Annotated in this window: 210 protein-coding genes, 1 tRNA gene and 1 pseudogene (1 of these 212 cut by a window edge); 147 read left to right on the top strand and 65 right to left on the bottom strand. The window is 71.0% G+C overall.

Annotation, left to right across the window (positions count from 1 at the left end):
* Window positions 1-850: the 5' portion of a 1,4-dihydroxy-2-naphthoyl-CoA synthase gene (locus tag Bequi_RS05505; RefSeq protein ID WP_249736961.1), read on the bottom strand. 134 nt of this gene lie to the left of the window's left edge; the window shows 850 of its 984 coding nt (coding positions 1-850); it begins with the start codon at window positions 848-850; its stop codon lies off the left edge, out of view.
* A 52-nt stretch (window positions 851-902) separates the two neighbouring features.
* A complete protein-coding gene (locus Bequi_RS05500) occupies window positions 903-1,493 on the bottom strand; it encodes a GNAT family N-acetyltransferase (RefSeq protein WP_249736960.1) in 591 nt (196 codons plus the stop codon).
* A 100-nt stretch (window positions 1,494-1,593) separates the two neighbouring features.
* Between Bequi_RS05500 and Bequi_RS05495 the strand changes: the two genes are divergently transcribed.
* The 4 genes from Bequi_RS05495 to Bequi_RS05480 all read left to right on the top strand — a co-directional run bounded on the left by Bequi_RS05495 (window position 1,594) and on the right by Bequi_RS05480 (window position 6,230).
* On the top strand, window positions 1,594-2,073 hold the full coding sequence (locus tag Bequi_RS05495; RefSeq protein WP_249736959.1) for a glutathione peroxidase: 480 nt from the start codon (window positions 1,594-1,596) through the stop codon (window positions 2,071-2,073).
* A complete protein-coding gene (locus Bequi_RS05490; RefSeq protein WP_249736958.1) occupies window positions 2,070-3,089 on the top strand; it encodes an o-succinylbenzoate synthase in 1,020 nt (339 codons plus the stop codon). Before Bequi_RS05495 ends, Bequi_RS05490 begins: the two co-directional genes overlap by 4 nt.
* Before the next feature lie 73 nt (window positions 3,090-3,162).
* Window positions 3,163-4,941 (top strand): 2-succinyl-5-enolpyruvyl-6-hydroxy-3-cyclohexene-1-carboxylic-acid synthase, encoded by a 1,779-nt coding sequence (gene menD, locus Bequi_RS05485; protein WP_249736957.1) that lies wholly within the window; start codon window positions 3,163-3,165, stop codon window positions 4,939-4,941.
* Entirely contained in the window at window positions 4,938-6,230 is a 1,293-nt protein-coding gene (locus Bequi_RS05480; protein ID WP_249736956.1) for a S1C family serine protease, read from the top strand. The genes menD and Bequi_RS05480 overlap by 4 nt, the downstream gene beginning before the upstream one ends.
* A 61-nt stretch (window positions 6,231-6,291) precedes the next feature.
* Here Bequi_RS05480 and Bequi_RS05475 read toward each other — a convergent pair whose 3' ends face one another.
* The gene (locus tag Bequi_RS05475; protein ID WP_249736955.1) at window positions 6,292-7,608 is read right to left on the bottom strand and encodes an isochorismate synthase; all 1,317 of its coding nucleotides are present in this window, start codon (window positions 7,606-7,608) and stop codon (window positions 6,292-6,294) included.
* 122 nt (window positions 7,609-7,730) lie between these two features.
* Here Bequi_RS05475 and Bequi_RS05470 point away from each other — a divergent pair, with 122 nt between their 5' ends.
* Window positions 7,731-9,416 carry a cell division protein PerM gene (locus Bequi_RS05470; RefSeq protein ID WP_249736954.1) on the top strand — a complete coding sequence of 562 codons (1,686 nt, stop codon included), beginning with the start codon at window positions 7,731-7,733 and terminating at the stop codon, window positions 9,414-9,416.
* Between the two features lie 37 nt (window positions 9,417-9,453).
* On the opposite strand, the gene Bequi_RS05465 is transcribed toward Bequi_RS05470, so the two are convergent.
* On the bottom strand, window positions 9,454-9,885 hold the full coding sequence (locus tag Bequi_RS05465) for a hypothetical protein (RefSeq protein WP_249736953.1): 432 nt from the start codon (window positions 9,883-9,885) through the stop codon (window positions 9,454-9,456).
* A gap of 54 nt (window positions 9,886-9,939) precedes the next feature.
* On the opposite strand from Bequi_RS05465, the gene purN reads away from it, so the two are divergent.
* The 3 genes from purN to ppk2 all read left to right on the top strand — a co-directional run bounded on the left by purN (window position 9,940) and on the right by ppk2 (window position 13,273).
* Window positions 9,940-10,539: a phosphoribosylglycinamide formyltransferase gene (purN, locus tag Bequi_RS05460; RefSeq protein WP_249736952.1), complete on the top strand. Its 600-nt coding sequence runs from the start codon at window positions 9,940-9,942 to the stop codon at window positions 10,537-10,539.
* A gap of 41 nt (window positions 10,540-10,580) precedes the next feature.
* Window positions 10,581-12,227, top strand: coding sequence for a bifunctional phosphoribosylaminoimidazolecarboxamide formyltransferase/IMP cyclohydrolase (gene purH / locus Bequi_RS05455; RefSeq protein ID WP_249736951.1), 1,647 nt, complete (start codon window positions 10,581-10,583; stop codon window positions 12,225-12,227).
* Window positions 12,228-12,367: 140 nt separating this feature from the next.
* Window positions 12,368-13,273 carry a polyphosphate kinase 2 gene (gene ppk2 / locus Bequi_RS05450; RefSeq protein ID WP_249736950.1) on the top strand — a complete coding sequence of 302 codons (906 nt, stop codon included), beginning with the start codon at window positions 12,368-12,370 and terminating at the stop codon, window positions 13,271-13,273.
* Between the two features lie 97 nt (window positions 13,274-13,370).
* On the opposite strand, the gene Bequi_RS05445 is transcribed toward ppk2, so the two are convergent.
* On the bottom strand, window positions 13,371-15,224 hold the full coding sequence (locus Bequi_RS05445; RefSeq protein ID WP_249736949.1) for a polysaccharide deacetylase family protein: 1,854 nt from the start codon (window positions 15,222-15,224) through the stop codon (window positions 13,371-13,373).
* Window positions 15,225-15,474: 250 nt separating this feature from the next.
* A complete protein-coding gene (locus Bequi_RS05440; protein ID WP_249736948.1) occupies window positions 15,475-17,022 on the bottom strand; it encodes an aspartate ammonia-lyase in 1,548 nt (515 codons plus the stop codon).
* Window positions 17,023-17,210: 188 nt separating this feature from the next.
* On the opposite strand from Bequi_RS05440, the gene Bequi_RS05435 reads away from it, so the two are divergent.
* Complete coding sequence (locus tag Bequi_RS05435) at window positions 17,211-17,519, top strand: DUF3017 domain-containing protein (protein WP_249736947.1); 309 nt, start codon at window positions 17,211-17,213, stop codon at window positions 17,517-17,519.
* A gap of 96 nt (window positions 17,520-17,615) precedes the next feature.
* Here the strand turns inward: Bequi_RS05435 and Bequi_RS05430 are convergent, their stop codons facing one another.
* Entirely contained in the window at window positions 17,616-18,224 is a 609-nt protein-coding gene (locus Bequi_RS05430) for a carbonic anhydrase (RefSeq protein WP_249736946.1), read from the bottom strand.
* A 106-nt stretch (window positions 18,225-18,330) separates the two neighbouring features.
* On the opposite strand from Bequi_RS05430, the gene Bequi_RS05425 reads away from it, so the two are divergent.
* From Bequi_RS05425 to galK, 3 genes are read left to right on the top strand one after another with little or no spacing between them, the layout of a single operon-like run.
* The gene (locus tag Bequi_RS05425) at window positions 18,331-19,812 is read left to right on the top strand and encodes a threonine/serine exporter family protein (protein ID WP_249736945.1); all 1,482 of its coding nucleotides are present in this window, start codon (window positions 18,331-18,333) and stop codon (window positions 19,810-19,812) included.
* Between the two features lie 17 nt (window positions 19,813-19,829).
* A complete protein-coding gene (locus Bequi_RS05420) occupies window positions 19,830-20,963 on the top strand; it encodes a lactonase family protein (protein WP_249736944.1) in 1,134 nt (377 codons plus the stop codon).
* A gap of 1 nt (window position 20,964) precedes the next feature.
* Window positions 20,965-22,188, top strand: coding sequence for a galactokinase (gene galK / locus Bequi_RS05415; RefSeq protein ID WP_249736943.1), 1,224 nt, complete (start codon window positions 20,965-20,967; stop codon window positions 22,186-22,188).
* A 93-nt stretch (window positions 22,189-22,281) separates the two neighbouring features.
* Here galK and Bequi_RS05410 read toward each other — a convergent pair whose 3' ends face one another.
* Together Bequi_RS05410 and Bequi_RS05405 are read right to left on the bottom strand one after the other, a co-directional pair.
* On the bottom strand, window positions 22,282-23,340 hold the full coding sequence (locus tag Bequi_RS05410; protein ID WP_249736942.1) for an adenosine deaminase: 1,059 nt from the start codon (window positions 23,338-23,340) through the stop codon (window positions 22,282-22,284).
* Complete coding sequence (locus tag Bequi_RS05405; protein WP_249737392.1) at window positions 23,337-24,545, bottom strand: pyridoxal phosphate-dependent aminotransferase; 1,209 nt, start codon at window positions 24,543-24,545, stop codon at window positions 23,337-23,339. Before Bequi_RS05405 ends, Bequi_RS05410 begins: the two co-directional genes overlap by 4 nt.
* A gap of 297 nt (window positions 24,546-24,842) precedes the next feature.
* Here Bequi_RS05405 and Bequi_RS05400 point away from each other — a divergent pair.
* The 5 genes from Bequi_RS05400 (at window position 24,843) to rplA (ending at window position 27,459) form a co-directional block, all read left to right on the top strand.
* Window positions 24,843-24,915 (top strand) — tRNA-Trp (locus Bequi_RS05400).
* 64 nt (window positions 24,916-24,979) lie between these two features.
* The gene (gene secE, locus Bequi_RS05395) at window positions 24,980-25,249 is read left to right on the top strand and encodes a preprotein translocase subunit SecE (RefSeq protein ID WP_249736941.1); all 270 of its coding nucleotides are present in this window, start codon (window positions 24,980-24,982) and stop codon (window positions 25,247-25,249) included.
* A gap of 69 nt (window positions 25,250-25,318) precedes the next feature.
* Window positions 25,319-26,203, top strand: a complete 885-nt coding sequence (gene nusG, locus Bequi_RS05390) for a transcription termination/antitermination protein NusG (RefSeq protein ID WP_249736940.1) — start codon at window positions 25,319-25,321, stop codon at window positions 26,201-26,203.
* A gap of 99 nt (window positions 26,204-26,302) precedes the next feature.
* Window positions 26,303-26,734: a 50S ribosomal protein L11 gene (gene rplK, locus Bequi_RS05385; RefSeq protein WP_249736939.1), complete on the top strand. Its 432-nt coding sequence runs from the start codon at window positions 26,303-26,305 to the stop codon at window positions 26,732-26,734.
* A 5-nt stretch (window positions 26,735-26,739) separates the two neighbouring features.
* Window positions 26,740-27,459 (top strand): 50S ribosomal protein L1, encoded by a 720-nt coding sequence (gene rplA, locus Bequi_RS05380; RefSeq protein ID WP_249736938.1) that lies wholly within the window; start codon window positions 26,740-26,742, stop codon window positions 27,457-27,459.
* Between the two features lie 88 nt (window positions 27,460-27,547).
* On the opposite strand, the gene adhE is transcribed toward rplA, so the two are convergent.
* Entirely contained in the window at window positions 27,548-30,274 is a 2,727-nt protein-coding gene (gene adhE / locus Bequi_RS05375) for a bifunctional acetaldehyde-CoA/alcohol dehydrogenase (RefSeq protein WP_249736937.1), read from the bottom strand.
* 888 nt (window positions 30,275-31,162) lie between these two features.
* Here adhE and rplJ point away from each other — a divergent pair.
* The 9 genes from rplJ to tuf all read left to right on the top strand — a co-directional run bounded on the left by rplJ (window position 31,163) and on the right by tuf (window position 46,788).
* Window positions 31,163-31,678 (top strand): 50S ribosomal protein L10, encoded by a 516-nt coding sequence (gene rplJ / locus Bequi_RS05370; protein ID WP_249736936.1) that lies wholly within the window; start codon window positions 31,163-31,165, stop codon window positions 31,676-31,678.
* 156 nt (window positions 31,679-31,834) lie between these two features.
* Window positions 31,835-32,221 (top strand): 50S ribosomal protein L7/L12, encoded by a 387-nt coding sequence (gene rplL, locus Bequi_RS05365; RefSeq protein WP_249736935.1) that lies wholly within the window; start codon window positions 31,835-31,837, stop codon window positions 32,219-32,221.
* A 607-nt stretch (window positions 32,222-32,828) separates the two neighbouring features.
* The gene (gene rpoB / locus Bequi_RS05360; RefSeq protein ID WP_249736934.1) at window positions 32,829-36,317 is read left to right on the top strand and encodes a DNA-directed RNA polymerase subunit beta; all 3,489 of its coding nucleotides are present in this window, start codon (window positions 32,829-32,831) and stop codon (window positions 36,315-36,317) included.
* Window positions 36,318-36,415: 98 nt separating this feature from the next.
* Window positions 36,416-40,303, top strand: a complete 3,888-nt coding sequence (locus Bequi_RS05355) for a DNA-directed RNA polymerase subunit beta' (protein WP_249736933.1) — start codon at window positions 36,416-36,418, stop codon at window positions 40,301-40,303.
* A gap of 402 nt (window positions 40,304-40,705) precedes the next feature.
* Window positions 40,706-41,974 carry a septal ring lytic transglycosylase RlpA family protein gene (locus tag Bequi_RS14195; RefSeq protein ID WP_283774715.1) on the top strand — a complete coding sequence of 423 codons (1,269 nt, stop codon included), beginning with the start codon at window positions 40,706-40,708 and terminating at the stop codon, window positions 41,972-41,974.
* Window positions 41,975-42,403: 429 nt separating this feature from the next.
* Window positions 42,404-42,778, top strand: a complete 375-nt coding sequence (rpsL, locus tag Bequi_RS05340) for a 30S ribosomal protein S12 (RefSeq protein WP_249736932.1) — start codon at window positions 42,404-42,406, stop codon at window positions 42,776-42,778.
* Window positions 42,778-43,248 (top strand): 30S ribosomal protein S7, encoded by a 471-nt coding sequence (rpsG, locus tag Bequi_RS05335; RefSeq protein WP_249736931.1) that lies wholly within the window; start codon window positions 42,778-42,780, stop codon window positions 43,246-43,248. The genes rpsL and rpsG overlap by 1 nt, the downstream gene beginning before the upstream one ends.
* An 81-nt stretch (window positions 43,249-43,329) precedes the next feature.
* Complete coding sequence (gene fusA, locus Bequi_RS05330; RefSeq protein ID WP_249736930.1) at window positions 43,330-45,477, top strand: elongation factor G; 2,148 nt, start codon at window positions 43,330-43,332, stop codon at window positions 45,475-45,477.
* Between the two features lie 123 nt (window positions 45,478-45,600).
* Window positions 45,601-46,788, top strand: a complete 1,188-nt coding sequence (tuf, locus tag Bequi_RS05325) for an elongation factor Tu (RefSeq protein ID WP_249736929.1) — start codon at window positions 45,601-45,603, stop codon at window positions 46,786-46,788.
* A gap of 293 nt (window positions 46,789-47,081) precedes the next feature.
* On the opposite strand, the gene Bequi_RS05320 is transcribed toward tuf, so the two are convergent.
* Window positions 47,082-47,774 carry a YflT domain-containing protein gene (locus Bequi_RS05320; RefSeq protein ID WP_249736928.1) on the bottom strand — a complete coding sequence of 231 codons (693 nt, stop codon included), beginning with the start codon at window positions 47,772-47,774 and terminating at the stop codon, window positions 47,082-47,084.
* Window positions 47,775-47,998: 224 nt separating this feature from the next.
* On the opposite strand from Bequi_RS05320, the gene ngcE reads away from it, so the two are divergent.
* The 38 genes from ngcE to Bequi_RS14425 all read left to right on the top strand — a co-directional run bounded on the left by ngcE (window position 47,999) and on the right by Bequi_RS14425 (window position 78,129).
* Window positions 47,999-49,450: an N-acetylglucosamine/diacetylchitobiose ABC transporter substrate-binding protein gene (ngcE, locus tag Bequi_RS05315; RefSeq protein ID WP_249736927.1), complete on the top strand. Its 1,452-nt coding sequence runs from the start codon at window positions 47,999-48,001 to the stop codon at window positions 49,448-49,450.
* Entirely contained in the window at window positions 49,447-50,454 is a 1,008-nt protein-coding gene (locus tag Bequi_RS05310) for a carbohydrate ABC transporter permease (RefSeq protein WP_249736926.1), read from the top strand. The genes ngcE and Bequi_RS05310 overlap by 4 nt, the downstream gene beginning before the upstream one ends.
* Complete coding sequence (locus Bequi_RS05305; protein ID WP_249736925.1) at window positions 50,454-51,347, top strand: carbohydrate ABC transporter permease; 894 nt, start codon at window positions 50,454-50,456, stop codon at window positions 51,345-51,347. The genes Bequi_RS05310 and Bequi_RS05305 overlap by 1 nt, the downstream gene beginning before the upstream one ends.
* A gap of 345 nt (window positions 51,348-51,692) precedes the next feature.
* On the top strand, window positions 51,693-52,001 hold the full coding sequence (rpsJ, locus tag Bequi_RS05300; RefSeq protein ID WP_006946210.1) for a 30S ribosomal protein S10: 309 nt from the start codon (window positions 51,693-51,695) through the stop codon (window positions 51,999-52,001).
* A gap of 11 nt (window positions 52,002-52,012) precedes the next feature.
* Window positions 52,013-52,693 carry a 50S ribosomal protein L3 gene (rplC, locus tag Bequi_RS05295; protein ID WP_249736924.1) on the top strand — a complete coding sequence of 227 codons (681 nt, stop codon included), beginning with the start codon at window positions 52,013-52,015 and terminating at the stop codon, window positions 52,691-52,693.
* 5 nt (window positions 52,694-52,698) lie between these two features.
* Window positions 52,699-53,397: a 50S ribosomal protein L4 gene (gene rplD, locus Bequi_RS05290; RefSeq protein ID WP_249736923.1), complete on the top strand. Its 699-nt coding sequence runs from the start codon at window positions 52,699-52,701 to the stop codon at window positions 53,395-53,397.
* Window positions 53,394-53,696 carry a 50S ribosomal protein L23 gene (gene rplW, locus Bequi_RS05285; RefSeq protein WP_249736922.1) on the top strand — a complete coding sequence of 101 codons (303 nt, stop codon included), beginning with the start codon at window positions 53,394-53,396 and terminating at the stop codon, window positions 53,694-53,696. Before rplD ends, rplW begins: the two co-directional genes overlap by 4 nt.
* Window positions 53,697-53,741: 45 nt before the next feature.
* A complete protein-coding gene (rplB, locus tag Bequi_RS05280; RefSeq protein WP_249736921.1) occupies window positions 53,742-54,578 on the top strand; it encodes a 50S ribosomal protein L2 in 837 nt (278 codons plus the stop codon).
* A gap of 15 nt (window positions 54,579-54,593) precedes the next feature.
* Window positions 54,594-54,875, top strand: a complete 282-nt coding sequence (gene rpsS / locus Bequi_RS05275) for a 30S ribosomal protein S19 (RefSeq protein ID WP_249736920.1) — start codon at window positions 54,594-54,596, stop codon at window positions 54,873-54,875.
* A gap of 40 nt (window positions 54,876-54,915) precedes the next feature.
* Window positions 54,916-55,269, top strand: a complete 354-nt coding sequence (gene rplV, locus Bequi_RS05270; RefSeq protein WP_249736919.1) for a 50S ribosomal protein L22 — start codon at window positions 54,916-54,918, stop codon at window positions 55,267-55,269.
* 13 nt (window positions 55,270-55,282) lie between these two features.
* A complete protein-coding gene (rpsC, locus tag Bequi_RS05265; RefSeq protein WP_249736918.1) occupies window positions 55,283-56,110 on the top strand; it encodes a 30S ribosomal protein S3 in 828 nt (275 codons plus the stop codon).
* Window positions 56,111-56,114: 4 nt separating this feature from the next.
* Entirely contained in the window at window positions 56,115-56,534 is a 420-nt protein-coding gene (gene rplP / locus Bequi_RS05260) for a 50S ribosomal protein L16 (RefSeq protein ID WP_249736917.1), read from the top strand.
* Window positions 56,534-56,764 (top strand): 50S ribosomal protein L29, encoded by a 231-nt coding sequence (gene rpmC, locus Bequi_RS05255; protein WP_249736916.1) that lies wholly within the window; start codon window positions 56,534-56,536, stop codon window positions 56,762-56,764. Before rplP ends, rpmC begins: the two co-directional genes overlap by 1 nt.
* A 23-nt stretch (window positions 56,765-56,787) precedes the next feature.
* Window positions 56,788-57,096, top strand: coding sequence for a 30S ribosomal protein S17 (gene rpsQ, locus Bequi_RS05250; protein ID WP_249736915.1), 309 nt, complete (start codon window positions 56,788-56,790; stop codon window positions 57,094-57,096).
* Between the two features lie 441 nt (window positions 57,097-57,537).
* Entirely contained in the window at window positions 57,538-59,127 is a 1,590-nt protein-coding gene (locus tag Bequi_RS05245) for an MFS transporter (protein ID WP_249736914.1), read from the top strand.
* Between the two features lie 436 nt (window positions 59,128-59,563).
* Window positions 59,564-59,932, top strand: coding sequence for a 50S ribosomal protein L14 (rplN, locus tag Bequi_RS05240; protein WP_249736913.1), 369 nt, complete (start codon window positions 59,564-59,566; stop codon window positions 59,930-59,932).
* The gene (rplX, locus tag Bequi_RS05235; protein ID WP_249736912.1) at window positions 59,932-60,318 is read left to right on the top strand and encodes a 50S ribosomal protein L24; all 387 of its coding nucleotides are present in this window, start codon (window positions 59,932-59,934) and stop codon (window positions 60,316-60,318) included. The genes rplN and rplX overlap by 1 nt, the downstream gene beginning before the upstream one ends.
* Window positions 60,318-60,896: a 50S ribosomal protein L5 gene (gene rplE / locus Bequi_RS05230; RefSeq protein ID WP_249736911.1), complete on the top strand. Its 579-nt coding sequence runs from the start codon at window positions 60,318-60,320 to the stop codon at window positions 60,894-60,896. The genes rplX and rplE overlap by 1 nt, the downstream gene beginning before the upstream one ends.
* Before the next feature lies 1 nt (window position 60,897).
* Window positions 60,898-61,083: a type Z 30S ribosomal protein S14 gene (locus Bequi_RS05225; RefSeq protein WP_249736910.1), complete on the top strand. Its 186-nt coding sequence runs from the start codon at window positions 60,898-60,900 to the stop codon at window positions 61,081-61,083.
* 75 nt (window positions 61,084-61,158) lie between these two features.
* Window positions 61,159-61,557 (top strand): 30S ribosomal protein S8, encoded by a 399-nt coding sequence (gene rpsH / locus Bequi_RS05220; RefSeq protein ID WP_249736909.1) that lies wholly within the window; start codon window positions 61,159-61,161, stop codon window positions 61,555-61,557.
* A gap of 19 nt (window positions 61,558-61,576) precedes the next feature.
* Window positions 61,577-62,119: a 50S ribosomal protein L6 gene (gene rplF / locus Bequi_RS05215; protein ID WP_249736908.1), complete on the top strand. Its 543-nt coding sequence runs from the start codon at window positions 61,577-61,579 to the stop codon at window positions 62,117-62,119.
* Between the two features lie 2 nt (window positions 62,120-62,121).
* Window positions 62,122-62,508, top strand: a complete 387-nt coding sequence (gene rplR / locus Bequi_RS05210; RefSeq protein ID WP_249736907.1) for a 50S ribosomal protein L18 — start codon at window positions 62,122-62,124, stop codon at window positions 62,506-62,508.
* A 36-nt stretch (window positions 62,509-62,544) separates the two neighbouring features.
* Window positions 62,545-63,240, top strand: a complete 696-nt coding sequence (gene rpsE, locus Bequi_RS05205; protein ID WP_249736906.1) for a 30S ribosomal protein S5 — start codon at window positions 62,545-62,547, stop codon at window positions 63,238-63,240.
* Window positions 63,237-63,419, top strand: coding sequence for a 50S ribosomal protein L30 (gene rpmD / locus Bequi_RS05200; protein ID WP_347271972.1), 183 nt, complete (start codon window positions 63,237-63,239; stop codon window positions 63,417-63,419). Before rpsE ends, rpmD begins: the two co-directional genes overlap by 4 nt.
* Before the next feature lie 2 nt (window positions 63,420-63,421).
* Complete coding sequence (rplO, locus tag Bequi_RS05195; protein WP_249736904.1) at window positions 63,422-63,883, top strand: 50S ribosomal protein L15; 462 nt, start codon at window positions 63,422-63,424, stop codon at window positions 63,881-63,883.
* 151 nt (window positions 63,884-64,034) lie between these two features.
* The gene (gene secY, locus Bequi_RS05190) at window positions 64,035-65,336 is read left to right on the top strand and encodes a preprotein translocase subunit SecY (RefSeq protein ID WP_249736903.1); all 1,302 of its coding nucleotides are present in this window, start codon (window positions 64,035-64,037) and stop codon (window positions 65,334-65,336) included.
* Window positions 65,333-65,950 (top strand): adenylate kinase, encoded by a 618-nt coding sequence (locus Bequi_RS05185; RefSeq protein WP_249736902.1) that lies wholly within the window; start codon window positions 65,333-65,335, stop codon window positions 65,948-65,950. Before secY ends, Bequi_RS05185 begins: the two co-directional genes overlap by 4 nt.
* Complete coding sequence (map, locus tag Bequi_RS05180; RefSeq protein ID WP_249736901.1) at window positions 65,947-66,792, top strand: type I methionyl aminopeptidase; 846 nt, start codon at window positions 65,947-65,949, stop codon at window positions 66,790-66,792. Before Bequi_RS05185 ends, map begins: the two co-directional genes overlap by 4 nt.
* Window positions 66,793-67,111: 319 nt before the next feature.
* Complete coding sequence (gene infA / locus Bequi_RS05175) at window positions 67,112-67,333, top strand: translation initiation factor IF-1 (RefSeq protein WP_249736900.1); 222 nt, start codon at window positions 67,112-67,114, stop codon at window positions 67,331-67,333.
* A gap of 73 nt (window positions 67,334-67,406) precedes the next feature.
* Window positions 67,407-67,520, top strand: coding sequence for a 50S ribosomal protein L36 (gene rpmJ, locus Bequi_RS05170; RefSeq protein WP_249736899.1), 114 nt, complete (start codon window positions 67,407-67,409; stop codon window positions 67,518-67,520).
* Window positions 67,521-67,848: 328 nt separating this feature from the next.
* The gene (gene rpsM / locus Bequi_RS05165) at window positions 67,849-68,223 is read left to right on the top strand and encodes a 30S ribosomal protein S13 (RefSeq protein WP_249736898.1); all 375 of its coding nucleotides are present in this window, start codon (window positions 67,849-67,851) and stop codon (window positions 68,221-68,223) included.
* 88 nt (window positions 68,224-68,311) lie between these two features.
* Window positions 68,312-68,716 carry a 30S ribosomal protein S11 gene (gene rpsK / locus Bequi_RS05160; RefSeq protein ID WP_249736897.1) on the top strand — a complete coding sequence of 135 codons (405 nt, stop codon included), beginning with the start codon at window positions 68,312-68,314 and terminating at the stop codon, window positions 68,714-68,716.
* A 105-nt stretch (window positions 68,717-68,821) separates the two neighbouring features.
* Window positions 68,822-69,823: a DNA-directed RNA polymerase subunit alpha gene (locus Bequi_RS05155; protein WP_249736896.1), complete on the top strand. Its 1,002-nt coding sequence runs from the start codon at window positions 68,822-68,824 to the stop codon at window positions 69,821-69,823.
* A 26-nt stretch (window positions 69,824-69,849) separates the two neighbouring features.
* The gene (gene rplQ / locus Bequi_RS05150) at window positions 69,850-70,383 is read left to right on the top strand and encodes a 50S ribosomal protein L17 (RefSeq protein ID WP_249736895.1); all 534 of its coding nucleotides are present in this window, start codon (window positions 69,850-69,852) and stop codon (window positions 70,381-70,383) included.
* A gap of 162 nt (window positions 70,384-70,545) precedes the next feature.
* On the top strand, window positions 70,546-72,723 hold the full coding sequence (locus tag Bequi_RS05145) for an S-layer homology domain-containing protein (protein WP_249736894.1): 2,178 nt from the start codon (window positions 70,546-70,548) through the stop codon (window positions 72,721-72,723).
* Window positions 72,724-72,801: 78 nt separating this feature from the next.
* Window positions 72,802-75,213, top strand: a complete 2,412-nt coding sequence (locus Bequi_RS05140; RefSeq protein ID WP_249736893.1) for a polysaccharide pyruvyl transferase family protein — start codon at window positions 72,802-72,804, stop codon at window positions 75,211-75,213.
* A 122-nt stretch (window positions 75,214-75,335) separates the two neighbouring features.
* Window positions 75,336-76,898 (top strand): sialidase family protein, encoded by a 1,563-nt coding sequence (locus Bequi_RS05135; RefSeq protein ID WP_430623095.1) that lies wholly within the window; start codon window positions 75,336-75,338, stop codon window positions 76,896-76,898.
* Window positions 76,899-77,520: 622 nt separating this feature from the next.
* Window positions 77,521-78,129, top strand: a complete 609-nt coding sequence (locus tag Bequi_RS14425) for an S-layer homology domain-containing protein (protein WP_430623099.1) — start codon at window positions 77,521-77,523, stop codon at window positions 78,127-78,129.
* Window positions 78,130-78,195: 66 nt separating this feature from the next.
* Here the strand turns inward: Bequi_RS14425 and purL are convergent, their stop codons facing one another.
* Both purL and Bequi_RS05120 read right to left on the bottom strand, forming a co-directional pair.
* The gene (gene purL, locus Bequi_RS05125) at window positions 78,196-80,520 is read right to left on the bottom strand and encodes a phosphoribosylformylglycinamidine synthase subunit PurL (RefSeq protein ID WP_249736891.1); all 2,325 of its coding nucleotides are present in this window, start codon (window positions 80,518-80,520) and stop codon (window positions 78,196-78,198) included.
* 42 nt (window positions 80,521-80,562) lie between these two features.
* Window positions 80,563-82,167 (bottom strand): HNH endonuclease signature motif containing protein, encoded by a 1,605-nt coding sequence (locus tag Bequi_RS05120; protein ID WP_249736890.1) that lies wholly within the window; start codon window positions 82,165-82,167, stop codon window positions 80,563-80,565.
* A 216-nt stretch (window positions 82,168-82,383) separates the two neighbouring features.
* On the opposite strand from Bequi_RS05120, the gene Bequi_RS05115 reads away from it, so the two are divergent.
* Window positions 82,384-83,454, top strand: coding sequence for a S41 family peptidase (locus Bequi_RS05115; protein WP_249736889.1), 1,071 nt, complete (start codon window positions 82,384-82,386; stop codon window positions 83,452-83,454).
* A 136-nt stretch (window positions 83,455-83,590) separates the two neighbouring features.
* Here the strand turns inward: Bequi_RS05115 and Bequi_RS05110 are convergent, their stop codons facing one another.
* Window positions 83,591-85,795 (bottom strand): acyl-CoA dehydrogenase family protein, encoded by a 2,205-nt coding sequence (locus Bequi_RS05110; RefSeq protein WP_249736888.1) that lies wholly within the window; start codon window positions 85,793-85,795, stop codon window positions 83,591-83,593.
* Window positions 85,792-86,448: a TetR/AcrR family transcriptional regulator gene (locus Bequi_RS05105; RefSeq protein WP_249736887.1), complete on the bottom strand. Its 657-nt coding sequence runs from the start codon at window positions 86,446-86,448 to the stop codon at window positions 85,792-85,794. The genes Bequi_RS05110 and Bequi_RS05105 overlap by 4 nt, the downstream gene beginning before the upstream one ends.
* 83 nt (window positions 86,449-86,531) lie before the next feature.
* Here Bequi_RS05105 and Bequi_RS05100 point away from each other — a divergent pair, with 83 nt between their 5' ends.
* The 7 genes from Bequi_RS05100 to Bequi_RS05070 all read left to right on the top strand — a co-directional run bounded on the left by Bequi_RS05100 (window position 86,532) and on the right by Bequi_RS05070 (window position 94,238).
* Window positions 86,532-87,908 carry an acetyl-CoA C-acetyltransferase gene (locus Bequi_RS05100; protein WP_249736886.1) on the top strand — a complete coding sequence of 459 codons (1,377 nt, stop codon included), beginning with the start codon at window positions 86,532-86,534 and terminating at the stop codon, window positions 87,906-87,908.
* A gap of 13 nt (window positions 87,909-87,921) precedes the next feature.
* The gene (locus tag Bequi_RS05095; RefSeq protein ID WP_249736885.1) at window positions 87,922-89,310 is read left to right on the top strand and encodes a 3-oxoacyl-ACP reductase; all 1,389 of its coding nucleotides are present in this window, start codon (window positions 87,922-87,924) and stop codon (window positions 89,308-89,310) included.
* Between the two features lie 14 nt (window positions 89,311-89,324).
* Window positions 89,325-90,266, top strand: coding sequence for a MaoC/PaaZ C-terminal domain-containing protein (locus tag Bequi_RS05090; protein WP_249736884.1), 942 nt, complete (start codon window positions 89,325-89,327; stop codon window positions 90,264-90,266).
* A gap of 113 nt (window positions 90,267-90,379) precedes the next feature.
* Window positions 90,380-91,351: a hypothetical protein gene (locus Bequi_RS05085; RefSeq protein WP_249736883.1), complete on the top strand. Its 972-nt coding sequence runs from the start codon at window positions 90,380-90,382 to the stop codon at window positions 91,349-91,351.
* A gap of 101 nt (window positions 91,352-91,452) precedes the next feature.
* A complete protein-coding gene (locus tag Bequi_RS05080; protein ID WP_249736882.1) occupies window positions 91,453-92,856 on the top strand; it encodes a class I SAM-dependent methyltransferase in 1,404 nt (467 codons plus the stop codon).
* A 105-nt stretch (window positions 92,857-92,961) separates the two neighbouring features.
* Window positions 92,962-93,573 carry a deoxynucleoside kinase gene (locus Bequi_RS05075; protein WP_249736881.1) on the top strand — a complete coding sequence of 204 codons (612 nt, stop codon included), beginning with the start codon at window positions 92,962-92,964 and terminating at the stop codon, window positions 93,571-93,573.
* The gene (locus tag Bequi_RS05070; protein ID WP_249736880.1) at window positions 93,570-94,238 is read left to right on the top strand and encodes a deoxynucleoside kinase; all 669 of its coding nucleotides are present in this window, start codon (window positions 93,570-93,572) and stop codon (window positions 94,236-94,238) included. Before Bequi_RS05075 ends, Bequi_RS05070 begins: the two co-directional genes overlap by 4 nt.
* 69 nt (window positions 94,239-94,307) lie before the next feature.
* Here the strand turns inward: Bequi_RS05070 and Bequi_RS05065 are convergent, their stop codons facing one another.
* Together Bequi_RS05065 and Bequi_RS05060 are read right to left on the bottom strand one after the other, a co-directional pair.
* On the bottom strand, window positions 94,308-95,306 hold the full coding sequence (locus Bequi_RS05065) for a nucleoside hydrolase (RefSeq protein ID WP_249736879.1): 999 nt from the start codon (window positions 95,304-95,306) through the stop codon (window positions 94,308-94,310).
* Window positions 95,307-95,424: 118 nt separating this feature from the next.
* Window positions 95,425-96,936, bottom strand: a complete 1,512-nt coding sequence (locus tag Bequi_RS05060; RefSeq protein WP_249736878.1) for an MDR family MFS transporter — start codon at window positions 96,934-96,936, stop codon at window positions 95,425-95,427.
* Window positions 96,937-97,037: 101 nt separating this feature from the next.
* On the opposite strand from Bequi_RS05060, the gene Bequi_RS05055 reads away from it, so the two are divergent.
* The 3 genes from Bequi_RS05055 (at window position 97,038) to Bequi_RS05045 (ending at window position 99,213) form a co-directional block, all read left to right on the top strand.
* A complete protein-coding gene (locus Bequi_RS05055) occupies window positions 97,038-98,165 on the top strand; it encodes an erythromycin esterase family protein (RefSeq protein WP_249736877.1) in 1,128 nt (375 codons plus the stop codon).
* A gap of 149 nt (window positions 98,166-98,314) precedes the next feature.
* Window positions 98,315-98,872, top strand: a complete 558-nt coding sequence (locus Bequi_RS05050) for a hypothetical protein (protein WP_249736876.1) — start codon at window positions 98,315-98,317, stop codon at window positions 98,870-98,872.
* On the top strand, window positions 98,869-99,213 hold the full coding sequence (locus Bequi_RS05045) for a winged helix-turn-helix domain-containing protein (RefSeq protein WP_249736875.1): 345 nt from the start codon (window positions 98,869-98,871) through the stop codon (window positions 99,211-99,213). Before Bequi_RS05050 ends, Bequi_RS05045 begins: the two co-directional genes overlap by 4 nt.
* A gap of 458 nt (window positions 99,214-99,671) precedes the next feature.
* On the opposite strand, the gene purQ is transcribed toward Bequi_RS05045, so the two are convergent.
* Both purQ and purS read right to left on the bottom strand, forming a co-directional pair.
* On the bottom strand, window positions 99,672-100,397 hold the full coding sequence (gene purQ / locus Bequi_RS05040; protein ID WP_249736874.1) for a phosphoribosylformylglycinamidine synthase subunit PurQ: 726 nt from the start codon (window positions 100,395-100,397) through the stop codon (window positions 99,672-99,674).
* Window positions 100,397-100,657: a phosphoribosylformylglycinamidine synthase subunit PurS gene (gene purS, locus Bequi_RS05035; protein WP_249736873.1), complete on the bottom strand. Its 261-nt coding sequence runs from the start codon at window positions 100,655-100,657 to the stop codon at window positions 100,397-100,399. Before purS ends, purQ begins: the two co-directional genes overlap by 1 nt.
* Before the next feature lie 185 nt (window positions 100,658-100,842).
* Between purS and Bequi_RS05030 the strand changes: the two genes are divergently transcribed.
* The gene (locus tag Bequi_RS05030; RefSeq protein ID WP_249736872.1) at window positions 100,843-101,538 is read left to right on the top strand and encodes an MBL fold metallo-hydrolase; all 696 of its coding nucleotides are present in this window, start codon (window positions 100,843-100,845) and stop codon (window positions 101,536-101,538) included.
* Between the two features lie 7 nt (window positions 101,539-101,545).
* Here Bequi_RS05030 and Bequi_RS05025 read toward each other — a convergent pair whose 3' ends face one another.
* A complete protein-coding gene (locus Bequi_RS05025; RefSeq protein WP_249736871.1) occupies window positions 101,546-102,457 on the bottom strand; it encodes a phosphoribosylaminoimidazolesuccinocarboxamide synthase in 912 nt (303 codons plus the stop codon).
* The gene (gene purD / locus Bequi_RS05020; RefSeq protein ID WP_249736870.1) at window positions 102,454-103,731 is read right to left on the bottom strand and encodes a phosphoribosylamine--glycine ligase; all 1,278 of its coding nucleotides are present in this window, start codon (window positions 103,729-103,731) and stop codon (window positions 102,454-102,456) included. Before purD ends, Bequi_RS05025 begins: the two co-directional genes overlap by 4 nt.
* Window positions 103,732-103,803: 72 nt before the next feature.
* Here purD and truA point away from each other — a divergent pair, with 72 nt between their 5' ends.
* From truA to rpsI, 3 genes are all read left to right on the top strand, one after another.
* Window positions 103,804-104,712: a tRNA pseudouridine(38-40) synthase TruA gene (gene truA / locus Bequi_RS05015; protein ID WP_249736869.1), complete on the top strand. Its 909-nt coding sequence runs from the start codon at window positions 103,804-103,806 to the stop codon at window positions 104,710-104,712.
* Window positions 104,713-105,022: 310 nt separating this feature from the next.
* Entirely contained in the window at window positions 105,023-105,466 is a 444-nt protein-coding gene (gene rplM, locus Bequi_RS05010; RefSeq protein WP_249736868.1) for a 50S ribosomal protein L13, read from the top strand.
* Between the two features lie 50 nt (window positions 105,467-105,516).
* On the top strand, window positions 105,517-106,020 hold the full coding sequence (gene rpsI, locus Bequi_RS05005) for a 30S ribosomal protein S9 (RefSeq protein ID WP_249736867.1): 504 nt from the start codon (window positions 105,517-105,519) through the stop codon (window positions 106,018-106,020).
* Between the two features lie 171 nt (window positions 106,021-106,191).
* On the opposite strand, the gene Bequi_RS05000 is transcribed toward rpsI, so the two are convergent.
* Window positions 106,192-109,659 carry a DEAD/DEAH box helicase gene (locus Bequi_RS05000; protein ID WP_249736866.1) on the bottom strand — a complete coding sequence of 1,156 codons (3,468 nt, stop codon included), beginning with the start codon at window positions 109,657-109,659 and terminating at the stop codon, window positions 106,192-106,194.
* Window positions 109,660-109,822: 163 nt separating this feature from the next.
* On the opposite strand from Bequi_RS05000, the gene glmM reads away from it, so the two are divergent.
* A complete protein-coding gene (gene glmM, locus Bequi_RS04995; protein ID WP_249736865.1) occupies window positions 109,823-111,169 on the top strand; it encodes a phosphoglucosamine mutase in 1,347 nt (448 codons plus the stop codon).
* A gap of 75 nt (window positions 111,170-111,244) precedes the next feature.
* Here glmM and coaA read toward each other — a convergent pair whose 3' ends face one another.
* Window positions 111,245-112,201 carry a type I pantothenate kinase gene (coaA, locus tag Bequi_RS04990; RefSeq protein WP_249736864.1) on the bottom strand — a complete coding sequence of 319 codons (957 nt, stop codon included), beginning with the start codon at window positions 112,199-112,201 and terminating at the stop codon, window positions 111,245-111,247.
* Window positions 112,202-112,394: 193 nt separating this feature from the next.
* Here coaA and glmS point away from each other — a divergent pair, with 193 nt between their 5' ends.
* From glmS to Bequi_RS04955, 7 genes are all read left to right on the top strand, one after another.
* Entirely contained in the window at window positions 112,395-114,263 is a 1,869-nt protein-coding gene (gene glmS, locus Bequi_RS04985; protein WP_249736863.1) for a glutamine--fructose-6-phosphate transaminase (isomerizing), read from the top strand.
* 213 nt (window positions 114,264-114,476) lie between these two features.
* On the top strand, window positions 114,477-114,968 hold the full coding sequence (locus Bequi_RS04980) for a holo-ACP synthase (protein ID WP_249737391.1): 492 nt from the start codon (window positions 114,477-114,479) through the stop codon (window positions 114,966-114,968).
* Complete coding sequence (locus Bequi_RS04975; RefSeq protein ID WP_249736862.1) at window positions 114,965-116,620, top strand: bifunctional ADP-dependent NAD(P)H-hydrate dehydratase/NAD(P)H-hydrate epimerase; 1,656 nt, start codon at window positions 114,965-114,967, stop codon at window positions 116,618-116,620. The genes Bequi_RS04980 and Bequi_RS04975 overlap by 4 nt, the downstream gene beginning before the upstream one ends.
* Entirely contained in the window at window positions 116,617-117,843 is a 1,227-nt protein-coding gene (gene alr, locus Bequi_RS04970; protein WP_249736861.1) for an alanine racemase, read from the top strand. The genes Bequi_RS04975 and alr overlap by 4 nt, the downstream gene beginning before the upstream one ends.
* Complete coding sequence (tsaE, locus tag Bequi_RS04965) at window positions 117,840-118,400, top strand: tRNA (adenosine(37)-N6)-threonylcarbamoyltransferase complex ATPase subunit type 1 TsaE (protein WP_249736860.1); 561 nt, start codon at window positions 117,840-117,842, stop codon at window positions 118,398-118,400. Before alr ends, tsaE begins: the two co-directional genes overlap by 4 nt.
* A complete protein-coding gene (tsaB, locus tag Bequi_RS04960; RefSeq protein WP_249736859.1) occupies window positions 118,400-119,101 on the top strand; it encodes a tRNA (adenosine(37)-N6)-threonylcarbamoyltransferase complex dimerization subunit type 1 TsaB in 702 nt (233 codons plus the stop codon). The genes tsaE and tsaB overlap by 1 nt, the downstream gene beginning before the upstream one ends.
* The gene (locus Bequi_RS04955) at window positions 119,098-119,577 is read left to right on the top strand and encodes a GNAT family N-acetyltransferase (protein ID WP_249736858.1); all 480 of its coding nucleotides are present in this window, start codon (window positions 119,098-119,100) and stop codon (window positions 119,575-119,577) included. The genes tsaB and Bequi_RS04955 overlap by 4 nt, the downstream gene beginning before the upstream one ends.
* A gap of 64 nt (window positions 119,578-119,641) precedes the next feature.
* On the opposite strand, the gene Bequi_RS04950 is transcribed toward Bequi_RS04955, so the two are convergent.
* Both Bequi_RS04950 and Bequi_RS04945 read right to left on the bottom strand, forming a co-directional pair.
* Window positions 119,642-121,393 carry a hypothetical protein gene (locus Bequi_RS04950; protein ID WP_249736857.1) on the bottom strand — a complete coding sequence of 584 codons (1,752 nt, stop codon included), beginning with the start codon at window positions 121,391-121,393 and terminating at the stop codon, window positions 119,642-119,644.
* Complete coding sequence (locus tag Bequi_RS04945; RefSeq protein WP_249736856.1) at window positions 121,378-122,166, bottom strand: ABC transporter ATP-binding protein; 789 nt, start codon at window positions 122,164-122,166, stop codon at window positions 121,378-121,380. Before Bequi_RS04945 ends, Bequi_RS04950 begins: the two co-directional genes overlap by 16 nt.
* A 219-nt stretch (window positions 122,167-122,385) precedes the next feature.
* On the opposite strand from Bequi_RS04945, the gene Bequi_RS04940 reads away from it, so the two are divergent.
* Entirely contained in the window at window positions 122,386-123,672 is a 1,287-nt protein-coding gene (locus Bequi_RS04940) for an AI-2E family transporter (protein ID WP_249736855.1), read from the top strand.
* Between the two features lie 109 nt (window positions 123,673-123,781).
* Here the strand turns inward: Bequi_RS04940 and greA are convergent, their stop codons facing one another.
* Window positions 123,782-124,273: a transcription elongation factor GreA gene (gene greA / locus Bequi_RS04935; RefSeq protein ID WP_249736854.1), complete on the bottom strand. Its 492-nt coding sequence runs from the start codon at window positions 124,271-124,273 to the stop codon at window positions 123,782-123,784.
* Between the two features lie 184 nt (window positions 124,274-124,457).
* On the bottom strand, window positions 124,458-124,979 hold the full coding sequence (locus tag Bequi_RS04930; RefSeq protein ID WP_249736853.1) for a DUF4307 domain-containing protein: 522 nt from the start codon (window positions 124,977-124,979) through the stop codon (window positions 124,458-124,460).
* A 133-nt stretch (window positions 124,980-125,112) separates the two neighbouring features.
* On the opposite strand from Bequi_RS04930, the gene mca reads away from it, so the two are divergent.
* A complete protein-coding gene (gene mca / locus Bequi_RS04925; RefSeq protein ID WP_249736852.1) occupies window positions 125,113-126,036 on the top strand; it encodes a mycothiol conjugate amidase Mca in 924 nt (307 codons plus the stop codon).
* Complete coding sequence (locus Bequi_RS04920; protein WP_249736851.1) at window positions 126,033-126,368, top strand: hypothetical protein; 336 nt, start codon at window positions 126,033-126,035, stop codon at window positions 126,366-126,368. The genes mca and Bequi_RS04920 overlap by 4 nt, the downstream gene beginning before the upstream one ends.
* 16 nt (window positions 126,369-126,384) lie before the next feature.
* On the opposite strand, the gene trhA is transcribed toward Bequi_RS04920, so the two are convergent.
* Window positions 126,385-127,170: a PAQR family membrane homeostasis protein TrhA gene (trhA, locus tag Bequi_RS04915; RefSeq protein WP_249736850.1), complete on the bottom strand. Its 786-nt coding sequence runs from the start codon at window positions 127,168-127,170 to the stop codon at window positions 126,385-126,387.
* Window positions 127,171-127,421: 251 nt separating this feature from the next.
* On the opposite strand from trhA, the gene Bequi_RS04910 reads away from it, so the two are divergent.
* Both Bequi_RS04910 and phoH2 read left to right on the top strand, forming a co-directional pair.
* A complete protein-coding gene (locus Bequi_RS04910) occupies window positions 127,422-128,180 on the top strand; it encodes an isoprenyl transferase (protein ID WP_249736849.1) in 759 nt (252 codons plus the stop codon).
* A gap of 245 nt (window positions 128,181-128,425) precedes the next feature.
* Window positions 128,426-129,841: pseudogene (gene phoH2, locus Bequi_RS04905) on the top strand (RNA 5'-3' helicase PhoH2).
* A gap of 19 nt (window positions 129,842-129,860) precedes the next feature.
* On the opposite strand, the gene Bequi_RS04900 reads toward phoH2, so the two are convergent.
* The 5 genes from Bequi_RS04900 to Bequi_RS04880 all read right to left on the bottom strand — a co-directional run bounded on the left by Bequi_RS04900 (window position 129,861) and on the right by Bequi_RS04880 (window position 134,623).
* On the bottom strand, window positions 129,861-131,219 hold the full coding sequence (locus Bequi_RS04900) for a hypothetical protein (protein WP_249736848.1): 1,359 nt from the start codon (window positions 131,217-131,219) through the stop codon (window positions 129,861-129,863).
* The gene (locus tag Bequi_RS04895; RefSeq protein ID WP_249736847.1) at window positions 131,212-131,709 is read right to left on the bottom strand and encodes a hypothetical protein; all 498 of its coding nucleotides are present in this window, start codon (window positions 131,707-131,709) and stop codon (window positions 131,212-131,214) included. Before Bequi_RS04895 ends, Bequi_RS04900 begins: the two co-directional genes overlap by 8 nt.
* A 6-nt stretch (window positions 131,710-131,715) precedes the next feature.
* Window positions 131,716-132,180, bottom strand: a complete 465-nt coding sequence (locus Bequi_RS04890) for a hypothetical protein (protein WP_249736846.1) — start codon at window positions 132,178-132,180, stop codon at window positions 131,716-131,718.
* An 8-nt stretch (window positions 132,181-132,188) separates the two neighbouring features.
* Window positions 132,189-133,598: a class II fumarate hydratase gene (locus Bequi_RS04885; protein WP_249736845.1), complete on the bottom strand. Its 1,410-nt coding sequence runs from the start codon at window positions 133,596-133,598 to the stop codon at window positions 132,189-132,191.
* A 110-nt stretch (window positions 133,599-133,708) separates the two neighbouring features.
* Window positions 133,709-134,623, bottom strand: a complete 915-nt coding sequence (locus Bequi_RS04880) for a carbohydrate kinase family protein (protein ID WP_249736844.1) — start codon at window positions 134,621-134,623, stop codon at window positions 133,709-133,711.
* Between the two features lie 54 nt (window positions 134,624-134,677).
* Here Bequi_RS04880 and Bequi_RS04875 point away from each other — a divergent pair, with 54 nt between their 5' ends.
* Window positions 134,678-135,289: a DUF4245 family protein gene (locus Bequi_RS04875; protein ID WP_249736843.1), complete on the top strand. Its 612-nt coding sequence runs from the start codon at window positions 134,678-134,680 to the stop codon at window positions 135,287-135,289.
* Between the two features lie 76 nt (window positions 135,290-135,365).
* Here Bequi_RS04875 and Bequi_RS04870 read toward each other — a convergent pair whose 3' ends face one another.
* The 3 genes from Bequi_RS04870 to Bequi_RS04860 all read right to left on the bottom strand — a co-directional run bounded on the left by Bequi_RS04870 (window position 135,366) and on the right by Bequi_RS04860 (window position 138,331).
* Window positions 135,366-135,674 carry an exodeoxyribonuclease VII small subunit gene (locus tag Bequi_RS04870; protein WP_249736842.1) on the bottom strand — a complete coding sequence of 103 codons (309 nt, stop codon included), beginning with the start codon at window positions 135,672-135,674 and terminating at the stop codon, window positions 135,366-135,368.
* A 10-nt stretch (window positions 135,675-135,684) separates the two neighbouring features.
* The gene (xseA, locus tag Bequi_RS04865) at window positions 135,685-136,950 is read right to left on the bottom strand and encodes an exodeoxyribonuclease VII large subunit (protein WP_249736841.1); all 1,266 of its coding nucleotides are present in this window, start codon (window positions 136,948-136,950) and stop codon (window positions 135,685-135,687) included.
* A gap of 118 nt (window positions 136,951-137,068) precedes the next feature.
* On the bottom strand, window positions 137,069-138,331 hold the full coding sequence (locus tag Bequi_RS04860) for a DNA recombination protein RmuC (protein WP_249736840.1): 1,263 nt from the start codon (window positions 138,329-138,331) through the stop codon (window positions 137,069-137,071).
* 143 nt (window positions 138,332-138,474) lie between these two features.
* Here Bequi_RS04860 and ychF point away from each other — a divergent pair, with 143 nt between their 5' ends.
* Window positions 138,475-139,560, top strand: a complete 1,086-nt coding sequence (gene ychF / locus Bequi_RS04855) for a redox-regulated ATPase YchF (RefSeq protein WP_249736839.1) — start codon at window positions 138,475-138,477, stop codon at window positions 139,558-139,560.
* A 239-nt stretch (window positions 139,561-139,799) separates the two neighbouring features.
* Window positions 139,800-143,534: a hypothetical protein gene (locus Bequi_RS04850; protein WP_249736838.1), complete on the top strand. Its 3,735-nt coding sequence runs from the start codon at window positions 139,800-139,802 to the stop codon at window positions 143,532-143,534.
* 239 nt (window positions 143,535-143,773) lie between these two features.
* Here Bequi_RS04850 and Bequi_RS04845 read toward each other — a convergent pair whose 3' ends face one another.
* Both Bequi_RS04845 and Bequi_RS04840 read right to left on the bottom strand, forming a co-directional pair.
* Window positions 143,774-144,718, bottom strand: a complete 945-nt coding sequence (locus Bequi_RS04845; protein ID WP_249736837.1) for a DMT family transporter — start codon at window positions 144,716-144,718, stop codon at window positions 143,774-143,776.
* Window positions 144,715-145,281 carry a TetR/AcrR family transcriptional regulator gene (locus Bequi_RS04840; protein WP_249736836.1) on the bottom strand — a complete coding sequence of 189 codons (567 nt, stop codon included), beginning with the start codon at window positions 145,279-145,281 and terminating at the stop codon, window positions 144,715-144,717. Before Bequi_RS04840 ends, Bequi_RS04845 begins: the two co-directional genes overlap by 4 nt.
* Before the next feature lie 272 nt (window positions 145,282-145,553).
* On the opposite strand from Bequi_RS04840, the gene Bequi_RS04835 reads away from it, so the two are divergent.
* From Bequi_RS04835 to Bequi_RS04825, 3 genes are read left to right on the top strand one after another with little or no spacing between them, the layout of a single operon-like run.
* A complete protein-coding gene (locus Bequi_RS04835; RefSeq protein ID WP_094450848.1) occupies window positions 145,554-145,835 on the top strand; it encodes a type II toxin-antitoxin system RelE/ParE family toxin in 282 nt (93 codons plus the stop codon).
* Complete coding sequence (locus Bequi_RS04830) at window positions 145,810-146,130, top strand: HigA family addiction module antitoxin (RefSeq protein WP_099195592.1); 321 nt, start codon at window positions 145,810-145,812, stop codon at window positions 146,128-146,130. Before Bequi_RS04835 ends, Bequi_RS04830 begins: the two co-directional genes overlap by 26 nt.
* Window positions 146,127-146,648 carry a P-loop nucleotide/nucleoside kinase family protein gene (locus Bequi_RS04825; RefSeq protein ID WP_094450850.1) on the top strand — a complete coding sequence of 174 codons (522 nt, stop codon included), beginning with the start codon at window positions 146,127-146,129 and terminating at the stop codon, window positions 146,646-146,648. Before Bequi_RS04830 ends, Bequi_RS04825 begins: the two co-directional genes overlap by 4 nt.
* A gap of 120 nt (window positions 146,649-146,768) precedes the next feature.
* Here the strand turns inward: Bequi_RS04825 and Bequi_RS04820 are convergent, their stop codons facing one another.
* Window positions 146,769-147,203, bottom strand: coding sequence for a hypothetical protein (locus tag Bequi_RS04820; RefSeq protein WP_249736834.1), 435 nt, complete (start codon window positions 147,201-147,203; stop codon window positions 146,769-146,771).
* A 279-nt stretch (window positions 147,204-147,482) separates the two neighbouring features.
* Between Bequi_RS04820 and Bequi_RS04815 the strand changes: the two genes are divergently transcribed.
* Both Bequi_RS04815 and Bequi_RS04810 read left to right on the top strand, forming a co-directional pair.
* A complete protein-coding gene (locus Bequi_RS04815; protein WP_347271971.1) occupies window positions 147,483-148,874 on the top strand; it encodes an IS1380 family transposase in 1,392 nt (463 codons plus the stop codon).
* Window positions 148,771-150,144, top strand: a complete 1,374-nt coding sequence (locus tag Bequi_RS04810; protein ID WP_249736833.1) for a low temperature requirement protein A — start codon at window positions 148,771-148,773, stop codon at window positions 150,142-150,144. The genes Bequi_RS04815 and Bequi_RS04810 overlap by 104 nt, the downstream gene beginning before the upstream one ends.
* Before the next feature lie 1,048 nt (window positions 150,145-151,192).
* Here the strand turns inward: Bequi_RS04810 and Bequi_RS04805 are convergent.
* Window positions 151,193-152,950, bottom strand: a complete 1,758-nt coding sequence (locus tag Bequi_RS04805; protein ID WP_249736832.1) for an oleate hydratase — start codon at window positions 152,948-152,950, stop codon at window positions 151,193-151,195.
* Between the two features lie 87 nt (window positions 152,951-153,037).
* Between Bequi_RS04805 and Bequi_RS04800 the strand changes: the two genes are divergently transcribed.
* The 8 genes from Bequi_RS04800 to Bequi_RS04765 all read left to right on the top strand — a co-directional run bounded on the left by Bequi_RS04800 (window position 153,038) and on the right by Bequi_RS04765 (window position 158,321).
* Window positions 153,038-153,685, top strand: coding sequence for a TetR/AcrR family transcriptional regulator (locus tag Bequi_RS04800; protein WP_249736831.1), 648 nt, complete (start codon window positions 153,038-153,040; stop codon window positions 153,683-153,685).
* A 454-nt stretch (window positions 153,686-154,139) separates the two neighbouring features.
* Window positions 154,140-154,448, top strand: a complete 309-nt coding sequence (locus Bequi_RS14360; protein WP_249736830.1) for a nucleotidyltransferase family protein — start codon at window positions 154,140-154,142, stop codon at window positions 154,446-154,448.
* Window positions 154,432-154,773 (top strand): HepT-like ribonuclease domain-containing protein, encoded by a 342-nt coding sequence (locus Bequi_RS04790; protein ID WP_249736829.1) that lies wholly within the window; start codon window positions 154,432-154,434, stop codon window positions 154,771-154,773. The genes Bequi_RS14360 and Bequi_RS04790 overlap by 17 nt, the downstream gene beginning before the upstream one ends.
* Window positions 154,774-155,014: 241 nt before the next feature.
* Window positions 155,015-155,386: an iron chaperone gene (locus Bequi_RS04785; RefSeq protein ID WP_249736828.1), complete on the top strand. Its 372-nt coding sequence runs from the start codon at window positions 155,015-155,017 to the stop codon at window positions 155,384-155,386.
* Window positions 155,383-156,258 (top strand): alpha/beta fold hydrolase, encoded by an 876-nt coding sequence (locus Bequi_RS04780; protein ID WP_249736827.1) that lies wholly within the window; start codon window positions 155,383-155,385, stop codon window positions 156,256-156,258. Before Bequi_RS04785 ends, Bequi_RS04780 begins: the two co-directional genes overlap by 4 nt.
* Window positions 156,255-156,908, top strand: coding sequence for a DUF6998 domain-containing protein (locus Bequi_RS04775; protein WP_249736826.1), 654 nt, complete (start codon window positions 156,255-156,257; stop codon window positions 156,906-156,908). The genes Bequi_RS04780 and Bequi_RS04775 overlap by 4 nt, the downstream gene beginning before the upstream one ends.
* A gap of 52 nt (window positions 156,909-156,960) precedes the next feature.
* On the top strand, window positions 156,961-157,683 hold the full coding sequence (locus Bequi_RS04770; RefSeq protein WP_249736825.1) for a PIG-L deacetylase family protein: 723 nt from the start codon (window positions 156,961-156,963) through the stop codon (window positions 157,681-157,683).
* A gap of 71 nt (window positions 157,684-157,754) precedes the next feature.
* Window positions 157,755-158,321, top strand: a complete 567-nt coding sequence (locus Bequi_RS04765) for a hypothetical protein (protein ID WP_249736824.1) — start codon at window positions 157,755-157,757, stop codon at window positions 158,319-158,321.
* A gap of 41 nt (window positions 158,322-158,362) precedes the next feature.
* Here Bequi_RS04765 and Bequi_RS04760 read toward each other — a convergent pair whose 3' ends face one another.
* Together Bequi_RS04760 and Bequi_RS04755 are read right to left on the bottom strand one after the other, a co-directional pair.
* On the bottom strand, window positions 158,363-159,418 hold the full coding sequence (locus tag Bequi_RS04760) for a YeiH family protein (protein ID WP_249736823.1): 1,056 nt from the start codon (window positions 159,416-159,418) through the stop codon (window positions 158,363-158,365).
* Window positions 159,419-159,505: 87 nt separating this feature from the next.
* The gene (locus tag Bequi_RS04755; RefSeq protein WP_249736822.1) at window positions 159,506-160,954 is read right to left on the bottom strand and encodes an amino acid permease; all 1,449 of its coding nucleotides are present in this window, start codon (window positions 160,952-160,954) and stop codon (window positions 159,506-159,508) included.
* A 187-nt stretch (window positions 160,955-161,141) separates the two neighbouring features.
* Here Bequi_RS04755 and mmuM point away from each other — a divergent pair, with 187 nt between their 5' ends.
* On the top strand, window positions 161,142-162,494 hold the full coding sequence (gene mmuM / locus Bequi_RS04750) for a homocysteine S-methyltransferase (protein WP_347271970.1): 1,353 nt from the start codon (window positions 161,142-161,144) through the stop codon (window positions 162,492-162,494).
* 32 nt (window positions 162,495-162,526) lie between these two features.
* Here mmuM and Bequi_RS04740 read toward each other — a convergent pair whose 3' ends face one another.
* On the bottom strand, window positions 162,527-162,943 hold the full coding sequence (locus Bequi_RS04740; RefSeq protein WP_249736821.1) for a GNAT family N-acetyltransferase: 417 nt from the start codon (window positions 162,941-162,943) through the stop codon (window positions 162,527-162,529).
* Between the two features lie 80 nt (window positions 162,944-163,023).
* Here Bequi_RS04740 and trhO point away from each other — a divergent pair, with 80 nt between their 5' ends.
* From trhO to Bequi_RS04720, 4 genes are all read left to right on the top strand, one after another.
* Window positions 163,024-163,887: an oxygen-dependent tRNA uridine(34) hydroxylase TrhO gene (gene trhO, locus Bequi_RS04735; protein ID WP_249736820.1), complete on the top strand. Its 864-nt coding sequence runs from the start codon at window positions 163,024-163,026 to the stop codon at window positions 163,885-163,887.
* 261 nt (window positions 163,888-164,148) lie between these two features.
* Window positions 164,149-164,988 carry a hypothetical protein gene (locus Bequi_RS04730; RefSeq protein ID WP_249736819.1) on the top strand — a complete coding sequence of 280 codons (840 nt, stop codon included), beginning with the start codon at window positions 164,149-164,151 and terminating at the stop codon, window positions 164,986-164,988.
* 223 nt (window positions 164,989-165,211) lie between these two features.
* Window positions 165,212-166,300, top strand: coding sequence for a low temperature requirement protein A (locus Bequi_RS04725; protein ID WP_283774744.1), 1,089 nt, complete (start codon window positions 165,212-165,214; stop codon window positions 166,298-166,300).
* Window positions 166,297-166,737, top strand: a complete 441-nt coding sequence (locus Bequi_RS04720) for a VOC family protein (protein WP_249736817.1) — start codon at window positions 166,297-166,299, stop codon at window positions 166,735-166,737. Before Bequi_RS04725 ends, Bequi_RS04720 begins: the two co-directional genes overlap by 4 nt.
* On the opposite strand, the gene Bequi_RS04715 is transcribed toward Bequi_RS04720, so the two are convergent.
* The 3 genes from Bequi_RS04715 to Bequi_RS04705 all read right to left on the bottom strand — a co-directional run bounded on the left by Bequi_RS04715 (window position 166,703) and on the right by Bequi_RS04705 (window position 169,200).
* Window positions 166,703-167,305 carry a 1-acyl-sn-glycerol-3-phosphate acyltransferase gene (locus Bequi_RS04715; RefSeq protein WP_249736816.1) on the bottom strand — a complete coding sequence of 201 codons (603 nt, stop codon included), beginning with the start codon at window positions 167,303-167,305 and terminating at the stop codon, window positions 166,703-166,705. The two genes, Bequi_RS04720 and Bequi_RS04715, sit on opposite strands and share 35 nt — an antisense overlap.
* Before the next feature lie 40 nt (window positions 167,306-167,345).
* A complete protein-coding gene (locus Bequi_RS14355) occupies window positions 167,346-168,260 on the bottom strand; it encodes a DUF3152 domain-containing protein (RefSeq protein WP_249736815.1) in 915 nt (304 codons plus the stop codon).
* Between the two features lie 91 nt (window positions 168,261-168,351).
* Entirely contained in the window at window positions 168,352-169,200 is an 849-nt protein-coding gene (locus tag Bequi_RS04705; RefSeq protein ID WP_249736814.1) for a sugar phosphate isomerase/epimerase family protein, read from the bottom strand.
* A 252-nt stretch (window positions 169,201-169,452) separates the two neighbouring features.
* Between Bequi_RS04705 and Bequi_RS04700 the strand changes: the two genes are divergently transcribed.
* On the top strand, window positions 169,453-170,679 hold the full coding sequence (locus tag Bequi_RS04700; RefSeq protein ID WP_249736813.1) for an amidohydrolase: 1,227 nt from the start codon (window positions 169,453-169,455) through the stop codon (window positions 170,677-170,679).
* Between the two features lie 4 nt (window positions 170,680-170,683).
* The gene (locus Bequi_RS04695; RefSeq protein ID WP_249736812.1) at window positions 170,684-172,441 is read left to right on the top strand and encodes an MFS transporter; all 1,758 of its coding nucleotides are present in this window, start codon (window positions 170,684-170,686) and stop codon (window positions 172,439-172,441) included.
* Between the two features lie 103 nt (window positions 172,442-172,544).
* Here the strand turns inward: Bequi_RS04695 and Bequi_RS04690 are convergent, their stop codons facing one another.
* From Bequi_RS04690 to Bequi_RS04665, 6 genes are all read right to left on the bottom strand, one after another.
* On the bottom strand, window positions 172,545-172,955 hold the full coding sequence (locus tag Bequi_RS04690) for a DoxX family membrane protein (RefSeq protein ID WP_249736811.1): 411 nt from the start codon (window positions 172,953-172,955) through the stop codon (window positions 172,545-172,547).
* 114 nt (window positions 172,956-173,069) lie between these two features.
* Window positions 173,070-173,573: a VOC family protein gene (locus tag Bequi_RS04685; protein WP_249736810.1), complete on the bottom strand. Its 504-nt coding sequence runs from the start codon at window positions 173,571-173,573 to the stop codon at window positions 173,070-173,072.
* Window positions 173,566-174,012, bottom strand: a complete 447-nt coding sequence (locus tag Bequi_RS04680) for a hypothetical protein (protein ID WP_249736809.1) — start codon at window positions 174,010-174,012, stop codon at window positions 173,566-173,568. Before Bequi_RS04680 ends, Bequi_RS04685 begins: the two co-directional genes overlap by 8 nt.
* A gap of 19 nt (window positions 174,013-174,031) precedes the next feature.
* Window positions 174,032-174,661: a mismatch-specific DNA-glycosylase gene (locus Bequi_RS04675; protein ID WP_249736808.1), complete on the bottom strand. Its 630-nt coding sequence runs from the start codon at window positions 174,659-174,661 to the stop codon at window positions 174,032-174,034.
* A gap of 44 nt (window positions 174,662-174,705) precedes the next feature.
* Complete coding sequence (locus Bequi_RS04670; RefSeq protein ID WP_249736807.1) at window positions 174,706-175,929, bottom strand: YeiH family protein; 1,224 nt, start codon at window positions 175,927-175,929, stop codon at window positions 174,706-174,708.
* On the bottom strand, window positions 175,926-176,111 hold the full coding sequence (locus Bequi_RS04665) for a hypothetical protein (protein WP_249736806.1): 186 nt from the start codon (window positions 176,109-176,111) through the stop codon (window positions 175,926-175,928). Before Bequi_RS04665 ends, Bequi_RS04670 begins: the two co-directional genes overlap by 4 nt.
* A 159-nt stretch (window positions 176,112-176,270) precedes the next feature.
* On the opposite strand from Bequi_RS04665, the gene Bequi_RS14180 reads away from it, so the two are divergent.
* A complete protein-coding gene (locus Bequi_RS14180; RefSeq protein WP_283774708.1) occupies window positions 176,271-178,466 on the top strand; it encodes a glycoside hydrolase domain-containing protein in 2,196 nt (731 codons plus the stop codon).
* 4 nt (window positions 178,467-178,470) lie between these two features.
* Window positions 178,471-179,688, top strand: a complete 1,218-nt coding sequence (locus tag Bequi_RS14175; protein WP_283774707.1) for a glycoside hydrolase domain-containing protein — start codon at window positions 178,471-178,473, stop codon at window positions 179,686-179,688.
* 106 nt (window positions 179,689-179,794) lie between these two features.
* On the opposite strand, the gene Bequi_RS04655 is transcribed toward Bequi_RS14175, so the two are convergent.
* The 4 genes from Bequi_RS04655 to Bequi_RS04640 all read right to left on the bottom strand — a co-directional run bounded on the left by Bequi_RS04655 (window position 179,795) and on the right by Bequi_RS04640 (window position 184,692).
* A complete protein-coding gene (locus Bequi_RS04655) occupies window positions 179,795-181,957 on the bottom strand; it encodes a PTS fructose transporter subunit IIABC (RefSeq protein WP_249736805.1) in 2,163 nt (720 codons plus the stop codon).
* A gap of 72 nt (window positions 181,958-182,029) precedes the next feature.
* Complete coding sequence (locus tag Bequi_RS04650) at window positions 182,030-182,986, bottom strand: 1-phosphofructokinase family hexose kinase (RefSeq protein WP_249736804.1); 957 nt, start codon at window positions 182,984-182,986, stop codon at window positions 182,030-182,032.
* Window positions 182,983-183,744 (bottom strand): DeoR/GlpR family DNA-binding transcription regulator, encoded by a 762-nt coding sequence (locus Bequi_RS04645; protein ID WP_249736803.1) that lies wholly within the window; start codon window positions 183,742-183,744, stop codon window positions 182,983-182,985. The genes Bequi_RS04650 and Bequi_RS04645 overlap by 4 nt, the downstream gene beginning before the upstream one ends.
* 132 nt (window positions 183,745-183,876) lie before the next feature.
* Complete coding sequence (locus Bequi_RS04640) at window positions 183,877-184,692, bottom strand: YwaF family protein (protein ID WP_249736802.1); 816 nt, start codon at window positions 184,690-184,692, stop codon at window positions 183,877-183,879.
* Between the two features lie 170 nt (window positions 184,693-184,862).
* Here Bequi_RS04640 and Bequi_RS04635 point away from each other — a divergent pair, with 170 nt between their 5' ends.
* Together Bequi_RS04635 and Bequi_RS04630 are read left to right on the top strand one after the other, a co-directional pair.
* Window positions 184,863-186,686: a BCCT family transporter gene (locus tag Bequi_RS04635; protein ID WP_430623094.1), complete on the top strand. Its 1,824-nt coding sequence runs from the start codon at window positions 184,863-184,865 to the stop codon at window positions 186,684-186,686.
* Between the two features lie 45 nt (window positions 186,687-186,731).
* Window positions 186,732-187,385 (top strand): SDR family oxidoreductase, encoded by a 654-nt coding sequence (locus Bequi_RS04630; protein ID WP_249736801.1) that lies wholly within the window; start codon window positions 186,732-186,734, stop codon window positions 187,383-187,385.
* Window positions 187,386-187,522: 137 nt separating this feature from the next.
* Here the strand turns inward: Bequi_RS04630 and Bequi_RS04625 are convergent, their stop codons facing one another.
* Entirely contained in the window at window positions 187,523-188,599 is a 1,077-nt protein-coding gene (locus Bequi_RS04625; RefSeq protein WP_249736800.1) for a DUF808 domain-containing protein, read from the bottom strand.
* Between the two features lie 328 nt (window positions 188,600-188,927).
* Complete coding sequence (locus Bequi_RS04620) at window positions 188,928-189,785, bottom strand: DUF2382 domain-containing protein (RefSeq protein WP_249736799.1); 858 nt, start codon at window positions 189,783-189,785, stop codon at window positions 188,928-188,930.
* Window positions 189,786-190,391: 606 nt separating this feature from the next.
* On the opposite strand from Bequi_RS04620, the gene Bequi_RS04615 reads away from it, so the two are divergent.
* From Bequi_RS04615 to Bequi_RS04605, 3 genes are all read left to right on the top strand, one after another.
* Window positions 190,392-191,258, top strand: a complete 867-nt coding sequence (locus Bequi_RS04615) for a PPK2 family polyphosphate kinase (protein ID WP_283774737.1) — start codon at window positions 190,392-190,394, stop codon at window positions 191,256-191,258.
* A 78-nt stretch (window positions 191,259-191,336) separates the two neighbouring features.
* Window positions 191,337-192,167, top strand: a complete 831-nt coding sequence (locus Bequi_RS04610) for a sulfite exporter TauE/SafE family protein (RefSeq protein WP_249736798.1) — start codon at window positions 191,337-191,339, stop codon at window positions 192,165-192,167.
* Window positions 192,168-192,228: 61 nt separating this feature from the next.
* Window positions 192,229-192,777: a DUF488 domain-containing protein gene (locus Bequi_RS04605; protein WP_249736797.1), complete on the top strand. Its 549-nt coding sequence runs from the start codon at window positions 192,229-192,231 to the stop codon at window positions 192,775-192,777.
* A gap of 150 nt (window positions 192,778-192,927) precedes the next feature.
* Here the strand turns inward: Bequi_RS04605 and Bequi_RS04600 are convergent, their stop codons facing one another.
* Window positions 192,928-195,156: an NADP-dependent isocitrate dehydrogenase gene (locus Bequi_RS04600; protein WP_249736796.1), complete on the bottom strand. Its 2,229-nt coding sequence runs from the start codon at window positions 195,154-195,156 to the stop codon at window positions 192,928-192,930.
* A 103-nt stretch (window positions 195,157-195,259) separates the two neighbouring features.
* Window positions 195,260-196,075, bottom strand: coding sequence for a zinc transporter ZupT (gene zupT, locus Bequi_RS04595; RefSeq protein ID WP_249736795.1), 816 nt, complete (start codon window positions 196,073-196,075; stop codon window positions 195,260-195,262).
* Between the two features lie 63 nt (window positions 196,076-196,138).
* On the opposite strand from zupT, the gene hisD reads away from it, so the two are divergent.
* Complete coding sequence (gene hisD, locus Bequi_RS04590; RefSeq protein ID WP_249736794.1) at window positions 196,139-197,464, top strand: histidinol dehydrogenase; 1,326 nt, start codon at window positions 196,139-196,141, stop codon at window positions 197,462-197,464.
* Between the two features lie 109 nt (window positions 197,465-197,573).
* Here hisD and Bequi_RS04585 read toward each other — a convergent pair whose 3' ends face one another.
* Window positions 197,574-197,978: a DUF3054 domain-containing protein gene (locus Bequi_RS04585; RefSeq protein WP_249736793.1), complete on the bottom strand. Its 405-nt coding sequence runs from the start codon at window positions 197,976-197,978 to the stop codon at window positions 197,574-197,576.
* Between the two features lie 164 nt (window positions 197,979-198,142).
* Here Bequi_RS04585 and Bequi_RS04580 point away from each other — a divergent pair, with 164 nt between their 5' ends.
* The 8 genes from Bequi_RS04580 (at window position 198,143) to Bequi_RS04545 (ending at window position 204,412) form a co-directional block, all read left to right on the top strand.
* A complete protein-coding gene (locus Bequi_RS04580) occupies window positions 198,143-199,306 on the top strand; it encodes a histidinol-phosphate transaminase (RefSeq protein ID WP_283774706.1) in 1,164 nt (387 codons plus the stop codon).
* Window positions 199,303-199,914 carry an imidazoleglycerol-phosphate dehydratase HisB gene (hisB, locus tag Bequi_RS04575; protein ID WP_249736792.1) on the top strand — a complete coding sequence of 204 codons (612 nt, stop codon included), beginning with the start codon at window positions 199,303-199,305 and terminating at the stop codon, window positions 199,912-199,914. The genes Bequi_RS04580 and hisB overlap by 4 nt, the downstream gene beginning before the upstream one ends.
* On the top strand, window positions 199,911-200,552 hold the full coding sequence (locus Bequi_RS04570) for a hypothetical protein (RefSeq protein ID WP_249736791.1): 642 nt from the start codon (window positions 199,911-199,913) through the stop codon (window positions 200,550-200,552). The genes hisB and Bequi_RS04570 overlap by 4 nt, the downstream gene beginning before the upstream one ends.
* Window positions 200,549-201,247: an imidazole glycerol phosphate synthase subunit HisH gene (hisH, locus tag Bequi_RS04565; protein ID WP_249736790.1), complete on the top strand. Its 699-nt coding sequence runs from the start codon at window positions 200,549-200,551 to the stop codon at window positions 201,245-201,247. The genes Bequi_RS04570 and hisH overlap by 4 nt, the downstream gene beginning before the upstream one ends.
* The gene (locus Bequi_RS04560) at window positions 201,244-201,399 is read left to right on the top strand and encodes a hypothetical protein (RefSeq protein WP_249736789.1); all 156 of its coding nucleotides are present in this window, start codon (window positions 201,244-201,246) and stop codon (window positions 201,397-201,399) included. The genes hisH and Bequi_RS04560 overlap by 4 nt, the downstream gene beginning before the upstream one ends.
* A gap of 88 nt (window positions 201,400-201,487) precedes the next feature.
* A complete protein-coding gene (gene priA / locus Bequi_RS04555) occupies window positions 201,488-202,234 on the top strand; it encodes a bifunctional 1-(5-phosphoribosyl)-5-((5-phosphoribosylamino)methylideneamino)imidazole-4-carboxamide isomerase/phosphoribosylanthranilate isomerase PriA (protein ID WP_249736788.1) in 747 nt (248 codons plus the stop codon).
* Window positions 202,235-202,320: 86 nt separating this feature from the next.
* Window positions 202,321-203,082: an SseB family protein gene (locus Bequi_RS04550; protein WP_249736787.1), complete on the top strand. Its 762-nt coding sequence runs from the start codon at window positions 202,321-202,323 to the stop codon at window positions 203,080-203,082.
* Window position 203,083: 1 nt separating this feature from the next.
* Entirely contained in the window at window positions 203,084-204,412 is a 1,329-nt protein-coding gene (locus Bequi_RS04545) for an MFS transporter (protein ID WP_249736786.1), read from the top strand.
* Window positions 204,413-204,746: 334 nt separating this feature from the next.
* Here the strand turns inward: Bequi_RS04545 and Bequi_RS04540 are convergent, their stop codons facing one another.
* On the bottom strand, window positions 204,747-205,184 hold the full coding sequence (locus tag Bequi_RS04540; protein WP_430623093.1) for a DUF1844 domain-containing protein: 438 nt from the start codon (window positions 205,182-205,184) through the stop codon (window positions 204,747-204,749).
* 338 nt (window positions 205,185-205,522) lie between these two features.
* Between Bequi_RS04540 and infC the strand changes: the two genes are divergently transcribed.
* The 5 genes from infC to Bequi_RS04515 all read left to right on the top strand — a co-directional run bounded on the left by infC (window position 205,523) and on the right by Bequi_RS04515 (window position 209,765).
* A complete protein-coding gene (infC, locus tag Bequi_RS04535) occupies window positions 205,523-206,200 on the top strand; it encodes a translation initiation factor IF-3 (protein WP_249737385.1) in 678 nt (225 codons plus the stop codon).
* A gap of 58 nt (window positions 206,201-206,258) precedes the next feature.
* Window positions 206,259-206,453 (top strand): 50S ribosomal protein L35, encoded by a 195-nt coding sequence (gene rpmI, locus Bequi_RS04530; RefSeq protein WP_249736785.1) that lies wholly within the window; start codon window positions 206,259-206,261, stop codon window positions 206,451-206,453.
* A 62-nt stretch (window positions 206,454-206,515) separates the two neighbouring features.
* Window positions 206,516-206,896 carry a 50S ribosomal protein L20 gene (rplT, locus tag Bequi_RS04525; protein ID WP_249736784.1) on the top strand — a complete coding sequence of 127 codons (381 nt, stop codon included), beginning with the start codon at window positions 206,516-206,518 and terminating at the stop codon, window positions 206,894-206,896.
* Between the two features lie 8 nt (window positions 206,897-206,904).
* Window positions 206,905-207,795: a TrmH family RNA methyltransferase gene (locus tag Bequi_RS04520; protein ID WP_249736783.1), complete on the top strand. Its 891-nt coding sequence runs from the start codon at window positions 206,905-206,907 to the stop codon at window positions 207,793-207,795.
* Window positions 207,792-209,765 carry a bifunctional copper resistance protein CopD/cytochrome c oxidase assembly protein gene (locus Bequi_RS04515; RefSeq protein ID WP_249736782.1) on the top strand — a complete coding sequence of 658 codons (1,974 nt, stop codon included), beginning with the start codon at window positions 207,792-207,794 and terminating at the stop codon, window positions 209,763-209,765. Before Bequi_RS04520 ends, Bequi_RS04515 begins: the two co-directional genes overlap by 4 nt.
* Before the next feature lie 52 nt (window positions 209,766-209,817).
* On the opposite strand, the gene Bequi_RS04510 is transcribed toward Bequi_RS04515, so the two are convergent.
* Window positions 209,818-210,492, bottom strand: coding sequence for an MBL fold metallo-hydrolase (locus Bequi_RS04510; RefSeq protein ID WP_249736781.1), 675 nt, complete (start codon window positions 210,490-210,492; stop codon window positions 209,818-209,820).
* An 11-nt stretch (window positions 210,493-210,503) separates the two neighbouring features.
* A complete protein-coding gene (locus Bequi_RS04505; RefSeq protein ID WP_249736780.1) occupies window positions 210,504-211,604 on the bottom strand; it encodes an S-(hydroxymethyl)mycothiol dehydrogenase in 1,101 nt (366 codons plus the stop codon).
* Between the two features lie 351 nt (window positions 211,605-211,955).
* On the opposite strand from Bequi_RS04505, the gene pheS reads away from it, so the two are divergent.
* Both pheS and pheT read left to right on the top strand, forming a co-directional pair.
* The gene (pheS, locus tag Bequi_RS04500) at window positions 211,956-213,074 is read left to right on the top strand and encodes a phenylalanine--tRNA ligase subunit alpha (protein WP_249736779.1); all 1,119 of its coding nucleotides are present in this window, start codon (window positions 211,956-211,958) and stop codon (window positions 213,072-213,074) included.
* A 3-nt stretch (window positions 213,075-213,077) separates the two neighbouring features.
* Entirely contained in the window at window positions 213,078-215,693 is a 2,616-nt protein-coding gene (gene pheT / locus Bequi_RS04495; RefSeq protein ID WP_249736778.1) for a phenylalanine--tRNA ligase subunit beta, read from the top strand.
* A gap of 120 nt (window positions 215,694-215,813) precedes the next feature.
* Here pheT and Bequi_RS04490 read toward each other — a convergent pair whose 3' ends face one another.
* Window positions 215,814-216,647, bottom strand: coding sequence for a DUF981 family protein (locus Bequi_RS04490; protein WP_249736777.1), 834 nt, complete (start codon window positions 216,645-216,647; stop codon window positions 215,814-215,816).
* Window positions 216,648-216,801: 154 nt separating this feature from the next.
* On the opposite strand from Bequi_RS04490, the gene argC reads away from it, so the two are divergent.
* The 9 genes from argC (at window position 216,802) to tyrS (ending at window position 227,046) form a co-directional block, all read left to right on the top strand.
* On the top strand, window positions 216,802-217,914 hold the full coding sequence (gene argC, locus Bequi_RS04485; protein ID WP_249736776.1) for an N-acetyl-gamma-glutamyl-phosphate reductase: 1,113 nt from the start codon (window positions 216,802-216,804) through the stop codon (window positions 217,912-217,914).
* A 48-nt stretch (window positions 217,915-217,962) separates the two neighbouring features.
* Window positions 217,963-219,132, top strand: a complete 1,170-nt coding sequence (gene argJ, locus Bequi_RS04480; RefSeq protein ID WP_249736775.1) for a bifunctional glutamate N-acetyltransferase/amino-acid acetyltransferase ArgJ — start codon at window positions 217,963-217,965, stop codon at window positions 219,130-219,132.
* On the top strand, window positions 219,129-220,067 hold the full coding sequence (argB, locus tag Bequi_RS04475; RefSeq protein ID WP_249736774.1) for an acetylglutamate kinase: 939 nt from the start codon (window positions 219,129-219,131) through the stop codon (window positions 220,065-220,067). The genes argJ and argB overlap by 4 nt, the downstream gene beginning before the upstream one ends.
* Window positions 220,060-221,331, top strand: a complete 1,272-nt coding sequence (locus tag Bequi_RS04470; RefSeq protein ID WP_430623092.1) for an acetylornithine transaminase — start codon at window positions 220,060-220,062, stop codon at window positions 221,329-221,331. Before argB ends, Bequi_RS04470 begins: the two co-directional genes overlap by 8 nt.
* Window position 221,332: 1 nt before the next feature.
* Window positions 221,333-222,349 (top strand): ornithine carbamoyltransferase, encoded by a 1,017-nt coding sequence (gene argF, locus Bequi_RS04465; RefSeq protein ID WP_249736773.1) that lies wholly within the window; start codon window positions 221,333-221,335, stop codon window positions 222,347-222,349.
* Window positions 222,346-222,909: an arginine repressor gene (locus tag Bequi_RS04460; RefSeq protein WP_249736772.1), complete on the top strand. Its 564-nt coding sequence runs from the start codon at window positions 222,346-222,348 to the stop codon at window positions 222,907-222,909. The genes argF and Bequi_RS04460 overlap by 4 nt, the downstream gene beginning before the upstream one ends.
* A 50-nt stretch (window positions 222,910-222,959) precedes the next feature.
* Window positions 222,960-224,204: an argininosuccinate synthase gene (locus Bequi_RS04455; protein ID WP_249736771.1), complete on the top strand. Its 1,245-nt coding sequence runs from the start codon at window positions 222,960-222,962 to the stop codon at window positions 224,202-224,204.
* The gene (gene argH, locus Bequi_RS04450; RefSeq protein ID WP_249736770.1) at window positions 224,201-225,634 is read left to right on the top strand and encodes an argininosuccinate lyase; all 1,434 of its coding nucleotides are present in this window, start codon (window positions 224,201-224,203) and stop codon (window positions 225,632-225,634) included. The genes Bequi_RS04455 and argH overlap by 4 nt, the downstream gene beginning before the upstream one ends.
* Before the next feature lie 143 nt (window positions 225,635-225,777).
* Window positions 225,778-227,046 (top strand): tyrosine--tRNA ligase, encoded by a 1,269-nt coding sequence (tyrS, locus tag Bequi_RS04445; protein ID WP_249736769.1) that lies wholly within the window; start codon window positions 225,778-225,780, stop codon window positions 227,044-227,046.
* Window positions 227,047-227,779: the final 733 nt, after the last annotated feature.

Here is a 227,779-nt window from a genome sequence, read left to right as displayed (position 1 = left end):
GGCCGTCGTCGGTGAGGTTGAAGGCGAACTTCAGCATGCGGATCGCCTGCGGGGACTTCGTCGCGATCGTCGCCGCCATCGCGAGCGCCTCGTCCTCGAGATCCGCGTGATCGACGACCCGGTTCACCCCGCCCCAGTCGTAGGCGTCCTGCGCGGAGTACTCCTCGGCGAGGAAGAAGATCTCGCGGGCGCGCTTCTGGCCGACCTGCTTGGCGAGATAGGCGGAGCCGTAGCCGCCGTCGAAGGAGCCGACGTTCGCGTCGGTCTGCTTGAAGCGCGCGTGCTCGCGCGAGGCGATCGAGAGGTCGGCGACGACGTGCAGGGAGTGCCCGCCGCCGGCCGCCCAGCCGTTGACGACCGCGATGACGACCTTGCCCATCGTGCGGATCAGGCGCTGCACCTCCAGGATGTGCAGGCGCCCTGCCTGGCCGGGCTGCACGCTGGAAGCTGTCTCGCCCTCGGCGTACTGGTAGCCGGAGCGGCCGCGGATGCGCTGATCGCCGCCCGAGCAGAAGGCGTGCACGCCGTCCTTCGGCGCAGGGCCGTTGCCCGTCAGCAGAATCGTGCCGACACCGGTGTCCAGTCGCGCGTGGTCCATCGCCCGGTAGAGCTCGTCGACCGTGTGCGGGCGGAAGGCGTTGCGCACCTCGGGCCGGTCGAAGGCGATGCGCACGCACGGCAGATCCCGGGGGGCCGACGGATCACTGCGGTCCACGGCGCGGTGGTAGGTGATGTCGGTGAAGGCGGGGCCCCCGAGCTCGGCCTCGCCGATCTCGCGCCAGCGCGAGGGGTCGAAGGTGTCGGAGACCTGGCGGGGGAGACGCGCATCGTGCGCGGGTGCATCAGCCATGCGTTCAGGGTATGCGGCCGCGCCGACAGACGAGACCGGTGCCCGAGGCCGCTCACGGGAGCGGAGCGCCACTGCCCGTCTGCCACGGCAGCTCCGCAGTCTCCGGCACCGGATCCTCGCGCAGCCGCCCGTAGGTGAGCACGTCGATGCGCTCGCCGTCGATGAGGAACTTCGCCCGCTCCGTGCCCTCGTGGACGAAACCCGCCGCCCGGGCGACCGCGCCGGAGGCGGGGTTGTTCACCCGGTGGCCGAGCTCGAGCCGCTCGAGCCCGAAGCCGCCCTCCTCGCCAGGACGCAGCGCCCGGTTCGCGACGGTCGCCGCAGCCCGGGCCATGAGCCCCGCTCCCCGATGCTCCGCGCGGAGCCAGTAGTGCATCCATCCCGTGCGGTTCTGCTCGTCCACGACGAGGCCGACGAGCCCGACCATGCGGTCCTCGCCATCGACGAGAGCGGTCGAGACCTGCCCCTTGCCGGTGAGCCAGGCCAGATAGGTCCGGGCAGACTCTGCATCGGTGACATCGCCCTGCCGCGCCATGTCCGGGGCGGACGCGAAGGCGTCCAGGATCGCGGCGGCCTCAGCCGCATCGTCGCGCACTGGGCGCAGCTGCCAGAAGGTATCGGCGGTGCCGCGGGGAGGAGCCATAGGACCCATTGTCCGAGGCCGGGCGCTCGAGGTCACGGAGATTTCCGCCAGCTGGGCTGACTACCCTGTCCGCATCCGCACCCCTCCGAGAGGACCCGCCATGACCCGCCTGCAGCACTTCACCGCACGCACCGCCGAGGGCGAGGAGGTCTCGCTCGCAGATCTCGCCGGGAAGGCGACGCTGGTGGTGAACCTGGCCTCCAAGTGCGGTCTCACCCCGCAGCTCGACGGGCTGCAGGCTCTCCAGGAGGAGTACGAGGAGCGCGGGCTGCGCATCATCGGCTTCCCCTGCGACCAGTTCGGCGGGCAGATGCCCGGCACCGACGAGGAGGCCGTGACCTTCTGCCGCACCGAGTACGGCGTGACCTTCCCCGTGCTCGCCAAGGTCGAGGTCAACGGCGAGAATGCGCACCCGCTGTGGGCATGGATGGAGCAGGAGAAGCCCGGGGCCGACGGGCCCGACGTCGAATGGAACTTCGCGAAGTTCCTCCTCGATGCCGACGGTCAGGTGATCGAGCGCTTCAGCCCCCGCACCGAGCCCGCTGATCTGCGCGGAGCCGTCGAGGCTGCGCTCGCGTGAGCACAGCCCCCTCCGCCCCCTCTGCTCCCGGAGCCCTCGAAGTCCCGAGCTCCCTGCGCGAGCTCGGCATCGACCGCGCCTGCGCGTTCACCATCCCGATGACCATGCGCTTCCGCGGCATCGAGGAGCGCGACGGCGTGCTCCTGCACGGGTCCGAGGGCTGGGCGGAGTTCTCGCCGTTCTGGGACTACGCCGCGCAGGAGTCCTCCGCCTGGCTGCGCGCCGCGCTCGCCGACGCCACCGCCCCGCGCCCCGCCGCCGTCCGCGAGACGGTGCCCGTGAACGCGACCATCCCTGTGATCCAGCCCGCACTCGCCCACCGCATCGCGCGCGTGGGCGGGGCGAGCACGGCGAAGGTGAAGGTCGCCGATCCCGGGTCGACTCTCGCCGAGGACGCCGAGCGCCTGGAAGCGGTGCGCGACGCGCTGGGCCCGGGCGGCCGCATCCGGATCGATGCGAACGGCGCTTGGGACCGGGATGAGGCGATCGCCGCGATCCCGCTGCTCGATGCGGCAGCGGGGGGCCTCGAGTACGTCGAGCAGCCCGTCGCCTCGCTCGAGGACATGGCCGCCGTGCGCCGGGCGGTCGCCGTCCCCCTCGCCGCCGATGAGTCCGTGCGCCGCGCCGAGGACCCGCTGCGCGTCGCCCGGGCCGGCGCGGCGGATCTGCTGGTGATGAAGGTCCAGCCTCTCGGCGGGGTGCAGCGCTGCCTCGAGCTCGCAGAGCAGGCAGGACTTCCGGTCATCGTCTCCAGCGCCCTGGAGACGAGCATCGGGCTGAGCGCCGGCCTCGCCCTCGCCGCCGCGCTCCCGGATCTCGAGCACGCCTGCGGACTCGCCACCGGGGTGCTGCTGACCGGCGACCTCGTGACCGCCCCATTGCGCGCGAAGAACGGCGAGATCCCCGCGCAGCGGCCCGAGCCCGACGACGACCTGCTCCAGCGCCATGCGGCAGGAGCCGACCTGGCCCGTCGCTGGCAGGTGCGGCTCGAGGAGTGCGCCGCCCTGCTCGGCTGAGAGCCTGCGACGGATCGGCTCGATCCAGGCCAGAACCGAGGCCATCTCCGTGACCGAAGCTAGCCTTGGCTCCATGCAGCCCTCCAGCATCCCGGCCCCCGAACCCACCGGCTCCGGCGCCGTCGACGAGGCCGTCGCGATCTGGCGGGCGCTCGCCGCTCTCGGCGTGCGCGACGTGGTGCTGAGCCCCGGCTCGCGCTCCGCCCCGCTGGTCTACGCGCTGCAGGATCCGCAGGTGGCCGGCGTGCTGCGCGTGCACGTGCGCATCGACGAGCGCGCCGCGGCCTTCACCGCCCTCGGCATCTCCCGCGCGGATCCCTCGCGGCCGGGCGTCGTCATCACGACCTCCGGCACGGCCGCCGCGCACCTGCACGCGGCCGTGCTCGAGGCGCACCACGGCCGGATCCCGCTGCTCGTGCTCACCGCGGACCGCCCTGCCGAGCTGCGCGGCGTCGGCGCGAACCAGGCCGCCGACCAGGTGGGGCTGTACGGGTCGGCGGTGGGGTTCAGCGCCGACCTCCCGGCGCCCGCGCGCACGCAGGCGAGCGAGGTCGAGCTGCGCACGGCCGTCAGCACCCTCGCGCGCGCGTTCGCGGCCGCGGCCGCGGAGCTGCCCGGGCCGGTGCACGTGAACCTCGGCTTCCGCGACCCCCTCGTCCCCGCCGGCGGCGCGGTGCCGGGAGGCGGTTCGGAGCCCGCCGACGCCCCCCGGATCCCGCTCGCGCACCGCCCGCTGCCGCCGGCGCTTCCCGCCGTCCCCCTCGCGCTGCGCTCCCGCACGGTCGTCGTCGCCGGGGACCAGGCGGGCCGCGCCGCCCGTGACTTCGCCGAGGCCCATCGCCTGCCCCTGTTCGCGGAGCCCAGCTCGGGCGCGCGCGGCGGCGACTGCGCGATCCCCGGCTATCCGGCGCTGCTCTCCGCGGTGATGAGCGCCGCGGCCGACGGCGACCTCGCGGCGCTGCGCCCGGAGCTGGCGATCGTCTTCGGCCATCCGACGCTCTCGCGCGCCGTGCTCGGATCGCTGCTCGGAGCCGAGAGCACCGAGATCGTGATCGTCGATCCCGCGCCCGGCGCCGCCTGGGCCGATCCCTCCCGTCGTGCTCACCTCATCGTCCCCGCGATCACCGCGGCGACCGAGGCCGACCGCGAGGATCGCGCCGCGTACCTCGAGCAGTGGCACCGCGCCGCCCGCGCGGCGCAGCAGCCGCGCGAGACGGAGGCTCTGCCCTGGCAGACCCGCGCCGCGCTCGCCGTCTGGGATGCGACCGGGGAGGCCGACGCCCTCGTGCTGGGATCGAGCTCGCTGATCCGGGACCTCGAGCAGCATGCGGGCGACGCCCGCGGCGAGATCCTCGCCTCGCGCGGCCTCGCCGGGATCGACGGCCTGATCTCCACCGCCAGCGGTCTCGCCCTCGCACGCGCGGGTGCAGAGGCTGCGACGCCCGCGGGCATGTCGGATCCGGGCCGTCCCGGCGCTGCCGCTGCCGGCCGCGTGCGCCTGCTGATCGGCGACGTCACCGCCCTGCACGACCTCACGGGCCTCGTCGTCGGGCCGCTCGAGCAGGAGCCGGCGCTCGACATCGTCGTCGTCGATGACGGCGGCGGCCGGATCTTCAGCTCCCTCGAGCACCGCCAGGCCGATCCGGCCCTGCTCGAGCGCTGCTTCACGACCCCGCACGGGGCGGATCTCGTCGCCGTCGCTCGCGGGCTCGGCGTGGAGGCCCTGCGAGTCGAGGGCGCCGACGCGCTCTCGCGCGCGCTGGCGGACGGCACCGGAGGCCGACGCCTGCTGGTCGTCCAGGATTCCTCCAGCGCACCCGAACGCTCCTCGCGGGCGAAGGAGATGCAATGACCCCCATGAATCAGCATGATGACGAGGCCGCTGCGCGCCCCGCGCACGAGGATCCGCAGTGGTGGGGCGCGCCCCACCAGGCGACTGCCCACCAGTCGCCAGCCGCCGAGGCCCCGTCCCCGATCGGCCTCGGCCCGGCGCCGGTCGCGCCGCGCGAGAGCCGCGGCCCGGGCTGGGCGGGAGTGAGCGCGCTCGTGCTCGGCGGGATGCTGCTGTCCAGCGGCCTCACGCTCGGCGGCGTCGTCGCCTACGACCAGCTGACGGGACCCGGCCCGCAGGCGCCATCGAGCACCGCCTCGCCGGGCGCCGACGAGGTCGACGCCGCGACGAGCGCGAGCCCCGCCGCTCTCGACGCGGCCAGCTCCGGATGGGAGCAGGTCGCCGCCGAGATCTCCCCGAGCACGGTCGCGATCCAGGTGACCACCGCCGGCCGCACCGGCGAGGGGACGGGGGTGATCTACCGCGAGGACGGCACGATCATCACCAACAACCACGTCGTCGCGGGAGCGCAGAGCGTGACCGTCTCCCTGGCCGACGGCCGCATGTACGAAGCCGATGTCGTCGGCACCGATCCCACCACCGACCTCGCGGTCGTGCGCCTGCAGAGCCCGCCCGCGGATCTCGTCGCGGCGACGCTCGGGGACTCGGACGAGGTCACCGTGGGGCAGAGCGTGATGGCCGTGGGCACTCCGCTGGGGCTCGAGAACACCGTCACCACCGGCATCATCTCGGCCGTCCACAGGCCCGTGGCCACGCAGGGCGAGGAGTCCGACGGATCCGACGCCGCCTACACGTCGGCCCTCCAGACCGACGCGGCGATCAACCCGGGCAACTCCGGCGGGCCGCTGGTGGACGCGAGCGGCGCAGTGATCGGCATCAACTCCTCGATCGCGAGCTTCGCCTCCTCGACCACGCAGCAGGCCGGGAGCATCGGGCTGGGCTTCGCGATCCCCTCCAACACCGTGAGGCTGATCGTGGACCAGCTCGTGGAGAAGGGGGAGGCCGACCACGCTCTTCTCGGTGTGGACGCGCAGAACGGCACCGCCCAGGCCAACGCCGCCACGTTCCAGGGCGCCGAGATCCGAGAGGTGACCGCAGGCTCCGCGGCGGAGGCCGCGGGGCTGCAGGCCGGCGATCTGATCACGGACCTGGACGGGGTGCCGATCAGCGGGGCCTCGGCGCTCACCGGCGTGGTGCGCAGCCTCGGGATCGGCTCGACCCACACCCTCACGGTGGTGCGCGAGGGCCAGACCCTCTCCCTCCAGGTCACCTTCGCGCAGTCCAGCTGACCGGCGCCGCCCCGTGCCCGGGCGCGCCCGGCCCTGCGGCCGCTGCTCCGAGGGCTGGGGCTCAGTCCCCGCGGACCGCTCGCAGGATCGGGCGGGTCTTCGCGATCGCCTCGGCGTGCTCCAGCACGGGGTCGGAGCCCTCGACGATGCCGCCGCCCGCCTGGGCCCGCAGCGCGCCCGGTCCCTCGAGGTGCGCCATGCGCAGGGCGATCGCCCACTGGCCATCGCCGCGCGCGTCCATCCATCCCACGGGCGCCGCATAGCCGCCGCGATCGCGGTCCTCGAGGCGGGCGATGATCGCGTCGGCCGCCTCGCGGGGGCTCCCGCTCACCGCCGCCGAGGGGTGCAGGGCCCCGGCGACGTCGAGGCTGCTGACGCCCTGGCGGAGGTGCCCGGAGACGTCGGAGGCGAGATGCTCGATGCCGGGCAGGCGCAGCACGAACGGCTCCGGGGAGGACGCGAGGTCGACCGTGAGATCTGCGAGCCGCGAGGTCACCGAGTCGATCGCATAGGCGTGCTCGGAGCGCTCCTTCGGATCGGCGCGGAAGGCGCGGCGATCCGACTCCGCGAGCTCCGCCCCGTCGGCCACGGGCCGCGAGCCCGCGAGCACGCGGGAGAACACGCGGCCGCGATCGGTGTCGGCCAGCATCTCGGGGGAGGCGCCCAGGACGTCGCCCAGGTGGTAGGTCCACGTGCTCGGGTAGGCGGCGGCGAGCCGACGCACCATCGCCGCGACGGGCGGAGCCGGATCCACCCGCAGGTGCGTGCTCTCCGAGAGCACGACCTTGTCGGCCTCGCCGGCGCGGATGCGCTCGATCGCCTCGCCCACCAGGGCCTGGTAGTGCACGCTCGTGTGCTCGGTCTCCACCTCGACCTGCGCCGCCGGGGGAGCGGACGGGGTGGTCGGGAACAGGTCCCGCCAGTCGCCCGGCACCTCCGGCTCCTCATCGACGCCGACGAGGGTCAGGAATGCCGAGCCCTCGGCTGATCCCAGCACCGCCCGCGGCACCAGCAGTCGCGAGGGCCGGGCGGAGTCCGCGGCATACGAGAAGGAGCCGAAGGCGATCAGCGCCGTGCCGCGCTCGCGCACCTCGTCATCGATCCTCGCCTGCGCGCACAGCGCCTGGAAGCGCACGGAGGCGGTGCGGAACCGGTCAGGGCCTGCGGTCTCCAGCGCCCATGCGGCGCCGACGCCCACGAGCCCCTGGCCGTGGCGCAGCCACGCGGCGGTCAGGCCCGCGGGGAGGTGGCCCAGGACGTCCGCGCTCTCCTCGATCCGCAGGGTGCGCACGTGGAGCACCGGCAGCGCATCGGCCGCGCCGGGAGGGGCGCTCGCCGTCGCGCGCGCAGGATCCAGGGGCGGGGGTGAGATGGACATCAGCACGATTATGCGACACGGCACCTGCGCGCTGGACTTGCCGCCGCCGGGGAGGGGAGAGTGGACCGCGGCCTCGACCCTTCCCCGCGAGGCCGGACTTCTGACGGATGGAGCGCACGCCCATGCCCCTCGCGAGCAGCCCGGAACGTCTCGCCGCCCCCGTGCTCAGCGGGCTGATCGCGGCGATGGTCTGCCTGCTCAGCGCCCTCGGTCTCGCCGTGATCCCCGCGATCGCCGCGCAGGCGGGCAGCGGCGGCGGGATGGGCCTGCTGGACGCGATCCTGCTCGGGCTGAGCGCACTGGTGCTCGCCCACGGCGGCAGCCTCGTGCTCCCGGCAGGCACCATCACCGGCTCGATCACGCTGCTGCCGTTGGGGCTGACGGCGCTGCTCGCCATCGTCGCGGGCCTCGCCATGCGCCGCGCCGCGCGCTCCCTGCTCCTCGTCCAGGACGACGGCAGGCTGCGGCCGCACGCCCTGCGCGACGCTGCGACCAGTCTGGCCCTGTTCGTCGCGGTCTACGCCGCGGGCATCGGGCTGCTCGCCGCGATGGCGCGCACGCCCCTGGTCCAGCCCGTGATCGCCTCCGCCGTCGTCTCCGCGCTGCTGCTCGCGCTGCTCGGCGGGGCGGCCGGCTGCCTCGCGGCGCTGCGCCGTCCCGCGCACGGCAGCATCCCCGCCGTGCGGCTCCTGGACCTGATCCCCTCGCCGTGGGGAGCGCTCGTGCGCGCGCTCGGGATCGCGCTGCTGGGGCTGCTCGCGAGCGGGATGCTCGCGTGCACGGTGATGATCGCAGTGCGCCTGTCCGCCATCTCGGCGCTGTTCGGGCAGCTCGCCCCCGGCGCCGTCGGCGGGGCGGTGCTGACGCTCCTGCAGCTCGCCCTGCTCCCGCTCGCGGCGGTGTGGGCCGTGGTCGTGCTCCTCGGGGGGACGGTCGCGATCGGCACGGGCACCGCGATCTCCCTCGGCGGCACCACCACAGGGGTGCTGCCCGCGCTGCCGCTGCTCGCGATCGTGCCCTCCCCGGGCGCCTCGCCCTGGTGGTTCTGGCTGCTCGCCCTCCTGCCGGTCGCGGCGATCGCCGCCGGGGCGGTGCGACTGGCCGACGGCGCCGCCGCGGCGGCGCCGCGCGAGCGCTGGATCCTGCTCCTGGCCTATCCGATCCTGCTCATCGCCGTCATCCTGGTCCTCGCGTCCCTGTGCGCAGGGCGCATCGGCCAGGAGGCGCTCGCCGAGCTCGGCCCGCAGGTGGGGACCCTCCTGCTCCCGCTGACGATCATCGTGGCGGTGACGAGCGCTCTCACCTGCGCGATCTGCATGAGCCCTGCCCTGCCGTGGATCCGGGGGCAGCTGACCGGGCTGCGCGCGCGGGTGGAGCAGGCGGAGGCCGTCGAGCGCGCGGAGCGCCCCGCAGCGCAGGATCCCGCGGTGCCGATGACGGCCGCCGGCCGAGAGCGCCGCGCCGCGATGGCCGCCGAGGCCGCCGCCCTCACAGCGCACGCCGAGGCCGACCCGGCTTCGGAGGGGACGGACGGGGAGGAGAGCAGCGCCGCGTCGGAGAGGCCCGGACATGGTGCAGATGTTGCGGGGGCCGACGACACTGCGCCAGACGGAACTGCGCCAGACGACACTGCGCAAGGCGCTGAAGCGCTCGAGTCCGAGGGCGCGGGCGCCGTCGGCACGGAAGCTGTCGGCCCGGATGCCGCGCACGATGGCACGGGAAGCGAGGCCCTCGCCGATGATCCCGAGGAGCCGGTGACTCGTCGAGCTCCGCGCGGTCCGCGCAGCCCGCGCCAGGGGCTGCGCTGACGCCTGCGGCCCGCAGCGCGCGGGCCGTCGGCAGGACTCAGCCGCCGATGCCCTCGAGCCAGCTGACCACGGAGCTCTGCACATCCTCCTGGCAGGCGCGCTGCGCCTCATGGGTGAGCGCGCGCGACTGGCAGCGCTCGAGCTCGGACATGGGGCCGTAGAACAGGGCTCCGAGCACCGCGCCCAGCACGATCGAGGCGATGGCGGGGAAGCCGATGGCAGCCGAGACGATCGCCATCGGGCGTCGCCCGTCGCGCCAAGCGGCGATGACCATGCGCACCAGCAGCACCGCTGCGACGAGGCCCGCGATGCCGGCGCCGAGGGACAGCGGCAGGGGAGCGAGCATCAGCAGCCACGCGGTGATCAGCGCGAGGAGCAGCGCATAGAGCGCGCGCCGATACCGCCGCGCGGAATCGGAGGGCTCCTCGCTCGCGGCGGGCCGGGGGGACTCGGGTGCTGGGCTGCTCACGCCGCCATTGTGCCGGTCCCGCCTGGGCGTCCGCCCCTGGACTACCCTGGGGGAGTGGCTCCAGCGCGCATCATCGTCCTGATCTCCGGCACCGGCAGCACCCTCGCTGCCCTGATCCGGGCGGCCCAGGCCCCGGATTCCGCGTTCGAGATCGTCGGCGTCCTGGCCGACGGCGACGCCCCCGGCCTCGCGCACGCCCGGCAGGCCGCGATCCCCACCGCCGTCGTGCCGCTGCGCGACCACCCCACCCGGGCCGACTGGGACCGGGCCCTCGCGGCGGCCATCGCCGAGCTCTCCGGCCGGGCGCTCCCGGATCTCGTGGTCCTCGCCGGATTCATGAAGCTGGTCGGCCCCGCCGTGCTCTCCGCGCACCCCGGCCGCATCATCAACACCCACCCCGCGCTCCTGCCCTCGTTCCCCGGCGCCCACGGCGTGCGCGACGCTCTCGCGCACGGCGTGAAGATCACCGGCGCCACGGTCATCGAGGTCGATGCCGGGATCGACACGGGCCGCATCCTCGCCCAGCGCGCCGTCGAGGTGCACGAGGGCGACACCGAGGAGACCCTGCACGAGCGCATCAAGGTCGTCGAGCGCGAGATGCTGGTCGACGTCGTGAGCAGCCTCGCCGCCGCCCCCGCCCCCCAGCCCGCCTGAACCTGCCCGCACCGCACCGCCCCCCACTCCCAAGGAGCACCGTGTCCGATCGCCAGCCCATCCGCCGAGCCCTCGTCTCCGTCTTCGACAAGACCGGGCTCGTGGACCTCGCCCGCGCCCTCTCCGAGGCCGGGGTCGAGATCGTCTCCACCGGCTCGACCGCGCAGACCATCCGCGACGCAGGCTTCGCCGTCGTCGACGTCGCCGAGGTCACCGGCAGCCCCGAGATGCTCGACGGCCGCGTGAAGACCCTCCACCCCGTGATCCACGGCGGGATCCTCGCCGACCGGAACCTGGAGAGCCACCGCTCCCAGCTCGAGCAGCACGGCATCGCCGCCTTCGACCTCGTGGTCGTGAACCTCTACCCGTTCGAGGAGACGCTCGCCGCGGGCGGCACCTTCGAGGAGATCATCGAGAAGATCGATATCGGCGGGCCCGCCATGGTGCGCAGCGCCGCGAAGAACTTCGCCTCGGTGGCCGTGGTCGTCGACGCCGGCGACTACGCGCTCGCCGGCCGCGCCGCCGGTCAGGGCGGGTTCACGCGCGCCGAGCGCCAGGAGCTCGCGGCCGTCGCGTTCGGCCGCATCGCGGACTACGACCAGGCCATCGCCGACTGGACCCTCGCCCAGGTCGACGCCCCTGACGAGGAGGACTCGAACGCGGCGGGCGCTCCGGGCGGCGACGCGATCGCGGAGCTCCTCGAGCTCGACGAGGCGGAGGCCGCGGAGCTCGGGGTGAAGACCCTGCGCTACGGCGAGAACCCCCATCAGCGCGCGCGCCTGCTGCCGCTGGACGTCCCCGGCTCCCTGGCCTCCGCCGAGCAGCTCGGCGGCAAGGAGATGAGCTTCAACAACTTCGTGGACGCCGACGCCGCGATCCGCGCCGCCTTCGACCACGAGCGCCCGGCGGTCGTCGTCACCAAGCACAACAACCCTTGCGGTGCGGCGGTCTGCGCCGACGGCGAGGACATCGCGCTCGCCCACGCGCGCGCCCACGGCACCGACCCCGTCTCGGCCTACGGCGGCGTCATCGCCGCGAACCGCCCCGTCACCCTCGCGATGGCCCAGCAGGTGAAGCCCGTGTTCACCGAGGTCATCGCCGCGCCCGGCTTCGAGGACGATGCGCTCGAGGTGCTGCGCACGAAGAAGAACCTGCGCATCCTGCAGATCGGCGAGAACCAGCGCCCCGGCGTCGAGCAGCGCCGCATCAGCGGCGGATGGCTGCTGCAGGACGCCGACACCTACCAGGGGCCGGGCGATGCCCCCGAGTCCTGGACCCTCGCCGCCGGCCCGGTCGCCGACGAGGCGACCCTCGCGGACCTCGCCTTCGCGTGGAGCGCGATCCGCGCGGTGAAGTCCAACGCCATCCTGCTGGCGAAGGACGGCGCGGCCGTCGGCATCGGAATGGGCCAGGTCAACCGCCTGGACTCCTGCCGCCTCGCGGTCGCCCGCGCCAACAGCCTCGGCGAGCACGCCGACGGCGAGCAGGCTCCGGAGCGGGCCCGGGGCGCGGTCGCGGCGTCGGACGCGTTCTTCCCCTTCGCCGACGGCGTGCAGATCCTCATCGAGGCCGGCGTCAGCGCCATCGTGCAGCCGGGCGGATCGATCCGCGACGACGAGGTCATCCAGGCCTGCGCCGACGCCGGCGTGAGCCTCTACCTGACGGGCACGCGGCACTTCGCGCACTGAGCCGCGCGGGGGTCGAGGAGGCGCCCGGGACCTGTGTTCACCCGGGCGCCATCTTCACCGCCTATCGTGGGGCGCATGACACCGTGCGCGTGCGGGCTCAGGGATGAGGCCGCACGCCGTTCCCCCTAGAGGAGGCCCCCGTGAGGATCCCGGACAACCAGAGCCTGCGCGAGTACATCGAGCACCTGCGCGACGAGGGGTACACCGTCCAGGACGGCCACACCCCGGATCCGGATCTCATCGATCCCCAGGGCAACCCCGTGTACACCTGGCAGGAGGGCTACCCGTACGACACGCGCATGGATCGCGAGGAGTACGAGCTCGAGAAGTACAAGCTGCAGGTGGAGCTGCTGAAGTTCCAGTACTGGCTCGAGGACAACGACAAGAAGGCCATCATCATCTTCGAGGGCCGGGACGCCGCCGGCAAGGGCGGCACCATCAAGCGCTTCACCGAGCACCTGAACCCTCGCACCGCGCGCACCGTGGCCCTGAACAAGCCCAGCGACCGCGAGCGCGGCCAGTGGTACTTCCAGCGCTACACCCAGCACCTCCCCACCGAGGGCGAGATGGTGCTGTTCGACCGCTCCTGGTACAACCGCGCGGGCGTGGAGCGCGTGATGGGCTTCTGCACCGACGAGGAGTACGAGGCGTTCATGAACCAGGCGCCCCAGTACGAGCGGATGCTGGTGGAGTCCGGCATCCACGTCACGAAGCTGTGGTTCTCCGTCTCCCAGAAGGAGCAGCGCACCCGCTTCGCGATCCGCCAGCTCGATCCGGTGCGCCGCTGGAAGCTCTCCCCGATGGACCTCGAGTCCCTCGACCGCTGGGAGGCCTACACGGAGGCGAAGGAGGAGATGTTCCGGCGCACCGACAAGAAGTACGCGCCGTGGACGATCATCCGCTCGAACGACAAGAAGCGCGCCCGCGTGAACGCGATGCGCTACTTCCTCTCGCAGTTCGAGTACGAGGACAAGAACCACGAGGTTGTCGGCACCCCGGATCCGAAGCTCGTCATGCGCGGCAAGAAGGAGGAGGCCGACGAGTGATGCGCTCGCGGCCCTGACCCGGCGCGCGCGCCGGTCGTGAAGCGCAGACGGCGCCCGCCCCCGCTGGGGGCAGGCGCCGTCTGCGCATCCGGGGCTCTCAGCCCTGGCCGCCGCCGTCGCTCGCACCCCCGCCCTCGCTCGCGGAGCCGGTGGGCCCCGTGACGACGTGGCCGTGCACGAGGCCGCGCGTGTAGTGGCAGCCGGCGTACATCTGGTTCTGGCCGAGCTCGGCGCAGGTGAACGTCGTGTAGCCGTTGCTCGCGAACCAGTCCAGGATCATCGGGATCGCCTCCGCGGAGGTCGGGTGGATCTCGTGGATCAGCATCAGGGACCCGCGCCGGGTCTCGCTGTCCACGTGGCCCATGATCTTCTGGGGGCTCTTGCTCTGCCAGTCCAGGGTGTCCACGTCCCAGATCTGCACGCTCTGGCCGAGGGCCGCGGCGGCGTCGTCGACGTTCCCGTTGCGGGCGCCGTACGGCGGGCGCATCGAGAACGGGACGCGGCCGCACGCCTCGATGATCGCGTCGGTGGTGCGCTGGAGCTGGCTCGCGAGGGAGTCGGCGCTCAGCTTCGTGAGCTGCGGGTGCGACCAGGAGTGGCTGGAGATCTCATGGCCGTCGGCGCAGGTCTTCGCGACGGCATCGGGCCATTCGGCGACCGACTGGCCGATCATGAAGAACGTGGCGGCGGCCTGAGCCGCGGCGAAGTCCCCGCGGACCCGGGCGTTCAGATCCGGGCTGGGGCCGTCGTCCAGCGTGAGGGAGACCGACCGCAGGCGCGAGGCGTCCGGCGCGACCACGCTCGCGGGGCGCACTCCGTCGCCGACGAGGGGCGCGAGCTGCGTGCGGGGACCGGGGGCCTCCGAGACGCGGGCGGGAGCGGGGGCGTCCACCTCGGCGGGCAGCACGTAGAGCGCGTCGCCGTCATGGGAGTCCCCGGGCGCCGTGCGCAGCGAGGGATCGAAGGGCGCCGGGGCGGCGAGGGCCTGCTGCACCGCCGCGCCGTCCTCCGAGAGGAGGGAGGCGGCGGTCGCGGCGGGGACGGTCAGCACGAGCTCGCCGCGGGAGCCGCCGGCGCTGGCCGAGGGGAAGAGCACCTGGAGTGCGCCGTCGGCCTGGGGGAGGAGCGCAGGTCCGTTGCCGAAGGGCCGCGGCTGCTCCTGCAGGAGGGAGCGCAGCTCCTCCGGATCGGTGCCCTCGACGCCGGCCGCCGCGGAGAGGACGGCGTCGCGCAGGGCGCCCCAGCTCTCGGCGCGCACGAGGGCGGGGGAGGTGAAGGGGCGGTCCCCCTCGGCGCGATACCACAGCAGGCTCGCGCTGGGGCCCTGCTCGTCGGTCGCGTCCAGGAGCACGCCGAGCACGCCGGAACCGGAGGCGATGACGCGCCCCGCCGCCGTGAGCGTCGCGCTCTGCCCCCGGAACAGCCGCTCCCGCAGCATCTTGCCGGCGGCGATGTCGATGGCCTCGCTGAGGCCGCGCGCCCCCGGGATCCGGGGGAAGGAGACCAGCATCCCGGTGCGCGAGAGGTCGGTGGTCGCGAGCTCGGGGACGAGGGCCGACTGGTCCGGCAGTGCCGCGACAGCCGCCCGCGCGACCTCCGCGGGCGGAGGCGGGGGCGGGGCGGTGGTCGCGTCGGTGCGCGAGGGCGCCCGGCCGCCGCCGTCGGATCCGCCGCCGATCACGGGGAGGCGGTCGCGGTTCACGACCATCAGCGCGGCGGCCCCGCCGCCGAGCGCGGCGAGCGCGACCGCTCCGCCGGCGATGACCGCGCGGCGTCCCGTGCGATCCGGACCCCGCTCGGTGCGCCCGGTCGAGGCGCCCGCCGATCCCTGCGCCTCGGAGCCGAAGACCTCGGCATCCAGGTCCCGCCCCGCATCCTCAGCCCCGCGGTCGAAGCCGTCGGCCCCGCGGTTCCCGGGCAGGTGCGCGCCCTCGTACTCGTCGTGCGACACAGGATCTCCTCGTCTCAGCTCCCCATCGCTCCCCCTGGTCCCGGCGCGGGGCACCGCCGCTCGCGCTGCGCGATCGGACGGCGGGTGAGCGCCACCCTCCGACGGTACGCCTCCGTCGGGCGCCGTCCAAGCGCGCGACGCGCCGACGGAACCCGGAAGCGTCCCTGGTCCGGGACGAATCCGAGGCGATCGCAGAGCTGAGGCGACGCCGGGGCTCAGGCGGCGCCGGGCCGGCGACGAGAGAGGGTTCTCAGACCTCGGCGGTGGTCGCGCCGTCGGGGACCACGCGCGCGACCTCGCCCGAGTCGGTCGCGGGATCGGTGATGACCGGGATGGTGCCGGTCACGGTCGCGCGGTGGGGCTGGGTCATCATCGCGGGGGAGAGGAGCACGCGCAGGTGCTCCTCGTCGAGCAGTCCGGCTTCGAGCACGAGGTCCGCCACGGGGCGGCCGGACTCCAGCGCCTGCTGGGCGATCTCGGTCGCCGCGGTGTAGCCGATCACCGGGACGAGCGCGGTGACCACGCCGATCGAGTGGGCCACGTAGTTCTCGAGCACGGAATGGTTCGCCTCGATGCCGCGGATGCAGCGATCGGCCAGGGTGCTCATCGCGCGCGTCATCACCCGGGTGCTCTCGAGGATGTTGAAGCAGATCACCGGCTCGAACGCGTTGAGCTGAAGCTGCCCGGCCTCGGCGGCGAAGGTGACCGTGAGGTCGTTGCCGATCACCTCGAAGGCCACCTGGTTCACGACCTCGGGGATCACGGGGTTCACCTTGCCGGGCATGATCGAGCTGCCGGGCTGCACGGCCGGGAGGGTGATCTCCGCGAAGCCCGCGCGCGGGCCCGAGCTCAGCAGGCGCAGGTCGTTGCAGATCTTCGAGATCTTCACCGCGATGCGCTTGAGCACGCCGGAGAAGGTCACGAACGCCCCGGTGTCGGAGGTCGCCTCGACCAGGTCCGCGGCGACCGAGAACTCGATGCCGGTGATCGCGCTGAGCTCCTGCGCGGCGAGCTGCGAGTAGCGGGGGTCGGCGGTGATGCCCGTGCCGATCGCGGTCGCGCCGATGTTGATCTCCCGGAACAGGCGCGCCGTGCGGGTGAGGCGCTCGACGTCCTCCTCGATCGTCGTGGCCCAGGCGTGGAACTCCTGGCCGAGCGTCATCGGCACGGCGTCCTGCATCTGCGTGCGGCCCATCTTGAGGACGTGGGCGTACTCGTCGCCCTTCTCGCGCAACGCGCCGATCAGCCCGTCCATGGCCTCGGCGAGGTTCGGGAAGGACAGCAGGATCGTTAGGCGCACCGCGGTCGGGTACATGTCGTTGGTGGACTGGCCGAGGTTCACGTGGTTGTTCGGGTGGAGATGCTCGTACTGGCCCTTCTCGTACCCGAGGATCTCCAGGCCGCGGTTCGCGATGACCTCGTTCGCGTTCATGTTCGTGCTGGTGCCCGCGCCGCCCTGGATCACGTCCACGACGAACTGATCGGTCAGGGCGCCGCCCGCGATCTCCTCGCAGGCCTGCTCGATGGCCCGGGCGCGATCCGCGTCGAGCGCGCCGAGGCGGTGGTTCGCGCGTGCGGCCGCCTGCTTGACCTGCGCGAGCGCGGTGATGAGCTTCGGGAAGTGCGCGAGGGGGACGTCCGTGATGTGGAAGTTCTCCTGGGCGCGCAGCGTCTGGATGCCGTAATAGGCCTCCGCCGGGACCTCGCGGTCACCCAGCAGGTCGTGCTCGCGGCGGGTCGCGCCGCCGCTGCGCTCGCTCGCAGGGATCGTGCTCACGTGCTCGGTGGGGGTCGACATCGACGCTCTCGCTCCTCGGTTCGCTCGTCCGACCGGCGGCTCTGCCGGTCCGTCGACCAGCCTAGCCGTGCTTCGCGCATCCGGGCGGTCCGCGCGCCCGCGCGCACCGCCGGGTCCGAGCCGACGGACTGCCCTCGTGCGGGCGCAGGTCCCGCGAGCGCTCGCGGGCGCCCCGTACGATGGCGGGCATGCCCCGCCCCGCCCGCGATCCCCGTGCACGCTCGCCGTACACGCTGCGTGCGGCGCTGCGGCGCCAGCGGCCGCTCCTGGTCGCACTGCTGGTCGCGCTGGCGATCGTGCTGATCGGCGCTGCGGGGAACGTGCCGCTCGCAGGGCGCGCGATGGGGATCCTCATGCTCGTGCTGGCGGGCGTGCGGCTCGCGGTGCCCGCGCAGCGCCTCGGCGCCCTCGTGGTGCGCACCCGCCTGCTGGACGCCGCGGTGCTCCTCGCCCTGGGGGCCGGACTGATCGCGCTCTCGGCCGCCCCGAACCTCTGAGACCGACGGGCCGGCCTGTCGACGGGCCGACAGGTCGACGGATCCGCCGCGACCGTCGGTCCGACGAGCGCCCCGTCGGGCCCGGACGCCCCGCCCTCAGTGCTGGGTGACCAGCCGCACCCGCCCATCGGCCAGCGCGTACACGCCGCCCGCGACCACGACGTCCCCGCTCGCGCGCGCATCGCGCACCAGGTCCGAGCGCTCCAGCAGATCCGAGAGCGTCCCCAGCACATGCGCCTCGACCGCATCCCCCGCGGGATGCGCCTCGTCGAGGTGCGGGCGCACCTCGCGCACGAGCACGGGCATCTGCCCCGGGAGCTCCGCGCCGGTCTCGATGTAGCTGACGGTCGCAGCGACCGCTCCGCAGGACTCGTGCCCCATCACCAGCACGACCTGCACCCCGAGCTGCGCGACCGCGAACTCGACCGAGGCCTGCGTGCTCAGACCGAGCACGTGCCCGGCGTTGCGGACCACGAAGATGTCCCCGAACCCCTGGTCGAACAGCAGCTCGACGGGGACGCGGGAGTCGGAGCATCCGAGGATCACCGCGAACGGGGCCTGGCCGGTGCTCAGCATCGTGCGGCGGTCGACGTCCTGGCGGGGGTGGGCCGGCTCGCCCGAGGCGAAGCGCTCGTTGCCCTCCAGGAGCATCGCGAGCGCCTCGGACGGGGTGTGCTCGGGTGCGGAGTGCGGTGCGTCGGTCATGAGTGGGAGCCTTTCTGGCGGGCAGCGGCCGGGCGGGTCGGGAACCGGCGGGAGGGGCGCGCGCGAGGGTTCGCACGGCCGCGGCCAGTGTGACACGATCGTGCGTGTGCCGACCGACATCGCCCGCCTCCACGCCATCTTCGACCTCGCGATGCGCATTGGCGAAGGCATGCTCACCAACGGGGCCGCCGCCTCGGAGGTGACCGCGACGGTGCTGCGCGTGCTGAGCTCATCGGGACTGCGCAACGTGGTCGTGGAGGTCACCTTCAACCAGGTCTCCCTCTCCTACCTCCCCGATGATCGCTCCACCCCCTTCACCCGCATCCGCTCCGCGGGCGTGCGCGCCCCCGACTTCGCGCGCCTGGCGGCGTTCGAGGAGGTCACGGACCGCTACATCGGCGGCGACCTCTCGCGCGAGGAGGCCGGGGCGCGCGTGGTCGCGATCCCGCAGGAGAAGCCCCACTACTCGCGCGGCATGATGATCGCGGGCTTCGCCCTCATGGGAGGCGCCTCGGCGTTCAGCCTGGGCGGCTCGACCATGGTGGTGCTCGCCGCGACGATCGCCGCCGGGGTGCTGATCTGGCTGACGGGCCTGATGGCCGCCGCGCAGGTCCCGCTGTTCTTCGGCCAGGCGGTCGGCGGGTTCGTCGGCGTCCTCGCCGCCGTGGTCGTGAGCCTGATCAACCCGGTCGAGAACTCCTCGATCGTGGTGGTGGCGTGCATCATCGTGCTCCTCGCCGGTCTCACCTCGATCGGCGCGATGCAGGATGCGATCACCGGGTGGTACGTGACGGCCTCCGCCCGCATCCTCGAGACCCTCATGCTCACGATCGGCATCGTCGCCGGGGTTCGCGGAGGTCTGCTCCTCGCGCACCTGACGGGCCAGAGCATCGCGGTCTCCGCCGCCCTCCCGCTCAGCCTGGCGTCGGTGCTCGTGCTCGCCGTCTCGGGAGTGGTGATCGGCATCGGCTACGGGGTGGGCACCTACACCCCTGCCCGGCTCCTGATCCCCATGTCGATGGCGGCGGGGACCTCGGCGGTCGTCGCCCACATCCTCGCGCGGCTCCTGCTGGACCGGGTCTGGGCCGTGGCGGTGGCCTCGTTCCTGGTGGGGATGATCGCCGTGGTGCTCGCGCGATGGATGCGCGCGCCTGCGCTGCTGTTCGTGACCGGCGGAATCATCCCCCTGGTGCCCGGCAGCCGGATCTATCGCGGACTCCTCGCCCTGCCCGATCAGATGGACCAGGGCGCGGCCGAGCTGTTCGGCGCCGCCGAGATCGCCATCGCCATCGCCGCGGGGGCGGTGCTCGGCCAGCTCCTCGCCTCGCGGATCCTCACGCGACTGGGCATCAGCGGCTGGGCGTACACCCCGGTCGTCTCGGCACCCTTCTCGACCGTGCGCCGTCGGCGCCTCACCCTGCCCAAGAGGCGGAAGCGCGACGCAGGCCGCACGGAACCCTCTACCATGACGGGTGAGATGACGGCACTGCCGCCGTCGCTCCTGCAGGAGGCCCAGGACGAGCTGGACGCCTCCAGCGCGCAGGGGCCCTCAGCGGATCTCCACGTCGGCTCATCCCGGCGCGACTGACTCCTCGAGGAGAACCGATGACCGCCGCTCCCGCCCGCATCCTCGCCACCGGCTGCTACTCCGTCTCCGGCAGCGGCGACGGGCAGGGGGTGGAGATCCTCTCCTGGACGCCCCCGCAGCCCGGGCAGCCCTCCGGCGAGGCCGGCTCCGCCGAGGTCCTCGCCCGCGCGGAGCTCGCGGATCCCTCGTTCGTGCTGTGGCATCCCTCGGGCGCGCTGCTCTACGCGGTCACCGAGACCTCTCCCACGCGCGTGGTCGCGCTGCGCCTCGGGGCCGAGGCGCGCTCCCTGGAAGCGGTGGGGGAGCTCGAGCTGAAGGGCTCCGGCGGCTGCCATCTCGCCTTCGGTCCCGACGCCGACACGCTCCTCGTGGCCGAGTACGGCTCGGGGCACGTGGAATCGGTCCGCCTGGACGCCGAGGGCATCCCGGTGGAGGTGGTCGACGTGATCGACCACCACGACTTCGCCGAGGGCCGCGAGGCGCATCCGCATCAGATCGTGCTCCTGCCCGGCACCGCGCTGATCGCGGTCCCCGATCTGGGCCTGGACCGCGTGGTCGTCTACCGCCAGGGGACCGGCGGGCACCTCGACATGGAGGGGGAGATCGCCTTCCGCTCGGGCACCGGACCGCGCCACCTCGCCGCCGACCACGAGAGCTACGAGCTGCACATCGCCGCCGAGCGCAGCGGGGAGATCGTCACGGCGCTGCGCCGCCGCGCCGAGGAGGATTCCGGCGCGGGCCAGTGGGCGCCGTCCGTGCAGGAGACGCCCGCCTGGTCCGCCGCCTCCGCCGTCGCGGGCTCCGAGCAGGGGGAGATGCCCAACCCCGTCTCGCACATCGCCCTGTCCGAGGACGAGCACCTGGTCCTGCTCGCGAACCGCGGCCCCTCCACCCTCGCCGCGTTCGACCGCGGCGGGCAGACGCCGCAGCGGGTCTCCGAGATCGAGGTCGGCGCGCACCCGCGGCACCTCGCGATCCTCGGGGATGACATCCTGGTGGCCGCGCAGGAGGCGGGCCGCATCGACCAGATCCGCTGGACGGGCCGCGAGCTCGCCGTCGCCGGGGCGCCGATCCCCTCCGCCTCCGTCTCCTGCATCGCCCCGCGCCCCACCGCCCGCCCGGTGCCGGCCGCCGCTCCCGGAAGGAACTGAGATGACCGCTGGTGCCGCACTGTCCGAGGCCCCGCCCCGCGAAGAGGCCGCCGCGCTCGCCGAGCGCCGCTTCGAGGAGGCCTTCGGGTATGCGCCGACGGGCGTCTTCTCGGCTCCCGGCCGCGTGAACATCATCGGCGAGCACGTCGACTACCAGGACGGTCTGTGCCTGCCGATGGCGATCAGCCACCGCTGCTTCGTGGCGGCCGCGCGCACGTCCACGGGCATGCTGCGCCTGCGCTCGGCCCAAGCGGAGGAGACCTTCGAGGTCGTTGCCCGGACCCTCGCGCCGGGGGAGCCCGGCGGCTGGGCTGCATACGTCGCAGGAGTGCTGTGGGCGCTCGCGCCGTTCACGGAGCGCCTGGATGAGAGCGAGATGCAGGACTTCGGGGCAGACCTGCTGATCGACGGCTACGTCCCGCTCGGCGCGGGTCTGAGCTCGAGCGCCGCGCTCGAGTGCGCCGCCGCCGAGGCGTTCGAGTCCCTCCTGGGCCTCGGCACGACGCCGCTCGAGCGGGTGCAGGCCGCGATCAGGGCCGAGACGGACTTCGCGGGCGCCTCGACCGGCGGCCTCGACCAGGCCGCCTCCGTGCTCTCCCAGCAGGGCCACGCGCTGCTGCTGGACTGCCGGGACTTCTCCACCACGCCGGTGCCCTGGGACCTCGCGGGGCAGGGCCTCGCCCTGCTCATCACCGATACGCGCGCACAGCACTCCCATGTGGACGGCGAGTACGCGGCGCGCCGACGCGACAGCGAAGCGGCCGCAGAGGCCATCGCAGTCCCCACGCTGCGCGACGTGGATCCGGCGGATCTGGACGCCGCGCTCGGCGCGATCGAGGACCCCACCGTGCGCCGCCGCGCGCGGCACGTCATCACCGAGATCCAGCGCGTGCGCGACCTCGAGGCCCTGCTGGCGTCCGGCAGCGTCCGCGAGCACGTGGAGGAGGTGGGCGCGCTGCTCAACGCCTCCCACGACTCCCTGCGGGACGACTACGAGGTGACCGTCCCCGCGCTCGACCTCGCGGTCGACGCAGCACGGGAGGCCGGCGCGCACGGCGCCCGCATGACGGGCGGCGGGTTCGGCGGCTCGACCATCGCGCTCGTGGAGGCCGACGCGGCCGGCGCCGTGGCCGGCGCCATCACGGGCGCCTTCGCACGCGCGGGCCTCACCGCGCCCGTGCTGTTCCTCGCCCAGCCGGAGGCCGGGGCGGGCCGAGACCTCTGAGGCCGTCGGCCGGCAGCGCTCCTGCTGCCGGCCTGCGCGAGCCCCCGTCGGGCAACCCTCGGCGTGCGTCGGCCCCCGGCGGGTCGGTCGTGGCTAGGCCGCGAGCCAGTCCTCCACACCCGCGAGCAGGCGCGCCGTCACGTCCTCGGGGGCGCGGGAGAGCCGGATCGAGTCGGCCGCGAGACGCGCGAGCTCGGCGTCGCTGAACCCCTGCTGGCGCGCGGTCTCGTACTGCGCGAGCAGCCGCGAGTCGAACAGCAGTGGGTCGTCGGCCCCCAGGGCGACCTGCGCTCCTGCGTCGAGCAGGCGCCGCAGAGGCACGTCCCGCGCGGAGGGGTAGACCCCGAGAGAGGCGTTCGAGCCGGGGCAGACCTCGAGCCCGATCCCGGCGTCCGCGATGCGGGCGAGCAGCGCGGGATCGTCGGCCGCGCGCACGCCGTGCCCGATGCGATCGGGGCGCAGGTGCTCCACCACCTCCGAGAGGTGATCGGGGCCCAGCAGCTCCCCGCCGTGGGGGACGGACGCGAGCCCGGCGTCCCGCGCGATGCGGAAGGCGGGGGCGAAGTCGGCGGTGATGCCGCGCCGTTCGTCGTTGGAGAGCCCGAAGCCCACCACCCGGTCGGCATTGCGCGCGGCGAGGCGCGCGAGGATGCGGGCATCCAGCGGATGGCGCATGCGGGAGGCGGCGACGATGATGCCGATGCTGACCCCGGTCGCCTCCTCGCTCGCGCGCGCCTCGTCCAGCACGATCTCGAGCGCGGGGCTCAGCCCGCCGACGTGCGGGGCGTAGCTCGTGGGGTCGACCTGCAGCTCGAGCCGGCCCGATCCCTCGGCGGCGTCGTCCTCGGCGGCCTCGCGCACGATGCGGCGCATCGCGCGCTCGCCGTCCACGACCGCGCGCGCGGCGTCGTACTGCCGCTGGAAGCGGAACCACCCGCGATGGGTGGCTTCGACCTGCAGCGCCTCGGACTCGTGGAGGATCCGCGGCAGGCGCATGCTGCGCTCCCGGGCCATCTCCATGAGCGTCGCGCGGCGCATGGAGCCGGTGAAGTGCAGGTGCAGATGCGCCTTCGGCAGGGTGCGCAGATCGCGCCTGCCCTCCCGGTCGCCGTGCGGAATGCCGTGCGGAACAGGGGCCGTGCCAGCCGTCATTCGGCGAGCAGCGCGGCCAGGCGGTCCATGCCTTCGGCCAGGTCGGCATCGGCCAGCGCATAGGAGAAGCGCAGGTGGCCGGGAGCGCCGAACGCCTCGCCGGGCACCGCCGCGACCTCGGCGTGCTCGAGGATGACCTCGGCGAGCTCCGCGCTGGTGGTGACGCGCGTGCCGCGGATCTCGCGGCCGAGCACGGCCGTGACGTCGGGGAAGGCGTAGAAGGCGCCGCGGGGGGTCGGCACACGGAAGCCCTCGAGCGCGCTCAGGCGCTCCAGGATCGTGCGGCGGCGGCGGTCGAAGGCCTCCCGCATCGAGTCGACCTCGTCCATCGGCCCGTCGAGCGCGGCGATCGTCGCGCACTGGGCGATGTTGTTGACGTTGCTCGTCAGGTGCGACTGGAGGTTCGCGGCCGCGGCGATGACGTCCTTCGGACCGATCATCCAGCCCACGCGCCAGCCGGTCATGGCGAAGGTCTTCGCGACGCCGTTGAGCAGCACGGTCTGATCCGCGAGCGCGGGCACCGCGTCCAGGATCGAGGTGAACTCGGCGCCGTCGTAGACCAGGTGCTGGTAGATCTCGTCGCTGATGACCCACAGCCCGTGCTCGAGCGCCCAGCTGCCGAGCTCCTCGATCTGCGCCCGCGACATCACCGAGCCGGTCGGGTTCGAGGGGGAACAGAGCAGGATCGCCTTGGTGCGGGGCGTGCGCGCCGCCTCGAGCTGCGCGATGGTGGGCAGGTAGTCCTGGTCGGCGCCCGCGAGCACTTCGACCTCGCGCCCGCCCGCGAGGCGGATCGCCTCGGGGTAGGTGGTCCAGTACGGAGCGGGGAGGATGACCTCGTCGCCGGGATCGATGAGGGCGGCGAACGTCTGGTAGACGGCCTGCTTCCCGCCGTTTGTGACGAGCACCTGCGAGGGCTCGACCGCGATGCGGTCCGTGCGCGCGGTGGCGCGGGCGATCGCCTCGCGCAGCTCGGGGAGCCCAGCTGCGGGGCTGTAGCGGTGGTTCTTCGGATCCGCGGCGGCCGCCTGCGCGGCCTCCACGATGTGGGCGGGCGTGGGGAAGTCGGGCTCGCCCGCGCCGAAGCCGATCACGGGGCGGCCGGCGGCCTTCAGGGCCTTCGCCTTCGCATCCACGGCGAGGGTCGCGGACTCCGCGATCGCGCCGACGCGCTGGGAGACGCGGCGCGCGGGGCCGGCGGGCACCGCAGGGGAGGGAACAGCTGCTGACGGGTTCTGGTTCTCGCTCACGCCCCCATCGTGGCAGAGCGGGCACCGCCGTGCCACCGGATCCCGGATCCGCGGCGCCCCTGTCCGGCCGCCGCGCCGCCCGGCGCGGCGGCGCTGGTGTGCAGCGGGGCGGCGCCGATGTGATCTAGGCCGGAGCGGATTCGCCCGCGACCTGAGGCATGGGTATGCTGAACCCCGGCCCTGGAGCACCGGGGCGCGATCGCCCTCGGCGCTCGCGCTGCGGAAGAGGGGCCCGCGGAGGCGACTCCGCGAAGGGTAGTGGCGCAATTGGTAGCGCAGCGGTCTCCAAAACCGCAGGTTGCAGGTTCGAGCCCTGTCTACCCTGCTCGTCCGGCCGGGCACTCGCCCGTCCGGATGCGGATGGCCCCGACCAGATCGGACAGACCAGCGTGAGCACAAGCCACACCACCCCGGCGACCTCCTCGGAGCGTCGCGCGGAGCCCGGGTCCCGGAACCCCTTCGTGGCCATCGGTCTGTTCCTCCGGCAGGTCATCGCAGAGCTCAAGAAGGTCGTCGTCCCCACGCGGCGCGAGCTGATCGGCTATTCGATCACCGTCCTCGCGTTCGTGTTCGCGATGATCCTCTTCGTGTTCGGCCTCGACGTCGCCTTCGGATGGCTGTCGCGGACCATCTTCGTGGTTCCTGACGCCGGTCTGTAGATCCGCGCCGAGCGCGTGCGGGCCGATCAGGCCTGATCAGATCTCCCAGCCGAAGGAAGCAGGTTCACGATGGCGGACGAGCAGTCCGAGACGTTCGAGGACACCTACGAGGGCGTCGACTCCTCCCTTGCGTTCTCCTCCTCGGAGCCCCGGCCCGCCGCGGGCGAGGATCTCGACCTCGCCTCTGAGCTCGAGGTGCAGGAGCAACTGGACGAGACCGAGGGCGACCTCGGCGCCGCCGCCGGCACCCCGGTGGAGGATGCCCCCGCTCCCGCCGAGGAGTCCGATGCGGTCGCAGCGGCCCTCGAGGACGCCGCCGCGGATGCTGACGAGGATGCCGAGCCCACCGAGGAGGAGCAGCTCGCCGCGCTCAAGCGCCAGCTCCGCTCCGCCATCGGCGAGTGGTACGTCGTCCACTCCTACTCGGGCCACGAGAACCGCGTGAAGACGCAGCTCACCACCCGCATCGAGACCCAGAACATGGAAGAGCACATCTTCCAGATCGAGGTCCCGATGGAGGATGCGACCGAGGTCAAGAACGGGCAGAAGAAGGTCGTGCGCCGCGTGCGCGTGCCCGGCTATGTCTACGTGCGCATGGAGCTGACCGACGAGTCCTGGCGAGTCGTGCGCGACACCCCCGGCGTCACCGGCTTCGTGGGCAACGCGACCTCGCCCACGCCGCTGACCGTGGACGAGATCTACTCGCTCCTCGCGCCCAGCGTCGGCCTGCCCGACAAGAAGCGCTCGCCCGCCGCGCAGAAGGCTGCGATCGCGCAGAAGGTGCCGGACTTCCAGATCGGCGAGTCCGTGACCGTCATGGACGGCCCCTTCGAGACCATGCCCGCCACGATCAACGAGATCGACGCGGAGCATCACAAGCTCCGGGTGCTCGTGTCCATCTTCGGACGCGAGACCCCGGTCGAGCTGGCCTTCGACCAGGTCACCAAGATCTGATCGACCAGCTCGAGCGCACAGCGGCCCCGCGCCGCGATGCGACAGGTGGGAGGGACATGATGAGTCCCGCCCGGACCACACGACAGTAGAGGAGGAGCAATGGCTCCCAAGAAGAAGATCGCGAGCATCATCAAGCTCCAGATCCAGGCCGGCGCGGCCACCCCCGCCCCGCCCGTGGGTCCCGCGCTCGGCGCCGCCGGCGTGAACATGATGGAGTTCGTCAAGGCGTACAACGATCGCACCGCCGATCAGCGCGGCAACATCATCCCGGTCGAGATCACCGTGTACGAGGATCGCTCGTTCACGTTCGTCACCAAGACGCCGCCGGCCGCTGAGCTCATCAAGAAGGCCGCAGGCCTCCAGAAGGGCTCCGCGACCCCGCACACAGACAAGGTGGGCAAGGTGACGATGGCACAGGTCCGCGAGATCGCGGAGACCAAGATGCCCGACCTGAACGCAAACGATATCGATGCCGCCGCGAAGATCGTGGCCGGGACCGCACGGTCCATGGGCATCACGGTGGAGGGCTGATCACCATGGCATTCAAGAGCAAGTCCTACAAGGACGCAGCAGCGAAGATCGAGGAGGGCCGCTTCTACGCGCCCCTCGACGCGGTCCGTCTCGCGCAGAAGACCAGCCCCGCGAAGTTCGACGCCTCCGTCGAGGTCGCGATGCGCCTGGGCGTGGATCCCCGTCAGGCCGACCAGATGGTGCGCGGCACCGTCAACCTGCCCCACGGCACCGGCAAGACCGCTCGCGTGATCGTCTTCGCGACGGGCGCGCAGGCTGAGGCCGCTCTCGCGGCCGGCGCCGACGAGGTCGGCGACGACGACCTCATCGCCAAGGTCGAGGGCGGCTGGACCGACTTCGACGCGGCTGTCGCCACGCCGAACCTCATGGGCAAGGTCGGCCGTCTGGGCCGCGTGCTCGGCCCCCGCGGCCTCATGCCGAACCCGAAGACCGGCACGGTCACGATGGACACGGCCAAGGCCGTCTCCGACATCAAGGGCGGAAAGATCGAGTTCCGCGTCGATCGTGCGGCGAACCTGCACTTCATGATCGGCAAGGTCTCCTTCGACGACAAGCAGCTCGCGGAGAACTACGTCGCCGCTCTCGAGGAGATCCTGCGACTGAAGCCGTCCTCCTCCAAGGGCCGCTACATCACTAAGATCACCGTGTCCACCACCATGGGCCCCGGCATCCCGGTCGATGTGAACCGCACCCGCAACCTCACCGAGGACACCGACGAGGCCTGAGCCTCGCGCGATCCCCGCTGAGAAGCACGCAGCGCCCCGTCCACCTCGCGGTGGGCGGGGCGCTGCGCTGTGCCGACGGGCGGGCCGCTCAGGCTTTGCCCTCCTCGCGCTCGGCTTCCGGGTCCACGGGATCGACGAGCTCGGCGGTGTCGCCGCTCTCCTCGGTGTCGGTCTCGGTCGCGGGCGACGGATCCTCCCCGTGCGCCCCGGTGAAGCCGACCTCGCCCTCGAAGGCGTCCAGGATCAGGCGCTTCAGGTCCGCCACGAGAGGCTGGCGCGGATTGGCCGGGGTGCACTGATCCTCGAACGCCCGGTAGGCGAGGTCGTCGATCACGCGGTCCAGGTGCTCGCGGGTCGCCCCGTTGGCCTTCAGGCTCATCTCGATGCCGAGGTCCTCGGCGAGCGAGGTGACCGCGTCGATCAGGGACTGCACGCCCTCCTCGGTGCTGCCGGCAGGCAGCCCCACGAAGCGCGCGAACTCGGCGAGGTCCTCGTCGGCCCGGAAGGACTCGTACTTCGGGAAGATCGCGTGCTTGAACGGACGGGTCGCGTTGTAGCGGATGACCTTCGGCAGGAAGATCGCGTTGGCGCGCCCGTGCGCCAGGCCGAACTCGGCCCCGCACTTGTGCGAGAGCGAGTGCACGATCCCCAGGAACGCATTGGCGAACGCCATGCCGGCCATCGCGGAGGCGTTGTGCATCTTCTCCTTCGCCTCCATATCGTCCTCCAGGACGGCGGCGCGCAGGTTCTCCAGGATGAGCTGGCCGGCCCGCAGCGAGAGGCCGCGGGTGTAGTCGCTGGCCATCACCGAGACGTAGGACTCGATGCAGTGGGTCAGCGCATCCATCCCCGAGTCGGCCGCGGTGCGCCGCGGCACCGTGTCGACGAACTGCGCGTCCACGATCGCGACGCTCGGGGTGAGCGCGTAGTCCGCGAGCGGGTACTTCACGTGGGTCTCCGCATCGGTGATGACGGCGAAGGGCGTGCACTCCGACCCGGTGCCCGAGGTGGTCGGGATCGCGACGAACTGCGCCTTCTTCCCGAGCTTGGGGAAGCGGTAGGTGCGCTTGCGGATGTCCATGAACTTCTGCTTCATGCCGAAGTAGCTCGCCTCGGGCTCCTCGTAGAACAGCCACATGCCCTTCGCGGCGTCCATCGCCGATCCGCCGCCCAGCGCGATGATGCAGTCGGGCCGGAACTCGCGCATCAGGGCGGCGCCCTTGAACACGGTGGTGGAGGTGGGGTTCGGCTCCACATCGGAGAAGAGCGTCCAGGCCACCTCATTCCGCCGCTGCTTGAGGTGCTGGATGAGGATGTCGGCGTAGCCGAACTGCACCATGCCGGGGTCGGTGACGATGAAGACCCGCTCCACCGCCGGCATCTTCTGCAGGTACTGCACCGAGTAGCGCTCGAAGTAGGTCTTCTCCGGAACCTTGAACCACTGCATGTTCGAACGCCTCTCCGCGATCCGCTTGACGTTGATGAGGTCCACCGCGCTGACGTTGCGGGAGACGGAGTTGTGGCCGTAGGAGCCGCAGCCCAGCGTGAGGGAGGGCATGAGGCCGTTGTAGACGTCGCCGATGCCGCCGAGGGAGCTGGGGGAGTTGGCGATGATGCGGCAGGCCTTCATCCGCAGCCCGAACTCGCGCTCCACCTGGGAATCCTCAGCGTGGACGACGGCGGTGTGGCCGAGTCCGCCGAACTCGAGCATCGCCTCGGACAGGGCGAACCCCTCCTCTTGGCCGGAGACCCGCTTCACGCCGAGCACCGGGCACAGCTTCTCGCGGGAGAACGGGTGCTCCTCGCCGACCCCGTCCATCGGGACCAGCAGCAGCTTGGTCCCCTCGGGGACCGACAGGCCCGCGCCCGCGGCGATCGCCGCGGCGCTCTGGCCGACGACGGCGGCGGAGATTCCGCCGGTCTCGGAGACCATGAACGCCTCGAGCTGCGCGCGCTCGGCCTCGTCGAGGAGGTGGGCGCCCATGCGGACGAATTCCGCGAGGACCGCATCGGCGATCTCCTCGTCGATGAGCAGGGTCTGCTCGGAGGCGCAGATCATCCCGTTGTCGAAGGTCTTGGACAGCAGGAGGTCGTTGACGGTGCGCGCGATCTTCGCCGAGCGATGGATGTACACCGGCACATTGCCGGGACCGACGCCCAGGGCCGGCTTGCCCGTCGAGTAGGCCGCTCGCACCATTCCCGAGCCGCCGGTCGCGAGCGTGAGGGCGATCGAAGGGTGATTCAGCAGCGCGTCGGTCTTCTCCACGGACGGCTCCGAGATCCACTGGATGCAGTGCTCGGGCGCCCCCGCGCCGACGGCCGCGTCGTACATGACCTGCGCCGCTGCCGCAGAGCACCGCTGGGCGCTCGGGTGGAAGGCGAAGATGATCGGGTTGCGGGTCATGATCGCGATCAGGCACTTGAACATGACCGTGGAGGTGGGGTTCGTGACCGGGGTGACGCCGGCGACCACGCCTACGGGCTCGGCGATCTCGACGATTCCGCGCTGGGTGTCTTCGGAGATGACGCCCACCGTGCGGTCGTACTTGATGGAGTTCCAGATGTACTCGGTGGAGAACAGGTTCTTGACGCACTTGTCCTCGAAGAGCCCGCGGCCGGTCTCCTCCACGGCGAGGCGCGCGAGCGGCATGTGCTGATCGGTGCCTGCGAGCGCCATTGCATGGACGATGGCGGTGATGGGCTCCTGCTCGAAGGCGTCGAACGCCTTCAGGGCGGCGGCGGCGCGCTGCGCCAGGACGTCGATAGCGGCGACGTTCTGCTCGATGGGTGATGGGGTGGTGGCGTCGGATGCCATGGAGGCGATCTCCTCGATCAGGACGGCGGGTCCGGGGTCGGGCCCTGTCGCGTCCGACGGGTCTTCGCTGCCCGTCGCATCGACCGTAGGCATCCTCGGGCCGCGCGTGCACGCCGGGCCTCCAATCGACTGCCGTGCAGTACGCATCGGTATGTGACACGAAAGGGCAGTACATACGAGAAGCCCCTTGCACGGGGTGCCGGGGCGGCTGCGAGAGGCGATCGGTGCCGCCGCTCCGACTGTTCGCGGGACCTCCGACGCTCCTGGCCAGCGCATTCGATGGTGGGATGGACACTGGGAGAGAGGCGGGCCGGGGGCGAGCGGCCGTGTCGGCGCGCGGGCCCTCCGCAGCCGGAGGGAGCCGGCCTCGGGGAGCGGCAGGACGATCGTCCCCGGCGCGAGGGCGAGAAGGGTCGGCGGCGGCCGCGCCGCGCTGAGCGCGGACCAAGGTCCCCGCGGAGCCCTCCTGCCTGACAGGCTCCCCTGGCCCTGGCCCTGGCCCTGGCCCTGGCCCTGGCCCGCGCGCCGCGCTCCGGCGCCGACCCTCGCGCCGCCTCACGACGCGGGACGATGACGAGCGCTGTGAGCCAGGCATCACCGGTTCGGATTGCCTCCAGGGGAGGGGCCCGTTAGAGTCGCTGGTACCGAAGACCGCCGGTCGTTGTGCCCGCCACCGGGTGCGACCGAAGCACTCCCTCACGGGATGGCCTGCGCAGGTGACGAACAGATCGCTGCATGATCCCCGCCGGCTCGCGCCGGGCGCGGAGGACTGCGGCCTGAAGCCTCGACACCCTGCGTGTCGAGGCTTTTCCTTTGCCCTCCTGCGGAGGGGCCATGCCGCGAGGGCATGCTTCACGCCGACGGCGCGAGACCTCTGGAAGGAGGGCCATGGCGAACTCCGAGAAGGTGACCGCCGTCGCCGAGCTCACGGACCTGTTCCGCGAGTCCGACGCCGCCGTTCTCACCGAGTACCGCGGTCTCTCCGTGCAGCAGCTCAAGGAGCTGCGCCGCGCACTGGGAACCGACACCACCTACGCCGTGGTGAAGAACACGCTGACCGAGATCGCCGCCCGTGAGGCCGGCATCGATGCGTTCGAGGGCAAGCTGGCGGGTCCCACCGCCATCGCCTTCATCAAGGGCGAGCCGGTCGGACCGGCCAAGGCTCTGCGTGACTTCGCCAAGGCGAACGACAAGCTCGTCGTCAAGTCCGGCTTCTTCGAGGGCAAGGCCCTCACGGAGGACGACGTCAAGAAGCTCGCGGACCTCGAGTCCCGCGAGGTCCTGCTGGCCAAGGCAGCGGGTGCCATGAAGGGCTCCCTCTCCAAGGCCGCCGCTGTGCTCCAGGCGCCGCTGTCGAAGGCAGCGCGCACCGTGGACGCGCTGCGCGCGAAGCAGGACGCCTGAGCCTTCGGGCTCGCGCGTTCTGCAGGAGCGCATCCAGCGCGTCAGCGCTGATCTCCCGGACCGCCGCCCAGTGCGGAACGGGGCTTGACCAGGCGCGAGAGCGCCGCACACACACGGACGGGGCTCTGGGCCCCGACAACAGAAGGGACTGCCATCATGGCTAAGCTCACCAAGGACGAGCTCATCGAGGCTTTCAAGGAGATGACGCTCATCGAGCTCTCGGACTTCGTGAAGGAGTTCGAAGAGGTCTTCGACGTCACCGCTGCTGCTCCCGTCGCTGTCGCCGCTGCCGGTGGCGCTGCGGGCGGCGAGGCTGCCGCTGAGGAGGAGCAGTCGGAGTTCGACGTCATCCTCGAGTCGGTCGGCTCCGCCAAGATCGCCGTCATCAAGGAGGTGCGCGCTCTGACCGGTCTCGGCCTGAAGGAGGCCAAGGACCTGGTCGACGGCGCTCCCAAGGCTGTCGTGGAGAAGACCGACAAGGCTTCCGCCGACAAGGCCAAGGAGCAGCTCGAGGGCGCTGGCGCCACCGTCTCCGTCAAGTGATCCTCGCGCCGCCCCCGGCGGCGCACTGATCGCCTCGAAGGGCCGTCCCGCATCGCGCGGGGCGGCCCTTCTGCATTTCGGGCGGCTCGGGATCATGCCAGTACTGGCGCCACGCCGGGCGGCGCTGCGCACGCAGACCCGGGTGCCGCTGAGCGCGCCTGCTTGACTCCGGGGGGAGCACCGGCCATATTGGTCCTCGAACGTGAGCTGTTCCTGTCGACCGCTCCGCCGACGCCGCCGCCTCCGGGCGCTGCGCAGATCCCGCCCCGTGCGGGACCGTCGGCCGGAGCCCGGCCCGCCCCGGCGCGGCCGGCACGCCCCTGCGGCGGCCCGACAACGAGGCAGGAGGCTCCGCCTTCCGCGCCAGGCATATGGTGGCCGACGCGGATGGACCCCCGGCGCTCGCCTGCGCCGTTGCGTCCATCCGCGATTTCGCGTATGCTCATTCTTTGCGCTGTGCCGTCATCGCAGTTCAGCCTCCGCCGCCCGTCCGCTCGCCGCTTCCCGGTGCGCACGGCCGGCGCCGGGGGAGCGCTCGGGACCACCCCGGATGCTGGCGATGATGTGCTTCGCGGTCCACTGTCACCGGCCTGTGGAAGGACCACCCTTGGCTGCCTCGAGCACCGATCGAACCACTGATATCGCCCTGCGCACGGCTTCGCCGCGCGTGACCTTCGCGAAGCTCGGAGACCCGCTTGAGGTCCCCGATCTGCTGAGCCTGCAGACGACCTCCTTCGACTGGCTGCTCGGCAACCAGCGCTGGCAGGAGCGCGCGGCCGATGCCGCCGCCGCCGGCCGCGAGGACGTCCCGCAGTCGTCGGGCCTGTCCGACATCTTCGAGGAGATCTCCCCGATCGAGGACTTCGCCGGCAACATGGCGCTGTCCTTCCGCGACCACACGTTCGAGCCGCCGAAGTACACGGTCGACGAGTGCAAGGAGAAGGACCTCACCTACGCCGCTCCGCTGTACGTGATCGCCGAGTTCATGAACAACGAGACCGGCGAGATCAAGACCCAGACGGTCTTCATGGGCGACTTCCCGCTCATGACCGACAAGGGCACCTTCATCATCAACGGCACCGAGCGCGTCGTCGTCTCGCAGCTGGTCCGCTCCCCGGGCGTCTACTTCGAGGCGACCATCGACAAGACGAGCGACAAGCGGATCTACAGCGCGAAGATGATCCCCTCGCGCGGGGCCTGGCTCGAGTTCGAGATCGACAAGCGCGACCAGGTGGGCGTGCGCATCGACCGCAAGCGCAAGCAGTCGGTCACCACGCTCCTGCAGGCCCTCGGCATGTCGCACAGCGACATCCTCGAGGAGTTCGGCGAGTTCGAGTCCATGCGCTCCACCCTCGAGAAGGACCGCATCTCCTCGCAGGACGACGCCCTCATGGACATCTACCGCAAGCAGCGCCCGGGCGAGCCGCCCACGCGCGATGCGGGCGAGGCCATGCTCAACAACTTCTACTTCAACGAGAAGCGCTACGACCTCGCGAAGGTCGGCCGCTACAAGGTCTCCAAGAAGCTGGGTCTGGACGCGCCCCTGTCGCAGTCGACCCTCACGCTCGAGGACATCGTCTCCACGGTGAAGTACATCGTCGCCCTGCACGACGGCGTCACGGAGTACACCAGCGCCGACGGCAAGCCCGTGCGCGTGGAGACCGACGACATCGACCACTTCGGCAACCGCCGCATCCGCGCGGTGGGCGAGCTGATCCAGAACCAGGTCCGCACGGGCCTGTCCCGCATGGAGCGCGTCGTCCGCGAGCGCATGACCACGCAGGACGTCGAGGCGATCACCCCGCTGACCCTGATCAACATCCGTCCGGTGACGGCAGCGATCAAGGAGTTCTTCGGGACCTCGCAGCTCTCGCAGTTCATGGACCAGAACAACCCGCTGTCGGGCCTGACCCACAAGCGCCGCCTCTCGGCGCTGGGCCCGGGCGGCCTCTCCCGCGACCGCGCGGGCATGGAGGTGCGCGACGTGCACCCCAGCCACTACGGCCGCATGTGCCCGATCGAGACCCCTGAGGGCCCGAACATCGGCCTGATCGGCTCGCTCGCGACCTTCGCGCGCATCAACCCCTTCGGCTTCATCGAGACCCCGTACCGCCGGGTCGAGAACGGCCAGGTCACCGAGGACATCGTCTACCTGACGGCCGATGACGAGGACCGCCACATCATTGCCCAGGCGAACGCCGTGATCGGCGATGACGGCCGCTTCGCCGAGGAGCACGTCCTCGTGCGCCTGCCCGGCGGCGAGCCCGAGCTCGTCGAGGCCGCGGATGTGGACTACATGGACGTCTCCGCGCGCCAGATGGTCTCCGTCGCGACCGCGATGATCCCGTTCCTCGAGCACGACGACGCCAACCGCGCCCTGATGGGCGCGAACATGCAGCGCCAGGCCGTGCCGCTGCTGCGCACCGAGATGCCGCTCGTCGGCACCGGCATGGAGCGCCGCGCGGCCGTGGACGCGGGCGACGTCGTCGTCGCGTCCAAGGGCGGCGTCATCGAGCAGCTCTCTGCGGACCTCATCTCCGTGATGGCCGACGACGGCACCCGTCAGACGTACCCCATCGGCAAGTTCCAGCGCTCGAACGCGGGCAACTGCTACAACCAGCGTGTGCTGTTCGACGAGGGCGACCGCGTCGAGGCCGGCTCGATTCTGGCCGATGGCCCCTCGACCGATCAGGGCGAGCTCAGCCTCGGCAAGAACCTGCTGGTCGCGTTCATGTCGTGGGAGGGCCACAACTACGAGGACGGCATCATCCTGTCCTCGCGCATGGTCCAGGACGACGTCCTCACCTCGATCCACATCGAGGAGCACGAGGTCGACGCCCGCGACACGAAGCTGGGCCGCGAGGAGATCACCCGCGACATCCCGAACGTGGGCGATGACGTCCTGGCCGATCTCGACGAGCGCGGCATCATCCGCATCGGCGCCGAGGTCGAGCCCGGCGACATCCTCGTGGGCAAGGTGACGCCCAAGGGCGAGACCGAGCTGACCCCGGAGGAGCGCCTGCTGCGCGCGATCTTCGGCGAGAAGGCGCGCGAGGTGCGCGACACCTCGCTGCGCGTGCCCCACGGCGAGTCCGGCACCGTCATCGGCGTGCAGGTGTTCAACGAGGACGACGACTCCGACATCCTCCCCACCGGCGTCAACGAGATGGTCCGAATCTACGTGGCGCAGAAGCGCAAGATCACCGACGGCGACAAGCTCGCAGGCCGCCACGGCAACAAGGGCGTCATCGCGAAGATCCTGCCCGTGGAGGACATGCCGTTCCTCGAGGACGGCACCCCCGTGGACATCATCCTCAACCCCATGGGCGTGCCCGGCCGCATGAACATCGGCCAGGTCATGGAGACGCACCTGGGCTACGTCGCCAAGAACGGCTGGGACATCGATCCCGGCTCGGAGGCGGCTCGCGCCCTGCCCGAGGCCGCGCTGCACGGCGAGCCCGGCACGCCGGTCGCGGTGCCCGTGTTCGACGGCCTCTCGGGCGACGAGCTCGAGGCGCTGATCGCGAACCACACCCCGAACCGGGACGGCGAGCGCATGGTCAAGGAGTCCGGCAAGGCGCAGCTGTTCGACGGCCGCTCCGGCGAGCCGTTCCCCGCGCCGATCTCCGTGGGCTACATGTACATCCTGAAGCTCCACCACCTGGTGGACGACAAGCTGCACGCGCGCTCCACCGGCCCGTACTCGATGATCACGCAGCAGCCGCTGGGCGGAAAGGCCCAGTTCGGCGGCCAGCGCTTCGGCGAGATGGAGGTGTGGGCCCTGGAGGCCTATGGCGCCGCGTACGCCCTGCAGGAGCTGCTCACGATCAAGTCCGATGACGTCTCCGGCCGCGTGAAGGTCTACGAGTCCATCGTCAAGGGCGAGAACGTGCCCGAGCCCGGCATCCCCGAGTCGTTCCGCGTGCTCCTCAAGGAGATGCAGTCGCTGTGCCTGAACGTCGAGGTGCTCTCGAGCGACGGCACCTCCACGCAGATCCAGGAGAGCGACGAGGAGGTCTTCCGGGCCGCCGAGGAGCTCGGCATCGACCTGTCGCGCCGACCCCACGAGGGCGTCGGCTCCATCGAAGAGGTCTGACGGATCCGGGGGCGGGCCGCCCCCGCGCGCGAGCCCGCCCCCGCCTCAGCCCCTGATCCATCAGACCCCTGATTCCACGTTTCGAGAGAAGGACATCTGTGCTCGACGTCAATACCTTCGATGAGCTTCGCATCGGCCTCGCATCCGCCGACGACATCCGCACCTGGTCGTTCGGCGAGGTCAAGAAGCCTGAGACCATCAACTACCGCACCCTGAAGCCCGAGATGGACGGCCTGTTCTGCGAGCGCATCTTCGGTCCCACCCGGGACTGGGAGTGCTACTGCGGAAAGTACAAGCGCGTCCGCTTCAAGGGCATCGTCTGCGAGCGCTGCGGCGTGGAGGTCACCAAGTCCTCCGTGCGCCGCGAGCGCATGGGCCACGTGGAGCTCGCCGCTCCCGTCACCCACATCTGGTACTTCAAGGGCGTGCCCAGCCGCCTCGGGTACCTGCTCGACATCGCGCCGAAGGACCTCGAGAAGGTCATCTACTTCGCCGCGTACATGATCACCGGCGTGGACGCCGATGCGCGCCACGAGGACATGCCCGATCTGCAGGCCCGTCATGACCTGGAGATCAAGGAGCTCGAGAACGAGCGCGACGCGGCGCTGAACGACCGCGCCGTCTCCGCCGAGAAGGATCTCGCCAAGCTCGAGGAGGAGGGTGCCAAGGCCGACGCCAAGCGCAAGGTCCGCGACTCCTCCGAGCGCGAGCAGACCCAGATCCGCAAGAAGTACGACGCCGAGATCGCGCGCATCACCGCCGTGTGGGACCGCTTCAAGGGCCTCAAGGTCGGCGACCTCGAGGGCGACGAGCAGCTCTACCGCGCGATGCGCCTGCGCTTCGGCACGTACTTCGAGGGCGGCATGGGCGCCGAGGCCATCCAGAAGCGCCTGCAGGACTTCGACCTGGATGCCGAGGCCGTGCTGCTGCGCGAGATCATCGCGACGGGCAAGGGTCAGAAGAAGGCCCGCGCCCTCAAGCGCCTCAAGGTCGTCACCAACTTCCGCACCACCACCAACTCGCCCGCGGGCATGGTGCTGGACTGCGTCCCGGTGATCCCGCCGGACCTGCGCCCCATGGTGCAGCTCGACGGCGGCCGCTTCGCGACCTCGGATCTCAACGATCTGTACCGCCGCGTGATCAACCGCAACAACCGCCTCAAGCGCCTGCTCGATCTCGGTGCGCCCGAGATCATCGTGAACAACGAGAAGCGCATGCTGCAGGAGTCGGTCGACTCGCTGTTCGACAACGGCCGCCGCGGCCGCCCGGTCACCGGTCCGGGCAACCGCCCGCTGAAGTCGCTCTCGGACATGCTCAAGGGCAAGCAGGGCCGCTTCCGCCAGAACCTGCTCGGCAAGCGCGTGGACTACTCGGCGCGCTCCGTGATCGTGAACGGCCCGCAGCTGAAGCTGCACCAGTGCGGCCTGCCCAAGGGCATGGCGCTGGAGCTGTTCAAGCCCTTCGTGATGAAGCGCCTCGTGGACCTCTCCCACGCGCAGAACGTGAAGGCCGCCAAGCGCATGGTCGAGCGCGCGCGCCCCGAGGTCTGGGACGTGCTCGAGGAGGTCATCACCGAGCACCCGGTGCTGCTGAACCGTGCACCCACCCTGCACCGACTGGGCATCCAGGCGTTCGAGCCCCAGCTGGTCGAGGGCAAGGCGATCCACCTGCACCCGCTCGTCTGCGCGGCGTTCAACGCCGACTTCGACGGCGACCAGATGGCCGTGCACCTGCCGCTGTCCGCGGAGGCCCAGGCCGAGGCGCGCATCCTGATGCTCTCCTCGAACAACATCCTGAAGCCGTCCGACGGCCGCCCCGTGACCATGCCCGCCCAGGACATGATCATCGGCCTCTACCACCTCACCACGGTTCGCGAGGATGCCAAGGGCGCCGGTCGCCACTTCTCCTCCGTGGCGGAGGCGATCATGGCGCACGACGCCCATGACCTGGAGCTGAACGCCCCGATCTCGATCCGCTTCCCGGACTTCGTGCCCCCGCGCGACTGGGACGCCCCGGAGGGCTGGAGCGAGGGCGAGGAGATCACCCTCACCACGACCCTCGGCACGGTGTACTTCAACGAGACCCTCCCGCCGGACTACCCCTACGTGGCCGGCCAGGTCGACAAGAAGCGCCTGGGCCAGATCGTCAACGAGCTCGCCGAGCGCTACGAGAAGGGGCAGGTCGCCGCATCGCTCGATGCGCTGAAGGCCTACGGGTTCTCGTGGTCCACGCGCAGCGGCGTCTCCTTCGCGTTCACCGACGTCATCGCGCCCTCGAACAAGCGCGAGATCCTCGAGAAGTTCGAGGCGCAGGTGGCCAAGGTGCAGGAGAACCGCGACCTCGGCCTCGTCTCCGACGCCGAGCGCAACTCGGAGCTCATCGACATCTGGACCAAGGCGACCGACGAGGTCGACGAGTCCATGCAGCGCAACTTCGAGGCGACGCCCACGAACTCGATCTACCGCATGGTGCACTCCGGTGCACGAGGCAACTGGATGCAGATCCGCCAGATCGCCGGCATGCGCGGGCTCGTGACGAACCCGAAGGGCGAGATCATCCCGCGCCCGATCCTCTCCAACTACAAGGAGGGGCTCTCGGTCCTCGAGTACTTCATCGCCTCGCACGGCTCCCGCAAGGGCCTGGCGGACACGGCGCTGAAGACCGCGCAGTCCGGCTACCTGACGCGTCGACTGGTCGACGTCTCCCAGGACGTCATCGTGCGCGAGCACGACTGCGGCACCACCAAGGGCCTGACCCTGACGATCGGCGTCGAGAACGCGGGCGTCGTGGTCCCGGCCGACGACGTCGAGACCACCGCCTACGGCCGCACCCTGGCTGCAGCGGCGCTCGACGCCGAGGGCAAGGAGCTCGCTCCGGCGGGCGCGGATGCCGGTGACGTGCTGATCGAGGAGCTCATCGCCGCGGGCGTCACGTCCGTCAAGGTGCGCTCGGTGCTGACCTGCGACTCGGCAGTGGGCACGTGCGCCCTCTGCTACGGCCGTTCGCTGGCGACCGGTCAGCTGGTCGACATCGGCGAGGCCGTCGGCATCGTCGCGGCCCAGTCGATCGGCGAGCCCGGCACTCAGCTGACCATGCGCACCTTCCACACCGGTGGTGTGGCCAGTGCCGAGGGCGACATCACCCACGGTCTTCCCCGTGTGCAGGAGCTCTTCGAGGCGCGCACCCCGGCCGGCTTCGCGCCGATCTCGGAGAGCGCGGGCCGCGTCGAGGTGGACGAGAGCGACAAGCAGCGTCGCGTCACGGTCACCCCGGATGACGGCTCCGAGGCCATCACCTACACGATCTCCCGCCGCGTGACCCTCCTGGTCTCCGACGGCGATCACGTGGAGGTCGGCCAGAAGCTCACGCAGGGCTCCGTGGATCCGAAGCAGGTGCTGCGCATCCTCGGTCCGCGCGCCGTGCAGAAGCACCTGGTGGACGAGGTCCAGAAGGTCTACAACTCCCAGGGTGTGGACATCCACGCGAAGCACATCGAGGTCATCGTGCGCCAGATGCTGCGTCGCGTGACGGTCATCGAGTCCGGCGACACCGATCTCCTCCCCGGCGACTTCGCGGACCGCGTGAAGTTCGAGAAGGAGAACCGGGCCGCGCTCGCGGAGGGCCGTCAGCCCGCCGCCGGCCGCCCCGAGCTCATGGGCATCACCAAGGCCTCGCTGGCCACGGATTCCTGGCTCTCGGCCGCCTCCTTCCAGGAGACGACCAAGGTCCTCACCGAGGCCGCGCTCGCTCGCAAGAGCGATTCGCTGCTCGGCCTGAAGGAGAACGTGATCATCGGCAAGCTGATCCCGGCAGGCACCGGCCTCCCGCGGTTCCGCAACATCGCGGTGGAGCCCACCGATGAGGCGAAGGCGCAGATGTACCAGGTGCCCGGCTACGAGGAGCTGGACTTCTCGGGCTACGGCAGCGGTGCGGTGAACCTGGACGAGATCGACTACTCCGATCCCTTCCGCAGCGACTTTCGCTGACCTCGCCCCTGCGGCGCTGACGGGCCGGTCCTCCTCGCGGAGGGCCGGCCCGTCCGGCGTTCCCGGCTCGGTCGGTCGGACGTTCCCGACCCGGCCCGTCCGGTGTTCCGGGACCGGCCCGTCCGGCGTTCCCGGGCCGATCCGCACCGGCCCGGGGCGGGGGAGTGACCCCCGCAACGGGGATGGTCACGGGAGGGCAAAAAATCCCACCAGGCCCGCTCAAGCCTGCGCGGGACCCCTTCACCCCTGCGCGGCGGCCGGAGAGGATGGGATCAGCCCTGCTGCGCGCTCGAGGTCCTCGAGCGCACGCCTCCTCCCCGCCGCGAACGGCGCGGCCTTCCCGGGAGGCGGGGGAGCGGGGCGCGTGAACGACCAGAATCCGGAGCAGAACAGGTGCGTGCGATGAAGAAGACCCCGTGGATCATCTCGGCGGCAGCGGCAGGAGTGCTCGCCGTGGGCGGCGGCGGGACGGCCTGGGCGGTCTCCAACGAGGCCGACGTCAGCGTCTACGGCGCGACCTCCACGGTGCGCACCTTCAGCCCCACCGTCGGCGATCTGCTGGACGCGCAGGGTGTGAAGGTCCGCGCGACCGATCTCGTCACCCCCGCCCTCGACACCCCGGTGACCGACGGGATCGACATCTCCGTGGTCCAGCAGAACCTCGTGACCGTGCTGGTGGACGGCGTCGAGCAGACTGTGCTCACCCCCGGCGGCACCGTTGCCGACGCGCTCGAGCAGGTCGACTACCGCGCCGACCAGGCCATCATCACCCCGGATCCGTCCACGGAGCTCTCCTCCGAGGGCACCACGGTCGAGGTCTCCACGCTCAAGACCGTCACCTTCATCGGGCAGTACGGCCAGGCCACCTTCGACGTCCACTCCCGCACCGTGGGCGAGGCGATGACCAGCGTGCTGCAGGACATCCAGGACGGCGACGTCGCCGATCCGGGCCGCGACACCGTCCTCACCGACGGCATGACGATCACCGTGCACCGCCTGCGCGAGAACGAGCGCAAGGAGGTCGAGGAGCTGCCCTTCACGACCACCACGGAGAAGACCGACACCCTCACCGTCGGCTCCACCGAGGTCAAGAGCGAGGGCAAGGTCGGCACCAAGGAGAAGGTCGTCAAGGACACGGTCGTGGACGGGCAGGTGACCGGCACCGAGGTCGTCTCCGAGACCGTGACCGCCGAGCCCGTCGGCCGCGTGATCCTCGAGGGCACGAAGCCGAAGCCGGCCGCGACCGTCGCCGCCGCTCCCAGCACCGCCGCGAGCTCCGGCTCTTCGGGCTCGTCGGGATCGGGCTCGTCCAGCTCGTCCAGCTCCTCGGGCGGCTCGGCTGCGGCCACCGACCAGGGCGGGACGGCCAGCGGCGCAGTGGAGACCTGCCAGGCCTCCAACTACGGCAGCGGCGACGGCACCGACGGCGGCCCCACCGCGAGCGGCGAGACCTTCAACGCGAGCGCGATGACGGCCGCCCACAAGACCCTGCCGCTCGGCACCCGGATCAAGGTCACCAACACCGCGAACGGCAAGAGCGTGATCGTGCGCATCAACGACCGCGGCCCGTACGCGGGCGGGCGCTGCCTGGATCTGTCCTCCGGCGCGTTCTCCCAGATCGCGAGCCTCAGCCAGGGCGTCGCGACCGTGAGCTGGCAGCGCGTCGGCTGATCCCGCATGCCCGCGCGAGGGCCCGTCCGCACACGCTGCGGGCGGGCCCTCGCGCATGTGATGTGCGACCGAAGCGCCTCAGTCCTTTGACCCTGTCGCCCGGTGCTCAGTAGACTCAGGAGTGCGTCTGGAGTGCCCTCCGGTCGTGATCGGGACATCATCCGGTCGCCTGCGGCGATCGGCGTCCCCCGCGAGGAGCGGATCCTCGCAGCATGCCCGAAAGCGGGTCGCGCGCGGTCCCCCGCGCGTCGGCCCTGGGCCGCGATCACGGTGCTCCGGCGCACGCACGGCTTCTGCCGTGCGCACGGGTCGCTCCGCTGCATGCTCCGGGTACGGAGAAGCGGGGCGGGTCGGGAGCCGCCGCAGGCGGCTGCAAGAAGGAGATCCGACGGGGCGAACACCTCCGCCGGCCTAACAGGAAGAGTCGAAGTGCCCACTATTCAGCAGTTGGTGCGGAAGGGACGGAAGGCCAAGGTCTCCACGTCCAACACGCCCGCGCTCAAGGGTTCGCCCCAGCGCCGCGGCGTCTGCACGCGCGTCTACACCCAGACCCCGAAGAAGCCGAACTCGGCGCTGCGCAAGATCGCTCGCGTGCGCCTGTCCACCGGCGTCGAGGTCACCGCGTACATCCCCGGCGAGGGCCACAACCTCCAGGAGCACTCGATCGTGCTCGTGCGCGGCGGTCGTGTGAAGGACCTCCCCGGCGTCCGCTACAAGATCGTCCGCGGCTCGCTCGACACCCAGGGTGTCAAGAACCGCAAGCAGGCGCGCTCGCGCTATGGCGCGAAGAAGGAGAAGAAGTAATGCCTCGTAAGGGCCCCGCTCCCAAGCGCCAGCTCGTCGTCGACCCCGTCTACGGCTCGCCGCTGGTCACCCAGCTCATCAACAAGATCCTGCTCGACGGCAAGAAGACCGTCGCCGAATCGATCGTGTACGAGGCCCTCGAGGGCTGCCGCGAGAAGAACGGCCAGGATCCTGTCGCGACCCTCAAGAAGGCGCTGGACAACATCCGTCCGAGCCTCGAGGTCAAGTCCCGCCGCGTCGGCGGCGCCACCTACCAGGTGCCGATCGAGGTCAAGCCCAACCGCGCGACCACCCTCGCCCTGCGCTGGCTCGTCAGCTACTCGCGCGCTCGTCGTGAGCACACGATGACCGAGCGCCTGATGAACGAGCTCCTCGACGCGTCCAACGGCCTCGGAGCCGCTGTCAAGCGCCGCGAGGACACGCACAAGATGGCCGAGTCCAACAAGGCCTTCGCGCACTACCGCTGGTGATCGGACCGGGGCCCGCTGCGCGCAGCGGGCCCCACTCCTCCCCATTCAGCACACCAGACGTCCTCCAGAAAGGCACAGTCCGTGGCACTTGCAGTGCTCAGCGACCTCACGAAGGTCCGCAACATCGGCATCATGGCTCACATCGATGCCGGTAAGACCACCACGACCGAGCGCATCCTGTACTACACGGGTGTGAACTACAAGATCGGCGAGACGCACGACGGCGCCGGCACGATGGACTGGATGGAGCAGGAGAAGGAGCGCGGCATCACGATCACGTCGGCCGCGACGACCTGCTACTGGAACGACAACCAGATCAACATCATCGACACCCCCGGTCACGTGGACTTCACCGTCGAGGTCGAGCGCTCCCTGCGCGTGCTCGACGGCGCCGTCGCCGTCTTCGACGGCAAGGAGGGCGTCGAGCCCCAGTCCGAGACCGTGTGGCGCCAGGCCGACAAGTACGACGTGCCCCGCATCTGCTTCGTCAACAAGATGGACAAGCTGGGCGCCGACTTCTTCTTCACCGTGCGCACGATCGTCGATCGCCTCGGCGCCAAGCCGCTGGTGATGCAGGTCCCGATCGGCTCGGAGAACGACTTCCGCGGCGTCGTCGATCTCGTGACGATGAAGGCTTACGAGTGGCCCGAGACCTTCCCCGAGGACGATCCCGCCCTCGGCAAGAAGAAGGGCGACCCGTCGCTCGGGCAGTACCAGCTCGAGGTCCCGATCCCCGCTGAGCTGCAGGACACGGTCGACGAGTACCGTGCGAAGCTCGTCGAGGACGTCGCCGAGAGCACCGAGGAGCTCATGGAGTCCTACCTGGAGACGGGCGACCTCACGGTCGAGCAGCTCCAGGCCGGCATCCGCAAGCTCACGATCAACTCCGAGGCGTACCCCGTGTTCGCGGGATCCGCGTTCAAGAACAAGGGCGTCCAGCCCATGCTCGACGCGGTCATCGCCTACCTCCCCTCCCCGCTCGACGTGCCGCCGATGATCGGCCACGACGTGCGCGACGAGGAGAAGGAGATCATCCGCAAGCCCTCCGTCGAGGAGCCCTTCTCGGGCCTCGCGTTCAAGGTGGCAGCGCACCCGTTCTTCGGCCAGTTGACCTATGTGCGCGTGTACTCGGGCCATGTCTCCTCCGGCGACCAGGTGCTCAACGCGACCACCGGCAAGAAGGAGCGCATCGGGAAGCTCTTCCAGATGCACGCCAACCAGGAGAACCCCGTGGACGAGGCCTTCGTCGGCCACATCTACGCGTTCATCGGTCTGAAGGACACCAACACCGGTGACACCCTCTCCGATCTGGCGAACCCGGTGCAGCTCGAGTCGATGAGCTTCCCCGAGCCCGTGATCTCCGTGGCCATCGAGCCCAAGACCAAGGGCGACCAGGAGAAGCTCGGCGTCGCGATCCAGAAGCTCGCCAAGGAGGATCCCACCTTCCAGGTCGAGCTGGACGAGGAGACCGGCCAGACCGTCATCAAGGGCATGGGCGAGCTGCACCTCGACATCCTCGTGGACCGCATGCGCCGCGAGTTCAAGGTCGAGGCCAACATCGGCAAGCCCCAGGTGGCCTACCGCGAGACCATCCGTCGCACCGTGGACAAGTTCGACTTCACCCACAAGAAGCAGACGGGCGGCTCCGGCCAGTTCGCGAAGATCCAGATGCGCTACGAGCCCCTCGTGGGCGCGGAGGAGGGCGTGTTCTACGAGTTCGAGAACGCCGTCACCGGCGGTCGCGTGCCTCGCGAGTACATCCCCAGCGTCGACGCGGGCACCCAGGACGCCCTGCAGTCGGGCGTGCTGGCCGGCTACCCGGTCGTGAACGTGAAGGCCACCATCCTCGATGGCGCCTACCACGATGTCGACTCCTCGGAGATGGCCTTCAAGATCGCCGGCTCCATGGCGACCAAGGAGGCCCTGCGCAAGGCGGATCCGGTGCTCCTCGAGCCCCTGATGGACGTCGAGGTGCGCACGCCGGAGGAGTACATGGGAGATGTCATCGGCGACCTGAACTCGCGTCGCGGGCAGGTCCAGTCGATGGAGGACGCGAGCGGCGTGAAGATCGTCCGTGCTCTCGTCCCGCTGTCGGAGATGTTCGGGTACGTGGGCGACCTGCGGTCGAAGACTCAGGGTCGCGCCATGTACACGATGCAGTTCCACAGCTACGCGGAGGTCCCGAGGAACATCTCGGACGAGATCGTCGCGAAGACCCGGGGCGAGTGACCCAGGGGAGCGGCGGTACACTCGTTCCGCTTCTCCTCTGATCCGACGGCGGGCGCGCCCGGTGCGCGCCCGCCGGACCCGAAGCAAGAAGTACACAGAACAGACGTCCTAGGAGGACACACCATGGCTAAGGCCAAGTTCGAGCGGAACAAGCCCCACGTCAACATCGGCACCATCGGCCACGTCGACCACGGCAAGACCACGCTGACCGCCGCGATCTCGAAGGTCCTGTACGACCAGTACCCGGATCTCAACGAGAAGCGCGACTTCGATCAGATCGATAACGCGCCCGAGGAGAAGCAGCGCGGCATCACGATCAACATCTCGCACATCGAGTACCAGACGGAGAAGCGCCACTACGCGCACGTCGATGCTCCCGGTCACGCCGACTACATCAAGAACATGATCACCGGCGCGGCGCAGATGGACGGCGCGATCCTCGTGGTCGCCGCCACCGACGGCCCCATGGCCCAGACCCGCGAGCACGTTCTGCTCGCCCGCCAGGTGGGTGTCCCCTACCTGCTGGTCGCGCTGAACAAGTCCGACATGGTCGACGACGAGGAGATCCTCGAGCTCGTCGAGATGGAGGTCCGCGAGCTGCTGGGTTCGCAGGAGTTCGACGAGGACGCCCCTGTCGTCCGCGTCTCCGCTCTCAAGGCCCTCGAGGGCGACGAGAAGTGGGTCGAGTCCGTCAAGGAGCTCATGGCTGCGGTGGACGAGAACGTCCCCGACCCCATCCGCGACATGGACAAGCCCTTCCTCATGCCGATCGAGGACGTCTTCACCATCACCGGCCGCGGCACCGTCGTGACCGGCAAGGTCGAGCGCGGCAAGCTGCCGATCAACTCCGAGGTCGAGATCGTGGGCATCCGCGAGCCGCAGAAGACCACGGTCACCGGCATCGAGATGTTCCACAAGCAGATGGACGAGGCGTGGGCCGGCGAGAACTGTGGCCTCCTGCTCCGCGGCACCAAGCGCGAGGACGTCGAGCGCGGCCAGGTCGTCGTGAAGTCGGGCTCCATCACCCCCCACACGAACTTCGAGGCGCAGGCGTACATCCTGTCCAAGGATGAGGGCGGGCGTCACAACCCGTTCTACTCGAACTACCGCCCCCAGTTCTACTTCCGCACCACCGACGTCACCGGCGTCATCACGCTGCCCGAGGGCACCGAGATGGTCATGCCCGGCGACTCCACCGAGATGACGGTCGAGCTGATCCAGCCCATCGCCATGGAGGAGGGCCTCGGCTTCGCTATCCGCGAGGGCGGCCGCACCGTCGGCTCGGGCCGCGTCACCAAGATCACCAAGTGATCGCCGCGGGCTCAGCCCGCAGCATCGCCCGGTGATCCTCCGGCGCGGCTCCCGCTGCGGGAGCCGCGCCGGGAGGGCCCGCAGGAGCGTAGGCCCCGGATCCGCCACCGCGAGGTGGGGATCCGGGGCCTTCTGCATGCCTGCTCCGGCAGGGGCCCGCTCTCGCTTCCGGAGCCGGATGCGCTCGTCGGGGCCGGGGCCGGGGCCGGGGCCGGGGCCGCCGGATGCAGGAACGGCCGGTCACCCGCAGGGGTGACCGGCCGTCGCCGCGAAGGGCCGGCGCGGAGGGCGCCTCAGAGGCGGTGCTCGTCCTGGCGGGGGAGCGGCTGCGCGCTGGAGGCGGGCTGCCCGTAGCTGGGGGTGTGCGAGGGGGCTGTCGAGGACGACGAGGGCTGCTCGGCGCGCTGCTCCGGCGCCGGCTGCCCGTAGGCAGGGCGGCCGGCTGGACCGGGAGCGGGCGCGGCGGCGGGGCGGGCTTCCGGCTTCGCAGCGGACTGCGGCACCGCGTGCGTGCTCGCGAGGATCTGGCGGGCGGCCTCGGCGTGGGTGTGCTCGACCATGAGCTCGAACTGCATGGGGATGGTCGCGGTCATCGAGGTGTAGTCGCGCCGGCCCCCGCTCATCAGGTAGCCGATCACCGACCAGACCGTGAAGAACAGGATCCCGAACAGCACGCCGGACACGATCGTGGCGAGGAACTCTCCGGCGAACAGCGCGAGCAGCAGGCCGATGAACAGTCCCATCCAGGCGCCGCTGAACACGCCGTTCAGAATGACGCGACCCCAGGTCTGCCGGCCGGTGACGCGCTCGATGACCTTGAGGTCGGTGCCCACGATCATCGTGTTCTGCACCGGGAACTCGGCGTCGGCGAGTGCGTCCACCACGGCCTGGACCTCGGCGTACGTGCTGTACGTGCCCAGGGAGCGCGGGTATTCCAGGTTGTAGAGCCTCGCGGTCAGCGGCGAGGGCTGCTGTGGAGTGGTCATGGGCCGACCCTAGAGCAGAACGTTGTGCGCAGGGTGGGAGAGAACCGGACCTTTCGGGTGGACGCATCGATGCGCACTTGTGATGCGCGGACGCCGGGAAACGCGCGAGGGCGGCGCCGCCGGACCGTACAGTATGGGCACGGCGGGACGCCTGGCCCGCCGTGCTCCCGAATCCAGGCAGATTCCAGCGCACCGACGCGCACTCGATGAGGAGACACGGAACCATGACCGACGAGCACAGCATTCTCACCCCCCTCGAGCGGATCGGCGCCTCGCGCCGCCGCTTCCTCGCCCTGGCCGGTGCCGGCACCGGCGCGGCGACCCTGGCCGCGTGCGCCGGGGGCGGCACCTCCGCCGGAGGATCCGGCGGCAGCGACGGCGGCGTGACCGGCGGGGGAGAGGTCTCCGAGGAGAACCCCCTCGGCGTGGACGGCAGCCAGAGCGTCGAGGCCGTCATCTTCGACGGCGGCTACGGCGACGAGTACGCCAAGTCCGCCGGCGAGCAGTACTCCGCGCAGTACCCCGATGCCGAGGTCACCGTGACCTCGACCGTCAACATCCAGCCCGACCTGCAGCCGCGCTTCGCGGGCGGCAACCCGCCGGACCTCTTCGACAACTCCGGGGCGCAGAAGCTCGCGATCGACGGCCTGGTCTCCCAGCTCGCCCCGCTCGACGACCTCCTGGCAGCGCCCATGGTCGATGCCGAGGGCACCGTCGAGGAGAACCTCCTGCCCGGCGTGAAGTCCCCGGGCATGCTCGGCGGCAAGTTCCTCGGCATGAACTACGTCTACACGGTCTTCTGCCTGTGGTACTCCGCCAAGGAGTTCGAGGAGAAGGGCTGGAGCTTCCCCACCACCTGGGACGAGCTGATGACGCTCGGCGAGGCGGTCAAGGCCGAGGGCCGCCACCTGTTCTCCTGGGGCGGCGCGAACGCGTCGAACTACTACCAGGAGATGGCGCTGTCCATGGCCGCGAAGCTCGGCGGCCCCGAGGTGCTGAAGAAGATCGACCGTCTCGAGGAGGGCGCCTTCGACCAGGACGCCGTCGTCCAGGCGTACGACGCGATGGCCGAGGCCGTGAAGGCCGGATTCTTCGAGCCCGGCGGCGAGGGCATCAAGCACACCGACGCGCAGACCGCCTGGGTCCAGGGCAAGAGCGTCATGTACCCCTCCGGCTCCTGGATCGAGAACGAGCAGGCCGACGTCACCCCCGAGGGCTACCGCATGACGGGCGCGCCGCTGCCCGCCCTGTCGAGCTCCGACGCGATGCCGCTCAGCGCGATCCACGGGACGGCGGCCGAGCAGTACTTCGTGCCCTCGGGCGGCGTGAACCCCGCCGGCGGCGCCGAGTTCCTGCGGATCATGCTCTCCAAGGAGCAGGGTGCGAAGTTCGCCGAGCTCACCAAGGCCCCCTCGGTCGTCAAGGACACGATCCCCGAGGACGGCTTCGGCTCCTCGGCCCTGTCGTCGGTGAACACGATGATCACCGACGCCGGCGAGGACACCTTCACCTTCAACTTCTCCGACTGGTACGGGCTGGGCTCGCAGTCCATCACCAACTGGACGAGCTTCCTGCGCGGGGACATCGACGCCGCGACGTTGCGCGCCCAGGAGCAGGCGATGATCGACGCCGTCCGCGAGGACGACGCCGTCACCAAGTTCCAGGTCGAGGGATGACGCAGATCCCACCCCTCGCACCCGAGGAGGCGCTGACCGCGGCGCCGTCGGGAGGCCTCACGGCTTCCCGGCGGCGCCGCCGCAGGCCCTCGCTCGAGCGCGTCCTGTTCTTCCTGCTGTTCCTGGGGCTGCCGCTCGCGGTCTACATCATGTTCGTGGTCTCCCCGTTCCTGCAGTCGTTCTACTACTCCCTCACGAACTGGTCGGGCCTGAGCCCGACGATGGAGTTCATCGGCCTGGAGAACTACCGGCGCGTGCTCGCCAACGAGATCTTCTGGAAGGCCCTGCGCAACAACCTGGTGCTCCTGGTGCTCCTGCCGACGGTGACGATCGCGCTGTCCTTCGCGCTCGCGGTGATGGTGACGATCGGGGGGACGACCCAGGGCGGCATCCGCGGCATCCGCGGATCGTCCGTGTACCGCGTGGTGAGCTTCTTCCCCTACGCGATCCCGGCGGTGATCGTCGGCATCCTGTTCAACTTCGTCTACCACCCCAGTGGCGGCCTCCTGAACGGAGTCCTGAACCTCGTGGCGCGGCCCCTCGGCCTCACGGTGTCCACTGCCTGGCTCGGTGATCCCCGGGTGGCCCTGCTGGCCCTCGCCGCGGCGATCGTCTGGGCCTTCGTGGGCTTCTACATGGTGCTGTTCGTCGCGGCGATCTCCTCGATCTCCTCCGAGGTGCTGGAGGCCGCACGGCTCGACGGCGCCGGCCGGCTCCGCATCGCGGTGCAGATCGTCGCCCCGATGGTGCGCGACTCGGTCTCCACGGCCCTCGTCTACATGGGCATCCTGGCGCTGGACGCCTTCACCTTCGCCTCCGTCATGACCCCGAACGGCGGCACCGACAACTCCACTCGCGTCGTCTCGCAGCTGCTCTACCAGACCGGGTTCCAGCAGGGGCGCTTCGGCGAGGCCAACGCCATGGGAGTGATCATGGCGCTGGTGACGATGCTGGTGGCGATCCTCGTGCTCGCCCTCGGGCGCGGCCGGAAGGAATCCCGCTGATGAACTCTCCTTCGCAGACCCCTCCCGCGGCGCGCGCGAAGCCTGCCGTCCGCGGCGCGGATCGCGCATTCGCGATCATCGCGCACGTGGTCCTCGGCATCTGGGCGCTGCTCGTGCTGCTGCCGCTGCTGTGGATGATCTTCACGTCGTTCAAGAGCTCGCAGGAGATCCTCACCAGCCCCTTCGGCCTGCCTGAGACGCTGCGCCTGGACAACTACGCCCGTGCGTGGCGCGAGGCGCAGATCGGCGACTACCTGTGGAACACGGTGATCGTCGTGGGGGTGTCCCTGGTCCTGGTGATGGCGCTGGGGGCGATGTGCTCCTACGTGCTCGCGCGGTTCCGCTTCCCCGGGAACCGGATCATCTACTACAGCCTCATCGCGGGGCTGACCTTCCCGATCTTCCTCGCGGTGATCCCGCTGTTCTTCGTGCTCAACGGGATGGGCCTGATCGGCAAGGGGCCCATGGGGCTCGTGGGAGTGATCCTCGCCTACGTCGCCTTCGCCCTCCCGTTCACGGTGTTCTTCCTGTACGCGTTCTTCCGCAGCCTCCCCGAGGAGATCAGCGAGGCGGCCGCCATCGACGGGGCGGGGGACTTCCGCACCTTCTTCCAGGTCATGCTCCCGATGGCGTGGCCGGGGATCGTGTCCGTGGCGATCTTCAACTTCCTGGGCCTGTGGAACCAGTACCTGCTGCCGCTCGTGCTGAACACGGACCGTAACAACTACGTGCTCGCCCAGGGCCTGGTGAACCTGCAGGCCCAGCAGGGCTACCGCACCGACTGGGGCGGCATGTTCGCCTCCGTCGTCATCACCGTGATCCCGGTGCTCGTGGTCTACGTGCTGTGCCAGCGCCAGATCCAGGCCGGCGTCAGCCCCGGGACGGACAAGTAGGCCCGCGCAGTGTGAGCTGTGACCAGACCGACGCTCCGGTCCTTGGCACGAGGCGCACGCAGGTGGCAGACTGTACGAGTTGTCTGCGCGGGCCGACATCCCCGGTTCCGTTCTCCGCGTGCGCTCCTCGAGGGCGCAGCGGCGAATGATCACCGGATGAGGTCCGTCCCCAGGATGCGAACGGCGCCCACGCGTCGAGAGCGCATCGGAATGAGGGAAGAGCGCAGACCAGCCGGCAACGGTCGCAGAGCCATGGGCTTCATCGCCCTCGGCGGGGCGACACGCCCATCCTCGGGTAACGGGGCCGGCTCAGAACAGTCCAGACGAGAAGAGAGACAGGTCGCCATGGCGGGACAGAAGATCCGCATCCGGCTGAAGTCGTACGACCACGAGGTCATCGACAGCTCGGCGCGCAAGATCGTCGACACGGTCACTCGCGCGGGTGCGACGGTGGTGGGCCCCGTGCCGCTGCCGACCGAGAAGAACGTGTTCTGCGTGATCCGTTCGCCCCACAAGTACAAGGACTCCCGTGAGCACTTCGAGATGCGCACGCACAAGCGACTGATCGACATCGTCGATCCCACGCCCAAGGCCGTGGATTCGCTGATGCGCCTCGATCTGCCGGCGGACGTCAACATCGAGATCAAGCTCTGAGGCAGGTTGAGATGAGCAACGAACTGACAGGGCAGGCAGCCCGCGCCGTCGCCGGCGTGCTCGGCACCAAGCTCGGCATGACCCAGGTCTGGGATGAGAGCGGCAAGCTCGTTCCCGTGACCGTGGTCCAGGCTGGGCCCAATGTCGTCACCCAGGTGCGCTCCGTCGAGACCGACGGCTACGACGCAGTCCAGATCGCCTACGGGCAGATCGATCCCCGCAAGGTCTCCAAGCCCCTGCGCGGCCACTTCGAGAAGGCGGGCGTGACCCCGCGCCGCCACCTCGTGGAGCTGCGCACCAACGACGCCTCCGGCTTCTCGCTCGGCCAGGAGATCGACGCCTCGATCTTCGAGGCGGGCCAGAAGGTCGACGTCGTCGGCACCAGCAAGGGCAAGGGAACCGCGGGCGTCATGAAGCGCCACGGCTTCTCCGGCGTCGGCGCATCGCACGGTGCGCACCGCAACCACCGCAAGCCGGGCTCCATCGGCGGCGCTTCCACGCCGGGCCGTGTCTTCAAGGGCATGCGCATGGCAGGCCGCATGGGCAACGCCCGCACCAGTGTCCAGAACCTGACCGTTCACGCGGTCGACGTCGAGAAGGGCCTCGTGCTCGTCAAGGGTGCCGTCCCCGGCCCCAAGGGCGGCCTCGTGCTCGTCCGCTCGGCTGTCAAGACTCCCGCGAAGGAGGCCTGAGACCGATGGCAGAGAATCTGACCGTCGACGTGCTCGATCCGGCCGGCAAGAAGTCCGGCACGGCTGAGCTGCCTGCGTCGATCTTCGATGTCCAGACCAGCGTCCCGCTGATCCACCAGGTCGTCGTGGCGCAGCTCGCAGCTGCACGCCAGGGCACGCACAAGACCAAGACCCGCGCCGAGGTCTCCGGCGGCGGCCGCAAGCCGTACAAGCAGAAGGGCACCGGCCGGGCTCGTCAGGGCTCGATCCGCGCTCCTCAGTTCGCCGGCGGCGGCGTCGTGCACGGGCCCGTCCCGCGCGACTACGACCAGCGCACCCCGAAGAAGATGAAGGCCGCCGCCCTGCGCGGTGCCCTCTCGGATCGCGCGCGCAACGCGCGCATCCACGTGATCACCGCGCTGCTCGAGGGCGATTCGGCCTCGACCAAGGCTGCGCGCACCACGATCGGGCACATCTCGGATCGCAAGCACGTCCTCGTGGTCCTGCGCCGCGACGATGAGCTCGGCGCCCTGAGCGCCCGCAACCTGCCGGCCGCGCACGTCCTGTTCGCGGACCAGCTGAACACCTACGACGTCATGCGAAGCGACGACGTCGTGTTCACCACCGGTGCGCTGGAGGACTTCATCGCCCGCGCCACCCTGTCGCTGCCCACGTCGTCCTTCGCCGCTGCGAAGACCGCGGGCGCTGAGGAGGAGTCCAAGTGAGCACGCTGAACAAGGACCCGCGCGACGTCCTGCGCTCCCCGGTCGTCTCTGAGAAGAGCTACGCACTGATGGACGAGGGCAAGTACACCTTCCTGGTGGACCCCCGCGCCAACAAGACCGAGATCAAGATCGCCGTCGAGAAGATCTTCGACGTCAAGGTCGCCTCGGTGAACACGATCAGCCGCCAGGGGAAGTCGCGTCGCACGCGCTTCGGGACGGGCAAGCGCAAGGACACCAAGCGCGCCGTCGTCACCCTGACTTCCGGAACCATCGACATCTTCGGAGGGTCGGTCGCCTGAGCGACTGACCGCCGAGAGCCGTAGAGAGTCTGAGGGAACCCCACCATGGGAATTCGCAAGCACAAGCCGACAACGCCGGGCCGTCGCGGCTCGAGCGTCGCCGACTTCGTCGAGATCACCCGGTCCACGCCGGAGAAGTCGCTGGTCCGACCGATCCACAAGACCGGTGGTCGCAACAACAACGGCCGCGTGACCTCGCGTCACCGCGGCGGCGGCCACAAGCGCGCCTACCGCGTCATCGACTTCCGTCGCCATGACAAGGACGGCGTCAACGCCAAGGTCGCTCACATCGAGTACGACCCCAACCGCACCGCGCGCATCGCGCTGCTGCACTACGCGGACGGCGAGAAGCGGTACATCCTCGCTCCCGCCAAGCTGCGCCAGGGCGACTGGGTGGAGAACGGAGCCGGCTCGGACATCAAGCCCGGCAACAACCTCCCCCTGAAGAACATCCCCCTGGGCACGGTCATCCACGCGATCGAGCTCCGCCCCGGCGGCGGCGCGAAGATCGCGCGCTCGGCCGGCGCCTCGGTGCAGCTCGTCGCCAAGGAGGGCCGCTTCGCGCAGCTGCGCATGCCCTCCGGCGAGATCCGCAACGTGGATGCGCGCTGCCGCGCCACCATCGGCGAGGTCGGCAATGCCGAGCAGTCGAACATCAACTGGGGCAAGGCCGGACGCATGCGCTGGAAGGGCAAGCGCCCTCACGTGCGCGGCGTCGTCATGAACCCGGTCGATCACCCGCATGGTGGCGGCGAGGGCCGCACATCCGGTGGTCGCCACCCCGTGTCGCCGTGGGGCAAGCCCGAGGGCCGCACGCGGCGTCCGGGCAAGGAGAGCGACAAGCTCATCGTCCGCCGCCGCCGTACCGGCAAGAAGCGCTGATAGGGAAGCTGAACTATGCCTCGCAGTATCTCCAAGGGCCCCTTTGTCGATGACCACCTGCAGAAGAAGGTGGACGTCGCCAATGAGAAGGGCAGCAAGAACGTCATCAAGACCTGGTCGCGTCGTTCGGTGATCACGCCGGACTTCCTCGGCCACACCTTCGCAGTGCACGACGGTCGCAAGCACGTCTCGGTGTTCGTCACCGAGTCGATGGTCGGCCACAAGCTCGGCGAGTTCGCCCCCACGCGGACTTTCAAGGGCCACGAGAAGGACGACAAGAAGGGTCGTCGTCGCTGACCCCGGTCAGCACGGCACCCTTCTCGAAGAGAGGACAGCAATGGAAGCCAAGGCGCAGGTGCGGTATCTCCGCATGACGCCCATGAAGGCCCGGCGCGTTGTGGACCTGATTCGTGGCAAGAGCACGGCTGAGGCTGAGGACATCCTGCGGTTCGCCCCGCAGGCAGCGTCCGAGCCCGTCCTGAAGCTCGTGAAGTCCGCGATCGCGAACGCGCGTGTGAAGGCCGATCAGGCGGGGGAGCGCTTCGATGAGCGCGAGCTCATCGTCTCCGCCGCATTCGTCGATGAGGGTCCGACCATGAAGCGGTTCCAGCCGCGAGCTCAGGGTCGTGCCTTCCAGATCAAGAAGCGAACCAGCCACGTCACCGTGGTGGTCGCTCCCGCGAACAAGTAAGGAGGAACCCCAGATGGGCCAGAAGGTCAATCCCAACGGTTTCCGCCTCGGGATCACCACGGAGCACACCAGCCGTTGGTTCGCCGATTCCTCGAAGGAGGGGCAGCGGTACCGCGACTACGTGAAGGAAGACGTCGCGATCCGCAAGCTCATGTCCGACGGGCTCGAGCGCGCCGGCATCTCCAAGGTCGAGATCGAGCGCACCCGTGACCGAGTCCGCGTCGACCTGCACACCGCCCGCCCGGGCATCGTGATCGGTCGCCGCGGCGCGGAGGCCGAGCGTCTCCGCGGTGAGCTCGAGAAGCTCACCGGCAAGCAGATCCAGCTGAACATCCTCGAGGTCAAGAACCCCGAGGCCGACGCCCAGCTGGTGGCGCAGGGCATCGCCGAGCAGCTCGCTGCTCGCGTGTCCTTCCGCCGTGCGATGCGCAAGGGCATCCAGTCGGCGCAGCGCGCCGGCGCCAAGGGCATCCGCGTGGCGGTCTCCGGCCGCCTCGGCGGCGCCGAGATGAGCCGCAGCGAGTTCTACCGCGAAGGCCGTGTGCCCCTGCACACCCTCCGCGCGAACATCGACTACGGGTTCTACGAGGCCCGCACCGCCTTCGGCCGCATCGGCGTGAAGGTGTGGATCTACAAGGGCGACGTCACCGCCAAGGAGCTCGCGGCCCAGGCCGCCTCGCAGGCCCCGCGCTCCGGCGCTCGCGGCCCGCGCGCCGAGCGTCCCCGCGGCCGTCGCAACGAGCGCAACGCCGCCGCCCGTCAGGACGAGGCTGCCCCGCAGACCTCCGCTCCCGCCGAGCAGCAGGCCGCAGCGCCCGTCGAGTCCGGAACGGAGGCCTGATCCGATGCTGATCCCCCGCAGGACCAAGCACCGCAAGCAGCACCACCCTGGCCGCAGCGGCATGTCCAAGGGCGGCAACGACCTCGCGTTCGGCGAGTACGGCATCCAGGCGCTCGCGCCTGCATACGTCACGAACCGCCAGATCGAGGCCGCGCGTATCGCGATGACCCGCTACATGAAGCGCGGCGGCAAGGTGTTCATCAACATCTACCCCGACCGCCCGCTCACCAAGAAGCCCGCCGAGGTCCGCATGGGCTCCGGCAAGGGCTCCGTGGAGTGGTGGATCGCCAACGTCAAGCCGGGTCGCGTGATGTTCGAGATCGCCGGTGTCCCCGAGGATGTGGCTCGCGAGGCTCTGCGCCTGGCGATCCACAAGCTCCCCATGAAGTGCCGCATTCTGACGCGAGAGGGTGGTGACATCTGATGGCAGCAACCAAGCTCACCGCTGAGGAGCTCGACAAGCTCGACGACCAGAAGCTGGCCGACGAGCTGGCCAAGGCCAAGGACGAGCTGTTCAAGCTCCGCTTCCAGTCCGCCACCGGCCAGCTCGAGAGCTCCGGCCGTCTGCGCTCCGTCAAGAAGGACATCGCGCGGATCTACACGATTCTGCGCGAGCGCGAGCTGGGCATCCGCCAGGCTCCGGGCGCCGAGTGACCGCGAAGCGAGGAACAGGACAGATGAACGAGAAGCTCACCGAGGATCTCGCTGTGGAAGGGGCTCACGCCTCCTCCCACGAGCGTCCCTACCGCAAGACGCTGCGCGGCTACGTCGTCTCCGACAAGATGGACAAGACCATCGTCGTCGAGGTCGAGGAGCGTGTGAAGCACGCCCTCTACGGCAAGGTCATGAAGCAGACCCACAAGTTCAAGGCCCACGATGAGGAGAACGTCGCCGGCATCGGCGACTTCGTCCTGATCATGGAGACCCGGCCGCTCAGCGCCTCCAAGCGCTGGCGCCTGGTCGAGGTCCTCGACAAGGCCAAGTGATCGGCCGGTCCTCGTGACCAGCTGAGCACCCGGAAGCCGGGCATCCCTTCGGGGGTGCCCGGCTTCTCGCTGTCTGCGGGGGCGCGGAGCTGCGGACGGCGGATCTGCATCGCCCCGTCCGCGTGGCCCCGTCCGCCTCGCCCCGTCCATCTCGCCCCGTCCGCCTCGCCCCGTCCGCATCCCCCCGCGCAGCCGACTGGGAGGAATGCCACGGTCCCCGGGCGATGTCGCGCCTTCGCCTGGAACCGGCGGCTTTTGGGCGGTAACGTGGAGCGCCGTGCCGTGCTCTGGCGGTCCGGGTCGCGCAGGACGCGACCGCGGAGCGCGCCGAGCACGATGGCGAGGCAGGAAGCGCCGCGCAGGCTCACGCAGCCGGCACCCCCGGAGCGAGAGCCCTGCGGAGCGGCCCCTCGCGCACACAGCCTCATGGAAAGCAGTTCGATGCCCCCATCGACCATGCCCTCGCACGCCCAGAACCAGGAGCCCTCCCCGTCGGGGGCGCGCCCGCCGCGGTCGCGCCGCTGGCGCCGGCAGCGCGAGCAGCGGCTCGAGGTCGACGATGTCCTCGTCGTGAACACCTCGAAGATCCGCACCGCGATCGGCGGCACCGTCGTCGGCAACTTCATGGAGTGGTTCGACTTCGGCGTGTACGGCTACATGGCAATCCTCCTCGCCGAGCTCTTCTTCGACACGGGCGATGAGAGCCTCGACCTCCTGCTGAGCCTGCTGGCCTTCGCCGTCAGCTTCCTCGTGCGCCCCCTCGGCGGGGTCGTCCTCGGCCCCCTCGGGGACCGGATCGGTCGGCAGAAGGTCCTGTTCTTCACGATGGCGATGATGGCGATCGCCACCGCGCTGATCGGCGTGCTGCCGACGTACGAGCAGGTCGGCATCTGGGCGGCCTTCGCGCTGTATGCGCTGAAGCTCATCCAGGGCTTCTCCACCGGAGGCGAGTACGCCGGCGCCACCACCTACGTCGCCGAGTTCTCCCCGGATCGCAAGCGCGGCTACTACTCCTCGTTCCTCGACGTGGGCAGCTACCTGGGCTTCGCGGCGGGCGCGGGCAGCGTGGCGCTCACGCACCTGCTTGCCGTCCAGGTGGGCGGTCCCGATGCGATGGCCGAGTGGGGCTGGCGCATCCCGTTCCTCCTCGCCATTCCGCTGGGCGCGGTCGCGATCTACCTGCGGGCCCGGATCCCCGAGACCCCGGCGTTCGAGGACACCGATGCCGCTCCGGCTCCGGTCGTCCACCCCGATGAGGCCGACCCCTCGGCCATCGGGATGCGCAAGGGCGTGGGCGGCATCCTCCGCTGGCACTGGCGGGAGCTGCTGATCGCGATCGCGATCGTCGCGGCGACCAACACCGCGGGCTACGCGCTGACCAGCTACATGCCCACCTACCTCGGCGGGCAGTTCGGCTACAACGAGATGGTGAGCGCGGCGGCCACGATCCCGGCGCTGATCGCGCTGGCGATCGGCATCCCGCTGTTCGGGAAGCTGTCGGACAGGATCGGCCGCCGGAAGGTGTACCTCGGCGCTGCCTTCGCGAGCGTTGCGCTGATCGCGCCGGCCTTCGCCGTCATGCACCTCGGATCGTTCTGGGCCATCCAGGGCGCGATGTTCATCGTGGCGCTCCCGGTCGCGATGTGGATCGCCGGCAGTGCGGCGACGCTGCCCGCGCTCTTCCCCACGGCGAGCCGCTACGGCGCGATGGGGATCGCCTACAACATCTCGGTCTCCCTCTTCGGCGGGACGACCCCGCTGATCTCGCAGTACCTGGTCGACCTCACCGGGAACTCGTACATGCCGGCGTTCTGGATCATGGGCTTCGGCGTCCTTGGCGGGATCGCAGTGCTGTGCATGCGCGAGACCGCGCAGCGCCCGCTGCTGGGGTCGTTCCCCACGGTCGAGACGACGGCGGAGGCCGTGGAGATCGTCGAGGGCCAGGAGGAGAACCCCCTGCTGGATGTGGCGGAGATGCCGATCCCCGGCACCCCGGCGGCCCCGGTGATCGTCGGCGAGCTGGACGACTAGGGCCGAGTGATCGACCCGGCGACCGCCTGATCCGTCCCCCGCTCTCCCGTGCCCCTGCAGGCGCGGGGGAGCGGGGGAGCGGCTCGCCAGCCGGTGATCCGGCGTTCACACGGGGCGCTGCCATGAGCAAGGACACAGCACCGGGCCCGCGCACCCCTACCAGGGGGCGCGGGCCTCGCGTATGCTTGAACGGTTGCTGATCCCCGCGGATCACGTCGGCCCCGGCCGGCGCTGCGGGAGGAAGCGGACGGCAGCGTCCGACTTCCGACGGAGACCTCGTGCCACCGGCTCTCACGAGCCACGCGGTGCGTCTGAGTCCGCCGGAGGGTTTTTTGTTGCCGTTGCAGCATGCAATGGTCCATCGATCCGTTCCGTCAGGCTCGGCATCCCCGCTGCGGCGGGGGAGTGAGAACCGGCGAGACGACAGGAGTACTGAGTGATTCAGCAGGAGTCGCGACTGCGCGTCGCCGACAACACGGGTGCCAAGGAGATTCTCTGCATCCGCGTTCTCGGTGGCTCCGGTCGCCGTTACGCAAGCATCGGCGACACCATCGTGGCGACCGTCAAGGACGCCATCCCCGGTGGAAACGTCAAGAAGGGCGATGTGGTCAAGGCCGTCATCGTCCGCACCAGCAAGGAGCGTCGGCGTGCCGACGGCTCCTACATCCGCTTCGACGAGAACGCGGCGGTGATCCTCAAGAACGACGGCGAGCCTCGCGGCACGCGCATCTTCGGCCCGGTGGGCCGCGAGCTGCGCGACAAGCGGTTCATGAAGATCATCTCGCTGGCACCGGAGGTGCTGTGATGACGAAGATGAATATCAAGAAGGGCGATCTGGTCCAGGTCATCACCGGCCGTTCCAGCGACGCCGACAAGGCTGCCAAGCGCGGTCTGACCCCCGGTGACAAGGGCAAGCAGGGTCGCGTTCTCGAGGTCTTCCCCGAGACGCAGCGCGTTCTGGTCGAGGGCGTCAACGCTCGCACCCGCCACCTCCGCGCCACCCAGCAGGGCGGCGCCGGCGGCATCGAGCAGCGCGAGGCACCGATCCACGTGTCGAACGTGGCTCTCGTGGATCCCGAGGACAGCAAGCCGACCAAGGTCGGCTACCGCGTGGAGACCGTGGAGCTCGAGAACGGCCGCACCAAGCAGGTCCGCGTGCGCTTCGCGAAGCGCTCCGGGAAGGACATCTGATGTCGGAGACCACCACCGCCACCCAGGCCCCTGAGACCCCGCGCCTGAAGACCAGGTACCGCGAGGAGATCAAGGGCGCTCTGACCGAGCAGTTCGGCTACGGCAACGTCATGCTCGTGCCCGGCCTGACCAAGATCGTCGTGAACATGGGCGTCGGCGACGCCGCTCGCGACTCGAAGGTGATCGACGGCGCGATCCGCGACCTCACCACCATCACCGGTCAGAAGCCCCAGGTCACCAAGGCCCGCAAGTCCATCGCGCAGTTCAAGCTGCGCGAGGGCATGCCGATCGGCGCGCACGTCACGCTGCGCGGCGACCGCATGTGGGAGTTCCTCGACCGCCTGCTGTCGACCGCTCTTCCCCGCATCCGCGACTTCCGCGGCCTCTCGGCGAAGCAGTTCGACGGCCAGGGCAACTACACCTTCGGTCTCACGGAGCAGGTCATGTTCCACGAGATCGATCAGGACAAGATCGATCGCACCCGTGGCATGGACATCACCGTCGTCACCACCGCGAAGACCGACGATGAGGGACGCGCGCTGCTGAAGCTGCTCGGGTTCCCCTTCAAGGAGAACTGACATGGCCAAGACAGCACTGATCAAGAAGCAGGAGCGCACCCCGAAGTTCGGCGTGCGGGCCTACACCCGGTGCCAGCGGTGCGGTCGTCCGCACTCTGTGTACCGCAAGTTCGGGCTGTGCCGCGTGTGCCTGCGCGAGATGGCTCACCGCGGTGAGCTCCCCGGCGTCACGAAGAGCAGCTGGTAAGGACTATCGCCACAGGTCCCCATTCGCGCACCAGCGCGCGTTCGGGGGAAACCAGGTGAGGAAGAAGCAAATGACATGACCATGACAGACCCGATCGCGGACATGCTGACGCGCGTGCGGAACGCATCCGGTGCGTACCACGAGACCGTGTCCATGCCGTACTCGAATCTGAAGAACGGCATCGCGCAGATCCTGAAGGCCGAGGGCTACATCTCGGACTGGAAGGAAGAGGAGGCCGAGGTCGGCAAGAACCTCGTCCTCGTGCTGAAGTACGGCCAGAGCCGCGAGCGCGCCATCTCCGGTGTGCGCCGCATCTCGAAGCCCGGCCTTCGCGTGTACGCCAAGTCCACCAACCTGCCCAAGGTCCTCGGCGGCCTGGGCGTGGCGATCCTGTCCACGTCCAGCGGTCTCCTGACCGACAAGCAGGCAGCCAAGAAGGGTGTGGGTGGGGAAGTCCTCGCCTACATCTGGTGAGCGGGAGAGGAGCAGCAATATGTCCCGCATCGGACGCCTGCCGGTCGTAGTGCCGGCCGCAGTTCAGAACGTGAGCATCGAGGGCCAGACCGTCACGGTCACCGGCCCCAAGGGCGAGCTCAGCCACGTCGTGCCCACCCCCCTCGCGGTCTCCCGCGATGAGGACGGCGCGATCGTCGTGGAGCGCCCCGACGAGCACCGCGACAACAAGGCCCTCCACGGCCTGACGCGGACGCTCATCCACAACATGGTCCTCGGTGTCACCGAGGGCTACACCAAGAAGCTGGAGATCGTCGGCACCGGTTACCGCGTGACCGCCAAGGGCTCGGACCTCGAGTTCGCCCTGGGCTTCTCGCACCCGGTCATCGTGAAGGCCCCCGAGGGCATCACGTTCGCCGTCGAGACGCCGACCAAGTTCTCCGTGAGCGGCATCGACAAGCAGCTGGTCGGCGAGACCTCTGCGAAGATCCGCAAGATCCGCAAGCCCGAGCCCTACAAGGGCAAGGGCGTGCGCTACGCGGACGAGGTCGTGCTGCGCAAGGCCGGAAAGGCTGGTAAGTGATCATGGGATTCGCAGAGAAGCACACCGTCGGCTCCCGCGGCAGCCGCCTGCGCGCACGTGGCCGTCGCCACCTGCGTGTGCGCCGCCGCGTCGTGGGCACCGCAGAGCGCCCCCGTCTGGTGGTCACCCGCAGCCAGCGCCACATGTTCGTGCAGATCGTGGACGACGCCAAGGGCCTCACCCTGGCGTCCGCCTCGACCATGGAGTCCGATCTCCGCTCTTCCGAGGGCACGAAGTCGGACAAGGCCCGCACGGTCGGCACCCTGGTGGCCGAGCGCGCGAAGGCCGCTGGCATCGACGCGGTCGTCTTCGATCGCGGCGGCAACAAGTACCACGGCCGCGTGGCCGCGGTCGCCGACGGCGCCCGCGAAGCCGGCCTGGCACTGTGACGGCCCCCCGGACACAGGACGAGAAGAGGAACTGATATGGCTGCACAGCAGCGAAACAGCGGTCCCGCGGCCTCCGGTCGTGGCCGCGAGGGCACCGCAACGGGTGCCGGCACCGAGGAGCGCGGCGGCGATCGCCGCGGCGGCGGGCGTCGCGGCGAGGGCCGCGGCGGTCGTCAGCAGGAGGCCGAGAAGTCGAACTTCCTCGAGCGCGTGGTGAGCATCAACCGCGTCTCGAAGGTCGTCAAGGGCGGCCGTCGATTCTCCTTCACGGCCCTCGTGGTCGTGGGCGACGGCGACGGCACCGTCGGTGTCGGCTACGGCAAGGCCAAGGAGGTGCCCGCGGCGATCGCCAAGGGCGTCGAGGAGGCGAAGAAGAACTTCTTCCGCGTCCCCCGCATCCAGGGCACCGTGGTCCACCCCGTGCAGGGCGAGGCCGCAGCCGGCGTCGTCATGCTCCGCCCGGCAGCACCCGGCACCGGCGTGATCGCCGGCGGCCCTGTGCGCGCCGTGCTCGAGTGCGCGGGCGTCAACGACGTGCTGAGCAAGTCGCTCGGCTCGACCAACGCCATCAACATCGTGCGCGCCACCGTGGCTGCTCTCCAGCAGCTCGAGGAGCCCGAGGCAGTCGCGGCTCGCCGCGGCCTCCCCGTCGAGGACGTCGCTCCGGCGCCGCTCCTGCGGGCTCAGGCAGCCGGCCGCGCCGCGGCCCGTGCCGCGAAGGCAGGTGTGTGATGCAGCTCAAGGTGACCCAGGTCCGTTCCGAGATCGGTGGGACCAAGCCCCAGCGTGCGACCCTGCGCGGCCTCGGCCTCAAGCGCATCGGCGACACGGTGGTCAAGGAGGATCGTCCTGAGATCCGCGGCATGATCAACGCCGTCGCTCATCTCGTGACGTTCGAAGAGGTGGACTGACCATGACTGAGAACAACAACCAGAGCCCCCTGAAGCTCCACGACCTGCACCCCGCGCCCGGTGCCAAGACCGCGCGCACCCGTGTGGGCCGCGGTGAGGCCAGCAAGGGCAAGACCGCCGGACGTGGCACCAAGGGCACCAAGGCCCGCTACCAGGTCAAGGCGGGCTTCGAGGGCGGGCAGATGCCGCTGCACATGCGGCTTCCGAAGCTGCGCGGCTTCACCAACCCCTTCCGCGTCGAGTACCAGGTCGTGAACCTGTCGGACCTGCAGGAGCTCTTCCCGCAGGGCGGCACCGTCACGGTCGAGGATCTCGTCGCCAAGGGCGCCGTGCGCAAGAACCAGCTCGTCAAGGTGCTGGGCACCGGAGACATCAGCGTCAAGCTGGACATCTCCGCGCAGAAATTCTCCGCTTCGGCGGAGCAGAAGATCACGGCGGCCGGTGGCACTGCCACCATCGTGTGAGGTCTTCTGACGCATCGACGAGCGACCGTCTTTGACGGGGCACCGCGGCGGGCAATAGCCTGTCCCGCGGTGCCCCGTCGGCATTCCCGGACCCTGCGCAGCGCGCGGTCCGCGCGGTCCGCGCACGGCGGGCCCCTTCGAAGGGAGACAGGTGAACGCGTTCATCCGAGCGTTCCGCACACCGGAGCTGAGGGCGAAGATCTTCTTCACCCTGGCGCTGCTGGCCATCTACCGCCTGGGCGTGTTCGTCCCGACCCCCGGCTTCGATCCCACCAATGTCATGGTGTGCGCGGAGTCTGCGGCGTCCGGCCAGGGCGGGAACGTGCTGGGGATGGTGAACCTGTTCTCCGGCGGCGCACTGCTGCAGCTGTCGATCTTCTCCCTCGGCGTGATGCCCTACATCACCGCCTCGATCATCATCCAGCTGCTCCGGGTGGTGATCCCCCGCTTCGAGGCCCTGCACAAGGAGGGCCAGGCGGGCACAGCCAAGCTCACCCAGTACACGCGCTACCTCACGATCGGCCTCGCACTGCTGCAGGCCACCACGATCATCACCCTGGTGCGCACCGGCCAGTTCTTCGTCGGCTGCAACCTCACCCTCGTGCCCGACCAGTCCCTCCCCACCCTGATCCTCATGGTGGTGACGATGACCGTCGGCACGGTGCTGATCATGTGGTTCGGCGAGCTCATCACCGAGCGCGGCATCGGCAACGGCATGTCGCTGCTGATCTTCCTGTCCATCGCCGCGGCGTTCCCCGTCTCGATGGGCCAGATCTGGCAGCTCCAGGGCTGGATGACCTTCGCCCTGATCATCATGATGGCGCTCGTGGTGATGATCGGCGTCGTCTTCGTCGAGCAGTCGCAGCGCCGCATCCCCGTGCAGTACGCGAAGCGCATGGTCGGCCGCCGCATGTACGGCGGCACCTCCACCTACATCCCGATCAAGGTGAACCAGGCCGGAGTCATCCCGATCATCTTCGCCTCCTCGATCCTCGCCCTGCCGCAGCTGATCGCCTCCTTCCGGCCTGAGTCGGCCTGGGCGCAGTGGATCAACGCCCACCTCGTGATGGGTTTCAGCTTCTCGTGGATCTACGCGGCCGTGTACGTCGCCCTGATCATCTTCTTCGCCTTCTTCTACGTCTCGATCACCTTCAACGCGGAGGAGATCGCCGACAACATGAAGAAGTACGGCGGCTTCGTGCCGGGCGTGCGCGCCGGCAAGCCGACGGAGCGGTACCTGCAGTACGTCATCAACCGCATCCAGTCCGCGGGTGCGGTCTACCTCGCAGTGATCTCCCTGATCCCCCTGTTCGCCCTGGTGTACCTGGGCGCCAACCAGAACTTCCCGCTCGGCGGCGCCTCGCTGCTGATCATCATCGGCGTGGGCCTGGACACGGTGAAGCAGATCGACGCGAAGCTCCAGCAGCACCACTACGAAGGGATCCTCCGTTGATCGACACCGAAGGCACCGCCCCCGCCGGCGACCCCGGCCACGTCCCGTTCCGCCTGCTCATCGTCGGCCCTCCCGGAGCGGGCAAGGGCACCCAGGCGGCCCGCCTCGCCGAGGCGCTGCGGATCCCCGCGATCTCCACCGGGGACATCTTCCGCGCCAACGTCGGCGCGAAGACCGAGCTCGGCGTCCTCGCCCAGTCCTACATGGACCGCGGCGAGTACGTGCCCGACTCGGTCACCAATGACATGGTGCGCTCGCGCCTCGCGGAGGCCGATGCGCAGGGCGGCTTCCTGCTCGACGGGTACCCGCGCACCCTCGACCAGGTGCACGCGCTGGATGACATGCTCAGCGCGACCGGCGACGCCCTCGACGCCGTGCTCATGCTCGACGTCGACTTCGATGCTGTGATCGGCCGACTGGTCGAGCGCGGCCGCGAGCTCGGTCGCAGCGACGACACCGAGGAGACGATCCGCCGGCGCATCGAGGTCTACGCCGAGCAGACCGCGCCGCTGGTCGCGCTCTTCGAGGAGCGCGGGCTCCTGCGCCGCGTGGACGGAATGGCGAGCATCGACGAGGTCACCGCCGCCCTGCTGGCCGCTCTCGAGCAGCGGTGAGCAGGTTCTCCCGCCCGAAGGTGGAGCTGAAGACTCCTGAGCAGATCGCGATCATGCGGCGCAGCGGACTGCTGCTCTCGCAGGTGCACGACATGCTCGCGGAGCACATCCGGCCCGGCATCACGACCGCTCGTCTCGACGCTCTCGCCGAGGAGATGATCCGGGACCACGGCGCCACTCCGAACTTCCTCGGCTACCACGGCTACCCGGCGTCGCTCTGCATCAGCGTGAACGAGGTCGTCGTCCACGGCATCCCCGGGGCCCAGGCGCTGGCCGAGGGGGACATCGTCTCGATCGACGGCGGCTGCATCGTCGACGGCTGGCATTCGGATGCGGCCCGCACCCACATCGTGGGCGCGCCCCGCAGCGAGGCTGACGCCCGGCTGGTCGAGGTCACCCGCGAGGCGATGTGGCAGGGCATCGCGGCACTGGCAGGCGCGCAGCGCGTCGGAGAGATCGGCGGCGCGATCGAGGACTTCGTGACGGAGGCCGTGGGGGAGGAGCTCTCGCACCTCGAGGACTTCGGCGGCCACGGCATCGGGACGGCCATGCACCAGCCCCCGGACGTCATGAACTACCGCACGCGCGATCGCGGCCCGAAGGTCGTGCCCGGCATGTGCCTCGCGATCGAGCCGATGCTCATCCAGGGCCCAAGCGACTGGGAGATGGACGAAGACGAGTGGACGATCCGCGTCACCGGGGGAGGCCGCGCCGCCCATGAGGAGCACTCCGTGGCCGTCACCCGCGAGGGTCTCGTGGTGCTCACGGCGGCCGACGGCGGCGCCGCCGAGCTGTCCGCGCGGGGCGTCACCGCCGCTCCGGACCCGCTCGCAGCTGCTTGAGCCCTGCCACCGGCGGCCGGCCACGGGGCTGGCCGGCGGCAGGCGCAGCACCGATGCCGACGGCGCGGTCGGAGGCGGCAGCGCGTCGGGATGCTTCCGCTTTCCAGGCGCTGACGTGCACGGAAGGTGATGGGCGTCATCCCGTAAGCCCCTCTCGCTTCCGCCTCTCGACGGGTAGGATGGTCGATCGGGTGTGCTCCGTTCGCGCGTGGGCCCGCCCAGCGCAGCCGTCGTCGCGGTCACCGGCCCGGCAGGGTGCGCATGGAAACAGGCGCGAGACCCTGCCCCGCAGCTGCGGAGGCCGGGAGATAGGGGAGGCATGGCCAAGAAGGACGGCGTGATCGAGGTCGAAGGCACCGTCATGGAGGCGCTCGCGAACGCGCGCTTCCGTGTGGAGCTGGAGAACGGGCACAAGGTGCTCGCCCACATCTCCGGCAAGATGCGTCAGCACTACATCCGCATCCTCCCGGCAGACCGTGTGGTCGTCGAGCTGAGCCCCTACGACCTGGACAAGGGCCGCATCGTCTACCGCTACAAGTGATCCGCCTGCTCGCGCTCCGGCGCGCAGAGGCGGTGGGGGCGCCCCGGCGTCCACGAACCCACGAGAAGGAATCATGAAGGTCAACCCGAGCGTCAAGCCGATCTGCGACAAGTGCAAGGTGATCCGTCGCCACTCGCGCGTCATGGTCATCTGCTCCAACCCGCGGCACAAGCAGCGCCAGGGCTGAGCGGAGAGATCCGCGAAGTCCGGTCGCCGGCGGCCGTGCTCAGCCCCCGGGCTGAGCGGAGGGAGATCTGATCTCCCGCACCGGGCCTGAGGGCCCCGAGCAGATCTGGGGCAGCAGCCCCGCGCAGGACCGGGGCGCAAGCCCCATGCAGGTCAGGGGCGAGAGCCCCGTGCAGTACTGGGGCGCAAGCCCCGCACAACAGAAGAGACAGCATCACCGGCACGGGGTCTCCCCGGTCCGGCCACCCGCAGTCGGAGGCTGCGGCGCACGCCCATGGCGATGCGGGATGCTGGCTCAGGCCTCCGAGAACAAGTAGGAGAACTGCCTCATGGCACGTCTGGTTGGTGTAGACCTTCCGCGCGAGAAGCGCCTGGAGATCGCCCTGACGTACATCTACGGCGTGGGTCGGACCCGCGCCCTCGAGACTCTCGCCGCCACCGGCGTCTCGGGCGACATCCGTGTGCGCGACCTGTCCGAGGAGGACCTGGTCAAGCTGCGCGACCACATCGAAGCGAACTTCCGGGTCGAGGGCGATCTGCGACGCGAGGTCGCAGCCGACATCCGCCGCAAGGTCGAGATCGGCAGCTACGAGGGCCTTCGCCACCGTCGCGGCCTGCCCGTGCACGGTCAGCGCACCAAGACCAACGCGCGCACCCGCAAGGGCCCGAAGCGCACCGTCGCGGGCAAGAAGAAGGCCCGCTGACATTCGGGCTCCCCGCCCAGCAGTCACTCCGCGCCGCTGATCCAGCGGGCGCACAGATCATCTGAACCCATCCGAGGAGTTCCGCCGCATGGCTACAAAGACCCGCCAGGCCGGTGCGCGCAAGCCGCGTCGCAAGGTCAGCAAGAACGTTGTGAACGGTCAGGCTCACATCAAGAGCACGTTCAACAACACCATCGTCTCGATCACCGATCCCACCGGTGCCGTCATCTCCTGGGCCTCCGCCGGCCAGGTCGGCTTCAAGGGCTCGCGCAAGTCGACCCCCTACGCCGCGCAGATGGCCGCCGAGGCCGCCGCCCGCCGCGCGCAGGAGCACGGCATGAAGAAGGTCGACGTCTTCGTCAAGGGCCCCGGCTCCGGCCGCGAGACCGCGATCCGCTCGCTCACCGCTGCAGGCCTCGAGGTCGGCTCCATCCAGGACGTCACCCCCCAGGCCCACAACGGCACCCGTCAGCCGAAGCGCCGCCGCGTCTGATGCAGATGCGGGCCCCGGCAGCGCTGCGTGCGGCCGGGGCTGCGTCTCGAGTCCACTCACCCGTCTTGAGCGTCATATGGCGGACGCTCGCAGAAAGGACACTCAGTGCTCATTGCACAGCGCCCCACGCTGACCGAAGAGGTCGTGTCGGAGTACCGCTCCCGGTTCGTCATCGAGCCGCTGGAGCCCGGGTTCGGCTACACGCTCGGCAATTCGCTGCGCCGCACCCTCCTGTCGTCCATCCCCGGTGCGGCGGTCACGTCGATCCGCATCGACGGCGTGCTGCACGAGTTCAGCACCGTCCCCGGGGTCCGCGAGGACATCACCGAGGTCATCCTCAACATCAAGAACCTCGTCGTCTCCTCGGAGAACGACGAGCCCGTCGTGATGTACCTCCGCAAGGAGGGCGAGGGCCAGGTCACCGCTGCGGACATCACCCCGCCCGCTGGGGTCGAGGTCCACAACCCCGATCTCCACATCGCGACCCTGAACTCCACGGGCCGCCTGGAGATCGAGCTCGTCGTGGAGCGCGGCCGCGGCTACGTCTCCGCCGCCCAGAACAAGGGCGTGGACGCCGAGATCGGCCGCGTGCCGATCGACTCGATCTACTCGCCCGTGCTCAAGGTGACCTACAAGGTCGAGGCGACCCGCGTCGAGCAGCGCACCGACTTCGATCGCCTGATCGTGGATGTCGAGACGAAGCCGGCGATCTCGCCGCGCGACGCCGTCGCCTCCGCGGGCAAGACCCTGGTGGAGCTGTTCGGCCTCGCGCACGAGCTCAACTCCGAGGCCGAGGGCATCGAGATCGGCCCGTCGCCGACCGACCAGGCGATGGCCCAGGATCTGGCTCTGCCGATCAGCGACCTCAACCTCACGGTGCGGTCGTACAACTGCCTCATGCGCGAGGGCGTGCACACCGTCGGTGAGCTCACCGGTCGCTCGGAGGCCGATCTGCTGGACATCCGCAACTTCGGCCAGAAGTCGATCGACGAGGTCAAGGCCAAGCTGGCCGATCTCGGGCTCGCACTGAAGGACTCGCCCCCCGGGTTCGATCCGTCCGCCATCGCCAGCTATGACGACGATGACGACTTCGGCGACCAGTACTGACCTTTTGATCCTCTAGGAGAACGACAATGCCTACTCCCACCAAGGGTGCGCGCATGGGCGGTTCGCCCTCGCACCAGCGGCAGATCCTGGCGAGCCTCGCCACGGAGCTATTCCGCCACAAGTCCATCACCACCACCGAGTCGCGCGCGCGCCGTCTGCGCCCGTACGCGGAGCGCCTGGTGACCTTCGGCAAGAAGGGCGATCTCGCCTCGCGCCGTCGCGTCATGCGCGTGATCAACGACCGCGGTGTCGTCCACGCCCTGTTCGAGGAGATCGCTCCGCAGTTCTCCGAGCGTCCGGGCGGCTACACCCGCATCACCAAGATCGGCCCCCGCAAGGGCGACAACGCCCCCATGGCGGTCATCGAGCTGGTCTCCGAGGCGTACTCGCCGAAGCAGGCCGTGGTGAAGGAGGCCGAGGGCGCGACCAAGAGCGCTTCCAAGGCCGCCCCCGCCGCCGAGGCCGAGACCGTCGAGGCTCCCGCTGCTGAGACCGCCGAGGTCGAGGCGACCGAGACCGAGGCGCCCGCCGCTGAGGCCGCCGAGGACGGGAAGGCCTGAGCCCTCGCGTCCCCGCAGCATGAGAAGGCCCGCCGAGCATCTGCTCGGCGGGCCTTCTCCGTGTCCGGGTGCCTAGGAGCGCCTCACCGGCTACATTGGAGAGGACGGCTCCCTCTGCGGGGCCGCTCACGCCGCCCTTCCCCGACCGGCGAGGAGTCCCCGATGACCAGAGCTCTGCCCGGCTCGAGACCGGCCGCTCCGCACAGACGCATTCCGTCCCGCCGAGCGGTGCTGCTGGCGGGTGCCGCTGCTCTTCCCGCCGCTGCGACCCTCGGCACTGTCGCGGTCGCGTCGCCCGCGCACGCAGATCCCGCTGTCACCGGCGGGGAGACCCGCACTCTGGATCTCGAGCTCTCCTCCCTTCCGCAGCGCCCGACCGCCGAGGGCAGCTCGGCACGCGTGATCGCCGGGATCCGCGCCACGATGCTCGGTGCCACGTGGCAGGGCGAGGGGCCCGATGTCGCTGCGGCGCGCGGCCTCGACCTGGACGGCACGTGGTCGGATTGGATCCCGCTGGAGATCGCGATCGATCCCGAAGCGGGCACCGTCCTGGACGCGCTCGAGCCGTCCTGGCTCGGCGCGGTGCAGGAGATCGAGCTCGTCGCCACCCGCGAGGGCGAGGACGCCACCTCCGTGATGACGGCCCATGTGCTCACCACGTCTCCCGCGGCGCCGGATCCTCTGATCGATGCAGGTCAGGCGCCGTCGGCCGGACCGGCGACGCCGGAGGCGGTGGCGCAGAACGAGGCCGGAGCCCAGTCCGACTCCGCTTCGTCCGTCGTCATCCCGAGCGGAGGCGGGGCCGGCGGCACCGCTCCGACCGGTGGTGGGCGCCGGATGCTGCGCCTCCCCGGTGGAGGCCTCGCTCCGATGGCGCCGACCGCGGCAGCCGAAGCCCTTCTGCTCGCCCCCGATGCGCCCGTGGTCATCGCGCGCTCGGCATGGGGCGCCGACGAGACTCTCGGCAGCGGTGTCAGCGGCGCCGACGACCTCCGGGCCGTCGTCGTGCACCACACGGCAGGAACGAACTCCTACTCGCAGGCGGACGTCCCGCAGATCCTGCGCGGGATCCACAGCTACCACACCCGTACCCTCGGCTGGGCGGACGTCGGCTACAACGTGCTGGTCGACAAGTTCGGTCGCCTCTACGAAGGCCGCAAGGGCGGGCTCCACCGGAACATCGTCGGCGCCCATGCCCGCGGGTTCAACGCGGAGACGTTCGGCATCAGCGTGATGGGCGACTACATGAGCGCGGCCCCGCCGCAGGTCGCGATGGATGCGCTCGTGGAGGCGATCTCCTGGAAGCTCGGAGGGGCCTTCCGCTCGAGCAGCTCTGAGTCCGCGCCGCATCAGGTCGCCGTATCGGGGACGAAGTGGCCGGTCGGCGCCACTGTGAGCCTGCAGCGCGTCACCTCGCATCGGGACGTGAACTACACCGACTGCCCCGGCAACGCGTTCTACGCGCGCATGGGCGTCCTGAGGACTTCGGTGCAGTCCCGCCTGGACCGTCGCTGGCGCGCGCACCGCGATGCCTTCACGGCGGCGGGCGGCTCTGCGGTGCTCGGCACTGTGCGGGAGATCGCGCACGTGGAGGGCGCCTATCTGGTGACGCGCCTGACCGCCGGGGCGGTCCTCAGCCCCGCAGGACAGCCGGATGCGGCGCGCGTCTCGGCGTTCAGCGAGTGGGATCCCTCCTGGGGGCTGCCCGTGGAGGGGATCCGGTCTGCCGGCAACCGGCGCGTGCAGCCCTTCGAGAGCGGCGTCGCCTCAGTCGAGAACGGACAGGTGCGCTTCGTGCCGCGCCGATTCGCGGACGTCGAGCCTCAGCGCCAGTTCTATCTGGAGGTGAACGATCTCGCGGCGCGCGGCATCGCGACGGGCTGGCCCGACGGCACGTTCCGGCCGGATGCCAGCCACGCCCGTGACGCGATGGTCGTCTACGTGCACCGGGCGCTCGGGGCCCCTGACGTCGCTCTCCCCGCACGCTCGCCGTTCCGAGATCTCACGCCGTCCACGCAGTTCTACCGCGAGATTGTGTGGGCGCATCAGGCCGGCATCGTCCAGGGCTGGCCTGATGGCACGTTCCGACCGACCGCTCCCATCGAGCGCGGGGCGGTGGCTGCATTCCTGCACCGCGCCGCGGGGTCGCCCCAGACTACGGCAGCGCCGACCTTCTCGGACGTTCCCGCGAGCCATCAGTTCGCCCGCGAGATCGCATGGTGCGCGAGCGCGGGGATCACCACCGGCTGGCCCGATGGGACCTTCCGTCCCGATGCCCTCATCGGACGCGAGGCCATGGCCGCATTCACTCTGCGCTGGCTGGCGGCCATCGGGCGCTGAGCCCATACGGCCGGCGGCGTCCCCGCCCTCGGCCCGCCCACCACAGATCCGGGCCGTCATACCCGACGAGGAGAGTCCATGCGCGCTGCGCTGCTGTGCGATGTCGATCAGACCGTCTACCACGTGGGAGACGAGGCGATCGCCGATGCCAGCGCAGCCATGCTGCGCGAGCGGGGCCATGAGGTGGTCATGCTCTCGCGCCATGAGAAGTACGGACCGGGCGGGGAGCCGCCCGCCCTCAGCATCCCGGCCCTGACCTTCCCCTGGTCCGTGACCGAACGCGTCCGCTACCTCGAGGAGATCCGCGCAGTCCTCCAGGGAGACGCCGGAGCGCTGCCCGCCCACGACAAGCTCTTCGGGATCATCGACGCCCTGCGGACCGTGGATGCACTGGTGATCGGAGGGGGCGGTTCGCTGAACTCGCGCTACGGCTGGCTGCTGAGCGAGCGCGTCGCGACCGCCCTCGTCGCCGCCCACCTCGGCAAGCCCGTCGTCCTGACCGGCCAGAGCCTCGGCCCGGAGCTCAGCGCCGCCGACGCCGCCCTGGTGGGGGAGATGCTCGACGTCTGCGTGCTCGCGGGGCTGCGCGACCCCGACAGCCTCTCTCTCGCCCGGTCGATCCGCCCCGATCATCCGCGGCTGCACGCCTGCGCGGACGATGCGACGGCCCTGGACCTGGCCGGCCTGAGCGGTCAGCCCGGCGCCAGCGCCGACGAGGAGGCCGAAGCGGATGCTGAGGCAGGCCCGGTGATCAGCGTGACCATCGGCTCGGACCCGTCCCCCCTGCCGCCCGAGGCATATGCTCCGCTGCTCGCGGAGGTCATCGACGCGGTCGCGGAGCGCACGGGAGGGCGGGTCGAGTTCGTGCCGCACATGGCCGACCCTGATGCGGGCGGAGGCGATGAGCGGGTCCATGCGGAGGTCGCGGCGCTGCTGCAGCACCCGAGCTCGCAGGCTCCGCTCGAGCTCGCCGCCGAGGCCGCCCTGCGCACTGCGCGTGCCGACTATGTGATCACCACGCGGTTCCACCCCGTCGTCTTCGGGGCGTCCAGCGGCGCGAGCGTGCTCGCCCTGCCGCTGAACCGGTACGGGATCTCCCGCATGCGCGGTGCGCTCTCGAATGCGGGGTGGTCCGACGCCGTGGTGCCGCTCGCTGCGCTCTGGAGGCCGGGATCCGGCACGCAGGAGACGGAGGACGCGAGCTCCGAGAGCAGTATCGATCGGTTCCTGCTCGCGCTCGTGGTCGATGAGCTGGTGGGGAGTCGCGAGTCCGAGAAGCACCACCTGGGCCGGTCAGCCTCGGTGCTCGAAGCTCGCGCGCGGAGCTGGTGGGACGCGGTGACCGCCGCGCTCGGAGGGCGTCTCGCAGACTGCGACGCCGCCGTGGAGTCGGCGCAGGAGCGCGCGCGTGCTCTGACGCGTATGCCCCGTTTCAGCCCGGACCTGCGGAGGTCGCTCGCGCAGTGGACGAGGGACGCGGGGGGTCAGGAGGCCGCGCCTCACGCCGCACCGACCTTCTCCGTCATCACCCGGACGAAGGATCGCGCGCTGATGCTGGACCGCGCGGTGCAGGATCTGCTCGCCCAGTCCCGCGCGGACTGGGAGATGATCATCGTGAACGACGGCGGGGAGCCCGCGGCGGTCGATGCCGTCGTGGACCGCTGGGCCCACGAGGCTGCCGGGCGCATCCGCGTGCTGCACAGCGTCTCGTCCTCGGGCATGGAGGCGGCGAGCAACCGTGGTCTCGCGGAGGCGCGAGCCGCGCTCGTCAGCGTCCACGACGACGACGACACCTGGAGCGCGACGTTCCTGCAGGAGACCGCGGCTCATCTCGCCGCGCACCCCGAGCAGCTGGCCGTCACGGTGCGCACCGAGATCATCCATGAGCATCTCGAGGGCGAGCACTTCGTGGAGGACTCGCGAGAGCTGAACCAGCCGCAGCTGCGCAGCATCCAGCTCAGCGATTTCATGGCGCTCAATCGCATGGCGCCGATCTCGCTGCTGTACCGCAGGGCGGTCCACGAGCGCCTGGGCGGATACGACGAGTCCCTTCCCGTCGTCGGCGATTGGGCGTTCCACCTCCTTCTGCTGCAGGAGACGAACGTCGGACTGCTGGATCGACCGCTCGCGCAGTGGCGGCTGCGGCCCGCGCAGGACGGTCCCGGCGGGAACTCCATGTTCATGAAGAGGGCGGAGCACCGCCACTTCGACGGGGTGCTGCGGGAGCGCTACTTCCAGGAGTGGGTCTCGCGCAATGGCATCGGCCTCCCTCTCCATCTCGCTCGGGAGCAGCGCGATCTCGAGGAGCGGCTCGGCGCCCGGATCGCGGGCCTCGAGGAGAGGATCGCGCAGCTCACCGCGGCTCTGGAGAATCGTGAGGGGCCGCCGAGGGCCTCGACTGCCGACACACTGGCGGCGCTTCCTGCCCGTACCCGTTCTCTGGCGGGACGGGCGGCGAGGAAGGTCTGGCGGGCAGCGAGGCGGGATTGACGAACTGCGGGGTCTTGTGACGTCGATCACCGTGAGCTAACGTCGGACATCAGATGTCTGCTGTGCTCCCGCGCGTGGCGGGGGCCGTTCCCTGCAGCAGACGATGAGCGAAGGAGCCCATCGTGACCCCCGTCCCTGCCCGCATCCCCGCGCCGCGCCTCGGCGCGCGTCGTCCCCTGGCAGTGATCGCTGCCGCTGATGCACTCAGCCTCGTCCCCGTCTCCGGAGCCGCCGCCGCGGACACAGATGGACCCTCCGACTGGAGCGCGCAGACCATCGCCTCCGGCGGGACCGGCGGCTTCCCCTACTACCGGATCCCCGCCGTCGTGCAGCTTCCCGACGGGACGATCCTCGCGTCCTACGACGGCCGACCGCTCAACGGCGATGCCCCCAACCCCAACTCGATCCTGCAGCGCCGGTCGACGGACGGAGGCAGGACATGGGGGGAGCAGACGGTGATCTCCCAGGGTCGGGTGGGTGCGGACAAGATCGGCTACTCCGATCCGTCCTATGTGTACGACTCGACTACCGGCACGCTCTTCAACTTCCACGTCTACTCGAAGGATGCCGGCTTCCCGACCAGCATCGAGGGCGACGACGACGCGGACCGTCGGATTCTGAGCGCCGCCGTCGCCGTCAGCACCGACGGGGGTGCCACCTGGGAGCACCGGCTGATCACCGACGTCGTCAAGCCTGCCGGCGTGGTCTCGACCTTCGCGACCTCCGGGGCAGGCATCCAGATCAGCCGCGGCCCCCATGCCGGACGCCTCGTCCAGCAGTACGCCGGCAAGTTCACGGACGGCACGATCAAGGCCTACTCGGTGTACTCCGACGACCACGGCGCGACCTGGACCATGGGGCGTCCCACCGGCACCGCCATGGACGAGAACAAGGTCGTCGAGCTCTCCGACGGGCGCCTCATGATGAACTCCCGTGCGAACTCCGGCCCCAAGGCCCGGCTGGTCTCCTACAGCGAGGACGGCGGCGCCAGCTGGAGCCAGCCGAAGGCAGACGACACGCTCATCGATCCGCGCAACAACGGCTCGATCATCCGCAAGAACCCGGGAGCGGCGCCCGGCACGCGTGAGGCCTCGGAGCTGCTGTTCTCGAACTCGGCGAGCACGACGGCCCGCACCACGGGCACCGTGCGCTACTCGTGCGACGACGGCGAGACCTGGCCCGTGGCGAAGGTGTATGAGCCGGGGAATCATTCCTACTCCCAGCTCGTCGCCCTCGCTGACGGCACCTACGGCAATCTCTACGAGACGAGGCCGGACAGGGAGATCGCCTACGGGACCTTCGGCGACGCCTGGCTCCAGCCCTTCTGCGCGCTTCGACACCGCCCGTGCCACGATCGCAGCCGGATCCACCGGGTCTGCGCCGGTCACCATCCGCAACGACGACTCCGAGGCGCTGCCCGCCGGCCGCGCCACCGCCTCGGGCCTCCCCAGCGGCTGGACCGCCGGCACGGTCGATGTCCCCGCTCTGGCTCCGGGCGAGAGCGCGACCGTGAGCGTCCCGATCACGGTCGGCTCCACCCAGGTGGCAGGGGCGTTCACGGCGGACGTCCGCGTCACCGCCGGGCGCTTCGCGCTGCGGGGGGACCTGGAGGTGACGGTGGACGTCGGCGCCGCGCCCACCATCGGGGCCGCCATCACCGGTGCTCGCGCGGACGGAGACCGTGATCTCGCGACGAGGCCGTATGCGGCGGGCGAGCAGGTCCCCTACACCTTTCGGGTGACGTCCACCGGGAGCATCGCGGAGACGGTGGCCCCCGCGAGCGGACCGTTCGCCCCCTTCGTTCCGCCGGGCCCGGGCAACTGCCGCTGGACGTCTCTCGCTCCCGGCGCCGCGTACTCCTGCACCACCCCGCGCCACCTGGTCACCGAGAGCGAGCTCGCGGACGGCTACTTCGTGGCCGACAGCGTGTGGACGATCAGCGCGAGCGGCCAGGCTGACGTGCGCCTGCCCGTCTCAGGAGGAGAGGTGGACCTCCTGGTCCGCGCACCCGCGCTGGAGCTGACCCGCACGGCAGAGCTGGTGGACGCCGACGGCGACGGGTTCGCCTCGGCCGGGGACAGCGTGCGAGTGACCACGACGGCGCGCAACTCCGGCAACGTCCGGCTCCAGGCCGTCGAAGGAGCCGTCGCCGCAGGGCCGCTCGCGCCCGGGCAGACCGCCTCCTCGGAGTCGGTCATCGCCCTCACCGCGGCGGACATCGCCGCCGGATCCGTGACGATCCCCGCCGCAGCCGCCACGGGCAGCAACGGCTCGAAGACGGCGGAAGCGCACCTCGGCGAGACGGCGATGGAGCTGGAGGTGCAGCCCGAGGCGCCGCAGCGCTTCAGCGATGTCGCTCCCGGCGACATGTTCTACGACGAGATCTCGTGGCTCGCCGAGCGGGGCATCACCACGGGCTACCCCGATGGGACGTTCCGCCCCACCGCCTCGGTCAACCGCGACGCGATGGCCGCATACCTGTACCGGATGGCGGGCTCGCCGGCGGTGACTGCTCCGAGGAGCCAGCCCTTCAGCGACGTGACGCCGGGAATGGAGCACTACGACGCGATCATCTGGGCATACCAGAACGGGATCGTGAAGGGATGGCCTGACGGGACGTTCCGCCCGACCACGCCGATCACTCGCGACGCGATGGCCGCGTTCGTGCACCGCTACGCGGGCAGCCCGCAGCTGCCGGCCCCTGGCGCGGCGGTGTTCGCCGACGTTCCTGCCGGGTCGCAGTTCGCGGCCGAGATCGCATGGATGAAGCAGGAGGGGATCACCACCGGCTGGCCCGATGGCACCTACCGCCCGCTCTCCACCACGCAGCGCGACGCGATGGCTGCGTTCCTCTTCCGGATGGAGAACCCGCAGGACGGTTCGCCCCGCATCGCCTTCCGATCCCAGCAGGGCTGAGCATGGACAAGGGCGCGGGCCCCGGGGAGCTTCCCCGGGGCCCGCGCCCTTCTGTCGAGTGCTCGCTCAGCCGAAGTACCGCGGCAGGGTCCCCTCGCGCAGCTCCCGCAGCTCGCTGAGGGCGAAAGCGGGCAGGCCCGCGATCTCGAGGTCGCTGCCGCCGGTGACGCCGAGGTCCAGCATCGGCACTCCTGCCTCCTCGGACAGCGCACGCACGGCATCGGCGTGCTCGGGGCTGACCGCGAGCAGTGCGCGGGCCTGGGACTCGGAGACCAGCGCGGTGAACAGGTCCACCCCGTCGCGCTCCAGCAGGGGAGCGAGGTCGATCTGCGCGCCGACGCCGAATCGCGTCGCGCTCTCCACCAGGGACTGCACGAGGCCGCCCTCGGAGAGATCGTGGGCCGCGGCGACCAGTCCGCCCTGCGCGCCCTCGATCAGGACGCGTGCGAGCGAGCGCTCCGCCTCGAGCTCGACCTGCGGGGGGAGCCCGCCGAGGTGCTGGTGGGCGACGTCGGCCCAGGCGGAGCCGGAGAGCTCCTCGCGGGTCGTTCCGAGCAGCAGCACGCGCAGGCCGTCCTCGTGCCAGCCGGACGGCACGCGGGTCGCGACGTCGTCGAGCACGCCGAGCACACCGACCACGGGAGTGGGGTGGATCGCGGAGTCGATGCGCCCGGGCTCCCCGGTGGAGTTGTAGAGGGAGACGTTGCCGCCGGTCACGGGCACGCCGAGCGTCTCGCAGGCCTCGGCGAGACCGCCGATGGCCTCCACCAGCTGCCACATGGGCCCGGGATCCTCGGGGGAGCCGAAGTTCAGGCAGTCGGTGACGGCGAGCGGGGTCGCACCCGAGGTCGCGACATTGCGGTAGGCCTCTGCGAGCGCGAGCTGCGCGCCGGCTCGGGGATCCAGCTTCGCGTAGCGGCCGTTGGCGTCGGTCGCGATGGCGACGCCCCGGCCGGTCGCCTCATCCACGCGCAGCACGCCGGCGTCGTCGGGCATGGCGAGCGCCGTGTTGCCGCCGACGTACCGGTCGTACTGGTCGGTGATCCAGTGGACCGACGCGAGGTTCGGGGAGGCGACCAGCTCGCGGACCGCTGCGGCGATCTCGGCGGGCGCAGAGGGGCGGGGGAGATCCTCTGCGCGGTCGGCCTGGAGGGCGTCCTGCCAGTCGGGGCGCGCGTACGGGCGATCGTACGTCGGCCCCCCGTGGGCGACGGTGACGGGGTCGACGTCGACGATGCGCTCGCCGTGGTGGTCGATGGTGAGGCGGCCGTCGCCGGTGACCTCGCCGATCACGGCGGTCTCCACGTCCCAGCGCGCGGTGATCGCGAGGAAGCGCTCGAGGTTCTCGGGCGTGACCACGGCCATCATGCGCTCCTGCGACTCGCTCATGAGGATCTCGCCGGCCGTCAGCGTGGGGTCGCGCAGCAGCACGTTCTCGAGGTCGACGTGCATGCCGGAGCCGCCGTTGGAGGCGAGCTCGGCGGTGGCGCAGGAGATCCCGGCGGCGCCGAGGTCCTGGATGCCTTCGACCACTCCGCCTGCGAACAGCTCCAGGCAGCACTCGATGAGCACCTTCTCCATGAAGGGATCGCCGACCTGGACGCTGGGGCGCTTGACGGGACCGCCCTCGTCGAAGGTCTCCGAGGCGAGGATCGAGGCGCCGCCGATGCCGTCGCCGCCGGTGCGGGCGCCGAAGAGGATGACCTTGTTGCCCGGGCCGGTGGCGGAGGCGAGGTGGATGTCCTCGTGGCGCAGGACGCCGACCGCGAGCGCGTTGACCAGCGGATTCGTCTGGTAGGCGGAGTCGAAGACGGTCTCTCCGCCGATGTTCGGCAGGCCGAGGGAGTTCCCGTAGCCGCCCACGCCGCTGACCACGCCGTGCACCACTCGCTGGGTGTCCGGATGGTCGATCGCGCCGAAGCGCAGCTGGTCCATGACGGCGACGGGCCGCGCGCCCATCGCGATGATGTCGCGCACGATGCCGCCGACGCCCGTGGCCGCGCCCTGGTAGGGCTCCACATAGGAGGGGTGGTTGTGCGACTCGACCTTGAAGGTCACCGCCCAGCCGTCGCCGATGTCGACGACGCCCGCGTTCTCCCCGATGCCGACGAGCAGGTGCTCCTTCATCGCCTCGGTGGTGTGCTTCCCGAAGGTCGACAGGTGGATCTTCGAGGACTTGTACGAGCAGTGCTCGGACCACATCACCGAATACATCGCGAGCTCGGCGTTCGTCGGCCGGCGCCCGAGGATCTCCCTGATCGAGGCGTACTCGTCGTCCTTCAGGCCGAGCTCGGCGTAGGGCTGAGACTGGTCAGGGCTCGCCGCGGCGGCCTCGACCGTGTCGGGGGCCGAGGGGTCGTGGTGCTCGGAGGTTCCAGGCGTGGCGGTCATACGGCAGCGGCGTCCCATCGATGCGGTGGAGGTCTGGCGACCTCAGTCTATGGTGCGCAGGGCCGGATCAGGGCGTGGCGGGACGATGCGCAGGGGCGGCGGCGCCGTGCGCAGCACGCGGCCACCGGGCGTGGTGATCTCGAGGATCCTCCCGACGGGATCGCCGCCCTCGCCCCGGAGCATGCGCCGAGACCACCCCGGTGCGTCGACCGTGTAGTTGCAGCTCTCGCAGAGCCCGGCACCGTTCTCGATCGTGGTCAGACCGCCCGCGGCGAACTGCCGGGCGTGATCGATGTGCCGGATCGGCGCCTCGCACCAGGGCATACGGCACCTCTGGTCGGCCATCTCGATGAAGCGCCGGTCGTGCCCGGTGAAGCGGCGCCGGCGCGCGTCGGCGGCGCGGAGCTGACCCGTGACGGGGTCCGTGTAGAGCCGGCGGATGAATCGCCTGGCGGGGGAGTCGCGGCGCTCCGGGTGCGGATCGCGCGCTTCCGCAGGTCGCGGCCCGCTTCCACCAGGCCCGATCTCCGAAGCCTCCGCTCCGGCCTCAGGTGCCATCCCCAGTGCGAATCGCCGGGCCACGGCCCCCGGCAGCGGATGGCCTGCGATCCAGGCGGTATCCGGTGCGCCGCCCAGAAGCGCGCGGTCCGTCATGAGCAGCTGGATCTCGACCGGGATGTCCTCGACCTCCCGCACCCCCGTGACCAGGGTGAACAGCGCATCTGCCATCTGGCTGCCGCGGCTTCCGCCCGCGCCGTGCGCTCGCGCGGAGTCTGCGGAGCGCGAGAGGGCGGCATAGACGGCGACACCCTGCGCCGTCGGGAGGGAGGCGCTCACCTGGACGAGAGCGTCGGAGATCGGACGGATCGAGACGTGGCGCTCGGAGACGGCGCGCTCATGGCGAGCGAGCGCGGCACGGGGGTCGAGCTCGTCGGCGCAGGCGCGGGCGAGCCCGCCGGCGCGGCGCGGGGAGACGGAGGGCAGCTGCGGAGCGATGGCCTCGTCGACCCGTGCGCGAGCCTCGTCGTCGAGGACGAGCACGGCCTTGGCGACCTCGTCCGCCGACCACTGCGAGATCTCTCCGCCGGCGAGGAGATCGAACGTGCGGGGCATGGAGCCGACGAGCACGCGCTCGAGAGCGAGCTGGTTGCGAGCGCGCGCGGGAGAGATGCGCCGGCACAGCGCCAGCTCCTCGGCCACTCCCCGCGCGCGCTCCCGGACCGGGACCCCGGCGGCGCGCTGCGCGGCGACCCGTGAGTGCCGCACGGCGACCCCGGCCCGCATCTGCGCGGCGGAGACGGCGGAGCGGACGCGCTCGGACGTCTCGACGGCATCGAGCAGGGCGGGGATCGCATCGAGAGGCGCGATGAGGCGGGGGCCGGTGGGGTCGCCGGGGTCTTCGGAACCGGTGGGATCAGCGAGCTCGTCGGAACCGCGGCCCTCCATGCTGTTCCCGTCGGCGCCTGCGAACCCGATGCCATCCGCGCACGGCGCGATGAGCTGGGAGGCGAGCTCGACCATGCGCCCTGCCGCGGCGAGGAGCTGCGCAGCGAACGCGATCTGCGCGCCCGGGAGGGAGAGGCCGGGCACGCCCTCGCCGGGCACCTCCTCGCTGGGCACGATCGCTCTCGTCAGCACTGCGCTCATCGCTCTCACCTCCTACTCCTCACCGGTGCGGGGCCCGACGACGGGATCCGCAACAGCCCCCGCCCGCTGCGGGAGCTGATGGATCGAGGCTATGAGAGGGGTGGGACATTCGAGCCGGGCCCTCGACCCCGCCGAAGTCGAATCACAGACGAAAGTGTCTGGAACAGCCGACTGACGGCGAGGTGTTCGCGCCTTCCCCCTTCCTATCGTGGTCGCATGTCCTCGACACCCGCCCCGCATCCCGCTCCGGCCTCCGCGCCCGCCGCCCCGGCACCCCGCCCTGCCCGTCGGCGCCGCCCCTTGCGCACCGCTCTCATCGTCCTGCTCGTCATCCTCGCCCTCGTGGTCGGGCTCGGGGTCCTCGCGGTCCAGACCGTCGGCCCGCGCTTCGGGATCTACCTCTTCCCGCCTTCGGTGAAGTCGTACAGCGCCACGGCTCTGGATGTTCTCGACCAGGGCTACTACGCCACGGGCCCCGAGTGGGAGCAGGCCCGGGCCGACGTGGTGGCCGCCGCGGACGGCGCCGATGACTACGCCGACATCCACGACGAGCTCGCCGCCGCGGCCGAGATCGCCGGAGGCAAGCACTCCCGCTTCATGACGCCCGAGGAGTCCCGCGAGAGCGCGGACTCGGCGACCGCGGACTTCGCCGCGCCGACCGTGACCACCGCGAACGGGATCACCACGATCACCATCCCCGAGCTCGGCGGCGTCTCCGAGGAGCTCCAGCAGCAGTACGCTCAGACGGCCGCCGACGGCATCGCACAGGCAGCCCCGCAGACCTGCGGCTGGATCGTGGATCTGCGAGGCAACCGGGGCGGCACGATGTACCCGATGCTGTCCGGGCTCGCTCCGCTTCTCCCTGATGGCGAGGCGTTCACGATGCAGACCCGCGAGGGGGAGCCGATGGCGCTCACCATCCAGGCCGACGGCGCCGGGATGGGCTCGACTCTCGTCTCCGTCGGCGAGCAGCCGAAGATCACCGGGCAGCCCATCGCGGTGCTGCAGGACGACATGACTGCCTCCAGCGGCGAGGCGGTCGCGACCTCGTTCCGGGGCCTGGACCAGGTGGAATCGTTCGGCACCCCGAGCGCGGGGTACACCTCGGCGAACATCGTGGTCCCGCTCTACGACGGCGCCACCATCGTGCTGACGACGAGCATGTATGTGGACCGCGACGGGGTGAATCTGCAGGAGCAGCCGATCCAGCCGGATCATCCGACCGACGCCGACGCTGCGGCCGACGGAGCCGCGGGATGGATCAGCGAGCAGGGCTGCACGGGCTGACGCACGTCCTCGGGCGAGCGCGGACAGCCCACGAGGGGCGGGGCCGCCATCGCGGCGGCCCCGCCCCTCTCCTGCGGGTGAGCCCGCGCACTGCGCATCAGCGCAGCGTCCCGTGGGCCTCAGCGTCTCGTGCGCCTCAGCGGCGCCCGCTGCGCGCCTGCTCCTTCGCCGCCTTCTTCTCCCGGTCCCGCAGCACCTTCTCGCTGACGGGGGCGTCCACGCTCGCGCGCTGGGCCCGGTAGTAGGCGGCCGCCTCGTCCTGGCGCTCCTTCTCGGCGCCGAGCGCGATCGGGGCGCGCACATGCTCCGGGGCGAACTCGAACGCGGCGATGAGGTCGAGCGCGTGGGGGCGCAGCCGCCACAGCAGGCGCTTGACATCGGCCTGGACCTGGCGGCCGCGCTGGGCGGAGATCATGCCGTTGAGCAGGAACCAGGCGAGGTCCTGCTGGAGCAGGGTCAGCCCGAACAGGTCGCGCAGCTCGGTGAGGACCTCGCGGGAGCCCTCGTCCTCGATCTGGGCGAGGGCGTCGGTGAAGGCGCGCCAGCGCAGCAGGTCCGCGTGGGCGCGCGCCGCGTCCAGCATCTCGACCTGGTGCTTGTTGACCTGCGCGGCGGCGTCGGCCGGAGCCATCCGCGAGGTGGAGCGCAGGGCGAGGGCGACCTCCTCGATCTTCAGGCGAACGCGCTCGGTGAGCATCTCCTCCTGGAAGTCGGCCTGGCGCAGGGTCTCCGAGGCGCGGCGCGCATTGCCCGCATCGCTCGCGGTCTGCACGAGGCGGTGCCAGGGTGTGTGGCGGCGGGCGAGGACGTCGGCCCGCTGCGCGATGAAGCGGCCGATCCCGGCGCGGTCCACGCTCTTCAGCTCGCCGGTGTAGTCGGCGAGCAGGCGCTTGGCGACGAGCTGCAGGAGCACCGTGTTGTCGCCCTCGAAGGTGGTGTAGACGTCGAGGTCCTGGTGCAGGCCCACGAAGCGGTTCTCGGCGAGGAAGCCCTGACCGCCGCACGCCTCGCGGCACTCCTGGATCGTGTCCATCGCCAGTCGCGTGGAGACGGGCTTCAGCGCGGCGGCGAGGGTCTCCAGGTCCTCGCGGGCCTCGGGCGTGTCGCCGTGCCCGGAGAAGACGTCATCGAAGGCGATCAGCAGCTGCTCGTGCGCGAAGGCGCCCGCGTAGGTGGCGGCGAGCTTCGGCAGGAGCCGCGCGAGGTGGCTCTGGTAGTCCAGCAGCACCGTCTCCTGGGTGGGATCGGCGGCGGTGAACTGGCGGCGCTGGGTCGCGTAGGTGATCGCGATGTGCAGCGCGAGGGCCGAAGCGCGGGTGGCGGCGCCGTCGAGGGAGACGCGACCCTGCACGAGCGTGCCGAGCATGGTGAAGAAGCGCCGCCCGGGCGACTCGATGGGGGAGGTGTACGTGCCGTCGGGGGCGACGTCGCCGTAGCGGTTCAGCAGGTTCGTGCGGGGCACGCGCACGTGGTCGAAGGCGAGGCGGCCGTTGTCGATGCCGTTCAGGCCGCCCTTCTCGCCGTCGTCCTCGCTCGTGATGCCCGGGAGCATGGCGCCGTCCTCGTCGCGCACGGGCACGAAGAAGCAGTGCACGCCGTGATCGACGCCGTTCGTGATGAGGCGCGCGAAGACCGTCGCCGCCTTCGCATGGATCGCGGCGTTGCCGAGGTAGTCCTTGGTGGCGGCGCGGAAGGGCGTGTGGATCACCCACTCCTCGGCGGCCGGGTCGTAGGTCGCGGTGGTGCCGAGGGACTGCACGTCCGAGCCGTGGCCGATCTCCGTCATCGCGAACGCGCCGGGCAGCTCGAGGCGCAGCGCGGGCTCGATCCACTTCTCGTGGTGCTCGGCGGTGCCGAGCTGCAGGATCGCGCTCGTGAACAGGCCCCACTGCACGCCGGCCTTGATCTGCAGGGAGGGATCGGCGACCACGAGCTCCTCGAACGCGGCGATGTTCGCGCCGTTGTCGTTCGATCCGCCGAGGTGCTCGGGGAGCATCGGCCGGGAGACGTCGTCCTCCACGAGGATCCTCAGCTGCTCGAACACGCGCTCCCGGTGCTCGGCGACGCTCGCATCCACAGGGCGATGCAGCGCGGGGTTCGCGGCGCGCACGCGGGCCTCGTCGCGGGTGGCCGCCCACCGGCCCTTGAGGGCGCGGGCGACGACGTCGACATCGAGCCGCGCGGCGCCGTCGGGCACGACCGGGAGGGGGCCGGTGGAGGTCGAGGGGCGGTCGGAGCGCTCGGAGCTGCGATCGCCGGAGCCGTGTTCGCCAGGGGCGGGCGCGGCGGTGAGATCGGGGTTCTCGAGCGGGGCGGTGGGGGCGGGTTCGGTAGCGGTCATTGCTGCATTCCCTTCATGAGCCAGTCGACCAGTCGCTGCGCGAGCTGGTCCGTGGTGAGGCGGTCCGGAGCGGAATTCTCCGGAGCGGAGGTCTCGGGGGCGGGGCTGTCGGCGGCGGCCGCGCGCATCCAGCGGTCCACGGATCCCTGCACGAAGCCGACGGCGCCGGCCGCCCAGTAGGTGCGGTCGGGGACGCTCTCCGGCACGATCTGCGCGACGAGCCGCACCACGGAGTCGAGGAAGTGGTTCAGTCCGTCGCTGGGGCGGGTGACGAACCAGTAGACGCCGGGGGAGCGCTCGGCCGTCTCGACGTAGGTGCGGATCATCGCCCGGATGCGCGCCTCTGTGCCGACGGGGGCCGACGTGTTCGCCTCCAGCGCGCGCAGCTCCGCGAGGAGGCGGCGCTGCATGGCGGAGAAGATGTGCACGCCGAGGGCTCGCTGGAGCTGGGACTTGTCGGCGAAGTAGCGGTAGATGATGGACTTCGACGTCCCGGAGGCGGAGGCGATGTCCTCCATGGTGACGTCGGGCCCCTGGGTGTGGATGAGGCGCCGGGCGACGTCCAGCAGCTCCGCGCGGCGCTCCTCGCGGTGGCGAGCCCAGCGCGCGGTGCGGCCGTCGACGGCGGCGCTCGCTTGCAGAGAAGGGTTCACGAAACCTAGAGTATCAAGTACCAGCGGTTGCAGATACATCTGTCTGCCGATCCGTCTGCGCTCCCGACTCGAAGAGGTGTCCCATGGCTGAGGCTCCCGCCCAGAAGCAGTCCCCCCAGAACTCGCAGTCCGCGAAGCCCCTCGCGCAGAAGTCCCTGCGCGATGCGGTCGTGCTCGGCGGCAACCGAATCCCCTTCGCCCGCGCCGGCGGCGCCTACGCGGGGATCTCGAACCAGGACATGCTCACCGCGACTCTCGAGGGGCTGGTGGCCCGGTTCGGCCTGCAGGAGGAGCTGGTGGGCGAGGTCGCCGGCGGCGCGGTCCTCAAGCTCGCGAGCGACCTGAACCTCACGCGAGAGTCCGTGCTCGGCACGCCGCTCGATGCGCGCACCCCTGCCATCGACATCTCCAAGGCCTGCGCGACGGGCCTCGAGACGGTGGTGCACATCAGCAACCGCATCCAGCTCGGCCAGATCGACTCCGGCATCGCCTGCGGCGTCGACTCCGCCTCCGATTCCCCCATCGAGGTCACGCCGCGCCTGCGCCGCCTGCTGCACCGCCTGAACTCCGCGAAGACGGCGCTCGACCGCGCGAAGGTCCTCACCGCCCTGCGCCCGAGCGACCTCGCGCCGGTCCCTCCCGCCAACGCCGAGGCCCGCACCGGCATGTCCATGGGCGAGCACCAGGCGATCACGGCCGACGCCTGGGGCATCACCCGCCAGGCGCAGGACGAGCTGGCGCTCGCCAGCCACCAGAACCTCGCCGCCGCCTACGACCGCGGCTTCCTCGACGACCTCGTGACCGGCTACCGGGGCCTCGGCCGCGACCAGAACCTGCGCGCGGACTCCTCCCTCGAGAAGCTCGGGAAGCTGAAGCCGGTCTTCGGCGTCAAGAACCCCGCGATCGCGGAGCCGACGATGACGGCCGGCAACTCCACGCCTCTCACCGACGGCGCCTCCTCGGTGCTCATCTCCACCCGCGAATGGGCTGATCAGCATGGATTCGCGCCGCTCGCGCGCGTGGTCGACACGCGCGTCGCAGCGGTCGACTTCGTCCACGGCGAGGAGGGCCTGCTCATGGCTCCCGCCTACGCGGTCCCGGAGCTGCTGGATGCGAACGGGCTCGCGCTCGCGGACGTCGATCTCTGGGAGATCCACGAGGCCTTCGCCTCCACCGTGCTCGCGACCCTCGCAGCGTGGGAGTCCGAGGAGTTCTGCCGCGAGAAGCTCGGCCGCGACGGCGCCCTCGGCGCGATCGATCGCGCGACGCTCAACGTCACCGGCTCCTCGCTCGCGGCGGGCCACCCCTTCGCGGCGACCGGCGGCCGCATCGTCGCGACCCTCGCGAAGCTGCTCCACGAGCGCGCCCGCGAGACGGGCCGCGTCCAGCGCGGCGTGATCTCCGTGTGCGCGGCCGGCGGTCAGGGGACCGTCGCCCTGCTCGAGTCCGACGGCAAGTGAGAGGACCTCTCCCATGACTGACACCTACACCCGTCTCATCCGCACCGCTCCCGGTCGCTTCCTCGCGAAGCGGGCCGGACTGCCGAACCCGCCGAAGCTCGCGCGCGTCGACGACCGCCCCGGCGCCGTCCTCGGCCCGGTCGTCGTGCTCGGCGCGAGCGCCGGGGCCGATCAGGTCGCGCAGATCCTGCTCGCCTGGGGGGCCGACGTCCGCCGCCGCTTCGACGGGCTCAGCCGCGTCGGCTCGGTCGTCGTCGTGCTCGACGAGATCGAGCATCCCGGGGCCATCGGCGAGATCGTGCTGCCGCTCGCAGGAGCCATGCGCTCCCTGGCGCCCGGCGCGCGCATCGTGACGATCTCCCGCCCTGCCACGGGATCCGGCGAGAGCCTGTCCCGCGAGGCCGCGCGCGGCGGCGTCGAGGGCCTCGTGCGCTCCCTGGGCCACGAAGTGCGCAAGGGCGCGACCGCCAACGGCATCCTCGCGGCCGACGGCGTCGCCCTCGATGCCCCCGGTGTGCAGGGCGCCCTGCGGTTCCTGCTCTCGGCGCGATCGGCGTTCATCGACGGACAGTTCCTCGCCGTCTCGACCTCCGAGGGCGAGCTGCCGGGCGACTGGGACCGCCCCCTCGCCGGCCGCACCGCGCTGATCACCGGCGCCGCCCGCGGCATCGGCGCGGCGATCGCCCGCACCTTCTCCTCCCTCGGCGCGCAGCTCGTGCTGCTGGACATCCCGGCCTCCGGCACCGATCTCGCACGGATCTCGAACGAGCTGCGGGCGACCCCGCTGCAGCTCGACGTCACCGCGCCTGATGCCCCGGAGCGCGTGATCGCGTTCCTGCGCGAGCGCGGGATCGTGCTGGATGCGCTCGTGCTGAACGCGGGCATCACCAAGGACAAGCTGTTCGCGAACATGACCCCGGAGCGCTGGGACCCCGTGATCGCGGTGAACATCGCGAGCCAGCTCGCGCTGGTCGAGACGCTGCTGGGGACGCAGGGCGAAGGCGCTGCGGCCGACGGGTCAGCTGTCGTCGGCACCCCGGTCATCAGCTCCGCACTGCGCATCGTGTCCCTCGCTTCTACGAGCGGGATCGCGGGCAACCGCGGGCAGACGAACTACGCGACCTCGAAGGCGGGGGTCATCGCATTCGTCGATGCGCTCGCCGATCGCCTCGACGGCACGGGGATGACCGCGAACGCGGTCGCCCCCGGGTTCATCGAGACCGAGATGACCGCGCGGATCCCTGCCCTCCAGCGCGAGATCGCGCGTCGCGTGAACTCCCTGCAGCAGGGCGGTCAGCCGCTGGACGTCGCCGAGGCCATCGGCTTCCTCTCCTCGGCCCCGGCCGGCGGCATCCGCGGCGAGACGCTGCGCGTGTGCGGCCAGAACATCGTCGGCAAGTGAGCGAGAGGCCCAGCATGAGCGAGAGCATCAAGGACCTCGGCGACGTCCCGTCCTTCCCGGCGGTCTATGCGGCCGCGCTCACCCGTCGGCCCGGCGCGAAGCGCGCCGCGGACCTGCCGGAGATCACGCACCGGGTGCGCTCGGTGCGGATCGATCCGGAGCGGGCAGCGGCTTTCGACCACCTGATGGGCGGCCCGGCCACGGAGCTCGTCCACCCCGGTGTGCTGCACGTGCTCGCGTTCCCGGTGAGCCTGTCGCTGATGGCGCGCACGGATTTCCCCGCGCCGCTGCTGGGGCTCGTGCATCTGAAGAACAGCGTGCTGCAGCATCGGCCCGTGCGCGTCGGCGAGTCGGTGGACGTCGAGTGCCGCGTGCGGAACCTCGCCCCCCATCGCAAGGGCCGCACCTTCGAGGCGGTCACCACGATCCTCGCGAAGGACGGGCAGATCGTCGCGACCGACGTCTCGACGTATCTGGCCAAGGGCAGCGAGGGCGCGGGTCCCGAGACGCGCCGTCGGCAGGAGCAGAGTCCCTCGAGCGGCAAGTACGGCCCCGCTCCCGGTCGCTCCGGCGGGAAGGCTGGATTCACCCCGCCGGCGCCGACGGCCCGGTGGGCCCTCGATGCCGGCACGGGCCGCCGCTACGCGGAGGTCTCCGGAGATGCGAACCCGATCCACATGTCGGCGCTGTCGGCGCGGCTGTTCGGGTTCCCGAAGGCGATCGCGCACGGCATGTACACGGCCTCGCGCGCCTTCACCGAGTCCCGGCCGGATCTGTCGCGCCCGCTGCAGTGGGACGTCTCCTTCGACGCGCCGGTGCTGCTGCCGAGCGCGGTGCTGGTGCGCTACGAGGACGATCCGGTCACCGACTCCACGCACTGCGTGGGCTGGCAGAGCGCGCGCAGCGGCAAGCCTGCGCGCCGGCACTTCACGGTGGATGTGACCGCACTGGTGTGAGCGGCTGGGCGGTGCCAGGGCGCTGAGATTCCGGGAAGCCGGGATCCCGAAATCGCTGGCATCGCTCTGCCCGCTCCGGCATGCTTTGGCCAGGAGCGGAAGAGGGAGCGCGGATGGAGACGGACCGGGATTTCGAGGGTGCGGTGGAGGCCCACTGGAGCCTGAAGCAGGAGGATCCGCGCGCCATGATGGGCGCGCCCCGGGCGGGACTCTGGTCGATCCATCCCGAAGGGTCTGCGCACACGACCGCGACCGGCGCCTACACGAAGGGTCTCGTGCTCGAGCGGATCGGCGAGTGGCCGGTGCCGGAACCGATCCATCACCTCGCGAGGATCGATGGCGCGCCCCGCGGCTGGCAGTGGGAGGAGCGCGAGGATGGCAGAGGCCGACTCGTGGAGGTTGACGATCCGGAGTGCCTGATCCAGCCGCCGGCCCCGGGAACGCCGCACGCGCGGCTCGCACCGGTGCTCGACGCGTTGCAGAGCGCCGGATTCGTGCCGGATGCCCTGCCGTTCTCCCTGGGTGACCTCGCCGACGCGGTCGTGAACGATCAGCTGGAGGGTGCGATCCTCGAGCGCACAGTGCTCGGCGCCCCGCGCGGCCGTTCCGCGTTCCCCTTCCATGAGTTCGAGGCATTCAGCAGTGGGGGTGCGCTCGCGCAGCGGGACGCGGCCGAGGCGGTCGCGAGACTGCGGGACGTGCTGGAGACCTGCTCCGTGGTCGCGGCGGAGCGGTGGGGCCGGATCGCTCTCGTGGAGATAACGCGGGAGCTCGCGATCATCGCAGAGCCCTCGCCGATCGGCGGCTGGACGTTCTCGCCGGACGCCCACGCGATCGGGGACTGGCTGGATCTGACGGTCCGCGAGCTCGCCGAGGGCCGCGGGCAATTGGTGGTCCTCGCACGACGCTTCGCGACGAGCCCGGAGGTGCGCGAGGGCGAGGACGGCTCCCTCGAGTCGGTGCATCCGGTGACGGAGAACCCGTGGGTGCTGTTCGTCGCGGACCGGGGCGTGCTCACCCAGTGGCACTTGAAGCTGAGCGCCGCGATGCCCGGCGAGGACGAGCGCGGCCTGAGCGTCCCCTGAGGCGCGCGAGCGATGCGGCTCGAGTGTCGTTCGAGGCGCATGAGCGGCGCGGCCGATGGCGCGATCGAGCCGCACACCTGCGCATCTCCTAGGCTGGGACGATGACCTCCACCCCCGCCTTCCCGTCCACCGCTGCAGCCGGCGCCTCCGCCGCGGCGGATCAGACCGACCGTCTCATCCTCGCCATGGCCCGGGACGAGGCAGGCTGGGACGACGAGACGCTGATCGTGATCGTCGATGACGAGACCGGTGCGCTCACGCAGGAGGCTCTTCTCAGTGCCCGATCCGGTGCGCAGCCCGGTCGGCCCGTGCTCCTGTGGAACGCCTCCCGTTCGCGCTCGGTCGCCTTTGCCGAGCTTCACGCCGACGCGCTCGGCTCCGGTTCGCTGCGCATCGGGGGCATCGACGGAGCGCCGACGGATCTCGGGGAGATGACCGCCGGCGCAGGCGGCGAGGGCCCGGTCGTCGTGCTGATGCGCCTGCCGAAGGCGCTCGCCGCCCTCGACCACCGCGCTGCCGAACTCGCCCGCGCCGCAGGCGCAGGGGCCGAGAAGCGCGCGCTCGCGATCGTCGCGGGCGGCCGCGTCAAGCACATGACCCGCACGCAGAACGAGGTGCTCGAGCGTCACTTCACCGACGTGTACGCGACCCGTGGGCTTGGGAAGTCCCGCTGCCTCGTCGCCACGGGACCGTCCACGCAGAGCACGGGCGCAGCGCAGGAGGCCTCCTCCTCGCAGCGGAAGCTCGCGATCCGCGGGCAGCAGCGTCCGCTGCAGCTGCGCGGCATCGGCGGAGTGTTCGGCGGAGCGAGCGCCGACGCAGGCAGCCTGCTGCTGCTCGGCGCCCTGGACGAAGCGCTCGTGGCCGACGCCGCTGCTCCCGCAGAATCGGGAGAGCGCGAGCCCGAGGGCCTCATGGCCGTCGACCTCGGCTGCGGCAACGGGCTCATGACCGCCTACCTCGCGCAGTCCTTCCCGGGCGCCCGCATCCTCGCCAGCGACGATGACCTCGACGCCGTCGCCTCCGCGCGCGCGACCCTCGCCGCGAACGGCCTGGAGCGCAGCGGCATCGAGGTGACCTGGGACGACTCGATCTCCTCGGCGCCGAGCGCGAGCGCTGACCTCGTGCTGCTGAACCCCCCGTTCCATGAGGGCGCCGCGATCGACGCGACCCTCGTGCACGGCCTGCTCGATGCCGCCGCGCGCGTGCTGAAGCCGGGCGGGGTGCTGTGGTTCGTGCACAACTCCCACCTGCGCTACCGCCACGAGCTCGCCACGCGGATCGGCCTCACTGAGCAGGCCGCCCGCGATCGCCGCTTCACCGTGCTGCGCGCCCAGAAGCGGGCCGCGGGCGATGCCGGGCCGTCGGCCCCCGCGGCGCACGGAGAGACGGCGCCGCCGACGGGGCGTGCGTCGGGCGAGGCGAGCGCGTCGGACCAGTCGAGCGCGTCAGGCGAACGGGAGCTGACTCTCGGCGAGCAGCTCGACCGGGCGCGGGGGAACTGAGGAGCCCGAGCGTGATCTGCGCTCCCTCCCGCCCGCCTGACAATCCGTTCGTCGGTGGGGGAGCCTAGGCTCGGTCGCTCAGAGTCCCAGGAGGGTGAGCGGTACGTGAAGAACCTGTTCGTGGCTGTCGAAGGGCCGATCGGCGTCGGCAAGACGTCGCTCATGCATCGTCTCGCGGAGCAGTACGGCCTGCGCGAGGAGCGCGAGCTCGTCGCGGAGAACCCGTTCTTCTCCTCGTTCTACGCCGACATCCCGCGGTGGGCGTTCCAGACCGAGATGTTCTTCCTGACCAGTCGCTACACCCAGCTGCGGGACCTCGGGCAGGACGCCCGCGGAGTGGTCGCCGATTACCACATCCACAAGAACCTCATCTTCGCCCGGCGCACGCTCGGCCCCGCCGAGCTCGACAAGCTCCTGCGGGTGTACGACGTGCTGACCGAAGGGCTCATCCAGCCCGATCTCACGATCTTCCTCGACGCCGAGCTGCCGGTGCTGCGCGAGCGGATCGCCCTGCGCGCCCGCGAGGAGGAGGTGCTGATCCAGGATCAGTACCTCGAGAACCTCCGCGCCGACTACCGCGACTATTACGAGTCGCTCACCCGCAGCGGGGGGAACGCGCTGTTCCTCGACACCACCGGCACCGACTTCGTGCACGACGAGGCGGATTTCGCGCGCATCCTCGAGACCATCCGCACCGCAGCAGGAGAGACCCGATGAACCGCGAGGACATCCCCCAGGACGCCGTCATCACCGTCGCCGGGACCGTCGGCATCGGAAAGTCGACGCTGACCGCCGCGCTCGCCGAACGGCTCGGGTTCCGCACCTCCTTCGAGAGCGTGGACGGCAACCCCTATCTCGAGCGCTTCTACGACGACTTCGAGCGCTGGAGCTTCCACCTGCAGATCTACTTCCTGGCCGAGAGGTTCAAGGAGCAGAAGCGCATGTTCGAGTACGGGGGCGGCTTCATCCAGGACCGCTCGATCTACGAGGACGTCGACATCTTCGCGAAGATGCACGAGGAGCAGGGCACGATGAGCCGCGAGGACTTCGCGACCTACTCGGAGCTGTTCAGCGCGATGGTGATGACCCCGTACTTCGCGCGGCCCGACGTCCTCATCTACCTCGAGAGCGACCTCGAGGAGGCGCTGGCGAGGATCTCCCGCCGGGGCCGGCAGATGGAGATCGAGACGGACATCGCCTACTGGCGCGGTCTTCACGCCCGCTACGAGCGCTGGATCAGCACCTTCAACGCCTGCCCGGTCGTGCGCGTGAACGTGCGCGACTACGACCTCATGGAGGGCCCGCACACCCTGGACCCGCTGGTCCGGACGATCGCGCGCACCATCCGCACGCACCGCGAGGTCGACCCGCGGCGCAGCTGACCCCGTCGCCTCGGCCCGTCGGCCCGTCGGCCCTCGGCGGCGCGATGCGCGATTCCCCGAGGCGGCCCCTCAGGGCAGCAGCGGGAGCCCCGCGCGCAGCGTCCCCAGCAGGTGCGCGATCACCGGGCCCCGGTCGGTCTCGACGACGAGATCGACGTTCGGCTCCCTGCCCCAGCGGCCCAGCCAGTCGCCGACGACCTGGCCGCGGGTGAGCGTCCCCGCCAGCTCGACGTCCACGGCGAGCGGCGCGGTGCGTGCGAGCGCGGGGGAGAAGGCGTGCGCCACCACGAACGGGTCGTGCACGTGGGACATCCACCCGAAGCCGTCGGCCTCGTGGAACTCGAAGTACCAGCGCAGCGCCTCGGTGAGCACGGGAATCACCGGGTGCGCGCCGAGCGCCCCGATCGCCTCGAGGGTCGACTGGTCGAAGGTGACGGTCTCGGTCGCATCCAGCGGCGCGAGCACCGGGCGCCGGTGCGCTGCGCTGAAGGCGGCGAGGACCCGCTGCGCGGCCTCGGGATCCACGGCCACGTTCCACTCGGTGGTCGGCAGGGTGTTCCCGCGGTGGTTGATCGCCCCGCCCATGATGTGCAGGCGCTTCAGCAGCCGGGGCAGCTCGGGCTCGATGGCGAGGGCGAGTGCAAGGTTCGTGTGCGGGCCGATCAGGAGCCCCACCAGCTCGCCCGGGTGCGCGCGGGCGGCGTCGACCCAGAGCTGCGCGCCGGAGCGGGGATCGCTCTCGCGCGCGGGATCCGGGAGGGTCGCATGGCCGGTGCCGGCCGGCCCGTGGGTGTCGTCGGCGAACATGGGCGGCTCCTCGAGCGGGCCGTCCGCTCCGCGCGCCACGGGGGCCGTGAGCCCCAGCATCTCGCTCAGCGCCAGGTTGCTGCGCTGCACATGGTCCACGTGCACGTTGCCGCCGGTGGAGACGATCCCGACCAGCTCGAGGTCCTTCTCCGACGCCGCGCGGGCCGCGAGGTAGGTGAGGGCGAGGGCGTCATCGATTCCGGTGTCGCAGTCCAGCAGCACGGGGATGGGGCGAGGGGTGGGGGTGTTCGTCGAGGTCACCCGCCCCATCGTAGAGATCGGGGATTCCAGCCACGGACGGCGAGCGCCCGACGCGGGCGCACGGCGGGGGCGCCCAGCAGATGCTGGACGCCCCCGCCGGCGAGGAGCGGTGCGCGGGTCAGTGCCCGTGCGGCGCGCCGCCCTCGGAGTCGGCCTCACCCGGATTGCGGGTGATGAACAGGGCGAGGGCGGCGGCGCCGAGAGCGAGGAAGATCCCGATCACGAACACCCCGGCAGTTCCCGAGGCGATGCCCTTGGCGGGCGAGCCGCCTGCGGCCTGCACGCGCGCGGCGCCGGCGGTCATCAGGGCCACCATGATCGCGGTGCCGGCGGCGCCCGCGACCTGCTGGATCGTGCCGACGATCGCCGAGCCGTGGCTGATCAGACGGGGAGTCAGCGACCCCAGCGCGTTCGTGAACAGAGGGGTGAACACGCACGCCAGACCGATCGAGATCAGCAGGTGCCCGGCCACGATGTGCCAGATGGGCGTGGTGGTGGAGATCGTGGACAGCACGAGCATGCCGCCGGCGACGACCACGAGGCCCGGCACGAGCAGGGGGCGCGGGCCGACGCGGTCGTACAGGCGGCCGACGAACGGCGCCGCGAGGCCCATCAGCAGACCGCCGGGCAGCATCATCAGGCCGACCTGCAGGGTCTCCAGGCCCAGCGCGTTCTGCAGGTAGATCGGCAGCAGCACGATCATCCCGAACATCGCGCCCATCATCAGCACCATCAGCGCGACCGAGAGCGCGAAGTTTCTCGAGGCGAAGGTGCGCAGGTCCAGCAGGGCGCGGTCCTCGCGCTGCAGGGTGCGCTGGCGCAGACCGAAGACGATCAGCGCGAACACGCCGATCGCGAGGAAGACCCAGGTACTCGTGGCGATGCCCGCGGGGGCGCCGTCGGCCGACGCTCCGTGGCCGCCGCCGCTCAGCCCCGAGAGCCCGTAGACCAGGGTGCCGAAGCCGATGCCCGAGAGCAGGAACGAGAGCACGTCGACCTTCGAGGCGACGGGCTCGCCGACGTTCTCGATGCGCCGCATCCCGAGCGCCAGCGCGCCGATCGCGATCGGCAGGACGAGCACGAACAGGAAGCGCCACGGCAGGACCGACAGCACGAGACCGGAGACTGTCGGGCCGACGGCGGGCGCCACCGAGATGACGATCGAGATGTTGCCCATCACCTGGCCGCGGCGGTGCACCGGGACCAGGTTCATCACGGTGGTCATCAGCAGAGGCATCATCACCGCGGTGCCGGAGGCCTGCACGATGCGGCCGGCGAGCAGGGGTGCGAACGAGGGGGACGCCGCGCAGATGGCGGTGCCCGCGCTGAACAGGCTCATCGCGAGGAGGAAGACGGCGCGCGTCGAGAAGCGCTGGATGAGGAAGCCGGTCACGGGGATGACCACGGCCATCGTCAGCATGAACGCGGTGGTGAGCCACTGCGCGGTGGAGGCTCCGATGCGGAGATCCTCCATGATGTGCGGCAGCGCCACGGACAGGATCGTCTCGTTGAGGATGACGACGAATGCGGAGACCAGCAGCAGGGTGATGACGCTGCGGTCGCGCGGGGAGAGGCGGTCGGACGCGGGGGAGGCGGGGAGGCTCGCGCTGGGCGCGGAGGAGGAATTCACGTTCGGGATTCTAGGGCGGGTGCCGCCCGCGCGAACTGTCCGGGTCGGCGGATCGGACCGGCCTGTGAGCAAGCGCTCGCGGGGTCGATAGGCTCCCGCTCATGGGGGCCGCACCGACGATCATCGCCGACGCCGATCAGATCGAGGAGCTGCTCGAACACGGCGCGGAGGTGCTCGGGCTCGGCGAGCCGACGCACGGCAGCGCGAACGTGCTCGACTGGAAGGTCGGCCTCGTGCTCGAGCTCGCACGGCGGGGCCGACGGATCGTGCTCGCCCTCGAGGAGTCCGTGCCGGTCGCCCGGGCGACGGATGCGGTGCTGCGCGGCGCCTGCGGGGCGGATCCTTTCGATGCCTGGAGCGCGGGCAGTCGGCTGTGGAGGACCGAGGGGTATCGCGAGGGGCTGCGGGCGATCGCCTGCTGGAACGGTGCGCGGTCTCCGGCTGACCGCATTGCGCTCATCGGCGTCGACATCCAGCATCCGGGCCGTGCCGCCGCGGATCTGCTGGCCGCCGGGGTGCGGGCCGAGGTGCTCGAGCGGATCGCCCAGGGCGGAGGAACGGGAGCGCGCGGCGGTGTGCAGGCCGGGGACATCCCGGTGCTCGTCGCGCTCGTGTCGCGGCTCGAGCGGGAGGGGAGGGCTGAAGCGCTGCTGCTCGCCCGCGTCCTCCACCGGCACGCGCTCGCCTACGTGGCCGAGCCCGATCTGGCGGGCCTCTGGCGGCGAGACGGCTTCATGGCCCAGACGCTGCTCGAGCAGCGGGGCGGAGCCGGGGGTGGGGACGGGGCTGGTGCCGGAGCCGAGGGTGGGGCGATCACAATCCTGTCGGCCCACAACGAGCACATCGCGTGCAGCGAGACGGGTTTCGGGGGCCCGACCATGGGATGGGCGCTCCGCCAGGAGCTGGGGGAGAAGTACGTGAGCATCGGCGTGCTGTGCGGGGACGGGGAGTGCAGAGCGATCGACCCCTCCAGCGGCTCGCGGGAGTACCGCAGCCTCGCTCTGCCGCCGCTGCGGGAGGGATCGACGGACGAGCAGCTCGCTCGGCGCGGCGAGGTGCTGGTGCGCGCGCAGGAGGTCCCGCATCCGGGCCCCCGCAGGTTCATCGGCTGGATGCTCGATTCTCGCGACGCGGAGGCGCAGCCCGAGGCGTACGAGGTCCGTCGTCCCATCAGCGATTTCGATCTCCTGAAGCACTTCCCCCGCAGCGAGGCGGACCGCAGCGCCTGAACGTGAGGGTGAACTGGAATCCGGAAAGTACTTGCCAAAATGGCAAGTGCATGGTGTGCTGTGCATGTCGACGCCCCCCGCGGCCGAGACCGATGCAGCCGCAGCCCCCGGAAAGGGCGCGGACCGACCACACCTGGAGGACGATTCTGATGACTCGCAGCACCCCCGACGATCCCCGCCCTGACGATCTTCGCCCCGACGATCTCCGCCCCTCAAGCGGCGCCCCGCTCGATGCCGAGCAGGCGCTGCGGAGCCTCGCCGAAGCCGACCGGCTCCGCGCGAGCGCCCCGCGTGCCTCACTGCCGAGCGCCTTCATCACCTACGCGGTGCTCTGCGTGGTGGGCAGCATGACCACGATCGGCCTGCGCCTCGCGGGCCTCATGCCGGAGACCCCCGGCTTCTCGCCGAAGCTGGCCGTCCTGGTGTCCGCCTTCACCTGGATCTTCGTCGGCATCCTGCCGTCCGTCCTCGTGCGGGATGTCTGGCGCCGCGGATTCGCGCGGCGCTGGGTCGTGATGATTCTGCTGTGGTCCCTGCTCTGGATCGCCGCCGTGACCCTGGCGGAGACCCGACTCGCGCTCGTGATCGCGCCCCTGTTCCTCGTACTGTTCATGATCGCGCTGACGTCCGAGATCGCAGCGCGCACGAAGTCCGTGGGTGCAGGTCACGCGCGTTCCGTCGGCACACGGTCGGGCGGCGAGCGGTGACCGGCCCGGCTGGGGAGCACCCTCGCTTCCGCCTCGAGTCCGAGCTCGCCCATCCCGTGCGCTTCTCGATCATGGCCGCGCTCGCCGCCGTGGAGAACATGGCGTTCGGAGATCTGCGCGATGAGCTCCAGGTGAGCGACTCGGTGCTGTCCAAGCAGACCGCCGAGCTCGAGCGGTCCGGATTCGTGGAGGTCGCCAAGGGGTTCGTCGGCAAGCGTCCGCGCACCACGCTGTCTCTCACCCGGGACGGGCTCGCGCGCTGGCGGGGGCATCTGGACTCGCTGCGGCAGATCACCGCCGGGAGCCTGGGCGGCCGGGGGGCTGGGAGCTCGGGCGGCTGAGAGATGGACTGCCCGCCCAGGCCAATCTCACCAGGCCGAATCAGGTGCAGCGCGGCGGGTGATCCGCAAAGTCCTCGGTGCAGGAGCCGGTCGCGTGGACCAGTCCAGGTCACCGGCCCCTGGGCCGAGGATTCTGCTGGAGGCGCGGGGCGCCGAGGGCGGGCGGCCAGTGCTCCGGGGTCGGGGTGCGCACACGGCAACGGCGAGCAGGCCTGGCGCTGCGTTCGTGAGCCCGCCATTGTGCATGTGCAGCAGACTCGTCGGTCCAGGGGCCGCTCGCGTGCACCAGTGCACGTCACCGGCCGCTGGACCGAGGACTTTGCCGGCGCCGCCTCCCGCTCGCGACCGCCCCGCGTGCACGCGCCCCGCTCGCGACCACCCCGCACACAGCTGCGCCCCGCCGATCTGGTCGGCGGGGCGCAGCGTGCAGGGCAGGGCAGAAGCTGTTCGAGCGGGGCTCAGCCCACCATCGAGCGCAGCACCGAGGTGAACATGCGCAGCCCGTCGGTGCCCGTGCGGGTGCCGGCGCCGGGCTCGTCGGGGCCGAAGCCGGCCTCGACCGCGTGCTCCGGGTGGGGCATGAGGCCCACCACGTTGCCGTAGGCGTTGGTGATGCCGGCGATGTCGCTGCGGGAGCCGTTGGGGTTGCTCTCGAAGCCCTCGGGGCCGTGGGTCGCGCCGGCCGTGTAGCGGAACACCACGCGACCCTCGCCCTCGAGCTCCTCGAGGGTGCGGGCGTCGGCGACGTACTGGCCGTCCTGGTTCTTCAGCGGCACCCGGATGATCTCGCCCTCGGTGAACTCGGTGGTCCACGCGGTGCGGGTGCTCTCCACGCGCAGGGGCTGATCGCGGCAGATGAAGGAGCGGTGCGCGTTCTTGATCATCGAGCCGGGCAGCAGGTGCGACTCGCACAGGATCTGGAATCCGTTGCAGATGCCCAGCACGGGCAGGCCGCCGCGAGCGGCGTCCACGACCTTTTCCATGACGGGAGCGAAGCGGCTGATCGCGCCGGCGCGGAGGTAGTCGCCGTAGGAGAATCCGCCCGGCAGCACGATCGCGTCGACGTCGGCGATGTCCTCGTCGCCGTGCCACAGCGCCACGGGCTCGGCGCCGGCCAGCCGCACGGCGCGCTGGGCGTCCCGGTCGTCGAGGCTGCCGGGGAAGGTCACCACGCCGATGCGCATCAGGCGCCTTCTTCCTCGAGGACCTCGATCTGGACGACGTCCTCGATCACGGGATTCGACAGGAGCGTCTCGGCGGCCTGGCGGATCATGGCGAGGGCGGCATCATCGGCCGGGCCGGCGAGCTCGAGCTCGAAGCGCTTGCCCTGGCGCACGGAGGCGACGCCCTCGAATCCGAGGCGGGGGAGAGCGGAGGCGACGGCCTTGCCCTGCGGGTCGAGGATCTCGGGCTTGGGCATGACGTGGACCACGACGCGTGGCATGGGATCTCCTGGCGAGGGCTCGGGTGGATTGCCCCCTCATCCTATCCGCTGGGGTGCGCGCGAGGATGTCGGGCACAGCGGGTCGACCCGGCGCCCACAGGCGCGGACGGGACGCCCGGGTGCGCGCGCGGCGCTGCAGTGGCACCCTGGAGGCAGCCCGCCCGCACCGCGACGAAGGAGATCCCATGAAGATCCAGCACCTCGGCCACTCGTGCCTGCTCGTGGAGGCCGCCGGCACGCGGATCCTGGTGGATCCGGGCGGCTTCTCCGACGCGGAGGCCGTGCGCGCCCTGCGCGATCTCGACGCGATCCTGCTGACGCACCAGCATCCCGATCACGCCGACCCCGATCTCCTGGCCGACGTCCTCGCGGCCTTCCCCGACCTCCCCGTCCACGCCGAGCCCGAGACTGCCGAGGCGCTGCGCGAGGACGACGGCTTCGCCGATGCCCGGGAGGCCGGAGGCCAGGTGAGCGCGCTCGCGCCCGGGAGCTCCGCGACAGTGGGCGCGCTGGAGGTCCGCGCCGTCGGCGGCCGACACGCCGTCATCCACCCCGACCTCCCGGGGATCGGCAACTGCGGCTACGTCATCACGGCCGACGGGGAGCCCCGCCTCGGCATCACCGGCGACTCCCTCGAGGCGGTCCCCGAGTTCGAGGGGATCGACGCCCTCGCCTTCGCCGTCGTCGCGCCCTGGTCGAAGGTGTCCGAGACCGTCGAGTTCCTGCGGGCGACCGCCCCGAAGGTGGCGCTGCCCGTGCACGATGCGGTCGCCGCTCCGGAGGGGCGCGAGATCTTCCTGAAGCACGCCGCGAACCTGTCGCCCGAGGCGACGGAGCTGCGCGACTGGCCCGAGGATCGGAGCGTCGAGATCGCGCTCTGAGCCGCGCTCAGAACTCGCGGCCGGTGAGCCTCTCGTAGGCCTCGACGTACTTCGCGCGCGTGCGCTCCACGACTTCCGCCGGGAGCGCGGGCGGGGCCTCGGCGCCATGGCGGTCCCAGCCCGAGGCGTCCGAGGTGAGCCAGTTGCGCACGTACTGCTTGTCGAGGCTCGGCTGCACGACGCCTTCGCGGTATCCGGCCTGATCCCAGAAGCGTGAGGAGTCCGGGGTCAGCACCTCGTCCCCGAGGGTGAGCGCACCTCCCTCGCGGGAGAAGCCGAACTCGAGCTTGGTGTCGGCGATGATGATCCCGCGCTCGGCGGCGATCTCCTGCGCGCGGATGTACACGGCGCGCGTGAGGCGGTCGAGCTCGTCCACCAGCTCCGATCCGAGCTGCTCGCGCGCCTGCTCGACGGTGATGTTCTCGTCGTGCTCTCCCTGCTCCGCCTTCGTCGACGGGGTGAAGAGCGGGCGCGGAAGGCGGGAGGCCTCCGTCAGCCCGGCCGGCAGCGCGTGCCCGCCCACGGATCCGGTGCGCGTGTAGTCGGCGAGGCCCGAGCCCGTGAGATACCCGCGCACGATGCACTCCAGCGGCACCATGTCCAGGCCCCGGCACCGCAGTGCCCGCCCGCGCACGGCGTCCGGGACGTCGGTCGCGGAGAGCACATGGTTCGGGACGATGTCCGCGAGCTGCTCGAACCAGAACAGCGAGATGCCCGTGAGCAGCCGGCCCTTGTCCGGGATGCCGGGGCTCAGCGCCGCGTCGTACGCGCTGATGCGGTCGGTCGCGAGCACGAGCACCTCGGTCGCGCTCGCGAGGTCCTCGCCCGCGGGGACGTAGAGGTCGCGCACCTTGCCGGTGATCGCGTGGTCCCAGCCCTCGAGGTCCGGGGCGGTGATGAGAGGTGCGCCGGCGCTCATGCGGTGGCCTCCTGCTCCGCGGCGCGCTGGGCGATGTCCGTGCGGAACCGGGCGCCTTCCAGTCCGATCTGCGCGATGCCCGTGAGTGCCTGCTCGCGCGCCGCCGCGAGAGAGCCGCCCCGGCCGACGACCGCGAGCACTCGGCCGCCCGCGCTCACAAGGGTGCCGCCGTCCAGCGCGGTTCCAGCCTGCAGCACGCGCGCCCCCTCGCGCTCTGCGGCCTCGATGCCGGTGATCGCATCACCCGTGCGGGCCGAGGCGGGGTACCCCTCGGCGGCGAGCACGATCGCGACCGCGGAGTCCGCAGACCACGTCGGCGCGGCGGCATCCGCGAGGCCCTGAGTCGCCGCCGCCAGCAGCAGATCGCCGAGCTCGCCCTCGAGCCGCTCCAGCACGACCTGCGTCTCGGGGTCCCCGAAGCGCGCGTTGAACTCGATCACGCGCACGCCCTGCGCGGTGAGCGCGAGACCGCAGAACAGCACGCCGACGAACGGGGTGCCCTGGGCGCGCATCGCGTCCAGCGTCGGCTGGGCGACGGTGCGCACGACCTCGGACGCGAGTGCGGGGTGGGCCCAGGGGAGCGGGGAGTAGGCGCCCATGCCGCCGGTGTTCGGGCCCTCGTCGTGCTCGAAGGCGCGCTTGAAGTCCTGAGCGGGGGCGAGCGGGACGGCGCGCTCGCCGTCGCACACGCAGAACAGGGAGACCTCGGGGCCGTCGAGGTACTCCTCGAGGACCACGCCCCCGCCCGCCTCGATCACGGACCGGCCGTGCGCGAGAGCCTCGTCGACGTCGGAGGTGACGACCACGCCCTTGCCTGCGGCGAGGCCGTCGGCCTTCACCACGAAGGGGACGTCGCGCAGGGGGTTCACGCGATCCAGGCCCGCCGCGAGGCCCTCCGCCTCGCTGACGGTCACGGAGGCGGCCGTCGGCACGCCCGCCTCGCGCATGATCTCCTTCGCCCAGGACTTCGAGCCCTCCAGGCGCGCGGCCGCGGCCGAGGGGCCGAAGACCGCGATCCCGCGCTCGCGCAGGGAGTCCGCGAGGCCCGCGACGAGCGGCGCCTCGGGGCCGACGACGACGAGATCGACCGCGAGCTCCGCAGCGAGGGCCGTGAGGGCGGGGATGTCGGTGAGCGGCACGTCGTGGCAGTCGGCCAGCTGCGCGATCCCGGGATTGCCGGGTGCTGCGTGCAGGTCGTGGGCGGCGGTGTCGCGGGCGAGGCGGCGGGCGATGGCGTGCTCGCGGCCCCCGTTGCCGATGAGGAGGATCTTCACGCAGGCCAGCGTAGCGGCGGCGGGCTCCTGCCCGAGGAAGCCGCGCGGAGGCTCCCCCGATAGCATCGCGCCATGCGCCTTCGCCTCGACCTCGCCTATGACGGCACCGGATTCTCCGGATGGGCCGCGCAGCCGGGGCTGCGGACCGTGCAGGGCGAGCTCGAGAAGGGACTCGCGCGGATCTGCCGGCAGGAGCCGTCGGCCCTGCGCGTCGTCGTCGCCGGCCGCACCGACGCAGGCGTGCACGCGAGCGGCCAGGTGGTCCACCTCGATCTCGAGGACGCCGTGTGGGAGTCCATGCCCGGCCGCAGCGACCGGGCGCCCGAGCTCGCGATCCTCGACCGGCTCGCCGGAGTGCTGCCGAGCGACATCGTCGTGCGCGAGGCCCGCGCCGTCCCGCCGGAGTTCGACGCCCGCTTCTCCGCTCTCTCGCGCACCTACCGCTACCGCATCAGCGACTCCGTCGCCTCGCGCTCGCCGATGCGGCGGGACGTCGTCCCCCACCGCCGCGCCCTGGATGCCGATGCCATGCACGAGGCCGCGCAGACGCTGCTCGGCGAGCACGACTTCCTCTCCTTCTGCAAGCCCCGCGAGGGCGCGACCACGATCCGCACCCTGCGCGCGGTGCGCTGGGAGCGGGTGGACGCGGATCCGCGGCTGGCCGACGCGGGCCTCGTGGTCGCGACCGTCGAGGCCGACGCGTTCTGCCACCACATGGTGCGCTCCATCGTCGGCGCGTCCGTCGCGGTGGGGGAGGGGCGCGGACGCCAGGGCGGGAAGGCCGACGCCGCCTGGATGGCCGCGCTCGTCGCCACCCCGCGGCGCGACGCGGCGGGGACGGCCCCGATGTTCGCCCCCGGGGGACTCACGCTCGAGCACGTCGGCTATCCGGCCGACGACCAGCTCGCGGCGCGGGCCGAGGAGGCGCGCGCCACCCGCGGCGAGACCTGGGTGCGCCCGGAGCCCGCGCCCCGCGCGTGATCCCGCTCGCACCTGCGGCCCCGGGGCGTTCGAGCGCGTTGACCCTGCTCGCCGCGGCGGACTACCATGACGAGTCGTCGTGCCCAGATGCGCACCCGAACCGCAGCCGATCTCACGCCGGCGCGAGAAGGGTTCCTCACACGCATCGCGGAGTCGCTGGTCCTGCCGTGCAGGATGCTCTCCGGGCCCGACGATCGGCCATGCTTTAACCGAAGGAAGCGTGTCCACGGTCCATCATCGATTCGCGGTCCGGCCTGCGCACCTACGCGCAGATCACCCCGGTCCGCACACGACGAGAGAAGAAGGCAGAGTGCGTACGTTCACCCCGAAGCCCGACGAAGTCGAGCGTTCCTGGTACGTCATCGACGCAACGGATGTCGTCCTCGGCCGGCTCGCTTCCCAGGCTGCTCAGCTGCTGCGGGGCAAGCACAAGCCGGTCTTCGCACCCCACGTGGATGCAGGCGACTACGTCATCATCATCAACGCCGGGAAGGTCGCACTGACCGGCAACAAGCGCGAGGCCAAGCTGGCCTACCGCCACTCGGGCTACCCGGGCGGTCTGCGCGGCATCCCTTACTCCGAGCTGCTCGAGAAGCGCCCGGATCGTGCGGTGGAGAAGGCCGTGCGCGGCATGCTCCCGAAGAACAAGCTGGCCACCCAGCAGCTCTCGAAGCTGAAGGTCTACGCCGGCGCGGAGCACCCCCACGCAGCCCAGAAGCCCACCCCGTACACCCTTTCCCAGGTGGCGCAGTAAGCGGGTGAGCCCCGCGCTCGCCCCACTGCACGGAACATAAGAGGAGAACCGTGACCGAGACCACCATCGCTGAGGAGCTCGACTCCGTCACCGACGAGTCCGCCCCTTCCAGCTTCACCACCGAGTCCACCGAAGAGTCGGCAGTCGGCCGCGGCCAGTCCGTGACCGCTCCCGGCTACGGCACCGGCCGCCGCAAGGAGGCTGTCGCTCGCGTCCGCCTCGTGCCCGGCACCGGTGAGTGGACCCTGAACGGCCGTTCGCTGGAGAACTACTTCCCGAACAAGGTCCACCAGCAGGAGGTCAACGAGCCCTTCAAGCTGCTCGACCTCCAGGGCCGCTTCGACGTCATCGCCCGCATCCACGGCGGCGGCGCGTCCGGCCAGGCCGGTGCGCTGCGCCTGGGCATCGCCCGTGCGCTGAACGCGATCGACCTCGACAACAACCGCGCTGCCCTCAAGAAGGCCGGCTTCCTCACGCGTGACGCCCGCGTCATCGAGCGCAAGAAGGCCGGTCTCAAGAAGGCCCGCAAGGCGCCTCAGTACTCGAAGCGCTGATCCGCGGGGCTGCGGCCCCCAGGTCTCGCTGCGGCACTGCTGCAGAAGCGGCCCTCGACCTCACGGTCGGGGGCCGCTTCGCTGCGTTCGGGCGCCGGGCGCGGGCACCGGGCACTGGGCGCCGATCGGCCGCCCCGCGACGGGCCGACGGGCCGGCTCCGCCGGCGCGACCTACGCGAGCAGCTCGCGGATGTCGTCGGCGGTGATGCCGCTCATGAAGGCCTTCCCGCCCTCGGTGAGGGAGTCGAAGAGGGCGGCCTTGCGGTTCTGCAGGGCGAGCACCTTCTCCTCGATCGTGTCCTGGGCGACCATGCGGAACACCATCACGGTCTTCTCCTGGCCGATGCGGTGGGCGCGGTCCACGGCCTGGTTCTCGGCGGCCGGGTTCCACCACGGATCCAGCAGGAACACGTAGTCGGCCTCGGTGAGCGTGAGGCCGAAGCCGCCGGCTTTCAGGGAGATCAGGAACACCGGGGCATCGCCATCGCGGAAGCCCTGCACCACCGCGCTGCGGTCCCGGGTGGAGCCGTCGAGGTAGGCGTAGGGCACCCCGCGGATCTCGAGCTCGGCCGCGACGTGGCGCAGGTAGGAGGTGAACTGGCTGAACAGCAGCACCCGGTGGCCGCCCCCGAGCACCTCGTCGAGACGGTCGAACAGGGCGTTCAGCTTCGAGCTCTCCACATCGCCGTGCTGCTCGGCGTCGACGATCGAGGGGTCCAGCGCCATCATCCGCAGCAGGGTCAGCGAGCGGAACACGATGAAGCGGTTGCGGTCCAGATCCTCCCGGATCAGGCCCAGCACCTTCTTGCGCTCGCGCTGCAGCACGGAGTCGTACAGCGCCCGGTGCTCGGGCTCGAGGGTGACCGAGAGGATCTGCTCCTGCTTCTCCGGCAGCTCCTTCGCCACGACCTCCTTCGTGCGACGCAGCATGAAGGGCTTCACGCGGGCGCGCAGCACATCCATCCGATCGGGATGCTCCCCGGTCTCGATCGGCAGCGTGTAGCGCTGGCGGAAAGCAAGCGGCGAGGAGAACAGTCCGGGGGCGGCGAGCGCGAGGATCGCCCACAGGTCGTCCAGCGAGTTCTCCATCGGGGTGCCCGTGATCGCGAGCCGGAACCCGGCGCGGATGCGGGATGCCGCCTGGTGGGACCGGGAGCGGCGGTTCTTCACGAACTGCGCCTCGTCGAGCACCAGGCCGTCGAACTCGCGAGCGGCGAACTCCTCGTCATCGATGCGCAGCACCGTGTAGCTCGTGACGACGATGTCCGCGCCGCGCACCTCCTGCGCGAGGCTCGTGCCGCGGGCGCGGCTCGTGCGGTCCAGCACTCGCACGCTCAGTCCCGGGGTGAACCGCTCGGCCTCCGCGCGCCACACCGGCAGCACGGAGGACGGCGCGACCACCAGGAAGGGCGGTGTGCCGGCCGCGGCTGCGCCGGCCGACGGGGCGCCGCCGACCTCTGCGGATGCCTGCGCCGACGCGTCCTCGCCCGCCCTCTCGCGGGCATGCGCGATGAGGGCGAGCGTCTGGATGGTCTTGCCGAGGCCCATGTCGTCGGCGAGGATCCCGCCGAGGCCGTGCTCGTACAGGAAGGCGAGCCAGGCGAAGCCCGAGAGCTGGTAGGGGCGCAGCTCCGCGTGCAGACCCGCGGGGAGCGCGGGCGCCTCGATCGACTGCACGTCGCGCAGTCGGCCGACGCTCTCCTCCCAGGCGCGAGCGGCGCGCGCCTGGTCGGCGATCTCCACCAGGTCCTCCCAGAGGTCGACCTGGTAGCGGCTGATCTCCTGGTGCTCGGGGTTCCACTCGGCGAGCGCCTCGCCCTCGCGTATCAGCTCGCGCAGCGCGTCGAAGGCGGGGTTGTCGAGCGAGAAGTAGGTGCGGTCGGGCATGAGGAGCTTCGTCTTCCCCTGCGCGAGCGCGACGAAGAGCGTGGGGAAGGGGATCTCACGGCCGTCGATGGTGATCTGGAAGCCCAGGTCGAACCAGTCGTGCTTCCCGGGGGACTGCGTCTGCGTGACGCGCACGTGCGGGGCGCCGTCGAGCTCGCGGTAGGCGTGGCGGGTGCCGGTGATCTCCGTGCTCACGTGGTCGAGCTGCCCGAGCGCATCGAGGACGTGCTGGGTGAACTCCGCGGTGTCCGACCCGGAGAGCACCTCCGGGGCGCTGCCCCCGGCTGTCGGCCACAGCATCCGCGCCCGCGCGAGCACGGCGTCCTCGTGGGCGAGGTCGCGGCGCACGCCCTGGCGCTGGTCCATCGGCAGGCGGCGAGAGGGGTCGTGGTACTGCCAGGACCAGGTGAGCGTGAGGCGGTCGCCGTCGGCGTAGCTCGCGGACAGGCGCAGGGTCGCGGGGCGGATCGCGGGCATCTCCACGCTGCCGTCGCTGCTGGTCACCGGGGCGATCGCGCGCAGGCGCGGGTAGGCGACCTCGAGGAAGTCGGTGCGCTCGGCTGCGGGGACGACGAGCGGCTCAGGGCGCTGGAACAGGCGCTGCAGGGCCGTCGGCACGGGGGAGCCGACGGGCGCGATGCGCGCGGCGAAGCGAGCGCTCGCGCGTGCGGCGCGGCCGCCGGCGCTTCCCGCGCTCCCCCCGGGCTTCTCGCGGGTGGCGCCCTGCGCGCCGGGATCGAGGGGCATGAGGTCGATGACGCCCGCTGTGCCCAGCGGCTGGGCATCCGGAGCGGTCTCGCCGCCGATATGGATGCGGGGGACCACCCGCAGCGCGTCCGACTCGTCGGCCAGGAGGTCGACCTGCACCGAGGCCGGGGGAGCGAGCTCGATGCTCGCGAGGATGCCGTCGGCCAGCAGCTGGACGCCGACGTCGCGGGCGTGCGCGAGGGACTGCCAGATCAGCGGGGTGCCGATCGAGTTCAGCCACAGGTGCTCGATCGTGCCGGAGGTGTAGGAGCGCTCGGAGGAGGCGGAGGCGAAGATCCGGGTGAGCGCCTCCGCGTGGGCGGGCACGTAGGCATGCCCGCCCACGCGGTACTCGAAGGAGCGCCAGGAGAGCCCGGACTTGATCCAGGTGCCCTTCTTGCCCATCGTCATGGGCCGCATGCCCAGCCACAGCTCGGCGCCGGCGGCGAGGTGCTCGGGGGTCGCGCTCTCCCGCCGGCCGCGGGCGCCTCCCGCCTGCGGGGGAGCGGCCTCCAGCTCGAAGCGGATGGCGAGGGCCTGGGGGACCTGCTCGCTCGCGGCCTCGGCGAGCAGGGGCCGCAGCACCGTGCGCCATTCCGCCGGGGGGTTGCTCGCCTTCGCCGCGCGCCCCTCCTCGTCGAGGTGGTAGAGCATCGCGGCGACATGCTTGCAGTCCCCGCCGATCGGGCACGTGCAGCGCGAGTGCAGGGGGCGCCAGAGCCCGCCCGCCTCCTCCTGCCAGAAGCGCCGCGAGACGGCGTCCTCCTCGTACTCCGCGAGCACCGCCTCGGTGAGGTAGTCCTGGGGATCGCTGCCGGAGACGTCCGCCCGCACCGCGCGGCGCTCCGGATCCCACTCGAGCTCCCGCACCCGCCCGCCCTTCGCGTAGGCGAGGCCGCGACCGGCGGCCTGCGCCCCCACGAGGTGGGTGATCACCGAGGGCGGGACGTGCGGCAGCGCTCCGTGCGTCGCGCCGGGTCCGGAGGGCTGATCGTCGGCAGGCATACCCTCCAGGCTACCGAGTGCCCGCCCCGGCGCGAGCCGCCTCACGCGGGGCCGGGCCGAGGGCCCCGCCTCTCAGGCCGGGAAGGGGCAGGGAGATACCCTCCTTCCTATGCCCGCCGCAGTCCGATCGCGGGCGCCGGACCATCGGAAGGACCTCTGCATCATGGCTCGACTCTTCGGCACGGACGGTGTGCGCGGCCGCGCGAACGTGGACATCACGGCGGAGCTCGCCGTCGAGCTGAGCGTGGGCGCCGCCCACGTGCTCGCCACGTTCGGCGCCTTCGACGGCCAGCGCGCCCGCGCGATCGTCGCCCGAGACCCGCGCCCCTCGGGCGACTTCCTCGCCGCGGCCGTGTGCGCGGGTCTCGCCTCCGCCGGCGTCGACGTCGAGGATGCGGGGATCCTGCCCACCCCGGGCCTCGCGCACCTGGTGAAGGAGTCCGGCGCCGACCTCGGCGTGATGATCTCCGCTTCGCACAACCCTTCGGCCGACAACGGCATCAAGTTCTTCGCCCGCGGCGGCACGAAGCTGCCGGACGAGGTCGAGGACGCGATCGAGGCGCGCCTCGGCGAGACCTGGGACCGCCCCCAGGACACCGCCGTCGGCACCATCACCCGCTACGAGAACGCGGTCCAGGAGTACGTGGACCACCTGGTCTCCACGATCGAGCGTCCGCTGACGGGGCTGACCGTCGTCGCCGACTGCGCCAACGGCGCTGCCTTCGAGACCGGACCGGCGGCTCTGCGCGCCGCGGGCGCGACGGTGCATGTGATCGGCGACCGCACCGACGGACTGCAGATCAACGAGGAGTGCGGCTCCACGCACCTCGGCAAGCTCCAGGCGAAGGTCCGCGAGGTCGGCGCCGACATCGGCGTCGCCTTCGACGGCGATGCCGACCGCTGCCTCGCAGTGGACGGCGATGGCGATCCGATCGACGGCGACCAGATCATGGCGATCCTGGCGCTGGACATGAAGGAGCGCGGCCAGCTGCACGAGGACACCCTCGTCGTCACGGTCATGAGCAACCTGGGACTGAAGCTCGCGATGGCCGAGCACGGGATCCGCCTCGGCCAGACGGCCGTCGGCGACCGCTACGTGCTCGAGGAGATGAACCTCGGCGGCTTCTCCCTCGGCGGCGAGCAGTCCGGCCACGTCATCATGGCCGCCCACGCGACCACCGGCGACGGGGAGCTGACGGCCCTGCACCTGCTGCAGCGCATGGCCGAGACCGGCAGGAGCGCCCGCGAGCTCGCGGACGTCATGTCCCGCATGCCGCAGTCCCTCATCAACGTGAAGGGCGTGGACAAGACTCGTGCGACGATCGACCACGGCATCCACGAGGCCGTGCTCGCCGCGGAGAAGGAGCTCGGGGAGACCGGACGCGTGCTGCTGCGCCCCTCGGGCACCGAGCCGCTCGTGCGCGTGATGGTCGAGGCGGCCGACCAGGCGACGGCCGACGGCATCGCCGAGCGCCTCGCCGGTGTCGTCAAGGAGCGCACCTCGCTCTGACCGCGGGGATCGAGCGCAGCGAGCGGTGGGCGGGGAGCGGACAGGCTCCCTGCCCGCCGTCGTCTCGTCCGGGGCTCAGACCCGCCGCAGGAGCACGCTGCGCACCCGGTGGTCCGCGTCCTTGCGCAGGACCAGGTCCGCGCGGCCGCGGGTCGGTGCGACGTTCGCGGCGAGGTTCGGGCCGTTGATGGTGGCCCAGATGTTCTCGGCCGTCGCGCGGGCCTGCGCGTCCGAGAGCTCCGCGTACTTGCGGAAATAGGAGCGGGGATCGGCGAAGGCGGTCTCGCGCAGGGCGAGGAAGCGGTCCACGTACCAGCGCTGCACGTCCTCCTCGCGCGCGTCGACGTAGACGGAGAAGTCGAAGAAGTCCGAGACCGCCATCCCGAAGCGCCCGTCGGTGCGGGGGCGCGAGGGCTGGAGCACGTTGATGCCCTCGAGGATGAGGACGTCCGGCCGCTCCACGACGATCCTCTCGCCCTCGACGATGTCGTAGACGAGGTGCGAGTAGACGGGCGCCTCCACCCGATCGGTGCCCGCCTTCACCTCGGCCACGAAGCGCAGCAGGGCCTTGCGGTCATAGCTCTCGGGGAAGCCCTTGCGGTGCATGATCCCTCTCGCCTCGAGCTCGGCGTTCGGCAGCAGGAATCCGTCGGTCGTCACGAGCTGCACGCGCGGCGTCTCCGGCCAGCGCGCCATGAGCTCCCGCAGCAGGCGGGCGGTCGTGGATTTGCCGACGGCCACCGACCCCGCCACCGCGATGATGTACGGAGTGCGGCGCTGCTGCTGGTGCAGGAAGTCCTCGCGCGCCCGGCGCAGCTGCTGCGCGGCGATGACCTGCATGTTCAGCATGTGGGAGATGGGCCGGTAGACGGCGTCGATCTCCGCCAGGTCCAGGCTCTCGCCGAGCCCGCGCAGGCGCTGGGCGTCCTGTTCGGTGAGGGGGAGGGGAGTCTGGTCCGACAGCCGCGCCCAGCGGTCGCGGGAGATCTCGTCGAAGGGCGTGAACGACCCGTGCAGCGCTGGCGGTCTCATGGGACGCCATTGTTCCAGCAGATGTCGGGCACCGTGACCGCGCAGAAGCGCGCAGAGAGCAATGTGCGTTTGTGCGCGTTTGCGCAGCCGGCGGTCCAGTCCTGCGCGACCGGGGCCGCCGGCGTGAGCCATCCCTCGCCGCACCGGGCCCGCGGGGGCCGCGGGAGGCCGGCGGGGCGCTAGCGTCAGGGGCATGTGTGGAATCGTTGGTTACGTCGGGCCGCTCAGCGCCGCCCCGTCCCCCCGCCCCGTCGACGTCGTCCTGCAGGGCCTCAGCCGCCTGGAGTACCGCGGCTATGACTCCGCCGGAGTGGCCGTGCTCGATCAGCAGCAGGTGCGCATCGACAAGCGCGCCGGCAAGATCGCGAACCTCCGCGAGGCCGTCGCCGGCCACGAGGCGAGCGACTCGCAGGTCGCCATCGGGCACACCCGCTGGGCCACCCATGGCGCGCCGACCGACGGCAACGCCCACCCGCACCGCGGCGGGAAGAACGGCGAGCTGGCGCTCGTCCACAACGGCATCATCGAGAACTTCGCGCCGCTGAAGGCCGAGCTCGAGGAGCAGGGCTACCTGTTCCGCTCGGAGACCGACTCCGAGGTCGCCGCGCACCTGGTCGCCCGTGAGATGGAGGGCGGCGGCACGCTCGAGGCCGCCATGGCCCGCGTCGTCGCGCGGCTCGAGGGCGCCTTCACGCTGCTCGCCATCCACATCGACACCCCCGACCGCGTCGTCGCCGCGCGCCGCAACTCGCCGCTCGTCGTCGGCCTCGGCGAGGGGGAGAACTTCCTCGGCTCCGACGTCGCCGCCTTCGTCGACGAGACCCGCGAGGCCCTCGAGATCGGACAGGACCAGATCGTCACCGTCACCGCGGATGACGTCTCCGTCACCACCTTCGCCGGCGAGGCCGTCCCCGAGCCCACCCGCTACACGATCGAGTGGGACGTCGCCGCGGCACAGAAGGGCGGCTACCCCTCCTTCATGGCCAAGGAGATCCACGAGCAGGCCACGGCCGTCGCGGACACCCTCCTCGGCCGCATCGTCGAGGGGCGCCTGCAGCTCGACGAGATGAGCATCGACGAGGCCGTGCTGCGCACCGTCGACAAGATCGTGGTCGTCGCCTGCGGCACCGCGGCCAACGCCGGCAACGTCGCGAAGTACGCGATCGAGCACTGGACCCGCATCCCCGTCGAGGTCGAGCTCGCCCACGAGTTCCGCTACCGCGACCCCGTCGTGAACGAGAAGACCCTCGTGGTCGCGATCTCGCAGTCCGGCGAGACCATGGACACCCTGATGGCGATGCGCCACGCGAAGGAGCAGGGCGCGAAGGTCGTCGCCCTGTGCAACACCCGCGGCGCGACCATCCCCCGCGAGGCCGACGCAGCCCTGTACCTGCACGTCGGCCCGGAGATCGCCGTCGCCTCCACGAAGGCGTACCTCGGCCAGATCACCGCCTCCTACCTGCTGGGCCTCTACCTCGCGCAAGTGCGCGGGAACCTCTTCGCCGACGAGGTCGCCGCGATCATGGCCGATCTCGAGCAGATCCCCGCGCACGTGCAGACCGTCCTGGACGGCAGCGCGCAGATCGAGGAGCTCGCGCGCGAGATGAAGGACGCGACCTCCGTGCTGTTCCTCGGCCGGCACGTCGGCTACCCGACGGCGCTCGAGGGCGCGCTCAAGCTCAAGGAGATCGCGTACATCCACGCCGAGGGCTTCGCCGCCGGCGAGCTCAAGCACGGGCCGATCGCGCTGGTCGAGGAGGGACAGCCGGTCTTCGTGATCGTCCCCTCCCCGGGCGGCCGCGACTCCCTGCACTCCAAGGTGGTCTCGAACATCCAGGAGGTGCGCGCCCGCGGCGCCCGCACTCTGGTGATCGCGGAGGAGGGCGACACCGTGGTGGAGCCCTACGCCGACGTCATCATGCGCGTCCCCGCGACCCGCACCCTGTTCGCACCGCTGCTGACCGTCATCCCGCTGCAGATCTTCTCCTGCGAGCTGGCGACCGCGAAGGGCCTGGACGTCGACCAGCCCCGCAACCTCGCGAAGTCCGTCACCGTCGAGTGACCTGCCGTGCGGCGGTCGCCCGGCAGGGCGCCCGCCGCGCGCAGGCGGTCGGGGCGCTCCGGCCCGCTCAGGTACCTTTCCTGCGCGCGAAAGGTACCGGAGCGGGTCCGAACAGGGGCCGGATCGCTCGTCCTGCACCTCCCAGCCGCTGAGACGCATCGCACCGCCGCCGGGCACCTGCCCCGGTGGCGGTGTGATACTTCCGGGGTGAGCATGGACAGCAGCAGGGCCTTCCCGCCGCGCGCGGACGCCCGGATCGTGGGCGTCGGCATCGACGTCGTGGGCATCGCGCGCCTCAGCGAGATGCTCGAGCGCACCCCCGCGCTGCTGGATCGCCTGCTGACCCCGGGGGAGCGGCGCCTCAGCCCCGCCTCCCGCGCCGCGCGCGTGGCCGCGAAGGAGGCAGTCGGCAAGGCGCTCGGCAGTCCCGGCGACTACTCCTGGCAGGACGTCACCGTGGAGCGCACCGAGGCGGGCCGCCCCTACCCGGTGCTCTCCGGCGCCGCGCTCGCCTCCGCCGAGAGCCGGGGCGTGGCGCACCTGCATCTCTCGCTCTCGCATGACGCCGATATCGCGACGGCCGTCGTCGTCGCCGAACGCACTGCCGAGAGCACTGCCGCCGAGAAGACCGCTGACGAGAGCGCCGCCGTCGAAAGCACCGCTGCAGAAAGCACTGCTGCAGAAAGCACCGAGGAGTCTTCATGATCCGCGCCTACACCGCCGATCAGATCCGTGCTGCGGAGGAGCCCCTGCTCGCTGCGGGCACCCCTCTGATGGCCCGCGCTGCGCACGGCCTCGCGCAGCGGACCCTGCATCATCTGCGCTCCGGCGGACGCTTCGCCCCCGGCGCGCACGTGCTGCTGCTCGTCGGCGCGGGGAGCAACGGCGGGGACGCCCTCCACGCAGGCGCGCTGCTGCGCCGCCGCGGCGTCGCCGTGACCGCAGCGCCGCTCGCGGATGCGCTCCATGAGGAGGGTCGCGCGGCGCTCCTGCGCGCGGGCGGCAGGATCCTCCCGGCCGACGGGGCCGACGGGGCCGACGGGGCCGACGGAGCCGACCAGGCCGACGGGGCCGACGGTCCCAGCGGTCCCGCCGGCGTCGAGGCCCTCGCCGCCGCGCTCGAGCGCGCGGACCTCGTGCTCGACGCGGTGCTCGGCATCGGCGGCCGCTCCGAGCTGCCGGCCCCGATGCGCGAGGCATTCGACCAGGTGCGCTCCAGCGGACTCCCCGTGCTCGCCGTCGACGTCCCCAGCGGTCTCGACGCCACCACCGGCGAGGCCGCCCCCGGACTGCTCCACGCCGTCGAGACCATCACCTTCGGGGCGGTGAAGACCGGCCTGCTGCTGCCCGGCGGCGCGGAGACGGCAGAGCGAATCCACCTCGTGCCGATCGGGATCGAGGAGCACCTCGGGGAGCCCTCGCTCCTGCGCTTGGAGTCGGCTGACGCCGCCGCGCTCTGGCCCGAGCCCGGCCGCGCGGACTCGAAGTACACGCGCGGCGTCGTCCAGATCACCGCGGGATCCTCCCAGTACCCGGGGGCCGCGGTGCTCTCCTGCAGCGCCGCCGCCCACTCCGGAGCGGGGATGGTGCGGCTGGACGCGCCGAGCAGCGTCGTGGACCACGTCCTGCAGGCGCGCCCGGAGATCGTCGGCGGCACCGGGCAGCACCAGAGCGCGGTGATCGGCTCCGGCTGCCCGGGCGATGACCCGCGCCTCGCCCCGGCGCTCGCGCACGTGCGCGAGGCGACGCGCCCCCACTCGGACCGGCCCGTCGGCGCGGTGATCGATGCGGGCGGTCTCGAGGCGATCCGCCGCGGGGACCGCTTCCACGGCGACGTCGTCCTCACCCCGCACGCCTCGGAGGCGGAGCGTCTCGCGGAGCAGCTCGGCGTCGACGCCGACCAGGCGCCCGCCGCGCTCGCGCGTGCGCTCGCCGGCGCCACCGGCGCGACAGTGCTGCTGAAGGGATCGGTCACCGTGATCGCCCCGCCGTCGGCCGAGGAGCCCCTGCGCACGCAGGACGACGCGACCGGGCAGCTCGCGAGCGCGGGCACCGGCGACGTGCTCGGAGGGCTGCTCGGCGCCCTGCTCGCGGCGGGACTGCCCGGACCGGAGGCGGCCGCCCTCGCCGCTCTCGTGCACGGCCGCGCAGGAGTGCTCGCCTCCCGCGGCGGCGCGGCCCCGCTGGTCGCGCTCGACGTCGCCTCTCGCATCCCCGACGTCGTCGCCGCGCTCGTGCGCGCGCATCCCCGCAGCGGCGGTCCCGCTGGCGCTGATCCCGTCGGCCCGGAACCTGCCGCGACCGCTCCACGCACCCCCGCCTCCGCCCGTCCAGCCCTCTCCGAAGGAGCAGCATGAGCATCGCGATCCCCGCAGAGGACCCCCGTCATCTGCCCAATCGCGCCGTCGTCGACCTCGGCGCGATCACGCACAACACCCGCCAGATCGCCGGGAGCCTCGCCGAGCAGACCGCCCTCATGGCCGTCGTGAAGGCCGACGCGTACGGCCACGGCATGCTGGGTGCGGCCCGTGCGGCCCTCGCCGGCGGCGCGACCTGGCTGGGGGCGGCGCACCCCGCCTCCGCTCTCGCGCTCTCCCGCGCCGGGATCGACGTGCCGATCTTCACCTGGCTGTACGACCCGCGCACCGCGCGCGAGCTGCTGCCCGCCATGATCAGCGCGAGCATCGAGATCTCCGTGGGGAGCCGGCGCATGCTCGAGCTGGTGAGCGAGGCGGCCCGCGAGAGCGACCTGCGCGCGCGCGTGCACCTCAAGATCGACACCGGCATGGGCCGCGGCGGCGCACTGCCCGAGCATGTCCTGGAGCTGGGCGTGCGCACGCGGGAGGATGAGAACCTGAACCTCGTCGCCACCTGGACGCACCTCTCCAGCGCCGACGCCCTGGGCGAGGACACCACCGACCGCCAGATCGACATCTTCGACTCGATCTGCGAGGACCTCACCGAGGAGGTCGGCCCGATCGCCCTCCAGCACGTCGCGAACACCGCCGCCACGCTCTCGCGGCGGGATCTGCATCGCGACCTCGTGCGCACCGGCATCGGCCTGTACGGGTATGCGCCGGTGCCCACCGACCTGGATCTTCGCCCCGCGATGAGCCTCACCAGCCGCATCGCGATGGTCAAGGAGGTCGGCGCCGGGCAGAGCGTCGGCTACGGCCGTATCCACACCGCGGCCACGGCGACCCGCCTCGGCCTGATCCCCGTGGGCTACGCCGACGGTCTGGACCGCGCGGCCTCCGGCGCGGTGAGCGTCCTCGTGCGCACCCGCGCCGGCGACCAGTTCGCCCCGCAGGTGGGCCGCATCAGCATGGACCAGATCGTCGTGGATCTCGGCCCGGACTCCGCCGCCCGCGAAGAGGACGAGGTGATCATCTTCGGTGCGCCCGACGCGCTCGACGCCCCCGCCGCGGGCGCACCCGAGATCACCGGACCCCGCCTCGACCCGCCGACCGCCGAGGACTGGGCCAGAGCCGCCGGGACGATCCCCTACGAGATCCTCACCTCGCTCAGCGTGCGCGTGCCCCGCGAGGTGCGCAGCCCCGCCGCAGGGGACGCGGCGTGAGCGCGCAGGATCCGGCGGCCCTGGACGTCGCCACCACCGACGCGGCGAGCACGCGGGATCTCGCGCGCCGACTCGCGGCCGTGCTGCGCGGCGGGGACCTGCTCGTGCTCGACGGTCCCCTCGGCGCGGGCAAGACGACCTTCACCCAGGGCCTCGGAGAGGGGCTCGGGGTGCGCGGCCCCGTCGCCTCGCCGACCTTCGTCATCGCCCGCGTGCACCCGAGCCTCGTCGGCGGCCCCGAGCTCGTGCACGTGGACGCCTACCGCCTCGGCGGCTCCGCGGACCTCGAGGACCTCGACCTCGACTCCGACCTCGACCGCGCCGTCACGGTCGTCGAGTGGGGCCGCGACCTCGCCGAGCGCCTGGCCGATTCGTACCTGCTGATCGAGCTGCGCCGCCCCGACGCGATCACCGGCGATGATCCCGACGAGCCGCGCACCCTGCGCCTGGTGCCCACGGGCCCGCGCTGGGACGAGGCCGCTCGTGCCGCGCTCGCCGGCGCCGTGCAGATCTCACCCGAGAAGCCCTCATCCCTCCCGACGGAAGGAGCCCGCTGATGTGGCTCGGCATCGACACCTCCGGCGCGGTCAGCGTGGCCGTCGGCCGCCCGAGCGCCGACGGCGGGATCGAGATCCTCGCGCGGCGCTCGGATGAGCGCGCCCGCCACCACGACGAAGTGCTGCTCGCGCTGATCGACAGCGTGCTCGCCGACGCCGGCACTCAGCGCGGCGACCTCACCCGCATCGTGGCCGGGCGGGGCCCCGGGCCCTTCACCGGTCTGCGCGTAGGGCTCGTCTCGGCCCGCACCCTCGCCGCCGTGCTCGACGTACCCCTCAGCGGACTCTGCTCGCTGGACGCTCTCGCGCATCAGGCGCTCGCCGAGACGCGCGATCGCGGCGCGGAGGCCGCGGGCTCCCTGCTGATAGCGCTGGATGCGCGCCGCCGGGAGGTCTACTGGGCGCGGTACGCCGTGCAGGCCGGCGCGCTGGTGCGCACCGCCGGCCCCGCCGTCGCACCCCCGGCCGACGTCGCCGAGGCCGCGGACAGCGCGAGCATCGTCGCGGGATCCGGGGCGCAGCTCTACGCCGAGCAGCTCCATCCCGCGAGCGCCCTCACCCACGTGGACGCCGGTCACCTGCTCGCGGAGGCCGCCTCGCAGCTCGCCGCCGGCGCCGACCTCTCCTCGACCGAGCCGCTGTACCTGCGCGAGCCCGACGCCGCGAAGCCCACGGCGCGCAAGAGCGCGCTCGGGCGATGAGCGGGGGAGACTGGTTCCTGCGCGAGGCGCTCCCCGAGGACCTGCCCGCGCTCGCCGCTGCGGAGCTCGCCCTGTTCCCCGACGAGGCCTGGGACCTGGATCTGCTGCGGGAGGAGATTTTCCATCCCTGGCGGCGGTACATCGTCGCCGAGAGCCGGGCCGACGGCGCGATCCTCGGCTACGCCGGCATCATGATCACGGGGGACACGGCCGACCTCCACACCATCGGCGCGCTGCGCGAAGGGCTCGGGATCGGGCGGGCGCTGCTGCAGTGGTGCGAGGAGACGGCCCGCGCGGGACTCGGCTCAGGCGCGGGGCCGGGCGCGGAGCGGATGCTGCTGGAGGTGCGCGAGGACAACACCCGCGCGCGCGATCTGTACGCGCGCGCCGGCTACGAGCAGATCGCGCGCCGGAGCGGGTACTACCGCACCCCGGCCGGACCGGTCGACGCCCTGGTGCTCAGCAAAGAGCTCTGAGACCGGGCGCAGCCCCCGCGCCGTCCGGCACGGGGGCTGCGCTGGGTCGCGGGCGACCGCTCGCTCACACGTGGGCGCGGACCTTCTGGAACAGGTCCGGATAGCGGCGCTCGAGCCTGCGCTCGGCGAGCCCCACGCCGACCACGAGCAGCACGATCCCCGTCAGCAGACTCAGGACCCCGCCCGCGAGCACGATGCCCGAGGAGCCCGTGACCAGGCCCCACACCACGACCGCCGCCGCGGGGAGCTGCGGCACGGTCACGGCGAGCATCCCGACAGCCACCGCGATCATCGCGTTCGCGCTCGAGGCCGAGCGGTCCTTCATCGGGCTCGTGCCAGGGGCTGCGGTCGGGTAGGGCAGGAGCGTGCCGATCAGCGAAGCGGCACCCCAGCCTCCGAGCATCAGCCCCATGGTCCCGAGCACGGTCACGCCGATCTGCTCCGGCGCACCGGCGAGAAGCGGGATCGCCACAGCCATCACCAGCAGGAACGGCGCGGCGAGCACGGCCATCGCCGCGATCCGGCCGCGCACGTTGGCCTTCGGATCCAGGCCCGCGGTGAGGTTCACCCAGCCCGCGGGGCCGTCGAACCCGTACTCGTTCATCAGCGAGATGCCGGAGAGACCGGCGACCAGCAGCAGCCCGGTGATGCCCATGAAGCCCGATTCGGGCAGCACGAGGCTCATCGCGACGAAGAAGATGAGCATCACCGGCATGATCGCGATCGACGCGAGATAGCGCGCATCGCGCTTCCAGTAGCGCAGCGAACGTCCCATCACCGCGCCGAACGCTGAGGGCTTCACCCCGCGGGGCACCAGCGGCGAGACCTTCGCGGCCCCGCTCGAGGCCTCCCCGACCAGCGCCGAGCGCATCGCAAGATCGATGCTGCGCCGCCACCAGAGCCACACCCCCCAGATCGCGGCGGCGCCGATGAGCGCGCGCAGGAGCGCCGGGATCACGTGGCCCTCGGCGAGGTCGAGCGGCACCGAGAACAGGGCGCCGAGGGGGGTCGAGGTCGCCACCCGCACCACCGACCTCGCGATCTCGACGAGGCGGTCGAGATCAGCGCGGGCCAGGGACTGCAGTCCGATGCTCGCGCCGTAGGCGACGGCGAGGACGATGACGATGCCGAGCACTCCGCCGATCTCCCGGGCACGGCGGGAGGTGGTGCGCACGGCGCTGTGGGCGAGGATCGCGCGCGGCAGCAGCAGGCACAGGGCGATGCCCGCGAGGTTCGCGGGGATCAGCGCCACGAGACCGGCGACCATCGGCAGCGGGTCCAGTCCCGCCGTCAGCATCCAGATGGCTTCGAAGACCGTCACGATCGCGGCGGCGATCACGGTGAAGAGCGCGGGCAGGGAGACCAGGGAGGCGACGAACAGCGGCACCTGCAGCTCCCTCGCCCGGCGCGGCAGCAGTGCGAAGCGCCGCGGATCCAGCGTGTCGTCCAGGCCGAAGGCCAGCAGCGGCACCAGCAGCCAGGCGAGCAGAGCCGCAGCGCCGAGACCGCGCACCAGCAGCGGGAAGAGGGGGCCGTCGCCGCCGCCGCCGAACAGGGTTCCGGCCATCAGCGAGAGCACGGCGCCGAGACCGCCGATCCCGTAGAGCAGGCCGATGGCGGTGCCGATGATCTTTCCGGTGTTCTTGCGGAAGGACCGCTTCCACAGCGTCCACTTGAGGCGGGCCATGAGCCGCGCCAGGGCGGAGCGGGAGATGCTGCCGTGCAGGGCCGCGTCGGAGCTCGCGAGGTCCGGTGCGCCAGCAGCGCCGTCGGCACCCGTCGCGGGCGCGGGGGAGGAGGTCACTGCGCGAGCCATGCCAGGCTCCCCTCGGCGACGTCGGCCCCGCCCACGAGGTCCAGGAACTTCTGGACAAGGCTGCCGCCGGCGCGCACCTGCTCGGTCGTGCCGGCCTCGAGGATCTCTCCCCGGGCGATGATCGCGACATGCGAGCACAGCTCCTCGACCAGCTCCATCACGTGGCTGGAGAGCACCACGGTGCCCCCGCCGGCGACGAAGGACCGCAGGATCTGGCGGATGCGCTGGCCCGAGACGGGATCGACCGCCTCGAGCGGCTCATCGAGCACCAGCAGCCGCGGCGCATGCAGCAGCGCGCAGGCCAGCAGGATCTTCTTCGTCATGCCCGCGGAGTAGTCCACGACGAGCTTGCCGTTCTCGCCCGCGAGGTCCATCGCCTCGAGCAGGGACTGGCTGCGCTCCTCGACGACGGAGGCCTCCATCCCTCGGATCAGGCCCACGTAGCTCAGCAGCTCGCGGCCGGTGAGGCGGTCGAAGGTGCGCAGGCCGTCGGCCAGCACGCCCATCTGCGCCTTCGCGCGCTCGGGCTCGGTCCACATGTCGACCCCGAGGATCTGCGCGGTGCCGGCGTCGGGCCGCAGCAGGCCCGTGGCCATCGACAGGGTGGTCGTCTTGCCGGCGCCGTTCGGGCCGACGATCCCGTAGAAGGAGCCGCGCGGGACGTCCAGGGAGATGCCGTGCACGACGGGGGTGCCGTCGAAGGACTTCTGCAGGCCCTGGATCCGCAGGGCGGGCTCCGAGGCCGAGGGGAGGGCGGGGGTCGGTTCGCTCATGCGCCCAGGCTATCCAGCCGGTGCCGACGGCGCGCCCTCCTGCCGTCGGCCCCAGGGGCGACCTTCGTCGGGGGTGCGCGCCCAGGAGCGGGCCAGGGCCGGGATCGGGCCGGAGTGCGTCACAAACGCCTCAGCGCGCGGGGCCTCGCGGAGGGCGGGAACTAGGATCGGGGTGAATCCCACCGGCCCGGATGGGCTGCCCCCCGAGGAGGAGACCTCATGCTGAAGCCCCGGAACCTGCGCGCTGCGAGTGCCGCGCGCGCTGCGAGCGCACCGCAGGAGGTGCAGGAGATCCCGATCGGCGTGCGCCGCCTCGGCGCGTGGTCCTGGCGCTTCCTCATCATCGCAGCGGCGTTCGCGCTGATCATCTGGGGACTGGTGAAGCTCGCGACCCTCGTGGTCCCGGTGCTCATCGCCGTGCTGATCGCCTCGTTCATGATGCCGCTGGTCAACCTGCTCACCAAGCACACCTTCCTCGGCCGCCTCGCCGCGAGCGCGCTCGCGCTCGTCGGCCTCATCGTGGTGGTCGTGGGCATGGCGTACCTCGCGGGCCGCCAGCTCGTCGATCAGGCCTCCGATATCTCGGTCAAGGCCGTCTCCGGCTTCCAGGGGATGCTCGACTGGGCGACCCAGACCTTCAACATCGAGAAGAGCGGCTGGCTCGACACGGTCACCTCCGAGGCGCTCGCGAAGATCCAGGAGAACTCGGGCCGCCTGATCTCCGGAGCGTTCTCCACCGTGTCGGTGGTCGGCACCATCGGCACCGGGATCATCGTCGCCCTGTTCACGCTGCTGTTCCTGCTCGCCAACGGGCAGTCGATCTGGCGCTGGTGCGTCGGGCTGCTCCCCCCGGAGGCGCGCGTCCCCGTGCACGAGTCCTTCCGCCGCGGCTGGAAGGCCCTCTCCGCGTACATGCGCACGCAGATCCTCGTGGCCGCGGTCGATGCGACCGGCATCGCGCTCGGCATGGTCGTCCTCGGCACCGGAGCCTACGCGGTGCCGATCTGGATGCTCGTGTTCCTGTTCTCGTTCGTGCCGCTGGTCGGCGCGGTCGTCTCCGGCGCCATCGCCGTGCTGATCGTGTTCGTGCTGAAGGGCTGGGCCTTCGCGCTCGGCATGCTGGCCGCGGTGCTGATCGTGCAGCAGCTCGAGAGCAACATCCTCCAGCCCGTCCTCATGGGCAAGGCCGTGGAGCTGCACCCGCTGGCGGTGTTCCTCGGGGTGACCGCCGGCGCGCTGACGGCCGGGATCGCCGGCGCCCTGTTCGCCATCCCGCTGATCGCCTTCGTCAACGCGACGCTGCTCTACCTCACGGGGCGGGACCCCTCCCCGGAGCTCGGCGAGGACCAGGCCGCCCATGAGGAGCTGCTCGCCCCGCCGCAGCCGAAGTACACCAAGGAGCAGGAGGAGGCGCTCGCTCGGAAGGACGGCCGCGCGACCGGCTCCACCTCCGTCGCCCAGCTGATGAAGCGCACGGTGAGCCGCCGCTCCGATCAGGTGCGCTGAGCGTCTGCGGACCTGACGATCCGGGCATGAAGAAGGAGCCGGCCCCCGAGGGGGCCGGCTCCTTCTGCGTCCTCCTGCGCTGCGCACGATCCGGGTGCGCGCGAGCAGGTCAGGCCTTGTACGGCGTGGCCTTGAGGATCTCGATGGCGAGAGTCTTGCCGTTCGGCGCGACGTAGTCGATCTTGTCGCCGACCTTGGTGCCGTGGATCGCGGCGCCGAGGGGGGACTCGCTCGAGTAGACCTCGAGGTCATCGCCCTCGTCGGCGATCTCGCGATTGCCCAGCAGGAAGGTGCGCTCGGCGCCGGCCATCGTGATGGTCACGACCATGCCGGGCTCGACGACGCCGTCGTCCTTCGGGGTCTCGCCGACCACGGCGTTCTTCAGCAGGAAGGTGAGCTCGTTGATGCGGGCCTCGTTCTTGCCCTGCTCCTCGCGCGCGGCGTGGTAGCCGCCGTTCTCCTTGAGATCGCCCTCGTCGCGAGCTGCGGCGATGCGCTCTGCGATCTCGGTGCGGCGGGGGCCCTCCAGCTCAGCGAGCTCGGCGGAGAGGCGGTCGAAGGCGTCCTGGGTGAGCCAGGATCCCTGGTTCTGACTGCTCATGGGAGCACTCCTCGGGTGTCATGGGGCGCGCGGCGATCGCTCGGGCGGAGGCCGGACGCGAAGCACGGGGCACATGCGGGATGCGCCCCGTGAGCGGATGATGGTCGCCGAGCGGGACTCGGCATTCGGAGCAGTCTACCGCGCACCCCCTGAGCGGGGCCAGGGACCGGCCTCGCCCATCGGCTCAGCGGGGAGCGCACTCCAGGACCTGACCGCTCACGGCGTCGCCCTGCGTGGCGACCTCCACGCGGTGGATGCTCTGGCGCTCGGACTGCGCCGGGACGTCGACCTCGAGGAATCCGACCTGCGCGCGCCCCTCGTTCAGCGCCTCCAGGCTGCAGCGCACAGCGGTTCCCGGAGGCGCCGTGAGCTGGAAGGAGATCGCGATCCGCTGGGCATCCAGATGGTCGTACGCGACCGTCTCGGCGCGGATCGGATCGACCGTGTACCGCAGCCCCACCATCGCCAGCACGGCGATCGCGACGGCGGCACCGATGCCGAGGAGCACGTGCGTCGCACGCCGGGAGATGAGCGGCCCGCCGTAGCGCGCCTCGAGATCCGGGCGGGCCGGGCCCCTGGACTGCAGGTCGGGCTGCCCCTCGGACGACCCGTCGGACGGCCCGGCTGACAGGGCGGCGGGCTGCCCGTCGGACGGCGCGGCGAGCGGCGCGGCGGTCGGCTCAGGGGACGGCGCGGCGGAGGACATGCAGCGATTGTCCCAGATGAGCGGATGTGAACTCCTGCGAACGGGCTGAGGCCCGAGGCCCGCGGTGGCGTAGCCTCGTACCGTGCCTCCGGCTCCCGGAGGCCCCCGAATCCTCGACACCGAAGGTGAGTCCGTGGCCGACGTCCGCCCTGACCCCTCCGTGCGCAGCGCCGCCGGCGCTCCGCACGATCCCGCGGAGCAGCTGCGCCTGCTCGCCGTCCATGCCCACCCCGACGACGAGTCGAGCAAGGGCGCAGGCTCCATGGCGCGGTACGTGCGCGAAGGCGCGGCGGTCACCGTCATCACCTGCACCGGGGGCGAGCGCGGAGACATCCTGAACCCCCGCCTCCAGGACGACGAGTCCCTTCTCGCCGATCTCCCCGCCGTTCGGCGCGCCGAGATGGCCGCCGCGCAGGCGGTCCTGGGCGTGGACCACGAGTGGCTGGGCTTCGTGGACTCGGGTCTGCCCGAGGGGGATCCGCTGCCCGCGCTGCCGGAGGGCTGCTTCGCCCTGATGAGCGTGGAGGAGGCGGCGCGCCCGCTGATCGCCGCGATCCGGCGACTGCGCCCGCACGTGCTGAGCACGTACGACGAGAACGGCGGGTACCCCCACCCCGATCACATCCAGGCGCACCGCATCAGCGTCTTCGCCTTCGATCGTGCGGGGGATCCGCAGTACGCCCCCGAGCTCGGCGAGGCGTGGACCGTCTCCAAGCTCTACTACATCAACGGCTTCTCCCGGCAGCGCCTGGCGGGCATCGCGCGCTACCTGCGCGAGAACGACCGGGCCGACGAGGAGCTCGAGTCGTTCCTCGGGAACTTCGACGAGGGCAGCGACCGCCTGATCACCACGCGCGTGGACGTCTCGGACTACCGCGAGGTGCGCGACGCGGCCCTGCTCGCGCACGCCACGCAGGTCGATCCCGACGGCTTCTTCTTCCGCGTCGCCAATGACGTCCAGAAGGCGGCGGGCTGGGCGACCGACGACTACGAGCTGCGCGCCTCCCGCATCGGCGTCACGCTGCCCGAGACCGACCTGTTCGCAGGCCTGCGATGAACGGGCTCTGGCTGGCCGCGCCCGCAGGGCCCTCCGACGGCGGCGAAGGATTCACGCTGGTCAGCGTGTCCCCAGGCCTCGGAGGATTCGTGGTGATGTTCCTGCTGGCGCTGGTCGTCGTCTTCCTCATGGTCGACCTCTCGCGCCGGGTCCGCCGCATCCAGGCGCGGGCGAACGCCGAGGAGCGCCAGGCCTGGGAGCAGAGCGAAGCGGCGCGCGAGGCCGGAGACGGCTCCGACGCGCCGACGGACGCGCGCGCAGACGCGGAGCGGGGCTCGTCGGCCGAGACCGGCGCCCAGCCGGAGCGGGACGGCGACGAGCCGCTGCGCTGAGCTGGGGGGTCTGTGCTCAGGTCACCGCGAGAGCGACGGCGGCGAAGTGGCAGCCGAAGCCGATCGCGGTGCCGGCGTGGAAGAGCTCGTGGTGCCCGAACCAGGCGTGCGAGGGATTCGGGCGCTTGAGCCCGTAGATGACCGCGCCGGCGGTGTAGCCGAGGCCGCCGAGGACCAGCAGCCACACCACGGCCGGGCCGCCGGCGGCCAGGAACTGCGGCATGTAGAAGACCGCCACCCAGCCCAGAGCGATGTAGGCGGGCACGTAGAGCCAGCGCGGTGCGGCGGTCCAGAACAGGCGGAACGCCACCCCGATCGCCGCGCCGCCCCAGGCGATGCTGAGCAGGATCGCGGCAGACCGCGGCGGCAGCAGCGTGATCGCCAGCGGCGTGTACGTGCCCGCGATGATGAGGAAGATGTTCGCGTGGTCGAAGCGACGCAGCATGAGCGCGTGCCGCGGCGACCAGGTGCCGCGGTGGTAGATCGCGCTCACGCCGAACAGCAGCGCTGCGGTCGCGACGAACACGGCCGTGGCCAGTCGCGCCGGGAGGTCCGTGCCGGAGGCGACCAGCACCAGGCCTGGAAAGAGCACGAGCGGCAGGCTCAGCAGGTGGATCATCCCGCGCAGCCTCGGCTTCGGCAGCTGCAGGCCGAGCTCTGCGGCGCGCCGGGCCATCGCGCGGCTCAGGGTGCGCGGGGCGAACGGATGATCCGCCGCGAGGGGGATGTCCTCGTCGCGCAGAGGGGGATCGATCCGTGCGCCGCGGCGCGGGGTATCGGTGGGGCGCGCCGAAGGGGTCATGCCGCGAGCCTAACCTACGGTCGCGTAGGTTCGGGGCGGCCTCCCGAGGGATGCGCACCGTGCCCGTGAGGGGGATGCGCGCCGCGCAGGTGAGGGATTCGTGCCGACTCGGTGAGAGCCTCGGGGCAGAGGTGGAGACCGCCGCGGCGATGCGGCCCCATGCCCGATAATGGTCCGAGCGCCTCGGCGCCCTGCGCGGGGCTCCAGCGGCGCCCACCGCAGCACCCGCGACGGCAGAAGGAGCACGGCCGATGGATGACGACGGACTCCTGTACCGCGTCTACGAGCGCCGCCTCATGCGCGAGCTGGAGGCATACGATCTGCCCCGCCACCTCGGCGTGATCGTGGACGGCAACCGGCGCTGGGCGAAGGCATCGGGCAAGCCCGCCGCCGAGGGCCACCGGATGGGCGCCGCCAAGATCACCGAGTTCCTCACCTGGTGCGAGGAGCTCGAGATCCCGCTGGTCACGGTGTGGATGCTGTCGACAGCCAACCTGCGCCGGCCCGCCGACGAGCTCGCCCAGCTCGTGGAGATCATCGCCGAGACCGTCGAGGCGATCGCCGCGGCGGGCTACTGCGTGCGTCTGGCCGGGAGCGTGGAGGCCCTCCCCGAGACCACCCGCGAGCGCATCCGCCAGGTCCAGGAGTCGAGCCCGGCGGACAAGCAGCTCACCGTGAACGTGGCCATCGGCTACGGCGGTCGCGAGGAGATCGTCGACGCCGTGCGGGAGCTGGTGCTCGATCTCGGGTCCGAAGGACGCAGCCCCGAGGAGATCGCCGCGGCCATCACCATGGAGGGCATCGGTGAGCGCCTCTACACGCGCGGCCAGCCCGATCCGGATCTCATCATCCGCACCTCCGGCGAGCAGCGGCTCTCCGGCTTCCTGATGTGGCAGTCGGCCCACTCGGAGTTCTGGTTCTGCGAGACCAACTGGCCCGGGTTCCGCCGGGTCGATCTGCTGCGCGCGCTGCGCGACTTCTGCCAGCGCGAGCGGCGCTTCGGGAGCTGAGGCGGAGGAGCCCGGGGCCGGGAGCTGTTCGCCGACGCGTCGGAACGCACCTGCTCGTCTCGTATGACGGGCGGGTGAACGTCTGCCGTCGGGGCCCCGACTGCTCGCGCGGCGCGCTCCATCGGATCCCGCCGCGCGTATAGCGTGCCAGCAGGAGCACCGGACGGGGCCGCGCGAGGGCCGCGACGCCAAGGGATCGTCGGCCGCACGCACCACCGGGACCGGGCACGAACCGGAGGCCAGCGATGACCCAGACCTCACTGCACGAGACCCGCGAAGCGCACGGGACCGGATCACGAGGGGCCGGATCCGCGCCCCGGGCGGACGTGGTCTCCTACCTCGCCCAGGAGGCGATCCCGGATCTCGCCCCCGGCACCCTGACCTACGTGCTGGACACCTCTGTGCTGCTCGCAGACCCGCTCGCGCTGACCCGCTTCGCCGAGCACGACATCGTGCTGCCGATCGTGGTGATCACCGAGCTCGAGGCCAAGCGCCACCATCCGGATCTCGGCTATTTCGCCTGCCAGGCCCTGCGGATCCTCGACGACCTGCGCGAGCGCCACGGCAGTCTCGCCTCGCCCCTGCCGATCGGCGATCACGGCGGGCACGTGCGAGTCGAGCTGAACCACACCTCCGATGCCGCGCTGCCCGACGGCTTCCGGCTCGGCGACAACGACACCCGGATCATCGCCGTGGCGAAGAACCTGCAGCTGGACGGCGGCGCCGTGGTGCTGGTCTCGAAGGACCTGCCGCTGCGCATCAAGGCCTCGGCCTGCGGGATCCACGCCGAGGAGTATCGCGCCGAGCTCGCGCGCGACCGCGGATACACCGGCATGGTCACTGCCGAGATCGGCGAGGAGGAGATGTCGCGCCTGTACGACGGGCAGCTGATCCGCGTTCCCGCGATCGCGCACAGCCCCGTGCACACGGGCGTCAGCCTCTCCAGCCCCCGGGGCAGCGCGCTGGGCCGCGTGACCCGCAGCGGGGATGTGCAGATCGTGCCCGGCGACCAGCAGGTCTTCGGGGTGACCGGGCGCAGCGCCGAGCAGCGCGTGGCGATCGACCTGCTGAGCGACGAGAGCATCGGCATCGTCAGCCTCGGCGGCCGCGCCGGCACCGGCTAGAGCGCGCTGGCCCTGTGCGCGGGGCTCGAGGCGGTGCTGGAGCGGCGCACGCAGCGGAAGATCCTCGTGTTCCGTCCGCTGTCCGCGGTCGGCGGGCAGGAGCTCGGATTCCTGCCCGGCGACCAGGGCGAGAAGATGGGCCTGTGGGCGGAGGCCGTGTTCGACACCCTCGGCTCGATGGTCGCCCAGAACGTCATCGATGAGGTGCTCTCGCGCGGGATGCTCGAGGTCCTGCCGCTCACGCACATCCGCGGCCGCTCATTGCACGACGCGTTCGTGATCGTGGACGAGGCGCAGTCCCTCGAGCGCAACGTGCTGCTGACGATGCTCTCCCGCATCGGGCAGCGCTCGCGCGTCGTCCTCACCCACGACATCGCCCAGCGCGACAACCTGCGCGTCGGACGCTACGACGGCATCGCGAGCGTGGTGGAGGCGCTGAAGTCCAGCGACCTGTTCGCCCACATCACCCTGCAGCGCTCGGAGCGGTCGAAGGTGGCCCAGCTCGTGACGGACGTGCTGGATGCGCCGGTGGTGTGAGGGCGGCGATCGCCCAGCGTCAGCCCTCCACGTCGCCGAACACGTGGGCCGTGTCGCGGGCGCGGCGCAGGGACGCCTCGACGTCGATCTCCTCGTCGGGGCCGGCCCGGTGGAAGGACTCCTTGTCGCTGTCCGTCCTGCTCGTGCCGGGAGCGAGAGCCGGGATGGGATCGATTCCGGGGAACGCGGCGAGCAGGTCGGTCTGCTGGCGGGTCTTGGCATGCCGGCCGCAGATGAGGATGAGCGCGCCGAGCACGCCGAACAGGGCCGCCGGTACGAGAGCCCAGCGCACCACGGCGATCTCGGCGCGCATGGCGGCAGTGGGGTCCAGGAGACTGATGTCGGCGCCGAGGGCGAACGGCACGAGCGCGCCGCTGATGACGGTGAGGGCGAGACCGAGGAAGCTGCCCGGCGGAGCGGTGAGCGCCTCACGAGCGGCATCGTGCGCATCGTCGGCCCGGCCGTCGAGGTGGCGGCGGAACTCGGTGCGGCGCCGGAGCGCAGCGAGAGTCTGCTCCACCAGGAAGGCGAGCAGGGCCAGCAGGAGCAGGGCACCGCAGGCGATGCCGAGCCAGATCCCCGTGGCGTATCCCGGAGCCGACGCGCTGACGGTCTCGACCTCCTGGCCGCTGCTGCTCCACGTCCTCCGCGTCAGGAGGATCATGCTGAGCAGCCCGCTGATCAGGGCGAGCCCGAAGAGGATGCTCGATGCCCAGCCGACGCGCTCGGTCAGCGCGGACGCCCGGGGAACGCGGGTCAGGAAGGGCTCGGCCGAGGTCGCAGGCCAGCGCTCGCGGATGTTCTCCCAGCGAGCCGCCCAGCGCGGCTGCAGCACGCGTCGGCCGCCGACGAGGAAGGCGACGCCTGCGAGAACGGGGATGCCCACCGCCGCGAGGAAGATCAGTGATTCCGTGCCGGGATCCGAGAAGAGCATCACGAGAGCGATCACCAGGAGGATGCCGCCGACGAAGACCTCCAGCGCCAGCACGATCCAGAACAGGGTGATGATCCAGGAGCGGGCCAGAGCGGATCGTTCGTACGCGGGCGGACGGTGCCCATCGGCGCTGCGGTCCGCCAGCCGCACCGCGTGCTGGCGGGCCAGCAGGCGCAGAGCGACGGCGATCGAGCCCATCACCGCACCCCAGAGCATCATGCCGCCGAGGACGTTGCGGGGGTACAGGTCGTTCCATTCGTAGCTGCCGACGCCGGCGACCTCGTAGGGCATGCCGAGCGCGAACACGCCGATCAGCGCGAGCAGAACCCCGATGAGCGAGCCGAGGGCACCGCTCGCCGAGCCTTCGAGGACGGCCCGGCCCCAGGACATCGGCAGGGGCTGGACGGGCAATTTGGGGGAGCGCGCGGCACCCCTCTCAGCCATGGCGGGTCCCGGGGTGGGCCGACGGATCCCGCGTCGCCTCGAGCTCCTCGAGCGTGGAGGGCCGGTCCTCATGCAGGGTGCCGGTGATCTGCGGGTCGGCGCCGACGAGCAGCTCGCGAACGTCCTCGTAGACACCGCCGGCCGACTCGATGCCGTCCTCGCCGCCGGAGAAGATCACGATCCTCTCGCCGTCCGCGGTGCTCTCGCGCTCGATGACGGCAGCGCCCCACAGACCTGCTCGCTCCGGCGGGAGAGAGGACTGCTCATCCCGGGTGAGATCGCGCATCCACGCATCGAGCGACTCGCGGACCGCGTCCGCGCGACCGGCGGAGGGCACGGCGCGCACGCGCAGCCGCACGAGCCTTTCGCCGAGCCACGGGGGAAGGTCCTCGCGGTAGGGAGCGAAGCCGGGCAGCCCCGGAGCGCCCGCGGCGGCTTCCTCGTGGCGGTCGCCGGTGGGCGTGCCGGAGGCGCGGTGCGATGTCGACATGGGTCCTCAGTCCTCCTCGGCGACCCGCACCCAGTCGGGAGAGGGGTGCTTCTCCTGCCGGGTGCGGCGGAACTCCTCCACGGTGCGCGGCGTGCGCCAGAGCTCCGCGTAGGAGACGTCGGCGTCGGGATCGTTCGCGCGCACGATGTCGCAGATGTCGATGTACCGCGACGCGGCGAGGTCGATGCCGTCGGCCCCGCCCGAGCGGATCACGAAATCGACGTTCCCGCCGGCGTCGTTGGTGCGCTCGAGCGCGCAGCCGCCGAGCAGGGCGGCGCGCTCGATCGAGAGGTCGCTGTCCAGATCGGGGGCGAGCGTGCGCATCCACCGGTCGAACAGGTCGTTCATGCGGCGCGCGGAGCCGCGGGAGAACACGATCGTCATCACGATGCGGATCTCGTTCTCCGCGCTCCACGGCCCGAGGTCGTGGCCCTCCGCGAATCGGTAGGGGCGGATGATCGCCTTCGCCATCGCGCGCCTCAGGCCTTCGGCGCGGTCATGGACAGGACGTCGAGGGCGGAGTCTAGCTGCTCCTCGGTGAGCTCGCCGCGCTCCACGAAGCCCAGCGCGATCGTCGCCTCGCGCACGGAGATCTGCTCGTTCACGGCGTGCTTGGCGATCTTCGCGGCGCTCTCGTAGCCGATGAGCTTGTTCAGCGGCGTGACGATCGAGGGGGAGGCCTCGGCGTAGAAGCGGGCCTTCTCCTCGTTCGCGGTGAGGCCGTCGACGGTCTTGTCGGCCAGCACCGTGGAGGCGTTGGCGAGCAGGCGGATCGACTCCAGCAGGCTCGTGCCCATCAGCGGGATCTGCACGTTGAGCTCGAAGGAGCCCTGCGAGCCGCCCCAGGCGATCGCCGCGTCATTGCCGACGACCTTCGCGCAGACCATCAGCACGGCCTCGGGGATGACGGGATTGACCTTGCCGGGCATGATCGAGGAGCCGGGCTGGAGGTCGGGGATGGCGATCTCGCCGAGGCCCGTGTTGGGGCCGGAACCCATCCAGCGCAGGTCGTTGCAGATCTTCGTGAGGGAGACGGCATAGGTGCGCAGCGCGCCGCTCATCTCGACGAGGCCGTCGCGCGCGGACTGCGCCTCGAAGTGGTTGCGCGCCTCGGTGAGGGGCAGGCCGGTCTGCTCGGCGAGGTTCGCGATGACCTTCTGGGGGAAGCCGGCGGGGGTGTTGATGCCGGTGCCGACGGCGGTGCCGCCCTGGGGCACCTCCGCCGTGCGCGGAAGGGCCGACTCGACGCGCTCGATGCCGTAGCGGACCTGCGCGGCGTAGCCGCCGAACTCCTGGCCGAGGGTCACCGGGGTCGCGTCCATGAGGTGGGTGCGCCCGGACTTCACGACGCCCTTCCACTGCTCTGCCTTCGCCTCGAGCGACTCGGCGAGGTGCGCGAGCGCGGGCAGGAGGCTGTCGACGACCGACGCGGTCACGGCGACATGCACGGAGGTCGGGAAGACGTCGTTGGAGGACTGCGAGCAGTTCACGTGGTCGTTCGGGTGGATCCGGGTCTCGGAGCCCTCGGGCTGCGCGGCGTTCGCGATGCTCGCGAGCACCTCGTTCATGTTCATGTTCGAGCTGGTGCCGGAGCCGGTCTGGTACGTGTCGATCGGGAACTGGTCGTCGTGCTCGCCGGCGATGACCTCGTCGGCCGCGGCGATGATCGCCTCGGCGAGCTCCGCGTCCAGGACGCCGAGCTCGGCGTTCGCGCGCGCCGCGGCCTTCTTGACCTGGGCGAGAGCGCGGATGTGCGCGCTCTCGAGGCCCTGCCCGGAGATCGGGAAGTTCTCGACCGCGCGCTGGGTCTGCGCGCCGTAGAGGGCGCTGATGGGCACGCGGACCTCGCCCATGGTGTCGTGCTCGATGCGGTACTCGGACTGCGTCATCGCTTGCCTCGTTCTTCTGTGCTGGGGGTGTGCGGGGGGAGTGCTCGGGTGCTGCTGGCAGCGGGTGCGGACCGACGGACGGCCGGCGGCCCGTGCTGGGTGGTCGACGCTCAGAGGCGCAGCTCGCTGCGCCAGGGCGGATTGGCCCCGGCGCGCGAGACGGTCACGGCAGCGATCGCCGCGGCGCGCTCGAGGACGGAGCGCAGGGTCTCCTCGGGGATGGCGCGGAGGGCCTCGCGCTTCTCGGCGCCGAGGAGGTCCTCCTCCGCGAGCGCCCAGAGGATGCCGGCGGAGTAGGTGTCACCGGCGCCGACGGTGTCGGCGACCTCGACGCGCACGGGCGCGATGTCGAGCCGGCCGTTCGGCCCGAAGCCGACGGCGCCGTGCTCGCCGCGGGTCATCGCGACGACGGAGGGGCCGAGGTCGCGCCAGGAGGCGGCGATGTCCTCGAGGTCCTCGCTCTGGTAGAGCCAGGCGATGTCCTCGTCGCTGGACTTCACGACGTCGCAGCGGCGGATGAGGTCCTCGACGATCGGGCGAACCTGCGCCGGGTCGCCCATGAGATCGGGCCGGGCGTTGGGGTCGTAGCTCAGCGTCGCCTGGTCGCGGAAGGAGTCCAGCACCTTCTGGACGACGCTCGCTCCGGGCTGCAGCACGGCCGCGATGGAGGAGGTGTGCACGGCCGAGACGCGGGGCGGGAGATCTCGGGGGTCCGGGTCCCATTGCAGGTCGAAGGTGTACTCGGCGGCGCCGCCGGCCCCGATCACGGCGCGCGCCGTGGACGTGGGGCGGGTGTCGATGCTGCCGGGCGTGAGGCGCACGTGGGAGGCCTCGACATGGTCCTTGATCACGCGGCCGCGGACGTCATCGCCGATGCGCGTGAGCAGGTGCGAGGGGTGTCCCAGTCGCGCGAGGGCGACGGCGACGTTGAGCGGAGAGCCTCCGGCATACTCCTGGGGCTCCTGGCCTGGACGGACGACGATGTCGGTCAGGGATTCGCCGACGGTCAGAAAAGTGGCGTTCACAGCACAGATCATCGCAGTTTTCCCCCACGGGAGCGAACGCGGGAGAATGCGGCCATGTCCTCCACCCCGGATCCGCAGTCGGCCCCCGTCAGCGCGCCCCCGAAGAAGTCGCACTACGCGATGACCGCGGGCGACGTCTCGGTGCGCAACATCGTGTGGGCGCTGGGGCTGACGATGGGTGTCGTGGCACTGGTCGCGATCCTGTTCTTCGGGGTGGGCGGCAAGGCCGACCGGGAGATCCCGGAGAACTCCCGGCTCGATGTCGCGCAGAGCGCCGCGAGGGCGCAGGAGACGGTCGGCTTCCCCGTGGCGGTCCCCGCGACGGGCGATGAGTGGGTCGCGCGCTCGGCGCGGGTGGACGCCTCCAAAGCGGAGCCGACCTGGGAGGTGCGGTACACCGCGCCCTCCGGTTCGCTCGTGAGCATGGTGGAGAGCGGAGAGGTCAGTGCCCCGCTGCTCTCGACCGCGGTGCCGGGCGCCGTGGTCGATGCTGACGTGACGATCGCCGGCGCCGCGTGCCAGCAGCTGCACAGCTCCACCGAGGAGAGCCAACGGGCTGTCGCCTGCGGAGGCGATGGCTGGGGGCTGATCGTGCACGGCAAGGCCGCGCAGGAGGAGCTCGACGCGCTCGCCGAGCTCGCGATCAGCGATATCTCTCCGGGCTGATCCGCTGCCGGGTTGATTCGACGCCGAGCTGACTCGACGCCGGGCAAATTCGACGTCGGGCACGTGCAGGGCTGAGTCAGCGCCGGGCGCTGACGGCCTCCTCGAGCTTCTCGCGCGCCCCATCGAGCCACTGCTGGCAGCGGCGGGCGAGCATCTCGCCGCGCTCCCACAGGGCGATCGACTCCTCGAGCCCGCCCTGCCCCGATTCGAGGCGGCGGACGATGTCGACCAGCTGGTCACGGGCAGCCTCGTAGCTGAGCTGGGCGACGTCCTCGGGGAGGGGCTGCTTGGCAGAGACAGCCGGAGCGAGGGGAACGGAGCCGTCTGCCTCGTCGGGGGTGTCGTCGACGGCGGACTCGGACGCGGACTTCGTGGAGCGGGCCATGGGGCCTCCTTCAGAGGGACGGAGCGTAGGGATCGTGCGCGGTGCGGACGGCGCCGAAGCGGCCGCCTGCCACGCGGATGGACAGGGGCGAGTCGACTGGAGCCTCCTGCGGGTCGCGGACCACCTGCCCGGCGGGGGTCTGCACGACTGCGTATCCGCGCTCCAGGGTTGCGAGGGGACTGAGCGCCTGGACCTGGCTGCGCAAGTGGGTGACCTGGTCGAAGGCGCGGTCGAGGCGGGAGCCGATCAGCGTGCGGGCGAGCGCGATCCGCGAGCGGATCTCGTCGGTGCGCCCGGCGAGGATGCTCTCCGGGCGCTCCAGCACGGGCCGCGATCGCATCGCGTCGAGCCCGCTCTGCTCCCGCTCGAGGCGGCCCCGGATCGCGCCGCGCAGGCGGGTGGTGTGCATCTCCAGCTGCTCGATCTCCGCCTGGATGTCAGGGACCACGCGCTTGGCGGCATCGGTGGGGGTGGAGGCGCGCACGTCAGCGACGAGGTCGATGAGGGGAGTGTCGACCTCGTGCCCGATCGCAGAGACGATCGGGGTGCTCGCGGCGGAGACGAGGCGCACGAGCTGCTCGTCGGAGAACGGCAGCAGATCCTCCAGCGACCCGCCGCCGCGGGAGATGATGATGACGTCGACGCCAGGATCCGCGTCGAGCTCGCGCAGCGCCGCGGAGACCTCGCGAACCGCCTTGTCGCCCTGGACGGCGACCTCGCGGATCGCGAACTCGACGGCGGGCCAGCGGCGCCGGGCGTTCACGACGACATCGCGCTCAGCAGCGGACTCCCGCCCGCAGATCAGACCCACGGTGCGGGGGAGGAATGGCAGCGGCTGCTTGCGCCGCTCGTCGAACAGGCCTTCCGCGGCGAGGACCCGCTTGAGGTGCTCGAGACGGGCCAGCAGCTCGCCGAGCCCGACGGGACGGATCTCGTCGGCCTCGAGCTGGAGGCTGCCGCGCTTGTTCCAGAAAGTGGGCTTCGCGTGGATGACCACCCGGGCGCCGGGCACTAGATCCACCGTCATCGCCTTCAGGATGTTCTCGCGGATCGGCACGGAGAACGACATGTCGACCTCGGTGTCGCGCAGCGTCATGAACGCGAGCCCGCTGCCGGGGCGGCGGTTCAGCTGCACCATCTGCCCCTCGACCCAGATCGGGGACATGCGCGCCACGTACTCACCGAGCTTCACCGAGAGCTGGCGCAGGGGCCACGGGTTCTCCGGGGTGGTCTGCGCGGCGGTCGCCGCAAGCTGCGGGCGGGGCGGTTCGGTCATGCCCTCACTCTTCCACGGGGCCCTGACATTCGATGCCGCGCCGATGGCGCTGTGCACAACACCGCCCCAGCGCGATCCCACGACGCTCGGGAGTGGCGGAGACGGGCCGCGCGCCCGGTCACTCCACGATTCCGTTCCGCTCGCCCTCGCCGAAGGAGATGTGCGATTCGGCGGCGGCCGGGAGGTCGGCGACGCTCCGCGTGCGCTGAGTCAGCTCCTCGACCTCCGGCAGTGGACTCGCGACCAGACCCACATCCTCGAAGCGGCGTGCAGTCACCATGACGCGCGAGCGCAGGGAGCCAACGGACTCGTTGAACGCCCCGACGGAGGCGTCGAGGGAGCGGCCGAGCTTGCTCAGGTGCGCGGTGAAGATCCCGAGGCGCTGGTGCAGCTCGCGGCCGGCCTCGAGAACGGAGCGGGCGTCACGGTTCAGCGCCTCGGTGCGCCAGGTGTGCGCGACCGTGCGCAGCAGCGCCATCAGCGTCGCGGGCGAGGCGACGACGACGTCCTTGGTGAAGGCGTGGTCGAGCAGAGCCTGATCGGCCTCCAGAGCTGCGGCGAGCACCCCGTCGGACGGTACGAAGAGCACCACGAACTCCGGGGTGTCCCCCAGAGCGGCCCAGTACGACTTCGCGCCGAGGGCATCGACGTGGGCGCGCAGGGCCTTCGCATGAGCGCGCCGGGCCGCGAGGGCGGCGGCGGGATCGTCCTGGACCTGCTCGGTCTCGATCGCCGTGAGGTAGGCGTCCATCGGCGCCTTCGCATCGATCACGAGGTGGCGATCGCCCGGCAGGTGCACGACCATGTCGGGACGCTGTCCCTTGTCGCCGCTGGTGGCGCGACCGGTGAGCTGCTCGGTGAAATCGACCCGGTCGAGCATCCCTGCGGCCTCGACGATTCGCCGCAGCTGCACCTCGCCCCAGCGGCCCCTCGCCGTCGGCGCGCGCAGGGCGGAAGAGAGGGCGTTCGTCCCGCGGCCGAGCTCGGCGGAGCGCTGCGCGAGCTCCCGCAGCTGCTGGGTGAGGGAGCCGTCGGCCTGCACGCGGGCCTGCTCCGTGCGCGCCATAGACCGCTCGAGCTGGCCGAGGGATTCGACGATCGGGCCGAGCGTGCGGTGCAGGGCCGCCTCCCGGGCGTTCTCCACCGCTTCCCGACGCGCGGAATCGCGCTCGAAGCGCTCGCCGGCAAGCTGCAGCAGCTGGCCTGAGGAGGCGCGCACGGCGTTCGAGGCGGCCGCATCGAGGGAGGCGCGGTCAGCCGAGAGCCGGTCTGCCGCGGCGATGCGTTCGCGCAGCACCAGCCAGACCGCGGCTGCGCCGAGCGCGATCCCGAGCAGGAGGCCGATGAGCGCGGCGATCAGGGGGAGCAGGGTCGTGTCCATGTGGTAATGGGATCACGGGCGTCGGACATTCGAGAGCGCGGGCGCCCCGGGCAGGTCGCGGCCGCAGGCTGGGAGGTGGCGGAGCGCACCGGGGCACCCGCCCAGGAGCCGGGATGTCGGCCCCGCCCCGTAGAATCGGCGGCGTGGCTCTTACTATCGGAATCGTCGGACTGCCCAACGTCGGCAAGTCCACCCTGTTCAACGCGCTGACCCGTTCGGAGGTGCTCGCGGCGAACTACCCGTTCGCGACCATCGACCCGAACGTGGGCATGGTGCCCCTGCCCGATCCGAGGCTCGCGCAGCTCGCGGACGTGTTCGGCTCGGAGCGCCTGGTGCCCGCGACCGTGTCCTTCGTGGACATCGCCGGGATCGTCAAGGGCGCGAGCGAGGGGGAGGGGCTCGGCAACAAGTTCCTCGCGAACATCCGCGAGGCCGATGCGATCTGCCAGGTCACCCGCGCATTCTCCGATCCTGACGTGATCCGCCAGGCCGGCTCCGAGGAGCCCGCCGGCGACATGGAGGTCGTCTCCACCGAGTTGATCCTCGCGGATCTGCAGACTCTCGAGAACGCCCGTCAGCGCGTCGAGAAGGACGTCAAGCGCAAGCTGATCGAGCCCGCCGTGCTGGACGCGATGGACAAGGCGACCGCGCTGCTCGAGACCGGGAAGACCCTGTTCCAGGGCGCGAAGGATGCGGGCATCGACGTGAGCCTGCTGCGCGACCTGCAGCTCATGACCGCCAAGCCCTTCATCTACGTCTTCAACACCGACGAGGAGGGTCTCGCTGACACCGCGTCGCAGGATGCCCTGCGCAAGATGGTCGCTCCCGCCGAGGCGATCTTCCTCGACGCGAAGTTCGAGGCGGAGCTGATCGAGCTCGACGAGGCCGAGGCCAAGGAGATGCTCGAGAGCACCGGGCAGGAGGAGTCGGGCCTGGATCAGCTGGCCCGCGCCGGCTTCGAGACCCTCGGCCTGCAGACCTACCTTACCGCCGGCCCCAAGGAGTCGCGCGCCTGGACGATCCGCAAGGGCTGGACCGCCCCGCAGGCGGCCGGCGTCATCCACACGGACTTCGAGCGCGGCTTCATCAAGGCCGAGATCGTCTCCTTCGACCACCTCATCGAGGCCGGCTCCATGGCCGAGGCCAAGTCCAAGGGCTGGGTGCGCATCGAGGGCAAGGAGTACGTGATGCAGGACGGGGATGTGGTGGAATTTAGATTTAATGTGTAGAACTCTCCCATGGTCTAATCTTTCTTCGTCGATTAGTGTCGGAATACTCGTTCGATCAACGGGAGGCGTTCAGTCAACAAATTCGCTTAGGTCGGAATTGGAGCGCCCATAGGATGTGAGGACTAACTCGTGCGCGACTGGAGACGTTAACCATGAAGACTAGAGCGGGGTACATCGGCCGAAACAAGCTGCAGAGTTGGGCTGACACACGCTCCTCGCAGTCTGACTTCCCACGTCTGGTGCGACGCCTCATCCTTGAGACCACACCGGGCCTGGTCGAACTTGGTATGCCCGCGGGCGACGGCGTGGCGGCTGGTGACTGGGACGGTTCTGTCCGGACAGCCGAAGCGACGGCTTGGGTTGCGGACGGTTTGTCTGTGTGGGAACTGTCGGTCAATTCCAGCCCTAACACCAAGGCCGACGACGACTACTCCAAGCGAACAGACACTCCAGATGGGGCGCCGACCTCTGATTGCACTTACGTAGAAGCAATCCTGCGTCCTTGGACGGCACGGGCCAGATGGGCTACAGGCAAGCGAAGCGAAAAGGTCTGGAAAGACGTCAAGGCCCTCGGACTAGACGACATCGAGACCTGGCTTGAGGCAGCGCCAATCACATGGGCATGGCTCTCGGAGGAACTCGGACTGTCGCCGTACGGCCTTCGCACCGGCCTGACATGGTGGCGCGACTGGGCAGCACAAACAAATCCGGCATTGACGCCGGAAGTTGTGCTCGCTGGTCGAACTGAGGCTGCAGAGGACCTCGAAGAGCGGCTCGCTTCGTCCGGTTCCGTTACGACGGTTGCTGGCGCATCGATGGAGGAGGTATGCGCCTTCATCGATGCAATTGCCGTCAAGCTCGACGAACAGGGCAAGGGGCAGATGCTCGCACGGCTCGCATTCGTTGACGACGTATCCACATGGAGGCAGTTGACCGCCTTGTCCCAACCGCTCATCCTGGTCCCGCGCACGCCCGAGCTGGCAAGTGAGATACCCGCCGGAACTGTACACAATTTCTGTGTGCCGGTCATATCCACTGAAGGCTCTGATGTCACGCTTCCGGCATTAGACGCCGCCGAGGTAGCAACCGCGCTGAAGAGCGCCGGGTTCACGGACAGAGACAAGACCGACGCGCTCGGCAGACTCGCACGTCGAAGCTTGACCGGGCTGCGGCGAAACCTGGCCGTAAAGGCCGTCTTGCATCGACCGACCTGGGCCGATGCGAGTCCGTCCCGAAACTTCCGATCAATCCTGTTGGCTGGTTCCTGGGGAGACAACGTGGAAGGGGATCGTTCGATTCTCGAGGCGCTCACGGGAACCGACTACGAGTCGTTTAGAGAGGAGATTACAGGGATCGCCGACAGTCCCACCGATCCTCTGGCGATACGTACTGACGGAGCCTGGCATCTTGTCTCGGCGGTGGATGCGTGGATGCTGTTGGTGTCGAAGCTGACCCACGACGACATGATGCGATTTGAGACCATCGTCGAGATGGTTCTCGCAGAGGGTGATCCGGCCCTCGAGCTACCGCGGGACCAACGGTGGAGAGCACCGATCGACGGCAAGACTCGCCGCTATTCCGGTGACCTCCGCCGCGGCCTCGCTCAGTCACTGGCCCTATTGGGGATTTACGGCGGAACTGTCGCCTTGCCGGGCGGAGCGTCAGGTTCAGACTTTGCGAACTATTTAGTCAGGAAGCTGCTCGAATGGGCGTCGGCAGACGGCACTGGGCAAGCGTGGCAATCGATCGCTGACATATTGCCGCTGCTCGCTGAGGCCGGGCCAGATGCCTTCCTCGATGGGGTTGGCGCAGCAGCAGCGGGCGATAATCCTTTGTTGGGCACCATGTTCCAGGACCACGCGGACGAATCCGGGTTCTTTTCGGGAGGCACTCCCCATAGCAATCTGCTGTGGGCCCTTGAGTGCGTGTCCTGGTCCCCCGATCACTTCGGTCGTGCCGTCGATCTCCTGGCCCGCCTGGACGAGATCGATCCAGGTGGCCGGATGACAAACCGTCCCGCCGCCTCACTGGCTGCAATTTTCCGCCCGTGGCATCCCGACAACTCCGTCGATCCGGACCGGCGAATCGCAGTCCTCGACACGTTGCGGCACAGGCATCCCGACGCCGCCTGGAAGTTGGAGAGCAGCATGCTTCCAGAGAATCACGGGACGCACTTTCCGATCAGCGTACCAGCGTTCCGAACCTGGAAGCCGGAAAAGCTTTCGGTGACATACGGCGAGATCTGGAAGATGACGACCGCCGCGGTCGAGCGCTGTATCAAGGACGCCGGCGAGGACGCACAGCGCTGGTCAACGATCCTTGCTCACACTTCAGATTTGCCACCAGCAGATCGAGAGCGTGTGGTGGCGGCCCTCGATTCGATGGCCGACCAGTCGGAGTTTGCGAGTGATTTCCGGGATACGTTGTGGCGAACACTCGTGGACCTCATCGGCCATCATCGCGAGTTTCCGGATGCGGCATGGGTGCTCCCCGACGAGGAGCTGGGCAAGCTCGACGCGCTGGCCGCGCGCTACCGGCCAAAGTCCGTGTACCTCCGGCTGGTCGGACTCTTCCAGTCATGGACTCCGTATGTCGGCGCTCGCAGACTAGATGACTATGAAGGCTTTGAGCGCGAGCTCGGACGCCAACGCATTGAAGCCATTAAAGAGATCGAAGCCGAGGGTGGATTCGACGCCATCACACGACTGGCACGCGATGCATCGGTACCTGGGTCCGTTGGCATCGCCCTGGCGAACGTCGGCTCGTCGCACGACGAAGAACTTCTTGGTTGGTTGGCGGCTGAGGACCAAGATCTCGTCAGTACCGCGATGTCGTACTTTTCAGCTCGCTACTCCCTCGAAGGATTCGAGCTCATTACAGGATTACTCGAACGGGACGATCTCACGGTTGATCAGCGTGCTCGACTCCTGCTTGTCGCGCGTGACAACCTACCGGAGGCGTGGGCTTTGGCTGCTGCAGACCCGGAGCTTGAGACCGGGTACTGGGCGGCGTTCCAACCGCTCGGCTTGGGGCAAGACTTCGACAAGATCGACGAGGTTGCCGATCGATTGATCCAAGCTGGCCGCCACGCCGACGTTTTGCATCTCATGAGCATGTACTCACACATCGACAAGGACGGGCCGCGCCCACAAGCAGCGGAGCTCATTGTGCGGGCGCTGGACGGACTCCTGGCACATCAAGCTCAATCTGCCGCTGCTCGCGACCTATCGACCTATGACTTCCAGCAACTTTTTGCCTATCTCGAAGCCATGCGCGAGCATCTTGAGCCTGGCGACCTTGTCCGGCTGCAGTGGTCGTACCTTCCAGCGCTCGGATACGACGCGAAAGTCCCAGCGCTATCCGAAAGTTTGGCTGCTGACCCCGCGGAGTTCGTCGGGGTCGTGTGCACCGTCTACCGTGCCCGGCCGAAGAGTGAAGACGAAGAAGTCGCCGAGGACCAAGCTGGCGAAGAGCAGCGCGACGCTTCTATGGCAACCAATGCGTACCGCCTGCTCAACGCCTGGGACTCACCGCCGGGGCTAGTCGATGGCGTCATGAATGCTGAGGTGCTTCGAGCCTGGATTGATAGCGCAATGGAGCTCCTCGCGGAAGGCGGCCGGACCGAGGTGGGCCTACAGCATATTGGACAGGTTCTCGGGCACACCCCACCAGACGCTGACGGCACCTGGCCCGGCTTCGTCGTGCGGGACCTCCTCGAAGAAGTGCAACTCGATCACGTCGAAACTGGCCTTTACCTCCAGATCGTTAATAGTCGCGGCTTCTCCAGTCGCGGCCTGGAGGACGGCGGCGAGCAAGAGCTCAAACTTGCTGAGGACTATCGAGCCAAGGCCGAAGCTCTCGCGGACGAAGCACCTCGAGTGGCTAGTCTGTTTAGGCGAGTCGCTGGCTCGTACGAGAGCTACGCACGGCGCAATGAGGGGGACGCCGAACGCTTCCGACGCGGACTCCATTGATCGGTAAGGCTAGTGTCCCGCGCCAGGATCGCGGGGCATTGCGAGCTTCCTAAGCTGAACAGTCGTCGCAGCGACCACAGACGTTATTCGGCTACGGGATGTGGTGGAGTTTCGGTTCAACGTCTAGTCGCGTCTCGCTTCAACCTCTCCACAGAACTTTCTGAGCCGCACCGAGTTTTTCGATCCCGGTACCGGGGCGGATCTCCAGGTCCTGCGACGTCCATCTGTGGCTGTCTGATTCAGACTTCCTGACGTACCGGGAGCTCGCTCGAACGCGACGGTTCAGCGGCACTCGCCTGTGTCGCAGGTGCGAGGGAGAGGACCAGGAGCGAGGCGCAGATGCCCGCGAGCCCAGCCCATCCGATGGCAGGTAGGCGTTCTCCGACGATGACCACCGCCAGGGAGGCGGCGATCGCTGGCTCGGCGAGGGTGAGCGTCGTCGCGGTGCTGGCAGTGACGCGTGTGAGGCCGTATCCGAAGAGCAGATAGCCGAGGAATATGGGGATCAGCGCCATGTAGGCCGCGACCATGATGGCCTGGGTGGAAGCGAGAAGCGGTGCGCCGGTCAGCAGGAGGACGGGCATCAGGGCGATGCCGCCCAGGCCGAAGACCGCGCCCATCGCTGCCGCACGCCCGACCCCGTGGTTCATGAGGCGGTGAGCGCTCCACGAATACTGGGCGTAGGTCGCGCCGGCGACCAGGCCGAGGATGACGCCGGCGACCGTGGGGAGCGTCTCGCTCGGCGCATCGTGCATCTTCGCAGCGCACAGTACTGCGCTGCCCGCGATGCCGAGAGTCGCTGCGAGCATCCACCAGCCGCTGAGGCTGCGTCGCTCGATCACCCGTTCCAGAAGGCCTGAGGCGATCGGGGCAGAGCCGAGGGAGACGACCGTGCCGATCGCGACGCCGGCCAGATGCATCGAGCTGTAGAAGGCCAGCGGGTAGATCACCACGGCTGCGGCTCCGGCGATCACCGTCCCACGATGCGAGGACAGTGCGGGACGCTCCCGTCGAAGCGAGGGGGCAGCGATGGCTGCCTGCAGGATTCCGCCGATGCCGAGCGCGGCCGCGCCCATGGCCAGCGGGCCGACTGTCGGTGCGAACGTCGCCGCAGTCCCCGTGGTACCCCACAGGAGGGCGGCGGCGAGCACCGCGAAGATGCCGGTGGGGGAGCCTCGCTTCACAGTGCGGCCAGCATCCGCGATGCGATGGCTCGGGCGTGCTCCAGGCGCGCCGGGGTGCCCTCGAGACCTGCCCGTGCGACGGCTCCTTCGAGGAGGAAGCTGAAGTGCTCGGCCAGCTCCAGTGCTTCGGCTTCGGTGGCCATGACTTCCAGGTTCTCGACGAGAATCCGCTCCACCTGCTCCTTGTGCGCGCGCACGGTCGAGCGAGCTGGGTGTCCGGCCGGAAACTCGGCGGCCGCATTGAGCAGTCCGCATCCCCGGAAGCCCTTGCCGTAGGCATCGTTCGCGTGGTCGATGTAGGCGTCGAACACTGTCAGCACTCGGTCTGCTGCCGTGGACGCCTTCGCCGCACGTGCCTGGTGGAGGCCGAGCCACTCCTCGTGGCGGGAATCGATATAGGCGCTGACGAGCTCTGCCTTGGACGAGAAGTTGTTGTAGAGGCTCTTCTTCGCGACCCCGGCCTCAGAAGTGATCGTGTCGATCCCTGTCGCGTGCACTCCATCCTCGTAGAAGCGTCTCGCCGCAGCATCGAGCAGCCTCTCTCGCGCTGATCCCTGACTCATGTCGCCCTCCGGTCGGTAGGTAGGTCAGTCTACCTACTGCTCGAGAGTTGGTTCAATCTCTGCGCGCTTGGATGCTGACGAACTCGGGCGCAAAGTCTGAACGGCCTGCGCGAGCCCGAGAGGGGGATCGTTCTCCGTGACCGGGCTGCGGTGAGTCGGCATGTCGGGGTCCGGGATGCTGCGCACGCGTAGAGGTTGCTCTGTCCTGGAACGCAGTGGAGTTCCGGTTTAACGTCTAGCGTTAATGACGCACCCCGTTATACACTGGTCGAGTGATCAGATCGTTCGGCAGCAAGGACACCGAGCGCATCTGGCATGAGCAGTACGTCAAGCGCGTTGACCGGACGGTGCAGAGGGCGACCTTGCGGAAGCTCGAGCTGATTCATGCGGCGAAGGATGTCGAGGACCTCAGGGTCCCGCCAGGCAACCGCCTGGAGCGTCTGGTCGGTGACCGACGCGGGCAGCACAGCATCCGCGTGAACGCGCAATGGCGTCTCTGCTTCGTCTGGAGAGATGGAGGTGCGGACAATGTCGAACTCGTCGACTACCACTGAGGACGACCTGATCGAGCCGATCCACCCGGGGGAGATCCTGATGGAGGACTTCATCGAGGGCTTCGGGATCACGCAGAACAAGCTTGCCGTGTCCATCGGTGTGCCGCCGCGCCGGATCAACGAGATCGTGCACGGCAAGCGGGGGATCACCGCTGATACGGCGATCCGTCTGGCGCGCTACTTCGGAACGTCCGAGGAGCTCTGGATGAATCTGCAGTCGAACTACGAGCTCCGGCTCGAGCGCCGTGCACTGCGCGACAAGGTTGCCGCGATCACGCCGTTGCATGTCGCATGACCGGGCATCTCATCGTGATCTCCGGCCTTCCCGGCGTCGGAAAGACAAGCGTGGCCGAGATCATCGCGGCGAGCACGGGGTCGGTCCACCTGTCCATCGACGCCGTCGAGGAGTCGCTCCTTGCATGCGGTCTGCCGGCAGGGTGGGAAGTAGGTGTCGCGGCGTACGAGGCGGCGCGTGCAATGGCGGAGCAGAATCTGCGGCTCGGTCACGATGTCGTCGTTGATGCGGTCAACGACAGTGACGAGGCTCGGCAGACATGGCGGACGGCGGCCTCGCGAACAGGTGCACGCATCGAGTTCGTGTACCTCATGATCTCCGATGCGCGGGAGCATGAGCGAAGGCTCCGCGGCAGGGATCGCGGACTCACCCACGTCGGCGAGCCGACCTGGTCGGACGTGCAGCGCCGTCGCGCTGATTACGCCGCGTGGTCCGATGAGGTCGTGGAGTTCGATACGGCTGCGCGGACTGCGGACGAGGTCGCAGACGCGCTCGCTGCGCATCTCGGCGCGAAATGAGGGAACGTCATCGCTGATGGTTCTCCGTGTCGGAACGCAGTGGAGTTCCGCTTCAACGTGTGACCTGCCGCTTCTGCGTGCATCGCCCCGGTCGTCGATGACGGCCGGGGCGTTCGTCTTCTACCAGGTTCGTGGGTAGTCGAGCGTCAGCAGCATGTCGTCGCGGATGTCGCGCAGGATCGTCTCGTCGAGTTCGCCGATCCGGATGCCGCGCGATCGCTGCGGGGTGATGACATCGTTTCCGGGGCTCCACGCGCGGAGGACGGCGATGCGGGAGACATGCGGGACATGATCGGGCAGTTCGCGAAGCCAGCCGAGCCAGCGTTCCGCGCTGATCTCGTCCTCGCGCGCAGGATCGGCCCGCCGGCCGATCAGCGAGTCGCAGTCGCACATGCGTGTTGTCAGGGTGAAAACGCGCGAAGAGCCGCGCACACGGCTCGAGCTGATGCTCATCTCTTCGGCGACGGGCGCGACGCTGAGCCGTTCCGTGGTGAATCGCTGGAACTCGGTGGTGAAGGCCGCGGCGTTCACCGCCCAGAGATTGATCGCGCACATGGACGTTCACGCTACCAGCTCGGCGGGGGCGTGGCCCCACGATAAGCGCGCCGCGGAGGTGGACAGCGAGTCGGGATACTGAGACCTGATGAAAGGCGGAGAGCCGCGCAGGTCCTGCGGGAAGGGATGCATAGCGAATGGCACTGGTGGCAGTTAGCCTCGGGCTTTCATCGTTGAGGTGTCCGAGGGGTGGGTCGTGATGGGTGAAGGTGCTCCTGAGCTGGAAGAATAGGGCTTGTCTAAGGTCCAGTTCGTCGCAGTTCAGGGAGCACCTTCAGGGTGAATGCTACCGGGTTGTATCCACGCCCTCGTGTTGATGTCGCGCCGGTGCCCGCGGTCGGTCAGGCCGGCGGGGTGCTGCTGACCCAGACGCTGCGGGCGACGGGCCTGACCGCCGAGCTCTCGAGAGCGCTGGTGCCGTGGCGGAAGCAGTTCGCGCGTCATGATCCGGGGAAGATCCTGGCGGACCTCGCCCTGACGCTCGCGGTGGGTGGGGACTGCCTGGCCGACGTCGCGACGCTGCGGGCGGAACCGGAGGTGTATGGGCTCGTTGCCTCGGATCCGACGATCTCCCGCCTCTTGACCGCGCTGGCGGCTGACGTCGACGCGGTCGAGAACGCGATCAGTCTCGCCCGCCGCAGAGCTCGCAAGAATGCGTGGGCTCTGGCCGGGGACCACGCCCCCAGTGCGAGCGCGACGGCGAAGAATCCACTGGTCATCGACCTGGACGCGTCACTGGTGACCTCTCACAGCGAGAAAGAGTCCGCCAGGCCAACGTTCAAGAGGGGTTTCGGATTCCATCCGTTGCTGGCGTTCGTCGACCACGGCTCTGGTGGGAGCGGGGAGATGCTTGCCTGTCTCCTGCGTCCCGGGAACGCCGGCTCGAACACCGCAGCCGATCACAAGAGCGTGATCGCCGATGCGCTGGCTCAGGTGGGGATGGGGTCCCGGCCCGGGAAGAAGGTGCTGGTCCGGATCGATGGGGCGGGCGGCACGAAAAAGACGCTGCAGGAGCTGGTGAAGCGGCGGGTCTCCTATTCGGTCGGGTTCACCCTGCCCGCGAACACACCGGAGCTGTTCCGCCTGATCCCGAAGGATGTGTGGGAGCCGGCCTACAACTCTGACGGCGAGGTCCGGGAAGGCGCGGACGTTGCCGAGCTGACCGGGCTGCTCGATCTCGACGAGGACTGGCCGGAGGGGATGCGCGTCATCGTCCGCCGCGAACGCCCGCATCCCGGGGCGCAGCTGCGGTTCGATGACGTCGAGGGCTACCGGCTCACCGCGTTCGCGACCAACACCACCAAGGGCCAGCTCGCGGACCTCGAAGTGCGCCATCGTCGGCGTGCTCGCTGCGAGGACCGGATCCGGGCCGCGAAGGACATGGGGCTGCGGAACCTGCCCCTGACATCTTTCGCGCAGAACCGGATCTGGTGCCAGATCGTGGCACTGGCCAGCGAGATCACCGCTTGGATGGGGCTGCTCGGCTACGCCGACCAGCCCGCACGGCGGTGGGAGCCCAAACGCGTGCGTCACCGCCTGTTCCAGATCCCCGCGAGCATCGCGCGGCATGCTCGTCAGCGAGTCCTGCATCTCTCGGACCAGTCGCTCTGGGCCGGGATCGTCCGGGCAGGCCACGCCCGCCTCGCCCAGCTTCCTGACCCGGCCGGATAGCTTCCGGCCCGTCGTTGACCGCACTCCACAAGGACCTCTGGAACTGGACACCCGACCACCGCGACCGACACGCGGCGGACCGTCACACCCTCATGCCAGGATCAACGCAAGAACACCGGCAACGCCGCCGGACACCGCCGCTCAGCAGCACCGTGAAAGATCGAGGCTAGAGCTGTTCTTCGACCTGGTGTTCGTGTACGCGATGGCGCAGCTGACCGAGCTGGTGCGGGAGGATGTTTCGTGGCGGGGTTTCGGTCATGGTGTGCTCGGCCTGCTGGCGGTGTGGTGGGCCTGGGTCTGCTACACGTGGCTCACCAACACCTTCACCACGAATCGGGTGGTATTTCGCTGCTTGGTCATCGCCGCCATGGCTGCGATGCTGCTGGCCGCAAGCGCACTCCCGACCGCGTTCAGCACCGGAGCCCTCGTCTTCGGGCTTGCCCTGCTCACCATCCGCGTCATCCACCTGGTCTTGTTCGTCGTGGCCGCCTCCCACGACGAAGAACACCTCCGTGCAGGCCTCCTGCGGCTGGTCCCGAGCCTGCTCATCGCACCCGTCCTGATCGCCGTCGCCGCCGCCTTCCCATCCCCCTACCGAGAGCTGCTCTGGATCGGTGCAGCCATCATCGACTTCGGCGGACCCCTGGTCGCCGGGATCGAGGTTTTCCGGGTGGTGCCCTCCTACTTCGTCGAGCGCCACGGCAACATCATCATCATCGCGCTCGGTGAAGCCGTCGTCGGGCTGGGCACCGGGGCCAGCGAGCACCTGCAGCAACCGGTCGTGCTCGCCGCCGCCGTCCTCGGAGTCCTGATCGCCGCCTCGCTGTGGTGGACCTATTTCGGTCTGACCGCCGGCGCCGAGCAACGCCTCAAAGACGCCGACGGGCCCGAACGCGCCCGACTGGCCCGCGACGCCTACAGCTACCTCCACCTTCCCCTGGTCGCCGGGGTCGCCTTCTTCGGCTTCGGCGCCAGCGCGGCGCTCGAGCACGTGTCCGACCCCTTACCGCTGCTGCCGGCGATCGCCCTCAGTGGCGGGGTGGGCCTGTTCTACGCGGCCGATGCCGCCTACCGATGGCGCGATCACCATCAGCTCGTGCCGGACCGCCTCCTCACGGCGGCCGCATCCCTGCTCATCATCCCGCCAGCACTGACCATGCCCGCATGGTCAGTGCTGACGGCTCTCACCGCGGTCGGCGCCCTGCGCCTGACGTGCGAACTCGTGCGACGGCCCCGGATCGGTCCCGCAGTCGCCGGCCAAGTCCACTGAGGCCGGAACGCCTAGGGCGTGTCTGACAATGAATCCAGGGGTCGGCTGGCACCTTCGAAGACGTGTCCGCAGTTCCCGACTCGCTGAAGCTCGAGGGTGCCCGCTTTGTCGGCAGGAGCCTGCGGGAGGCAGCGGCGCGCCGAGGAGCCGTTCCACCCGCTCGGCCAGCCCCGCGCGGGTGCGGAGGACGATGGTGTCGACCTCGACTTCTTCGCGTCCACGCCCCGCCCTACGAGGGGGTGCTCGCGGTACGGTCCGAACCCTTGGCCCAGGTCCGCGAGTTTCTGGCGTCCGTGGACGACGCCGGCCTGGACGAGGAACGCCGCCACCCGTGGAGCCCCGAGTATCCGGAGACGGTGCGCTCGTGCTTCCACGTGATCCTCGAGGGGAGTGGGAGCACCTGCGCTACGCCCTGCGCGACCTGGACGCCCTCGACGACGCCGCGGCCCAGGGGCGCTGAACGACCACGGTCGTGGCCGCATCATTCCCTGCACGGGGAATGGGACTGTGGAAGGGCACGGATGCGCGGTCTCGCGAGATCTACGAGTGGGCGCTCCAGTCGTTCGACCTCGTGAAGATCCCCTCCATCAGGGTGGGCAGTGCCGACCAGGGCGATGCAGACCAGTCGTTGACGCGGCTCCACGACACCCTGGAGGGGGTGCTCGTCCGTTCGGGCAACTCCCGCTCCACGCAGCTCCAGAAGGACTTCGCGAAGGCGATGGAGCCGGTCGAGGATCTGGTGCGGGAGGTCCTCAGCGAGTCGGTGAACTCGGTGGCGACCGAGCTGCCCTTCCAGGATCCGGTCCTCGGAGTCGACCTGTCTGCGCCCCAGCACGCGCTGCGCGGAATGCTCCGAGAAGCAGTGATCACCAGTCACGACGACGTCGTGGTGCCGATCGCCGAGCGCGGCACCGGATTCCAGTCCGCCCTGGTGCTCGGCATCCTTCGCTACGTCTCGTCGAAGAGCAGGTGGGCGGGGTGGGCGACATGGGACCAGCCCAGGCGCGCCTCGGGACCGTGCCCGAGGCGCACCCGCGGTGGGCGGGGCTCAGATGAGGCCGTGCTCCTCGAGGAGCTGACCGATCTCCCCGTGCTCGAGCCTGCCGCGCAGGTAGCCGCGCAGCGCGGCCGGGCCGGGGACCTCCACCTTCTTGCCGTCGCGCATGCGCGCCGAGGCCTCGAGCAGGTCGCGCACATCGTACGTGGAGCCCCAGGTCTCCGGCACGCCGCGCTCCACGTCGAGGAGTTCGTAGACGGCCTCCATGCCGGTGCGCACCGAGTACTCGGTCGTGAAGATCGTGTCGCGGCCGGTCTCCGCGAACTGCCCGAGGAACGCGAAGTTCGCCGCCCCCTCCGGCACGACCTGCGGCCGGTCACCCGCGCGGCGGGGCATGAAGAAGCTCGTCACGTAGGGCATCATGACCGGCACGCACCGGGCGCCTGACGCCGCGAGCTCGGGGATCTCCTCGACGGGCACGCCCAGGTGGTAGAGCCACTCCTGGGTGATCTCCTCGCCGGTGCACTGCGCCAGGGGCTTCTTCACGTAGTCGCCGTCGACGTCGACGAACAGACCGTAGACCCAGACGACGATCTGATCCTTCGGCTGCTTCTTGAAGTGCGGCTGGCGATTGACCGTCCAGCTCAGCAGCCAGGAGGAGTCCTCGGCGGTGACGATGCCGCCGGTGACCACGCGGCCGCTGAACGGATCGCGCTGGGCGATGCGCTCGATGTAGGCGGGGATGCGCTCATCGAGCGTCGTGACGGTGGCCGATTCCCACTTCGTCTCCTCGATCGAGGAGCAGAAGACCTCCGGGCGCCCGAACGCCGGGTCCTTCTTCGCGATGCGCTTCCACAGGTCCCAGGCCGGGGCCGGGCCCTCGTTGAGGGCTGCGGGCGTGTGGTGGTCGCCGTCATCGGAGTTGTCCACGAGCGAGCCGATCGTCATGAGCGCGAGGTCGTGCTCGCCGAGCTCGATGGTCTCCTCGGCGCCGTCGCAGCGGCAGCGGATCGCGGTGGCGCGGATCTCGCCGTTGCAGTGGGCGAAGTCCACATCGAGGACCTCGGTGCCGGAGCGGAAGACGACGCCGTGCTCGGTGAGGTAGTGCATGAGCGGCAGGACGAAGGACTCGTACTGGTTGTACTTCGTGAACTTCAGCGCCGAGAAGTCCGGCAGCCCGCCGATGTGATGGATGAAGCGGTGGAGGTAGAGCTTGAACTCGAGCGCGGAGTGCCACTCCTCGAAGGCGAACATCGTCCGCCAGTACATCCAGAACGGCGAGTCGAGGAACTCGCGGCCCATCACCTCGTCGATGCGCTTGCCCTCCATCTCGGAGCGCTCGGCGAGGAAGATCTTCAACAGGTCCTTCTGCGCCCGCTTCGGCAGGTCGAAGCGGCCCTCGTGGCCGGCGTCCTCGCCCTGGCGCACGGTGGCGCGACGCAGCGAGTAGTTGGGGTCGTCCTTGTTGAGCCAGTAGAACTCGTCGAGCACGGAGGCGTCCTCGAGCTCCAGGGAGGGGATGGAGCGCATCATGTCCCACAGGCACTCCATGTGGTTCTCCAGCTCCCGGCCGCCGCGGATGACGAAGCCCTTCTCCGGGACGTCGAGGCCGTCGAGCGCACCGCCGGCGGTCTCGCCCTTCTCGAGGATCGTGACGTTGGCGCCGGGGACCCCGGCATCGCGGATGAGGAAGACGGCCGCCGCGAGCCCGGCCAGCCCGCTGCCGACGATGTAGGCCTTCGTCTCCGGCGCGTGCTGTGCGGGGCGGGGACGCGCGAACGCCTCGTAGTTACCTGCCGTGTGCTGCATGATCCGTCCTTCCCGTCGCGTGCCGGATGCCGATCACCCGGCCTCGATATTGAGTGTACTCAGAATTGAGTCGACTACAATGGCCGCATGGAAATTCGGGATCACACGGAGCTGGCGCCCTCGGCGGCGCCGGGCAGGCGCGAGCGGGCGAAGGCGGACAAGCGCGCCCGCATCCTCGCCGCGGCGCTGGCGCTGTTCGAGGAGCGCGGGTTCGAGCGCACCTCGATGAGCGAGGTCGCGCGCCTCGCGGATGTGGCGCAGGGGACCGTCTTCCAGTACGCGGCCACGAAGGCGGAGCTGCTCATGATGGTCGCTGAGGCGCTCTGGGGCTCCCACGAGCAGGCGAACACGGCCCCGCCGCGCTCCGCGCCGGCGGCGGGGGAGACCGCGGCCCAGATCGCGGCCCTTATCTCGCCGTTCGTCGCCGCGATGCGCCGCTGGCCCGAGCCCACGACGTGGGTCGCCCGCGAGATCCTCTTCGGTGCGGATATGCCGCACCGCCAGCGGGTCCTCGGTCGCGTCGAGGGGCTCGAGGAGCAGATCGCCGCGCGCCTGCGCGACGACCGGGCCGGCGCCCCCGGCGCGGCTGCGGCAACCGGCGCCCGGCTCATCGTCACCGGGGTGCTCGCCGAGCTCAACCGATCCCGGCAGGGGCGCATCGACGGCGAGGACGTCGATGTGGTGCTCCGCCGGCTCATCGACCTCGTGGTGGCGGGGGCGGGCGCCTCCCGGTGACCCGGAAGCCGTCTGGGCCGTTCGGGCCGCCGCTGGCACCGGCCGGCACCGCCGCGATTGCCCACCGCGCGGCCGGCAGGCGCGTGCCCGCCGCGGTCGTGTAGGGCCCTACGGTCAGGTCCTCGCCCAGCAGGGCGGGGCGATGGCGCCCTCGGAGAACTCCACTGCCGGAGATGTCGTTGTCCTCGTAGACGACTGCTGGAGTCCATCCTCTAGCCCTGATGAGCGCCTCGGCGTCCTCCCTGTGGCGGTCCACACCCCGGCGACGGTTCTCGCGATCCTGAGAGATCCGCAGGTAGACGGCGGCCCGCCGAGGCTCAGCACTCATGAAGCCAATCTGCGTCAAAGGTCATTCGGCTACGGAACGTGGTGGAGTTCCGGTTCAACGTGTAGTTCCGATCTGGCTTTGAGGCCGACCTGGCTCGGTCCTCACCTGCGATGCGATACTGGGCCCGTGACCATCACCGCGAGCCTGGACCGGGACGCCATCAGGCGCGCCGCAGAACGCCATGGTGTCGCGGAACTGGCAGTGTTCGGCTCCGTCGTCGCGGGCGATTTCGGCGCCGAGAGCGATGTCGACTTCCTCGTCGACTTCCTGCCCGACCGGCTGGATCCCTTCGAGGACTTCTTTTCGCTGCGAGACGATCTGCGTGAGGTCCTTGAGCGCGATGTCGACCTCGTCGTGAAGCGCTCGATCCGCAACCCCTACTTCCGTGAGTCGGCGCTGAGCCAGGCCGAGATCCTCTATGCGGCCGACATCTAGGGCTCATCTCTGGGATGCCCGGCAGGCATGCCTCGCTGCGCTGTCTTTTGTCGAAGGTCTCGATGCCGAAGCGTTTCACGAGAGCCTTCTCATCCAGTCCGCAGTCGAACGTCAGCTGGAGATCCTGGGAGAGGCGTTGAACCGGATCCGTCGGACGGATCCGGAAATTGCAGACGAGCTCCCGGATCTCGACCGAATCATCGGCATGCGCAACATCCTCGCTCATGAGTACGGTGTAGTGGACCATGCGATCGTGTGGTCAGTGGTCGACTCTCGCCTTTTGCCTCTTGGCGAACGCCTGGCGGACCTGCTCGAACTCGATTGACACGATCCCGCTAGTCTATTGAATACTGCTACCCTTTCCACGAAGACGTTCAACGGCTTGGCTGCTCGGTGGCGCCCCGGTTCGCCGGCGAGCCAGGTGGACGGAAGGCGAGCATCGCGGAGATCCCTGCGGGCGGTCCGCGCTCATGCCGCGGGATGCTGCATTGGGCGGGCCCAGCCGGGAGATGACCACCCGATATCGCCCAGCCCAGGCTAGGCCCGGGATGAGGTATACACGCACCATGGCCACACCCAAGCACGCCGACATCGACGCTTACCTCGCCGTGCAGCCCGAACCGGCTCGGCAGACACTGCAGCAGGTGCGGGACCACGTGCACTGTCTGGTCCCCGCAGTGACCGAATACATCAGCTACGGTTGCCCGGCCTTCGCTCTGGGCGGCGTCCGGTTCGGAGGGCTCAACCGGCTGACGAGGCACAACTCGTCGCTGCCCCATAGCGGCGAGGTGCTCCCGGTGCTGGCCGAGGAAGGACTCCTCGAGGGGTTCACCTGGGCACCCGGAGCACTTCACTTCCCTCACGATCAGCCGCTGAGCGCTGACCTGCTGGTGCGCCTCATCGAGACTCGACTGGGGTGGGTGCTGTCCGAGCGATGAAATACTCCGAGCACACCATCGCTCGAGGGGACGTGAGCCTCCACGTTCTCGACTTCGGAGGGGAGGGGCCGCCTCTGCTCATGCTCCACGGTCTTGCTGGCAGCAGCAGAGAGCTGATCCCCACAGCGGAAGCGCTCCGCGAGGAGTTCCGAGTTGTGCTGATGGATCAGCGCGGACATGGAGGCAGCACGCGTGTGCCGAGTGACCTCTCCAGGCAGGCTTATGTGGATAACGCCATCGCGGTCCTCACTGCGCTCGCAGCTGGCAGCCGCTGGATGCTCGTCGGCCAGTCGATGGGGGCTCACACAGCCTTCCTGGTTGCCGCGCATCGCCCGGATCTTGTCGAGCACCTCGTCATGCTCGAGGGGCATGCCGAGGGGAGCGATGATGTGCGAGACGCTGCAGCTTTGGGGGAGTACTTCCGCTCGTGGCCTGCTTCATTCGCAGATGAGGCGCATGCGCGAAGTTTTCTGGGCGATGAAGCCATCGTCGACGCGTGGATCGCGGATCTTGAGTTGACGGAGGACGGTCTTGTCCCCCGGTTCGACGCGGACGCCATGGAACGCACGATCGCAGCAGTCCATGAACCTCGGTGGGAGGAATGGGAACGGCTCCGGGTCCCCACGTCGGTTGTCTTCGGTCGCGACGGGATGTTCTCCGATGCGCAGAAGGACGAGCTCATCCGCCGACGGCCGGCCACATCGCGGCACGATCTCGTCGGTGGCAGTCATGACGCTCACCTGGACGCCTTCGATGAATGGATTGAGGTTCTGAGAGCTCGGCTGTCCGCTGACTCGCCGCCCCTCGCGAGGCGACCATCCCCCGGCCGGCAGCGGTCCGGCGTAGAACCTACAGAAGGGAGCGCTCCATGAGCGGTCTGCCCGATCTTTCCCATCTTCAGGTGAGAGAGCTGCTCCGACTGGAAGCGGCGATCGTCACGGAGCTCAGGTCTCGAGGACTCGTTCGCACCAACAACAAGCCGCTGGGAGACATCGCGGAGCAGATCGTGCTGACCGCACGGGGCGGTGTTCTCGAACCCAACTCCACCAAGTCGCATGACGTGACCACGCCGGAAGGGCGAAGAATCCAGGTCAAGGCCATGGGTGGACGAGCAGCCAGGGGGGCTGCGAAGTTCAGCCCGTTCCGGAGCTTCGACTTCGACACTGCGCTGTTCCTCGTCTTCGCGTCAGGAACGTTCGATCTCGAGCTGGCGCGAGAAGTAGACGCCGGCGAAGTAGAGGCCGCGGCGCCGTACAGCAAGCACACCAACGGGCGGCAGCCCACCCTGCGTCAGATCGCGGGACTGGGCAGGGACGTCACGGACGAGATGCGGGCGGCATATGCAAGTCTCGACGACGCACAATCCATCCAGGTGAACTCTGGTGCGAGCGTTCTGCTTGCTGGAATTGGCGATGGTTCGACAGCGGATCAGGACCTCGCACTTCTCTACGAAACCGAGGACGTCGTCGAGCTGCTGATACCACCACGCACAGATGTGGCGCGTGCGGTCGAGTTCGACTGAGCGCGGCGCTCTGCCGATAGGCTTCGTCCCCCGACCTCAGTACCGTGGCCCCATGAGCACCCTCAAACTCTTCGACTCCTCCGCCCTCGAGCGCATCCTCTGCGTCGTGGCCCATCCTGATGACATGGAGTACGGCGCATCCGCTGCCGTCTCGAGGTGGACGCAGGACGGCATCGAGGTCACCTACCTCCTTCTCACTCACGGCGAGGCCGGCATGCCCCAGCATCCAGATGAGGTGCGCGAGGTGCGCCGCGCGGAGCAGGGCGCAGCCTGCCAGCAGGTGGGCGTCACGGACCTGCGGATCCTCGACTACCCCGACGGCGTCCTGGAGATGAGCCTGGACCTGCGGCGCGACATCGCCCGGGTCATCCGGGAGGTGCGTCCGCAGGCGGTGCTGAGCACCACCTGGGAGGCCGTCGCGCCGTGGGGTCTGAACCAAGCCGATCACCGAGTGGCCGGGCTGAGCGCCGTCGATGCCGTGGCGGCTGCCGGAAACCGTTGGATTTTCCCCGAGCTGGTGGACGACGAGGGGCTGGAGCCGTGGTCGACCAGCTGGGTGCTGGTGAGCGGAGACGCGAGCCCCACGCATGCTGTGCACCTGCGGCAGACGGATGTCGACAGCGCGGTCGCCTCCCTGGAAGAGCACGAGACGTATCTGGCGGCCCTGTCCGGCCACCCAGTGCCGGCTGACTTCATCCCGGAGATCCTCCGCGGCGGAGGCGAGGCGGCCGGGGTGGAGTTCGCGCTGCCGCTGCGAGCGTTCCCGTTGGGATGACGATCCGCTTCGTCCTCCGCCTACGGAAAGGAGGCTTGGCGGAGCGACACAGAGCGCGCAATGATCGCGCGATGGAAGAGCGCAGGTCGGACGCGGCGAAAGCACTGAGTGCAGCTCTCAGCTCCAGCCTCGTCCGCCTCGACACGGGTCTCTCCGAGTTCGAGCTGAAATCCGTCGAGGACCGCTTCGGCTTCGCCTTCGCCCCGGACCACCGCCTGATGCTGTCCCTGGCTCTTCCGCTCGACGACGACGGACGATGGCCCGACTGGCGCAGGGAGCCGGAACAGGCGCTGCGAAAGCGACTCCAGTGGCCCGTGAAGGGTCTGCTCTTCGATGTCCAGCACAACGATCTCTGGCTGGCCGCCTGGGGAGAGCGCCCCAGTGCTCTCGCGGAAGCTCTCGCCTCTGCAGCGCTGGCGCTCGAAGCCGCCCCGGTTCTGGCGCCGCTCTGCTCCCACCGCTACGTGCCGACGATGCCGCCCGAGGCAGGGAATCCGGTCCTGTCCTGCTACCAGTCGGACATCATCTGCTACGGCCGCGACCTGCTGGACTGGTTCGCGCGCGAGTTCCACGGCGACTGCTCGCCGATCACCGAGCCCTCCCGGCACGTGCCGTTCTGGAGCGAGTTCCTCGAATGAGGTGAGGAGAGTCCGAAGGGATTTCGTCGCACTCCTCTGCCTCACGCCCCCGGATGCGTCAGCACGACCCCCGCCAGCGCGATCCCTGCCACCAGCACCGTCGACCCCGCCGCGAGCACGAACGGCCGCAGCCCCACCCGCAGCAGGCTGCGCACCTTCACCCCGCATCCCAGCGCGAACATCGCCGCCGAGAGCAGCGCGGTCTGCGCGAATCCGCCGACGCTCAGCACGACGCCCGGCACCGGCACGAACGAGCGGATCAGCACCATCGCGAGGAACCCCGCGATGAACAGCGGCACGATCGGCGGCCGCTGCCCCGCGTCCGCACCAGCCGATGCCCGTCGCTGCAGGACGGCGAGCACCGCGATGACGGGGGCGAGCAGCAGCACCCGCGCGAGCTTCACGACGACCGCGACACCGAGCGCCCCGCCGCCGACGATCCCGCCCGCGGCGACGACCTGAGCGATCTCGTGGGTCGATCCGCCGATCCACAGTCCCGTCTGCTCCGGCCCGAGGCCCAGTGCCTGCGCGGCGAAGGGGATCGCGGGGATCATCAGCGTCCCGAAGATGACCACGAGCGCCACCGCCGTGACGACCTCTTCCTCCTCGGAATCCGTCACGCCCTCTGCGGCCGCGACGGCCGCTGCCCCGCAGATGGAGAACCCGCACGCGATCAGCAGCGTCTGCGCGGTGCGCATCTTCAGCAGGCTCCCCATGAGCACGGTGCCGGCGATGCCGCCGGCGACGATGCACACGATGACCGCCAGCATCGGCGTCCCGAGCGCGAGGATGTCGCCGAGCACGAGCTGCAGGCCCAGCAGCACGATGCCGAGCCGCAGCAGCTTCTTCGCCGAGAACGCGATGCCGGGGGCGGTCTGCGACGGCAGACGCACGAGGTTGGTCAGCGCGATGCCGAGCACGATCGCGACCACGAGCGCGCTGAGTCCGGGCACGAGCGCGTGCACTCCCATTGCGATCGCCGCTGCGGCCGCGCAGAGCGCGAGGCCAGGGGCCAGCGCGCGAAGACGAGGCCCTGCAGGCCCGAATGCGTGCGGAGCTGCAGGGGAGGAAGCGGGGGTCGCAGGGGCAGAGGGCATCGGATGATCATACCGTCGACGGCACCGCGGCAGGCGCTGTTGCCGCGTCCTGCTCGCCACGGCGACCTGCGCGATCCCGCACCCTGCTCACTCCAGCGCAGCGACCTCCGGCCTGAACGCCCTCCGCCCGTGCCGCAGCCCCATCCACGCCAGGCACGCCCCGGTGAACGGCACCCCGAACCACAGCGCAGCGCGCTGCGCGGGATCGAGCGCCACCCCGATCAGCGAGGCGATGAGCAGCACGAGCGCGAGGATCGGCAGCAGTGGGAACAGGGGAGCGCGATAGGCGAGGTCGCGCGGGTCGCGCCCCTCGGCGGCGAAGCGTCGGCGCAGGGCGATGTGCGAGGCGAGGATCGCGATCCACACGGCGACCACCGCGAACCCGGCGATCGAGACGAGGATCAGGAACAGGCTCGCGGGTGCGATCACGCTGGAGAGCAGCGAGGCGAGCCCGCCCAGCATCGACAGCGACAGGGCGATCAGCGGGATGCCGCGCCGAGTGGTGCGCGCGAGCACGGCGGGCGCCTGGCCCTCGACGGCCAAGGAGTGGAGCATGCGGGCGCAGGAGAACAGCCCGGAGTTCCCGGCCGAGAGCAGCGCGGTGATGATGACGATGTTCATGAGGTCGGCGCCGGCGGGCATCCCGGCAGCGTCGAACACGGTGACGAAAGGGCTCTCGTCGGCGCTCGCGGTCTCGTAGGGGACGATCGCGGCGATCACGGCGATCGCGCCGACGAAGAAGACCGTCAGGCGGATCACCGCGGTGCGGATCGCCTTCGGGATCGCCCGCTGCGGATCGCGGGCCTCGCCTGCAGCGACGCCGATCAGCTCGGTGCCGGAGAAGGCGTAGAACACGGCGAGGATCGTCACGAGCACCCCTCCGATTCCCGTCGGGAAGAGGCCCTGATCGGTGGCGAAGCCGGACAGTCCGATCCCGTCGGCCCGCCCGCTCGCCAGCGGGTTGATGCCGAGGATCGTCGCGGCGCCCGCGACGATCAGGGCGAGCACGGCGATGACCTTGATCAGGGAGAACCAGAACTCGGTCTCGCCGAACACGCGCGAGGAGATCGCGTTCATCGCGAACAGCGCCGCCGCGAACACCAGGCACCACACCCACACCGGGACGCTCGGGAACCAGCGCTGCATGAGCATCCCGGCGGCCGTGAACTCGCTGCCCAGCGCCACCGCCCAGCACAGCCAGTACAGCCACGCGGTCGCGAATCCCCAGGCGGGGCCGAGCTCGCGGGTCGCGTAGATGTGGAAGCCGCCCGAGACGGGGTAGACGACGGCCAGCTCGCCGAGGCAGCTCATCACCATGTACGCCACAAGTGCGCCGATGCCGTAGGCGATGACCGCGCCGAGCGGACCGGCCTGCGAGATCGTGTAGCCGGAGGAGACGAACAGTCCCGACCCGATGACGCCGCCGAGGGCGATCATCACCAGGTGGCGCACCTCGAGCGTGCGGCGCAGGGTGTGCTGCGCGGGCAGGTCCTCCGCGGGAGCGTCGGGGACGGTGGGGCTGAGGGCATGCGACATGGTAAGTCCTGTGGAGGAGGGAGGGCGGCCGACGGGGGAGCGGCCTCGAGAAGGCGGCCGGGGCATTCGCCCCCGGCCGCGCCCCACGGTACGTGCCCTGGTCACGCGGGGGTTCGCCGGTGTCACAGAGCGTCATGCGCGCGGGCGCGCGGCACCCGCCCACGGTGCCGGCGCATAGGGTCGAGCGATGGCCTCACTCTCCTCCGGCAGTGCTCCCGCTCCGACCGCCCCCGCCTCAGGTCGCTCCGCACTGCGCGGGCCGCTCGTGCTCGACGGCGGGCTCGGCACGCACCTCGCCGCCCTCGGGGCCGACGTGACCGGCGCGCTGTGGTCCGCGCAGATCCTGCGCGAGGACCCGGCCCTGATCCGCCGCGCGCACGAGGACTTCCTGGCCGCAGGCGCGGAGATGATCACGAGCGCCGCGTATCAGGTGGCGGCCGACTGGCTCGCGGCAGCGGGAGCGGATCCCGCCGAGGAGGGGCCGCTGCTGCGCGCCAGCGTCAGGGTGGCCAGGGAGGCCATCGAGAGCGACCAGGCTCGTCGCGAGCAGAGCGGGCTGGGTCGGCGCGAGGTGCTGCTCGCCGCGTCCGTCGGCCCCTTCGGCGCGGGCCCGGGGCCGGGCACCGAGTATGACGGCGAGTACGGCCTCACGGCGGAAGAGCTGCGCGACTGGCACCGCCCCCGCGTCAGGGCGCTCGCGACTGCCGGGGCAGATCTGCTCCTCGCGGAGACCATCCCGAGCATCCGGGAGATCGAGGCGCTCGCCGCGGAGCTCCCGGCGACGGGCATGCCGTGGGCGTTCAGCATGAGCATCCGCGATGGGCGACTGGCCGACGGGACCGACCTGCGCGAGGCTGCCGAGCAGATCGTGCAGGCCGGCGGCTGCGTGGCCCTCGGTGTGAACTGCTGCGCTCCGCTGGACGCCGTCCGGGCCGTCGGGCTCCTGCACGAGGCGCTCGGCGGCGATCCCGGTGCCCGCGGCATCGCCCTGATGGCCTACCCGAACAGCGGCGAGTCCTGGGATCACGTCGCCCGCGAGTGGGTGCCGGGGGAGTCCGCTGCGGTGGAGGGTGGCCCGTCGGCCCCCGCGGAGATCGCCCGAGCTCTGCGCGATGCGGGAGCGAGCTGGATCGGCGGCTGCTGCCAGGTCGAGCCCGAGCAGATCCGGGAGATGGCGGAGGCGCTGCAGTCGCCGGCTTCGACGGACGGCGCGAGGTGCGAGAGTGCGCCGGACGATGCCGCCCCTGCGGGTGCGGTGCGACTGCACGGCCGCCTCATCTGCGCGACCGACGAGGAGGCTGAGATCGTGCGCCGCCATCTTCCGGAGCACATCGCGCTGACCCGTGCGGAGCCCGGCTGCCTCCGCTTCGACGTGCACCCGACGGACGACCCGCTCGTCTGGGCCGTCGCCGAGCTGTTCACGGACCACGCGGCATTCGATGCCCATCAGGCACGCGTCCGCGCGAGCAATTGGGGTGCGGCGACGGCCGGAATTGCGAGGGAGTACGAGATCGAGACGATTTCCGGGGACAGAGCCTGAGGACTGCTCCGGATGTCGCCGAGCGGTCCGCGTCAGTCGAACCGCACGAACGCCCGCAGCGGGTGCTCGAACTGCCCGATCTCGGTGAACCCGAGGGATTCGTAGAACGCGGCCTGTCGCGGCTCGTCGTCGGTGAGGAGCACCTTCTGGCGCACGTCGGCGAACGGGGCGAACACTCGCGTGAGCAGCTCGCGCCCGACGCCGCCGCACTGGTGGTCGGGCGCCACGAGCACATCCTGGAGGTAGACGATGCTGAGCCCGTCCCCGACGTCGCGTGCGAGGCCCACCAGGCGCTCGCCGTCCCACGCCGTCACCACCCGCAGCGATGCGGCGACGGTTGCTTGCAGTCGCGCGGGATCCTCGGTGTACGCGCTCCAGTCCACAGCACCGTAGAGCCCCGCCAGGGATTCCGCGCTCACGGAGGAGTCGGTGCGGTAGTCGATCGTCATGGGCCGAGTGTGCCACGCGGGATTCTCCAGGCCCCTCCCGCTGGCACGCGGTTCCTATGCCGACGCGAGAGGATGGCCTCATGGAGAAGGTCATCCTCTACTACGCGTTCACGCCGCTGCCCGACCCCGCCGCGATCCGGCTGTGGCAGCGCACCCTCGCCGCGTCCCTCGGTCTGAGGGGCCGAATCCTGCTGTCGGAGCACGGCATCAACGGCACCCTCGGCGGCGAAATGACGGCGCTGAAGCGGTACATCCGCGAAACCCGCGAGTACCCGGGCTTCAAGGGCATGGAGTTCAAGTGGTCGGCCGGCTCTGCGGCGGACTACCCGAAGCTCTCGGTGAAGGTCCGCCCCGAGATCGTCACCTTCGGCGTCCCGGACGAGGTCATGGTGGACGAGAACGGGATCGTCGGCGGGGGAGTGCACCTCAGCCCCCAGGAGGTCCACGAGCTGGTGGAGGAGAAGCCGGAGGCGGTCTTCTTCGACGGGCGCAACGCCTACGAGTCCGAGGTGGGGCGCTTCAAGGGCGCGATCCGCCCCGAGGTCAGCCGCACCGAGGAGTTCGTGGCCGAGCTCGATTCCGGCCGCTACGACCACCTCAAGCAGACCCCGGTCATCACCTACTGCACCGGCGGGATCCGCTGCGAAGTGCTCTCGAGCCTGATGGTCAGCCGCGGGTTCGAAGAGGTCTACCAGCTCGACGGCGGCATCGCGAAGTACGGGGAGGCCTACGGCGACAAGGGCCTGTGGGAGGGCTCGCTCTACGTCTTCGACCAGCGCGGCACCATCGCAATCGGGGAGGATCCCGCGCGCCTGGCCGTCTGCCGCGACTGCGGAGAGCCGACGTCAGAGGTGGGGGACTGCAGCGACCCCTCGTGCCTGCGGCAGTTCCCCCTGCATCGAGGGTGCACCGCGGGCTGCGAGGAGCACGCCGCCGCGGGGTGAGGCCGCGGGGTGAGCCTGGGGCGGCGGTGCAGCGCTCTGGCCTGATGGGCCGACGGACGGACGGGTTGCGGCGGAGCTGTCGCAACCTGTTCTGCGAATATTACCGAATAGAATAGAAGTCTCCGACCAGGGCGAATAGTAATACCTTCTGAGTAACTCGCCAGTGCCGCACGAGTAACTCCCGCGAAGCTCCCCCGGAAGGGGTATGGTGAGCATAGAATCCGATCACCAATCCGATTCGCCCCTTTCCTGGAGATCCTCATGTCTGAGCAGACGCCCACACCCCTCGTCCGCCGACGCGCTCTCGCCGCCGGCGCCGCCTGGGCCGCGCCCACCGCCGTCGCCGCCGCCTTCAGTCCCGCCATGGCGCTGAGCTGCACCACCCAGAGCTATCGGCTCGACACGGCTGGTGGCACCTGGAGCCATACCTATTCCGGATACACCAGCGCGACGGCGAGCGGAACGGCCGTCCGCACGAGCGGCACCCGCATCCCGGCCTCGATTCCTGTCGCTCTGTCCACACGCATCGTCGGCTCCGGCACCAAGCTGGATACGACGGGGAGGGGGAGCGGGTCATTCGCCGTGACGCACTTCGGCAAGTACGCCGGCACCTACAGCGGCCTGAACAACCCGATCCCGATCGTCAACTCCATCACCTGCAATAACGCCGCGACGAGCTGCGGAGGCTACGACCGCAGGCAGATCACGACGATCGACTTCGGGCGACCGGTGGCCGGTCTCGTGGTCAACGTCGGCGACATCGATTCCTGGGGCGCCTCGGGCAGCTCGGTGGATGCCTACGCCGACCAGGTCGCGATCCGCGGCTTCAACGGCACCACCCAGGTCTCCGACGGCGGCACGCGGACCGATTCGAAATCGCAGGTGCTCGGCGTCGGTTCGACGACGAACCCTCTCCGCAACAGCACGAACAACCAGACGAGTCTGGGACAGGGCGGCTACACCTGGAACGACACGGCAGGCACTGCGGGCGTGAAGCTCTCCCGGGACGTCACCAAGATCGAGGTCGACTACTGGAGCGGCACGAAGGGCGGCTACCAGGTCGTCCTGCTGACGATGAGCTTCAACGCCTGCGCGGCGTGAGCCCTGCGCGGCCGCGCCGCTGCTGCCGGGAGAGATCACAGCGCGGGCTCGCCGCGCCCCTCAGTGAACCGGTCATACTCGACGGGTGAAGCTCCGCTCCCGGCGGAGCCCCTCCTCCCCGTCCCTCCTCCGATCGGCTCCGCGCATGACCACCGGCACCCGCCTCGTCCCGATGCTCCCTCGTGATCCCCATGAGAGCGGAAGGGCTGCCTCCCCGCTCTAGCTGTTCTTCGACCTCGTCTTCGTGATCGCGATCAGCACGGCTGGATCGAACCTCCACCTCGCGCTCGCCGAGGGGCACGTCGGCCACGGCGTGCTCACGTACGTCGTGGTCTTCTTCGGGATCTGGTGGGCGTGGATGAACTTCTCCTGGTTCGCCACCTCGTTCGACACCGACGACTGGCTCTACCGCATCCTCACCTTCGTGCAGATGGGCGGCGTCCTCGTGCTCGCCTCGGGGATCGAGCCGATGTTCACCGGCGGAGATGCGACTGTCCTCATCCTGGCCTACGTGGTGATGCGCCTGGGGCTCGTCGCGCAGTGGCTGCGCGCATCCCGCTGCGGCGGCGAGGCCGGTCGGGCGGCCCGGATCTACGCGATCGGGATCGTCATCGTCCAGGCGCTCTGGCTGCTCATGCTCCTGCTTCCCGCGTCCCTCCAGCTGCCGGCGATCGCCCTGCTCATCCTGGCGGAGCTGTCGGTCCCGACCCTCGCCGAGACCTTCGGCGGGCGCACGCCCTGGCACGCCCACCACATCACCGAGCGCTACAGCCTGTTCACGCTCATCGTCCTCGGCGAGAGCCTCTTGGCCAGCGCGAACGCCATCATCGGCGCGCTGCACGAGGCGGAGGACCGCACGCCGCTGATCCTTTTGGCCGTCCTCGCGATGAGCGCGACCGCGGCGCTGTGGTGGCTGGACTTCTGGCCACCCCACCACCGGGCGATCGGCAGCCTGCGCAGCTCCCTGCTCTACGGATACGGGCACTTCTTCGTCCTGGGCGCCGCTGCGGCGTTCTCCGCCGGCATCGAGCTGGAGATCAGCGTGCTCGCCGGGGAGAGCGAGGTCCTCCAGCCCTGGGCCTCGTTCGCCTACACCGTTCCGCTCGCCGTGTTCATCCTGGGCGTCTGGATCCTCGCCGTGCGGCGCAGCGCCGACCGGATCGTGAACATCGCCGTCCCGCTCGCAGGGATCCTGGTGCTGATCGACCCGCTGATCCCCGTGCCCTTCGCGCTCACCGCGGTCATCCTCACGGCGATGGTGGCCGTGCTCACCTGGCGCAGCCCGCTGCCGGAGGGCAGGATCGCCGCATGAGCATCCGAATGGAGAACACCGCCATCGCCGTGCGCGACCTCGACGAGACGATCGCCTTCTTCGAGGCGCTCGGCCTCGAGGTCGCCGGCCGCGACGAGGTCAGCGGGCAGTGGGCGGAGACCGCCGTCGGCCTCGACGGCAACCACGCAAAGATCGCCCTGCTGCAGACCCCGGGAGGGCAGGGGAGCGTGGAGCTGTTCGAATACATCCATCCCCGCGCCATCGAGACCGCGCCGACGCAGCCCCATGAGATCGGCATGCACAGCCTGGCGTTCTCCGTGCCGGATCTCGACGCGGCGCTCGCAGCCGTGGAGCCCCTCGGCGGGCACCCGCTGCGAGGCGTCGCCGACTACGAGGGCGTGTACCGCCTGACCTACCTGCGCGGTCCGAGCGGGATCCTCGTCATGCTCGCCCAGGATCTCCGTCGGAATCCCTGACGGTCTGCTCCTCGCGCAGGCGCGGCTCGACCCGATGGCCGGGGTGGAAGCCCGACTTGTCGGCGTAGAACGCGCGGATGCGGTCCATGTCCGCCGGGACATCGCCGGTGAGCTCGATCGTCTCGCCGAGGCCGACGGTCATCGTGGTCCGGTCGACGTAGCCGAGCACCACCGGCATGCCGGTCTCGCGGGCGATCCGATAGAAGCCCGACTTCCAATGCGTGTTGCCCTTGCGGGTGCCGTCCGGGGTGACCACCAGGCCGAACGTCTCACCGGCGCGCATCCGGGCGACGACCTCGTCGACGAGGCCCGCCGGGTTCTTCCGATCCACCGGGATCCCGCCGAGCGCGCGCATGATCGGGCCGCGCCAGGAGCGGAACAGGCTGTCCTTGCCGAGCCAGTGGATCCGCATGCCCAGCTTCCACGCGATCCCGAGCATGAACACGAAGTCCCAGTTCGAGGTGTGCGGCGCGCCCACGAGGACGGAGGGCCGGGAGGGAGCGGGCTGCGTCGCCAGCGTCCAGGGGCTCACGGCCCAGAAGGCGCGCGCGAGGAGTCGTCGGATCATAGGCTCAACCTAGAGCACGACGCAGCGGCCGAGCGCCAGGTCAGGGCTGGCCGTCGAGTGTCGGCCACGGATTCGCCCGGCAGCCGTCCAGTCCCATGCTCTGCTGGAGCATCACCGGGGCGCTGACGCCCTCGGCGGGGCAGGTCGCATGGCCGTGGCCGAGATAGTGCCCGACCTCGTGGTTGACCATGTAGGCGCGGTAGGCGGCGGTGTCGGAGTACGCGGGCGTGAGGTACAGCCAGCGATCCGTGTTGAGCACGACGTCGGAGCCCTCGCGGCAGGACCACTTGCCGTAGGTGCGCGCCGGCGCGCAGATCCGGTCCACCGTCGGCGGGGAGGCGAGGGAGATCGTGAAATCCGCCTGCGCGGGATCCGCCACGCGCTGGAAGACGACGTGCTCGAGGCCCTGCCAGCCGCGAGGATCGGGGAGCACGCCCTCGACCTCGGCGGCGACCGCGTCCGCGTCCAGGAACGTGCCGTTCTCGACCCGCAGCGCGTAGGAGCGCACGGTTCCCGCCGCGGGATCGGCGGCCGGGCCGGCGGCGGCCATCACCCAGGTGCCGTCGCCTGCGGTGTCGGAGCCCACCAGACCGCTGCTGCTCGTCGTGAGGACCGCGGCAGGATTCCCCTCCGCGGGCGGCGCCGACGCCGCAGCAGGATCCGAGGTCGGTGCGGCCTCGGTGCTCGTCGGCGTCGCGGGAGGAGTCGGGGTGGCCGGAGAGCCGGCGGCGGGGGCGGAAGGCTCTGCCGCAGTGCATGAGCGCACCACCCCGATCGCCGCGAGGAGCACGAGAAGGAGGGCGAGCGCGCACAGGATCGTGCGCGCCAGTCGGCCGCGCCGCGTCAGGACGAGGCGCTGGGATCCGCGAGCCTCCTGCGTCGCGCGAGCCCGGACGTCCGCAGCAAGATGCAGAGGGCGGCGCACAGGATCGGGACCGCGGTGGGAAGGAGACACGCCCCCACGCTAGGGGGCTATACCGGAACTGTCCCGCCGACACGCGCATGGGCGCGGCACCCGGGGAGGGTGCCGCGCCCGCACGGCGGGGTCAGTAGCCGATGGACTTCAGGTACTCGCGCGATTCGCGGATGCAGTCGATCGGATCGCGGCCGTAGGTGTCGTCCTGCTCGATGAAGAAGTACTCGGCGCCGGCCTTCTCGGCGGCGGGGAGGAGCGCGGGCCAGTCCATGTTGCCCTGGCCGACCTCGGCGAACTGGCCGAGGGCGAGGAAGTGGCCGTAGAACTCCTTGATGTCGAGCTCGCCGGCATCGAACTTCCGGTAGATGTCCTCGGGCAGCGGCGCGACGCGGAAGTCCTTGACGTGGATGAGCTTGCAGGCGCCCTCGTAGGCGGCGAGCATGTCGAGCGGGGCCATGCCGCCGCGCTGCACCCAGTGGAGGTCGACCTCGAACAGCAGCGAGGGGGCCACGCGGCGCACGATGTCGAAGATGCGCTCGCCGTCGAAGATGATCAGGTCGACGTGGTGGTTGTGGTAGCACAGCGTGATGCCCTGCTCCTTCAGCCGGGCGGCGAACGGCTCGACCTCCCGGGCCCACGCCTCGCACGCCTCCTTCGACGTCATCGCGCTGAACGGCATCATGCCGATCCGCAGGAAGCGCGTGCCCAGTCGCTTGCAGGCCTCGACGGCGCGATCGAACTCCGAGTCCAGGGGGAAGCCGTTGCCGGGGGCGGTGAGCACGGCGCTCATGGCCGCGATCTCGACGCCGAAGTCCTCGCGGCCGCGCGCGAGGTCGTCGATCAGCTCATCGGTCATCGCGACCTGCGAGACCTCGACGGCGTCGAGGTCGAGCGCCCGCACCTGGCGGAGCACCTCGTACATCCCTTCGCTCTCGATCCGATCCTTGAGCATTATCAGCTGCAGTCCGAGCACGGGCATGGAACCTTCTCCTTCGTTGGATGAGGGGCGTCACATTTCGTCCTGGCAGGCTATCGGCCGCGTCACATCGCGGAAGGGGCGCGCCGCGGGTTGCCATGCCCGTCGGATGGGGTGCCGGCGGGGGGGGGGGCGACGGGCCTGCGCGCGGGACCTAGGACCGTCTCCCGCGATGCGGGCCGCCGGTATCGTCGCAGGCAGATGCATGATACCGGCCCGCGCCCCGCGGCGGCGCACCCCACAGAGGGAGGACCAATGACCGCCGCAGAGACCGTGCTCGCCGCACTGCCCGATCTGGAGAGCGATCTCGAGGATCTGTACACCCGTCTCCACCAGAACCCGGAGGTCTCGGGCTGCGAGACCGAGACCGCCGACCTCATCGCCGAGCGGCTCGAGGGCCTCGGCTTCGAGGTGCAGCGGATCGGCGGCGGAGTCGTCGGCGTGCTCGAGAACGGAGAGGGCCGGCGCGTCCTGTACCGCGCCGACATCGACGCTCTCCCGGTGAAGGAGGCCACCGGCCTGCCCTACGCCTCGACGAAGACGATGGAGGACCAGGACGGGAACGTCGTCCCCGTCATGCACGCCTGCGGGCACGATGTGCACATCACCGCCGGGATCGGCGCAGCGAGTCTGCTCGCCGAGCACCGTGATGCCTGGTCCGGCACCTACATCGCGCTCTTCCAGCCCGCAGAGGAGACCGGATGGGGGGCGAAGGGGATGCTCGAGGACGGACTGACCTCTAAGATCCCGACGCCCCAGGTCGCTTTCGGCCAGCACGTCATGGCGGCCGGGATGATCGCGGGAGAGGTCGCCACCCGCCCCGGGCCGATCCTCTCCACCGCCACGAGCCTGAATATCACCGTGGACGGCAAGGGCAGCCACGGCTCCATGCCGCACCTGGGCATCGACCCCGTCGTCATCGCCGCGGCGATCGTCACCCGGCTGCAGTCCGTGGTCGCGCGCGAGATCGCCCCCTCGGACTTCGCGGTCCTCACCGTCGGCTCGCTGCAGGCCGGGTCGAGCGCCAACATCATTCCGGCCGAGGCCGTTCTGCAGCTCAACGTGCGCGCCTACTCCACCGAGATCCGCGATCAGATCGTCGAGGCGATCACCCGCATCGTGCGCGCCGAGTGCGAGGCCGGCCGCTCCCCGCAGGATCCGGACATCGAGGTCCTGAACGAATACCCGCTCACCGAGAACGATGAGGCTCTCACATCGCTCGTGCGTGACGCGTTCGTCGCGCAGCTCGGGCAGGACCGCGTGCTCGAGGCCGCCCCGGCCACGGCATCGGAGGACTTCTCCGAGGTGCCCCGCGCTTTCTGCATCCCCTACACGTACTGGTTCCTCGGCGGGTTCGCCGAGGGCCAGGAGCAGTTCCCCAACCACAACCCGAGGTTCGCCCCGGCGATCGAGCCGACGCTCGCCACGGGCGTCACGGCGGCTGTGACGGCGGTCCTCGCCTGCCTCGCAGCGGGGGAGTGACGTCGTGACCTCATCCCAGAGCGCACCCGCCGCAGCGACCCCTGTCACCGGCGGCGGCCCCGGTCCCGCCGGTGCGGCGATCGATCGCGCTCCCGCGCGCAGCGGCTACACCGGCACCCGCCGCCTGCTGTGCGGCATGGTGCTCGCAGTTCTCACGTACTGGCTGTTCGCCGGGTCGATGGGGACCGTCGCCCCCGCGATCATGGAGAACATCAACGCGGGGGAGACGACCTACGTCGACGCCACCGCGATGAACCTGGCCGTCTCCATCACGGCCCTGTTCTCGGGCCTTTTCATCGTCATGTTCGGCGGTTTCGCCGACCGCTTCGGCCGCGTGAAGGTGACTTTGATCGGCATCGCGCTGGGCGTCGTGGGATCGGCGCTGCTGATCTTCGCCGCGGGATCGCTCGCGCTGCCGCTGCTGCTGGCCGGCCGCGCCTTCCAGGGCCTCGCCGCGGCGTGCATCATGCCCGCCACCATGGCGCTGGTGAAGACCTACTGGGAGGGGGCCGCCCGTCAAGCCGCCGTCTCCTGGTGGTCCATCGGCTCCTGGGGCGGTTCCGGCGCCTCGGCCCTGTTCGGCGGCTTCGCCGTCAACTACGTGGGCTGGCGCGGCATCTTCATCGCCTACATCCTCATCTCGCTCGTCGCCTTCGCGCTGATCTGGGGCACGCCCGAGAGCCGCGCCGAGCAGACCAGCCGGAAGGGCTTCGACGTGCTGGGCCTCGCCCTGTTCGTCGTGGGCACCCTGGGCCTGATGATCGTGCTGCTGTTCGGCTCCCGGATCGGCTGGACGAGCGTCACCACCCTCGCGCTCGCCGCGGTCGCGATCGTCGCCTTCGTCGCGTTCATCGCCTGGGAGCGCAGGCAGAGCAATCCCTTCATCGACCTGAAGCTGTTCTCGAACACCACCTTCACAGGTGCGACGATCTCGAACTTCCTGCTGAACGCCACCATCGGCATGCTCATGGTCTCCCAGCAGCTCGTGCAGCTCGCCGGATTCCACGCAGACGGCTCGCGCTACACGGCGTGGGAGGCGGGCCTGCTGACGATCGGCTACGCGGTCTGCATCATCGCCTTCATCAAGGTCGGCGAGAAGCTGCTGCAGCGGTACGGCGCCCGCAAGCCCATGATCTGGGGCTCGCTGATCGTGCTGGTCGCCGCCGCCCTGCTCATGGCCACGAACGTCATGCTCGGCACCTACCTGATCTTCGCGATCATCGCCTACTGCCTGTTCGGCATCGGCCTCGCGTTCTACGCGACGCCCTCGACCGACGCGGCCCTCTCGAACCTCCCAGCAGCGCAGGCCGGCTCCGGCTCCGGCATATACAAGATGGCGTCCTCGCTCGGCGGTGCGATCGGCGCGGCCGTGTCGCTGGCCGTATTCACGGGCGTCTCGCAGGCGCAGGGCCAGATCGTCGGCGGCGCGATCCTCATGGAGGGCCGCCAGGACAACCTCATGCTGCGTGAGGGCAGCATGATGGCCATCGGCGTGAACGTGCTGTTCCTGGTCCTCGCGATCCTCTCGATCGTGATGACTGTGCCCAAGGGCGGCGGCTCCAAGGACCTGCACCGGGTCGCCGCTTCCGCCTCGCCCTCCCCGCAGCCGGCGCCGGACGAGGAGCGCTCGGCGCTGCTGGCCGAGTTCGCGGCGCTGCCGACGGAGGATCTGCGCGCCCTGCGCAAGCAGGCGATGCTGCGCGAGCTCGGCGACCTGGACGAGAAGGTCCTGCATGAGCTCATCCAGGAGCGGCGCGGCTGACCCGCCGGACGCTCAGCACCCAGAAGCGGCCCGCATCCCTCGCGAAGGACGCGGGCCGCTTCGAGGCGACGTGGCGCCAGCGTCGACGCGTCTCAGCGCCCGATCATTTCGAGCGGGAGCCGTCGATCAGGAGCGCAGCGGCGATCGCCGCCATCCAGGAGTCCTTCGCGATCGGCGTGCCGTCCTGCGTGGGGCGGACGCCGTCGGCCTCGGTGAGACCGGGGGTCTTCAGGTACATCGCGAGCATCGAGCCGGAGAACCCGGCCAGGGCCGCGCCCGCCACGCGCGTCGGCACGAAGGGGAGGAGGAGGGCGGAGCCCACCGCGATCTCTCCGAACGTGAGGAAGCGGGCGAACTGCTTCGGCGTCATGTCCCCGAGAGCGGGGATGCCGTTCTTCGCCATCGACTGGAGGGACTTCGCGGTCTCCTCGTCCATGCCGATCTTGCCGATGCCGGAGTTGAGGATGAAGGCGCCGGGGACGGCGCGCAGGACGGCGCGGGACAGCAGGCTCATGGTGATGCTCCTTGGTGTGATCGGGATTCTCGCGCTGGAGCGTAGCGAGCGCAGCTGAGGGCCGCCCGCAGGTGCGGGCAGCCCTCAGCTGCGTGGGACGTCTGGCGGCTCAGCTCAGAGCGCGGCGGCCTCGAGCCGGGCGATGTCGAGCTTGGTCTGCGTCAGCATCTCGGCGTTCACCGCGGCGGCGGCCGGGCCGGCGAGCAGCTCGTTCAGCCGCGAGGGGATGATCTGCCACGACAGACCGAAGCGATCGCGCAGCCAGCCGCACTGCGAGGGAGCTCCGCCGTCGGCCGTGAGCGCATCCCAGAGACGGTCGACCTCCTCCTGCCCCTCGACCGTGACGGCGATCGACGCCGCCTCGGTGAGGGTGAAGTGGGGGCCGCCGTTCAGCAGCATGTACGGCGATCCCGCGAGCTCGATCTCGATCACGAGCGGCGCTCCGGGCTCCGGCACGCTCTCGCCGCCGGGGTGCTCGCCCTCCTGCGGCGGGTACTCGCTGCGCTCGAGGATCCGGGACCCCGGGATCAGCGAGGTGTAGAGCGCGGCGGCCTCATCGATCCTGCCGTCGAACCACAGGCAGGTGGTCACCCGTGGGCGGGACGCCCCCTCAGGCACGGGAGGCATCCTGCTGCGCGGCACGCTGCGCACGACCGAGGCCGCCGCTGCGGAAGGACAGGGTCGCGAGCGCGAGCGCGGCGACGAAGAACAGGATCCCGACGATCACGTGAACCCAGCGCAGCCCCATCTCTCCGAGGCCCACCTGCGCCAGCGCCAGCACCGCCACGGTGATGGCGTGGAACATCAGGCCCTTGTTGCCCGAGCGCGAGGCCCGCAGCACGGCGAAGAGCGCGGCGAGCACGGAGACGCCGAGCGTGATGAAGCCGAGCATGCGGTGGGTCGAGAAGACCCCGCCGATGGAGCCGAGGATGCCGAGGCCGAGGAGGAGCTGGAGGATCCCGCCGAGGGCGGTGAGCGCGGCGAAGGCGCGCAGACCGGTGAGGACGGGGCCCCCGGGAGCGGGGACGGCGGACGGGGAGACAGGTGCAGTGGACATGCCTCCAGGGTAGGGGCCCTTACTGCGCGTCCTCCCAGACCGCACGCCACTTCGCTGCGAGGGTGTCGATGTTCTCGTGGGCGTTCAGCCCGCTCGGCTGGGGGACCACCCACAGCCTCACCTCGGCGGGCCAGTCGGGGATCAGAGAGGAGTCCTGCGGGCCGAGGGACGCCTTCGGCTGGGAGAACGCGGTGCGGAACGCCGTGATGCCCGCGATCGCGATGACGCCGGGCCGCAGGGCCTGCGCCCGCTCGACGAGGCGGCGCCCGCTCTCCCGCAGCTCCTCGCGGCTGAGCTCGTCGGCCCGGACCGTCGCGCGGCCGACGAGGTTCGTGATGCCGATCCCACGAGCGAGCAGCTCCTGCTCGTCCTCCTCGCGCAGCCCGGTGGAGCAGTCGATGACGTGGGAGGTCAGGCCCGCGCGGTGCAGAGAGGGCCAGAAGCGGTTGCCCGGCCGTGCGAACGGCGCGTTGACCGCAGCGGTCCACAGCCCCGGGTTGATGCCGACGATCAGCAGGCGCAGGCGCTGATCCGAGCCCGGATCCGGCAGCACGTCGTCGATCGCATCCGGGTCCGCGTTCGCGAAAGCGGCGAGATCGGCGCGGGTGGGCTTGCGCCCGCCGAGCGGGGAAGGACGTCGAGGAGCCATCCGAGCACAGTACCGGGAGCGGGAGGGGAGACCCTCCGCCGCTCTCAGAAGGCGAAGCCCGAGAACAGCAGCGCAGCGAGGAGGAGGCCGCCGAGCAGGTTCACCGCGGTCGCTGCTGCGAACACGAGCACCGGCCGCCAGCCGGCCTCCCGTGCCGCGGAGACCTTGAACTCCAGCCCGATGCAGACGAACGCGAGCGTGAAGGCCCAGGTCTGCAGGGACTTGATGGCGTCCAGCCGCGGATCGAGCACGCCCGAGGGCATCGTCTCGCGCAGGATCGTCACCAGCACCGAGGCGGCGAGGAAACCGAGCACGAACTTCGGGAACCGCTCCCGCACCGTGCGCAGCACCGCCCGGCGCGAGGTCGGCGGGGAGGGGGCGGCGCCCGGGGCCGCACGGAAGGCGAAGTACATCGTCAGCAGCACCGCCACGACCCCCAGGAGGGCGTTCTGCGTGGTCTTGACGATCGCGGCGATCTGCAGGGCTTCCTCGCCCGCCACGGTCCCCGCAGCGGTCACGGCGGCCGTGGTGTCGATGTTGCCGCCGATCCAGGCACCGGTGACCGCCGGGGACAGCCCCATCAGGTCGGCGAGCCAGGGGAGCAGGAAGATCGAGGGCACGGCGAAGACGATCACGAGGGTCGCGGTGAAGGCGAGCTGCTCCTTGCGCGCCTGCACCGCCCCGGCGGCCGCCACCGCTGCGGAGACCCCGCAGATGGACAGCGCCGAGGCGAGCAGCGCGCGCAGCCGGTCGTCCACGCCCAGTCGGCCCGCGAACCACCACGTGAAGGAGAAGACCATCGCGATCAGCAGGACGGCCTGCACGAGGGCGGGGCCGATCGCGCGCAGCACGATCGCGGCGTTGATGCTCGCACCCAGGAGCACGAGTCCCGTCTTGATGAAGAGCTCCGTGCGGAAGGCGGCCGCCATCCGCTGGCGCCAGCCCAGCAGGGAGAGCACCCCGTTGCCCGCGAAGCCCAGGAGGATCGCATAGATGGGGAACTCGATCGACCTCGCGACGCCGGCGAAGGCCGTGGCCTCGGCCGCGGCGGGCACCGCGCGGACCAGCACCTGCACCCCCGCCGCCGGGGCGAGGACGACGACGATCCCGAGGAGCGTCCAGCCCGAGCTCGCGCGGGGGAGCCGGGCCGCCGGTGCTTCGTCGGGATCCGGGACGCTCTGCCCAGTCCGCGGGTCGGAGGAGAGGGGAGCGCTGCGCACCGGGCGCACCGGCGGACGGACGCCGGTGCGCGCCCCGGTCGCGCTCACGGGAGCATCCCCTCGGGGACGGCGCCGAGCAGGCACAGCAGCACGATCGCGAGACCGGCGATCGTGGCGCACCAGTCCTCGCCGAGCGAGAAGCGCCGGTGGTCCTCGGGGGACTCAGGGAACTCAGGGGACTCAGGGGTCTGAGGCGGCTGCGGGGAGCGGGGAGTCAGAGGGCTGGGCATCGGGTGCACGAGGGATCCTCACGGCGTATCGGCGGGGCAACGCGCTCACCGTAGGCAGGCCGGAGTGCTCCGGACGCCCGGGAACGGCCTCTCCCGCCGGGCGGACCGCAGGTGTTCACCGTGCCGACACCCCCAGGACCGCCTGGCTAGCATGGCGCCATGATCCTCACCCCTGCAGACGGCTCGCACGGGTCCGGTCCCCGCGGCGCGGCCACGGAGCCGCACGGCGCGCGCCCCGTGCGCTTCGACGCCCCCGCCGACGCCCCCAGCGCGGCCGAGATCCCCTACGCGCGCCTCGAGGACCATCCGCGCCTGCACCGGATCGCGCAGGGCGATGTGCTGCGCTGGATGATCCGCCCGGAGCGGGGGAGCGCGGCCGATCGGACCTTCGCCGCGACGCACGCGGCGGTCGACCTGGAGCTGTCCGACGGGACCCGGCTGTCGGACCGGGATCCCCTCGACCAGTACGGAATGCGCGCGACGGCCCGCGGGCAGGGAGAGGGTCGCCACCTCCAGCTCGACCAGTGGAACGACGTCCAGGTGGACCTCAGCCATCTCGAGGGCCTCACGATCGTGGGGGTGCTCCTCGTGACGGACCCGCCGGTGCCGGGCGGCGCCGACGCCGACGGGGGCCCGGAGGGGGAGAGGCTGCGCGGCTGGATCGAACCGCCTCGCGTCGGCCCTGCCCTCGCCCTCCCGCACCTGGACGACCCCGTCGCCTGGGTCGACACGCGACGCGGAGCCGCCGGCGCCCCCGGCCTCTCGCGCGGCTCGACCGCACCGGTCGCCGCGCTGCCAAACGGCTTCGCGCATGTGCTCCCGCTGACGGACGCCCGCGACCGGGCGACGCCCTACCGGCACGCTCGCGCGCAGGCCGCGGAGGGCGGCGCCCTGCCTCCGCTGCAGGGCATCGCCCTCGCCCATCAGCCCGGCGCCCGCCCGGACAGCGGCCAGCAGTTCACCCTGATGCCTCTGGTGACCCGTCGCCCGCACGGCGGGCCGAGAGAGCGGGCGCTCGGCTTCGACCATGCCCAGGAGGTCGCACGCCCCGACGTCTACTCCGTGCGCACCGCGCAGGGCACTGCGCTCCATGCCGCTCCCACCGAGCACGGGATGCTGCTGGAGATCGTCTTCGCCCCGGGATCCGAGGGGCGCCACCTCCTGCTCGAGGGAGCCGACTCGCGCTCCAGATTCGATCTCGCCGGCGCCCTGTTCGACGGCGCCTTCACCGCCTGGGCCGACGGGGAGGCTCCCCATCCCGGCGGGGGACCGGCGCGCCGACTGTTCGCTGCGGGGACCGTGGAGCCGCTGCCCTCGCATGTGGAGGACGCCGTCAGCGACGGGGACCCCGGGCTCCTGGGGACTGCGCGCGTGATGACGTTCCCTCCGGGGACGCGCAGGGTCACGGTGAGGATCGCCGCGAGCGCGATCGGTCTCGAGCAGGCGCGGCGCACTCTCGCCCAGCAGCTCCTCGGGAGGACGTTCGCCGAGGTGCGCCGCGCCGCACATGCCGCGTGGGTCCCGCGGCTCGAGGTCATCCGCTCCGACTCGGCCTCGCCGGCCCAGCGCCGCACCCTGCTGGGCTCCCTCTACCGGATGAACCTCCATCCCCGCGCCCTCCACGAGAACGCCGGCACGCGCCAGCGCCCCCTCCTGCAGCACGCGAGCGTGCGCGCCGTGCCGCGCGCGGAGGCCACCTCCTCGCGCACGGCCGCGCCCCTGCTCCCGGGCCCCGCCTACGCCGACCTCTCCGCCCCCGGCTCGGCGGGCACGCTGTGGCCGGCGTACAGCCTGCTCTATCCCGCGCTCGCCGGACCGATGCTCGAGGCGATCGCCGCGCAGGCCGTGGATCCCGAGCCCGCCGCGGAGGAGGCGGACGCCCCGGCCGAGGTGGCGGGCGTGCTCGCAGCGGAGGGCGCCCTCGGCGCGCTGGCCGCGCTCGCCGATGCTCACGCGCGCGGGGTCCCGCTCGCGGACCCCCTCGGCGCCGCGGAGAGAGCAGTGGAGCGCCTCACCGCGGTGCCGGCCGCCGCCCGCCGCGGCGAGGAGGAGCCCGTCGACTGCGCGGCGCTGCGCGGATGGACGGACGCACGTGTGCCCGGCTCCGTGGGCCTCGACCTCGCCCGCAGCGTCGCCGATGATGCGATCGCCCAGATGGTCGAGCGCGCTCTCGCCGCGCTGCCGAAGGACGCCCTCGGCGACGACTCTCGCGCGCTTGCCGAGCAGGCCGCCTACCTGCGCTCGCGCGCAGCGCGCTATGCGCTGCACTTCGATGCAGATCTGGGTCTGCTGCGCGCGCGCACCCGCGACGGCGGATTCGCCGAGGACCTCGAGGACGTCAACCCGTTCGCATGACCCGTTGGAGCACCTGCGCGCGAACGGGTGGATCGGATCGCTCGCGGTGCCGCATGACGGCACGGGGCTCGCCGAGCTCCTCGGCGGTCCCGAGGCGCTGCTCGAGCGGCTCGAGCAGCTCGTGCACATGGACGATCCCTGGGCCGGCAGCACCGGCCCGGCGCCTGCAGACGATGATGCCGCCCCAGCACCCGCCGAGCTCCTGAGCCCCGCGCACGTGCGCGAGAGCGCACGCGCGAGCCGCCTCGGGCAGTTCAGCCTCGCCTCCGCGGCGGCCCGCACCCTGCCCGCACTCTTCCACCATGCCGACGCGCCCGATCGCGCGCAGCAGATCGTGCACGATCTGGGCTCCCGGCTCTTCACCGGCGAGGAGATCGGACAGGGGCTGCCGGGCGATGACGCCGACGGCGCGCTCAGCGCCTGGTGGCTCCTCGCGGCGCTGGGCCTGCTGCCCCTGCAGCTCGGCTCGGACCGCTGGCATCTCGTGACCGGGCTGCTCGGGACCGTCCGCGTCAGCCCGATCGGCGGCGCCCCGTTCACGATCTCTCACCAGCGCCCCGTGCGCGCGGACGGCGAGCATCCCGGGGGCGCCGAGGACGCGCTGCTCATCCAGTCGGTGCGCCGCGCCGACGAGAGCGAGGAGCTCGACGTGCGCGCGCTGCGCCACGAGGACCTCCGCGGGGATCTGGTCATCGAGCTGGGAGCGGAACCGGGTCCCGTCGGCGCCCCCATCCCCGCTCTCACCCCCGCCGGGGCCTCCCCGCAGCCGCTGCGAGATCTGCTGGGGCACCTGCCTCCGGAGGATCCCCGGGCCCCGCTCTTCGACGACGAAGCCCGCCAGGACATCCCCTTCGAGCCCGCGGCAGACGGCCGGATCGTCATCGATCTGCCGGAGGCATCCGCAGCTGCCGCGCCGCGATTCCTCACGCTCGTCACGGCGCAGAGCGAGGGCGTCGATCCGGATGGCTGGCAGCTGGAGGCATGGGTCGAGGCCGACGACGGCGCCGGCGCATGGCGGCGGGTCGACGCCCGCGAGGGACTGCAGCTGCGCGGCCGCTGCCGTCTGCATGCCTTCGTGCTGCCGCCGCTGCCGGGCATGGACGGGTCGAGCGCACCGGGCGCCTCGGAGTGGGAGAGCCCGGCGGGCCCCACGCGCTATCGGCTGATCCTGATCTCCCCCTGGCATGCGGTGGCGCTGCGCCAGATCGAGCTGCTGGGCTGACGGCCAGGCGCCGCAGCCGCGACGCACAGGACCTCCCCTCCGGTCAGACCGGAGAGGAGGTCCTGTGCGTGCAGGCCGAGCCGAAGCCCGTCGGCCCGGGCCGGGCTCAGACGGCGAGCGTCTCGCGAGGCGCTGCTGCCTCCAGCGACCGCGCGTGGCGCTCCTTGAGCAGCGTCACGAGCAGGGCGGCGACGAGGGTGCCGGCGATGATCGAGATCAGGTAGCCCCACCAGGGGTCGATCGCGAGGATCACGAACACGCCGCCGTGCGGGGCGCGGGAGCCAACGCCGAAGAGCATCGACAGGGCGCCGGTGACGGCGCCGCCGGCCATCATCGAGGGGATCACGCGCAGAGGATCGGCGGCGGCGAAGGGGATCGCGCCCTCGGAGATGAACGAGGCGCCCAGCAGCCAGGCGGTGGTGCCGTTCTCGCGCTCGGCCTCGGTGTAGAGGCGACGGCGCACCGCGGTGGACAGCGCCATCGCGACCGGCGGCACCATGCCGGAGGCCATGACCGCGGCCATGATCTGGAACGAGGCCTCGGTGCCCTGGGACAGCCCCGCGGTCGCGAAGAGGTACGCGGCCTTGTTCACCGGTCCGCCGAGGTCGAAGCACATCATGAGCCCGAGGATCAGGCCGAGCACGACGGCCGACGTGCCGCTCATGCCGGTGAGGGCGTCCTGCAGAGTGGTCATGATCCACGCGAGCGGGCGGCCGAGCACGAGGAGCATCAGCCCGCCCACGACCATGCTGGTGACCAGCGGGATGATCACCACGGGCATGAGGCCCGCGAGCCAGCGCGGCGGGCGGAAGCTCGTCAGCCACAGGGCGATGAGGCCGGCGAGCAGACCCGTCACCAGGCCGCCGAGGAAGCCGGCGCCGACCAGCACGGAGATCGCGCCGCCGATGAAGCCCGGGGCGATGCCGGGACGGCCCGCCAGGCCGAAGGCGATGAAGCCCGAGAGCGCCGCGACGAGGAAGCCCATGCCGAGGCCGCCGATGGTGAAGGCGACGGCGCCGAGGTAGAGCGCGATCCCCGCCCGCTCGGTGAGGTGATCGCCGGTGGTGTCGGTGTACGGGAGGTGGCCCGGCAGGTTCGTCAGCGAGTAGTTCGTGGCGGCGTCCTGCGCGACGAAGGCGACGTCGTAGCCGGCCACGAGGAAGCCGATGGCGAGCAGCAGGCCGCCCGCGGCGACGAAGGGGATCATGTAGCTGACGCCGGTCATGATCGCGCCCTGGATGCGCTTGGGCCAGGAGGCCGTGGCCTGCGCGTCGGCCGGAGACGCGCTCCCTGCCGAGGCGCCCGCGGGCACTCGTGCGGCGCGGGGGTCGCGCGCGGCGGCGACGCCCTCGTCGAGCAGCTGCCGGCCGTGCGAGATCGCGCGCTTGACCGGCACCTCGACGATCGGCATGTCCGCGAAGCGGTCGCGGCCGGAGATCGCGACGTCGGCCGCGATGATGATCGCACCGGCCTCGGCGATCTGCTCCGGGGTGAAGGGGGTGATGCCTCCGGAGCCCTGGGTCTCCACGTGGAGGGTCAGGCCCTTCGCCTTCGCGGCGCCCTCGAGGGACTCGGCCGCCATGTACGTGTGGGCGATGCCGGTGGGGCACGAGGTGATCGCGAGCAGCACGGGAAGGTCGCCCTGCTCACCCGGGGCACCGGCAGCGGGGGCTGCGCTCCCGGCTGCGGCGGTGCCGGAGGTCGAGGCGGCGCCCGTCGCGGCCGCCGCCGGCGCGCCGACGGCGACCGGAGCGGGGGCGGGGGCCGCGGAACCCGGCGTCCCTGCCGCTGCGGCTGCGGAGGGAGCGTCCTGCTCGCTCTCGGGCTCGATCACGCTCATCACCAGGTGGGAGACCTCGGCCGGGTCCTCGGCGGCGCGCAGCGCCGCGAGGAAGTCCTCCCGCACGAACGCGCGCGCCAGCTGCGCGAGGAGCACGAGGTGCTGGTCGTGCGCGCCGGCGGGAGCGGCGATGCCGACGATCAGATCCGCGGGGCCCTCGTCGGAGCCGAAGTCGACAGGCTCCGCCAGGCGGATGAGGCCCAGCGCCGCCTCGTGCACCGCTTCGGTGCGGCAGTGCGGAAGGGCGATGCCTCCGGGCATGCCGGTCGCGAAGGAGGCCTCGCGGGCGAGCAGCCCGGCCTCGAGGCCATCGCGGTCGGCACGGCCGGTGGCGGCGATGAGGTCGGCCATCTGGCCGATCACCGCGAGCTTGTCGCCCGCTGGGGCGACATCGAGCCGGACGAGGTCCGGGGTCATGAGTCTGGTCATGGACGGCTCCTGGTGAGGTGCCCCGCAGGGCAAGGGGTGGAAGGGGACTGCATGCCCGGGTGGGCGGGGGATTCAGAGGCGGCGCACGGCGCCGGGATCGGGGCGGACCTGGTCAGGACGGGGGATCGTCGTGCCGGGAAGGCCGACGGCGGCGGTGCCGTAGGCGAGAGCGCGGGCGAGCCGGGCCGGCGGATCCTCGCCGAGCGCGCGGCCGATGAGGTAGCCGGCGGTCGCGGAGTCGCCCGCGCCGACGGTGGAGACGACCTCGACGGGCGCCGACGGGGAATACCAGGCGCCCCCGTCCGTGGCGAGCACTCCGCCCGCGCCGCCGAGGGTGACGAGCACCGCGCCGACGCCTCGGGCGTGCAGGGCGAGGGCGGCATCCCGCACCCCGTCCAGCTCCCCGCGCTCGGCGTCGGCCTCCAGCTGCTCGCCGGGGAGGCCGAGGATCTGGCCGAGCTCCTCGGCATTGGGCTTGAGGAAGTCCGGAGCGGCGCTGGCGAGGGCGGCGGCGATCGCGGCGAGCGGGGCGTCGGAGGTGTCGACGCCGACCCAGGCGCCCTTCTCGCGCACAGCGCGTACCAGTCGCACGTAGGCGTCGGCCGGGAGGCCCGGCGCGAGAGAGCCGGAGAGCATGACATCGTCGCCCGCGCTCACGGCGTCGAGCAGGGCGGTCTCGAGCGCGGACGCCTCCTGCGCGCTGAGGGGGGCGCCGGGCTCGTTGAGCTTGGTGGTGACGTCGGGTGAGGACAGGACGGTGAGGTTCGTGCGCACACGGCCGGCCATCGGGCTCGCGCGATGCGGCAGGCCCTCCGCGGCGAGCAGGGGCAGCAGCGGATCTGCGGCAGCGGCCGGGAGGACTGCCAGGACGTGGAGCCCGGCACGCTGCACGCCGAGCGCCACGTTCACGCCCTTGCCGCCCGGCTGCAGGCGGTCCGCGGTGAAGCGGTGCACGCCCCCCGGGTTCAGCGGTGCGCCGAGATCCACCGTCCGGTCGAGGGAGGGGTTGGCGGTGAGCGTGATGATCATGCGCGGAGCACCTCGATGTCGTGAGCGGTGAGCTGATCGTGGAGGGGAGCGGGCAGGTCGCGCTCGGTGACGAGCACGTCGATCTCCCAGGGCCGGGCGAAGACGGAGAGCTGGCGGGCGAGGATCTTGGAGGAGTCGGCGAGCACGATCCGCATCCCGGCGGAGCGGATCATCGCGGCCTTGACCGCGGACTCGTCGGGGTCGGGGGTCGTGAAGCCGTCGCCCGAGACGCCGTTGCAGCCGAGGAAGGCGACATCGGGCTGCAGCGACCGCAGAGCCCCTACGGTGTCCGCGCCGACGGCCGCGTGGGTCGCCCCCCGCACGCGGCCGGGCAGCAGGTGCAGATCCGCGCCGGGGAGCTGGAGCACGGAGGAGGCGATGTCCACGGAGTTCGTCAGGAGCGGCCCGGTGCGACCGTGCAGGTGGGGGACGAGGGCGGCGGTCGTGGTGCCGGAGTCCAGCAGGACGGAGGCGGAGGGGTCGGAGGGGAGGAGGGAGCGCGCGGCCTCGGCGATGCGGCGCTTGGCCGCGGTGTTCGTGCTCGAGCGGGTGGCGACGTCGGGCTCCATCACCGCCGTTCGGCGGGCCACGGCGCCGCCGTGCACGCGCACGAGCAGTCCCGCGCCGGCGAGCTGGTCGAGGTCGCGACGGATGGTCTCGGTGGTCACCTCGAAGCGCTCGGCGAGGTCGGAGACCGCCGCGCGGCCGCTCTCCGTCACCGCGTCATGGATCAGCTTCTGCCGCTGCTCTGCGTACATCTCACCCTGCCTTCGCCTTCGAAGATCGGCCCGTACCGTGCCGTTCCCACAGAATCCCACACGAACCCACACGAAACAAGAGATTCGGGCAGACTTCGTCCATATTCGACAGGGGAGAGCGGTGAGAGAGGGTCAGCGCGGGCGGCGGGTCCGGCCCGCGCTCGGCGCGAGGGCGATGCGCGAGGGGCGGCGCGGGAGGTTCCACAGCAGCGTCATCAGTGCCCAGACCACCGCGATGAGGAGCGCCTCCACGGCGATGTACCGGGGCCAGGGGCCCATGAGGTCCAGGATGCTGGGTCCCGCCGGTGCGCGGTTGAGGTAGGCGTAGTTCGCCCCTGTCAGCGCGTTCCCGGTGACGGCGATGCCCGCCCACAGCACGGTCGCGCCGTAGGCGCCGGCGAAGCCGCGCCACGTCGGGCGCAGCCCCAGACCCCAGAGCAGCGCCGCCGGGATCAGCAGCCCGGAGCCGTGGGCGATCCAGTACTCGGCGAACTCGAGCGGGGGGATGACCACGTAGTTCACGTCGGGGGTCAGGACCGACTGAAGGTTCAGGGTGAGGCCCCAGAACACGGCGACCACGACCGCCCAGCCGCGGCGGGAGATCAGCGCGATCGGTCCGATGAAGCGCAGCGCGTCCGAGAAGTGCAGGGGGAGGGAGTCGTGGAGGCTCCACGCCCACGGCATGAACCCCCACAGCGTCCAGGCAACGGAGTTCGCCAGCAGCGCCCATCCGCAGACCCGCAGGACGCGATCCGCCCGGGTGCCCTCCACGGCGCGGAAGCCGGATTGCCGCACGATCAGGGGGCCGGCAGCGCCGTCGGCCGCGGGATCGCGCAGAGCGCGGCGCAGGAGGGTGATGATGATCACCGCTCCTACCGCGATCAGCGCGAGCATCGTCAGATGCTGCGCGCCGTAGGCGGGCATCCGTCCGAGGGGCTCGTCGTGCACGGTCGGAGCCTAGCGCGTGCCGGCAGACGCAGGGACGTCGCCCGCAGTGCGTCGGGCGAGCAGGCTGGGGCCGATCCGGGCCGATCCGGGCCTATCCGGGAGCTGGGCTAGCGTGGGTATCCCGCCCTGAGCACGTTCCGCAGGGCGGGCCGCACTGCGCCAGGAGACCGGTGAACTCGACCGCCGCCCCCGAACCCCCGCTCCGCGTGCCCGAGGATCCCCGCGAGGCCGCGCCTCCCTCGCGCAGCGGCCCGTACGGGGCCCAGGCCCGGCAGTTCCTGCGGGACATCACCTACCCCCACAGCATCCATCCGGCGCTCGTGCCCGGGGTGTCCGTGGAGGATCAGAAGATCCGCTACGGCGTGGACCGCTGGATCCTGGTGGTCGTCGGCGCGCTCATCGTGGGCTTCGTGGTGTGGGGCATCGCCGCTCCCGCGCAGGTCTTCGCGGTCTCCGGCGCTGCGCTGACCTGGGTCATGCAGAACCTGGCCTGGATGTTCAGCGTCCTCGCGATCGGTCTCGTGCTGCTGCTCGTGGTACTCGCCTTCTCGCGCTACGGCCGCATCCCGCTCGGCCTCGACGGCGAGAAGCCCGAGTACTCCACGGCGTCCTGGGCGGCGATGCTGTTCGCGGCCGGCATCGGCATCGGCATCATCTCCTTCGGCCCCTTCGAGCCGCTCACCTACTACCTCTCCCCGCGGCCCGGCGCCCCGTACGAGCCCGGCACGGCCGAGGCCATGAAGGGCGCGATGGCGCAGTCGGCCCTGCACTGGGGCGTGAACGCCTGGGCGATCTATGCGATCGTCGGCCTGTCGGTGGCGTACGTGTCCTACCGTCGCGGGAAGGTGCCGCTGATGAGCGGCGCGGTGGTCGTCTCCCTGTGGGGAGGCAGCACCGCCTCGCCCGCCGCGCGCATCATCGACGGCCTCGCGATCATCGCGACCCTCTTCGGCACCGCCGCCACCCTCGGCATCGGCGCGCTGCAGATCGCGCGCGGCGTCGAGGTCGTCAGCGGCACCGGCAACTCGATCGCCCTGATCATCATCATGGTGCTCACGATCGGCACCATCATCTCGGCCGTCTCGGGAGTGGCAAGGGGGATCCGCTGGCTCTCGAACATCAACATGGTGCTGTCCATCGCCCTGGCGGTGTTCTTCTTCGTCGTCGGGCCGACGGTCTTCCTCATCAACATCATCCCCGGTGCGATCCTCGAGTACGTCTCCACGATGCCGGCGATGCTCTCGGCGAACATGTCCAAGGGCGAATCCATGCAGGCGTTCCTGTCGGCGTGGACCGGGTTCTACTGGGCCTGGTGGGTGAGCTGGGCGCCGTTCGTCGGGGTGGTCGTCGCGAAGATCTCGCGCGGGCGCACCATCCGCCAGTTCGTGCTCGGCGTGCTCGCGATCTTCTTCATCACCACCGCGGATTCCGCCTCGATCGTCAACTCGCAGCTCTCCCAGAAGGGCAACCCCGAGCCGAACCGCCTCGTCACGGCGTTCTGGGTGCTGTGCATGGCCGGGATCGCCGTGGTGATCCTCCTGTTCGGCGGGAAGAACGCGCTCCAGGGCCTCCAGAACCTCGTCGCCGTCACCGCGACCCCGTTCGAGATCATCCTGGTGCTGATGGCCGTCGCGCTCGTGAAGCTCCTGCGCACAGACCCGATAGCGATCCGCGACCGCTTCCAGGCGGTGGCAGTGGAGAACGCGGTCAAGCACGGCGTGCGCGAGTACGGCGACAGCTTCGCGCTCGCCGTCGAGCCCACCGACCCGGGCGACGCCCGCGCCACCGGCGGCGAGTTCGACTCGACCGCGGAGGAGGTCACCGAGTGGTACGTCCGCACCGATGAGGACGGCAACCCCGTCGAGTTCGACTACGAGACGGGGGAGTACCTCGAGGATGCCGAGCCTGTCGACACCGTCAGCGCCGGCGACGCTCCCGAGGCGCTGCCTGCGGACGGGGACCAGGGCCGCAGCTCGGCACCCAGCGGAGCTTGATGCAGCGCCCACGCCGTTCGGAGGCGCCCCTGCGAGAGTGAGGGCATGAAGATCACACTCATCGGAGGTCATGGCAAGGTCGCACTGCTCGCAGAGCCGCTGCTCGTGCAGCGGGGGCACGAGGTGCGTGCCGTCATCCGCAAGGCGGAGCAGGCGGCGGAGATCGAGAGGTCCGGGGCGGTCCCGGTCGTGGAGGACATCGAGCAGCTCGACGCCGCAGGCTGGGAATCGCTCCTGGAGGGCGCGGACGCCGTCGTCTGGTCTGCGGGCGCGGGCGGCGGCTCGCCCGAGCGCACCTACCGCGTGGACCGGGACGCGGCGAAGCTCTCGATGGACGCCGCGCAGAAGGTGGGCGCGCACCGCTACGTGATGGTGAGCTACCTCGGTGCGGGCCTCGACCACGGGGTGGACCCGGAGGATCCCTTCTACGCCTACGCGCAGTCCAAGGCGGAGGCGGATGAGCACCTGCAGGCGTCCTCGCTGGACTGGACGATCCTCGGCCCGGGGAACCTCACCCTCGACGTCCCCACCGGGCAGATCCAGACGGATCCCGAGGCTGCGGCCGCCGAGCCCGCGACGAGCCGCGCCAACGTCGCGCGCATGATCGCCGAGGTCGTGGAGCGCGAGGATCTCTCCGGGGCGTTCATCGGCTTCGCCGACGGGCCGACGCCCATCGAGACGGCGCTCTCCCAGCGCTGAGCCCCGGCAGCCGCCCGGGACGGCGAAGAGCGCCCCTGCTCGATGGAGCAGGGGCGCTCTTCGCGAGGCGATGATGCTGTGCGGGATGCGGATGCGGATGCGCGATCCGCCGCGGGACGACTCTCAGCAGGAAGAATTCAGCGGTCGGATCCGGCTCGGTGGGAGCCGGGCGCCGCCGCCTCCGCAGAGCTCTCGCCGGGACCTGCGGCACGGGCTACAGGGCCCCCGATGGTCCCGGTGCCGCTGGCCACGCCCACATCGCGCTTGTGCGGGTGGGGATGTGTCTTCCCGCCGCGCAGGTGCGTGATGCCGTCGACGATGAGCAGGACGATGCCGCCGACGATGATGCCGAGGATCATCGAGGCGAGGGTGTTCACGATCCACGCCAGCACCCCGCCGATGCCGCCGACGTGGTGGGCGATCTCCTCGAGATGGTGGACCCAGCCGTACGGGTTCGCCAGGCCCAGTTCGTGGGTGCCGGCGAGGATGATGTGCCCGCCGACCCACAGCATCGCGAACATGCCGATGTAGGAGATCACGCTCATGACCTTCGGCATCGCGGCCACGAGGCCGCGGCCGAAGCGCTGGGCGCCCGCGGAGTCGCGCTTCATCAGCGCCAGGCCCATGTCGTCCATCTTCACGAGCAGGCCGACGGCGCCGTAGACCAGGAGGGTGATGCCGATCCCCACCACGATCAGGACGGCAGCGCGCATCCAGAAGGTCTCCGCGGCGATCTCGTTCAGGGAGATCACCATGATCTCGGCCGACAGGATCAGATCGGTGCGCACGGCGCTCTTGACGACGGCGTCCTCCGCGTCCGCGCCCTTCTGGGCGGCCGGGCCGGCCTCCTCGTGGTGGCCGGTGATCAGCTCCCAGATCTTCTCCGCCCCCTCGAAGCAGAGGTAGGTGCCGCCCACCATGAGAATCGGGGTGAGGGCCCACGGGGCGAGCCAGGACAGCAGCAGTGCGACCGGGAGGATGATCGCGAGCTTGTTGATCAGGGAGCCCTTCGCGATCCGCCAGATGATCGGCAGCTCGCGCTTGGGGGAGAGGCCCTCGACGTACTGAGGGGTGACGGCCGCATCGTCGACGACGACTCCCGCGGCCTTCAGGCTTGTGCGGGCCGAGGCCGCCGCGACGTCATCGACGCTCGCGGCGGCGAGTCGGGCGATCGCCGCGACATCGTCCAGTAGTCCAGCCAGTCCACCGGCCATGTGTCATCCCCTTGAGCAGTCATCGGAATCGAGCGGTTGTCGGAAGCGCTCTCACAGTACCGGCCGGTGGAGCGCGAAGAGGCGGCACGGGGGTCCGGCCCAGCAGGGGGTGAGCGACGGCTCAGCAGCCGAGGCGGAACCACGCGCTCCCGGGGCGCGGCCGGGGCGCGAGAGTTTCGGAGCGGGCGGGAGGCGCAGCAGGTCCAGCCGTCCCGTCGCATGAGTCTGCAGACATGCGAAGAGCGCGCCGCCCGGAGGCGACGCGCTCTTGCGCGATCAGCTCAGCAGTCCGGGGTCAACCCGGTGCGGAGCGGAAAGGGGGAGCTGCTCAGCGCAGGTCCTCGCGGCCGTCGCGGACGACGCCCTCGGCACCCTCGACGTCGAGCTCCTCGCGAGCGGTCTCGGTGGTGACGTTCTCGGTGTCCGTGACGACGCGCTTGTCGACGTTCACGGTCTCCGTGGCGACGGTCTCCTTGTTGATGACGGGGCGCTCCTCGTGGAGGGTGACCTCGACCTCTCCCTCGGAGATGGTGCCGCCGTCGGCCGCGCCGTTCGCGGGAACGCGCTCGATGAAGACCTCTTCGCGCTCGACGGGGACCTGGATGGTCTCGGTCTCGGTGACGACGTGCTTGCGCAGGCGCACCTTGCCGGTCTCGACCTGCTGCACGCCGACGTTCGCGCGCTCCTCGTGCAGGGTGATGGACTCCTTGCCGTCCACATCGGCGACGTCGCGGCGGTCCGCGAGGTCGCGATCAGCCACGACGTCGCGATCGGTGCGCGCGGCATCGTAGCCGGCAGCGCCGACGCCCGCGCCGGCCACGCCGGTGGTGGTGGCATCGCCTGCGACGCGGCGGTCCTCGTAGGAGCCGCGCGAGTCGTTCACGCCGTAGTAGCGGTACAGCTCGTCCTCCTCCTCGCGGGAGATCGAGCCGTCCTCGTCGACGTTCGGCGCGTCCTTCACGAAGGACTTCTCGTAGGGCACGGTGATGACGCCGTCGGCGTAGCGCGCCTCAGCGAGGGGGATGAAGGTCTCCTTGGTGCCGAAGAACCCGGTGTTCACGGTGACCCACGAGGGCTCCTGCGTGTCATCGGTCAGGTAGACCTGACCGACCTTGCCGATCTTGTCGCCGGTGGTGTCGACGACCTCAGCGGCCTGCAGATCCTGGATGTTTCCCTGGAACGTCATGGTGCATCTCCTTCAAGAAATTGACCTGTGGAAGGGCGGCGGTGACCGCCCGGCCTGACGTCATCATTTCTACTCTGGCGTGCTCGATCGCCTCTGGACGTTCGCTGAACATTCGCGGGGTTCCTGAGGGTGCGAGAGCGCAGGCCTCTGCGCGTCGTCGCAGGTCAGAGGAGAATCCGAGGTTGAGTGCGGTCGGCTCAGGTCCCGAAATTCCCAGCTGGGCGTCTGTCGGATCGGACGGCGCCGCCAGGAGAGATGCGCGGAAGGTCGGAAGTGGCCGGAAGGTCGCTCGAGGATAGGGGGCTCGGGGCTCGGTACCCTTCCCTCATGGCATCGACGAAGAAGACCACCCGCAGCGCGAAGTCCGCGAAGAGCGCGCCCGCGACGAGCGCACCGTCCACGAAGACCGCATCCGCGAAGAGCGCGACTGCGAAGAGCGCACAGCCCGCGAAGACGACGAAGAGCGCGAAGTCCGCGACGACGAAGACCTCGACGGCTAAGGCCCCTACGGCGAAGACCTCGACGGCCAAGGCCCCTACGGCGAAGTCCCCGACGACGAAGACCGCGACATCGCAGACGCGCCGGTTCGCGCTGGACCCCGCGGCCCTGCCCGACGGCGCAGCCCGCGGCTTCCCCATCACCCCGGGGTGGACCGGCGACATCCACGAGTTCGACCCCTCGGCCACCCCCGGCTTCAGCGGAGGCAAGAAGGAGGGCCAGGAGAGGCTCGCCGAGTGCGAGGATGCGCTCTCCTCCCTCCAGGAGCGCCTGTTCGCCGCGCACCACGGCACCGCGGACGGCGCGCGCGTGCTGCTGGTCGTGCAGGGCATGGACACCTCCGGCAAGGGCGGGATCATGCGGCACGTCGTCGGCGGCGTCGACCCGCAGGGCGTCGGCATCACCGCGTTCAAGGCGCCCACCGACGAGGAGAAGGCGCACGACTTCCTCTGGCGCATCCGCCCCCACGTGCCCGCTCCCGGCATGATCGGCGTGTTCGACCGCTCGCACTACGAGGACGTCCTGATCCACCGGGTCCACGGCTGGGCCGACGAAGCCGAGATCGAGCGGCGCTACGCGGCGATCAACGCCTTCGAGCAGGAGCTCGCGGATTCCGGCGTGCTCATCGTGAAGGTGATGCTGCTGCTCTCCTATGCGGAGCAGGGGGAGCGGCTCATGGAGCGCCTGGAGCGCCCGGACAAGCACTGGAAGTTCAACCCGGGCGACATCGATGAGCGCGCCCAGTGGAGCGCCTACATGGACGCCTATTCCAAGGCGCTGTCCGCGACCTCCACCGAGGCGGCACCGTGGTTCGTGGTCCCCGCCGATCGGAAGTGGTACGCGCGGATCGCCGTCCAGGACCTGCTCCAGCAGGCGCTGCGCACCATCGATCCGCAGTGGCCCGCCGCGGATTTCGACGTGGCCGAGCAGAAGGAGCGCCTGCGCGCGACGATCGCCGACGCGCCCGCTCTCTGACCCTGCGGACGGACCTGCGGGTCTAGGCTGGTCCGGCGCCGCCGACAGCGGCGCCGGACCCTCACCTCAGGAGCGACGATGGACCTCTCCGTGCTCGCCCTGCTCGCGGCGATGGGGGTCCTCGCCGGGATCATCAACGCGGCCGTCGGCTCCGGATCACTCCTCACCCTCCCCGTGCTGCTCGCGATCGGCGTCCCGCCTGGGGTCGCGGTGCGCACGAACACCATCGGCATGGTCTTCTCCACGATCGGCTCGGTGATCGGGTACCGGCGCGAGATCGCCGAGGAGAGCCGCACGAGCCGGCTCCTCCCGCTGCTCGCGACGACCCTGGTCTGCGCGGCGACTGGATCCGTGCTCCTGCTGATCTCGCCCGGGCGCGCGCTCGAGTTCGTGGTGCCGGTGCTCATCGTGGTCGCGCTCGTGCTGGTGCTCCTACAGCCCCGTATCGCCCGCTCCCTCGCACGCAGGCGCGCGGCCGACAGCGCTGCCGACGGGGCCGCAGCGCAGAATGAATCGCAGGGCGCCCTCGCGGGACCCGATGCCTACTCCTCGCCCGCGCTGCTCGCCTCGATGGGTGCCGCGTCCCTGTACGGCGGATACTTCACCGCCGCGCAGGGCGTCCTGTACCTGGGCGTGCTCGGCGCGTTCACCGGTCGCCCCATGAAGAGCGTCAACGCGGTGAAGAACCTGCTGAGCCTGATCGTCAACGCCACTGCCGCGGTCGTCTACCTCCTCGCCTTCGCCGTCACCGGCGCCGAGATCATCTGGGCGGCATCGGCGGCGATCGCGGTGGGCTCCCTGATCGGCGGGTATGCCGGCTCGCATCTCGCCAAGAGGCTCCCCGAGGGCGTGCTGCGCGGGATCATCGTGCTCGTCGCCGTCGTCGCGCTGATCCGTCAGCTCGCGTGAAGCGGCTGATACCGCTGCTGTCGGCCCCGGCGCACGCCCACCGAGATGAGGAGCCCCTCGCATGACGCATCCCCTGCTGACCTTCGGCCACGGTCGCCTCGATAGCGAGGAGCTCGGCGCCCTGATCGCCGGCGCCGGCATCGCCGAGGTGGTGGATGTGCGCCGCTTCCCGGGCTCCCGCACGAACGAGGCGGCTGCCCGCGGCGCCGTGCCCGAGCTGTGCGAGAGCCTCGGGATCGCCTACCGCTGGGATGAGCGCCTGGGCGGCCGCCGACGGATGACGAAGGACGAGCTGGAGCAGTCGCCCGACCAGTGGTGGCAGGTCGCGCAGTTCCGCGCCTACGCCGGATGGACCCGCAGCGAGGAGTTCCAGGAGGGGCTCGCGGAGCTGATCGCCGGGATGCGGGAGCGCGCCGTCGCCGTGATGTGCTCCGAGGCCGTGTGGTGGCGCTGCCACCGCCGCATCATCGCCGATGTCGCCATGCTCCAGGAGGACCTCCCCGTCCTCCACCTCCTCCACAGCGGGGACCAGAAGCCCGCCGAGCCCAGCGACGGCGCCCGGATCGGGGAGGACGGGCTCGTCGTCTGGGACGGGACCGCTTCGGACTGAAGCGCGCGGCAGCGGGACGAGGAGCCGGCGCCGTGCCATGGCCTCGCACCCGCCGAGATGCGCAGCAGCCCCGCCGCTCCCGGAGAGGGAGGGGCGGGGCTGCTGCCGGCGGGACGAGCCCGCTGCGGCCGGATCAGCGGCCGCGCACGCTCAGAGCGCCGAGCTGATCTCGTCGATGATCGCGTTCAGCGTGGCCGAGGGCCGCATGACCTTCGCGGTCTTCTCCGCATCGGGACGGTAGTACCCGCCGATGTCGGCCGGCTTCCCCTGCACGGCGAGCAGCTCGGAGGCGATCTGCTCCTCCTTCTCGCCGAACTCCTGCGCGATCGGGGCGAAGGCCTCCGCGAGCTGGGCGTCCTCGGTCTGCTGGGCGAGCTCCTGGGCCCAGTACAGCGCGAGGTAGAAGTGCGAGCCGCGGTTGTCGATCGTGCCGAGCTTGCGCTGCGGGGACTTGTCGTTGTTCAGCAGCGTCTCGGTGGCGCGGTCGAGGGCGTCGGCGATCACGCGGGCGCGATCGTTGCTCTCGGTGCGCGCCAGGTGCCGCAGCGACTCCGCGAGGGCCAGGAACTCCCCGAGGGAATCCCAGCGCAGGTAGTCCTCCTCCACGAGCTGCTGGACGTGCTTGGGGGCCGAGCCTCCGGCGCCGGTCTCGAACAGGCCGCCGCCGTTCATCAGCGGGACCACCGACAGCATCTTCGCGCTCGTGCCGAGCTCCATGATGGGGAAGAGATCGGTGAGGTAGTCGCGCAGCACGTTGCCGGTCACGGAGATCGTGTCCTCGCCGCGGCGCACGCGCTCCAGGGTGTGCTTCGTCGCCTCGATGGGGGAGAGGATCCGCAGGTCCAGGCCCTCGGTGTCCTCCTGCTCGAGCTGCGCCTCGACCTTCGCGATGAGGTTGCGATCGTGCGCACGCGACTCGTCCAGCCAGAACACCGCGGGCATCCCCGACTCGCGCGAGCGGCGCACGGCGAGCTGGATCCAGTCCCGGATGGGGGCGTCCTTGGCCTGGCAGGCGCGGAACACGTCGCCCGCCTCGACCTCCTGCGTCATGAGAGCGATGCCGGAGCCGTCGCGCACCTCGATGCGGCCGTCGGCCGCGACCTCGAAGGTCTTGTCGTGGGAGCCGTACTCCTCGGCCTTCTGCGCCATCAGGCCGACGTTGGGGACCGTGCCCATGGTCGTCGGATCGAAGGCGCCGCCCGCCTTGCAGTCCTCGATGACGACGTCGTAGACGCCCGCATAGGAGGAGTCGGGGATGACCGCGAGGGTGTCGGCCTCCTCGCCGTCCGGACCCCACATGTGGCCGGAGGTGCGGATCATCGCGGGCATGGAGGCGTCGATGATGACGTCGCTGGGCACGTGCAGGTTCGTGATGCCCTTGTCGGAGTTCACCATGGCGAGCGCCGGGCCGTCCGCCAGACCCTTCTGGATCGCCTCGCGCACGCCGGCGGCGACGTCGGCATCCAGGGCGTCGAGACCCGAGAGGATCCCGCCGAGGCCGTTGTTGGGGGAGAGCCCTGCCGCCTCGAGCTGCTCGCCGTACTGCGCGAACACCTCCGGGAAGAAGGCGCGCACCGCGCGGCCGAAGAGGATCGGGTCGGAGACCTTCATCATCGTGGCCTTCAGGTGCAGGGAGAACAGCACTCCCTGCTCCTTCGCCGCGGCGATCTGCTGCGCCAGGAATGCGTCCAGCGCCTTCGCGCTCATCACGGTGGAGTCGACGATCTCGCCGGCCAGCACGGGGATGCGCTCCTTGAGGACGGTCTCCGATCCGTCGGCCCCGACGTGCACGATCGAGAGGACGTCGTCCTTCTCCAGCACGACGGACTGCTCGTTGGCGCGGAAGTCGTCGGCGCCCATCGTGGCGACCGAGGTCCCCGAGTCCGCGGACCACGCGCCCATGCGATGCGGGTGGGTCTTCGCGAAGTTCTTCACGGCCTGGGGGGCGCGGCGGTCGGAGTTGCCCTCGCGCAGCACGGGGTTCACGGCGGAGCCCTTCACGGCGTCGTACCGTGACCGGGCGTCCTTCTCCGCGTCGGTCGCGGGGGAGTCGGGGTAGTCGGGAAGGTCGATGCCCTGGCCCTGGAGCTCGGCGATCGCGGCCTTCAGCTGCGGCACCGAGGCGGAGATGTTCGGCAGCTTGATGATGTTCGCGTCCGGCGAGGTCGCGAGCTTCCCGAGCTCGGCGAGGGCGTCGGCCTCGCGCTGCTCCTCGGGGAGGAGGTCGGAGAAGGCCGCGACGATGCGGCCCGCGAGCGAGATGTCACGGGTCTCGACCTCGATGCCGGCGGTGCCGGCGAAGGCCTCCAGGATCGGCAGGAACGAGGCGGTGGCGAGCATCGGTGCTTCGTCGGTGTGGGTGTAGATGATTCGCGACATGGTCGGCGGGGCTCCCTCGGTTCGGCGCAAGAATCTCTCGACGTCAAGACTATCGGAGCGAGGCGGGAGCCGCTCCGCGCGGCGGCTCCGCGCTGGGAACGGCTCAGCCCAGCAGCAGGAGGCTCCCGGCCATCACAGCCATCCCGGTGATCAGCGCGCCGACGACGACTCCATGCTCGCCGCTCTCCTCGGCCGACGGCAGCAGCTCGTCCAGAGAGATGAGCACCATCACCCCCGCGACTGCGGCGAGCACCGCGCCGAGCGCCGGTCCCTCCAGCCAGCGCGAGAGCAGCAGCCACCCGATCACCGCGCCGACGGGCTCGGCCATCCCGGAAGCCGTCGCCAGCCAGAACGCACGGCGCCGCGAGCCCGTCGCGCGCCGCACCGGGATGGCCACGGCGATCCCTTCCGGAATGTTGTGGAGGGCGATCGCGATCACGACCGGCACTGCGACCCGCGGGGACTGCAGGGCGGCCACGAAGGTCGCGAACCCCTCCGGCAGGTTATGCAGGGCGAGCACCGCCGCGGTGAGCGCCCCTGTGCGCAGGAGGCGCGCGCGGCGGGCGCGCTCGGCGGCCGGGAGCCCGGGCGCCTCGGCCGACGCGCCGCCGACGGCGCGGGGCATCCGCTGCGGGACCAGCCGCGAGAGCGCGGCGACGAGGATCATGCCCGCGAAGAAGGAGGCTGCGGCCCACGCCGTGCCCGCGCGCGTCGCGGTCTCTCCGGGACCGGCTCCGGAGAGCACGGCCGCGCCCTGCGGCAGCAGCTCGGCGAAGGAGACGTACAGCATCACGCCGGCGGAGAAGCCCAGCCCCGCTGCGAGGAAGCGATCGGACGTGCCGCTCCCGATCAGCGCGATCGCGGCGCCCACGGATGTGGCACCGCCCGCGAGAACGGTGAGGAGCAGGGCCAGGAGCACCCGTCGACTCTAGAGCAGGCCGCCTCCGCGGAGGGGCCTGGGGCCGCCTCGTACAATCGCCCCATGACCTACCTCCGCGTCACTGACCTGCGCGATCAGCGCCTCACGGCGGCCCAGCTCGCCGCCGCCCTGCCCCGCCCGGAGCTCGATGTGGAGGCCGCGACCGCTGCGGTCGCCCCGATCATCCGCGACGTCGCCTCGCGCGGCGCGGCGGCGGTGCTGGAGGCGTCCGAGCGCTTCGACCGGGTGCGCCCGCCCCACCTGCGGGTGCCCAGAGAGGCCCTCGAGTCCGCGCTCGCGCAGCTGGACCCGGAGATCCGCTCCGCGCTCGAGACCGCGATCGCGCGCGTGCGCGCCGTCGATGCGGCGCAGGTGCGAGCCGACGACGTGGTCGAGGTGCTCCCCGGCGGGAAGGTCGTGCAGCGCTGGGTGCCGGTGCGGCGCGTGGGCCTCTACGTGCCCGGCGGGCGCGCCGCGCTGCCGAGCTCCGTGGTGATGAACGCCGTTCCCGCCCTCACCGCAGGCGTGGAGGAGATCGTGCTGGCCTCGCCCCCGCAGGCGGAGTTCGGCGGCCTGCCGCACCCGACGATCCTCGCGGCCTGCGCGCTGCTCGGGATCACCGAGGTGCTCGCCGCGGGCGGCGCGCAGGCGATCGCCCTGCTCGCCCACGGGGCGGAGGATCTCGGCGACGGGCGAGGCCTCGCGCCGGTGGATCTCGTGACCGGACCGGGCAACGTGTTCGTCGCCGCCGCGAAGCGCCTGGTGCGCGGGCGCGTCGGCATCGACGCCGAGGCGGGGCCGACGGAGATCGCGATCCTCGCCGACGCCGGCGCCGACCCGCGGCTCGTCGCGGCGGATCTCATCTCCCAGGCCGAGCACGATCCGCTCGCCGCTGCCGTGCTCGTGACCGACGACGAGGCGCTGGTGGGGGCGGTGGAGTCGGAGCTCGAGCGCCAGGTCGCGGCGGCGCCCCACGCCGAGCGGATCGCCGAGGCGCTGCGCGGCGTGCAGAGCGGCGCGATCCTCGTGCGCGACCTCGACCAGGGGCTCGAGGTCGTCAACGCCTACGGGGCCGAGCACCTCGAGATCCAAACGGCCGACGCGCCCGCGATCGCGGCGCGCGTCACCAATGCCGGAGCGGTGTTCGTCGGCGCGTACAGCCCGGTGAGCCTCGGCGACTACGCCGCGGGCTCCAACCACGTGCTGCCCACGGGCGGCACGGCGCGCTTCGCCGGGGGGCTCGGCGTGCAGTCCTTCCTGCGCGGCATCCACGTGGTGGAGTACGACCACGAGGCGCTCGCGGCCTCGCGGGAGGCCGCCACGACACTCGCTCGCGCCGAGGGCCTGCCCGGTCACGGCGCTGCGATCGACATCCGCTTCGAGGACTGATCCGCCTATCGCCCGGGGCGCCGCGCCCTGGCGGTGCCGCAGGCCCCGGCGCAGGGCCCCGATCGGCGGCGGGCGGCGCCCGTCGGCGCGGAACCCCGGGGGAGGGGCCTCAGCGGACGCTGGTGCCGGGGAGGTCGGCCGCGTCGATGATCTCGCGCCGCTCGCCGCGGGTGACGAAGGAGGCGATCGCCCTCCACCCGAGCATGAACACGGCGAGGACCGCCGCGGTCACGATCACGAACGAGACCTCGGTGCCCTGCTGGAAGAGCGTGCGCAGCGCCATCGCCGCGACCAGCGTGATCGCCCAGATGCAGACGCCCTGGGGCCACAGCGCGAAGGGGCGGCGCCACGACTGCGCGGCCAGGTGCCCCAGGATCAGACCGACGAGGAAGGTCCAGGCGACGGCGAACAGGCTCGTGCCCGTCAGCGGCTCGTGATGCTGGAGCAGGCCGATGGCGACGAACAGGACGACAGCGAGGACATCGCCCACGAGGGCGCCGAGGAAGCGGAGCATTCCTCCAGGGTAGCCGGGCCGCGCGAACGGACCGCGCCGCGGTGTCCTCGTGCGAGCGGTCCGGGGGGAGGGCGCGTGATCCGGCGGGAGGTCGCGCTGCAGGCCGGCATCCCGCCCCGCGGGCTCCCGGCCGGAGTGTCGGCGCCTCCCCCTACGATGGGGGCATGCCCGGTTCCACTCCTCCTGCGCCCCTCGACGCCCGCGGTCCCTCCGCAGGCGGTGCGCGCGCGGGTCTGCCCGCGCCGCGGCCCGATCTCGCCGGGATGGAGCCCTACGGCGCCCCGCAGATCCACGTCCCCCACCTGCTGAACGTCAACGAGAACCCGTTCGGTCCCTCGGAAGCGCTCGCCCAGGCGATGGGCGAGGCCGTGCGCACAGCGGCGCTGGACCTGCACCGGTACCCCGATCGCGAGTTCGAGGCGCTGCGCGCAGATCTGGGCGACTATCTCGCCGAGGAGTCGGGGATCCCTGCTCCGCGGCCGGAGTCCGTGTGGGCGGCGAACGGGTCGAACGAGGTCATGCACCAGCTGATGCTGGCGTTCGGAGGTCCCGGCCGCACCGCGCTCGGCTTCACGCCCCACTACTCGATGTATCCGGAGTACGCCCGCGACACCTTCACCTCCTGGGTGACGGCCGAGCGCGGCCCCGCGCCCGACTTCGCGCTCACCGCCGCGCAGGTGAGCGACGCGATCGCCCGGCACGATCCGCACATCGTGGTGCTCGCGAGCCCGAACAACCCCACCGGCACCGCCCTGGATCTCGAGGTCGTGCGCGCGGCAGCCGCCGCGCTCGCGCCGTGCGCGGGCCTGCTGGTCGTGGACGAGGCCTACGCCGAGTTCCGCCGCGCCGGCGTCCCCAGCCCCCTCGAGCTGCTGCCCGAGTTCCCGAACCTCGTGGTGACGCGCACGATGTCCAAGGCGTTCGCTCTGGCCGGAGGCCGCATCGGCTACATGGTCGCCGATCCGGGCATCGTGGACCTCGTGCGCATCGTGCGCCTTCCGTACCACCTCTCCGCCGTCACCCAGGCGGTCGCGCGCACCGCGCTCGCGCACCGCGCCGAGTTGCTGGCCCAGGTGGAGCTGCTGCGCACGGAGCGCGACGCTCTTGCCGCGCACCTGCGAGCCGAGGGCTATACGGTCGCCCCCTCCGACGCGAACTTCCTCTTCTTCCTCCCGCGCGGGGATCGGCGCGCGGTCTGGCAGGGACTGCTGGACCGCGGCGTGCTGATCCGCGAGGTCGGCCCCGCGCCCTGGCTGCGCGTGTCGATCGGCGCACCGGAGGACAACACCGCATTCCGCACCGCACTGACGGAGGTCGACCCCGCATGACCGCACCCGCCCACCGCACCGCCACGATCTCCCGCAGCACGCGGGAGTCCACCGTGGAGGTTGCCCTGGATCTCGACGGCACCGGCCGCTGCGACATCTCCACGTCGGTCCCGTTCTTCGATCACATGCTGACGGCGCTCGGCACGCACGCCCGCTTCGACCTCACGGTGAAGGCGACCGGCGACACCCACATCGATGCGCACCACACCGTGGAGGACACCGCCATCGTGCTCGGCCAGTGCCTGCGGGAGGCCCTCGGGGACAAGAAGGGGATCGCCCGCTTCGGCGATGCGCTCGTGCCGCTGGACGAGGCACTCGCCCAGGCGGTCGTCGACGTCTCGGGCCGCCCCTACTGCGTGCATACCGGCGAGCCCGCGGGGCAGGAGCTCCACCTCATCGGGGGGCACTTCACCGGCTCCCTCACCCGGCACGTCCTCGAGTCCATCGCGCATCACGCCGCGATCTGCCTGCACATGCGCGTGCTCGCGGGCCGCGACCCCCACCACATCGTCGAAGCGCAGTTCAAGGCCCTGGCCCGCGCACTGCGCGCAGCCTGCGAGCCCGATCCCCGCGTCCATGACGTCCCGTCCACGAAGGGTGCACTGTGACCACCGCCGAACCGCCCCGCCCCGGACCGGGCGATGATGACATCAATGCCGAGTTCGCCCGCCTGATGGAGGGCGTCGATCTCGACGCCGAGCTCGCGCGTGAGAACGAGCGCCCCGCAGGCGCGGATCAGGTCGCCGCCGAGGGGGAGCTCACGGTGGAGGACATCATGGGCGCCGCGCAGAGCGAGGAGCCCGCGATCGCCGTGGTCGCCACCTCGGTCATCTCCGCCAGGGCCCTGGCGGGAGCGATCCGCCTGGGCCAGGAGGCGCGCACCGACGGCCTCCTCATCCCCTCCCGCGCCCGAGTGCACGAGACCTCGATGGGCGCGATCGCTCTCGGCGAGCTCCAGGAGGGCGAGGCGCACGAGCTCGCCGCCATCACCTCCACCGCCCTGCAGCGCAACGGCGTGGTGCTGTTCTGGCGCCGAGGGGATCGCATGACCGCCACCCGCTACCGGGAGGGCGAGCGCGGGGACGACGTCTCGCCCGCCATCGTGATGGGCGCCATGGACGACGCGGTCGAGCAGCTGATGCTCGGCGCGACCACCCCGGATGAGCTCGGCGAGGGCCTGAGCCCGGCCGCCATCAGCCGCGACCTGGCGCTCGAGTGGATCGCCGACGGGCGGCGCCCCCGGTGACGGCAGCTCCCCTCGCCCCTCCCGCATCCGCTGCGCAGGCAGACGCCCCCTCGGTCGTCGTGCTCGACCACGGCAGCGGCAACGTGCGCTCGGTGGTGCGTGCGCTCGAGGCCGCCGGAGCCCGGGTCGATCTCACCGCGGACCGCGAGAAGGCGCTGGCCGCCGACGGTCTCGTGGTCCCCGGCGTCGGCGCGTTCGCCGCGACGATGGCCCAGATCCTCGCGGTCGGCGGGGACCGCATCATCGAGCGCCGGCTCGCCGGCGGGCGCCCCGTGCTCGGGATCTGCGTGGGCCTGCAGGTCATGTTCGAGGCCGGGACCGAGCACGGCACCCGCGCCGACGGTCTCGCCCAGTGGCCCGGTGAGGTCACCGCCCTGCAGGCCGCGATCGTCCCGCACATGGGCTGGAACACCGTCGAGGCGCCTGCCGGATCCCGGCTGCTCGCCGGGATCGAGGAGGAGCGCTTCTACTTCGTCCACTCCTACGGCGTGCGCAGCTGGGACTTCGAGCCCCTGCCGCCGATGCCGGCGCCGCTGGTGACCTGGGCCGAGCACGGCGGGGACCGCTTCATCGCCGCCGTGGAGAACGGCGCGCTGACCGCCGCGCAGTTCCATCCCGAGAAGTCCGGCCAGGCGGGAGCGCGCCTGCTGGAGAACTGGCTGGGCACGCTGCGGCGCCCGGTGAGCGCCTCATGATCCTCGCCTTCCTCATGCTGTTCGCCGGCGGGATGATCGTCGGGGCGGCCTATTCCTTCCACAAGTCCGGCAGGCCCCTGTGGATGGTCATCGTGGCCGCCCTGATCGGACTGCTCTGCATCGGCGTCTCGCTCTGGCGCATCCAGATGTGACCGCGCGGGGCGAGAGCCCCCGCCGCCGCTGCGGCGAACCCGCCCGCAGCGCCCCGCACCTTCCCGCCCTCTCGTTCGGAGACCACTCATGACCGCACCCGTCGCCCGTCCCGCACTCCAGCTCCTCCCCGCCGTCGACGTCCAGGACGGCCAGGCCGTCCGGCTCGTCCAAGGAGAGGCGGGCACCGAGACCAGCTACGGCTCGCCGCTCGAGGCCGCCCTGCACTTCCAGCAGGGCGGCGCCGAGTGGCTCCACCTCGTGGATCTCGACGCGGCCTTCGGTCGGGGCTCCAACGCCGCTCTGCTCGCCGAGGTCGTCGCGGCCGTCGACCTCCAGGTGGAGCTGTCCGGAGGAATCCGCGACGACGCCTCCCTCGCCGCGGCCCTCGCGACCGGCTGCCGCCGCGTGAACCTCGGCACCGCGGCGCTGGAGAACCCCGAGTGGACCGCGGAAGCGCTCGCCGAGCACGGCGACCGCATCGCCGTCGGCCTCGACGTGCGCGGCACCACGCTCGCGGCGCGCGGGTGGACCAAGGAGGGCGGTGACCTGTGGGAGGCGATGGAGCGCCTGGACGCCGCCGGCTGCACGCGCTACGTCCTCACCGACGTCACCAAGGACGGCATGATGAGCGGCCCGAACACGGCGCTCCTCCAGCAGGTCTGCGAGCGCACCGACGCGAAGGTCATCGCCTCGGGCGGGATCTCCTCCCTGGCCGACATCGCCGCCCTGCGCGAGCTCGTCGAGATCGGCGTCGAGGGCGCGATCGTCGGCAAGGCGCTCTACGCCGGCGCGTTCACGCTCCCCGAGGCGCTCGAGGTGGCTGCCCGACCGTGATTCCTCCCGAGACCCCCAGCTCTGGAACCCCTGACCTCCCGCCCGCGCAGCGGACTCTGCCCGCCCATTTTCGCGAGAAGTCCCCGTTGGCCGACACCGCGGGGACGCCCTGGGCGGGCCGCGACTATGCCGTGAGCCCGTTCCCGGACGACGACGGCAGCACGCCGTCCGCCGTCGCCGAGGCTCTCGGCGCCGTCGCGAGCGGGCAGGACCCGCTGCGCTCGCACCTGGTCGCGGCCCTCGCGGGCAGCCGGCTCCTCGTGCCGATCATGGCGGTCGCGACCGAGACGGGCACGAGCGCCCACGGCCTGAAGGGCGACAACGGCGCCGACATGGCCATGGTCTCGATCACCGCGCCCGACGGCACGCGCGTCCTGCCCGTCTTCACCTCCGTCCAGCAGCTCGCCCGCTGGCAGGCCGCCGCCCGTCCCGTCCCGACGCTGACCGCGCAGGCAGCGCAGGCCGCCGTCCAGGAGGGTGTGAGCGAGCTGCTGCTGAATCCGGCGGCGTCGGCTTCCGACAGCAGCGCCCCCGAGGACCTCGCCGGGCCGCTGCTCCTGCAGCGCTCGATCCTCTGGGCGCTCGCCCGAGGGCGCGACTGGATGCCCCCGCACGAGGACGCCGAGCTCGCCGCGGAGATCTCCCGCATCGCGCAGCGCCTGCCATCCGTCACGGCGCTCGAGGCCCGGCCGGGAGAGCGCACCGAGATCGATCTGCTCGTGCGGCTCGTCCCCGGCCTGACCGCTCCCCAAGTGCAGGCGACCGTGGAGTCGCTCACGGGCGAGCTCGCCGCATCGCTCCTCGTCGTCGAGCGGACCAGCTCGCTCACCCTGACCCTGGGGGGCTGAGATGGACGCCTACAGGCAGGTCCTCCAGCGGCCGGGGGTGCTCCCCGTCCTCGTGCTCGGCTTCTTCGCCCGCATCCCCTTCGCCTCGCTCGGGCTGCTGCTCACCCTCCACTGCGTCATGACGCTCGGCCGCAGCTATCTGGAGGCGGGGATCATCGTGACCGTCTCGACTCTCGGCACCGCGATCGCGAACCCGTGGCGCGGGCACCTCGTGGACACCAAGGGGCTGCGCCGCGCCGTGCTGCCCTCGATCCTCATCCAGTCCACGACCCTGATCGCCGCGGCCTTCGTGCCGTTCAGCGCGCTCATCGGCCTCGCCTTCCTCGGCGGTCTGTTCGGTCTGCCGGTCTGGTCGGTGATGCGCACCTCGCTGTCCGTGCTCATCCCGCCGCAGCAGCGACGCACCGCCTTCGCACTCGACTCCGTGGGCACGGAGCTGGTGTTCATGATCGGCCCCGCGGCGATCACGGTCGCCGCCATCTCGGCGGGCACGACCCTCTCTCTGGTCGTCGTGGGCGTGCTGGTCGCGCTCGCCGGGATCGGCCTGTTCATCGTGAACCCGCCCACCCGCAGCGAGCAGCTCGTGCTGCCGGTCAAGCTGCCGAGGCCCCTCGAGGCCGCCGAGGCGGCCATGCTCGCCCAGCACGACGCGCTCGGGGAGAAGCGCCTGGCGGAGGACCTCGCGACCGGTCAGATCCGCGTCGTCGAGGCGGACGTCCCGACGGAGCGGGTGACCGCGCGCTCCGCCCTTCTCACTGCGGGCGGGATGACGATCCTGCTGGCCATGGGCATCGGCTCGCTGATCTTCACCGCGACCGACCTCTCGATCGTCGCGATGCTCGACGCACAGGGCCGCACCGGCGCGATCGCCGTGGTGATGTCGCTGTGGGCGGCAGGTTCTCTCGTCGGCGGACTCGTCTACGGGGCGATGACGCGCGCGGTGCCCCCGCTGTGGGTGCTCCTCGGGCTCGGGACGCTGTCGCTGCCGGTCGCCATCGCGGGCACGACGGGCTCGCTGCTCGCTCTCGCGCTGACGGTGATGCTCGCCGGGGTGTGCGTCGCCCCGATCATCACCGCGACCTCGGAGTCGATCTCGCACCGGGTGCCCGAGGAGGTCCGAGGAGAGGCCATGGGCTGGCACGGCACCTCGCTGACCGTCGGCGCCGCCGCCGGATCCCCCGTGATCGGCGCGGTCATCGACGCCTTCGGACCGGGGTGGGGAGTCGCCGCGGCCAGCCTGCTCGCGATCGTCTTCGCGATCGCAGCGCTGATCGCGCAGCGCTCGCGGCGCCGGCGCCTGCGCCGCGAGCTCGCCGCCCGCTTCGCCTGAGCGTCACGCGCGCGGGGGACACGGGTCGAGCGCCCTGCGCGCCGATCGACATGCGTGGTCGAGCCGGAATCGGGGCTGGATGGAAGTCGAGGTGCGTGGAAGCGTCGGAATGGGCAGCGGACACGGATCGAGGTGCGTGCAACCGTCGGAATGGGCACCGCACACGGATCGAGGTGCGTCGAAGCGTCGGAATCAGACCCGGATTACGACGTGTGCACGCACGTCGATCGGCCGAATGCCGACGCGACCCCGCTCCGCGCGGCCAGGCTCGGCGCGAACCGGTGCCGCGCGACGGCTCGTGGACAGACCCACCCGGTTCGGCGGCCCCCGTGAGTCAGGAGACCCGGCCGGTCCACTTCTCGCCGGGTGCCTGGCCGGGCGGATCGGGGAAGGGGAGAGCCTCGGCGAACGCGAGCTGCAGCGTGCGCAGCCCGTCGCGCAGGGAGCGGGCGTGGTCCCCGCCGATCTCCGGAGAGGCGGCCGTGACCAGGCCCGCGAGGGCGATGATGAGCTTCCGCGCCTCGGCGAGGTCCTGGTAGTGGCCGGTCTGCTCGTCCTCCGCGAGGCCGATCTTCACCGCTGCGGCGCTCATCAGGTGCACGGTGGCGGTGGTGATGATCTCGACCGCGGAGACATCCGCGATGTCGCGCGAGGCGCCGCTGCTGGAATCGTCGAGGTCGCCGAGCTCGGCAGCGGAATCGGCGCCTGCGCGGGGATCCTCGAGCGGGGCCGGCTCCGCGGGGGAGCGGTCGGACAGGGGGTTCTCGTGCACAGGATTCCTTCGCTGGGGGTGCTCGCCAGGGCCTTGACGAGGGGCGACGCACATCACGGGCGGGGCCCGGTGCGCTGCTGGTAGCATAGGGGAAAGGAACATGACGTTCCCCTGCAGGTGAGGGTCCTCGACTCGCATCTGCACAGCTGCCCCACGCACCACCGGGGCGGCTGGATCAAGTGGAGAGCCTCTCCCACCTCGTGGCCGTCGGCCACCGGGTCGTGACCCGCCGGAACCCGTTCCGGCTCGCGTGCTCGCACGCTGTCATTCCGAGGCCTCCACAGGATCTGTGGGGGCCTTCGTCATGAGAAGACATGCCACCGAGGTGAGGAGCCACCATCAGCGAACAGCGCATCAACGGCCAGATCAGAGTCCCCTTCGTTCTTCTGGTCGGCCCGAATGGAGAACAGGTCGGAACGGTCAAGGTCGAGGACGCGCTGCGTCTGGCCGCGGAGGCCGATCTCGACCTGGTGGAGGTCGCCCCCGGCGCTAACCCGCCCGTGTGCCGCCTCATGGACTACGGCAAGTTCAAGTACGAAGCGAACATGAAGGCGCGCGAGTCGCGGAAGAACCAGGTCAACACGGTCCAGAAGGAGATCCGTATGGGCCTGAAGATCGACACGCACGACTTCGAGACCAAGCGCCGCAACGTGGTGAAGTTCCTCCAGGGCGGCGACAAGGTCAAGGTCATGGTGCGCTTCCGCGGTCGCGAGCAGTCCCGGCCGGAGCTCGGCACCCGCCTGCTCGGCCGCATGGCCGAGGAGGTCGCGGAGTTCGGCTTCGTCGAGTCCTACCCGCGCCAGGACGGCCGCACGATGGTGATGGTCCTGGGGCCGACCAAGAAGAAGACCCAGGCTCGCGCCGAGGCCCGCCAGCGCAAGACCGACGAGCAGAAGGCCGACAAGCCGCAGGGGGCAGCCGCCCCCGAGGCCCCTGCCGCCCCCGCTTCACCGGAGACCGCCCCCGCGGCGGCCGCCGATCCCGCCCCCGCCCCCGAGGGCGCAGAGCAGTCCTGATCCGTGGAGCCGCCGTGCAGGCGGCGAAAGGGATCCGATCACGAAGGAGAACAGGCTGATGCCGAAGAACAAGACCCACTCGGGCACCAAGAAGCGCGTCCGCGTCACCGGGTCCGGCAAGCTCATGCGGGAGAAGGCGAACGCTCGCCACCTCCTGGAGCACAAGAGCTCGACCCGCAAGCGCCGTCTGGGCAGCGACACCTCCGTGTCCAAGGCAGACACCAAGAAGGTCAAGCGCCTCCTCGGCCGCTGAGGCCCCTCGCGGGATCTGAGTTCCCGCACATCTGAACTCGAACACCAGCGAAGGAGAATCACGTGGCACGCGTGAAGCGGGCGGTCAACGCCCATAAGAAGCGTCGAGAGGTCCTCGAGCAGGCCAGCGGCTACAGCGGTCAGCGCTCGCGCCTGTACCGCAAGGCCAAGGAGCAGCTGCTCCACTCGGCCACCTACAGCTACCGCGACCGCAAGGCGCGCAAGGGCGACTTCCGTCGTCTCTGGATCCAGCGCATCAACGCTGCCTCCCGCGCCAACGGCATGACGTACAACCGCCTCATCCAGGGCCTCGGCCTCGCGGGTGTGGAGGTCGACCGTCGCATGCTCGCAGAGCTCGCCGTCAACGACGCCGCGGCTTTCGCCGCGCTCGTCCAGGTCGCCAAGAAGGCCCTGCCCGAGGACGTCAACGCCCCCGCGGCCTGATCGACCTCATGAGCAATGCCGAGCGCCCGGATGGCTGGGCGATCACCTCCCCCCGATCTGATCGGGTGCGGATGATCGCCTCGCTGTCCGGGCGCTCTGCACGTCGGAAGCTCGGGATGTTCCGCGCGGAGGGCCCCCAGGCGGTCCGCTCCCTGCTCGAGCACCGCGCCGCCGACGTGCGCGAGCTGTACCTGACCGATGCCGGCACCGCCGCGAACCCGGATCTCCTCGCCCTCGCGGCCGCCGCGGGCCGCCGCATCCGCCGCATTCCTGAGGACGTCCTGCGCGCGATGGTGCGCAGCGGGAACGACGCCCCCGCCGGAGCGACCGGCTCGGGGGCCGACGGGCCCGTCAGCCCCCAGGGCGTCCTCGCCCTCGCCGCGATGCCCGAGCCAGGCCTCGACGATGTCCTCGAAGGCCTTCCGCACGGTCCGCTCACCCTGCTCGTCCTGCACGAGGTGCAGGACCCGGGGAACGTCGGCACCCTGATCCGCGCGGCCGACGCCTCCGGCGCCGCCGCTGTCATCGCCACCGCCGGCACGGCCGACGTCTGGGCGCCGAAGACCGTCCGCTCCGCCGCGGGCAGCCTCTTCCACCTGCCCGTCGTGACGGGGATCGATCCGGAGCGCCTCCTGCCGGCCCTCGCCGAGCACAGCATCTCCGCGCTCGCCACCAGCGGCTATGCCGCGCAGGATCTCTACGACGCGGAGCTGCCGGAGCGCTCGGCCTGGCTGCTCGGCAACGAGGGCCACGGACTGCCCGATGCGGTCCTCCAGGCCGCGGACCTCGCAGTGCGGATCCCGCTGGCCGGCAGCGCGGAATCCCTGAACGTCGCGATCGCCGCGACCGTGTGCCTGTTCGAGACGATGCGCCGCCGCGGCGGGGGCGCCGCCCGGTGAAGCGCGCCCTGCTCGTCCCCCTCCTCCTCCTCGCGCTCGCCATCGCCGCGGCCCTCCTCGGGATCATCGCGACCGGCGCCGCGCAGCCCGGAGCCCTGGTCCCCGTCAGCCCGCTGGTCACCTGGGGCATCCCCGTGCTGCGCGCGCTGCACCACCTGGGCATGCTGCTGGCGATCGGGGCCGGAGGCGTCGCTGTGCTCCTCATGCCCGGCCCCGCGGGCTGCGGGGCCGACGCGGTAGCGCGCCGCTCGCGCGTGCGGACTCTGCAGGGGGGCCGCGGCGCGGTCGTGCGCCTCGGCGCCGCGGGAAGCGCGCTGTGGTCCGCCGCCTCGCTGGCGCTGGTGCCGCTCGGCGCCCTGGAGGCGGCAGGCGCCGGCAGCGGGCTGCCGCTGTGGCCGCTCGCGCTCAGCACGGCCCTCGGCCAGCTGCAGCTCGCGATCGCGGTCCTCGCCGGTCTCGCGGCGCTGTGCATGGCGCTCGCGCGCTCGACGACGCTCGCCTGCTGGGGCCTCGCCTTCGCGGGCATCGGCGCAGGATTCCTGGGCCTCGCCGGACACGCCGGTGCGAGCCTCGAGCACACCAACGCCGTCAACGCCATGGCCGTGCACATCGCCGCCGTCTGCGTGTGGGCCGGCGGACTGCTCGTCATCGGCCTGATGCGCGGAGCGATGGGTGAGGAGGGGGAGACTACGGTCATCCGCCGCTTCTCGCCGTGGGCGCTCGGCGCGGTGATCGCGCTCGCCCTCTCGGGCCTCGTGAGCGCGAGCATCCGCCTGGATTCCCTCGGCGATCTCCTCGCGATCCCCTACGGGCGGATCGTCCTGGCGAAGACGGTGCTGCTGATCGTGCTCGCGGTGATCGGTGCGCTCCAGCGCCGCCGGCTCGGCGATGCCGTGCGCTTCCGCCATCTCGCGCTCACCGAGGGGGTGCTCCTGGCGGTCGTTCTCGGCCTGTCGATCGCCCTCGGCCGCACCGGGCCGCCGGTCGCGCAGGTCATCCCTCCTGAGGGCGAGCTGCGGCTGATCGCACTGGCCGGATACCTCCCGCCCGCGGAGCCGTTCGGCGTCGCCTCGCTGTTCACGCAGTTCCGGCCCGACTGGATGGCGCTCGCGCTCGCGATCGCGATGGCGGGCCTCTACACGGCCGGCGTGGTCCGGCTGCGCCGCCGTGGCGACGCCTGGCCTGCGGTGCGCACCGTGCCCTTCCTCGCGGGCTGCCTCGCCTTCGCGTGGGTGATGAGCGGGGGGCCGGCGGCGTACGGTCTGTTCCGGTTCGACGCGCACATGGTGCAGCACATGGCGATGATGATGATCGTGCCTCCGCTCTGGGTGCTCGGCGCTCCCGTCACGCTCCTGACCCGCGCCGCCGCTCCGCGGACCGACGGCTCGCGCGGTGTGCGCGAGTGGGTGCTCGCTGCTCTGCACTCCCGGTATGCGCGACTGGTCTCGACGCCTCCCGTGGCAGGAATCCTCTTCGCGGGATCGCTCGTGGTCTTCTACTTCACGCCGCTGTTCGAGCTGTCGATGGAGCACCACCTCGGCCACGTGCTGATGACGGCGCACTTCCTGCTGGCGGGCTACCTCTTCGCGTGGGTGCTGATCGGCATCGATCCCGCGACCCACGAGATCAGCCCGGTGCTGAAGCTCATCACGCTGCTGGTCACGCTGAGCTTCCACGCGTTCTTCGGCGTCGCCGTCGTCTCCGCGACCTGGATCATCGCGCAGGACTGGTATCTCGCGCTCGGCCTGCATCCCCTGGAGGAGCTCGCCCTGATCCAGCGCCGCGGCGGCTCGATCATGTGGGGCGTCTCCGAGGTGCCGACGGTCCTCTACGCGCTCGTGCTCGTGGCGCTGTGGACGCGATCCGAGGACCGCCGGGCGCGCCAGTACGACCGCAAGGCCGAGCGCGACGACGACGCCGAGCTCGCCGAGTACAACGCCTACCTGGAGTCGCTGCGCGGCAGGGGATGAGCGCAGGGCACGGGCCCGGTCCTCATCCCCTGCCGCGCAGCGACGGGAGCGCTCAGGCCCAGTCGCCCTCTGCGGTCTGCTTCTCCGCGCCGATCGTCGTGTCCGGGCCGTGGCCGGTGTGCACGACGGTCTCCTCCGGCAGCGTGAACAGGCGCTCGCGGATGGACTGCTCGATCGTCGGCCGATCCGAGAAGGAGCGGCCCGTCGCGCCGGGCCCGCCCTCGAAGAGGGTGTCGCCGCTGAACAGGCAGCCGCGAGCCGGCACGTAGAAGCAGACGGAGCCGGGGGAGTGGCCCGGGGTGGCGATGGTCTCGATGTCCAGCCCGGCGATGGTGAAGACGTCGCCGTCCTCGATGTCGTCGTCCCAGGGCAGGTCGCCGTGCGTGAGCTCCCAGACCTCCTGGTCGGCGGGGTTCAGCAGCACGGGCGCCTCGAGCGCCATGGACAGCTCGGGGGCGAAGCGCACGTGGTCGTCGTGCGCGTGCGTGAGGAGGATGCCGACGCACTCGCGGTCGCCCACGAGCGTCTTCACGGCATCGACGTCGTGCGGGGCGTCGATGACCACGCAGGTGGCGTCATCGCCCAGCACCCAGGCGTTGTTCTCCACCTCGTGGGTCTCGCCGTCGAGGGTGAAGGTGCCCTTCGTGGTGGTGTGGTCGATGCGGGCCTCGGTGCCGGAAGCGCTGTCGGCATGCTCGGCGGGGGCGGGGGACTGGTTCACGGTCATGGGTGCCTCTCTCAGCGGTCGATGCGCACGACGGTGCGCAGCACGGGGCCCTCGTGCAGGGAGTTCAGGGCGTCCTCGACGCCGGCGAGGTCGGTGGTGCCGGTGACGAAGCGCTCCAGCGGCAGCCGGCCCTGCAGGTGCAGGTCGGTGAGGTAGGGGAAGTCGCGCTCCGGCAGGCAGTCCCCGTACCACGAGGACTTCAGCGCCCCGCCGCGCCCGAAGACGTCCAGCAGCGGGAGGGTCAGCTCGACCTCGGGGCGCGGCACTCCGACGAGCACGACGCGCCCTGCGAGGTCGCGGGCGTAGAAGGCGGTCTCGTAGGTGGAGGGGATGCCGACGGCGTCGATGACGACGTCGGCGCCGAAACCTCCGGTGAGCTCCTGGACCTTCTCCACGATCTGCTCGCGCGAGAGGTCCTTGGAGTCGATGGTGTGCGTCGCCCCGAGCTCGGAGGCGGCCTGGAGCTTGTCCTTCTGGATGTCGATGCCGATCACGGTGGTGGCACCGGCGAGCACGGCGCCGGCGATCGCCGCGCAGCCCACTCCGCCCAGGCCGATCACCGCCACGGACTCCCCGCGCTGCACGGCGCCCGTGTTCACGGCGGCGCCGATCCCGGCCATCACCCCGCAGCCGAGCAGCCCCGCGACCTCGGGCGCGGCCTCCTCGGAGACCTTCGTGCACTGCATCTCGTGCACGATCGTCCTCTCGGCGAACGCGCCGATGCCGAGCGCCGGGGTCAGCTCGGTGCCGTCCTCGAGAGTCATCGCGGCCGACGCGTTCGAGGTGTCGAAGCAGTACTCGGGCACGCCCTTGCGGCAGGCGCGGCACTGCCCGCAGACGGCGCGCCAGTTCAGCACCACGAAGTCGCCGACCTTCACGTGCGTGACGGCGTCGCCGACCTGCGCGACGCGGCCCGCCGCTTCGTGGCCGAGCAGGAACGGGAACTCGTCATTGATGCCGCCGTCGCGGTAGGCGAGGTCGGTGTGGCACACCCCGCAGGCCTGGATGTCGACGATGACGTCGCTCGGGCCGGGATCGGGGATGACGATGCGGGCGAGCTCGGCGGGCTCGCCGGCGGCGCGGGCGATGACGCCCTTCACGGTCTGGGGCATGGGCTGCTCCTCGGATTCGGTGCGGGCCCCGCTGCTCGGGCGGCGGCGGGGCCCGCGGTGGCGGTCTGCGCCCAGGGTAGCCGCGGCGCCTGCCCGGACCCCGAGCGGCAGCAGCAGACTCCTCGCCCCAGCGGCCGGTCACGTGCACTCCTGCACGTGGGCGGACGCTGGAGCGACGGTTCTGCTGTGATGCGGGCGACAGCAGCTGACGTGCGCTGTCCCGCGCAGAGGCCCCGGCATGCGGCGGCTCTGCATCTCAGCGGCTCGGGAACGGCGCACCGTGCAGGCCCTCCTAGAATGGGAGGGCCCTGGGCGCTCGCCGCCCTCCCCACCCGGACGAAAGCGATCCCTGTGTCCGAGACGCCCCCTGCTCCCGCCGACGACTCCGCCCCCAGCGCGCTGGACGGACCCGCGATCACCGCGGCCGTGGACGCCGCGCTCGCCGCCATCGCGGCCGCTGCGACCACCGCCGAGCTGAAGACCGTGCGCATCGAGCACACCGGCGACGCCTCGGTCATCTCGACCGCGAACCGCGGGATCAAGGACCTCCCCAAGGAGAGCAAGGCCGAGGCCGGGAAGATCCTCGGCCAGGCGAAGGGCCGCGTCTTCCAGGCGATCACCGCTCGCCAGGAGGAGCTCGCCGCCGCCGAGGAGGAGGCGGCGCTCGGCAGCGAGACCGTCGACGTCACGCTGCCCGTGGCGCGCCGCCCGCGCGGCGCGCGCCACCCGCTGACCACCCTCGCGGACCGGATCTCGGATTTCTTCGTCGGCATGGGCTGGGAGATCGCCGAGGGGCCCGAGGTCGAGGCCGAGTGGTTCAACTTCGATGCCCTGAACGCCGATCCTGATCATCCCTCGCGCTCGTTGCAGGACACCCTGTACGTCGCGCCCGAGGGCTCCGGGATGCTCTTGCGCACCCAGACCTCCCCCGTGCAGATCCGCGCGATGATCGAGCGCGGTGCACCCCTCTACATCGCCTGCCCCGGCACCGTGTACCGGGCCGACGAGATGGACGCGACGCACTCGCCCGTGTTCCACCAGGTCGAGGGCCTCGCGATCGACCGCGGCCTGACCATGGCGCACCTGGTCGGCACGCTGGATGCGTTCGCGCAGCACTTCTTCGGCCCCCAGGTCGTCACGCGCCTGCGCCCGAACCACTTCCCCTTCACCGAGCCCAGCGCCGAGATGGACTTCCGCTGCTTCCGCTGCGAGGCGCGGCTGGGCCTGGACCACGCGCCCGACCCCGACTGCCGGGTCTGCGGGGGCACGGGCTGGATCGAGATGGGCGGCTGCGGCATGGTCCACCCGAACGTGCTGCGCGCGGCGGGCGTGGATCCGGAGGAGCACCAGGGCTTCGCGTTCGGACTCGGCATCGAGCGCATCCTGATGCTGCTCTCCGGCGTCCCCGATATGCACGACATCGTGGAGGGCGACGTCCGCTTCTCCCAGCACTATGGAACGGAGATCTGAGGCATGCCCCGCATTCCCCTGAACTGGCTCGCCGAGCACGTCGAGCTGCCCGCGGGCGCCACCGCCGAGTCGGTCGCGGCCGATCTCGTCTCCGTCGGCTTCGAGGAGGAGGCGATCCACGGCGCGCAGGTCACCGGCCCGCTCGTCGTCGGCCGCGTCCTGGACCTCGTCAAGGAGCCGCAGAAGAACGGCAAGACCATCAACTGGTGCCGCGTGGACGTCGGCCCCGAGCACAACGAGGAGCACGACAGCCCGAAGGATCCCCAGCCGGGCGAGGAGCGTCCGAGCCGCGGGATCATCTGCGGCGCGCACAACTTCGTGCCCGGCGACCTGGTGATCGTCTCGCTGCCCGGCACTGTTCTGCCCGGGCCGTTCCCGATCGCCGCCCGGAAGACCTACGGCCATACGTCCGACGGCATGATCTGCTCCACCGCCGAGGTCGGGCTCGGCGAGGGCGTCGGCGAGGAGACGAAGGGCATCATCGTCGTCGGCAAGGGGACGCTCGAGGGCGTCACCGCCGAGCCCGGCGACGACGCCATCGCGCTGCTCGGCCTCGGCGAGGAGGTCGTCGAGATCAACGTGACCCCGGACCGCGGCTATGCGTTCTCGATGCGCGGAGTCGCCCGGGAGTACTCGCACGCGACCGGCGCCCCCTTCACCGATCCGGCGAGCACGGTCGTCCCCGCAGAGGGCGGCCGCGGCGGGATCCCGGTGCAGCTGAGCGACGATGCCCCCGTGCGCGGCGCCGCCGGGTGCACCCGCTTCGTCGCCGTGGAGGTCCGCGGCGTCGACCCGTCGGCGCCCTCGCCGCGGTGGATGCAGGAGCGGCTGACCCTCGCGGGAATGCGCCCCATCTCCCTGATCGTCGACGTCACGAACTACGTCATGCTCGATCTCGGCCAGCCGCTGCACGCCTACGACAGCCACCAGCTGGTCGCGCCGATCGTGGTGCGCCGGGCCCACGAGGGCGAGATGCTCGAGACCCTCGACGACAAGCCGCGCGCCCTGGACCCGGCCGATCTCGTGATCGCCGACTGCGGCGGCGAGAGCGGCGACCGGGCGATCGGCATCGCGGGCGTCATGGGCGGGGCCTCCACCGAGGTCTCCGAGAAGACCGTGAACGTCATCATCGAGGCCGCGACCTTCGACCCGATCACGATCGCCCGCTCCGCGCGGCGCCACCGCCTGCCCTCGGAGGCCTCCAAGCGCTTCGAGCGCGGGGTGGACCCGCTGCTGCCGCCGATCGCCGCGCGCCGCGCCGCCGAGCTGATCGTCGAGTTCGGCGGCGGCGAGATCGACGAGCGCATCACCGACGAGCGGCTCGAGGGCTTCCCCGCCGCTCCGGCTCCGATCGCCTTCGCCGAGGACGCTGCCGCGCGCGTCGTCGGCATCGAGTACACGGCCCAGGAGGTCCGCGGCAGCCTCGAGATGATCGGCTGCAGCGTCGAGCGCGGCGAAGCGGACGGCGCGCTCCTCGTGACCCCGCCGACCTGGCGGCCGGATCTGCGCATCCGCGAGGATCTGGTGGAGGAGATCGCGCGACTGGTCGGTTACGACCGGATCCCCTCGATCGTGCCCAGCGCTCCCGGCGGCCGGGGTCTCACCCGCGCGCAGCGGGGCCGACGCGCCGCGCGCACCGCTCTCGCCGAGGCGGGACTGGTGGAGGTCACCAGCGCGCCGTGGATCGCCGAGTCGGTGTTCGACGCCCATGCATACGGGGAGGGCGATGAGCGCCGCGCCGCCGTGCGGCTGCGCAACCCCCTCACGGAGGACGAGCCGCTGCTTCGCACCGCGCTCCTCCAGTCGCTCCTGCCCGTCGCGCGACTGAACCTCGCCCGCGGTCAGGAGTCCGTCGCGGTGTTCCAGCTCGCCTCGGTCTACCTGCCGCGCGAGGCGGGGCAGGGAGCTCCTGTGCCCGCAGCTGCCGCGCTGCCGAGCGCTGAGGAGCTCGCGCAGATCGATGCGGCGCTGCCTGCGCAGCCGCAGCGTCTGGCTGCGGTGCTCGGCGGGGCCAGCGGCCCCGCGTCGTGGCGCGGCCAGGCCGAGCCGTGGGGCTGGGCCGACGCGATCGACCTCGCCCATCGCGCAGCCGCTGCGACGGGCGCGCAGATCGAGGTCTCCGCCAGCGAGCACGCCCCCTTCCACCCTGGTCGCGGCGCCGCCCTGCACGTCGTGGGGGAGAACGGCGAGCGCGAGCTCGTCGGCCACGCGGGCGAGCTGCATCCGCGGGTCGTGAAGCAGCTGGGTCTGCCTGCCCGCACGAGCGCGCTGGAGGTGGATGTCGATCGCCTGATCGCGGCTGCTCCGGCAGTCGTGCGCGCAGAGGCGGTGCCGACCTTCCCCCTGGCGAAGGAGGACTTCGCCTTCGTGGTGGACGAGTCCGTCCCGGCGTCGGCCGTGGAGGCGGCGATCGTGGTCGGCATCGGGGACGTGCTCGAGAGCGTGCACCTGTTCGACGTCTTCACCGGCGAGCAGGTCGGCGAGGGGAAGAAATCCCTCGCCTTCGCGGTGCGGCTGCGCTCGGCCGAGGGGACGCTCTCGGCGAAGGACATCGCCGCCGCGCGCGAGCGCTGCATCGCGGCCGTGGATGCGGCGGTCGGGGGAGTGCTGCGCGCCTGAGGGCACGGAGCTGCGCGGTGCCCGCGCCGCGCGCACACGAGGAGGGGGCCCTGCCGCATGGCAGGGCCCCCTCTTCGTTCCGGTCCGCACGGCAGGCTCAGCCCTGCCGTGCAGCCGCGCTCACTGGGTGTTCACGACCAGTCCGATGTGCGTGTAGAAGTTCATCGCACCGAACAGCAGGAAGATCACGCCGGTGATCAGCCAGATCCATCCGGCGGCCTTCGCGGCGCCCCCGGAGGTCGCGGCAGTGCCGGCGGGTGTCGGCGCCGCGAGCTGGCGCACAGCGAAGGGGAACAGCAGCGCGCCGACGCCCACCAGCCCGAACACGAGGGACAGCGCCCACGCCTCGAGCCACGGGTAGTCCGCGAAGGCGCCGGAGATCGGCTCCTGCGGGGGAGCGGCGAAGAACTGGTAGACGATGCCGGCGAACATGATGCCGAGCAGCGCGAGCCCGAGACCCGCGATGAGCACGGACAGCGGCCTCGCCGCGCGGGCGACCATGCGCACAGGCTGGGCGGAGCCGGTGATCCGATCCCCGCGGCGCCACAGGTAGAGCGCGAGCGCTCCCATCAGGACGCCGAACGCGAGGCTCGGCTCCCCGAAGATGATGTTGTCGAAGGCGAAGCCGCCTGCGGCGAGCGGCCACGTGAGGGTCATGTGCAGCCCCGTGACGCTGAGGATGAGGCCGAGGACGCCGAAGGTCAGGGCCCAGCCGTCCGTGCTGAGGCCGTCCTCGACCGGGGCGATCTCGCCCCGCGGCCCCGCCTCGACGTCGGCGGCCCCGGCGACGGGGCGCGATGCCAGCGCGGACTGCTGGCGCATCAGATCGCGCGCGAACATGACCAGGGCGATCAGTCCGGCCCCTGCGACCAGCGACATGATGGTGTTGTACGTGGGCATGCTCGCCCAGTCGATCATTCCCGGCGTCTTCTCGCCGGTGAAGAAGTCTTTCACCACTGCTCCTGTTGTGTACGGATTATTCATCTGACCAGGGCTGATGCCCTGTCCTGCCACTGTAGGCACCTCTTTCGGGCGCCGCGGGGAGCGAGTGGCGGAGGCCACCGCCCCCAAGGTGCGTGCATATGCATGGGCCTGTATAGTTCTGCGCATGAGTGAGATCGCGACCTTCCCTGCCGCCGCCGAGGCCACGCGCCTGCGGGCCGCGGTCGTCGGCGCCTCCGGCTACGCGGGCGGGGAGACGCTGCGACTGCTGTCGGCGCACCCGGGGATCGACGTCGCGACCGTCACCGGCCACTCGAGCGCCGGTCGTCCGCTCGCCGAGGTCGCTCCCCACGTGGACGTCCCGGGCTCCCTCCTCCTGGAGGAGACCACGGCCGACAATCTCGCCGGCCACGACGTCGTCGTGCTCGCACTGCCGCACGGGGAGTCGGGCCGGATCGCCGCGGAGCTCGAGAGCCTCGATCCCGCCGCGCTGATCGTCGATCTCGGCGCCGACCACCGCCTCGAGCGCGCGCAGGACTGGGCCGACTACTACGGCACGGAGCACTCGGGGACGTGGACCTACGGCATGCCCGAGCTCCCGCTCCTCGGCGCCGGCCAGGAGGGCCCGGAGCGCCAGCGCGATCTCCTGCGCTCGGCGCGTCGCATCGCCGTGCCCGGCTGCAACGCGACCGCCGTGACCTTCGCACTGGTCTCGCTGCTGCGGGCCGGGCTGATCGACCCCTCGGCCCTCAGCGCCGTGCTGCCGGTCGGCTACTCGGGCGCGGGCCGCACCGCGAAGCAGCATCTGCTGTTCTCCGAGGCCGCCGGAGGAGCCGCGCCCTACGGCGTCGGCGGAACGCACCGGCACATCCCCGAGATCCTGCAGAACGTGCGCCGGGCGAGCGGCATCGAGGATGCGCGCCTCACCTTCACCCCCGTGCTCGTGCCGATGAGCCGCGGCATCCTCGCGGTGCTCACCACCCCTGCCGCTCCCGACGTCACCGAGGACGACCTCCTCGGCGCGCTGCTCGCGGACTACGACGGCGAGCACTTCGTGCAGGTCCTGCCGCCCGGGCAGTTCCCCTCGACCCAGCAGGTCACGGGCGCGAACACGGTGCGCATCGGCGCGACCGTCGATCGCCGCTCCGGCCAGGTCACGGTGATCAGCGCGATCGACAACCTCGTGAAGGGGACCGCGGGCGCAGCCGTGCAGTCGATGAACCTCGCCCTCGGCCTCCCCGAGGGCCTCGGCCTCACCCGCACGGCGCTCGCCCCCTGACCGTCTCCGCTCCGCCCGCAGCCCGCACCTGAACCTCCGGGAGAACCCATGTCCGTCACCGCCCCGAAGGGCTTCCGCGCCGCCGGCGTCACCGCTGGTCTGAAGGCCAGCGGCGCCCCCGATCTCGCTCTCGTCCTGAACGACGGGCCGCTCGACGTCGCCGCCGCGGTCTTCACCGCGAACCGCGTCCAGGCCGCGCCCGTGCAGTGGTCCCGCCAGGCGGTCGCCGACGGCCGCGCCCGTGCGGTCATCCTGAACTCGGGCGGGGCGAACGCCTGCACCGGCCCCGAGGGGTTCCTCGATTCCCATCGCACCGCCGAGCACGTCGCCGACCTGCTGGAGCTCTCCGCGCAGGACGTCCTGGTCTGCTCGACGGGCCTGATCGGCGAGCGCCTGCCGATGCCGACGCTCCTCGCCGGAGCCGACGCCGCCGCGCAGCAGCTCGCGGCCGGGGAGACCGCCGGGGCAGGCGCCGCTCGCGCCATCATGACCACCGACACGGTGCCGAAGACCGCCCAGGTCACCACCGCCTCGGGGATCACCGTCGGCGGGATGGCCAAGGGCGCGGGGATGCTCGCCCCGCAGCTCGCCACGATGCTCGTCGTCCTCACCACCGACGCCGACGTCACCGCAGGTGCCGCGCAGTCCGCGCTGCGCGCCGCGACCGCGACGACGTTCGACCGCGTCGACTCCGATGCCTGCATGTCCACCAACGACACCGTCATCCTGCTGGCCTCCGGGTCGAGCGGCATCGCCCCCGCGCCCGGCGAGCTCGAAGAGGCCGTGCGGGACGTGTCGGCACGGCTCGCCCGACAGCTCGTCGCCGACGCCGAGGGCGCGAGCCACGACGTCCACGTCCTCGTGCGCTCTGCGAGCACCGAGCAGGCGGCGCTCGCCGTTGCCCGCGAGATCGCCCGCAGCAATCTGGTGAAGGCCGCGATCTTCGGCAACGACCCCAACTGGGGGCGCATCGTCGCGGCCGCCGGCTGCGTGCCCGAGTCCGTCGCCCCCTTCGACCCCGCGGACCTCGCGGTCACCATCAACGGCGTGCAGGTGTGCCGCGGGGGAGGCCTCGGCGAGGACCGCTCTGCGGTCGACATGACCCCGCGCGAGACTCTCATCGAGGTCGATCTCGGCGCGGGCGGCGCCAGCGGGGACATCTGGACCAACGACCTCACGCACGACTACGTCGAAGAGAACAGCGCCTACTCCTCATGAGCATCTCCAAGAACCCGCTCGCCGAGCTGACCGCCGAGCAGGCCGACGCCCGCGAGAAGTCCGAGATCCTGATCGAGGCGCTGCCGTGGATGCAGCGCTTCGCCGGGAAGATCGTCGTGGTCAAGTACGGCGGCAACGCGATGATCGACGAGCGCCTGCGCCGCGCCTTCGCCGCCGACATGGTCTTCATGCGCGCCGCCGGCATCCATGTGGTCGTCGCGCACGGCGGCGGGCCGCAGATCAACGAGATGCTGCAGCGCGTCGGCATCGCCTCCGAGTTCCGCGCGGGCCTGCGCGTGACCGACGAGGCCACGATGGAGATCGTGCGGATGGTGCTGGTCGGCAAGGTCGGGCGCGAGCTCGTCGGCCTCATCAACGAGCACGGACCGTTCGCGATCGGGATGTCGGGGGAGGACGCGCGGCTGTTCTCGGCGCGCCGCCGCGCCGCACAGGTCGACGGCCAGGACGTCGACCTCGGGCACGTGGGCGCGGTGACCGACGTGCGCCCCGGCTCGATCCGCGACCTGCTGGAGGCCGGCCGGATCCCCGTCGTCTCCTCGATCGCCCCCGAGATCGATGAGGACGGCAGGCCCACGGGAGCGGTCCTCAACATCAACGCGGATCTCGCCGCCGCGGCCCTCGCCGCGGGTCTCGACGCCGAGAAGCTCGTGATGCTGACCGACGTCGAGGGGCTCTACCGCGACTGGCCCGACCGCTCCTCACTCATCCCCGACATCCCCGCCGCAGAGCTGCGCGCGATGCTGCCGGGGCTCACCGAGGGCATGATCCCCAAGGCCGAGTCGCTCCTGGACGCGGTCGACGCGGGCGTGCGCACCGCCGCGATGATCGACGGGCGCATCGAGCACGCCGTGCTCCTGGAGGTCTTCACCGACAAGGGCGTGGGCACGATGGTGCGGAGGGACGACTATGTCTGAGAAGGACGCGATGACCCAGCAGGATCCAGAAGATCAGCAGGACCAGCAGGACGCTCTCGCCTACGGGGGCCGCTACACGCGCTCCCTGATCCAGGTGTTCGGGGCCCCTCAGCGCGTGCTCGTGCGCGGGGAGGGCTGCCGCGTGTGGGACGACCAGGGCCGCGAGTACCTCGACCTCCTCGGCGGGATCGCCGTGAACGCTCTCGGCCACGCGCACCCGGATCTGGTGGCGGCGCTGTCCAAGCAGGCGGTGTCCCTCGCCCACGTCTCGAACTTCTTCGCGACACCCGCGCAGATCGAGCTGGCCGAGACGCTGCTGCGCCTGGCGCAGGCTCCCGAGGGATCGGGCGTGTTCTTCACGAACTCGGGCACGGAGTCCAACGAGGCGGCGTTCAAGATGGCGCGCCGCACGGGACGCCCGCGAGTCCTCGCGCTCGAGCAGGCCTTCCACGGCCGCACGATGGGCGCGCTCGCTCTCACGCACAAGGAGGCCTACCGGGCGCCCTTCGAGCCGCTGCCCGGCGGCGTCGAGTTCCTCGCCCCCGGTGACATCCCGGCGCTCGAGGCCGCCCTCGCTCCGGGCGATGTCGCCGCGCTGTTCCTCGAGCCCATCCAGGGCGAGGCAGGAGTGCAGCCGCTCGGCGAGGAGTACCTGCGCGCGGCGCGGCGCCTCACCCGCGAGCACGGCACTCTGCTGGTGCTCGACGAGGTGCAGACCGGCGTCGGCCGCACGGGGGAGTGGTTCCGCCACCAGGCGATCCCCGATCTCCAGCCCGACGTGATGACCCTTGCCAAGGGCCTCGGCGGCGGCTTCCCGATCGGCGCGGTGATCGCCTTCGGCGAGCCCGCCGCGACGCTGCTGGAGGCAGGCCAGCACGGCACGACCTTCGGCGGCAACCCCCTCGGGGCCGCGACCGCGCTCGCCGTGCTCGGCACGATCGAAGAGGACGGGCTGCTCGCGCGCACCCGTGCCCGCGGCGCGCAGATCGAGGCCGGCATCACCGCGCTCGCCGCCGAGGATGAGCGCGTGGAGGGCGTGCGCGGAGCGGGCCTGCTGCAGGGCATCGCGCTCGCCGCTCCGATCGCGCCGCAGGTCGTCACGGCGGCGCTCGAGGCCGGGTTCATCGTGAACGCGGCGAACCCTCGCACCATCCGTCTCGCCCCGCCGCTGATCATCTCTGCCGAGGAGATCGACACGTTCCTCGCGGCCCTGCCCGCTCTGCTCGACCGCGCCGAGGAGCTCTCGGCGCAGAAGGAGTCCTGAGATGCCCCGCCATTTCCTGCGCGATGACGACCTGACCCCCGCGGAGCAGAAGGAGGTCCTCGAGCTCGCCGCGGCGCTGCGCGAGGACCGCTTCGCCCGTCGGCCCTTCGAGGGGCCCCGCACGGTCGCTGTCATCTTCGACAAGGCCTCCACCCGCACCCGCGTCTCCTTCGCCACCGGGATCGCCGAGCTCGGCGGGAGCCCGCTCGTGCTCGATGCGGCCACCAGCCAGATGGGCCGCGGCGAGTCGATCGCCGACACCACCGGCGTGCTGACCCGCCAGGTCTCCACGATCGTGTGGCGCACCTTCGGCCAGGAGCGCATCGAGGAGATGGCGCAGCATGCGAGCGTCCCGGTGATCAACGCGCTGACCGACGAGTTCCACCCCTGCCAGATCCTCGCCGACCTCCAGACGATCGCCCAGCACACCGGCGGATTCTCGAAGGGCGATGCGGCGCTCGCCGGACGCACCCTCGCCTACCTCGGCGACGGCGCGAACAACATGGCCCACTCCTACCTGCTGGGCGGGGCGACCGCCGGGATGGATGTGCGCATCGCCGCCCCGGCCGGTCGCCAGCCGGATCCGCAGATCCTCGCCGATGCCGCGCGCATCGCGGAGCGCACGGGCGGGGCCGTCAGCGTCACCGAGGATCCCGCGGCGGCCGTGGCAGGGGCCGATGCGGTCATCACCGACACCTGGGTCTCGATGGGCCAGGAGGGCGAGTCCGGTCGCGACGCCGCCGTGTTCGGCCCGTTCGCCGTGACCGAGGACCTGATGGAGCGCGCCGGCAGCGGCGAGCGGCCCGCGATCTTCCTGCACTGCCTCCCGGCCTACCGGGGCAAGGAGGTGGAGGCCGCGGTCATCGATGGGCCAGCCTCGGTGGTGTGGGACGAGGCGGAGAACCGCCTCCACGCGCAGAAGGCGCTGATGACCTGGCTCATCGATCACCCCGATGACGCCACCGCCGCGCATGCGCGCCCCCTCGCAGCGTCGCCTTCGCAGGGGGAGGGCCGATGAGCGCCGACGCCCTCGGCGCCGTCGCGTCCTTCGTGCCGACGGTCGCGCAGTCCAAGACGGCCCGCCAGCAGCGGATCATCGAGCTGCTCACCGACCAGGAGGTCGCCTCCCAGGCCCAGCTCGCCGAGCTGCTCCTGGCCAGCGGGATCGAGGTCACCCAGGCGACGCTCTCGCGGGACCTCGTCGAGCTGCGCGCCGAGAAGGTGCGCGGCAGCGGCGGCGGACTCGTCTACCAGGTGCCCGCGGACGGCGCCGAGCCCGGTCAGCGCCATGCCGTGAGCGCCGAGCACATGGAGGCGCGCCTCCCGCGCCTGATCGAGGAGCTGCTGGCGTCGGCCGTCGCAGCGGATAACCTCGTGGTGGTGCGCACCCCTCCGGGCGCGGCGCAGTTCCTCGCCTCGGCCATCGACCGCAGCTCGCTGACCGACGTGCTCGGCACGATCGCGGGGGACGACACGATCCTGCTGATCACCCGCAGCGCCGACTCGGCCGCCGAGCTCGTCCGCCGTCTCCTGGGCTACGCCCAGAACCGTCGCGCGGGCGCCCCCGCCTCCGACTGACGTCCCGATTCCCCAGACCATCGCAGAACCCGCTTGAAGGAGCATCACCCGTGACTGAACGCATCGTCCTCGCCTACTCGGGCGGCCTCGACACCTCCGTCGCCATCGGCTGGATCCACGACGCCACCGGCGCCGAGGTCATCGCCTGTGCCGTCGACGTCGGCCAGGGAGGCGAGGACCTCGAGGTCATCCGCCAGCGCGCCCTCGACTGCGGCGCCGTGGAGGCCTATGTGGCGGACGCCCGCGACGAGTTCGCCGAGGAGTACTGCATGCCGGCGCTCAAGGCGAACGCGCTGTACATGGACGCCTACCCCGTCGTCTCGGCGATCTCCCGCCCCGTCATCACCAAGCACCTGGTGCGCGCCGCGAAGAAGCACGGCGCGACCACCGTCGCCCACGGGTGCACCGGCAAGGGCAACGACCAGGTGCGCTTCGAGGTCTCGATCACCTCGCTCGCCCCGGAGCTCAAGTGCATCGCGCCGGTGCGCGACCTCGCCCTGACCCGCGACCGCGCGATCGAGTACGCCGAGCGGCACAACCTGCCCATCGCGACGACGAAGCACAACCCGTTCTCGATCGACCAGAATGTGTGGGGCCGCGCCATCGAGACCGGCTTCCTCGAGGACATCTGGAACGAGCCCACCAAGGACGTCTTCAGCTACACCGACGATCCCGCGTTCCCGCCGGTGGCCGACGAGGTCATCATCTCCTTCGCGCAGGGCATCCCCGTCGCGATCGACGGCCGCACCGTCACGCCCCTGCAGGCGATCCAGGAGCTGAACGTGCGCGCCGGCAAGCAGGGCATCGGCCGGATCGACATCGTCGAGGACCGCCTCGTGGGCATCAAGTCGCGCGAGGTCTACGAGGCTCCCGGCGCGATGGTGCTCATCACCGCCCACCAGGAGCTCGAGCGCGTGACCCTGGAGCGCGAGCAGAGCCGGTTCAAGCGCAGCGTCTCGGACCGCTGGACCGAGCTGGTCTACGACGGCCAGTGGTTCTCCCCGCTGAAGAAGTCGCTGGACGCCTTCATCGAGGACACCCAGCGCTACGTCTCCGGCGACATCCGCATGGTGCTGCACGGCGGCCGGGCGACCGTCACGGGCCGCCGCTCGGAGACGGGCCTGTACGACTACGGCATGGCCACCTACGACGAGGGCGACCAGTTCGACCAGTCCCAGGCCAAGGGCTTCATCGAAATCTACGGACTGGCCGCGAAGCAGGCCGCCGCTCGCGACGTCGCCCAGGGCAACGCCGAGGACCTCGCGGTGGAGCCGGCCGGATCGGACCAGGCGTGAGCGAGAAGGCTGCACGTCTGAGCCTGTGGGGCGGGCGCTTCGCGTCGGGCCCGGCGCCCGCCCTCGCGGCGCTGTCGGACTCCACGCACTTCGACTGGCGGCTCGCTCCCTACGACATCCGCGGCTCGAAGGCGCATGCCAACGTGCTGCACCGCGCGGGTCTGCTGGATGATGCGCAGCTCGCCGGGATGCAGGAGGCGCTGGATGCGCTCGCGCGCGACGTCGCCTCCGGGGACTTCGCGGCAGACCCGTCCGACGAGGACGTCCACACCGCTCTCGAGCGCGGCCTCATCGAGCGGGCGGGCGCGGATCTGGGCGGCCGACTGCGCGCCGGCCGCTCGCGCAACGACCAGATCGCCACCCTGATCCGCCTGTTCGTGCGGGACGAGGCCCGGCGCCTGGGCGCGATGATCCTCGATCTGGTCGATGTGCTGCAGACCCGCGCGGTCGAGGTGCACGGGGCGGCCATGCCCGGCCGCACCCATCTGCAGCACGCCCAGCCGGTGCTCCTGAGCCACCACCTGCTCGCGCACGCCTGGCCGCTCCTGCGGGATGTGGAGCGCCTGCAGGACCTCGACGCGCGCGCCGCGATCTCGCCGTACGGCTCCGGCGCGCTCGCCGGCTCCTCCCTCGGCCTCGATCCGGAGGCCGTCGCCGAGGAGCTCGGGTTCACCGGCAGCGTGTGGAACTCGATCGACGGCACCGCCTCGCGCGATATCGCCGCGGAGTTCGCCTTCGTGCTCGCAATGACCGCGATCGACCTCTCGCGCCTGAGCGAGGAGATCATCCTGTGGAACACGAAGGAGTTCTCGTTCATCCGCCTGGATGACGGCTACTCCACGGGCTCCTCGATCATGCCGCAGAAGAAGAACCCGGACATCCCCGAGCTCACGCGCGGGAAGACGGGGCGGATCATCGGCGACCTCACCGGGCTGCTCGCGACGCTGAAGGCGCTGCCGCTGGCGTACAACCGCGATCTGCAGGAGGACAAGGAGCCGATCTTCGACCAGGTCGACTCCCTCGCCCTCGTGCTGCCGGCGTTCACCGGGATGATGGCGACGCTCACCTTCAACACCGAGCGGATGGCGGAGCTCGCCCCGCAGGGCTTCTCCCTCGCCACCGACATCGCCGACTGGCTCGTCCGCAGCGGCGTGCCGTTCCGCGAAGCCCACGAGATCTCGGGGGCGTGCGTGGCGAAGGCCGAGGAGCAGGACAAGGAGCTGTGGGATCTCACCGACGCGGAGCTCTCCGGGATCTCCGCGCACCTGGACCCCGCAGTCCGCGAAGTGCTGAGCGTGGAGGGCTCGATCGACTCGCGCGATGCCAAGGGCGGAACGGCCGGGCCTCGCGTCGCCGAGCAGGAGCTCGAGGTCCTGCGCCGCAGCGGCGAGCTGCGACAGTTCACCGGCGCGGGAGCGCACGGGGGCTGAGCGGCCTCTGCGCGCGGACAGCAGGGCGGGGCCCGTCGGCGGAATTTCGCGCGACGGGCCCCGCTGCGACTGACACAATGGAACGGCGGATCCGCACGGGACCCGCAGCACCTCGGCCGGGCCGAGGAGAGGAGAAGGCTTCGATGCAGACCATCCTGGACGAGCTCGACTGGCGCGGGCTCGTGGTGCAGACGACCGGGCGCGAGGCGCTCGGCACGGCTCTCGCGGATGGCCCCGTCAGCCTCTATTGCGGATTCGACCCGACCGCGTCCTCGCTCCACGTCGGCCACCTCACCCAGGTCCTGACGATGCGCCGCTTCCAGCTCGCCGGGCACAAGCCCTTCGCCCTGGTGGGCGGAGCGACCGGTCTCATCGGCGATCCGCGGATGTCGGGCGAGCGCGTGCTGAACGACGAGAGCGTGATCGCCGGCTGGGTGGAGTCCCTGCGCGGCCAGATCTCCCGCTTCCTCGACCTCGAGGGCGAGCACGGCGTGCAGATGGTCAACAACCTCGACTGGATCGGGCAGATGAGCGCGCTGCACTTCCTGCGCGACATCGGCAAGCACTACCGCATGGGCACCATGCTCGCGAAGGAGACCGTCGCCCGGCGCCTCGCGAGCGATGAGGGCATCAGCTACACCGAGTTCAGCTACCAGATCCTCCAGGGACTGGACTACCTCGAGCTGCACCGCCGCCATGGCGTGACCCTGCAGTACGGGGGCAACGACCAGTGGGGGAACCTCCTGTCCGGGGTGGATCTGATCCACAAGGTCGAAGGGCATGACGCCCACGCGCTCACCACTCCCCTGGTCACCAAGGCCGACGGCACCAAGTTCGGCAAGAGCGAGGGCGGGGCCGTGTGGCTCGATCCCGAGCTCACGAGCCCGTATGCCTTCCACCAGTTCTGGCTGAACGCCGCCGATGCCGACGTCATGAACTACCTGCGCTTCTTCACCTTCCGCGATCGCGACGAGCTCGCGCAGCTGGAGGAGGCGACGCTCGCCGAGCCCCATCGCCGCGCGGCCCAGAAGCTCCTGGCCGATGACATGACCACGCTCGTGCATGGGCAGGTGGCGACCGACCAGGCCGCCGCCGCGGCCGCGGTCCTGTTCGGCAAGGGGGATGTGCGCGCCCTCGACGAGCAGACGGTGCGGGCGCTCGCCGCGGAGCTGACGACGGTGGATGCGGCTCCCGCGACCTCGATCGCCGATGCCTTCGTGGCGAGCGGCGTGCTGACCTCGAAGAGCGCTGTGCGCCGGGCCGGTGCGGAGGGCTCGCTCAGCGTGAACGGCGAGGAGATCGATGCCGACGGCGCCGAGGCCGCCCTCGAGTCGCTCGCGCTGCTGCCGGGTCGGCACGTGCTGCTGCGCCGAGGCCGGAAGGCTGCGGCGATGGTGCGGGTCGGATCCTGATCGCGAGTGCGCATGGGACCGGGCGAGCCGCGCTCTGAGTCACGGCCGAGGATCCGTGTCTCCGAGCTCCCCGCTCCGATGGGCCTCTTCTCCTCCGCTCGCGCGGAAGGGGGAGGGGCCCATCGCTGCACCCGGCGGAGTGTGCGGCTGAGCTGCGGGGGAGGAGTCGGCGGTGGCGCACTGCAGGCACCGATCTCGGGCGCAGGAGGAGAACGGACGCACCGGGGTGAAGGAGGGCAGATCCCCGCACCGGCCATGTGACCCCGCGCGCATCTGCGGGTCACACGCCATGGAATATTGGATGAACCGCGAGCCGCATAGCCCCCTGACCTGCAGTGATGCCCCCTAATGAGGGTTACCAGGGGGTGAACGGCGGGTTTGACGGGGGGTTCGGGGGGCCCGTAATGTTTTCTCTGTCGCCGGGTGAGCCGAGCGGAACGAGGGAAGGCCTGCTGGCCGGATCGAGTGCCGCGGAAGTGCCCAGGACGACGAACTGAAAATTCAAGTGCTGTGTGTCAGATGCTGACCTGATCGGGATGTGACGCAGAGCACGGATCGTGGAGTTGCAAGTGCCGCGGGGATCTACTAGAGTAGCTTCTCGTGCCGGAGCGACGAAGTGATTCGCTCGGAACGGGTTTCGGCCTGGATCCGGTGCAGTGCCCCTGAGCGGTTGCCATTGTGGTGGCGTGAGGGTGTGCGCGTGCTGTTTGAAATCTCAATAGCGTGTCAATTT

This window comes from Brachybacterium equifaecis, assembly GCF_023509525.1.
Classification (GTDB): Bacteria; Actinomycetota; Actinomycetes; order Actinomycetales; family Dermabacteraceae; genus Brachybacterium; species Brachybacterium equifaecis.
The sequence above is the reverse complement of the archived record's forward strand: the minus strand, read 5'-3'. Positions and strand labels throughout refer to the sequence as shown.

Coding starts and splice junctions, on each gene's coding strand:
- Bequi_RS05500 (WP_249736960.1), bottom strand. CDS start 1,493: ATGGCTCCTCCCCGCGGCACCGCCGATACCTTCTGGCAGCTGCGCCCA.
- Bequi_RS05495 (WP_249736959.1), top strand. CDS start 1,594: ATGACCCGCCTGCAGCACTTCACCGCACGCACCGCCGAGGGCGAGGAG.
- menD (WP_249736957.1), top strand. CDS start 3,163: ATGCAGCCCTCCAGCATCCCGGCCCCCGAACCCACCGGCTCCGGCGCC.
- Bequi_RS05480 (WP_249736956.1), top strand. CDS start 4,938: ATGACCCCCATGAATCAGCATGATGACGAGGCCGCTGCGCGCCCCGCG.
- Bequi_RS05475 (WP_249736955.1), bottom strand. CDS start 7,608: ATGTCCATCTCACCCCCGCCCCTGGATCCTGCGCGCGCGACGGCGAGC.
- Bequi_RS05470 (WP_249736954.1), top strand. CDS start 7,731: ATGCCCCTCGCGAGCAGCCCGGAACGTCTCGCCGCCCCCGTGCTCAGC.
- Bequi_RS05440 (WP_249736948.1), bottom strand. CDS start 17,022: ATGTCGACCCCCACCGAGCACGTGAGCACGATCCCTGCGAGCGAGCGC.
- Bequi_RS05435 (WP_249736947.1), top strand. CDS start 17,211: ATGCCCCGCCCCGCCCGCGATCCCCGTGCACGCTCGCCGTACACGCTG.
- Bequi_RS05430 (WP_249736946.1), bottom strand. CDS start 18,224: ATGACCGACGCACCGCACTCCGCACCCGAGCACACCCCGTCCGAGGCG.
- Bequi_RS05420 (WP_249736944.1), top strand. CDS start 19,830: ATGACCGCCGCTCCCGCCCGCATCCTCGCCACCGGCTGCTACTCCGTC.
- galK (WP_249736943.1), top strand. CDS start 20,965: ATGACCGCTGGTGCCGCACTGTCCGAGGCCCCGCCCCGCGAAGAGGCC.
- Bequi_RS05410 (WP_249736942.1), bottom strand. CDS start 23,340: ATGACGGCTGGCACGGCCCCTGTTCCGCACGGCATTCCGCACGGCGAC.
- nusG (WP_249736940.1), top strand. CDS start 25,319: ATGGCGGACGAGCAGTCCGAGACGTTCGAGGACACCTACGAGGGCGTC.
- rplK (WP_249736939.1), top strand. CDS start 26,303: ATGGCTCCCAAGAAGAAGATCGCGAGCATCATCAAGCTCCAGATCCAG.
- rplA (WP_249736938.1), top strand. CDS start 26,740: ATGGCATTCAAGAGCAAGTCCTACAAGGACGCAGCAGCGAAGATCGAG.
- adhE (WP_249736937.1), bottom strand. CDS start 30,274: ATGGCATCCGACGCCACCACCCCATCACCCATCGAGCAGAACGTCGCC.
- rplJ (WP_249736936.1), top strand. CDS start 31,163: ATGGCGAACTCCGAGAAGGTGACCGCCGTCGCCGAGCTCACGGACCTG.
- rplL (WP_249736935.1), top strand. CDS start 31,835: ATGGCTAAGCTCACCAAGGACGAGCTCATCGAGGCTTTCAAGGAGATG.
- Bequi_RS14195 (WP_283774715.1), top strand. CDS start 40,706: ATGAAGAAGACCCCGTGGATCATCTCGGCGGCAGCGGCAGGAGTGCTC.
- rpsG (WP_249736931.1), top strand. CDS start 42,778: ATGCCTCGTAAGGGCCCCGCTCCCAAGCGCCAGCTCGTCGTCGACCCC.
- tuf (WP_249736929.1), top strand. CDS start 45,601: ATGGCTAAGGCCAAGTTCGAGCGGAACAAGCCCCACGTCAACATCGGC.
- Bequi_RS05320 (WP_249736928.1), bottom strand. CDS start 47,774: ATGACCACTCCACAGCAGCCCTCGCCGCTGACCGCGAGGCTCTACAAC.
- ngcE (WP_249736927.1), top strand. CDS start 47,999: ATGACCGACGAGCACAGCATTCTCACCCCCCTCGAGCGGATCGGCGCC.
- Bequi_RS05310 (WP_249736926.1), top strand. CDS start 49,447: ATGACGCAGATCCCACCCCTCGCACCCGAGGAGGCGCTGACCGCGGCG.
- Bequi_RS05305 (WP_249736925.1), top strand. CDS start 50,454: ATGAACTCTCCTTCGCAGACCCCTCCCGCGGCGCGCGCGAAGCCTGCC.
- rpsJ (WP_006946210.1), top strand. CDS start 51,693: ATGGCGGGACAGAAGATCCGCATCCGGCTGAAGTCGTACGACCACGAG.
- rplC (WP_249736924.1), top strand. CDS start 52,013: ATGAGCAACGAACTGACAGGGCAGGCAGCCCGCGCCGTCGCCGGCGTG.
- rplD (WP_249736923.1), top strand. CDS start 52,699: ATGGCAGAGAATCTGACCGTCGACGTGCTCGATCCGGCCGGCAAGAAG.
- rplB (WP_249736921.1), top strand. CDS start 53,742: ATGGGAATTCGCAAGCACAAGCCGACAACGCCGGGCCGTCGCGGCTCG.
- rpsS (WP_249736920.1), top strand. CDS start 54,594: ATGCCTCGCAGTATCTCCAAGGGCCCCTTTGTCGATGACCACCTGCAG.
- rplV (WP_249736919.1), top strand. CDS start 54,916: ATGGAAGCCAAGGCGCAGGTGCGGTATCTCCGCATGACGCCCATGAAG.
- rpsC (WP_249736918.1), top strand. CDS start 55,283: ATGGGCCAGAAGGTCAATCCCAACGGTTTCCGCCTCGGGATCACCACG.
- rplP (WP_249736917.1), top strand. CDS start 56,115: ATGCTGATCCCCCGCAGGACCAAGCACCGCAAGCAGCACCACCCTGGC.
- rpmC (WP_249736916.1), top strand. CDS start 56,534: ATGGCAGCAACCAAGCTCACCGCTGAGGAGCTCGACAAGCTCGACGAC.
- rpsQ (WP_249736915.1), top strand. CDS start 56,788: ATGAACGAGAAGCTCACCGAGGATCTCGCTGTGGAAGGGGCTCACGCC.
- Bequi_RS05245 (WP_249736914.1), top strand. CDS start 57,538: ATGCCCCCATCGACCATGCCCTCGCACGCCCAGAACCAGGAGCCCTCC.
- rplX (WP_249736912.1), top strand. CDS start 59,932: ATGACGAAGATGAATATCAAGAAGGGCGATCTGGTCCAGGTCATCACC.
- rplE (WP_249736911.1), top strand. CDS start 60,318: ATGTCGGAGACCACCACCGCCACCCAGGCCCCTGAGACCCCGCGCCTG.
- Bequi_RS05225 (WP_249736910.1), top strand. CDS start 60,898: ATGGCCAAGACAGCACTGATCAAGAAGCAGGAGCGCACCCCGAAGTTC.
- rpsH (WP_249736909.1), top strand. CDS start 61,159: ATGACCATGACAGACCCGATCGCGGACATGCTGACGCGCGTGCGGAAC.
- rplF (WP_249736908.1), top strand. CDS start 61,577: ATGTCCCGCATCGGACGCCTGCCGGTCGTAGTGCCGGCCGCAGTTCAG.
- rplR (WP_249736907.1), top strand. CDS start 62,122: ATGGGATTCGCAGAGAAGCACACCGTCGGCTCCCGCGGCAGCCGCCTG.
- rpsE (WP_249736906.1), top strand. CDS start 62,545: ATGGCTGCACAGCAGCGAAACAGCGGTCCCGCGGCCTCCGGTCGTGGC.
- rplO (WP_249736904.1), top strand. CDS start 63,422: ATGACTGAGAACAACAACCAGAGCCCCCTGAAGCTCCACGACCTGCAC.
- infA (WP_249736900.1), top strand. CDS start 67,112: ATGGCCAAGAAGGACGGCGTGATCGAGGTCGAAGGCACCGTCATGGAG.
- rpmJ (WP_249736899.1), top strand. CDS start 67,407: ATGAAGGTCAACCCGAGCGTCAAGCCGATCTGCGACAAGTGCAAGGTG.
- rpsM (WP_249736898.1), top strand. CDS start 67,849: ATGGCACGTCTGGTTGGTGTAGACCTTCCGCGCGAGAAGCGCCTGGAG.
- rpsK (WP_249736897.1), top strand. CDS start 68,312: ATGGCTACAAAGACCCGCCAGGCCGGTGCGCGCAAGCCGCGTCGCAAG.
- rplQ (WP_249736895.1), top strand. CDS start 69,850: ATGCCTACTCCCACCAAGGGTGCGCGCATGGGCGGTTCGCCCTCGCAC.
- Bequi_RS05145 (WP_249736894.1), top strand. CDS start 70,546: ATGACCAGAGCTCTGCCCGGCTCGAGACCGGCCGCTCCGCACAGACGC.
- Bequi_RS05140 (WP_249736893.1), top strand. CDS start 72,802: ATGCGCGCTGCGCTGCTGTGCGATGTCGATCAGACCGTCTACCACGTG.
- Bequi_RS14425 (WP_430623099.1), top strand. CDS start 77,521: ATGGAGCTGGAGGTGCAGCCCGAGGCGCCGCAGCGCTTCAGCGATGTC.
- purL (WP_249736891.1), bottom strand. CDS start 80,520: ATGACCGCCACGCCTGGAACCTCCGAGCACCACGACCCCTCGGCCCCC.
- Bequi_RS05120 (WP_249736890.1), bottom strand. CDS start 82,167: ATGAGCGCAGTGCTGACGAGAGCGATCGTGCCCAGCGAGGAGGTGCCC.
- Bequi_RS05115 (WP_249736889.1), top strand. CDS start 82,384: ATGTCCTCGACACCCGCCCCGCATCCCGCTCCGGCCTCCGCGCCCGCC.
- Bequi_RS05110 (WP_249736888.1), bottom strand. CDS start 85,795: ATGACCGCTACCGAACCCGCCCCCACCGCCCCGCTCGAGAACCCCGAT.
- Bequi_RS05100 (WP_249736886.1), top strand. CDS start 86,532: ATGGCTGAGGCTCCCGCCCAGAAGCAGTCCCCCCAGAACTCGCAGTCC.
- Bequi_RS05095 (WP_249736885.1), top strand. CDS start 87,922: ATGACTGACACCTACACCCGTCTCATCCGCACCGCTCCCGGTCGCTTC.
- Bequi_RS05090 (WP_249736884.1), top strand. CDS start 89,325: ATGAGCGAGAGCATCAAGGACCTCGGCGACGTCCCGTCCTTCCCGGCG.
- Bequi_RS05085 (WP_249736883.1), top strand. CDS start 90,380: ATGGAGACGGACCGGGATTTCGAGGGTGCGGTGGAGGCCCACTGGAGC.
- Bequi_RS05080 (WP_249736882.1), top strand. CDS start 91,453: ATGACCTCCACCCCCGCCTTCCCGTCCACCGCTGCAGCCGGCGCCTCC.
- Bequi_RS05070 (WP_249736880.1), top strand. CDS start 93,570: ATGAACCGCGAGGACATCCCCCAGGACGCCGTCATCACCGTCGCCGGG.
- Bequi_RS05055 (WP_249736877.1), top strand. CDS start 97,038: ATGGGGGCCGCACCGACGATCATCGCCGACGCCGATCAGATCGAGGAG.
- Bequi_RS05050 (WP_249736876.1), top strand. CDS start 98,315: ATGACTCGCAGCACCCCCGACGATCCCCGCCCTGACGATCTTCGCCCC.
- purQ (WP_249736874.1), bottom strand. CDS start 100,397: ATGCGCATCGGCGTGGTGACCTTCCCCGGCAGCCTCGACGACCGGGAC.
- purS (WP_249736873.1), bottom strand. CDS start 100,657: ATGCCACGCGTCGTGGTCCACGTCATGCCCAAGCCCGAGATCCTCGAC.
- Bequi_RS05030 (WP_249736872.1), top strand. CDS start 100,843: ATGAAGATCCAGCACCTCGGCCACTCGTGCCTGCTCGTGGAGGCCGCC.
- Bequi_RS05025 (WP_249736871.1), bottom strand. CDS start 102,457: ATGAGCGCCGGCGCACCTCTCATCACCGCCCCGGACCTCGAGGGCTGG.
- truA (WP_249736869.1), top strand. CDS start 103,804: ATGCGCCTTCGCCTCGACCTCGCCTATGACGGCACCGGATTCTCCGGA.
- Bequi_RS05000 (WP_249736866.1), bottom strand. CDS start 109,659: ATGCCTGCCGACGATCAGCCCTCCGGACCCGGCGCGACGCACGGAGCG.
- glmM (WP_249736865.1), top strand. CDS start 109,823: ATGGCTCGACTCTTCGGCACGGACGGTGTGCGCGGCCGCGCGAACGTG.
- coaA (WP_249736864.1), bottom strand. CDS start 112,201: ATGAGACCGCCAGCGCTGCACGGGTCGTTCACGCCCTTCGACGAGATC.
- glmS (WP_249736863.1), top strand. CDS start 112,395: ATGTGTGGAATCGTTGGTTACGTCGGGCCGCTCAGCGCCGCCCCGTCC.
- Bequi_RS04980 (WP_249737391.1), top strand. CDS start 114,477: ATGGACAGCAGCAGGGCCTTCCCGCCGCGCGCGGACGCCCGGATCGTG.
- Bequi_RS04975 (WP_249736862.1), top strand. CDS start 114,965: ATGATCCGCGCCTACACCGCCGATCAGATCCGTGCTGCGGAGGAGCCC.
- alr (WP_249736861.1), top strand. CDS start 116,617: ATGAGCATCGCGATCCCCGCAGAGGACCCCCGTCATCTGCCCAATCGC.
- tsaB (WP_249736859.1), top strand. CDS start 118,400: ATGTGGCTCGGCATCGACACCTCCGGCGCGGTCAGCGTGGCCGTCGGC.
- Bequi_RS04955 (WP_249736858.1), top strand. CDS start 119,098: ATGAGCGGGGGAGACTGGTTCCTGCGCGAGGCGCTCCCCGAGGACCTG.
- Bequi_RS04950 (WP_249736857.1), bottom strand. CDS start 121,393: ATGGCTCGCGCAGTGACCTCCTCCCCCGCGCCCGCGACGGGTGCCGAC.
- Bequi_RS04945 (WP_249736856.1), bottom strand. CDS start 122,166: ATGAGCGAACCGACCCCCGCCCTCCCCTCGGCCTCGGAGCCCGCCCTG.
- Bequi_RS04940 (WP_249736855.1), top strand. CDS start 122,386: ATGCTGAAGCCCCGGAACCTGCGCGCTGCGAGTGCCGCGCGCGCTGCG.
- greA (WP_249736854.1), bottom strand. CDS start 124,273: ATGAGCAGTCAGAACCAGGGATCCTGGCTCACCCAGGACGCCTTCGAC.
- Bequi_RS04930 (WP_249736853.1), bottom strand. CDS start 124,979: ATGTCCTCCGCCGCGCCGTCCCCTGAGCCGACCGCCGCGCCGCTCGCC.
- Bequi_RS04920 (WP_249736851.1), top strand. CDS start 126,033: ATGAACGGGCTCTGGCTGGCCGCGCCCGCAGGGCCCTCCGACGGCGGC.
- trhA (WP_249736850.1), bottom strand. CDS start 127,170: ATGACCCCTTCGGCGCGCCCCACCGATACCCCGCGCCGCGGCGCACGG.
- Bequi_RS04910 (WP_249736849.1), top strand. CDS start 127,422: ATGGATGACGACGGACTCCTGTACCGCGTCTACGAGCGCCGCCTCATG.
- Bequi_RS04900 (WP_249736848.1), bottom strand. CDS start 131,219: ATGGCTGAGAGGGGTGCCGCGCGCTCCCCCAAATTGCCCGTCCAGCCC.
- Bequi_RS04895 (WP_249736847.1), bottom strand. CDS start 131,709: ATGTCGACATCGCACCGCGCCTCCGGCACGCCCACCGGCGACCGCCAC.
- Bequi_RS04890 (WP_249736846.1), bottom strand. CDS start 132,180: ATGGCGAAGGCGATCATCCGCCCCTACCGATTCGCGGAGGGCCACGAC.
- Bequi_RS04885 (WP_249736845.1), bottom strand. CDS start 133,598: ATGACGCAGTCCGAGTACCGCATCGAGCACGACACCATGGGCGAGGTC.
- Bequi_RS04875 (WP_249736843.1), top strand. CDS start 134,678: ATGTCCTCCACCCCGGATCCGCAGTCGGCCCCCGTCAGCGCGCCCCCG.
- Bequi_RS04870 (WP_249736842.1), bottom strand. CDS start 135,674: ATGGCCCGCTCCACGAAGTCCGCGTCCGAGTCCGCCGTCGACGACACC.
- xseA (WP_249736841.1), bottom strand. CDS start 136,950: ATGACCGAACCGCCCCGCCCGCAGCTTGCGGCGACCGCCGCGCAGACC.
- Bequi_RS04860 (WP_249736840.1), bottom strand. CDS start 138,331: ATGGACACGACCCTGCTCCCCCTGATCGCCGCGCTCATCGGCCTCCTG.
- Bequi_RS04840 (WP_249736836.1), bottom strand. CDS start 145,281: ATGAGTCAGGGATCAGCGCGAGAGAGGCTGCTCGATGCTGCGGCGAGA.
- Bequi_RS04830 (WP_099195592.1), top strand. CDS start 145,810: ATGTCGAACTCGTCGACTACCACTGAGGACGACCTGATCGAGCCGATC.
- Bequi_RS04825 (WP_094450850.1), top strand. CDS start 146,127: ATGACCGGGCATCTCATCGTGATCTCCGGCCTTCCCGGCGTCGGAAAG.
- Bequi_RS04820 (WP_249736834.1), bottom strand. CDS start 147,203: ATGTGCGCGATCAATCTCTGGGCGGTGAACGCCGCGGCCTTCACCACC.
- Bequi_RS04810 (WP_249736833.1), top strand. CDS start 148,771: ATGCTCGTCAGCGAGTCCTGCATCTCTCGGACCAGTCGCTCTGGGCCG.
- Bequi_RS04805 (WP_249736832.1), bottom strand. CDS start 152,950: ATGCAGCACACGGCAGGTAACTACGAGGCGTTCGCGCGTCCCCGCCCC.
- Bequi_RS04800 (WP_249736831.1), top strand. CDS start 153,038: ATGGAAATTCGGGATCACACGGAGCTGGCGCCCTCGGCGGCGCCGGGC.
- Bequi_RS04790 (WP_249736829.1), top strand. CDS start 154,432: ATGCGGCCGACATCTAGGGCTCATCTCTGGGATGCCCGGCAGGCATGC.
- Bequi_RS04785 (WP_249736828.1), top strand. CDS start 155,015: ATGGCCACACCCAAGCACGCCGACATCGACGCTTACCTCGCCGTGCAG.
- Bequi_RS04780 (WP_249736827.1), top strand. CDS start 155,383: ATGAAATACTCCGAGCACACCATCGCTCGAGGGGACGTGAGCCTCCAC.
- Bequi_RS04775 (WP_249736826.1), top strand. CDS start 156,255: ATGAGCGGTCTGCCCGATCTTTCCCATCTTCAGGTGAGAGAGCTGCTC.
- Bequi_RS04770 (WP_249736825.1), top strand. CDS start 156,961: ATGAGCACCCTCAAACTCTTCGACTCCTCCGCCCTCGAGCGCATCCTC.
- Bequi_RS04765 (WP_249736824.1), top strand. CDS start 157,755: ATGGAAGAGCGCAGGTCGGACGCGGCGAAAGCACTGAGTGCAGCTCTC.
- Bequi_RS04760 (WP_249736823.1), bottom strand. CDS start 159,418: ATGCCCTCTGCCCCTGCGACCCCCGCTTCCTCCCCTGCAGCTCCGCAC.
- Bequi_RS04755 (WP_249736822.1), bottom strand. CDS start 160,954: ATGTCGCATGCCCTCAGCCCCACCGTCCCCGACGCTCCCGCGGAGGAC.
- mmuM (WP_347271970.1), top strand. CDS start 161,142: ATGGCCTCACTCTCCTCCGGCAGTGCTCCCGCTCCGACCGCCCCCGCC.
- Bequi_RS04740 (WP_249736821.1), bottom strand. CDS start 162,943: ATGACGATCGACTACCGCACCGACTCCTCCGTGAGCGCGGAATCCCTG.
- trhO (WP_249736820.1), top strand. CDS start 163,024: ATGGAGAAGGTCATCCTCTACTACGCGTTCACGCCGCTGCCCGACCCC.
- Bequi_RS04730 (WP_249736819.1), top strand. CDS start 164,149: ATGTCTGAGCAGACGCCCACACCCCTCGTCCGCCGACGCGCTCTCGCC.
- Bequi_RS04720 (WP_249736817.1), top strand. CDS start 166,297: ATGAGCATCCGAATGGAGAACACCGCCATCGCCGTGCGCGACCTCGAC.
- Bequi_RS04715 (WP_249736816.1), bottom strand. CDS start 167,305: ATGATCCGACGACTCCTCGCGCGCGCCTTCTGGGCCGTGAGCCCCTGG.
- Bequi_RS04705 (WP_249736814.1), bottom strand. CDS start 169,200: ATGCCCGTGCTCGGACTGCAGCTGATAATGCTCAAGGATCGGATCGAG.
- Bequi_RS04700 (WP_249736813.1), top strand. CDS start 169,453: ATGACCGCCGCAGAGACCGTGCTCGCCGCACTGCCCGATCTGGAGAGC.
- Bequi_RS04690 (WP_249736811.1), bottom strand. CDS start 172,955: ATGAGCCTGCTGTCCCGCGCCGTCCTGCGCGCCGTCCCCGGCGCCTTC.
- Bequi_RS04680 (WP_249736809.1), bottom strand. CDS start 174,012: ATGTCCACTGCACCTGTCTCCCCGTCCGCCGTCCCCGCTCCCGGGGGC.
- Bequi_RS04675 (WP_249736808.1), bottom strand. CDS start 174,661: ATGGCTCCTCGACGTCCTTCCCCGCTCGGCGGGCGCAAGCCCACCCGC.
- Bequi_RS04665 (WP_249736806.1), bottom strand. CDS start 176,111: ATGCCCAGCCCTCTGACTCCCCGCTCCCCGCAGCCGCCTCAGACCCCT.
- Bequi_RS14180 (WP_283774708.1), top strand. CDS start 176,271: ATGATCCTCACCCCTGCAGACGGCTCGCACGGGTCCGGTCCCCGCGGC.
- Bequi_RS04655 (WP_249736805.1), bottom strand. CDS start 181,957: ATGACCAGACTCATGACCCCGGACCTCGTCCGGCTCGATGTCGCCCCA.
- Bequi_RS04650 (WP_249736804.1), bottom strand. CDS start 182,986: ATGATCATCACGCTCACCGCCAACCCCTCCCTCGACCGGACGGTGGAT.
- Bequi_RS04645 (WP_249736803.1), bottom strand. CDS start 183,744: ATGTACGCAGAGCAGCGGCAGAAGCTGATCCATGACGCGGTGACGGAG.
- Bequi_RS04630 (WP_249736801.1), top strand. CDS start 186,732: ATGAAGATCACACTCATCGGAGGTCATGGCAAGGTCGCACTGCTCGCA.
- Bequi_RS04625 (WP_249736800.1), bottom strand. CDS start 188,599: ATGGCCGGTGGACTGGCTGGACTACTGGACGATGTCGCGGCGATCGCC.
- Bequi_RS04620 (WP_249736799.1), bottom strand. CDS start 189,785: ATGACGTTCCAGGGAAACATCCAGGATCTGCAGGCCGCTGAGGTCGTC.
- Bequi_RS04610 (WP_249736798.1), top strand. CDS start 191,337: ATGGACCTCTCCGTGCTCGCCCTGCTCGCGGCGATGGGGGTCCTCGCC.
- Bequi_RS04605 (WP_249736797.1), top strand. CDS start 192,229: ATGACGCATCCCCTGCTGACCTTCGGCCACGGTCGCCTCGATAGCGAG.
- Bequi_RS04600 (WP_249736796.1), bottom strand. CDS start 195,156: ATGTCGCGAATCATCTACACCCACACCGACGAAGCACCGATGCTCGCC.
- hisD (WP_249736794.1), top strand. CDS start 196,139: ATGACCTACCTCCGCGTCACTGACCTGCGCGATCAGCGCCTCACGGCG.
- Bequi_RS04585 (WP_249736793.1), bottom strand. CDS start 197,978: ATGCTCCGCTTCCTCGGCGCCCTCGTGGGCGATGTCCTCGCTGTCGTC.
- Bequi_RS04580 (WP_283774706.1), top strand. CDS start 198,143: ATGCCCGGTTCCACTCCTCCTGCGCCCCTCGACGCCCGCGGTCCCTCC.
- hisB (WP_249736792.1), top strand. CDS start 199,303: ATGACCGCACCCGCCCACCGCACCGCCACGATCTCCCGCAGCACGCGG.
- Bequi_RS04560 (WP_249736789.1), top strand. CDS start 201,244: ATGATCCTCGCCTTCCTCATGCTGTTCGCCGGCGGGATGATCGTCGGG.
- priA (WP_249736788.1), top strand. CDS start 201,488: ATGACCGCACCCGTCGCCCGTCCCGCACTCCAGCTCCTCCCCGCCGTC.
- Bequi_RS04545 (WP_249736786.1), top strand. CDS start 203,084: ATGGACGCCTACAGGCAGGTCCTCCAGCGGCCGGGGGTGCTCCCCGTC.
- rpmI (WP_249736785.1), top strand. CDS start 206,259: ATGCCGAAGAACAAGACCCACTCGGGCACCAAGAAGCGCGTCCGCGTC.
- Bequi_RS04520 (WP_249736783.1), top strand. CDS start 206,905: ATGAGCAATGCCGAGCGCCCGGATGGCTGGGCGATCACCTCCCCCCGA.
- Bequi_RS04510 (WP_249736781.1), bottom strand. CDS start 210,492: ATGACCGTGAACCAGTCCCCCGCCCCCGCCGAGCATGCCGACAGCGCT.
- Bequi_RS04505 (WP_249736780.1), bottom strand. CDS start 211,604: ATGCCCCAGACCGTGAAGGGCGTCATCGCCCGCGCCGCCGGCGAGCCC.
- pheT (WP_249736778.1), top strand. CDS start 213,078: ATGCCCCGCATTCCCCTGAACTGGCTCGCCGAGCACGTCGAGCTGCCC.
- argC (WP_249736776.1), top strand. CDS start 216,802: ATGAGTGAGATCGCGACCTTCCCTGCCGCCGCCGAGGCCACGCGCCTG.
- argJ (WP_249736775.1), top strand. CDS start 217,963: ATGTCCGTCACCGCCCCGAAGGGCTTCCGCGCCGCCGGCGTCACCGCT.
- argB (WP_249736774.1), top strand. CDS start 219,129: ATGAGCATCTCCAAGAACCCGCTCGCCGAGCTGACCGCCGAGCAGGCC.
- Bequi_RS04470 (WP_430623092.1), top strand. CDS start 220,060: ATGTCTGAGAAGGACGCGATGACCCAGCAGGATCCAGAAGATCAGCAG.
- argF (WP_249736773.1), top strand. CDS start 221,333: ATGCCCCGCCATTTCCTGCGCGATGACGACCTGACCCCCGCGGAGCAG.
- Bequi_RS04460 (WP_249736772.1), top strand. CDS start 222,346: ATGAGCGCCGACGCCCTCGGCGCCGTCGCGTCCTTCGTGCCGACGGTC.
- tyrS (WP_249736769.1), top strand. CDS start 225,778: ATGCAGACCATCCTGGACGAGCTCGACTGGCGCGGGCTCGTGGTGCAG.